At 71.3% G+C, this 226929-nt stretch carries 201 protein-coding genes and 4 pseudogenes (2 of these 205 cut by a window edge); 100 read left to right on the top strand and 105 right to left on the bottom strand.

What is annotated here, in order from left to right; genetic code table 11:
* The 3 genes in view from WBK31_RS26555 to WBK31_RS26545 are tightly spaced (each overlapping or abutting the next) and all read right to left on the bottom strand, a layout consistent with a single transcriptional unit that may run on beyond the window.
* Positions 1 to 272: the 5' portion of a carbohydrate ABC transporter permease gene (locus WBK31_RS26555; protein ID WP_364057331.1), read on the bottom strand. The gene continues 589 nt to the left of window position 1, outside the view; only the first 272 of its 861 coding nucleotides appear in the window; its start codon is at positions 270 to 272; the stop codon falls past the left edge of the window.
* Entirely contained in the window at positions 269 to 1201 is a 933-nt protein-coding gene (locus WBK31_RS26550; protein WP_364057328.1) for a sugar ABC transporter permease, read from the bottom strand. Before WBK31_RS26550 ends, WBK31_RS26555 begins: the two co-directional genes overlap by 4 nt.
* On the bottom strand, positions 1198 to 2508 hold the full coding sequence (locus tag WBK31_RS26545) for a sugar ABC transporter substrate-binding protein (protein WP_364057325.1): 1311 nt from the start codon (positions 2506 to 2508) through the stop codon (positions 1198 to 1200). Before WBK31_RS26545 ends, WBK31_RS26550 begins: the two co-directional genes overlap by 4 nt.
* A gap of 135 nt (positions 2509 to 2643) precedes the next feature.
* On the opposite strand from WBK31_RS26545, the gene WBK31_RS26540 reads away from it, so the two are divergent.
* The 3 genes from WBK31_RS26540 (at position 2644) to WBK31_RS26530 (ending at position 5448) form a co-directional block, all read left to right on the top strand.
* Positions 2644 to 3438 carry an NAD-dependent epimerase/dehydratase family protein gene (locus tag WBK31_RS26540; protein WP_378787026.1) on the top strand — a complete coding sequence of 265 codons (795 nt, stop codon included), beginning with the start codon at positions 2644 to 2646 and terminating at the stop codon, positions 3436 to 3438.
* A gap of 112 nt (positions 3439 to 3550) precedes the next feature.
* Complete coding sequence (locus WBK31_RS26535) at positions 3551 to 4513, top strand: LacI family DNA-binding transcriptional regulator (RefSeq protein ID WP_406673352.1); 963 nt, start codon at positions 3551 to 3553, stop codon at positions 4511 to 4513.
* The gene (locus WBK31_RS26530; protein WP_406673351.1) at positions 4510 to 5448 is read left to right on the top strand and encodes an aldose epimerase family protein; all 939 of its coding nucleotides are present in this window, start codon (positions 4510 to 4512) and stop codon (positions 5446 to 5448) included. The genes WBK31_RS26535 and WBK31_RS26530 overlap by 4 nt, the downstream gene beginning before the upstream one ends.
* On the opposite strand, the gene WBK31_RS26525 is transcribed toward WBK31_RS26530, so the two are convergent.
* Positions 5445 to 7895 carry a SpoIIE family protein phosphatase gene (locus WBK31_RS26525; protein ID WP_364057313.1) on the bottom strand — a complete coding sequence of 817 codons (2451 nt, stop codon included), beginning with the start codon at positions 7893 to 7895 and terminating at the stop codon, positions 5445 to 5447. The genes WBK31_RS26530 and WBK31_RS26525 overlap by 4 nt on opposite strands.
* 201 nt (positions 7896 to 8096) lie before the next feature.
* Between WBK31_RS26525 and WBK31_RS26520 the strand changes: the two genes are divergently transcribed.
* The 6 genes from WBK31_RS26520 to WBK31_RS26495 all read left to right on the top strand — a co-directional run bounded on the left by WBK31_RS26520 (position 8097) and on the right by WBK31_RS26495 (position 14671).
* A complete protein-coding gene (locus tag WBK31_RS26520; RefSeq protein WP_364057310.1) occupies positions 8097 to 10616 on the top strand; it encodes a DNA translocase FtsK 4TM domain-containing protein in 2520 nt (839 codons plus the stop codon).
* Positions 10617 to 10722: 106 nt separating this feature from the next.
* Positions 10723 to 11469 carry a RodZ domain-containing protein gene (locus tag WBK31_RS26515; RefSeq protein WP_364057307.1) on the top strand — a complete coding sequence of 249 codons (747 nt, stop codon included), beginning with the start codon at positions 10723 to 10725 and terminating at the stop codon, positions 11467 to 11469.
* Between the two features lie 81 nt (positions 11470 to 11550).
* On the top strand, positions 11551 to 12960 hold the full coding sequence (gene rimO / locus WBK31_RS26510; protein ID WP_364057304.1) for a 30S ribosomal protein S12 methylthiotransferase RimO: 1410 nt from the start codon (positions 11551 to 11553) through the stop codon (positions 12958 to 12960).
* Positions 12957 to 13532 carry a CDP-diacylglycerol--glycerol-3-phosphate 3-phosphatidyltransferase gene (pgsA, locus tag WBK31_RS26505; protein ID WP_364057301.1) on the top strand — a complete coding sequence of 192 codons (576 nt, stop codon included), beginning with the start codon at positions 12957 to 12959 and terminating at the stop codon, positions 13530 to 13532. The genes rimO and pgsA overlap by 4 nt, the downstream gene beginning before the upstream one ends.
* Positions 13533 to 13536: 4 nt before the next feature.
* Positions 13537 to 14028 (top strand): nicotinamide-nucleotide amidohydrolase family protein, encoded by a 492-nt coding sequence (locus WBK31_RS26500; protein WP_364057298.1) that lies wholly within the window; start codon positions 13537 to 13539, stop codon positions 14026 to 14028.
* A 286-nt stretch (positions 14029 to 14314) separates the two neighbouring features.
* Complete coding sequence (locus WBK31_RS26495; RefSeq protein ID WP_364057295.1) at positions 14315 to 14671, top strand: helix-turn-helix transcriptional regulator; 357 nt, start codon at positions 14315 to 14317, stop codon at positions 14669 to 14671.
* On the opposite strand, the gene WBK31_RS26490 is transcribed toward WBK31_RS26495, so the two are convergent.
* Together WBK31_RS26490 and WBK31_RS26485 are read right to left on the bottom strand one after the other, a co-directional pair.
* A complete protein-coding gene (locus WBK31_RS26490) occupies positions 14668 to 15447 on the bottom strand; it encodes a DNA-formamidopyrimidine glycosylase family protein (RefSeq protein ID WP_364057292.1) in 780 nt (259 codons plus the stop codon). The genes WBK31_RS26495 and WBK31_RS26490 overlap by 4 nt on opposite strands.
* Before the next feature lie 671 nt (positions 15448 to 16118).
* On the bottom strand, positions 16119 to 16568 hold the full coding sequence (locus WBK31_RS26485; protein ID WP_364057289.1) for an Rrf2 family transcriptional regulator: 450 nt from the start codon (positions 16566 to 16568) through the stop codon (positions 16119 to 16121).
* A 183-nt stretch (positions 16569 to 16751) separates the two neighbouring features.
* Between WBK31_RS26485 and WBK31_RS26480 the strand changes: the two genes are divergently transcribed.
* Entirely contained in the window at positions 16752 to 17933 is a 1182-nt protein-coding gene (locus WBK31_RS26480; RefSeq protein ID WP_364057286.1) for an ROK family transcriptional regulator, read from the top strand.
* A gap of 235 nt (positions 17934 to 18168) precedes the next feature.
* Here the strand turns inward: WBK31_RS26480 and WBK31_RS26475 are convergent, their stop codons facing one another.
* The 4 genes from WBK31_RS26475 to WBK31_RS26460 form a co-directional block, all read right to left on the bottom strand.
* A complete protein-coding gene (locus WBK31_RS26475) occupies positions 18169 to 19635 on the bottom strand; it encodes a glycoside hydrolase family 3 protein (RefSeq protein WP_406673350.1) in 1467 nt (488 codons plus the stop codon).
* Positions 19636 to 19707: 72 nt separating this feature from the next.
* Complete coding sequence (locus WBK31_RS26470; protein WP_364057280.1) at positions 19708 to 20559, bottom strand: carbohydrate ABC transporter permease; 852 nt, start codon at positions 20557 to 20559, stop codon at positions 19708 to 19710.
* A complete protein-coding gene (locus WBK31_RS26465; protein WP_378787032.1) occupies positions 20556 to 21566 on the bottom strand; it encodes a carbohydrate ABC transporter permease in 1011 nt (336 codons plus the stop codon). The genes WBK31_RS26470 and WBK31_RS26465 overlap by 4 nt, the downstream gene beginning before the upstream one ends.
* A gap of 2 nt (positions 21567 to 21568) precedes the next feature.
* Positions 21569 to 22882 (bottom strand): extracellular solute-binding protein, encoded by a 1314-nt coding sequence (locus WBK31_RS26460; RefSeq protein WP_364057275.1) that lies wholly within the window; start codon positions 22880 to 22882, stop codon positions 21569 to 21571.
* Positions 22883 to 23019: 137 nt separating this feature from the next.
* On the opposite strand from WBK31_RS26460, the gene WBK31_RS26455 reads away from it, so the two are divergent.
* The 5 genes from WBK31_RS26455 to WBK31_RS26435 all read left to right on the top strand — a co-directional run bounded on the left by WBK31_RS26455 (position 23020) and on the right by WBK31_RS26435 (position 25990).
* Positions 23020 to 24168 (top strand): ROK family protein, encoded by a 1149-nt coding sequence (locus WBK31_RS26455; RefSeq protein ID WP_406673349.1) that lies wholly within the window; start codon positions 23020 to 23022, stop codon positions 24166 to 24168.
* Positions 24169 to 24180: 12 nt separating this feature from the next.
* Positions 24181 to 24831: a M15 family metallopeptidase gene (locus tag WBK31_RS26450; protein ID WP_364057269.1), complete on the top strand. Its 651-nt coding sequence runs from the start codon at positions 24181 to 24183 to the stop codon at positions 24829 to 24831.
* Positions 24832 to 24904: 73 nt separating this feature from the next.
* Positions 24905 to 25609 (top strand): glutamate-cysteine ligase family protein, encoded by a 705-nt coding sequence (locus WBK31_RS26445; protein WP_406673348.1) that lies wholly within the window; start codon positions 24905 to 24907, stop codon positions 25607 to 25609.
* A complete protein-coding gene (locus WBK31_RS26440; protein ID WP_406673347.1) occupies positions 25585 to 25854 on the top strand; it encodes a hypothetical protein in 270 nt (89 codons plus the stop codon). The genes WBK31_RS26445 and WBK31_RS26440 overlap by 25 nt, the downstream gene beginning before the upstream one ends.
* On the top strand, positions 25802 to 25990 hold the full coding sequence (locus WBK31_RS26435) for a hypothetical protein (RefSeq protein WP_406673346.1): 189 nt from the start codon (positions 25802 to 25804) through the stop codon (positions 25988 to 25990). The genes WBK31_RS26440 and WBK31_RS26435 overlap by 53 nt, the downstream gene beginning before the upstream one ends.
* A gap of 4 nt (positions 25991 to 25994) precedes the next feature.
* On the opposite strand, the gene WBK31_RS26430 is transcribed toward WBK31_RS26435, so the two are convergent.
* From WBK31_RS26430 to WBK31_RS26390, 9 genes and pseudogenes are all read right to left on the bottom strand, one after another.
* Positions 25995 to 26741, bottom strand: coding sequence for a sulfite exporter TauE/SafE family protein (locus WBK31_RS26430; RefSeq protein WP_364057263.1), 747 nt, complete (start codon positions 26739 to 26741; stop codon positions 25995 to 25997).
* Positions 26738 to 28492: a gamma-glutamyltransferase family protein gene (locus tag WBK31_RS26425; RefSeq protein ID WP_364057567.1), complete on the bottom strand. Its 1755-nt coding sequence runs from the start codon at positions 28490 to 28492 to the stop codon at positions 26738 to 26740. Before WBK31_RS26425 ends, WBK31_RS26430 begins: the two co-directional genes overlap by 4 nt.
* Positions 28493 to 28545: 53 nt before the next feature.
* Positions 28546 to 29514: an oligopeptide/dipeptide ABC transporter ATP-binding protein gene (locus WBK31_RS26420; RefSeq protein WP_364057260.1), complete on the bottom strand. Its 969-nt coding sequence runs from the start codon at positions 29512 to 29514 to the stop codon at positions 28546 to 28548.
* Positions 29511 to 30476: an ABC transporter ATP-binding protein gene (locus WBK31_RS26415; RefSeq protein WP_364057257.1), complete on the bottom strand. Its 966-nt coding sequence runs from the start codon at positions 30474 to 30476 to the stop codon at positions 29511 to 29513. The genes WBK31_RS26420 and WBK31_RS26415 overlap by 4 nt, the downstream gene beginning before the upstream one ends.
* Positions 30473 to 31318: an ABC transporter permease gene (locus WBK31_RS26410; protein ID WP_364057255.1), complete on the bottom strand. Its 846-nt coding sequence runs from the start codon at positions 31316 to 31318 to the stop codon at positions 30473 to 30475. The genes WBK31_RS26415 and WBK31_RS26410 overlap by 4 nt, the downstream gene beginning before the upstream one ends.
* Positions 31311 to 32270: an ABC transporter permease gene (locus WBK31_RS26405; protein WP_364057253.1), complete on the bottom strand. Its 960-nt coding sequence runs from the start codon at positions 32268 to 32270 to the stop codon at positions 31311 to 31313. Before WBK31_RS26405 ends, WBK31_RS26410 begins: the two co-directional genes overlap by 8 nt.
* On the bottom strand, positions 32270 to 33889 hold the full coding sequence (locus tag WBK31_RS26400; protein ID WP_364057251.1) for an ABC transporter substrate-binding protein: 1620 nt from the start codon (positions 33887 to 33889) through the stop codon (positions 32270 to 32272). The genes WBK31_RS26405 and WBK31_RS26400 overlap by 1 nt, the downstream gene beginning before the upstream one ends.
* A 90-nt stretch (positions 33890 to 33979) precedes the next feature.
* Positions 33980 to 34675 carry a GntR family transcriptional regulator gene (locus WBK31_RS26395; RefSeq protein WP_364057248.1) on the bottom strand — a complete coding sequence of 232 codons (696 nt, stop codon included), beginning with the start codon at positions 34673 to 34675 and terminating at the stop codon, positions 33980 to 33982.
* An 850-nt stretch (positions 34676 to 35525) separates the two neighbouring features.
* Positions 35526 to 40261, bottom strand: a pseudogene (locus tag WBK31_RS26390) (DEAD/DEAH box helicase).
* A gap of 91 nt (positions 40262 to 40352) precedes the next feature.
* On the opposite strand from WBK31_RS26390, the gene WBK31_RS26385 reads away from it, so the two are divergent.
* Positions 40353 to 40841 carry a VOC family protein gene (locus WBK31_RS26385; RefSeq protein WP_364057242.1) on the top strand — a complete coding sequence of 163 codons (489 nt, stop codon included), beginning with the start codon at positions 40353 to 40355 and terminating at the stop codon, positions 40839 to 40841.
* A gap of 168 nt (positions 40842 to 41009) precedes the next feature.
* Here the strand turns inward: WBK31_RS26385 and WBK31_RS26380 are convergent, their stop codons facing one another.
* On the bottom strand, positions 41010 to 41204 hold the full coding sequence (locus WBK31_RS26380; RefSeq protein ID WP_406673345.1) for a hypothetical protein: 195 nt from the start codon (positions 41202 to 41204) through the stop codon (positions 41010 to 41012).
* A 44-nt stretch (positions 41205 to 41248) separates the two neighbouring features.
* Here WBK31_RS26380 and WBK31_RS26375 point away from each other — a divergent pair, with 44 nt between their 5' ends.
* Entirely contained in the window at positions 41249 to 41443 is a 195-nt protein-coding gene (locus tag WBK31_RS26375) for a DUF3046 domain-containing protein (RefSeq protein ID WP_364057236.1), read from the top strand.
* Positions 41444 to 41474: 31 nt separating this feature from the next.
* Here WBK31_RS26375 and WBK31_RS26370 read toward each other — a convergent pair whose 3' ends face one another.
* On the bottom strand, positions 41475 to 41756 hold the full coding sequence (locus WBK31_RS26370) for a hypothetical protein (protein ID WP_364057233.1): 282 nt from the start codon (positions 41754 to 41756) through the stop codon (positions 41475 to 41477).
* Positions 41757 to 42594: 838 nt separating this feature from the next.
* Between WBK31_RS26370 and recA the strand changes: the two genes are divergently transcribed.
* The 3 genes from recA (at position 42595) to rny (ending at position 48774) form a co-directional block, all read left to right on the top strand.
* Positions 42595 to 43683 (top strand): recombinase RecA, encoded by a 1089-nt coding sequence (gene recA, locus WBK31_RS26365; RefSeq protein WP_364057230.1) that lies wholly within the window; start codon positions 42595 to 42597, stop codon positions 43681 to 43683.
* A gap of 1924 nt (positions 43684 to 45607) precedes the next feature.
* Positions 45608 to 46150, top strand: a complete 543-nt coding sequence (gene recX, locus WBK31_RS26360; RefSeq protein ID WP_378787039.1) for a recombination regulator RecX — start codon at positions 45608 to 45610, stop codon at positions 46148 to 46150.
* A 1007-nt stretch (positions 46151 to 47157) separates the two neighbouring features.
* Positions 47158 to 48774, top strand: a complete 1617-nt coding sequence (gene rny, locus WBK31_RS26355) for a ribonuclease Y (protein WP_364057224.1) — start codon at positions 47158 to 47160, stop codon at positions 48772 to 48774.
* Positions 48775 to 48875: 101 nt separating this feature from the next.
* Here rny and WBK31_RS26350 read toward each other — a convergent pair whose 3' ends face one another.
* The 6 genes from WBK31_RS26350 to WBK31_RS26325 form a co-directional block, all read right to left on the bottom strand.
* Positions 48876 to 50693, bottom strand: a complete 1818-nt coding sequence (locus WBK31_RS26350; RefSeq protein WP_364057221.1) for a prolyl oligopeptidase family serine peptidase — start codon at positions 50691 to 50693, stop codon at positions 48876 to 48878.
* Between the two features lie 428 nt (positions 50694 to 51121).
* Positions 51122 to 51967: a glutamate ABC transporter substrate-binding protein gene (locus WBK31_RS26345; RefSeq protein WP_364057218.1), complete on the bottom strand. Its 846-nt coding sequence runs from the start codon at positions 51965 to 51967 to the stop codon at positions 51122 to 51124.
* 127 nt (positions 51968 to 52094) lie between these two features.
* A complete protein-coding gene (locus WBK31_RS26340; RefSeq protein ID WP_378787042.1) occupies positions 52095 to 53012 on the bottom strand; it encodes an amino acid ABC transporter permease in 918 nt (305 codons plus the stop codon).
* The gene (locus WBK31_RS26335; protein ID WP_364057212.1) at positions 53009 to 53677 is read right to left on the bottom strand and encodes an amino acid ABC transporter permease; all 669 of its coding nucleotides are present in this window, start codon (positions 53675 to 53677) and stop codon (positions 53009 to 53011) included. The genes WBK31_RS26340 and WBK31_RS26335 overlap by 4 nt, the downstream gene beginning before the upstream one ends.
* A 57-nt stretch (positions 53678 to 53734) precedes the next feature.
* Positions 53735 to 54589: a glutamate ABC transporter substrate-binding protein gene (locus tag WBK31_RS26330; protein ID WP_364057209.1), complete on the bottom strand. Its 855-nt coding sequence runs from the start codon at positions 54587 to 54589 to the stop codon at positions 53735 to 53737.
* Between the two features lie 34 nt (positions 54590 to 54623).
* A complete protein-coding gene (locus WBK31_RS26325; RefSeq protein WP_364057206.1) occupies positions 54624 to 55379 on the bottom strand; it encodes an amino acid ABC transporter ATP-binding protein in 756 nt (251 codons plus the stop codon).
* 137 nt (positions 55380 to 55516) lie between these two features.
* On the opposite strand from WBK31_RS26325, the gene miaB reads away from it, so the two are divergent.
* Positions 55517 to 57010, top strand: a complete 1494-nt coding sequence (gene miaB, locus WBK31_RS26320) for a tRNA (N6-isopentenyl adenosine(37)-C2)-methylthiotransferase MiaB (protein ID WP_406673344.1) — start codon at positions 55517 to 55519, stop codon at positions 57008 to 57010.
* A gap of 195 nt (positions 57011 to 57205) precedes the next feature.
* Here the strand turns inward: miaB and WBK31_RS26315 are convergent, their stop codons facing one another.
* A complete protein-coding gene (locus WBK31_RS26315; RefSeq protein ID WP_378787047.1) occupies positions 57206 to 57658 on the bottom strand; it encodes a hypothetical protein in 453 nt (150 codons plus the stop codon).
* Between WBK31_RS26315 and WBK31_RS26310 the strand changes: the two genes are divergently transcribed.
* From WBK31_RS26310 to WBK31_RS26295, 4 genes are all read left to right on the top strand, one after another.
* A complete protein-coding gene (locus WBK31_RS26310; RefSeq protein ID WP_406673343.1) occupies positions 57657 to 57953 on the top strand; it encodes a hypothetical protein in 297 nt (98 codons plus the stop codon). The genes WBK31_RS26315 and WBK31_RS26310 overlap by 2 nt on opposite strands.
* Positions 57954 to 58061: 108 nt before the next feature.
* Entirely contained in the window at positions 58062 to 58826 is a 765-nt protein-coding gene (locus WBK31_RS26305; protein WP_406673342.1) for a hypothetical protein, read from the top strand.
* A 125-nt stretch (positions 58827 to 58951) separates the two neighbouring features.
* Positions 58952 to 59692 (top strand): isocitrate lyase/phosphoenolpyruvate mutase family protein, encoded by a 741-nt coding sequence (locus WBK31_RS26300; RefSeq protein WP_406673341.1) that lies wholly within the window; start codon positions 58952 to 58954, stop codon positions 59690 to 59692.
* Between the two features lie 75 nt (positions 59693 to 59767).
* The gene (locus tag WBK31_RS26295; protein ID WP_364057188.1) at positions 59768 to 60424 is read left to right on the top strand and encodes a hypothetical protein; all 657 of its coding nucleotides are present in this window, start codon (positions 59768 to 59770) and stop codon (positions 60422 to 60424) included.
* On the opposite strand, the gene WBK31_RS26290 is transcribed toward WBK31_RS26295, so the two are convergent.
* A complete protein-coding gene (locus WBK31_RS26290) occupies positions 60397 to 61347 on the bottom strand; it encodes a ribonuclease Z (RefSeq protein ID WP_378787052.1) in 951 nt (316 codons plus the stop codon). The genes WBK31_RS26295 and WBK31_RS26290 overlap by 28 nt on opposite strands.
* A 1-nt stretch (position 61348) precedes the next feature.
* Between WBK31_RS26290 and WBK31_RS26285 the strand changes: the two genes are divergently transcribed.
* The 7 genes from WBK31_RS26285 to WBK31_RS26255 are packed head-to-tail and all read left to right on the top strand — an operon-like array spanning position 61349 to position 67494.
* Positions 61349 to 61873, top strand: coding sequence for a methylated-DNA--[protein]-cysteine S-methyltransferase (locus tag WBK31_RS26285; protein WP_364057182.1), 525 nt, complete (start codon positions 61349 to 61351; stop codon positions 61871 to 61873).
* Between the two features lie 13 nt (positions 61874 to 61886).
* Entirely contained in the window at positions 61887 to 62792 is a 906-nt protein-coding gene (miaA, locus tag WBK31_RS26280) for a tRNA (adenosine(37)-N6)-dimethylallyltransferase MiaA (RefSeq protein WP_364057179.1), read from the top strand.
* A 9-nt stretch (positions 62793 to 62801) separates the two neighbouring features.
* A complete protein-coding gene (dapF, locus tag WBK31_RS26275; RefSeq protein ID WP_406673340.1) occupies positions 62802 to 63614 on the top strand; it encodes a diaminopimelate epimerase in 813 nt (270 codons plus the stop codon).
* Positions 63615 to 63662: 48 nt separating this feature from the next.
* Positions 63663 to 64418, top strand: coding sequence for an SCO6745 family protein (locus WBK31_RS26270; protein WP_406673339.1), 756 nt, complete (start codon positions 63663 to 63665; stop codon positions 64416 to 64418).
* A 19-nt stretch (positions 64419 to 64437) separates the two neighbouring features.
* On the top strand, positions 64438 to 66024 hold the full coding sequence (locus tag WBK31_RS26265) for a hypothetical protein (protein WP_378787057.1): 1587 nt from the start codon (positions 64438 to 64440) through the stop codon (positions 66022 to 66024).
* On the top strand, positions 65997 to 66713 hold the full coding sequence (locus WBK31_RS26260) for a hypothetical protein (protein ID WP_378787059.1): 717 nt from the start codon (positions 65997 to 65999) through the stop codon (positions 66711 to 66713). Before WBK31_RS26265 ends, WBK31_RS26260 begins: the two co-directional genes overlap by 28 nt.
* A gap of 22 nt (positions 66714 to 66735) precedes the next feature.
* Positions 66736 to 67494 (top strand): glucose 1-dehydrogenase, encoded by a 759-nt coding sequence (locus tag WBK31_RS26255; protein ID WP_364057167.1) that lies wholly within the window; start codon positions 66736 to 66738, stop codon positions 67492 to 67494.
* Positions 67495 to 67804: 310 nt separating this feature from the next.
* On the opposite strand, the gene WBK31_RS26250 is transcribed toward WBK31_RS26255, so the two are convergent.
* On the bottom strand, positions 67805 to 68800 hold the full coding sequence (locus WBK31_RS26250) for a helix-turn-helix domain-containing protein (RefSeq protein ID WP_364057164.1): 996 nt from the start codon (positions 68798 to 68800) through the stop codon (positions 67805 to 67807).
* A 200-nt stretch (positions 68801 to 69000) separates the two neighbouring features.
* Between WBK31_RS26250 and WBK31_RS26245 the strand changes: the two genes are divergently transcribed.
* The 5 genes from WBK31_RS26245 to WBK31_RS26225 are packed head-to-tail and all read left to right on the top strand — an operon-like array spanning position 69001 to position 76744.
* Positions 69001 to 71382: an FAD-dependent oxidoreductase gene (locus WBK31_RS26245; protein ID WP_378787061.1), complete on the top strand. Its 2382-nt coding sequence runs from the start codon at positions 69001 to 69003 to the stop codon at positions 71380 to 71382.
* Positions 71379 to 72581, top strand: coding sequence for a sarcosine oxidase subunit beta family protein (locus WBK31_RS26240; protein WP_364057158.1), 1203 nt, complete (start codon positions 71379 to 71381; stop codon positions 72579 to 72581). Before WBK31_RS26245 ends, WBK31_RS26240 begins: the two co-directional genes overlap by 4 nt.
* Positions 72581 to 72823 carry a sarcosine oxidase subunit delta gene (locus WBK31_RS26235; protein WP_406673338.1) on the top strand — a complete coding sequence of 81 codons (243 nt, stop codon included), beginning with the start codon at positions 72581 to 72583 and terminating at the stop codon, positions 72821 to 72823. Before WBK31_RS26240 ends, WBK31_RS26235 begins: the two co-directional genes overlap by 1 nt.
* A complete protein-coding gene (locus WBK31_RS26230) occupies positions 72820 to 76005 on the top strand; it encodes a 2Fe-2S iron-sulfur cluster-binding protein (protein ID WP_406673337.1) in 3186 nt (1061 codons plus the stop codon). The genes WBK31_RS26235 and WBK31_RS26230 overlap by 4 nt, the downstream gene beginning before the upstream one ends.
* A 46-nt stretch (positions 76006 to 76051) precedes the next feature.
* Positions 76052 to 76744, top strand: coding sequence for an HNH endonuclease family protein (locus WBK31_RS26225; RefSeq protein WP_364057149.1), 693 nt, complete (start codon positions 76052 to 76054; stop codon positions 76742 to 76744).
* A gap of 62 nt (positions 76745 to 76806) precedes the next feature.
* Here WBK31_RS26225 and WBK31_RS26220 read toward each other — a convergent pair whose 3' ends face one another.
* The 3 genes from WBK31_RS26220 to WBK31_RS26210 all read right to left on the bottom strand — a co-directional run bounded on the left by WBK31_RS26220 (position 76807) and on the right by WBK31_RS26210 (position 79305).
* Positions 76807 to 77202 (bottom strand): PepSY domain-containing protein, encoded by a 396-nt coding sequence (locus WBK31_RS26220; RefSeq protein WP_364057147.1) that lies wholly within the window; start codon positions 77200 to 77202, stop codon positions 76807 to 76809.
* Between the two features lie 190 nt (positions 77203 to 77392).
* Positions 77393 to 78631 (bottom strand): HAMP domain-containing sensor histidine kinase, encoded by a 1239-nt coding sequence (locus tag WBK31_RS26215; protein WP_364057144.1) that lies wholly within the window; start codon positions 78629 to 78631, stop codon positions 77393 to 77395.
* Positions 78628 to 79305 (bottom strand): response regulator transcription factor, encoded by a 678-nt coding sequence (locus tag WBK31_RS26210; RefSeq protein WP_364057141.1) that lies wholly within the window; start codon positions 79303 to 79305, stop codon positions 78628 to 78630. The genes WBK31_RS26215 and WBK31_RS26210 overlap by 4 nt, the downstream gene beginning before the upstream one ends.
* Positions 79306 to 79397: 92 nt before the next feature.
* On the opposite strand from WBK31_RS26210, the gene WBK31_RS26205 reads away from it, so the two are divergent.
* Positions 79398 to 79817 (top strand): hypothetical protein, encoded by a 420-nt coding sequence (locus tag WBK31_RS26205; protein ID WP_364057138.1) that lies wholly within the window; start codon positions 79398 to 79400, stop codon positions 79815 to 79817.
* Here WBK31_RS26205 and WBK31_RS26200 read toward each other — a convergent pair.
* From WBK31_RS26200 to aceB, 8 genes are all read right to left on the bottom strand, one after another.
* Entirely contained in the window at positions 79721 to 80572 is an 852-nt protein-coding gene (locus WBK31_RS26200; RefSeq protein WP_406673336.1) for a hypothetical protein, read from the bottom strand. The two genes, WBK31_RS26205 and WBK31_RS26200, sit on opposite strands and share 97 nt — an antisense overlap.
* Before the next feature lie 273 nt (positions 80573 to 80845).
* A complete protein-coding gene (locus WBK31_RS26195; RefSeq protein ID WP_364057132.1) occupies positions 80846 to 81058 on the bottom strand; it encodes a DUF2277 domain-containing protein in 213 nt (70 codons plus the stop codon).
* Positions 81059 to 81061: 3 nt separating this feature from the next.
* Entirely contained in the window at positions 81062 to 81802 is a 741-nt protein-coding gene (locus WBK31_RS26190; RefSeq protein WP_364057129.1) for an IclR family transcriptional regulator, read from the bottom strand.
* An 18-nt stretch (positions 81803 to 81820) separates the two neighbouring features.
* Positions 81821 to 82567, bottom strand: coding sequence for an IclR family transcriptional regulator (locus WBK31_RS26185; protein WP_406673335.1), 747 nt, complete (start codon positions 82565 to 82567; stop codon positions 81821 to 81823).
* Positions 82564 to 83766, bottom strand: a complete 1203-nt coding sequence (locus WBK31_RS26180; RefSeq protein ID WP_378787074.1) for a (Fe-S)-binding protein — start codon at positions 83764 to 83766, stop codon at positions 82564 to 82566. The genes WBK31_RS26185 and WBK31_RS26180 overlap by 4 nt, the downstream gene beginning before the upstream one ends.
* 1 nt (position 83767) lies before the next feature.
* Complete coding sequence (locus tag WBK31_RS26175; protein WP_378787076.1) at positions 83768 to 84997, bottom strand: FAD-binding oxidoreductase; 1230 nt, start codon at positions 84995 to 84997, stop codon at positions 83768 to 83770.
* The gene (locus WBK31_RS26170; RefSeq protein ID WP_378787078.1) at positions 84994 to 86430 is read right to left on the bottom strand and encodes an FAD-linked oxidase C-terminal domain-containing protein; all 1437 of its coding nucleotides are present in this window, start codon (positions 86428 to 86430) and stop codon (positions 84994 to 84996) included. Before WBK31_RS26170 ends, WBK31_RS26175 begins: the two co-directional genes overlap by 4 nt.
* A gap of 25 nt (positions 86431 to 86455) precedes the next feature.
* Entirely contained in the window at positions 86456 to 88033 is a 1578-nt protein-coding gene (aceB, locus tag WBK31_RS26165) for a malate synthase A (RefSeq protein WP_406673334.1), read from the bottom strand.
* Positions 88034 to 88191: 158 nt separating this feature from the next.
* Here aceB and WBK31_RS26160 point away from each other — a divergent pair, with 158 nt between their 5' ends.
* From WBK31_RS26160 to hutI, 4 genes are all read left to right on the top strand, one after another.
* Positions 88192 to 88980, top strand: a complete 789-nt coding sequence (locus WBK31_RS26160) for a DUF4097 family beta strand repeat-containing protein (protein WP_378787082.1) — start codon at positions 88192 to 88194, stop codon at positions 88978 to 88980.
* Between the two features lie 11 nt (positions 88981 to 88991).
* Complete coding sequence (gene hflX / locus WBK31_RS26155; protein WP_378790200.1) at positions 88992 to 90404, top strand: GTPase HflX; 1413 nt, start codon at positions 88992 to 88994, stop codon at positions 90402 to 90404.
* A 237-nt stretch (positions 90405 to 90641) separates the two neighbouring features.
* A complete protein-coding gene (locus WBK31_RS26150) occupies positions 90642 to 91778 on the top strand; it encodes an IS701 family transposase (RefSeq protein ID WP_364070935.1) in 1137 nt (378 codons plus the stop codon).
* Between the two features lie 1162 nt (positions 91779 to 92940).
* Positions 92941 to 94149 (top strand): imidazolonepropionase, encoded by a 1209-nt coding sequence (gene hutI, locus WBK31_RS26145; protein WP_364057105.1) that lies wholly within the window; start codon positions 92941 to 92943, stop codon positions 94147 to 94149.
* A gap of 301 nt (positions 94150 to 94450) precedes the next feature.
* On the opposite strand, the gene WBK31_RS26140 is transcribed toward hutI, so the two are convergent.
* Positions 94451 to 94735 carry a hypothetical protein gene (locus WBK31_RS26140; RefSeq protein ID WP_406675569.1) on the bottom strand — a complete coding sequence of 95 codons (285 nt, stop codon included), beginning with the start codon at positions 94733 to 94735 and terminating at the stop codon, positions 94451 to 94453.
* On the opposite strand from WBK31_RS26140, the gene WBK31_RS26135 reads away from it, so the two are divergent.
* From WBK31_RS26135 to WBK31_RS26115, 5 genes and pseudogenes are all read left to right on the top strand, one after another.
* Positions 94722 to 95405, top strand: coding sequence for a DegV family protein (locus WBK31_RS26135; protein ID WP_364057564.1), 684 nt, complete (start codon positions 94722 to 94724; stop codon positions 95403 to 95405). The genes WBK31_RS26140 and WBK31_RS26135 overlap by 14 nt on opposite strands.
* Positions 95406 to 97499: 2094 nt before the next feature.
* Complete coding sequence (locus WBK31_RS26130; protein WP_406673333.1) at positions 97500 to 97901, top strand: helix-hairpin-helix domain-containing protein; 402 nt, start codon at positions 97500 to 97502, stop codon at positions 97899 to 97901.
* A 310-nt stretch (positions 97902 to 98211) separates the two neighbouring features.
* Positions 98212 to 100774: pseudogene (locus WBK31_RS26125) on the top strand (ComEC/Rec2 family competence protein).
* Positions 100775 to 100977: 203 nt separating this feature from the next.
* Complete coding sequence (gene holA / locus WBK31_RS26120; protein ID WP_364057099.1) at positions 100978 to 101949, top strand: DNA polymerase III subunit delta; 972 nt, start codon at positions 100978 to 100980, stop codon at positions 101947 to 101949.
* 807 nt (positions 101950 to 102756) lie between these two features.
* Complete coding sequence (locus WBK31_RS26115; RefSeq protein ID WP_406673332.1) at positions 102757 to 103161, top strand: cytidine deaminase family protein; 405 nt, start codon at positions 102757 to 102759, stop codon at positions 103159 to 103161.
* 11 nt (positions 103162 to 103172) lie between these two features.
* Here WBK31_RS26115 and WBK31_RS26110 read toward each other — a convergent pair whose 3' ends face one another.
* Positions 103173 to 103658: a MarR family transcriptional regulator gene (locus tag WBK31_RS26110; protein WP_364057093.1), complete on the bottom strand. Its 486-nt coding sequence runs from the start codon at positions 103656 to 103658 to the stop codon at positions 103173 to 103175.
* Positions 103659 to 103726: 68 nt separating this feature from the next.
* Between WBK31_RS26110 and WBK31_RS26105 the strand changes: the two genes are divergently transcribed.
* Positions 103727 to 105139, top strand: a complete 1413-nt coding sequence (locus WBK31_RS26105; protein WP_406673331.1) for an MFS transporter — start codon at positions 103727 to 103729, stop codon at positions 105137 to 105139.
* 105 nt (positions 105140 to 105244) lie between these two features.
* On the opposite strand, the gene WBK31_RS26100 is transcribed toward WBK31_RS26105, so the two are convergent.
* The 6 genes from WBK31_RS26100 to WBK31_RS26075 all read right to left on the bottom strand — a co-directional run bounded on the left by WBK31_RS26100 (position 105245) and on the right by WBK31_RS26075 (position 114062).
* Positions 105245 to 105937, bottom strand: coding sequence for an ABC transporter ATP-binding protein (locus WBK31_RS26100; protein ID WP_364057087.1), 693 nt, complete (start codon positions 105935 to 105937; stop codon positions 105245 to 105247).
* On the bottom strand, positions 105934 to 106854 hold the full coding sequence (locus tag WBK31_RS26095) for an ABC transporter ATP-binding protein (protein ID WP_364057084.1): 921 nt from the start codon (positions 106852 to 106854) through the stop codon (positions 105934 to 105936). The genes WBK31_RS26100 and WBK31_RS26095 overlap by 4 nt, the downstream gene beginning before the upstream one ends.
* Entirely contained in the window at positions 106851 to 109433 is a 2583-nt protein-coding gene (locus WBK31_RS26090; RefSeq protein WP_406673330.1) for an FtsX-like permease family protein, read from the bottom strand. Before WBK31_RS26090 ends, WBK31_RS26095 begins: the two co-directional genes overlap by 4 nt.
* Positions 109430 to 112486, bottom strand: coding sequence for an ABC transporter permease (locus WBK31_RS26085; protein ID WP_406673329.1), 3057 nt, complete (start codon positions 112484 to 112486; stop codon positions 109430 to 109432). The genes WBK31_RS26090 and WBK31_RS26085 overlap by 4 nt, the downstream gene beginning before the upstream one ends.
* Positions 112487 to 112694: 208 nt before the next feature.
* Entirely contained in the window at positions 112695 to 112967 is a 273-nt protein-coding gene (gene rpsT, locus WBK31_RS26080) for a 30S ribosomal protein S20 (RefSeq protein WP_364057075.1), read from the bottom strand.
* Positions 112968 to 113075: 108 nt separating this feature from the next.
* Positions 113076 to 114062 (bottom strand): hypothetical protein, encoded by a 987-nt coding sequence (locus WBK31_RS26075; protein ID WP_378787094.1) that lies wholly within the window; start codon positions 114060 to 114062, stop codon positions 113076 to 113078.
* A gap of 56 nt (positions 114063 to 114118) precedes the next feature.
* Between WBK31_RS26075 and lepA the strand changes: the two genes are divergently transcribed.
* The gene (lepA, locus tag WBK31_RS26070) at positions 114119 to 115948 is read left to right on the top strand and encodes a translation elongation factor 4 (protein WP_364057069.1); all 1830 of its coding nucleotides are present in this window, start codon (positions 114119 to 114121) and stop codon (positions 115946 to 115948) included.
* 156 nt (positions 115949 to 116104) lie between these two features.
* Positions 116105 to 116596, top strand: a complete 492-nt coding sequence (locus WBK31_RS26065) for a GNAT family N-acetyltransferase (protein WP_406673328.1) — start codon at positions 116105 to 116107, stop codon at positions 116594 to 116596.
* Between the two features lie 33 nt (positions 116597 to 116629).
* Here the strand turns inward: WBK31_RS26065 and WBK31_RS26060 are convergent, their stop codons facing one another.
* Complete coding sequence (locus WBK31_RS26060; protein ID WP_364057063.1) at positions 116630 to 118417, bottom strand: DUF6297 family protein; 1788 nt, start codon at positions 118415 to 118417, stop codon at positions 116630 to 116632.
* Between the two features lie 455 nt (positions 118418 to 118872).
* Positions 118873 to 119496, bottom strand: a complete 624-nt coding sequence (gene ccmA, locus WBK31_RS26055) for a heme ABC exporter ATP-binding protein CcmA (protein ID WP_364057060.1) — start codon at positions 119494 to 119496, stop codon at positions 118873 to 118875.
* Between the two features lie 808 nt (positions 119497 to 120304).
* Here ccmA and WBK31_RS26050 point away from each other — a divergent pair.
* The gene (locus WBK31_RS26050) at positions 120305 to 120643 is read left to right on the top strand and encodes a hypothetical protein (RefSeq protein WP_406673327.1); all 339 of its coding nucleotides are present in this window, start codon (positions 120305 to 120307) and stop codon (positions 120641 to 120643) included.
* On the opposite strand, the gene WBK31_RS26045 is transcribed toward WBK31_RS26050, so the two are convergent.
* Positions 120630 to 121760: a response regulator gene (locus WBK31_RS26045; RefSeq protein WP_378787100.1), complete on the bottom strand. Its 1131-nt coding sequence runs from the start codon at positions 121758 to 121760 to the stop codon at positions 120630 to 120632. The genes WBK31_RS26050 and WBK31_RS26045 overlap by 14 nt on opposite strands.
* A 193-nt stretch (positions 121761 to 121953) precedes the next feature.
* On the opposite strand from WBK31_RS26045, the gene WBK31_RS26040 reads away from it, so the two are divergent.
* On the top strand, positions 121954 to 122103 hold the full coding sequence (locus tag WBK31_RS26040) for a hypothetical protein (RefSeq protein ID WP_406673326.1): 150 nt from the start codon (positions 121954 to 121956) through the stop codon (positions 122101 to 122103).
* Between the two features lie 135 nt (positions 122104 to 122238).
* On the opposite strand, the gene WBK31_RS26035 is transcribed toward WBK31_RS26040, so the two are convergent.
* Together WBK31_RS26035 and WBK31_RS26030 are read right to left on the bottom strand one after the other, a co-directional pair.
* Entirely contained in the window at positions 122239 to 123255 is a 1017-nt protein-coding gene (locus WBK31_RS26035) for a sensor histidine kinase (protein WP_406673325.1), read from the bottom strand.
* 49 nt (positions 123256 to 123304) lie between these two features.
* Complete coding sequence (locus WBK31_RS26030) at positions 123305 to 123793, bottom strand: hypothetical protein (protein ID WP_406673324.1); 489 nt, start codon at positions 123791 to 123793, stop codon at positions 123305 to 123307.
* Between the two features lie 1198 nt (positions 123794 to 124991).
* Between WBK31_RS26030 and WBK31_RS26025 the strand changes: the two genes are divergently transcribed.
* Both WBK31_RS26025 and WBK31_RS26020 read left to right on the top strand, forming a co-directional pair.
* On the top strand, positions 124992 to 125327 hold the full coding sequence (locus WBK31_RS26025) for an RNA polymerase sigma factor (protein ID WP_406675531.1): 336 nt from the start codon (positions 124992 to 124994) through the stop codon (positions 125325 to 125327).
* A 67-nt stretch (positions 125328 to 125394) separates the two neighbouring features.
* Positions 125395 to 125544, top strand: coding sequence for a hypothetical protein (locus WBK31_RS26020; RefSeq protein WP_364057051.1), 150 nt, complete (start codon positions 125395 to 125397; stop codon positions 125542 to 125544).
* 12 nt (positions 125545 to 125556) lie between these two features.
* Here the strand turns inward: WBK31_RS26020 and WBK31_RS26015 are convergent, their stop codons facing one another.
* Positions 125557 to 126807 (bottom strand): glycoside hydrolase family 18 protein, encoded by a 1251-nt coding sequence (locus tag WBK31_RS26015; protein WP_406673323.1) that lies wholly within the window; start codon positions 126805 to 126807, stop codon positions 125557 to 125559.
* A gap of 618 nt (positions 126808 to 127425) precedes the next feature.
* On the opposite strand from WBK31_RS26015, the gene hemW reads away from it, so the two are divergent.
* Positions 127426 to 128724, top strand: a complete 1299-nt coding sequence (gene hemW, locus WBK31_RS26010) for a radical SAM family heme chaperone HemW (RefSeq protein ID WP_406673322.1) — start codon at positions 127426 to 127428, stop codon at positions 128722 to 128724.
* A 179-nt stretch (positions 128725 to 128903) separates the two neighbouring features.
* On the opposite strand, the gene WBK31_RS26005 is transcribed toward hemW, so the two are convergent.
* Genes WBK31_RS26005 through WBK31_RS25995 form a run of 3 tightly spaced genes read right to left on the bottom strand, consistent with a single transcriptional unit; the run spans position 128904 to position 131182 of the window.
* The gene (locus WBK31_RS26005; protein ID WP_364057042.1) at positions 128904 to 129863 is read right to left on the bottom strand and encodes a DUF4870 domain-containing protein; all 960 of its coding nucleotides are present in this window, start codon (positions 129861 to 129863) and stop codon (positions 128904 to 128906) included.
* Positions 129860 to 130669 (bottom strand): DUF3097 domain-containing protein, encoded by an 810-nt coding sequence (locus WBK31_RS26000; protein ID WP_364057039.1) that lies wholly within the window; start codon positions 130667 to 130669, stop codon positions 129860 to 129862. The genes WBK31_RS26005 and WBK31_RS26000 overlap by 4 nt, the downstream gene beginning before the upstream one ends.
* An 18-nt stretch (positions 130670 to 130687) precedes the next feature.
* A complete protein-coding gene (locus WBK31_RS25995) occupies positions 130688 to 131182 on the bottom strand; it encodes a hypothetical protein (RefSeq protein ID WP_406673321.1) in 495 nt (164 codons plus the stop codon).
* 426 nt (positions 131183 to 131608) lie between these two features.
* On the opposite strand from WBK31_RS25995, the gene hrcA reads away from it, so the two are divergent.
* The 3 genes from hrcA to WBK31_RS25980 are packed head-to-tail and all read left to right on the top strand — an operon-like array spanning position 131609 to position 134507.
* A complete protein-coding gene (gene hrcA / locus WBK31_RS25990; protein WP_364057033.1) occupies positions 131609 to 132622 on the top strand; it encodes a heat-inducible transcriptional repressor HrcA in 1014 nt (337 codons plus the stop codon).
* 11 nt (positions 132623 to 132633) lie between these two features.
* Positions 132634 to 133779: a molecular chaperone DnaJ gene (dnaJ, locus tag WBK31_RS25985; protein ID WP_364057030.1), complete on the top strand. Its 1146-nt coding sequence runs from the start codon at positions 132634 to 132636 to the stop codon at positions 133777 to 133779.
* Complete coding sequence (locus WBK31_RS25980; protein WP_364057027.1) at positions 133776 to 134507, top strand: 16S rRNA (uracil(1498)-N(3))-methyltransferase; 732 nt, start codon at positions 133776 to 133778, stop codon at positions 134505 to 134507. Before dnaJ ends, WBK31_RS25980 begins: the two co-directional genes overlap by 4 nt.
* 93 nt (positions 134508 to 134600) lie before the next feature.
* On the opposite strand, the gene WBK31_RS25975 is transcribed toward WBK31_RS25980, so the two are convergent.
* The gene (locus WBK31_RS25975) at positions 134601 to 135263 is read right to left on the bottom strand and encodes a hypothetical protein (protein WP_364057024.1); all 663 of its coding nucleotides are present in this window, start codon (positions 135261 to 135263) and stop codon (positions 134601 to 134603) included.
* Positions 135260 to 135772 (bottom strand): SigE family RNA polymerase sigma factor, encoded by a 513-nt coding sequence (locus WBK31_RS25970; RefSeq protein ID WP_080047132.1) that lies wholly within the window; start codon positions 135770 to 135772, stop codon positions 135260 to 135262. The genes WBK31_RS25975 and WBK31_RS25970 overlap by 4 nt, the downstream gene beginning before the upstream one ends.
* A gap of 280 nt (positions 135773 to 136052) precedes the next feature.
* On the opposite strand from WBK31_RS25970, the gene WBK31_RS25965 reads away from it, so the two are divergent.
* From WBK31_RS25965 to era, 9 genes and pseudogenes are all read left to right on the top strand, one after another.
* Positions 136053 to 136397 (top strand): histidine triad nucleotide-binding protein, encoded by a 345-nt coding sequence (locus tag WBK31_RS25965; protein ID WP_364057021.1) that lies wholly within the window; start codon positions 136053 to 136055, stop codon positions 136395 to 136397.
* Positions 136398 to 136536: 139 nt separating this feature from the next.
* Positions 136537 to 137241, top strand: a pseudogene (locus WBK31_RS25960) (PhoH family protein); the annotation flags it as partial.
* On the top strand, positions 137230 to 138462 hold the full coding sequence (locus tag WBK31_RS25955; protein ID WP_406675530.1) for a PhoH family protein: 1233 nt from the start codon (positions 137230 to 137232) through the stop codon (positions 138460 to 138462). The pseudogene WBK31_RS25960 and the gene WBK31_RS25955, both read left to right, overlap by 12 nt.
* A complete protein-coding gene (gene ybeY, locus WBK31_RS25950) occupies positions 138459 to 138935 on the top strand; it encodes an rRNA maturation RNase YbeY (RefSeq protein ID WP_364057018.1) in 477 nt (158 codons plus the stop codon). The genes WBK31_RS25955 and ybeY overlap by 4 nt, the downstream gene beginning before the upstream one ends.
* Positions 138932 to 140323 (top strand): hemolysin family protein, encoded by a 1392-nt coding sequence (locus WBK31_RS25945; RefSeq protein WP_406673320.1) that lies wholly within the window; start codon positions 138932 to 138934, stop codon positions 140321 to 140323. The genes ybeY and WBK31_RS25945 overlap by 4 nt, the downstream gene beginning before the upstream one ends.
* A 332-nt stretch (positions 140324 to 140655) precedes the next feature.
* Entirely contained in the window at positions 140656 to 141303 is a 648-nt protein-coding gene (locus tag WBK31_RS25940; protein WP_364057012.1) for a hypothetical protein, read from the top strand.
* 10 nt (positions 141304 to 141313) lie between these two features.
* On the top strand, positions 141314 to 141631 hold the full coding sequence (locus WBK31_RS25935) for a cytidine deaminase (protein WP_364057009.1): 318 nt from the start codon (positions 141314 to 141316) through the stop codon (positions 141629 to 141631).
* A gap of 7 nt (positions 141632 to 141638) precedes the next feature.
* Positions 141639 to 142136: an NUDIX domain-containing protein gene (locus WBK31_RS25930; RefSeq protein WP_406673319.1), complete on the top strand. Its 498-nt coding sequence runs from the start codon at positions 141639 to 141641 to the stop codon at positions 142134 to 142136.
* A complete protein-coding gene (gene era, locus WBK31_RS25925; protein ID WP_364057003.1) occupies positions 142133 to 143041 on the top strand; it encodes a GTPase Era in 909 nt (302 codons plus the stop codon). Before WBK31_RS25930 ends, era begins: the two co-directional genes overlap by 4 nt.
* A 37-nt stretch (positions 143042 to 143078) precedes the next feature.
* Here the strand turns inward: era and WBK31_RS25920 are convergent, their stop codons facing one another.
* Genes WBK31_RS25920 through WBK31_RS25890 form a run of 7 tightly spaced genes read right to left on the bottom strand, consistent with a single transcriptional unit; the run spans position 143079 to position 148427 of the window.
* Positions 143079 to 143546 carry a hypothetical protein gene (locus tag WBK31_RS25920; protein WP_406673318.1) on the bottom strand — a complete coding sequence of 156 codons (468 nt, stop codon included), beginning with the start codon at positions 143544 to 143546 and terminating at the stop codon, positions 143079 to 143081.
* A 4-nt stretch (positions 143547 to 143550) separates the two neighbouring features.
* Entirely contained in the window at positions 143551 to 144627 is a 1077-nt protein-coding gene (locus WBK31_RS25915; RefSeq protein WP_406673317.1) for an urease accessory protein UreD, read from the bottom strand.
* The gene (ureG, locus tag WBK31_RS25910; protein ID WP_406673316.1) at positions 144624 to 145298 is read right to left on the bottom strand and encodes an urease accessory protein UreG; all 675 of its coding nucleotides are present in this window, start codon (positions 145296 to 145298) and stop codon (positions 144624 to 144626) included. The genes WBK31_RS25915 and ureG overlap by 4 nt, the downstream gene beginning before the upstream one ends.
* A gap of 13 nt (positions 145299 to 145311) precedes the next feature.
* The gene (locus WBK31_RS25905; protein WP_364056991.1) at positions 145312 to 146115 is read right to left on the bottom strand and encodes an urease accessory UreF family protein; all 804 of its coding nucleotides are present in this window, start codon (positions 146113 to 146115) and stop codon (positions 145312 to 145314) included.
* Positions 146115 to 147824, bottom strand: a complete 1710-nt coding sequence (locus WBK31_RS25900; protein WP_364056988.1) for an urease subunit alpha — start codon at positions 147822 to 147824, stop codon at positions 146115 to 146117. Before WBK31_RS25900 ends, WBK31_RS25905 begins: the two co-directional genes overlap by 1 nt.
* The gene (locus WBK31_RS25895) at positions 147817 to 148128 is read right to left on the bottom strand and encodes an urease subunit beta (RefSeq protein WP_364056985.1); all 312 of its coding nucleotides are present in this window, start codon (positions 148126 to 148128) and stop codon (positions 147817 to 147819) included. The genes WBK31_RS25900 and WBK31_RS25895 overlap by 8 nt, the downstream gene beginning before the upstream one ends.
* Positions 148125 to 148427 (bottom strand): urease subunit gamma, encoded by a 303-nt coding sequence (locus WBK31_RS25890; RefSeq protein ID WP_364056982.1) that lies wholly within the window; start codon positions 148425 to 148427, stop codon positions 148125 to 148127. Before WBK31_RS25890 ends, WBK31_RS25895 begins: the two co-directional genes overlap by 4 nt.
* Positions 148428 to 148765: 338 nt before the next feature.
* Between WBK31_RS25890 and urtA the strand changes: the two genes are divergently transcribed.
* The 5 genes from urtA to urtE are packed head-to-tail and all read left to right on the top strand — an operon-like array spanning position 148766 to position 153112.
* On the top strand, positions 148766 to 149845 hold the full coding sequence (gene urtA, locus WBK31_RS25885; RefSeq protein WP_406673315.1) for an urea ABC transporter substrate-binding protein: 1080 nt from the start codon (positions 148766 to 148768) through the stop codon (positions 149843 to 149845).
* The gene (urtB, locus tag WBK31_RS25880; RefSeq protein WP_364056978.1) at positions 149845 to 150693 is read left to right on the top strand and encodes an urea ABC transporter permease subunit UrtB; all 849 of its coding nucleotides are present in this window, start codon (positions 149845 to 149847) and stop codon (positions 150691 to 150693) included. The genes urtA and urtB overlap by 1 nt, the downstream gene beginning before the upstream one ends.
* Positions 150690 to 151712, top strand: coding sequence for an urea ABC transporter permease subunit UrtC (gene urtC, locus WBK31_RS25875; protein WP_364056975.1), 1023 nt, complete (start codon positions 150690 to 150692; stop codon positions 151710 to 151712). The genes urtB and urtC overlap by 4 nt, the downstream gene beginning before the upstream one ends.
* Positions 151696 to 152445: an urea ABC transporter ATP-binding protein UrtD gene (gene urtD, locus WBK31_RS25870; RefSeq protein WP_406673314.1), complete on the top strand. Its 750-nt coding sequence runs from the start codon at positions 151696 to 151698 to the stop codon at positions 152443 to 152445. Before urtC ends, urtD begins: the two co-directional genes overlap by 17 nt.
* Positions 152423 to 153112: an urea ABC transporter ATP-binding subunit UrtE gene (gene urtE / locus WBK31_RS25865; RefSeq protein ID WP_364056969.1), complete on the top strand. Its 690-nt coding sequence runs from the start codon at positions 152423 to 152425 to the stop codon at positions 153110 to 153112. The genes urtD and urtE overlap by 23 nt, the downstream gene beginning before the upstream one ends.
* Positions 153113 to 153174: 62 nt before the next feature.
* On the opposite strand, the gene WBK31_RS25860 is transcribed toward urtE, so the two are convergent.
* On the bottom strand, positions 153175 to 155778 hold the full coding sequence (locus WBK31_RS25860; RefSeq protein WP_364056966.1) for a BTAD domain-containing putative transcriptional regulator: 2604 nt from the start codon (positions 155776 to 155778) through the stop codon (positions 153175 to 153177).
* Positions 155779 to 155798: 20 nt separating this feature from the next.
* The gene (locus WBK31_RS25855; RefSeq protein ID WP_406673313.1) at positions 155799 to 156545 is read right to left on the bottom strand and encodes a Mut7-C RNAse domain-containing protein; all 747 of its coding nucleotides are present in this window, start codon (positions 156543 to 156545) and stop codon (positions 155799 to 155801) included.
* On the opposite strand from WBK31_RS25855, the gene WBK31_RS25850 reads away from it, so the two are divergent.
* Entirely contained in the window at positions 156544 to 157461 is a 918-nt protein-coding gene (locus WBK31_RS25850; RefSeq protein ID WP_364056960.1) for a TAXI family TRAP transporter solute-binding subunit, read from the top strand. The two genes, WBK31_RS25855 and WBK31_RS25850, sit on opposite strands and share 2 nt — an antisense overlap.
* 15 nt (positions 157462 to 157476) lie before the next feature.
* On the opposite strand, the gene WBK31_RS25845 is transcribed toward WBK31_RS25850, so the two are convergent.
* The 6 genes from WBK31_RS25845 to WBK31_RS25820 all read right to left on the bottom strand — a co-directional run bounded on the left by WBK31_RS25845 (position 157477) and on the right by WBK31_RS25820 (position 164614).
* Positions 157477 to 158802, bottom strand: a complete 1326-nt coding sequence (locus WBK31_RS25845; protein WP_364056957.1) for a HAMP domain-containing sensor histidine kinase — start codon at positions 158800 to 158802, stop codon at positions 157477 to 157479.
* Positions 158799 to 159464 carry a response regulator transcription factor gene (locus WBK31_RS25840; protein ID WP_378787124.1) on the bottom strand — a complete coding sequence of 222 codons (666 nt, stop codon included), beginning with the start codon at positions 159462 to 159464 and terminating at the stop codon, positions 158799 to 158801. The genes WBK31_RS25845 and WBK31_RS25840 overlap by 4 nt, the downstream gene beginning before the upstream one ends.
* Before the next feature lie 9 nt (positions 159465 to 159473).
* Entirely contained in the window at positions 159474 to 160784 is a 1311-nt protein-coding gene (locus WBK31_RS25835; protein WP_378787125.1) for an MFS transporter, read from the bottom strand.
* Between the two features lie 159 nt (positions 160785 to 160943).
* Entirely contained in the window at positions 160944 to 163277 is a 2334-nt protein-coding gene (locus WBK31_RS25830; protein WP_378787126.1) for a glycoside hydrolase family 6 protein, read from the bottom strand.
* A gap of 64 nt (positions 163278 to 163341) precedes the next feature.
* Complete coding sequence (locus WBK31_RS25825) at positions 163342 to 164325, bottom strand: GNAT family N-acetyltransferase (RefSeq protein WP_406673312.1); 984 nt, start codon at positions 164323 to 164325, stop codon at positions 163342 to 163344.
* Positions 164326 to 164368: 43 nt separating this feature from the next.
* Complete coding sequence (locus WBK31_RS25820) at positions 164369 to 164614, bottom strand: DUF2630 family protein (protein WP_364056945.1); 246 nt, start codon at positions 164612 to 164614, stop codon at positions 164369 to 164371.
* 38 nt (positions 164615 to 164652) lie between these two features.
* Here WBK31_RS25820 and ddaH point away from each other — a divergent pair, with 38 nt between their 5' ends.
* The 5 genes from ddaH (at position 164653) to WBK31_RS25795 (ending at position 172205) form a co-directional block, all read left to right on the top strand.
* Positions 164653 to 165399 carry a dimethylargininase gene (gene ddaH / locus WBK31_RS25815; protein ID WP_364056942.1) on the top strand — a complete coding sequence of 249 codons (747 nt, stop codon included), beginning with the start codon at positions 164653 to 164655 and terminating at the stop codon, positions 165397 to 165399.
* A gap of 183 nt (positions 165400 to 165582) precedes the next feature.
* Positions 165583 to 167289, top strand: a complete 1707-nt coding sequence (gene leuA / locus WBK31_RS25810; protein WP_378787130.1) for a 2-isopropylmalate synthase — start codon at positions 165583 to 165585, stop codon at positions 167287 to 167289.
* A 560-nt stretch (positions 167290 to 167849) separates the two neighbouring features.
* Positions 167850 to 169226 (top strand): MDR family MFS transporter, encoded by a 1377-nt coding sequence (locus tag WBK31_RS25805; RefSeq protein WP_406673311.1) that lies wholly within the window; start codon positions 167850 to 167852, stop codon positions 169224 to 169226.
* The gene (locus tag WBK31_RS25800; protein ID WP_364056936.1) at positions 169223 to 171595 is read left to right on the top strand and encodes a PEP/pyruvate-binding domain-containing protein; all 2373 of its coding nucleotides are present in this window, start codon (positions 169223 to 169225) and stop codon (positions 171593 to 171595) included. The genes WBK31_RS25805 and WBK31_RS25800 overlap by 4 nt, the downstream gene beginning before the upstream one ends.
* A 10-nt stretch (positions 171596 to 171605) precedes the next feature.
* Positions 171606 to 172205 carry a TetR/AcrR family transcriptional regulator gene (locus WBK31_RS25795; RefSeq protein WP_378787132.1) on the top strand — a complete coding sequence of 200 codons (600 nt, stop codon included), beginning with the start codon at positions 171606 to 171608 and terminating at the stop codon, positions 172203 to 172205.
* On the opposite strand, the gene WBK31_RS25790 is transcribed toward WBK31_RS25795, so the two are convergent.
* A complete protein-coding gene (locus WBK31_RS25790) occupies positions 172183 to 172896 on the bottom strand; it encodes a TetR/AcrR family transcriptional regulator (protein WP_364056930.1) in 714 nt (237 codons plus the stop codon). The two genes, WBK31_RS25795 and WBK31_RS25790, sit on opposite strands and share 23 nt — an antisense overlap.
* A 115-nt stretch (positions 172897 to 173011) precedes the next feature.
* On the opposite strand from WBK31_RS25790, the gene WBK31_RS25785 reads away from it, so the two are divergent.
* From WBK31_RS25785 to WBK31_RS25775, 3 genes are read left to right on the top strand one after another with little or no spacing between them, the layout of a single operon-like run.
* A complete protein-coding gene (locus WBK31_RS25785; protein WP_364056927.1) occupies positions 173012 to 173365 on the top strand; it encodes a YrdB family protein in 354 nt (117 codons plus the stop codon).
* A 2-nt stretch (positions 173366 to 173367) separates the two neighbouring features.
* A complete protein-coding gene (locus WBK31_RS25780; RefSeq protein WP_364056924.1) occupies positions 173368 to 174279 on the top strand; it encodes an NAD-dependent epimerase/dehydratase family protein in 912 nt (303 codons plus the stop codon).
* Positions 174276 to 175163, top strand: a complete 888-nt coding sequence (locus WBK31_RS25775; RefSeq protein WP_364056921.1) for a Gfo/Idh/MocA family oxidoreductase — start codon at positions 174276 to 174278, stop codon at positions 175161 to 175163. Before WBK31_RS25780 ends, WBK31_RS25775 begins: the two co-directional genes overlap by 4 nt.
* Before the next feature lie 67 nt (positions 175164 to 175230).
* Here WBK31_RS25775 and WBK31_RS25770 read toward each other — a convergent pair whose 3' ends face one another.
* Genes WBK31_RS25770 through WBK31_RS25755 form a run of 4 tightly spaced genes read right to left on the bottom strand, consistent with a single transcriptional unit; the run spans position 175231 to position 179627 of the window.
* The gene (locus WBK31_RS25770; RefSeq protein ID WP_364056918.1) at positions 175231 to 176070 is read right to left on the bottom strand and encodes a trypsin-like peptidase domain-containing protein; all 840 of its coding nucleotides are present in this window, start codon (positions 176068 to 176070) and stop codon (positions 175231 to 175233) included.
* 57 nt (positions 176071 to 176127) lie between these two features.
* Complete coding sequence (locus WBK31_RS25765; RefSeq protein WP_406673310.1) at positions 176128 to 177132, bottom strand: acetamidase/formamidase family protein; 1005 nt, start codon at positions 177130 to 177132, stop codon at positions 176128 to 176130.
* Entirely contained in the window at positions 177129 to 178496 is a 1368-nt protein-coding gene (locus WBK31_RS25760; protein WP_364056912.1) for an APC family permease, read from the bottom strand. Before WBK31_RS25760 ends, WBK31_RS25765 begins: the two co-directional genes overlap by 4 nt.
* A gap of 54 nt (positions 178497 to 178550) precedes the next feature.
* On the bottom strand, positions 178551 to 179627 hold the full coding sequence (locus WBK31_RS25755; protein WP_364056909.1) for a substrate-binding domain-containing protein: 1077 nt from the start codon (positions 179625 to 179627) through the stop codon (positions 178551 to 178553).
* Between the two features lie 48 nt (positions 179628 to 179675).
* Here WBK31_RS25755 and WBK31_RS25750 point away from each other — a divergent pair, with 48 nt between their 5' ends.
* A complete protein-coding gene (locus tag WBK31_RS25750) occupies positions 179676 to 180122 on the top strand; it encodes a MarR family transcriptional regulator (RefSeq protein ID WP_364056906.1) in 447 nt (148 codons plus the stop codon).
* A gap of 13 nt (positions 180123 to 180135) precedes the next feature.
* Here WBK31_RS25750 and WBK31_RS25745 read toward each other — a convergent pair whose 3' ends face one another.
* Positions 180136 to 180339, bottom strand: coding sequence for a hypothetical protein (locus tag WBK31_RS25745; RefSeq protein ID WP_364056903.1), 204 nt, complete (start codon positions 180337 to 180339; stop codon positions 180136 to 180138).
* Between the two features lie 202 nt (positions 180340 to 180541).
* Positions 180542 to 181819, bottom strand: coding sequence for a Glu/Leu/Phe/Val family dehydrogenase (locus tag WBK31_RS25740; protein ID WP_406673309.1), 1278 nt, complete (start codon positions 181817 to 181819; stop codon positions 180542 to 180544).
* Positions 181820 to 182058: 239 nt separating this feature from the next.
* Here WBK31_RS25740 and WBK31_RS25735 point away from each other — a divergent pair, with 239 nt between their 5' ends.
* Both WBK31_RS25735 and WBK31_RS25730 read left to right on the top strand, forming a co-directional pair.
* Entirely contained in the window at positions 182059 to 183585 is a 1527-nt protein-coding gene (locus WBK31_RS25735) for an alkaline phosphatase D family protein (RefSeq protein WP_378787136.1), read from the top strand.
* Positions 183586 to 183620: 35 nt separating this feature from the next.
* Positions 183621 to 184337: a class I SAM-dependent methyltransferase gene (locus WBK31_RS25730; protein WP_406673308.1), complete on the top strand. Its 717-nt coding sequence runs from the start codon at positions 183621 to 183623 to the stop codon at positions 184335 to 184337.
* Between the two features lie 71 nt (positions 184338 to 184408).
* On the opposite strand, the gene rocD is transcribed toward WBK31_RS25730, so the two are convergent.
* Both rocD and WBK31_RS25720 read right to left on the bottom strand, forming a co-directional pair.
* The gene (rocD, locus tag WBK31_RS25725; protein ID WP_406673307.1) at positions 184409 to 186424 is read right to left on the bottom strand and encodes an ornithine--oxo-acid transaminase; all 2016 of its coding nucleotides are present in this window, start codon (positions 186422 to 186424) and stop codon (positions 184409 to 184411) included.
* A 126-nt stretch (positions 186425 to 186550) separates the two neighbouring features.
* On the bottom strand, positions 186551 to 187036 hold the full coding sequence (locus WBK31_RS25720) for an Lrp/AsnC family transcriptional regulator (protein WP_364056885.1): 486 nt from the start codon (positions 187034 to 187036) through the stop codon (positions 186551 to 186553).
* Between the two features lie 93 nt (positions 187037 to 187129).
* On the opposite strand from WBK31_RS25720, the gene WBK31_RS25715 reads away from it, so the two are divergent.
* Positions 187130 to 189484, top strand: a complete 2355-nt coding sequence (locus tag WBK31_RS25715; RefSeq protein WP_364056882.1) for a GH1 family beta-glucosidase — start codon at positions 187130 to 187132, stop codon at positions 189482 to 189484.
* Here WBK31_RS25715 and WBK31_RS25710 read toward each other — a convergent pair.
* From WBK31_RS25710 to WBK31_RS25685, 6 genes are all read right to left on the bottom strand, one after another.
* Positions 189481 to 190422 carry an isopenicillin N synthase family dioxygenase gene (locus WBK31_RS25710; RefSeq protein ID WP_406673306.1) on the bottom strand — a complete coding sequence of 314 codons (942 nt, stop codon included), beginning with the start codon at positions 190420 to 190422 and terminating at the stop codon, positions 189481 to 189483. The genes WBK31_RS25715 and WBK31_RS25710 overlap by 4 nt on opposite strands.
* Before the next feature lie 185 nt (positions 190423 to 190607).
* Positions 190608 to 191990, bottom strand: coding sequence for a glycoside hydrolase family 16 protein (locus WBK31_RS25705; protein WP_406673305.1), 1383 nt, complete (start codon positions 191988 to 191990; stop codon positions 190608 to 190610).
* Between the two features lie 238 nt (positions 191991 to 192228).
* Positions 192229 to 192798, bottom strand: a complete 570-nt coding sequence (locus WBK31_RS25700; RefSeq protein ID WP_378787141.1) for a DUF5941 domain-containing protein — start codon at positions 192796 to 192798, stop codon at positions 192229 to 192231.
* The gene (locus tag WBK31_RS25695) at positions 192780 to 192947 is read right to left on the bottom strand and encodes a hypothetical protein (RefSeq protein WP_378787142.1); all 168 of its coding nucleotides are present in this window, start codon (positions 192945 to 192947) and stop codon (positions 192780 to 192782) included. Before WBK31_RS25695 ends, WBK31_RS25700 begins: the two co-directional genes overlap by 19 nt.
* A complete protein-coding gene (locus tag WBK31_RS25690) occupies positions 192944 to 193096 on the bottom strand; it encodes a hypothetical protein (RefSeq protein ID WP_406673304.1) in 153 nt (50 codons plus the stop codon). Before WBK31_RS25690 ends, WBK31_RS25695 begins: the two co-directional genes overlap by 4 nt.
* A gap of 1 nt (position 193097) precedes the next feature.
* On the bottom strand, positions 193098 to 194504 hold the full coding sequence (locus WBK31_RS25685; protein ID WP_406673303.1) for a CDP-alcohol phosphatidyltransferase family protein: 1407 nt from the start codon (positions 194502 to 194504) through the stop codon (positions 193098 to 193100).
* 151 nt (positions 194505 to 194655) lie between these two features.
* On the opposite strand from WBK31_RS25685, the pseudogene recO reads away from it, so the two are divergent.
* Together recO and WBK31_RS25675 are read left to right on the top strand one after the other, a co-directional pair.
* A pseudogene (recO, locus tag WBK31_RS25680) lies at positions 194656 to 195391 on the top strand (DNA repair protein RecO).
* Positions 195388 to 196161: an isoprenyl transferase gene (locus tag WBK31_RS25675; RefSeq protein ID WP_378787145.1), complete on the top strand. Its 774-nt coding sequence runs from the start codon at positions 195388 to 195390 to the stop codon at positions 196159 to 196161. The pseudogene recO and the gene WBK31_RS25675 overlap by 4 nt, the downstream one beginning before the upstream one ends.
* 41 nt (positions 196162 to 196202) lie before the next feature.
* Here the strand turns inward: WBK31_RS25675 and WBK31_RS25670 are convergent, their stop codons facing one another.
* The 3 genes from WBK31_RS25670 to WBK31_RS25660 all read right to left on the bottom strand — a co-directional run bounded on the left by WBK31_RS25670 (position 196203) and on the right by WBK31_RS25660 (position 198439).
* Positions 196203 to 196736, bottom strand: a complete 534-nt coding sequence (locus WBK31_RS25670) for a hypothetical protein (protein WP_364056861.1) — start codon at positions 196734 to 196736, stop codon at positions 196203 to 196205.
* The gene (locus tag WBK31_RS25665; RefSeq protein ID WP_406673302.1) at positions 196733 to 197854 is read right to left on the bottom strand and encodes a helix-turn-helix domain-containing protein; all 1122 of its coding nucleotides are present in this window, start codon (positions 197852 to 197854) and stop codon (positions 196733 to 196735) included. The genes WBK31_RS25670 and WBK31_RS25665 overlap by 4 nt, the downstream gene beginning before the upstream one ends.
* A gap of 66 nt (positions 197855 to 197920) precedes the next feature.
* Entirely contained in the window at positions 197921 to 198439 is a 519-nt protein-coding gene (locus WBK31_RS25660; protein WP_364056855.1) for a CGNR zinc finger domain-containing protein, read from the bottom strand.
* 122 nt (positions 198440 to 198561) lie between these two features.
* On the opposite strand from WBK31_RS25660, the gene WBK31_RS25655 reads away from it, so the two are divergent.
* Positions 198562 to 199482, top strand: coding sequence for a DMT family transporter (locus WBK31_RS25655; RefSeq protein ID WP_406673301.1), 921 nt, complete (start codon positions 198562 to 198564; stop codon positions 199480 to 199482).
* Here WBK31_RS25655 and WBK31_RS25650 read toward each other — a convergent pair.
* The 9 genes from WBK31_RS25650 to WBK31_RS25610 form a co-directional block, all read right to left on the bottom strand.
* Positions 199469 to 199858: a transcriptional repressor gene (locus tag WBK31_RS25650; RefSeq protein WP_364056849.1), complete on the bottom strand. Its 390-nt coding sequence runs from the start codon at positions 199856 to 199858 to the stop codon at positions 199469 to 199471. The genes WBK31_RS25655 and WBK31_RS25650 overlap by 14 nt on opposite strands.
* The gene (locus WBK31_RS25645) at positions 199855 to 200727 is read right to left on the bottom strand and encodes a metal ABC transporter permease (RefSeq protein ID WP_406675529.1); all 873 of its coding nucleotides are present in this window, start codon (positions 200725 to 200727) and stop codon (positions 199855 to 199857) included. The genes WBK31_RS25650 and WBK31_RS25645 overlap by 4 nt, the downstream gene beginning before the upstream one ends.
* On the bottom strand, positions 200727 to 201506 hold the full coding sequence (locus WBK31_RS25640) for a metal ABC transporter ATP-binding protein (protein WP_378787147.1): 780 nt from the start codon (positions 201504 to 201506) through the stop codon (positions 200727 to 200729). The genes WBK31_RS25645 and WBK31_RS25640 overlap by 1 nt, the downstream gene beginning before the upstream one ends.
* A complete protein-coding gene (locus WBK31_RS25635) occupies positions 201503 to 202432 on the bottom strand; it encodes a metal ABC transporter substrate-binding protein (protein ID WP_364056843.1) in 930 nt (309 codons plus the stop codon). Before WBK31_RS25635 ends, WBK31_RS25640 begins: the two co-directional genes overlap by 4 nt.
* Before the next feature lie 646 nt (positions 202433 to 203078).
* Positions 203079 to 203951 (bottom strand): formate dehydrogenase accessory sulfurtransferase FdhD, encoded by an 873-nt coding sequence (gene fdhD, locus WBK31_RS25630; protein ID WP_364056840.1) that lies wholly within the window; start codon positions 203949 to 203951, stop codon positions 203079 to 203081.
* Positions 203944 to 204786 carry a 2Fe-2S iron-sulfur cluster-binding protein gene (locus WBK31_RS25625; RefSeq protein WP_364056837.1) on the bottom strand — a complete coding sequence of 281 codons (843 nt, stop codon included), beginning with the start codon at positions 204784 to 204786 and terminating at the stop codon, positions 203944 to 203946. Before WBK31_RS25625 ends, fdhD begins: the two co-directional genes overlap by 8 nt.
* Positions 204783 to 206642 (bottom strand): NAD(P)H-dependent oxidoreductase subunit E, encoded by a 1860-nt coding sequence (locus tag WBK31_RS25620; protein ID WP_364056834.1) that lies wholly within the window; start codon positions 206640 to 206642, stop codon positions 204783 to 204785. Before WBK31_RS25620 ends, WBK31_RS25625 begins: the two co-directional genes overlap by 4 nt.
* A 4-nt stretch (positions 206643 to 206646) precedes the next feature.
* Positions 206647 to 208548, bottom strand: coding sequence for a molybdopterin oxidoreductase family protein (locus tag WBK31_RS25615; RefSeq protein WP_406673300.1), 1902 nt, complete (start codon positions 208546 to 208548; stop codon positions 206647 to 206649).
* Positions 208549 to 208586: 38 nt separating this feature from the next.
* The gene (locus WBK31_RS25610) at positions 208587 to 209564 is read right to left on the bottom strand and encodes a 2-dehydropantoate 2-reductase (RefSeq protein WP_406673299.1); all 978 of its coding nucleotides are present in this window, start codon (positions 209562 to 209564) and stop codon (positions 208587 to 208589) included.
* A gap of 211 nt (positions 209565 to 209775) precedes the next feature.
* On the opposite strand from WBK31_RS25610, the gene WBK31_RS25605 reads away from it, so the two are divergent.
* The 7 genes from WBK31_RS25605 to WBK31_RS25575 all read left to right on the top strand — a co-directional run bounded on the left by WBK31_RS25605 (position 209776) and on the right by WBK31_RS25575 (position 219150).
* Positions 209776 to 210981: a molybdopterin molybdotransferase MoeA gene (locus WBK31_RS25605; protein WP_406673298.1), complete on the top strand. Its 1206-nt coding sequence runs from the start codon at positions 209776 to 209778 to the stop codon at positions 210979 to 210981.
* Positions 210982 to 211080: 99 nt separating this feature from the next.
* On the top strand, positions 211081 to 212751 hold the full coding sequence (locus tag WBK31_RS25600; protein WP_406673297.1) for a thiamine pyrophosphate-binding protein: 1671 nt from the start codon (positions 211081 to 211083) through the stop codon (positions 212749 to 212751).
* Between the two features lie 13 nt (positions 212752 to 212764).
* Positions 212765 to 213988, top strand: coding sequence for a formyl-CoA transferase (gene frc, locus WBK31_RS25595; protein WP_378787153.1), 1224 nt, complete (start codon positions 212765 to 212767; stop codon positions 213986 to 213988).
* Positions 213988 to 216102, top strand: coding sequence for an acetate--CoA ligase family protein (locus WBK31_RS25590; protein WP_406673296.1), 2115 nt, complete (start codon positions 213988 to 213990; stop codon positions 216100 to 216102). The genes frc and WBK31_RS25590 overlap by 1 nt, the downstream gene beginning before the upstream one ends.
* Before the next feature lie 164 nt (positions 216103 to 216266).
* Positions 216267 to 217673, top strand: a complete 1407-nt coding sequence (locus WBK31_RS25585) for an Nramp family divalent metal transporter (protein ID WP_364056813.1) — start codon at positions 216267 to 216269, stop codon at positions 217671 to 217673.
* Positions 217673 to 218161 carry a hypothetical protein gene (locus tag WBK31_RS25580; RefSeq protein WP_378787155.1) on the top strand — a complete coding sequence of 163 codons (489 nt, stop codon included), beginning with the start codon at positions 217673 to 217675 and terminating at the stop codon, positions 218159 to 218161. Before WBK31_RS25585 ends, WBK31_RS25580 begins: the two co-directional genes overlap by 1 nt.
* Positions 218158 to 219150: a TerC family protein gene (locus WBK31_RS25575; RefSeq protein ID WP_364056809.1), complete on the top strand. Its 993-nt coding sequence runs from the start codon at positions 218158 to 218160 to the stop codon at positions 219148 to 219150. Before WBK31_RS25580 ends, WBK31_RS25575 begins: the two co-directional genes overlap by 4 nt.
* Before the next feature lie 123 nt (positions 219151 to 219273).
* On the opposite strand, the gene WBK31_RS25570 is transcribed toward WBK31_RS25575, so the two are convergent.
* From WBK31_RS25570 to WBK31_RS25560, 3 genes are all read right to left on the bottom strand, one after another.
* A complete protein-coding gene (locus WBK31_RS25570; protein ID WP_364056807.1) occupies positions 219274 to 219450 on the bottom strand; it encodes a hypothetical protein in 177 nt (58 codons plus the stop codon).
* 143 nt (positions 219451 to 219593) lie between these two features.
* Positions 219594 to 220331: a GntR family transcriptional regulator gene (locus WBK31_RS25565; RefSeq protein ID WP_364056804.1), complete on the bottom strand. Its 738-nt coding sequence runs from the start codon at positions 220329 to 220331 to the stop codon at positions 219594 to 219596.
* 243 nt (positions 220332 to 220574) lie between these two features.
* Positions 220575 to 221828, bottom strand: coding sequence for an MFS transporter (locus WBK31_RS25560; RefSeq protein ID WP_364056801.1), 1254 nt, complete (start codon positions 221826 to 221828; stop codon positions 220575 to 220577).
* A gap of 89 nt (positions 221829 to 221917) precedes the next feature.
* Here WBK31_RS25560 and sucC point away from each other — a divergent pair, with 89 nt between their 5' ends.
* The 5 genes in view from sucC to gcl are tightly spaced (each overlapping or abutting the next) and all read left to right on the top strand, a layout consistent with a single transcriptional unit that may run on beyond the window.
* The gene (sucC, locus tag WBK31_RS25555) at positions 221918 to 223051 is read left to right on the top strand and encodes an ADP-forming succinate--CoA ligase subunit beta (RefSeq protein WP_378787157.1); all 1134 of its coding nucleotides are present in this window, start codon (positions 221918 to 221920) and stop codon (positions 223049 to 223051) included.
* A complete protein-coding gene (sucD, locus tag WBK31_RS25550; RefSeq protein ID WP_364056795.1) occupies positions 223051 to 223938 on the top strand; it encodes a succinate--CoA ligase subunit alpha in 888 nt (295 codons plus the stop codon). The genes sucC and sucD overlap by 1 nt, the downstream gene beginning before the upstream one ends.
* On the top strand, positions 223935 to 224720 hold the full coding sequence (locus tag WBK31_RS25545) for a TIM barrel protein (RefSeq protein ID WP_364056792.1): 786 nt from the start codon (positions 223935 to 223937) through the stop codon (positions 224718 to 224720). Before sucD ends, WBK31_RS25545 begins: the two co-directional genes overlap by 4 nt.
* Positions 224717 to 225577, top strand: a complete 861-nt coding sequence (locus WBK31_RS25540) for an NAD(P)-dependent oxidoreductase (protein WP_406673295.1) — start codon at positions 224717 to 224719, stop codon at positions 225575 to 225577. The genes WBK31_RS25545 and WBK31_RS25540 overlap by 4 nt, the downstream gene beginning before the upstream one ends.
* Positions 225574 to 226929, top strand: partial view of a glyoxylate carboligase gene (gcl, locus tag WBK31_RS25535; protein WP_406673294.1) — the 5' portion only. The gene runs 366 nt beyond the window's last position; the window shows 1356 of its 1722 coding nt (coding positions 1-1356); its start codon is at positions 225574 to 225576; its stop codon lies beyond the right edge, outside the window. The genes WBK31_RS25540 and gcl overlap by 4 nt, the downstream gene beginning before the upstream one ends.

The following is a 226929-nucleotide window of genomic DNA, read 5'->3' as shown; positions in this document are numbered from 1 at the left end:
TGCAGCAGCAGCCCGAAGCCGACGACGATGAAGGAGTTCAGCAGGTAGAGGTAGACGTTCTTGTCCTTGGCCTGGATGAAGTTCTCCAGCGTGAACTCGTCCGGCCACAGGGAGAAGGAGGTGGGGTCGAGGGTCTTGCTGAACGCGCTCATCAGCAGCCCGACCAGCGGCCCGGTGAACACGATCACCATGGCGCCGTAGATGATGACCTTGGCCAGGCGGGCTAGCGGCCCCCGCCGGGCCTCCAGCCCCAGCGCGCTGTCGAACGTCATGATGCGGCCTGCCTTCTGCGCAGCATCTGCACGATCAGGGTGAGCACCAGCGTGGCGACGAACAGCACGATCCCGCCCGCCGAGGCGACGCCCAGCTCGTTCTTCTGGAAGCCGAGCTTGTAGATCAACGTCATCAGCACCTCCGACGAGCCGTTCGGGCCGCCGTTGGTGAGCACGTACACCTCGACGAAGACCCGCAGCCCGCGGATGGCGGCGAGGGTGAACAGGATCCAGAACACCGGCCGCAGCGCCGGCAGCGTGATGTGGCGCAGCCGCCGCCAGGTGGAGGCGCCGTCCACGGCGGCCGCCTCGTACAGTGCGCGGTCCACGCCGACCAGCCCGGCCAGGAAGATCATCATGTCGTACGGGGTCCCGCGCCAGATGCTCATCAGCATGATCGACCACAGCGAGGAGTTCTCGCTGGCCAGCCAGGGCTGGGGGTCGATGCCGGCCCAGCCGATGATGGTGTTGAGCATGCCGCTGTCGGCGGGGTGGAACATGATGCGCCAGACCTCGGCCACGGCCGCCATCGTGGTGACGACCGGCAGGAAGGCCGCGGTCCTGACGAACCACAGGTAGCGGGCGGGCCCCTCGATGAGCAGCGCCAGGCACAGGCCGAGCACGATGGAGCCGATCGTGGTGCCGAGCGCCAGCACCACGCTGTGCCAGATGGCCGAGGCGAACTCGTCGTCGGTGACGATGGTCTCGTAGTTCTTCAGGCCGACCCACTCGTCGCCGAGGAAGGTCTGCACCTTGAACAGGCTCTTCCACAGCCCCACGAACATGGGGATGAACTTGAAGTACAGGAAGAGCAGCAGCGCGGGCGCCAGGAACAGCCAGGCGATCAGCGGCCCTCGCCAGCGCACCGCTCGGGTGGGGCCGGCAGGGGACGCCGTCCGGCCGCGCGCCGGGGTGAGCGTGGAGGTCATGAGGCGTTCTGGCTCTGCAGTTCCTGGGTGAGCTTGGTGTTGAGCTCATCCATGGCCGTCTTGACGTCGGCCGAGCAGTCGGCCCACACGGCGTTCATGGCGTCCGCCGAGGTCTGGCGGATCGGCGCCCAGTTGGGCACCGGCGGGGCGTAGACCGCGTGCTCGTACGACTCCTGGAACACCTTCCAGCGCGGATCCTGACGCTCGGCGGACATGTCCACGGTGGTGTTCACCGGCAGGCGGACGATGGCGCCGTTGGCGTCCTTGTTCATGCCGATGCGCTGGCCTTCGGGGGAGATGGCGAACTCGGCGAACTTCTTCTGGCCCTCCGGGTTCTCGGAGCCGGCCATCATGTAGACGTTCTCGCCCTCGCCGAGCGTGCCGGGGCCGCCCGACGGGCCCTTCGGCACGGGCAGCACCTCGATCTTGTCGGAGCCGATGCTGTTGACGAACCGCGCCAGCACGTACGGGCCGACCAGGTAGATCCCGCCCTGCCCCTTCTCGAAGACCTCGTGGGTGACGGTCGTGTCGTTGCTGACGGCGCCGGGGTTGACGGTCTTGGTCTTGCAGAACTGGTCCTGCAGGTATTGCACGGCCTCGACGGTCTTGGGGTCGTTGACGGTGGCGGCGTACTTGCCGTTGCCCGTGGCGGTCACGAAGTCGCCGCCGTTGGCGTAGATGAGGGAGGAGGCGTACCAGGAGGCGTAGCCGCGCTTGGTGCCCGCGGGGGCGACGAAGCCGGAGGTGTCCTTCTCGCCGTTGCCGTCGGGGTCCCGCTCGGTGAAGGCGACGGCGAGTTTCGTCAGGTCGTCCCAGGTCGTGGGCGGTTCCAAGCCGACCTTCTCACGCCAGTCCTTACGTACGATCAAGGCGAACGACTGGGCGGAGAACGGCGCGGCGTAATACTTGCCGTCGCTGCCCATGGCGGCCTTCCACGCGGTTTCTGCGAGCTGGTCGGCGCCCGCGAGGCCGGCTTTGTCGACCGGCTGGATCCAGCCCTGTGACACCATGTTTCCGAGTTGCGCGGTGTCGTTGATCACGATGTCGGGAAGGCGGCGCTGCGCGGCCTGCTGATTCAGTTTGGTCTCGAAGTCATCGAAAAGCGCGACGACTTTCGTCGGCACCCCGCTGGCCTTGGTAAAAGCGTCGGCCAGCTTCTTGGCGGTCTTGGCGGAGTCGGAATCGGGCGGCTGCCTGATCCAGATCTCCAAAGTGTTGCCCGAACCTGACGAATCCCCGGAACCGCAGCCTGTCAGTCCTGCGGCGAGGGTCGCGGCCAGCGCGACCCCCAGCAAACGACGTGACATCAGACCGCCTCCTGTTCACATACGTGGACGCGAGTCGTGCACTTGAATGTTTGTCTGTGAACGTAACCGTGGCATGGCTCACGGTCAACATTCAAGGATGTGAATTTGCATCAGAATCGTGTACACCATGGAGTCATGCGCATTCTCATGACGGGAGCCGCGGGAAAGGTCGGGAAGCTGCTCCGGCCCCGGCTCGCCCGCGAAGGTCGTACGCTGCGGCTTTCCGATATTCATCCGGTGGAGCCGGGTCCCGGCGAAGAATGGGTGACGGCCGATCTCGCCGATCCCGGCGCCGTGGCCGAGGCCATGAAGGGCGTGGACGCGGTGCTGCACCTCGGCGGTCAGAGCAGGGAGCACCCCTGGGCCGACATCGTGCGTGCCAACATCGATGGTACGCAGGTGCTGCTGGAAGCGGCACGCGCGGAGGGCGTCCAGCACCTCGTCCTCATGGGCAGCCACCACGCCGCGGGCTTCCACACCCGCCCGAAGGACGGCGCGGACCTGCCCGACTACGCCTTCCCGCGCCCCGACACCTTCTACGGCGTGAGCAAGGTCGTCATGGAGGCGCTCGGCAGCCTCTATCACGACCGCTTCGGCATGCACATCACCGTCATCCGCCTCGGCACCTGCAACGAGGGCCCCGTCGACACCCGCGGCCTGGCGACCTGGATCTCTCCCGACGACCTGACCCGGCTCGTCAAGGCCGGCCTGACCGCCGAGGGCTACCACGTCGTCTGGGGCGTCTCCGACAGCCCGCGCCGCTGGTGGTCGCTTGAGGAGGCCAAGGCCATCGGGTACGTCTCGCGCGACTCCTCCGAGCAGTTCGCCCCCGCGCTCATCGCCGAGCAGGGCGAGCCCGACCTCAGCGACCCGGTGCACGACCGCGCCGGCGGTATCTTCACCCTCAACGAGCTCGGCGGGAAGTGGTGAACCCGGCGTGACAACGCGCCGCCCGTTGTAGCAACCGGTTGCACAAACCTTGACGCCGTTATCCGGCAAGGCCAGGGTTTACAGTGGCAACCGTTTGCAAGGGAGGACGGCGATGGCGGCGACGATCAAGGACGTGGCCCGTGCCTGCGGCGTACACGTGTCCACCGTGTCGCGCACCTTCTCCGCGCCGCACCTGGTCAACCCCGCCACCAGGAGCCGCGTGCTGGCGGCGGCCGACGACCTCGGCTACCGGCCCAACCGGGCGGCCAGGGCGCTCACCACCGGCCGCACGTTCAACATGGGCCTCATCGTGGCCGACATCGCCAACCCGTTCTTCCCGCCGCTCATCAAGGCCGCGCAGGCGCAGGCCAGAGGGCGCGACTACCACGTGTTCGTGGCCGACACCGACGAGGACCCGCGCGTGGAGGAGGAGCTGATCAGGACGTTCACCAAGCAGGTGGACGGCGTCCTGCTGTGCAGCCCCCGCCTGTCGAACAAGACGATCGAGCGCCTGGCCGAGGACGTGCCGTTCGTGGTGATCAACCGGCGCATCAAGGGCATGCCCGCCGTGCTCATGAACGTCGCCCAGGGCGCCAAGCTCGCGCTTGAGCACCTGGCCGGGCTCGGCCACCGCAGGATCGCGCTCGTCTCCGGCCCGATCGGCTCCTGGACCAGCAACGAGATGCAGGGCGTGGCCGCCGAGACCCCCGGGCTGGACCTGATCTTCTTCGGCCCCAACCAGCCGACCGAGGCGGGCGGGCTGTCCGTGGCACCCGAGGTGGCGGCCTGCGGCGCCACCGCCGTGCTGGCCTACAACGACCTCGTGGCGCTCGGCCTCATCGAGGGCCTGGCCGCGATGGAGATCGGGGTGCCGGACCAGATAAGCGTGATCGGATTCGACGACATCCTGCCCGGGCGGCTCAACCGCCCCAAGCTGACCACGGTCGCGATGCCGGCCGTGCAGGCGGGCAGAATGGCGGTCGATCTGCTCCTGCAGTCGGGGGGCGAGGGCGCGACGGTGACCCTCGACACCGCCCTCATTGTCCGCGAGTCCACGGGAAGGGCACAGAAATGATCTTCGGAACGCTGCCGTCTGGCCGGCAGGTCGAGCAGGTGGAGCTGTCGTCGGGGCGGCTGCGCGCCGAGGTGCTCACGTACGGCGCCATCGTGCGCACGCTGGAGGTCTCGGGCCGCAACGTCGTGCTCGGGCTCGACACGCTCGACGACTACCGCACCCGCAGCCGCTACTTCGGCGCCGTCGTCGGCCGTTACGGCAACCGCATCGCCGGCGGCCGCTTCACCCTCGACGGCACCGAATACCGGCTGCCCGTCAACAACGGCCCGAACAGCCTGCACGGAGGCACCGAGGGCTTCGACAGCAAGGTGTGGACGATCGCCGACCGCGGCGACGCGTCGGTGACGCTGACGCTCGTCAGCCCCGACGGCGACCAGGGTTACCCGGGCACGCTGACCGCGTCGGTGACGTACACGCTGGAGGACGACGCGCTGCGCATCGACTACACCGCCGAGACCGACGCGCCGACCGTGGTCAACCTGACCAACCACTCGTACTTCAACCTCAAGGGCGTGGGCGAGGGCGACATCCTCGACCACGTCATCCGCATGGAGGCCGACCACTACCTGCCGGTGGACGCCGACAAGATCCCCACGGGCGAGCTGGCGCCGGTCAAGGGCACGCCGTTCGACTTCACCGAGCCGCACACCGTGGGCGAGCGCTATGACGGCGCCTACGACCACTGCTTCGTGCTCAACGGCGGCATCACGGTCGCCGGCGGCGGCCTGACCATGGAGGTCACCACCACCGAGCCGGGCGTGCAGTTCTACGCGGGAAGCATGCTCGACGGGGTCGAGACGCCGTACGGGCCGTTCGCCGGGCTGTGCCTGGAGACCCAGCACTTCCCCGACTCGCCGAACCAGCCGCAGTTCCCCTCCACGGTGTTGCGGCCGGGCGAGCGCCGCACCTCCACCACCACTTACCGCTTCATCTAGCCCGCGTCGCGGGGCAGGGCGGCGGCGGCCCTGATCACCAGCAGGGCCACGTCGTCCTGCGACGGCTCGGGTGCGAACGTCTCGACGGCGTGCCGCACCCGCTCGGCCACGCCGTGCGCGCTCAGCCCCGTGCAGCCCGACAGCAGCGCGGCCAGGCCGTCGTCATCGTCGAGCAGCCGGTCGCCGTTGCGCCGCTCGGTCACCCCGTCGGTGACGCACAGCAGCACCTCCTCGGGCGCCAGCTCGAACGTCTCCACGTGGAAGCGGGCGCCCGCCTCGATGCCGAGCAGAAGCTGCGGGGTCGCCATCGCGCTGACCTCGCCGTCCGGCCGCAGCCGCAGCGGCGGCGGGTGACCGGCCGAGGCGATCGTGCACAGCGCGCCGCCCTGCGGCAGCGGCGTCAGCTCGCCGTACAGCAGGCTGAGGAACCTGCCCTCGTCGCCCTCCTCGAGCAGCGCGTTGTTGAGCCGGTCGAGGATGTCGGCCACCGTGTAGTGCTCCTTGGCGAGCAGGCGTACGGCGTGCCTGGCCAGCCCGGTCACCGCGGCCGCCTCGGGGCCGCTGCCGCACACGTCGCCCAGCGCGAAGCACCAGTGGTCGCCGACCGTGAACAGGTCGTAGAAGTCGCCGCCGACGTCGGCGCCCTCCTCGGCGGGCTCGTAGACCACCGCCGACTCCAGGCCGGGCACGGGTGCCACCCGCATCGGCAGCAGGCTGCGCTGCAGCACGCGCGAAGTGGTGGCCTGGCGGGCGTAGAGCATCGCGGTGTGCAGGTTGAGCGAGACCAGCCGGCACAGGTCCGACAGCAGGTCGGCCAGCTCCAGCGGCAGCGTCGGCTCGCTGCGGCCGATCACCAGCGTGCCGTACGACCTGCCCTGCGTGAGCAGCGGGAACGCCAGCACGTTCTCCTCGCCGATCGGCCAGGAGTCCTCATCCAGCGCCGTGCGGGGGATGGCGGGCAGCGACGCGCGCAGCTCGGCGTTGTTGCGCTCGTCGCTGTGCCAGACGTGCGCCAGCCTGGTCATCCCGGTCAGGTCGGTGAGATAGACGGCCGCCCACGTGGCGATCTTGGGCACCACGAGCTGCGCGGTCAGCGCCGCGATCAGCTCCTCGTCTTGCACGCCCGCCAGCAGCTCGCCCGCCTCGGCCAGGAACGACAGCCGCCCCCGATGCGCCCTGTCCTGCTCGGCCAGCCGGGCCCGCTGCACCGGGGCGGACACCTGGGCCGCGACGTGCTCAAGGCTCAGCGTCAGATCCCGGTCGAACCGGCCGGGCCCGGCCGCGGTCGCCACCAGGTAGCCGATCACCTCGTCGCCCGCCAGCAGCGGCGCGCACGCCATCGACCTGGCCTTGAGCCGGTCGGCCAGCTCGACGTCGCCGGCCAGCAGATCGTCCGACAGCACCGGCGTCCTGCGCTCGGGCCCGAACATCCCTGAGGGCAGCGCCCCGACCAGGCCCGCCGTCCCGCCCGCGCCCGCCGCCACCCCGAACCTGTCGCCGCCCTCGGCGGGCAGCAGCACGTACGCCGCGTCGCCGCCGCTCGACACGTGGACGATCCGCGCGACCGTCTCCAGCAGCTCGGCGAACGGCATGTCCCGGTCGAGCAGCTCCTTGATCCGCCGGCCCGCCTCACCGCGCATCGGCGCCGCGGGCGGCATCAGCACGGTGCGGTGCTCGGCGGGCACCACCATCCAGATCGACCTGCGCTCACCGGTGTGGCCGTGGGTGCGCAGCTGGGAGACGTAGACGGGGACGAGCCCGCCGTCGCGGTGGCGCATGCGCGCCTCGCCGCGCCACCGGCACAGCGCCAGCGTGTCGATCAGCGACAGCGCGTACGGCCCGTGGCCCTGCCAGGCCACTACATCCTTCAGCGACCGGCCCACCACGTCGTCGGCCCGCCAGCCGAGCAGCCGCTCCGCCTCGGAGTTCCAGGACTCCACCACGCCGTCGAGATCGGCCACCAGCACGCCCACGCGCAGCGTCTCCAGCGGCACCGCGGACGGCGCGCCCGGCGCCTGGGCGGCAGGCTCGTGCGGCTCGTAGCCGTCGCCGATCTCCATGCGCACCCAGACCCGCTTGGCGCGCTGGGTGTAGGTGACGCCCCACGCGTCGGCCAGCATGCCGGCCAGCGCCAGGCCGCGCCCGGAGGCCGCCTCGCCGGACGGCAGGCCCGCGGCGGGCGGGATCGCGCGGGCGGGATGGTGGTCGTCGACCTCGATCTCGAGCCTGGCCGGCGTCGCCCCCACGTCGAGCCGGCAGGTCAGCTCGACGCCGGTGCCCGCGTGCACCACGGCGTTGGTGACGAGCTCGCTGGTCAGCAGGATGGCGTCCTCGGTGAGATGGCTCAGGCGCCACTCGCCGAGCACCTGGCGGACGAACTTGCGCGCGTGCGCCGGTGCCTGCGGAGTGCCGTCGAAGGCCGTGCTCGACACTCTGGTCGTGTCCACTCTGCCGTCCTAGAACATCACTCGATGTGTCAGTTCGGTCACTCTCAGAGTGGCAGACTGATGCCGTTGATACCTCCGGTTGTGAAAAGGCCGCCATGATCGCCTTCGGGCAGGTGGGCGGTCACCTTTCGGGCGTCCGCGTGTCAGGACACCGGCGAGCCTACGCGCGTACCGGGGTGTCTCCGTCGTACCTTTGGCATCATGGCCACCCGTACGCCGAAAAGCGCATCGAAGGGGCCGGCGAAGCGGTCGACCTCGTCTCGCTCGACCCCCGCCAAGCGCGGGGCGACGCCGGCGGGACGGCCCAGGGCGAAGGGATCCGCGTCCGGCCGTAAACCCCCGGTGACCCACCCCGATCCGATCACGTGGGTGTTCACCATGCTCGGCAAGCTGGTCGTGGGCCTGTGGATGCTGTTCGCCAACGGCATCGGCAGCGCGGCGCGGGCGGTCGGCAAGAACGCCCGCGAGCTCGACCCGGCGCATCGGCGTGACGGCGTGGGGCTGACCGTGCTCGCGGGCGCGATCGTGCTCGCGGCCATGACCTGGCGCACCTCCGACGGCGCGGTGGCCGGGGCGGTCAACGCGGCCGTGCGCGGCATCTTCGGCTCGCTGGCCTGGGTGCTGCCGCTGCTGCTCGGCCTGCTGGCCTGGCGCTACCTGCGCCATCCCGACCAGAACGCCGACACCGGCCGCATGGTGATCGGCTGGGCCGCGCTGCTGGTCGGCGTGCTCGGCGTCATCCACGTCTCCAACGGCACCCCCTACCCGGCCGGCGAGGGCCAGGGCATGGACAAGGTGTCGGCGGCCGGCGGCATGATCGGGTTCCTGGTGTCTGCGCCGCCCATGAGCATCCTCCCCGCGTGGGTGACGATCCCGCTGCTGCTGCTCCTGTCCGGGTTCGGGGTGCTGGTGATCACCGCGACGCCCGTCCACCGCATCCCCGAACGGCTGGCCGAGCTCAAGCACCTGCTGTTCGAGCGGCAGGCGGAGCCGGCGACGCCGAAGCCGCAGCCCAAGAAGCGGGTCAGGACGAAGAAGCCGGACGACGGCGACGGCGGCGAGAGCGGCGACGGCATCAAGCCGTACGACACGCCGGTGCTGGCCGAGAAGGACAAGCGCACCGACCACTCGCCGGAGATCGTGCCCGGGTTGACCGGCGAGGAGGACAAGCCCGCTCCCGAGGCCGAGAGGCGTCCTGAGCCGCCGCTGCCCACGCCCGCGCCCCGCAAGGTGGAGCAGCTCGTGCTGTCGCCCCAGGCGGGCCCCTACGTCCTTCCCGACCTGTCCTACCTCAAGCCGGGCACCCCGCCGAAGCCGCAGACCAAGGCCAACACGCAGGTGGTCAACGCGCTGACCAGCGTGCTGGAGCAGTTCGGCATCGACGCGCAGGTCATCGGGTTCACCCGGGGCCCGACGGTGACGCGCTACGAGATCGAGCTGGGGCCCGCGGTCAAGGTGGAGAAGGTCACGGCGCTCACAAAGAACATCGCGTACGCCGTCAAGTCCGCCGACGTCCGGATTTTGTCGCCTATCCCCGGCAAGTCGGCCATCGGGGTCGAGATCCCGAACGCCGACAAGGACCTCGTGGCGCTCGGCGACGTGCTGCGCTCCCAGGTGGCGCAGGCCGACCACCACCCGATGATCGTCGGCCTGGGCAAAGACGTCGAGGGCCGCACCATCGTGGCGAACCTCGCCAAGATGCCCCACCTGCTCATCGCGGGTGCCACCGGCGCCGGTAAGTCCGTCTGCGTCAACGGCCTGATCACCAGCATCCTCATGCGCGCCACCCCCGACGAGGTGCGCATGGTGCTGGTCGACCCCAAGCGGGTCGAGCTCAGCGTGTACGAGGGCATCCCCCACCTCATCACCCCCATCATCACCAACCCGAAGAAGGCCGCCGAGGCCCTCGAATGGGTGGTGGGGGAGATGGACCGGCGCTACGACGACCTGGCGGCGTCGGGCTTCAGGCACGTGGACGAGTTCAATAAGGCCGTGCGTGCGGGCAAGCTGCAGCCGCCGCCCGGCAGCGAGCGCGTCTACCAGCCGTACCCGTACCTGCTGGTCATCGTGGACGAGCTGGCCGACCTGATGATGGTCGCGCCGCGCGACGTCGAGGACTCGATCGTGCGCATCACGCAGCTCGCCCGCGCGGCCGGCATCCACCTCGTGATCGCCACCCAGCGGCCGTCGGTCGACGTGGTCACCGGCCTGATCAAGGCCAACGTGCCGTCGCGGCTGGCGTTCGCGGTGTCCTCGCTGACCGACTCCCGGGTCATCCTCGACCAGCCGGGCGCCGACAAGCTGGTCGGCCAGGGTGACGCGCTCTTCCTGCCGATGGGCGCGAGCAAGCCGATCCGCATCCAGAACGCGTTCGTCTCCGAGAAGGAGATCTCCGAGGTCGTCAAGCACTGCAAGGAGCAGATGCAGGTCGAATACCGCGAGGACGTCACGGCGGCCCCCGTCAAGAAGGAGATCGACGAGGACATCGGCGACGACCTCGACCTGCTCATCCAGGCCGCCGAGCTGATCGTGACCACGCAGTTCGGCTCGACCTCGATGCTCCAGCGCAAGCTGCGGGTCGGCTTCGCCAAGGCCGGGCGCCTGATGGACCTGCTGGAGAGCCGCGGCGTGGTCGGCCCGAGCGAGGGCTCGAAGGCCCGCGAGGTGCTCCTGAAGCCCGACGACCTCCCCGGTTTGCTGGCAAGCCTGCGTGGCGAATGACCCCAATGCGTGCTTGCACGGCGATAACTGATTGAATATCTCCTACCACGAAGAGTAGTCGGTGTGGTGGGGGGCGTTCGCTGTGCAGGAGCAGAGCATCGGGGCCATGCTGGCGGCAGCCAGGCAGTCGGCAGGGCTGACGGTCGCGCAGGTCAGTGCGGCGACCAGGATTCGCGAGGCGATCATCCATGGCATGGAGCGGGACGAGTACGGCGACTGCGGAGGTGCCTTCTACGCCAGAGGGCACGTCAGGGCGTACGCCAAGGCCGTGGGGCTCGACCCCGAGGCCATCGTCCATCTCTATGACCAGCAGCACGGCGGGGCTCCGCAGCCCATGCCGGCGTCGTCGGTCTTCCAGGCCGACCGCAAGATCAACCTGCCGGAGCGGCGGGGGCCCAACTGGACGATGGCGCTCGGGTTCGCGCTGGCGATCGTGGTGGTCTTCGGCATGATGCGGGTGCTGGGAGGGGGCGGCGACCAGGTCCGTACGGGCGACATGCGCGCCGCGTCGGCCCGGCCGAGCGTCCCGCCCAACACCCCGCTCACCGAGACGCCGAGGCCGTCGCCGTCGAACGCGGCGGCCAAGAACGCCAAGAACATGGTCACGGTGCGTATCAAGGCCAAGCGGTCGTCGTACGTCAACGTGCACGACGCCGAGGGGCGCAAGCTCTTCGCCGGCACGCTCAAGGCGGGCAAGACCTCGACCTGGCGGGCGCCGAACAAGGTCAACGTGCTGCTGGCCGACGCAGGAGCGGTGACGCTGCACGTCAACGGCAAGAAGGTGAAGGGTCTCGGTGGCCGGGGAGAGGTCGTGCGGCGCTCGTTCGGGCCGCAGAAACCCCAGTCGAGATAGCCGTCACAGGGCCCTCTGGGGCGGCCGGCGGGGAGCCAGTGCATCGGGTGGTGGCCAACTCCCGATACCGTAGTGTTCACCATGTCATCCCGCCGAACCGCATCGCTGATCACTCTGGGCTGCGCACGCAACGAGGTCGACTCCGAGGAGCTGGCCGCGCGACTCGAGGCTGCCGGCTGGCAGCTCGACGACGACGACCCCGAGGTCGTCGTCGTCAACACGTGTGGCTTCATCGAGTCGGCCAAGAAAGACTCGATCGACACGCTCCTCGCCGCCGCCGACTCCGGCGCCAAGGTGGTCGCCGCGGGCTGCATGGCCGAGCGTTACGGCAACGAGCTGGCCGAGGCGCTGCCCGAGGCGAGCGCGGTCATCTCGTTCGACGACTATGCCGAGATCGGCGATCGGCTCGACGACGTGGTGGCGGGCCGGCCGCTCAAGCCGCATACGCCGCGTGACCGCCGCACGCTGCTGCCCATCACGCCGGTCGAGCGGGCCGCGGCCCCCAGGACCGCCATCCCCGGCCACGGCGAGCTGCCCGAGGGCCTGGCGCCGGCCAGCGGGCCGCGCGTGCTGCGCAAGCGGCTCGACGAGAGCCCGGTGGCCTCGCTCAAGCTGGCCTCCGGCTGCGACCGGCGCTGCACGTTCTGCGCCATCCCGGCCTTCCGCGGCTCCTACGTCTCGCGCCGGCCGGACGAGCTGCTGGCCGAGGCCGACTGGCTGGCCCACAGGGGCGTGCGCGAGCTCGTCCTGGTCAGCGAGAACTCCACGTCCTACGGCAAGGACCTGGGCGACCTCAGGTCGCTGGAGAAGCTGCTGCCGAAGCTCGCCGCCGTCGAAGGCATCGAGCGGGTGCGGGTCAGCTACCTCCAGCCGGCCGAGCTGCGTCCCGGCCTGATCGACGTGATCACCGGCACCGACGGCGTGGCCCCCTACTTCGACCTGTCCTTCCAGCACGCCAGCGGCACCGTCCTGCGCAGGATGCGCCGCTTCGGCGACCCCGAGCGCTTCCTCGGCCTGCTGGAGAGCATCCGCGAGCGCGCTCCCGAGGCGGGCGTGCGCTCCAACTTCATCGTGGGCTTCCCCGGCGAGACGGAGGAGGAGTTCGCCGACCTGGTGCGCTTCCTCGAGGAGGCCAGGCTCGACGTGATCGGCGTGTTCGGCTACTCCGACGAAGACGGCACCGAGGCGGCGAACCTGCCGGGCAAGCTCGACCAGGAGGTCATCGACGAGCGCGTGCGCGTGCTCACCGAGCTGGCCGAAGAGCTGACCGCCCAGCGCGCGGAGGAGCGCATCGGCACCGAGCTCGACGTGCTGATCGAGGAAGACCTGGGCGACGGCGGCTACGAAGGCAGGGCCGCGCACCAGGGGCCCGAGGTCGACGGCTCGGTCACCGTTCAGGGCATCGGCCTGGTCAGAGGGCAGATCGTCCGCGCGGTCGCGGTCGACGCCGAGGGCGTCGACCTGATCGCGCGCATCAAGGCCGGTCCATGAAAAGGGACGAGCGCCGGGTCGTCAGCCCGTGGAACATCGCCAACGTCCTCACGGTCCTCCGGTTGGCGCTCGTCCCCTTCTTTGTCGTCTGTCTCTTCATGCCTGGCACGGGCTGGCGGGTGGCCGCGCTGGCCGTCTTCGCGGTGGCCTCGATCACCGACCACCTCGACGGCGAGCTGGCCAGGCGCTACGGCCTCATCACCGACTTCGGCAAGATCGCCGACCCGATCGCCGACAAGGCGCTCACCGGAGCGGCGCTGATCTGCCTGTCGATCCTGCAGGAGCTGCCCTGGTGGGTCACGCTCGTCATCCTCGGCAGGGAGCTGGGCATCACCGCGCTCAGGTTCGTGCTGCTGCGGCATGCGGTCATCCCGGCCAGCTACGGCGGCAAGGTCAAGACCGTGCTGCAGATCGCGGCCATCGTGCTGTATCTGCTGCCGTTCGTGCCTGATCCCGTACGGTGGGCGGTGATGGGCGCGGCCGTGGTGGTCACCGTGGGCACGGGCATCGACTATGTCGTCCGGGCCGTCCGGCTGCGTAAAGTGGCCAAGCGGGCGCGTGAGGGGCAGTGAAACGATGGCGGATGCGGCCGAGATGCTCGACCTGCTGGTCGGCGCCGGCGCGACGATGGCGGTCGCCGAGTCGCTGACCGGTGGGCTCATCGGGGCGACGATCACCTCGGTGCCGGGGGCGTCGAAGGCGTTCCGCGGCGGGGTGCTCTCCTACGCCACCGACCTCAAGCACGAGCTGCTGGGCGTGCCCGCGGAGCTGCTGCGGCGTGAGGGCGCGGTGCACCCCGAGGTCGCCGGCGCCATGGCGGCCGGGGTGGCACGGCTGTGCGGGGCGACGTACGGGCTGGCCGTGACCGGGGTGGCCGGGCCGGAGCCGCAGGACGGCAAGCCCGTGGGCACCGTCTACGTCGCGGTCGCGGGGCCCGGCGGCCGGAAATGGACGCGGGAACTGAGACTGGAGGGGTCGCGCGAACGTATCAGGGTAGAGACGGTGGACGAGGCAGTCGATCTCCTGTCAGGTGTGGTGAAGGCGAACATAGGGGAACATTCCGGGTGATTACCGTGTTACGTCCCGAGCGAACATGCGATGTGCGGTCTGACGCGGTGTCGGTGGATACGGGTACGGTGGAGCTGTGAGTGAGGTCCGTGAGCCAACTGCAAGCACCGAGCGCCCGGCAGGCGGGCCTGATGAGTCGCGCAACGAGCCACGAGCGGCGGTTCAGGGCCGGCGACGCCCCATGATGACGGCGAGGAGTATGTACGAAGCTAAGAAGACCGATGTGCGGCACGATCCGATCGCGCGGGGCGTGGTGAAGTCATCCGCGCCGGGGAGGGAGCGACAGATGATTCTGCTGCGTCAGCTGCTCGGCGACGTGCTGAGGCGGTTGCGGGTCCGGCAGGGACGCACGCTACGCGAGGTGTCCACGCTGGCCCGGGTTTCGCTCGGCTACCTCTCCGAGGTGGAGCGCGGCCAGAAGGAAGCCTCGTCCGAGCTGCTCGCGTCCATTTGCGGCGCGCTCGGCGTGCCCCTTTCGCAGGTGCTGCGTGAGGTCTCCGACCAGTTCGCGCTGGCGGAGCTGCAGGCTGCCCCTGTGCTGGCCGACGTGCCCGAGCACGAGCGCCTGGCCCTTTCCGAGTCGGTTCCGGGGTCGATATCCGACTCCGTGTTCCCCGAGGTCAAGGACATGGTGGCTGCCTAGCGAGGCTGGCAGCTCGCACACCACAGGATCAGCCGTTCCTGTGGCTGCGCCCCCATCTCCCCACGGCTGATGCGGGTGCCGCATCGGCGACATGGCCTGCCGGCTCTGCCGTAGACCCAGGTCGCGTTCGCTGGGCGGCGATCCCCTGTGGTCACCGTGCCCGCATGCCCCTTGTTCGCTTCCAGCAGCCGCTGGGCGAGTGACACGACCCCTTCGAGATCCTCGATCTCCCCGACCTTCTTCCACGGCCAGATCCCGCGCAGGAAAAGGGTCTCGGCGCGATAGATCGTGCCGATCCCGGCCAGGTTGCGCTGATCGAGCAGCGCCTCCCCGATGGTCCTGCCGGGCTCCGCTCGCAACCTCCGCACGGCCTCGTCCATGTCCCAGTCAGGGCCGAGCAGATCCGGCCCCAGATGGCCTACGAGCCGCCCCTCGTCGGCCGTCCTGACGAGATCGACCATCCCCAGCTTCAGGCCGACCGCCTGCCACCGCTCGTTGGCCAGGATCAGCCGCACCTGGTCGCCGGGCCTGGTGGGGCGGCCGGCCGGCATGACCCGCCAGCTGCCGTCCATGCGCAGATGCGTGTGCACCGTCAGGTCGCCCTCGACCCGGGTGAGCAGGTGCTTGCCGCGCGACAGCGTGGTGATGACCGCGCGTCCCGACAGGTCGGCGGTGGCGTACCGGGGGACGCGGAAGTCCGAACGGACCAGCACACGGCCGTCGAGCGCGCCCCTCAGGCGCGCGGCCGTGCGGTAGACGGCGTCTCCTTCGGGCACGCCCCCAGTCTAGGAATCGCCCGCGCCTGCGTGCGCCGCCGGGTACTCTCCGTGACGATTCCGGCGGATCATCGCTTTCCGTGATCGTGCTCGTCGTAATGACGCTCTCGACTTCGCCTTGACGAAGGGTTTGAGCAGGGCATGCCGGAGATCACGGATTCACCTGCGGGGGATCCGACATGAGGTCACGGGCCGCCGCTTGGCCGGGCGGCCGGCGCCATACGTGTTCCTGGGGCGCTCGGAGAGCGGGGAGGCACCGGCTTGACGGCCGGGACCATCGCCGCGCTCGTCGCGGTGCACCAGGCCGGGCCGGCGTGCGTAGGAGCCGCCAGGACGCCGCTTCTCGTGGGCGGCGACCATGAGGAGCCGCGCCGCTCGGGGCGGTCTTCGCCACCACGTTCCCGGGACGGTCGCGGGACATCTGCTTCTGGGACGAGCGGACCGGCGCCAGGAAGGGCGAGGCCCGGCGGCCGGACGGCGCCGCCTTCCACGGCCGGCTGGACGAGCGCCACCTGATTGCCACCGTACCCGAGGGCGGCCGGGCCCGCATCGTCGTGACGGACGCCACGGGAAAGCCCGTCAGAACGCTTCTGAGCGCCTCCAGGGACGAGCTGGACGGGGTCGCCCTATGGCTTCTTCAGGAAGTGACGCCGGGCGCGGGAGAGCGGCGCTCAGTCCCACGCGGCGGGGTCGGCGGCGAGCTGGCGGACGCGCTCGGGCAGGGCACCCGTGGCCACGTGTTCGAGCGTGACCTCCTCGAGGATGGCACGCTCGGTCGCCCGCAGCGCGATCCACACCTGCTGCAGGGACTCGGCGGGCCCGCGGTAGCCGACGTGCTCGGGACGCTCGCCGCGCACGTTGGCCAGCGGGCCGTCCACGGCGCGGATGACGTCGGCCAGCGAGATCTCGCCCGCCGGACGCGCCAGCACGTAGCCGCCCTCGGGGCCGCGCTGGCCGCGGACGAGCCCGGCGCGGCGCATCTGCAGCAGGATGTTCTCAAGGTATTTGGGCGGCATGTCCTGCTCCTTGGCGAGCTCGCCCACAGTGGTCGGGCCTGCACCGGCGGCGGCCAGTTCGGCGGCGGCACGGAGGGCGTAGTCGACACGAGCGGAAAGGCGCATGTTCTCGATTATCCCTCCTGGTCAAGACTGGTTAGGCGCAAGGACGTCAGATCGGGCGGGAATCCGTGATCCGCGGCCATACCAGGCCACGCGTCACCTGCGGCGGCGGGCGGGGTGTCGAGCGCTAAACTTCCAACAACCTTTCCGATAACAGCCCTTCGAGTTGCGACGGCGGGATTCAGCGTGGAGCGACGCCCTGGTGTGCCCAGACTGCTCAGGGAGATCAACGACCGGGCCGCTCTGGAGCTGCTGCTGGAGACCGGGCCCATGACACGCGGCCAGATCGGCGATCTGACCGGGCTGTCCAAGGTGACGGCCTCGCAGACGCTGGCGCGGCTGGAGGAACGCGGGCTGGTCGAGGTGGTCGGCACGCAGGCGGGCGGCAGGGGGCCCAACGCGGCGCTCTACTCCGTGATCCCCTCCAGCGCGTACGTCGCCGGCCTCGAAGTGGGCCCCGAGCTGATCTCCGCGGCGGTCGCCGACATCCACGGCCGCACCGTCTCCGAGGTCACCGTCGAGCCGGGCGCCGACGACGACCCGGTCTCCGTGGTGCACGACGCCATCGTCAAGGCGTGCCGAGGGGCCAAGCTCAGCCTGTCGAAGCTGCGCGGCGTGGTGATCGGCACGCCGGGCGTGGTCGATCCGCGCAGCGGCGACGTGCGCTTCTCGTTCGACCTGCCCGGCTGGCACGAGGGCATCCACGAGGCGCTGGCGGGCGCCCTGCGGCGCAAGGTGACGATCGAGAACGACGTCAACCTCGCCGCCATCGCCGAGCGCCACGACGGCGCGGCCAAAGGGCTCGACGACTTCGTGCTGCTGTGGGCGAGCCGGGGGCTGGGCCTTGCCATCATGCTCGGCGGGCGGCTGCATCGCGGGCGTTCGGGCAGCGCGGGCGAGATCGGCTACCTGCCGGTGCCCGGCGTGCCGCTGCCCGAGGACATCCGCACCGAGCCTGGGCGGCTGCCCTCGCTGGCGGGCGGCCTGCAGTCGCTGGTCAGCGCGGAGGCGGTGACCGAGCTGGCGCGCGGCTACGGGTTCGCGGCGGGCAGCGCCACCGAGTGCGTCAAGGTCGCGGTGGAGGCGGGTGCCGAGGGTGAGCCGCTGCTCGACGAGATCGCCCACCGGCTGGCCCTGGGCGTCGCCGCGGTGTGCGTGATCCTCGACCCCGGGCTCGTGGTGCTGGCCGGCGAGGTCGGGCACGCCGGAGGCGAGGCGCTGACGTCCCGCGTGGAGGAGGCGGTGGCCCGCATCTGCCCGGTGCGGCCCCAGGTGGTGACCACCACGGTCACCGACGACAACCCGGTGCGGCGCGGCGCGGTCCTGGCCGCGCTCGAAGAGGCCCGCGAAGAGCTCCTGGCCGACTGAAGCCACTGAGCCGCCGAGCCGCTGAGCCGCCGAGCCGCCGAGCCGCTGAGCCGCCGAGCCGCCGAGCCGCTGAGCCGCTGAGCCGCCGAGCCACGCCGCCTCCGCGCAGCCCGCCTCACGGTCGTCAGGCGCGCTCTGACGCCTTTCTGCGGGCCTGCTGAGGCCTGGAGGGCTCCGCCTTCCTGGAACCCCTGCTCGAGGCCGTCCCGCCATCCGCCGGGACGGCCTCAAGCGGTCAGGCGGTGAGCAGCTCGACGGCGGCCTGGGCGTTGGCGCGCGCGGCCCCGTACGTGGCGATGTAGGCGGCGCTGTCCGGCCGCCACACCGGCAGCCCCATCTCGATGACGATCGAGTCGGGCCGGGCGGTCACCAGCGCGCAGACCAGCTCGCGGCTGTCCTCGTGGCGGTGCGCGTCCTTGACCACGATGATGAGCGACCGGTCGGCGGCCTTGGCGAGCAGGGCGGGCGCGTCCGCGGCGGCGGGCTTGACGCGGATGACCTCCGCGTCCGGCAGCCACGGCCCCACGCCCCACGGCACGTCGCCGACGGCGATCGTGGGCGGCGTGTCCACCTCGATCACCAGGGGCTCGACGAGCGGCTCGGCCCGGCCGGTCAGCCGCACGGCGCGGCGGGCCGCGTGCAGGCCGACGACGTCCTGCTCGGCCCTGTTCTGCTCGGCCCTGTTCTCGGCTCGGGCCCCCTCTTCCGAGCCGAACCAGGAGCGCAGGGCGGCGACCCGGGCGGCGGCCTCCTCAAGCCGCTCCGCCGGCAGCCGCCCATCGCCCACGGCGGCGACGATCTCGGCGATGATGGCCTGCACGTCGTCGTACGTGGGCAGCGGCCCCAGGCACAGCAGGTCGGACCCGGCCGCGATGCTGAGCACCGCGCCACCGGCCAGGCCCACGCTGCGGGTGATGGCGTGCATGTCGAGCGCGTCGGTGACGACCACGCCGTCGTAGCCGAGCTCGCCCCGCAGGAGCTCGGTCAGGGCCGCCGGGGACAGCGTGGCGGGCGTGTCGCCGGTCAGCGCCGGCACCGCGACGTGCGCGGTCATCACCGACTTGGCCCCCGCCTCGATGGCCGCGCGGAACGGCGCCAGCTCGCGCTCGCGCAGCACGTCCATGCCGACGTCCACGACGGGAACGGCCAGGTGCGAGTCGACCCGGGTGGCGCCGTGGCCGGGGAAGTGCTTGACGCAGGCGGCCACGCCTACGGACTGCAGGCCCTCGACGGCGGCGACCGTGTGCCGGGAGACCAGCCCCGGCTCGGGGCCGAACGAACGGGTGCCGATGACCGGGTTGTCGGCCTCGCTGTTGACGTCGGCGCTCGGCGCCATGTCGAGGTTGATGCCGCAGGCGGCCAGCTCGGAGCCGATGGCGCGGTAGACGCGCCGGGTCAGCTCCACGTCGTCCACGACTCCCAGGGCGGCGTTGCCGGGGTAGGGGCTGCCGACGTGGTACGCAAGGCGCGTCACGTCGCCGCCCTCCTCGTCCAGCGAGATGACGGGCTCGCCGGCGGACCGCAGGGCGGTGGTGAGGCCGAGCACCTGGCCGGGATCGGCCACGTTGAACCCGAAGAGCGTCACGCCGCCCAGGCCCTGCTCAAGCTCGCGCAGCACCCACGGGGGCGCCGTGGTGCCCTGGAAGGCGACGAGCAGCGTGCCGGCCGCGAGGCGGCGCAGCCCCCGATCACTCTGACTCATGGCTCCTCATCAGTTGGCGGTTGGGTAGATGGGCACGGCGAAGGGCCGTGCCGGACCCCGTACGGTGTCGTGTCAGCCCTTGACGGCCCCGGCGACCAGCCCGGAGACCATGCGGCGCTGCACGAACAGGAAGAAGATGACGACCGGCAGCGTCATGAGGGTCGAGCCGGCCATGATGGCGCCCCAGTCGACGCCCTTCTGCCCGAAGTAGTACTGCAGGGCGACCGGCATCGTGTATCCCTCGGACCCCGACATCAGGTAGAGGGCGAAGACCAGGTCGTTCCACGCGGTGATGAACGAGAAGATGCTGGTGGCCACCAGGCCGGGCGCGACCAGCGGGAAGACCACCCGCCAGAACGCCGTCATGCGTCCGGCGCCGTCGATCCAGGCCGCCTCCTCCAGCGACTTGGGCACGGCGGCGACGAACGTGCGCAGCATCCACACGCCGAACGGCAGCGTCAGCGCGACCTGGGTGACGATGAGGCCGAGGAGCTGATCGCCGAGCCCGACCCGCTTGACCATCATGTACAGCGGGATGAGCAGGCCCTCGGCGGGCAGCATCTGCACGACCAGCAGCGTCACCAGGAACAGGCCGCGGCCCTTGAAGCGGAAGCGGGCGATCGCGGTGGCCGACAGCAGCGCGAAGACCGAGCCGATGAGCACGGTGCCGAGCGCCACGATCGCGCTGTTGCGCATGTAGAGCCAGATGGAGTTGTTCGCGACGCCCTCGGTCAGCACCCGCTCGAAGTGCTCGAAGGTGAAGTGCGTCGGGAACGGGATGAACTCCGTCGTGAAGATCTGGTCGTTCTCCTTGAAGCCGGTGGAGACCATCCAGTAGACGGGGAAGACCGCGTACAGGAAGACCAGGACGCCTGCCGTGTTCAGCAGGACCTTGCCGAGCCTCTTGCGGGCGAGGGGGGTCACATCTCCTCCTGCTTCACGATCTGCCTGACGTACACGACGGTGACGATGAGCAGGATGATCGTCAGCACCACCGAGATGGCCGCGCCGGTGCCCAGCTTCTGCGGAGGACGGAACGCCTCGGCGACCGCGTACATGGACAGGTTGAAGCCGTCACGGTTGGTCGGCCCGTTCATCAGCACGTAGAGCTGGCTGAAGACCTTGAAGTCCCAGATGATCGACAGGACCGTCAGGACCGCGAAGACCGGCCTGAGCATCGGCAGCGTGATCTTCCTGAACGTGTGCCACGGGCCCGAGCCGTCCACCTTGGCGGCCTCGTACAGCTCGTGGGGGATGCCCTTGAGTCCGGCCAGCACCGAGACGGCGATGAACGGGAAGCCGGCCCACACCACGCAGACCACGAGCGCGATGTAGAGGGGGACGGTGTCGTTGAGCCAGGGGGTGCCGGTCCAGCTCGGCTGGCCGTCCGGTGGCGCGGCGAGCCAGTCGGGCAGCAGGTTCAGCGCCCAGTTGACGATGCCGGACTCGGCGTCGAACAGCGAGCGCCAGACGACGCCCTGTGCGACGGGCGGCACCGCCCAGGCGAACATGCAGCCGATGACCACGAACAGCGACATCTTCTTGCCGAGCCGGTGCAGCAGCACGCCGACCGCCGTGCCGACGACGAGCGTCATGCTGACCGCGACGGCCGCGAAGACGACGGTGTTGCGCAGGGCCGACCAGAAGATGTCGTTGCTCAGGATCTTCTCGAAGTTCTCCAGCCCCACCCACTCGGCGGGCCTGCTGCCCCTGATCTGCGCCAGGCCGACCTTCTGGAAGGCCATGATGCCGAGCTGGACCATCGGGTAGAGCAGCAGCCCCGCGATGACCAGCAGGCCGGGGACGAGCAGGAGGTACGGGATGCTCCAGACGGGCAGTCCTGCGGCGCGCGGAGCCCGGTCGCTCTTCTTCCGGCGGCCCGGGGCGGGGGAGGACTCCGTGCCCCGGGCGACCGTCGTCGTGTCGGCCATCGTTACTGGTTCAGGATCTCTTCGAGTTCCTTGTTGGCGTCGGCCAGGGCCGTGGCGGCGTCCTTCTTGCCCTCGATGACGTCGCGCGCCGCGTTCTGCAGCACGGCCTTGGTGGCGTCGGCCTCCGACCAGTTGGGGTCGGCCGGGAACGCCCTGGCGTTGGCGAAGGCCTGGGCGAAGGCGCCCTGCGCGGGGTCCTCCTTCATCTGGGCCAGGGTGTCGGGGTAGACCGGGAGCAGGCCGCCCTCCTTGGCGTAGCGGTCGGCCCAGGTCTTGCTGGTGGCCAGCTTGACGTATTCCTTGGCCAGCTCGGCCTGCTGGGTGCCGCCCCACACCGCGAGGTCGTTGCCGCCGAAGAACGACGGGGCCGGGCCGCCCTTCTTGGACGGCAGCGGGAAGAAGCCGAGCTTGTCGCCCTTCAGCTTGCCCTTGGAGTCCTCCTCGATACCGGGCAGGTCCCAGGCGGCGGTGAGGTACATCGCGACCTTGTCGTTGGCGAAGCGCTTGCGGATGTCCACCGTGTTCAGCGTCAGGTTGGCCTTGCTGGACAGGCCGTCGGTGACGAGGCCGGTGTAGGTGGCGAAGCCCGCGGCGAAGCCGGGCTCGGTGAGCTTGCCGACCCACTTGTCGCCCTCCTTGACGGCGTACTCGCCGCCCTCGGACCAGGCGAACGCGGCCAGCAGGTGGTTGGCGTCGGAGCCGCCGTTGAAGGCGAAGCCGTCCACGCCCTCGCCCTTCTCCTTCTGGATCTTCTTGGCGGCGGCGACGAGCTCGTCCCAGGTCTTCGGGATCTCGATCTTGAGCTCGTCGAACCAGTCCTTGCGGTAGAGCACCGCGCGGGCGCCGGCGCCCCACGGGATGGCGTAGATCTCGCCGTCCACCGTCTCGTAGCCGTAGAGGTTCTGCGGGATCTGGGCCCTGTCGCCCTCGCGGGCGATGTCGGTGACCGGCTCAAGGGCGTCCTGGCTCTGCCACATGGGGACCTGGTCGTTGCCGATCTCGGTCACGTCCGGGCCGGTGCCGGTGGCGGCGGCGGCGAACTTGTCGGCCACCTGCGGCCAGGGGATCCACTCGAGCTTGACGTCCGCGCCGGTCTTAGCCTTGAACTCGGCGTTCAGCTCCTCCATGTACTTCGCCGCCGCGGGGTTGCTGTCGCCGAGGCGCCACACGCTCAACGTCTTGCCCGCGAAGGCGGGGCCCGAGGCGGCGGCGCTGGGTGAGGACGTGGTGGGCTCCTCACTTCCGCCACAGGCGGCCAGGCCCAAAGCCAGCGCGGCCGAGGTGGCCGCCGCGGCTGTGATCTTCGCGATCCTCACAGGGTTCTCCCTTCCCGGGTGCTGGCCAACGGTCCGCACCAGGCTGATCGTCATATGCCGAACGATGGTGCTAAACTAACAAGAAACTTTCTTAAAAGAAACGCTTGTTAGCCGATCGTGACGGAGAGAGGGCGCCGATGGGCCGAGACCCGGGAACACCCCGGTTGCTGCGCCGGCTGAACGACCGCGCGGCACTCGAACTGCTCCTCGGAGAAGGCCCGCTCACCCGTGCCGAGCTCGGCGAGCGGACCGGCCTGTCCAAGGTAACCGCAGGTCAGCTCCTGGCCCGACTGGAAGAGCGGGGGCTGGTCGAGGTGGCGGGTGAGCGGGCGGGCGGCAGGGGACCGCACGCCGCGCTGTACGCCGTCGTCCCGTCCAGCGCGTACGTCGCCGGTCTCGAAGTGCTGCCCGACAGCCTCAGGGTCGGTGTGGCGGACATCACAGGACGCACGGTGATCGAGATCACCCTCGACCCCGCCGACGGGGGCGACCCGGTCAAGGCCGTGCACGCCGCCGTGCGCCGGGCCTGCGACGCGGCCGAGATCGACCTGTCGCGGCTGCGTTCCTTCGTCATCGGCAGCAGGGGCGTGGTCGATCCGGCCACCGGGGACGTGCGCTGGTCGTACGACCTGCCCTCCTGGCACGTCGGCGTGCTGGCCAGCCTGCGCAAGACGCTCGGCGCGTCCGTCACCATCGAAAACGACGTCAACCTCGTCGCGCTCGCCGAGCACCGTTACGGCGCCGCCGTCGGCCACGACGACTTCGTGGTCATCTGGGCCGGCGTCGGCCAGGGCATGGGCGTCATGCTCGGCGGCCGCCTGCACCGGGGCAGCACCGGCGGGGCCGGCGAGATCGGCTGGCTGCCGGTCCCCGGAGAGCCGCTGCCGACCGACGTGTCCGAGCCGCAGTCCGGCTCCTACCAGCGGCTGGTGGGCCACGCCGCGCTACGCGGCCTGGCCGAGGAGCACGGCGTGACCGGCAAAACCGTGCCCGACCTGCTGCGCAACGGAAACGACCCCTTCCTCGACGCGGTCGCGTCCAGGATCGCCGTCGGCGCGGCGGCCGTCAGCGTGGTGCTCGACCCCGGGCTCATCGTGCTCAGCGGCGACGTCGGCAGGGCGGGCGGCGAAAGGCTGGCCGGGAAGGTGCAGGAGGCGGTGGCGCGGCTGTGCCCCACCCCGCCGGCCGTCGTCACCACGCGGGTGGCCGGGAACCCGGTGCTGCGCGGGGCTCTCGTGGCGGCGTTGGAGCAGGCCCGGGAGCAGGTGTTCTCCGACACTGTGTGAGAATCACTGCACATGTGGCAGTCCCCGAACGATGTCGTGCTCATCTCCGACTCCCGCGTGACCTCGATTCCGGTCAAGGAGAGCGGCGAACCCCTGGTCGACGTACGCGGCAGGCTCCGCGTCGACGACCGCCTGGCCGACGACCAGGGCGCCTACGCCCACCTGCGGGCCGGGGTGCTGCAGCGGCTCGAACACGCCGAGAGCCTGCTGCCCGCCGGCTACCACCTGCTCATCGTCGAGGGCTACCGGCCCGTCGCCACCCAGCGCAAGATCTTCGACGACTACCGCGCCACGCTCACCGGCCTGACGCCCGAGGAGTCGTACGTCGCCGCCAGCCGCTACGTCTCCCCGGTCGAGGTCGCCCCGCACACCGCGGGCGCCGCCGTCGACCTCACGCTGTGCTCGCCCGACGGCACCGAGTACGACATGGGCACCCAGGTCAACGACAACCCCGAGCAGAGCGAGGGCGCCTGCTACACCGCCGCGCCCAACATCTCCGACGACGCCCGCGCCCACCGCAAGCTGCTCGGCGCCGCCCTCGAGGCCGCCGGCCTGGTCAACTACCCCACCGAGTGGTGGCACTGGTCGTACGGCGACCGTTACTGGGCGATGACCACCAAGGCCGCCCACGCGCTTTACGGCCCCGTCGAGTTCACGCCCTGACAACCCTGGTTTTCCGGTGGGTGAGGTGGGGGCACACTCCTACGGAGATGTGGACTCCCAGCGAGGTGTGGGCATGATTCCGCTTATCGGGATCGAAGAGGAGTACCTCGTCGTCGATCCCCGCACCCGCCACGTCGCTCCCCGGGCGGCCGAGGTCTTAGCCGCCGCAACGGACGTGCTCGACGTGGTGCAAGAGATCACCCGATTCCAGGTGGAGGCGCGCACGCCGCCGTCCGCCGACCTGAACGAGCTCGGCTGGCGGCTGCGCTCCGCGCGCAAGGAAGTGGCGGGCGCGGCCCGCTCATGCGGCCTCGCGGTCGTCGCCAGCGGCATCCCGGTCCTGGGCAACGTGATGCCACCGCCGCTCACCGACGACGACCGCTACCTTCAGGGCCGCGTCCTTTACCGGGGACTGCAGGACGAGCTCAGCATCTGCGCCCTGCACGTACACGTCGACGTGCCCGATCCCGAGCACGCCGTCTACGTCGGCAACCACCTGCGGCCATGGCTGCCGACGCTCATCGCACTGGCCGCCAACTCGCCGTTCTTCGTGGGCCGCGACACCGGCTACGCATCCTGGCGAGTGATCAGCTGGGGGCGCTGGCCGGTCTCGGGAGCGCCCCGTACTTCCCCTCCTACGGGGCGTACGAAGGCGCACTCGAGGCCCTGGCGAGATCGGGGGCGCTGCTCGACGCCAAGACGGTCTACTGGGACTCCCGGCCGTCGCCCCGGCTGCCGACCGTGGAGATCAGGGTGGCCGACGTACCGCTCGACGTGACCGACAGCCTCACCCTGATCGGGCTCATCCGGGCGCTCGTGGTCACCGCGCTCGGCGCGGTCAGACGGGGCGACCGGGGGCTGCCGGTGCCGGGCGAGGTGCTGCGCGCCGCGTACTGGCGGGCGGCACGCTACGGGCTGCAGGGCGAGATCCTCGACGTGCGCGACGGCACGCTCGTGCCAGGCCGCGGTGATGGCCGGGCGGCTCATCGAGCACGTACGCGCGGCGCTGGCCGAGGCCGGTGACCTGAAGTTCGTCCAGGAGGGCCTCGACCGGCTGCTGCGGACGGGGTCGGGGGCGATGCGGCAGCGCAGGGCGTACGAGCGGGGCAACGATCTGCAGGAAGTGGTGGACGACCTGATCGAGGCCACCGTCGCCTGACCCGTCAGCGCACCGCCAGGGCGATGGCCACGCCCAATCCGAACACGACGACCACGCCGCGCAGCACCGCCGGCGGCATGAGTCTGGCCACGCGGGTGCCGAGGAAGCCGCCCGCGAGGCTGGCCGGCGCGATCACCGCGACCGCCAGCCAGCGTACGGGGCCGAACAGCGAGAACGCGATCACCGAGACCGAGCTGATCACCAGCGACAGCATGGCGCGCACCGCGTTGACCCGGTGCAGGTTGTCGTGCAGGAACATGCCGAGCACGGTCAGCAGCACCACGCCCATGCCGCCGTTGAAGTAGGCGCCGTACAGGCCGCCGACGAACACTCCCGCGTAGACCAGGCGGCTGGTCCTGCCGCCCTCCTCACCGCCGAGATGCTTGCGCAGCCACGGCTGGGCGAGCAGCCCGAGGCTGGCGAAGCCCACCAGCCAGGGCACCAGCGACTCGAACAGCCGGCCCGGCGTGAGCAGCAGCAGCGCGCTGCCGCCGCACGCCCCCAGCACCGCCGTGACCGACAGGACGGCGGCGCGCCGGCGCTGGCCGCGCAGCTCGGCGCGGTAGCCGAGCACGCCGCCCAGATACCCGGGCCAGAGCGCGACCGAGTTGGTCACGGTCGCGGTCAGGCCCGGATAGCCCAGCGCGAGCAGCGCCGGGAAGGACACGAGCGTGCCGCCGCCGGCCAGCGCGTTGACCACGCCGGCCAGCAGGCCCGCCCCTGCCAGGAAGAGCAGGTCGTGAAGCGTCATCGGCCGACGGCGTAGCCCTGTGCGCCACGCGGGTTGGCGGCGGCCTTGAGCAGGTCGCCGTCACGGGCCACGGCACTGAGCCGGCCGAGCGACCACGGGCCCTGCGTCTCGACCTCGTGGCCGCGCCGCCGCAGCTCCGCGATGACGGCCGCATCCAGCCGGTCCTCGACGTGCATCACGCCGGGGCGGGAGCCGCGCGGGAAGAACGAGCTGGGGAAGTGCTCGCTGTGGAACATGGGGGCGTCGATGGCCTCCTGGAGGTTCAGTTTGCCGTGCACGACCGCCAGGAAGAAGTTGAGGCTCCACTGGTCCTGCTGGTCGCCGCCGGGGGTGCCGAACGCCAGCCACGGCTTGCCGTCCCTGAGCGCGAAGGACGGCGACAGCGTCGTACGGGGCCGCGCGCCGGGCCGCAGCGCGGTCGCCACGCCCTCCTGCAGCCAGAACATCTGCGCCCGCGTGCCGAGGCAGAAGCCGAGCTGCGGGATCGTGGGGGAGCTCTGCAGCCAGCCGCCGCTGGGCGTGGCCGAGACCATGTTGCCCCACCGGTCCACCACGTCCACGTGACAGGTGTCGCCCTTGACCGTGCCGTCACGCGCGACCGTCGGCTCGCCCACGCCCTGCGGCCTGCGGGAGCCGGACACGCCGGGCGCGCTGCTGAACGTGCCGGGGTCGGGGAAGACCGGCAGCTTCGGCGTGCGCCCGCCGGGGGAGCCGGGCCGCAGCTCCGTGCTGGCCTGCGCGCCGATCAGCGCCCGCCGCTCGGCGTTGTAGGCGGGGCTCAGCAGGTCGGCCATCGGCACGTCGGTGTCGCCGTACCACGCCTCGCGGTCGGCGAAGGCGAGCTTGGCGGCCTCGATCACGGTGTGCACGTAGTCGGCGCCGAGGAAGTCCATCCCGTCGAGTCCGGCGCCCTCCAGCAGGGCGAGCTGCTGCAGGAACACCGGGCCCTGGCCCCACGGGCCCGTCTTGGCGACGGTGTAGCCGTGGTAGTCGAAGGTCAGCGGCTCCTCCACCGACGCCCGCCAGCCCGCGAGGTCGTCGCCGGTCAGCAGGCCGCCGTGCACCTCGCCCGAGCTGTCGCGCCAGGCCGTCTTGGCGCTGAACTCGGCGATCGCCTCTGCGACGAAGCCCTCGTACCAGGCCTTCCTGGCCGCCTCCAGGCGGCCTTCGCGGGTGCTCGCCGCCGCCTCGGCCTCCGCGATCAGCTTGCGGTACGTGGCCGCGAGCACCGGGTTGGCCAGCTTCGTGCCCGGCGCGGGAACCTTCCCGCCGGGCAGCCAGGTGGCCGCCGAGGTGTGCCAGTCCTCCCTGAACAGGCTCTCGACCGACGAGATCGTGGCCGAGATCCGCTCCAGCACCGGGACGCCGTTCTCGGCGTAGTGGATCGCCGGGGCCAGCACGTCCGCCAGCTCCCACGTGCCCCAGCGCTCCAGCATCAGCATCCAGCCGCCGAACGCGCCGGGCACCGTGGCGGCGAGCAGCCCGGTGCCGGGCACGACGTCCAGGCCCAGCTCGGCGAAGCGCTCGATGGTGGCCGCGGCGGGCGCCACACCCTGCCCGCACACGACCGACACCTTCTGCTCCTCCTCGCTCCACAGCAGGATCGGCACCTCGCCGCCGGGGCCGTTCAGATGCGGCTCGGCGACCTGCAGCACGAACCCGGCGGCCACCGCCGCGTCGAAGGCGTTGCCGCCGCGCTCCAGCACGCTCATGCCGGTGGCGGAGGCCAGCCAGTGCGTGCTGGCGACCATGCCGAAGTCGCCCGACAGCTCGGGCCTGGTGGTGAACAAGTACTTTCTCCTTCTTATCGGGGGGCGGCGGCGTCGGGGACGCGATCCGCCGTTACCAGGTGGCAGGCGGCGGGGTGACCGCTGCCACGTGGGTCGTTCAAGAGGGGTTCGGTGGTGCGGCACTCGTCGTACGCCAGCGGGCAGCGCGTGTGGAAGCGGCAGCCGGCCGGCGGATCGACCGGGCTCGGCACGTCGCCGCCCAGCACGATCCTGCGCCGCTGCCGCTGCTTGACCGGGTCGGCCACCGGCGCCGCCGACAGCAGGGCCTGCGTGTACGGATGCCGCGGCTGTTCGAAGATCTCCTTCGTCGGGCCCGACTCGACGATCTTGCCGAGGTACATGACGGCGATCCGGTCGGCCAGGAACTCCACCACCGACAGGTCATGGGTGATGAACAGGCACGAGAACTTCATGTCCCGCTGCAGGTCGGTGATGAGGTTGAGCACCGACGCCTGCACCGACACATCCAGCGCCGAGACCGGCTCGTCGGCCACGACCAGCTTCGGCTCCAGCACGAGCGCCCTGGCCAGGCCCACCCGCTGCCGCTGACCGCCGGACAGCTCGTGCGGGTAGCGCCTGCGCATCTCCTGCCGCAGGCCGACCTTCTCCAGCATGGCGGCCACCCGCGCCGCCACCTCGCGCCGGTCGCCCACCTTGTGCCGCAGCAGCGGCTCGGCGACGATCTGCTCGATCGTGAAGCGCGGGTTGAGCGAGGAGAACGGGTCCTGGAAGACCATGTGGACGTCCCTGCGCAGCGGCCGCATGGCGCGCCGCGACAGGTGGGTGATGTCCTTGCCGGCCAGCTCGATCGTCCCCGAGGTGGGCTCGGTGAGCCGCAGCACGCACTTGCCGACCGTGGACTTGCCGCTGCCCGACTCGCCGACCAGGCCGAGCACCTCGCCCTCGCCGATCTCCAGCGACAGGCCGTCCACGGCGCGTACGGGGCCGTAGTGCTTGACCAGGTTGTCGATGCGCAGGATCACCGGTCACCTCCCGGGTAATAGCAGGCCGCCAGGTGGCCCTCTCCCTGGCGGGTCAGCGGCGGCCTGGACAGCCGGCAGTCCTCCTGGACGCGCGGGCAGCGGTCGTGGAAGGCGCACTGGTCGGGGTCCGACAGCGGCGAGGGCACCATGCCGGGGATCTCCGCCAGCCTGCCGTTGACCGCCGCCGACGGCAGGGCCTTCATCAGGCCCAGCGTGTACGGGTGCCGCGGATTGGCGAACAGCTCGGTCACCGGGGCCTGCTCGACGGCGCGGCCCGCGTACATGACGATCGCCCTGTCGGCGATGTCGGCCACCACGCCCAGGTCGTGCGTGATGAGGATGATCGCGGTGCCGAGCCGGTCGCGCAGGTCGCGGAAGACGTCGAGCACGCCCGCCTGGATCGTCACGTCGAGCGCCGTGGTGGGCTCGTCGGCGATCAGCACGCGCGGCGAGCAGGCCACCGCGATCGCGATCATCACGCGCTGCCGCATGCCGCCGGAGAGCTGGTGCGGGTACTCCTTCATGCGCCGCTGGGGCGCCGGGATGCCGACCAGTTCCAGCAGCTCGACCGCGCGCGCGGCGGCGGCCTGCCGCGACAGCTTCTCGTGCCGCCGCAGCACCTCGGTGATCTGGTAGCCGACGGTGAACGACGGGTTGAGCGAGGTCATCGGCTCCTGGAAGACGACCGAGACCGTCTTGCCGCGCACCCGGCGCATCTCCGGCTCGGGCAGCGTGGTCAGCTCGCGGCCGTCCAGCTTGATCGAGCCCTTCAGCCGGGTCGTGTCCGGCGGCAGCAGCCGGGGGATCGACATCGCGGTGACCGACTTGCCGCAGCCGGACTCGCCGCACAGCGCCAGGATCTCGCCCTCGTCCAGGGTGAGCGAGATGTCCCTGACCGCCTGGACGAGCCCGTCCTCGGTGGCGAAGTGCACGCTCAGGTCGCTGATCTCCAGCAGGCTCATCGGGCGCTCCTCGGGTCCAGTACGTCACGCAGCCCGTCGCCCAGCAGGTTGAAGCCGAGCGTGGCCAGGGCGATCATCAGGCCGGGCCAGATGGCCAGCCAGGGCGCGTCGCTCAGATACTGCTGCGCGGTCGTCAGCATCACGCCCCACGACGGGGTGGGCGGCTGCACGCCCAGGCCGAGGAACGACAGCGTCGCCTCGCCGATGATCGCGGCCGGGATCGCCACCGTGGCCTGCACGATGAGCGGGCTGAGGCAGTTCGGCAGCACGTAACGGAAGATGATGTGACCGTCTCCGGCGCCGTCGGCGACGGCCGCGGCCACGTAGTCCATCTCCCTGACCGCCAGCACCTCGCCCCGGGTGATCCGGATGACGGCGGGGAGCTGGGAGAAGCCGAGCGCCAGCACCACGCCCTTGAGCGACGGGCCGATGATGGCGGCCAGGCCCACCGCGAACACCAGGAACGGGAAGGCCAGCGTCACGTCCACCAGCCGCATCACGATCGGGTCCAGCCAGCGCCGGTAGAAGCCGGCCACCAGCCCGATCGGGATGCCGACCACCATCGCGAGCAGCGTGGACAGCACGCCCGCCTGCAGCGAGACCTGCGCGCCGTGCGCGATCCTGGCGAACGCGTCGCGGCCCAGGTCGTCGGTGCCCATGAGGTGCTCAGGCGACGGCGGGGCCAGCGTGGCCATGTAGTCCTGCGCGGCCGGGTCGCCGGTCACCAGCGGCCCGATCAGCGCCAGCAGCACGAACGCGACCACCAGCACGAGACCGGCCATCGGCATCGGCCTGCGGCGGAAGCGCCGCCACAGCCGCCTGCGGCGCATCACCTCAGTCATGTCCGCCTCCCGACAGCCGGATCCGCGGGTTGAGGAAGGCGTAGGCGATGTCCACCAGGAGGTTGACCAGCACGTAGCCGACGACCGTGACCAGAACGACCGCCTGGATGACGGGGTAGTTCCTGGTCAGCACCGCGTCCACGGTCAGCTTGCCGAAACCCGGGATGACGAAGATCTGCTCGGTCACCACGGCGCCGCTGATGAGCGCGCCGAGCTGCAGGCCGAGCACGGTCACCACGGTCGTCAGGCTGTTGCGCAGCGCGTGCGCGCCGACGACCTTGGCCTCCGGCAGGCCCTTGGACCGCGCGGTCCTGACGTAGTCGGCCGACAGCGCGCCCAGCATGGCCGAGCGGGTCTGCCGCATCAGGATCGCCGCGAAGCCCGTGCCGAGCACGAGGGCGGGCAGGATCATGCGCTGCAGGTTCTGCACGGGGTCCTCGGTGAAGGGCACGTACCCGGAGGCGGGCAGCACCCGCCAGGTCACCGCGAACAGCAGGATGCCGAGCAGACCGAGCCAGAAGTGCGGCACCGACAACCCGGCCAGGCCGAAGGCCGTGGCCAGGTAGTCGGCGAGCTTGCCGCGCCGTACGGCCGCCACGATGCCCGCACCCACGCCGATCACGATCGCGACCAGCATGGCCAGCACCGACAGCTCCAGCGTGACCGGCAGCCGCTCCAGAAGGATGTCGGCCACCGGCAGCTGGTCCTGCGTCGAACGCCCGAAGTTGCCGCTCAGCGTCTGGCCCAGGTAGTCGAGGTACTGCGCGGGCAGCGGCTTGTCCAGGCCGAACTCGTGCCGGATCGCCTCGATCGCCTCGGGCGACGCCTCCTGGCCCGCCATGACGGTGGCCGGGTCACCGGGCAGCGCCCGTACCCCCAGGAAGATCAGCACGCTCGACACGAACAGCACGATCACGGCAGAACCGCATCGACGGAGGATGAACCACAGCATCAGGCGGCGAACCCGGCGGTGCGGAAGCGCGGCAGGCCGTCCTTGAAGTACTCCACGCCCGCGACGCTCTTGTGCATGCCCAGGTAGTACAGGTTGTGGTACAGGTACACCACGCCCCGCAGCTCGGCGGCCTTCTTCATGGCGGCGCCGTAGAGCTCGGCCCGCTTGGCCGGGTCGGTCTCGGCGGCCGCCTGCTTGATCGGCTCGTCGATGCCCGGGTCGGACATGCCGGCGTAGTTGTTGCTGCCCTGCGTGGTGATCAGGTTCGTCAGGTTGCCGTCCGGGTCCACCCGGCCCGACCAGCCGCTCAGCAGCACGTCGAACTTGCCGGCCTTGCCCTGCTCCAGCACGCTGACGAACTCGGCCGTCTGCACCTTGACGTCGAAGCCGGCCTCCTTGGTCATCGACTGGATGACCTGCGCGAGGCGCTGGTTCACGGCGTCGTTCGGGGTGGCCATGGTGACCGGGATCGGCGTCGGCACGCCGGACGCCTGCACGAGCTGCTTGGCCTTGGCGATGTCACGCTTGGGGCAGGCGGGCAGGTCCTTCGGCCGGTACGGGCTGTCGATCGGCACCGGGTAGCAGTCCACCTCGTGCAGCCCGTTGTAGACGGTCTTGTTGATCGCGTCCCGGTCGAGGGCCAGCTCGAACGCCTCGCGCAGCTGCGGGTGCTTGCCCAGCGGCGTGTCCACCGGGCCCGGCTTCGCGGTCGAGCCCTTGACGTTGCCGATGTTGATCTGGAAGCCGTAGTAGCCCAGGCCGCCGCCGGAGACGACGGTCAGGTTGGGGTCGTCCTGCACGCCCTTGACCGTGTTGGTGGCGAGCTGGTCGGCCACCTGCACGTCGCCGGACTTGAGGTTCGCGGCGCGCACGTTGGGGTCGACGATGATTTTGTATACGAGCTTGTCCAGCTTGACCTTGTCGGCGTCGTAGTAGTCGGCCGACTTCTCCAGCACGATCTGGCTGCCCGAGGTCCTGCTGACGAACTTGAACGGGCCCACGCACACCGGGTTCGCGCCGAAGTTGTCGCCCTCGGAGTCGAGCGCCTTCGGCGACATGATCATGCCGGCGCGGTCGGCGAGCTGCGCGGTCAGCGGCGTGAACGCCTGCGTCAGCGTGAGCTTGATCGTGGCCGGATCGACCACCGTCACCTTCGACACCGCGGCCAGGTCGGCCTGCCGCGCGGACTTCTCCCACGTGCGGTGGCGGTCAAGCGACTTCTTGACGGCGTCGGCGTCGAACGGCGTGCCGTCGTTGAATTTCACGCCTTCACGCAGCTTGATCGTCACTTCCTTGCCGTCGTCCGACAGCTCGGGCGGTGCCGCGGCGAGCTGCGGGACGATCGCGGACGAGGCGTCGATGTCGTAGAGCTTCTCGCACATGCTGGTGAAGACCTCGCGGCCCACCAGCGTGGTCGAGATGCTCGGGTCCAGCGCGTCGGGGTCGGCGTTCAGCGCGATGTTGAGTGTGCCGCCGTCCTTGACCGGCCGGTCGTCGGCCGAGGCGCTGGCTATGGAACTAGGTGCCGCGGGGGTGCTGCTCGTCCCGCTTCCACCACAGGCCGTCAGGGCAAGGGGGAGTGTGACGAGCGCCGCGACGACCTTGGGTGACGGTCGCATGGGGCCTCCGGTTGAACGTTTAGGAGACTGTATACAAGGTCTGACGTTTCAATGGTGTTTCGGGACCCTATGTCGTTATCTGAGCGTTTCCTAATCGTTTGGGGGCTTTGGCTGGCGATCGTGGCCCGGCTTGCGGCCCGCCGCCGCCAGGAACGACCGCCGCGCCGCCGCCACGTGGGCGACCGCGCGCGCCTGCGCCTCGTCCTCGTCGCCCGCCTCGATGGCCTCGCACAGGCTCAGGTGCTCCTGCCATGAGTGCGGGCCGCGCACGGCGGCCGTCTGGCTGAAGACCCACTGCGCACGCTGCAGCATCGGCGTCATCATCAGCGCCAGGTACGAGTTGCCCGCCGCCTCGCCGACCGCCAGGTGGAAGGCGGTGTTCAGGTCGGCCACCTGCTCCAGGCGGCCGCTCTCCACCGCCTCTTTGGCCTGGTCGAGCACCTGGCGCAGCCGGGCGACCGCCTCGGGGGTGCGCTTGCGCGCGGCCAGCCGCGCGGCCAGGCCCTCGATCGCCATGCGTACGTCGAAGAGCTCCTCGCCCTCCTCGGCCGACAGGCGCGCGACCGTGGCGCCGAGCCGGGGGACGACCTCGATGAACCCCTCGGCGGCCAGGACTCTGATGGACTCGCGTACGGGGTTGCGCGAGACGCCGAGCGCGGCGGCCAGCCGGTCCTCGACCAGTCGCTCACCCTGAGCCAGCTCGCCGGAGAGAATGCGGCGGCGAAGCTCTCCGGTGACCTTGTCGCGCAAGGTCCGGTGGGCCGCGCCCAGCGTCAGATCAGTCATAGGGGAACTTATCGTATACAACGGACAGATTCGCTTGACCCGGTCTTGATGGCGCGCTGCCGCCAGGGCGCCGTGCGGCGCCGCCGCGCCGCGGCTGTGGCAGCCCGGCCGGCTGAGTGCCGGACGGTGCGCCCGCCGGTCGGGTGCCGGACGACGCGCCTGCCGTGCCGGATGGCGCGCCTGCCGGTCGGGTGCCGGACGATGCGCCCGCAGGTCGGTGCCGGACGACGCGCCTGCCGGTCGGTGCCGGATGGCGCGCCTGCGATCGGCGAGCTCGCCGCTCGCCGCTCAGCGCTCTGCGCGCCTGCCGCTCGGCGCTTCAAGCCCGAAGTCACGCAAAGCCCATCATCTACCACTTTCGCCCCACCAAACCACACTCAGGTTCCGCCTGAGGAAAGTCCGCCGTCCGCCGTCTGGTGTCTGGCGGCTGCGTGGCTCGGTGCGTGCGGCGATGGCACGCGGTCGTGGGCGACAGCGGTGGTGACAGCGACGGCGACCAGGCACGGCCGGCAGTCCTCGCCGTGCGCTGCGACCGCCACCGGTCCGGCGTAGCCCTCCTACCTCGCTGTATACGACGCCTTGCGTGCAGCGCCGCTACGCCTTCCGCCTCGGCAGCCGCCGCCTGCTGGGCGCCCTACGCGCTGTGGCCCCGCGCCTGGTCGCGTGCTGCGGCTGCGGCACCTCCTCGCCTTGGGCGGCTGTTGCCGCCTGCTGGGCCCTGCTACGCGCTGTGGCCCCGCGCCTCGTCGCGTGCTGCGGCTGCGACAGCTCCTCGTCTCAGGCGTCCCCGGACGACCAGCGGCCTCCACACCCTTCGGGCGGGAGTGGTGCGCGGCTTCGCCGGCAGAGGTCAGGCGCGGAGACGGAGGCCGCGCGGGGTGGGGTGGAAGCCGGCCTCTTCCAGGGCGGCCGCCAGCGGGGAGTCGACGATGCTCGTCCCGTCGGCGCGTTCGACGGTCAGCTTGCCCAGCGCCCCGTCGCGTACGGCCAGAGCCAGCGCGTCCACAGCAGGCCGCAGCCGCTCGCCGTCGGTGAACGACAGCAGCGTCTTGCCGCCGCGCTCGACGTACAGCACCAAGTGACCGTCCACGAGCACGACCAGCGACCCGGCCTTCCTGCCCGGCTTGTGCGAGACCTCCCCGGGATGCGGTGGCCAGGGGAGCGCGGCGCCGTACGGGCTGGCCGGGTCGGCGGCGGCCAGCACCACGGCCCGCCGCCCCCGCCCGTCACCGTCGGCCGCCCGCCCCTCAGGCGAGCCCGCACTCGGTGACATGGCGCGCATCCGGTCCACCGCCCCGGGCAGCGCGAACTGGGCGCCCCCGAGCCCTTCGACGAAGTAGCCGCGCCGGCACCGCCCGCTCTCCTCGTACGCCCGCAACACCTGATAAACGGGCGTGAACCCGCCGGGCAGCCGCTCGGACGTCACCGCCCCGCGCGTCACCACGCCGTGCCGCTCCAGCAGCACCTCGGCCTGCGCGTGCGCCCGCTGGGTGGCGTCGGCGGCCGGCGGCGGCAGCAGCCACCACCGCCCCGCCACGGTCGGCGGCCCGCTCCTGCTCGGCAGCACGGCCCTGCGCCGCCGCGTGGTGGCGGGCCGGTGCGCGGGCCGCCCGGTGCCGAGCGTGGCCCGCAGCGGCGCGAGCGTGTCGCCCGAGACGCGCCCGGCCCACACGAGGTCCCACAGCGCCGATGCGAGCGTGCCGTCGTCGAGCGAGCCGAGCCGGTCGGAGATGTCGCGGAAGAACAGCGCCCCGCCACCGCCCAGCAGCTCCAGGATCCGCTCGTGGAGCGGGGTCATCGTGATCTCGGCGGGCTCGGGCATCAGCAGCGGCGCGGTGTCGGCGAAGTAGAGCGACACCCAGCCGTCGCCGCCGGGCAGCGACCCCTGGCCGACCCACATGACGTCGCCCGACGAGGTCAGCTCGTCGAGCAGAGCCGGGTGATAGCCGGGCACCCGCGACGGCAGCACCAGCGTCTCCAGCGCGGATGCGGGGACGGCGGCGCCCTGGAGTTGTTCGATGGAGCGTACGAGCGCGTCCATGGCACGGGCGGAGCCGATGGCGCCGGGCGCGGTCTCGGCGGCGGCGGTGATGCCGTGCCAGGCGGGCAGGAACCGGGCGAGCGTCTCCGGCGCGACCGGCTCGACCTCCTTGCGCAGCCGGGCCAGCGACCTGCGGCGCAGCAGCCGCAGCACGCCCGCGTCGCACCACTCCTCGCCCCGCCCGCCGGGCCGGAACTCCCCGCTCACGACCCGCCCCGACGCCGCGAGCCGCCGCAGCGCGTCGGTCACCACGGCGACGCCGAGACCGAACCTGGCCGCGGCCGTGGAGGCGTGGAAGGGGCCGCGCGTGCGGGCGTGCCTGGCCAGCAGGTCGGCCAGCGGGTCGGTCACCGGCTCGAGGAACGCGTACGGCACCCCGACCGGCGGCGGGACGCCGAGCGCGTCGCGCATGCGGGCGGTGTCCTCGATGGCCGCCCACTGCTCCTCGCCGGCGACCCGCACCCGGATCGCCCGCCTGGCGCGTTCGAGCTCATCAAGCCATGCCGGGTCGCCGCCGCGCACGCTCACGTCGGGCGCGAGCAGCGGACCGTGCGAGCGCAGCAGATCGGCGAGGTCCTCGATGTCGCGCAGCGGCCGGTCGAGCCTGGCCAGCTCGCGTTCGGTGTCGGAGATGACGTCGGGGTCGAGCAGCTCGCGCAGGTCGGCCTGGCCGAGCAGCTCCGCGAGCAGCGTGGTGTCGAGCGCCAGTGCCTGAGCGCGGCGTTCGGCGAGCGGCGCGTCGCCCTCGTACATGAACGCGCCGATGTAGTGGAACAGCAGCGAGGTGGCGAACGGCGAGGCCTGCGAGGTCTCCACCTCCACCACCCGCACCCGGCGGGCGGCGATGTCGCGCATGAGCTGCACCAGCCCCGGCACGTCGAAGACGTCCTGGAGGCATTCGCGCATGGTCTCCAGCACGATCGGGAACGAGGCGTACTGCGATGCCACGCCCAGCAGATGCGCGGCCCGCTGCCGCTGCTGCCACAGCGGGCTGCGCCGGCCCGGCGTGCGGCGCGGCAGCAGCAGCGCCCGGCCCGCGCACTCCCTGAACCGGGAGGCGAACAGCGCCGAGCCGCCCAGCTCCTCGGTGACGATCTGCTCGATCTCCTCGGCGTCGAACGCCGCCACGTCGGTGGGCGGCTCGGCCAGCGTGTCGGGGATGCGCAGTACGATGCCATCGTCGGAGTGGACGGCCTGCACGTCGATGCCGTAGCGCTCGCGCAGCCGCCGGTTGATCGCCAGCGCCCACGGGGCGTGCACCCGCGCGCCGTAGGGGGAGTGGATCACCACCCGCCAGTCGCCCAGCTCGTCGTGGAAGCGCTCGACCACCAAGGTGCGGTCGTCGGGGACGTAGCCGGTGGCCTCGCGCTGCTCACGGAGGTAGGCGAGCAGGTTGCCCGCGGCGTATTCGTCGAGGCCGGCCGCGCGCAGGCGTTCGGTCGAGTCGTCCTTCGCCTGCTCGCGCAGGAACTCCCCGATCGCCCGGCCCAGCTCGGCAGGACGCCCCGGTGCGTCGCCGTGCCAGAACGGCAGCTTGCCCGGCTGCCCCGGCGCGGGCGAGACCAGCACCCGGTCGGCGGTGATGTCCTCGATGCGCCACGAGGTCGCGCCCAGCACGAACACGTCACCGACCCGCGACTCGTAGACCATCTCCTCGTCCAGCTCGCCCACCCGGGAGCCGCGCTCGCCCACCAGGAACACGCCGAACAGGCCACGGTCGGGGATCGTGCCGCCGTTGGTGACCGCGAGCCGCTGCGCGCCGGGACGGCCCTGGAGCGTGCCGGTGACGCGGTCCCACACGATGCGCGGGCGCAGCTCGGCGAACTCCTCGCTCGGATAGCGCCCCGCCAGCATGTCGAGCGTGGCCTCAAGGGCGCTCCTCGGCAGCGTCGCGTAGGGGGCGGCCCGCTTGACCACGCGCTCCAGCTCGTCGACCGTCCACTCGTCGAGCGCGGTCATCGCCACGATCTGCTGCGCCAGCACGTCGAGCGGATTACGCGGATAGCGCAGCTCCTCGATGAGGCCGTTCTTCATACGCTCGGCGACCACCGCCGTCTGCACCAGATCGCCGCGGTATTTGGGGAAGATGACGCCCTTGGACACCGCGCCCACCTGGTGTCCGGCCCGTCCGATGCGCTGCAGGCCGCTGGCCACGCTCGGCGGCGCCTCCACGCACGCCACCAGGTCCACCGAGCCCATGTCGATGCCCAGCTCCAGGCTGGACGTGGCGACCACGGCGGGCAGCCGGCCCGACTTCAGCGCCTCCTCGATCTGCGCCCGCTCCTCCTTGGAGACCGAGCCGTGGTGCGCGCGTACGATCTCCGACGCCGCGCCCTTGCTCGCCCCGGCCTGCGCCATCAGGTCGGCGGGCATGCGCTTGGGCGGCTGCGAAGGCTCCGGGGTCTTCCCCTGACCCGCTGAGGTCTTCCTAGAACCCGCCGGGGTTGTGTCCGGGCCCGCCGGGGTTGTGTCCGGCCCTGCCGGGGTCTCCTCTGAGCCGGCCGAGTCTCCTCTGGGCCGGCCCGGGTCTCCCAGATCGACAAATCGACGGTATCCGGGCCGTTTTCGCGTTCGTACGCCAGCTCGTTGAGCCGCGTGCACAGCCGCTCGGCCAGCCGCCGCGAGTTGGCGAACACGATGGTGGAGCTGTGGGACTCGATCAGGTCGAACAACCGGTCCTCGACGTGGGGCCAGATCGACCGGTTGCCCGGCTCGGGCGCGAACTCCTCGCCCTCCACCTGGCTCCTCGGGCGCGTCTCCATCTCCGTCATGTCCTCGACAGGGACGACGACCTCGACCTCGATGCGCTTGTCCGCGGGCGGCTGCACCACCGTGGCCGGGCGCGTGCCGCCCAGGAACGTCGCCACCTCGCTCACCGGGCGTACCGTCGCCGACAGCCCCACCCGCTGCGCCGGCTTGTCGAGCAGCGCGTCGAGCCGCTCCAGCGTCAGCGCCAGATGCGCGCCGCGCTTGGTGCCCGCGACCGCGTGCACCTCGTCGACGATCACGGTCTCCACGCCGCGCAACGCCTCCCGCGCCTGGCTCGTGAGCAGCAGGAACAGCGACTCCGGCGTGGTGATGAGGATGTCGGACGGCCGTGATGCGAACCGCCTGCGGTCTTCCGCCGGGGTGTCGCCCGAGCGGATCGCCACCGAGATCTCCGGCACCGGAAGGCCGAGCCGCCGCGCCGTCTGCTTCAGCCCGGCCAGCGGGGCGCGCAGGTTGCGCTCGACGTCGACGGCCAGCGCCTTGAGCGGCGAGACGTAGACGACCCGCGTACCGGCAGGCCGCTTCTCCTTCGGTTGCTTCTTCGGGGAGCGCGTCGCGTCGAGATCTCGCGTCGCTTCGAGGTCGCGTGCGGCGAGCCGGTCGAGCGACCACAGGAACGCCGCCAGCGTCTTCCCCGACCCCGTGGGCGCCACGACGAGCGTGTTGTCGCCACGCGAGATCGACTCCCACGCCCCCTCCTGCGCGGCCGTGGGGGCTTGGAAGGCTCCGGTGAACCATTCCCTGGTCACCTGGCTGAACTGGGCTAGCGAGCTCACCTGCCCATACTGCCTCGCGCCACCGACAGAAAACGCATGTCGCTTCGCGGCGTGACGGTTGGGTGCGGGCCCTGGCGGACATACAGCGACCGTGACCATCGACTACGCGGCCATCGAAGCCCGCCGTGCGGAAATACGCGAGCGTTACCTGTTAGCGCACCGGCCATCGAGCAGCGCACGCGGCCTGCACCACGTGGCGCTGCTCTCGTCCGACGTCGAACGGACCATCAAGTTCTACCAGGAGCTTCTGGAGTTCCCGCTCACCGAGATCTTCGAGAACCGCGACTACAAGGGCTCCAACCACTTCTTCTTCGACATCGGCAACGGCAACCTGCTGGCCTTCTTCGACTTTCCGGGGCTCGACCTGGGGCCGTACCGGGAAGTGCTCGGCGGGCTGCACCACATCGCGATCTCCGTCGATCCCGCCACGTGGGAACGGCTGCGCGGGAAGCTCGAGATGGCCGGCGTGCCGCACCAGATCGAAAGCGGCGCCTCCATTTACTTCAGGGACCCCGACGGCGCCCGGCTGGAGCTGCTCGCCGACCCTCTCGGTGAGATGTACGGCGCGCGGGTGATGTGACTCGCGCGGGTGACACGCCAGCCTCGTACGGGTGACGCGGCCAGCCTCGTACGGGTGATGCGGCTAGCGCGGGTGACGCGGCCAGTCTCGCGCGGGTGACGCGGCCAGCGTCGCACGGGTGATGCCGCTAACGCGGGTGACGCGGCCAGTGCCGCGCAGGTGATGTGGCTAGCGCCGCGACGGCCTGCGCGCCCTCGGCTTGCCCGCACGCGGCGCCTGCCTGATGCCGGCGTGCCGCTCGGCGCGCGCGGCCTTCTCCTTCTGTACGACCTGCCGCAGCATCGCTAACAGGCGGCGGCGTTTCGCCCTGTTGGCCTTCGTCTTGGCGGTCTTCGGGGGTGAAGCCTTGGGGGTCTTTGGCATGAGGATGTCGTACCCACCCCAGAGGCGCTTCCATACTTGAGTGCATGCGCCTGACCGAGTTCTGGAGACGGATGAACGCCCACTTCGGCGAGACGTACGCCGAGTCGTGGGCCCGCGACTACGTCCTGGCCCCGCTGGGCGGTCGCACCGTCATGCAGGCGCTGGCCGAGGGCGAGAGCGCCAAGACGGTGTGGCGCGCGGTCTGCCAGGTGGAGGACGTCTCGCCGAAGCTCCGCTGACCGGTCACTCCGTGCCGGGCCGGGGTGCGTCTCACTCCGTGCCGGGCTGCGGCGCGTCGAGCGTACGGCGCAGCGCGACGCACGTGCCGTACAGATCATCGGCCGCCCCCTGACCGCCCGGCGACCAGAGGAACTGCCAGCCCCGGTTCGACGGGGTGGCGAAGACGAGCGTCCTGCGGCCCGTATGCGGATGCCACACCCAGAGCACCGGATCGTCGCCTCCGACCATCCGGCTGACCAGACCGTGGGCGGGCAACAGGTCGGCGAGGGCCTGAAGATGAGCGCGCCGTTCCCCGGTGTAGCCGCTCGCCACGTGCGCCTCCAACCGTCGCCGTTGCAGTGAGTCTCCCCAGCTCAGCCGCCGATCAACATGCGGGACGGCATCATCGGCGGGTGATCCGTACGCGGGAGTCGCGGCGTGGGCGGCCCGTGATCGCAACGTCACCGCACGCTGAGACCGCCACCCGTTTTCCGCTACGCCCGCTCGTTCAGGACGCTCATTGCTCCCGCTACGTTCACCCCTTCGGGGCGTCCATTTCTTCCGGTACGTCCCCTTCGGTCGCGCCCGCCTCAGCGGCTGGGCCCGCCACCGCGGCTGGGCCTGTCCTGTCTGGACGCCCGCCCTATCGCAAGGGCCCTCGATCCCGCAGAGGCCGGATGTCCCAAGGGCGCCATCCGCGTCATCGGAGGCGCGCCCGACCCCACGGAGAGCCGCCTGACTCCCACGAAAAGCCAGTACGTGCACAGAACGGATAGGCCGCGCCTCCGCATGCCGAGCGAGGGACGAAGGGGACGAGGGAGGACGGGGAGAGGCCGGGCGGGAAGCCAGGGGAGAAGCAGGGAGAGAAACCAGAGCAGAGTCTGGAGAGAACCCGGAGCAGGGACCGGGAGGAAGACCAGGGCCAGGGGCCGGGAAACAGGCCAGGGCCAGGGGTCGGGAGGGAAACAGACCAGGGGCCAGGGGTCGGGAGTGAAACCACCAGGGGAGAGGTCACCTGCGTGTTCCTGCGTGTTCCTGCTGTGATCGAACAGCCGTTCGGCTACGATGGACGAAGCCGGGCCACGTCTTCCCCGACTGCGTCGAAAATGTCGGTGGCAGGCCGTAGCTTTCACTCGACTGATCGGACCACGACCCTCCAGGGGGAGTTCCCATGGCTATCAACGACCGCGAGAAGGCCCTCGAGACCGCCCTCGCTCAGATCGAGCGGCAGTTCGGCAAGGGCTCTGTCATGAGGCTGGGCGACGACGCCCGAGCTCCCATCGAGGTGATCCCCACTGGGTCCATCTCCCTGGACGTCGCCCTCGGCATCGGCGGTCTGCCGCGCGGGCGCATCGTGGAGATCTACGGCCCCGAGTCGTCGGGTAAGACCACGATCGCCCTGCACGCGGTGGCCAACGCCCAGCGCGCCGGGGGCATCGCCGCGTTCATCGACGCCGAGCACGCGCTCGACCCCGAATACGCCAAGAAGCTCGGGGTCGACACCGACGCCCTGCTGGTGTCCCAGCCCGACACGGGTGAGCAGGCGCTCGAGATCGCCGACATGCTGATCAGGTCCGGCGCGGTCGACATCATCGTCGTCGACTCCGTGGCCGCCCTGGTGCCCAAGGCCGAGATCGAGGGCGAGATGGGCGACAGCCACGTCGGTCTCCAGGCCCGCCTGATGTCGCAGGCGCTGCGCAAGATCGCCGGCGCGCTCAGCAGCACCGGCACCACCGCCATCTTCATCAACCAGCTCCGCGAGAAGATCGGCGTCATGTTCGGCAGCCCCGAGACCACGACCGGTGGTAAGGCGCTGAAGTTCTACGCCTCGGTCCGCATGGACATCCGGCGCATCGAGACCCTCAAGGACGGCACGGAGGCGGTCGGCAACCGCACCCGGGTCAAGATTGTCAAGAACAAGATGGCCCCGCCCTTCCGGGTCGCCGACTTCGACATCCTCTACGGCGTGGGCATCTCCCGCGAGGGCGGCCTCATCGACATGGGTGTGGAGCACGGCTTCGTCCGCAAGTCCGGCGCCTGGTACACGTACGAGGGCGAGCAGCTCGGCCAGGGCAAGGAGAACGCTCGCAACTTCCTGCGCAACCACCCCGACATGGCCAACGAGATCGAGAAGAAGATCAAGGACAAGCTGGGTGTGGGCCCGCGCCTCGACGCTCCCGCCGAGACCGCTGCTCCGGCTCCGGCCGCCGCCTCCTCGGGCCGCGGCTCCAAGTCCACTCCCAAGCCGGGTGACGTCTGAGCGTCGGCCGCATGAGCAACACCGACCGGCCACAGGTGCCCCGTACACCGGATCGGGGCGCCTGGCCCGACCCCTCCTCCCGCCGCCGTGACCTGGCCCGCTCAGCCACGGACGGCTGGCCGTCGGTAGCCGAATGGCGCGAACAGCGCGCCCGCCAACGCGCCCACGAAACCCCATCAGCAGAGAAGGAACCAGCACCACCGGCGAACCCGGCAGAGAACCCTCCCGAAAGCCCAGCGGCGAGGGTCCTCACGGGAGACGCTCCGAACCCGGCCACAGGGAGCCGCAAGAAGGACACCTCCGCAACGGCCGACTCCGCGCAGCCCGAGTTCGTGCAAGCCGAGTCCGTGCAGGCCGAGTTTGCGCAGGCCCTCTCCGTGCAGGCCGTCCCACAGCCGTCGGCTGACGGCACCAGGCGTCGTGCGGAGGCCGAACCGCCTGCGGATGTGCCTGAGAGCAGTGCAGACGAGGACTGGCGGGGCGCCCGAGGTGACGACCGGCGGGGCGCCCGAGGTGACGGTCAGCCGGGCCTTTATGGCGAGGACTGGCGGGGCACTCGAGGTGACGACCGGCGGGGCCTTTATGGCGAGGACTGGCGAGCTTCCCTAGGCGGGGACTGGCGGGACTCCCGAGACGCGGATCGGCGAGGCTCTCACACCGCCGGCATTCCGCCAGAGCCGCCCTCCAAGGCCCCACACCCGTTCTTCCAGCACAGCGAAGGACCGAACTTCACAACGGCTCAGGACGGCGACGAGGTCCGTCCAGAGCGTTCACAGCAGCGCCGCCCGGCGGATGAATGGCACTCGGAGGTGCTCGCCGGTCCGAGCTGGTTCGCTCCCGTCCCTGACGAGGGCGACTCGCGACGGCGAGGCCGAGCACGCCGCGGCGGTGGTTCCGGCAGTGCGTCCGGCGACCGTTCCAGCCGATTCGGTACGCCGTCCGCAGAGCCCCCGGCAGGCGGCCGATCCCGCAAGGGCCGCAGCCGCCCGCCCACCGACCCCGGGCGGATCGACGCCGAGCCCGCCCCCTTCGGCGGCGAGTCCGGCCGGCCCGACGAAGGACGTGACTCTTCGGACGGGGCGCACCACTCGGTCGGTGGAGCAGCCGGTTCCGGGGACGAGGAGCGCGATTCGCTCGCGGGGACAATCGGTCCCTTGCATGGGGAGCACGAGCCAGGCGGTGGCGGGCGTGCTCAGCTCGGCGGCGAGCCTGACTGGCCCGGCGAAGGGCGTGGCTCTTCACGCGGGAAGCGTGACTCGTCAGGTGGCGGGCGTCGTTCCTCAGGTGAGGAGCGGGGCTCGTTCGGTGACGGGCGTGCTTCTTCGAGTGGGGAGCGTGGCTCGTTCAGCGCGGAGAGCGGGCTGTTCGGTGAGGGCTCAGAGTCCTCCAGGCAGGACACCGGGTCGTTTGGTGGGGGCGCAGGGGCTTCCAGGCAGGGCACCGGGCTGTTTGGTGGGGGCGCAGAGGTCTCCGGAGAGGGCACCGGGCCGTTCGGTGGGGACGCAGGGCCTTTCGGGCGAGACACAGGGTCGTTCGGTGATGGCGCAGGGGCCTCCGTGCAGGAAACCGGGGTGTTCGGTGGCGGCGCAGGGGCCTTCGAGGAGGATGCCGGGCCGTTCGGCGAGGGAGACGGGTCGTTCCGCGAGGGGGCCGTGCGGCGCGGACGGAAGGGCGGTCGCTACGGGAGGAAGTCCCGCGGAAGCGGCACCCAGGACCGAGGCTGGTCGCCTGATGGGTCCGATGATGACAGTGGGGCCGGCCCAGGTTTCCGGCGCCAAGGTCGGCGTAGGGGGTGGTCGCCTGAGGGGGCCGACGACGACGGTCAGGTTGGCTCAGGGCAGCGTCGGGGATGGTCGCCTAAGGGGTCCGACGCTGACGGTGGGGCCGGCGAGGGGAGCGGCGCCGAGGGCGGCGTCGGGGATGGTTGCCTGACGGGCCGGACGACGACAGCCCGGCAGGCACCGGGCCGCACGCGGATCCGGAGGCAGTGGCGCGGGCCATCTGCCTGCGGCTGCTCACCATCGCCCCCAAGACCCGTGCCCAGCTCGCGGACGCCCTGCGCAAACGGGACGTGCCGGAGGAGGCCGCGGAGGCGGTGCTCAGCCGCTTCTCCGAGTTGGGGCTGATCAACGACGAGGCGTTCGCGGCGGCGTGGGTCGACTCGCGTCACCACGGCCGTGGGCTGGCCAAGCGCGCGCTGGCGGCCGAGCTGCGACAGCGGGGCGTGGACAGCGAGACGGTCAGCGAGGCCGTAGAGCGTCTCGACCCCGAGCAGGAGGTGGAGACCGCCCGGCGGCTCGTCGAACGCAAGCTCGCCTCCACCCGCTCGCTCGACCCGCAGAAGCGCACCCGCCGCCTGGCCGGCATGCTGGCCCGCAAGGGCTACCCCTCAGGCCTCGCCTACCGCGTCATCCGCGAAGCCCTCGAACAGGAGGGCATCGAGATGGACGAAGAGTTCCCGTCGTAAGCAGGCCGGCCGCGACGCTTAGGGGCCACCGGAGCACGTAGTCGTGCATCGGAGTGCGTGGTCGCGTCGTGTCTTGCTGTCGGTTCGGGCGCGTCGGCGGTTGTGCTGCCTCTTGCTGTCGGTTCGGGCGGTTTGGCGGTGGTGTTGCGTCTTGTCGTCGGTTCGGGCGGTTTGGCGGTGGTGTTGCGTCTTGTCGTCGGTTTGAGCGGTTCGGTGGTTGCGTAGCGTCTTGCCGTTGATTCGGGTGGATCAGCGGTGGTGTTGCGTCTTGCTGTCGGGTTGAGCGGTTTGGCGGTGGTGTCGCGTCTTATCGTCGATTCGGGCGGCTCTGTGGTCGTATCGTGCCTCGTCGCCGACTCACGTGGCTCCGTCTTGGCCAGGCGGGGTTACGAAGTCTCACCGTGGATTCCGGGCTTCCGGTCTTATGCGGTCGGGGTTGAGGGGCCTGATTCTCAGGCGGTGTGAGGTGCTGGGACCGTTGAGTTCCGGCTTTGCAGGTGCGGTTACGGGCCTCGCGTGTGCGGTCTTCACAGATTGACGGTGTTTTGGGCGTTGGGTGGTTGAAAGGCGCGGGTGGGGGTGGGGTGCACGGTTCGGGTTTTCGTGGTGTGCCGGGTTCTAGGTTCGCGTGCGTGGCCTTCGGCGTGGCTCGCGGGGCTTGGTGTGGTGGCTCTGTGAGGCGTCGGGGGTGGGGTGTGCGGGCGGGGCTCGTAAGACACGCTTGATGCCGCGTTTGCTTGCTCGTGACCTGTTCGACGCATAACCTCGACGGCAGTGAGGAGTTACTCCGCGCAGCGCGGATTGCCATACCGGTGAACGACGGACGAACGAGCAGGGTTGATCGAGGCAGGCGAGGTGTCGGCCGCGGGGGTCGGCGCCCGGTCGGCCGTGTCTTGGCCTCGATCGTGGCGATGGTGCCGACCTGGCGATCCGCGGCGCGCCTGTGACCCCTCCTGTTTTGTGGCCGCGTTATGAGTTCCTGACGACGCGAGGAGGGCGGGGCGCACATGGGGCCGCTGGTCGTGGTGCTGATGGTGGCGGTGCTCGTGCTCGCGTTCGGCATGGTGGGGGCGCTCCTCGTCGTCGTACGGCGCACATCGGCCGTTGTGCCGCGCGCCGCTGAGCCTGACCCCGCGCAGATGGAGGCCGTGCAGCAGGAGCTGGAGCAGGCACGCGAGCAGGCAAGGGAGATTCGCAGCAAGGCGGAGAGCGACGCCGAGGAGATCCTGCGCAGGTCGGAGGCGGCGGCCGAGAGCGCCGCGCAGATGCGGCGGGAGGTCGAGGAGGAGAGCCGGATACTCAAGTCCGAGCTCAAGGAGCTGCGCGCCGACCTCGAACGCCGCGAGGCCCGCCTGGCCGAGCGGGAGCAGCGGCTGGACGAGGAGGCCAGGCGGCAGGCCGAGCGGGACAGGAAGCTGGCCGAGACGGAGATCGAGCTGGCCGACCGCCGCGAGGAGCTGCTGCAGGTCGAGGAGGAACGCCGCCGCATCCTCGAGCGGGTGGCCGGGCTGACGAGCGAGCAGGCCAAGGCCGAGCTGGTCAAAGAGATCGAGAACCAGGCCAAGCGTGAGGCGGCGCTCATCGTCAGGGAGATCGAGGGGCAGGCGCGCAAAGAGGGCGAGAAGCGCGCCACGAAGATCATCACGCTGGCCGTTCAGCGGCTGGCGGCGGAGCAGACGGCCGAGTCGGTCGTCAGCGTGCTGCACCTTCCCGGCGACGAGATGAAGGGCCGCATCATCGGGCGCGAGGGCCGTAACATCCGCGCGTTCGAGTCCACGACCGGGGTCAATCTGATCATCGACGACACCCCGGAAGCGGTGCTGCTGTCGTGTTTCGACCCGGTACGCCGGGAGACCGCCCGGCTGACGCTGGAGAAGCTGGTGCTCGACGGGCGCATCCACCCGCAGCGCATCGAGGAGGCCCACGACCGCAGCCGCCAGGAGGTGCAGGACCTGTGCGCGCGGGCCGGCGAGGACGCCCTGGTCGAGCTGGGCATCACCGACATGCACCCGGAGCTGACGCTGCTGCTCGGGCAGTTGCGCTACCGCACCTCCTACGGTCAGAACGTGCTCAAGCACCTCATCGAGTCGGCCCACATCGCCGGCATCATGGCGGCCGAGCTGAAGCTGGACCAGGCGCTGGTGAAGCGCTGCGCGCTGCTGCACGACATCGGCAAGGCGCTCACCCACGAGGTCGAGGGCAGCCATGCGCTGATCGGAGCCGAGATCGCCCGCCGCTACGGCGAGGACGAGGAGGTGGTGCACGCCATCGAGGCGCACCACAACGAGGTCGAGGTCCGTACGGTCGAGGCGGTGCTCACGCAGGCCGCCGACGCGATCAGCGGCAGCCGCCCCGGCGCCAGGCGGGAGTCGCTGGAGGCGTACGTCAAGCGGCTTGAGCGCCTGGAGGAGATCGCGCAGTCGTACGAGGGCGTGGAGAAGGTGTTCGCCATGCAGGCCGGGCGGGAGATCCGGGTGATGGTCAAGCCCGACGCCATCGACGACATCCAGGCCCAGGTGATCGCCAGGGACGTGGCCAAGCAGGTGGAGGAGGAGCTCACGTACCCGGGGCAGATCCGCATCACCGTGGTGAGGGAGTCGCGGGCGACCGAGTTCGCCCGCTAGACCTCATTCCTGGGCCTGCGCCGGATTCGCGCGCCCTCGCCTGAGCCCCAGGCCGCCCCGGCCCGGCCCTGCCCTGTCCTGCCCTGCCGAGCCAGGGCGCGTCAGGCGAAGAGTTGCTGGTAGAACGCGAGTTCGGCAGCCAGGGCGGCGACGCGGGTCTCCATACGGCGGAAGCCGTGCGACTCGCCTTCGAACGCGAGGTACGTGCACGGCACGCCACGTTCGGACAGCGCGTCGGCGAACGCCGTGGACTGCTGGGGCGGCACCACGGGGTCGTCGAGGCCCTGGAGGAGCAGCATGGGGCAGGTGACGCCGTCGACGAGGGCGAGGGGTTCGCGGCTCGCGTACACCTCGGGGTCCTCCGGCCCCACCAGCCACTCGACGTAGCGTGACTCGAAGTCGTGGGTGTGGGCGATGAGCGGGCCGAGCGCGCTCACCCCGAAGTACGACACTCCACCCGCGAACACGTCGGACCTGCAGCAGGCCGCCATCACGGTCCAGCCGCCCGCGCTGCCGCCGCGCACGGCGATTCTGGCGGGGTCGGCGAGGCCCTCGGCGGCCAGCCATTCGGCGGCGGCGACGGTGTCGGCGACGTCGACCAGCCCCCACTGGCCCTTGAGCCGGTCGCGGTAGGCCCTGCCGTAGCCGGTGGAGCCGCCGTAGTTGACGTCGAGCACGCCGATGCCGCGCGAGGTCAGGAACGCCTTCTCCAGGTCGAGCCCGGTGTCGGCGTGGGCGGTCGGACCGCCGTGCACGAAGATCACGTAAGGGGGCGGGCGGTCGTCGGCGGCCTCGGGGTGCGGCGGGTAGAGATAGGCGTGGACGTCGCCTCCCACCCGTACGGCCTGGGGCAGCGGCAGGTAGGAGGGGTCGGGCAGGGCGGCGGTCTCGCCGGTGAGACGCCGGTGGCCGCCCGTGGCGGTGTCGACGGTGACGACCGAGCGGGGCGTCGTGGCGGCGTGCCCGATGCCGGTCACCGTGGTGCCGTCGGCGGCCAGCGCCGCGTCCCAGCCGGTGCAGGGCGTCTCCAGGTCGGTGAGCGTGCCCCGCTCCGGGTCGAGCAGGCCGAGCCGCAGGTCGCCGCGCCCGTGCAGGACGGCGAGGCGGCCGTCGTCGAGCGCCGCGTACGGCATGCCGCCCAGCCGCCACGGCGGCAGCGTGAACTCCTCCTCGGCCGGCCACAGCGCCCGTGCGTCCTCGCCGCGCAGGCCGATCTCGTAGAGGTTCCACCAGCCGGAGGCATCGGAGACGAGGTAGAGCCGCGAGTCGTCCTTCCAGCTCGGCGACAGCACGGACTCGTCGGGGCCGCCGCGAACCGTCCAGGTCTCGCCGTCCGCCAGGCGGGTGACGCGCAGCTCGGTGCCGTTCCACGGCATGCGCGGGTGGTCCCAGCAGACATAGGCGAGGTGCCGCCCGTCGGGGGACAGCGCGGGGGAGGCGTAGAAGTCGCAGCCGGTGGCCCGATCGCGGATCTCGCCGCCGTCGAGCGGGATGGAGACGACGGCCCGGGTGATCTTGCCGTCCTCGCCGTGGCTCTCGCGTACGCACCACACCTGGCCGTCGCGCACCACCAGGTCGGCGTAGCGGGATCCCTCCTCCGTGAGGGGTTTCGGTTCGCCGTTTTCGCCCAGAACGTAGAGGCGCTGATCCTTGAGGTTGGCGAACACCACCTCGCCCGCAGGGGTGACCGCGTAGGGGCGGCCGCCGTACTCGTGGACCCGGGTGCGCGCGCACCACGGGGCGGGCAGCAGGTCACGGCGGGTGCCGTCGGGGTCGCGGCGCACGATCGCGGTGCGCCCACCCTCGTCAGGGCGGTCCTCGGTCCACCACACCCGGCCGTCGCGGGCCGTGGGCCAGCCGGGACGTACGCCGGCGGCGGCCACGTCTCTGGTCGAAATGGGGGAGGGCCAGAAAGGCATACCCGCATCCTGCCGGAAGATCGCCGGGAGTGCGGGCCGGTCCTCACAGTTCAGCGCACGTTCCACGAGATCACCCACCCCGTGAAGCCGAGATCACCTACCCCCTGGATGCCGTCCCGCCCTCCCCGGAAGGGACCGCCGGTGGGGTGGGGTTGTGGGCGGCGAGGTCCCGGCGGGGGCGTGGGCAGGGAGCGAGGTTCCGGGGTGGAGTTTTCGGTGGGTGCGTAAGTGGGGGGAGCGCGGGTGGGGGCCGTGCGTGGCGAGGTCCCGGCGGGGGCGTGGGCAAGGAGTGAGGTTTCGGGGTGGAGGTGCCGTCGTAGGGAGCGCGGGTGGGGCGGTGGTGTGCCTCGGCGGGTGCGCGGGTCGGGGCGTGCGAAGGCCCCGGGTGCGACCGGCGTCGAGGTGGAGGTCTCGGCGGGTGCGCGGGGTCAGGGGCAGGAGGCGGAGCGGGGGAGGGCGGACGGGAGCGCGAGGTTGGTACGGCCGAACCACTTGCGCAGCAGCCGGGTCGTCGTGCCGTCCCGCCACATGGCGGCGATGGCGCGGTTGACGGCCTGGCAGGTCTTGATGTCGCCCTCCTTCAGGCCCACCGCCCACGGCTCGTCGCTGATCGGCTGGTTGAGCAGCCGGAACCGGCCGGGGGAGCGCGCCGCGTAGCCGGCCAGGATGAGGTTCTCCGTGCTGACGGCGTCCAGCAGGTTGTCCTGGAGCTTGCGCACGCACATGGAGTAGTTGGCCGCGGGCACGAGCTCGGCGGGCAGGTCCAGTTTGCCGTCGGGCGGCGGGTCCACGATCCGCCGGTACGAGTTGGAGCCCTCGGCCAGGCAGATCCGCCTGCCGCGCAGGTCGCGGACGCTCTGGATCCGGGGATCGGCGGCGCGGACCATGGTGTCCTGATTGACGATCACGTACGGCCCGGCGAACGTCACTTTGGGCTTGCGCGACTCGATGATCGAGTACGATGCCACGATCATGTCCACGCTGCCGTTCTGCAGCAGCGCCTCGCGGGTCGACGACGGCGACTCCCGCCAGGTGATGTCGACCTTGGCGCCGCCGGCGAGATGACGGACGAGGTAGCGGGCGACGTCCACGTCGAAACCCTGCGGTTCGCCGTCGCCGGTGCGCAGGGCGACGCCGGGCTGGTCCCACTTGGTGCCGACGACGACCTTCCGGGTGTGCTTGATCTTGTCGAGGACGGTGAGGTCCGGGCCTCCGCTGCTACAGGCGGTCAGGCCGACCGTCACGGCCGCCGCCGCGAGCACCACCACGCGCATGGAATACGGTAACCCGCCCAAAAGCGAACAGACGGCGCATAGCAGTTTCTTGACCATCTTTGGAACGCCGGAAAAGCCGGAGCCCCCGGCGAGGCGCTCGCCGGGGGCTCAAGGTAGGGCCTCTGTCTCACTCCACGGGACGGTCGGGGGCCATGCCACCGCCCTCGGTGCCCTGGCCCGCGGCCACGCCCACCTCGGCGGCGCCGGGCGCGGCGACGGGGGCCGCCGCCGTCTTGCGGCTGCGCCGGCTGCGCCGCTCCAGCCAGGTGGCCAGGTAGCTCAGCGACAGGTTCAGGGCGACATAGATGATGCCGATGACGATCGCCGCCGGGATCAGCGTGCCGAAGAGCGCGGCCGGCAGGATCTTGAAGCCGGTGTTGAGCAGGTCGACGTAGGCGATGATGTAACCGAGCGCGGTGTCCTTCAGCAGCACCACGAGCTGGCTGACGATCGCCGGCATCATCGCCGTGACGGCCTGCGGCAGCAGCACCAGCCGCATCACCTGGTTCTTGCGCATGCCGATCGCGTACGCCGCCTCCGACTGCCCCTTGGGCACCGCGTGCACGCCCGCCCTGACCACCTCGGCGAGCACCGAGCCGTTGTAGAGCATGAGGCCGAGCACGACGGAGATGAACGCGTAGTCGCCGCCGCCGAACAGCTGGGGCGCCAGGTAGAAGATGAAGAAGATCAGCAGCAGCAGCGGGATCGCCCGGAAGACCTCGACCACGACGCCGGCCGGGATGCGGATCCAGGCGTGGTCGGAGAGCCTGGCCAGGCCGAAGATCGCGCCGAACGCCAGCGCCAGCACTGCCGCCACGGCCGCCGCGCGCAGCGTGCCGATCAGGCCCGGGATGATGTAGACCTGCCAGGTGTTCCACTCCAGGAACGGCGCCCAGATCTTGCCGTCGAACTGGTCCTTGGCGTCGAAGCCTCGGTAGACGCCGTACAGGACGGCGAGCACCGCGACGACGCTGATAACGGTGAGGCCGTGGTTGCGCAGCCGGCCGCGCGGCCCGGGAGCGTCGAAAAGTACGGAGGTGCTCATCGGGCCACCGCCAGTCGCCGGGCCAGCCACCCGGTGAAGAAGCCGATCGGCATCGTCAGCGCCATGAACGCCACGACGATGCCGAGGAAGATCGGGATGGACGCGCCGGTCTGGTCAAAGGTGATCTTCATGACCGCCGCGGAGTCGAGGAGGTAGCCACCGGCCGTCGCGACCGTGGTGTTCTTGATCATGGCGATGATCACGCTGCCGAGCGGCGCGATGACCGAGCGGAACGCCTGGGGCAGGATGATCAGCCGCAGCGACTGCATGAACGTCAGCCCGATCGCCCTGGCCGCCTCGGCCTGCCCCAGCGGCACCGTGTTCACGCCAGCGCGCAGCGCCTCGCAGACGAAGGCCGCGGTGTAGACCGACAGGCCCATCGACACGATCCAGAACGAGTTGGTCGTCGGCGTCTCGGAGAACACCAGGCCGAGCTTGTCGCTCAGGCCCAACGCCGAGAAGGCCAGGACCAGCGTCAGCGGGGTGTTGCGCACCACGTTGACATAGATCGTCCCGGCCGCTCGCAGTACGGGGATGGGTGAGACCCGCATCGCCACCAGGATCGTGCCGAGGATCATGGAGGCGACCCCGGCCACGAGGGAGAGCTTGATGTTCTCCAGGAATCCGAGCGCGAGGTCGGGGCCGTACTTGATGAGTTCGTCCATTGTGCTCCACCGCATAGATAGCGGCGGCCGGAGCACCGGCCGCCGCTCTTGGTGAGATCAGGCGCAGCCCTCGGCCGGCGGCGCCTCCGTCGAGAGGTTGAGGCCCTGGATACCGCCGAACCACTTGTCCAGCAGCTGCTTCATGGTGCCGTCGTCCCACAGCTTCTTGATCGCCGTGTTCACGGCCTCACAGGTCTTGGTGTCGCCCTTCTTCAGGCCGACGCCGTACTTCTCATCCGTGAAGCCCTGACCGAGCACCTTGAAGTTGCCGCCGGCCTGCTTGGCGAAGCCCGCCAGGATCAGGTCGTCGGTGGTGACCGCGTCGAGGTTGGAGCCCTGCAGCTTCTGCACGCACTCGGAGTAGTTGGCGGCGTCGACGGTGGTGGCGTCGATGTCGAGCTCGCCGTCCGGTGGCGGGTCGGTGATGCGCTTGTAGGAGTTGGAGCCCGCCGCCTTGCAGATCTTCTTGCCCTTGAGGTCCTGCGGGCTGTTGATCGAGGTGTCGTCCTTGCGGACCATGACGTCCTGGTGCGCGATGACGTACGGGCCGCCGAAGGTCACCTTGCCCTTGCGCTCCTCGGTGATGGAGTACGTGGCGAAGATGATGTCGACCGTGCCGTTCTGGAGGAACGGCTCACGGTTGGAGGAGGCCGACTCCTTCCACTCGATCTTCACGTCCTTGCCGCCGGCCACCTCCTTCAGCACGGCCTTGGCGACGTCGACGTCGAAGCCCTCAGGCTCGGCGCCCGTCTTCAGGCCCAGGCTCGGCTGGTCCCACTTGGTGCCGACCACGATGGTGGCGCCACCGGCGATCTTGTCGGCCACGGTGGCGTAGTCGCCACCGCCGCCGCTGTCGCCGCCGCAGGCCGCGAGGCCGGCGACCATGGCCGCCGCCGCGAGCACTGCTCCCATTCGACGCATGTGCATGTGTTCCCTGCCTTGATAGTCAGTGCGTGAGAATCTTCGAAAGGAAGTCACGCGCCCGGTCAGTCTGCGGGTTGGTGAAGAACTCGTCGGGAGTGTTCTGCTCCACGATCTGCCCGTCGGCCATGAACACGACCCGGTTCGCGGCCCTGCGGGCGAATCCCATCTCGTGCGTGACGACCACCATGGTCATCCCGTCACGCGCCAGCCCGATCATGACATCGAGCACCTCCTGGACCATCTCCGGGTCCAGCGCGGAGGTCGGCTCGTCGAACAGGATCATCTTCGGGTCCATGGCCAGCGCCCTGGCGATGGCGACCCGCTGCTGCTGGCCACCGGAAAGCTGGGCCGGATATTTGTCCGCCTGAGCGGCGATGCCCACGCGTTCGAGAAGCTCCATCGCGCGCTTGTCCGCGGCGTCCTTGGCGACTCCGCGCACCTTGATCGGCCCGAGAGTGACGTTCTCTCTGATGGTCTTGTGCGCGAACAAGTTGAACGACTGAAAGACCATGCCGACTTCGGAACGCAGCTTGGCGAGCGCCTTGCCCTCCTGCGGCAGCTCCTGGCCGTCAAAAATGATCTTTCCGTCGCTGATCGTCTCCAACCGGTTCATCGTGCGGCACAACGTCGACTTGCCGCCGCCCGAAGGGCCGATGACGACCAGAACCTCGCCACGAGAGACGGTCAAGTTGATGTTCTTCAGGACGTGCAACGACCCGAAGTGCTTGTTGACGTTCTCCAACTGGACCAGTGGAGTGGCGTCGCCGTTCTCCGTCATGGAGTAAAACGTAGAGGGCATTAGAACGCTGTGCACTAACCGAGCGGTACCGATCCGATCACATCAAGCCGTCAAGCTGGCCTTTTAGAACCGTACGGGCCTTGTCAAGCCCGACTGCGACTACTCTTGAACCTGCCATGACTGTGACCCAGGAGGGCGCCCGCACCTACGAAGTGCGCACATACGGGTGCCAGATGAACGTCCACGACTCCGAGCGGCTGTCCGGCCTGCTGGAGGAGGCCGGCGACGTGCCCGTCCCCGACGGTGAGACGGCCGATGTGGTCGTGTTCAACACATGCGCCGTGCGGGAGAACGCCGACAACCGCCTCTACGGCAACCTCGGCCACCTCCGCCCGGCCAAGGCCGGTAACCCCCGCATGCAGATCGCGGTCGGCGGCTGCCTGGCGCAGAAGGACCAAGGCGAGATCATCCGCCGGGCGCCGTGGGTCGACGTCGTGTTCGGCACCCACAACATCGGCTCGCTGCCGGTGCTGCTGGAGCGGGCCCGCATCGAGGGCGAGTCGCAGGTCGAGCTGAAGGAGTCGCTCGAGGTCTTCCCCTCGACGCTGCCCACCAAGCGCGAGTCCCCCTACGCCGCCTGGGTGTCGATCTCCGTCGGCTGCAACAACACCTGCACGTTCTGCATCGTGCCGTCGCTGCGCGGCAAGGAGAAGGACCGCCGGCCCGGCGACGTGCTCGCCGAGGTGCAGGCGCTGGTCGACCAGGGCGTGCTCGAGGTCACGCTGCTCGGCCAGAACGTCAACACCTACGGCGTGGAGTTCGGTGACCGGCTCGCCTTCGGCAAGCTGCTGCGCGCCTGCGGCGACATCGAGGGCCTCGAACGGGTGCGCTTCACCTCGCCCCACCCGGCGGCCTTCACCGACGACGTCATCGCCGCCATGGCCGAGACGCCCAACGTCATGCACCAGCTCCATATGCCGCTGCAGTCGGGCTCCGACCGCATCCTGCGGGCCATGCGGCGCTCCTACCGCGCCGAGCGCTACCTCGGCATCATCGAGCGGGTACGCGCCGCCATGCCCGACGCGGCCATCTCGACCGACATCATCGTCGGCTTCCCCGGCGAGACCGAGGAGGACTTCCAGGCCACCCTCGACGTCGTACGCCAGAGCCGCTTCGCCAACGCCTTCACCTTCCAGTACTCCATCCGGCCCGGCACCCCCGCCGCCACCATGCCCGACCAGGTGCCCAAGGAGGTCGTGCAGGAGCGCTACGAGCGGCTGGTCGCCCTGCAGGAGGAGATCTCCTGGGAGGAGAACAAGAAGCAGGTCGGGCGCACGCTCGAAGTGCTGGTCGCCGAGGGTGAGGGGCGCAAGGACGAGGCCACCCGCCGGCTGTCGGGGCGCGCGCCGGACAACCGGCTCGTGCACTTCGCCGTGGGCGACGAGACGCCGCGGCCCGGCGACATGGTGACGGTCAAGGTGACGTACGCGGCGCCGCACCACCTGGTCGCCGACAGGCCCGTGCTCGGGGTCCGGCGCACCCGCGCGGGTGACGCCTGGGAGGCCCGCCAGGGCGGCGGCCCCAGCACCTCCGGGGTGATGCTCGGCATGCCGACCATCGGTCGCCCGGCGCCGCTGCCCGCCGCGACGGGCGGCTGCTCGGCCCACTGACGTGCGCTCACCGGGGCCCGTCGGCCGCACGCTCGGCCGCGGCTGATCGGCCCGCGTGAGGGCGGTGGCACGATGGCCGCGTGGGAGCGGCCCTCGGCCATCAGCGATCGGCCCGCGCGAGGGCGGCCGCACGGGCCGCACGTTTCTCCGTAGAGGGCGGCACCGGTTCGACGGTGCCGCCCTTTCGCGTGCCCTTCAGCGGGTGAGGCGGTTCAGCACGTCGTAGCAGGGGCCGCGGCGGAAGTCGTGGAACGTTGCACACGGGTCGGGCATGCCGGGGCGCGGCGCGGGCCGGGTCACCTGGGCGGGCGGGCCGGACGACGGCCTGACCGGGGCGATGGCCCGGGGTTCGACGGGCGGCCGGGCGGGCTCGTGAGCGGGGCGCGCGGGCGGCCGTGGCGGCGCCTGCGGGGCAGGTGAGCCCTGCGGGCGCTCCACGTCCTTGTGGGGCGGCGCGAGCGGCCGTGCCGTTCCCGGGAGGGGGAGGCTCTTGTCGTACGGCGGAGGGACGGGGGAGGCCAGCGGGCCGGCCGAGGGGACGCCGGGAGTCGCCGTACCCGCAGGGGCGTCCCAAGCCGGGAGGAGGTCGGCGGCGGGGTCCCACGGCGGGACGGCCTCGATCCAGGGCGGCGACAGCGGACCGAACATGATCGACGCCGGATGGTGCGATGAATGGATCGCTCCATTAGCGGGTGTCGGAGTTGATGTGGCGGTTTGTGTTCTGATCGACGCCGAGAGTGGCGAATCAGATGATTTTGATCTTGTGGAAAGCGGGGTTTCCCGATCCAATCCATGCCGAGTTTGCGATGATGGCTCCGGCGAGTCGGTGAATGCCAGGAAAATTCCCAGCATGGCGGTGACGAGTACCCCGAAGGCTCCGGCCATGGGCGCGAGCTGGGCGCGGCTACCTGGGAAAATGGATCTTTGGGGGGACAAGTCGTGATTCCTTTGTGATTGTTGTGCGAGCATTCGGCTGTTGCGGCTAGTGTGGTCCATCACCCGCGGAAGCCGGTGAGCTTTCCCCGATACGACCGCAGGGAGCTGTAACGTCATGCAAGATCCGAACCAGGCGGATCGTCAGGAGATCCTGTCCGGGCCCGGAGACGCCCGGCGCGATGAGTTGAATAGGCCGCGCAGAAACCGATCGACGAAGAACCACAAGAAGGCGACGATCCTCGCCGCCTCTGCGCTCGTCGCGTTGATCGCCGCCGGTGGCGCCGGTTATCTGCTGGCCAACGCCAACGGTGAGGTCGCCCCGCAGAACGGCGCCCGGCCGCAGACGTCCCAGAGCGCCGCCGACGACCTCCAGGGCGACGACGAGGCGACCATGGGTGACGTCAACGCCGACGAGGCGGCCGGTGACGGCGCCAAGGACCGGGCCGCCGACGCCCCGGCCGACGACGGCGTGGGCGACGTGGCCGACCCCGGCGTCGGCGGCGACCCGTCCGGCGACAGGAGCGGATCCGAGAACGTCGCCACCTCCCGCGGCGAGTCGGGCAACAAGGCGAGCGACGGCAAGAAGCCCGCTTCGTCCCCCACCAAGGCACCGCAGTCCGCCGGCGACGGCGGGCAGTCCGACTCCCGGCCGACGGCCCCGCCGGCCTCGTCCCCGGGCAGTGCTCGAAGAGCGGCTGCTGACGCACCGAGCCCACCCCAGCCCGCCGGCGGGAGCAGCGGCCCCGCTCGGCCCGGCGGGTGCGGTGGCCGGTGGTGGTGTGCGGCCAGAAGGCGGCTGGGAGCGGCTGTGCTCGCTCCCTACGCCCGGTCGGCGGGCTGCCTAGCCCCATTTGCCCGGATCGGTCCACAAGGCGGCTGAGAGGCGCTGAGCGGCTTCGCGCCGACGGCAGCGCGAAGCCGCCGGTTCGCTGAGCCAAGTGGCTCGACGGTTCTGGGGCGTACTGGACCTTCGGCGCGGGGCGTCCGGGTGCCTAGGGTCGGCGCATGACGACTGACAAGGCATCCGAGTTGCGCGCCCTGCACGTACCCGGACGCCCGCTGGTGCTGCCCAACGCCTGGGACGCCGCCTCCGCGCGGGCCGTGCGCGAGGCGGGGTTCCCGGCGGTGGCCACCAGCAGCGCGGCCGTGGCCCGCACGCTCGGGTACGAGGACGGCGAGCGTACGCCGGTGGCGGAGATGCTGGCGGCGATCGCCCGGGTGGCCGCGGCCGTGGACGTGCCCGTGACGGCCGACGTCGAACGCGGCTACGGGCTCAAGCCCGCCGAGCTGGCCGAACGGCTGCTCGCCGCCGGAGCCGTCGGCTGCAACCTGGAGGACTCGCGGCCGGACACCGGCGAGCCGGTCGATCCCGGCGAGCAGGCGGAGTTCCTCGCCGAGGTGCGCGCCGCGGCGGGCCCAGGGCTGGTGATCAACGCCAGGGTGGACGTCTACCTCTCCGAGCGGCCCTCCCTGGAGGAGGCCGTACGGCGGGGGCGGCGCTACCTGGAGGCGGGGGCCGACTGCGTGTACCCGATCGGCGCGGCCGGCGAGGACGAGATCCGGGCGCTGGTGAGCGAGCTGGGCGGGCCGGTCAACGTCCTGTGCGAGCCCGGAACCCCGCCGCCCGCGCGGCTGGCGGAGCTGGGCGTGGCCAGGGTCAGCTTCGGCAGCGGGCTGCACCGGGCGGCCCAGGCGTACACGAAGGGGCTGCTCGCCGCCGTGGCCGAAGGCCGCAGCCCGCTCTGAGCGGGAGGCGCCGCGGCCCTTCGGTGAGCCGGTCCGGGTGGAGGCGGGCGGAACGGGGCTGAGTACGCTGGCGGCGTGCTTGTCGCCGCGGCCGTCTGCCCGCCAACCCCGCTGGTCGTGCTCGCGCTGCCCGGCCTTCGCTCCGCCTGCCATGACGCGATCGCGAGCCTGGCGGAGGCCCGTCCGGAGACGCTGATCGTGGTGGGCGGCGCCGAGACCACGGCCGCGTACGACGGTGACGCCGCGGGCACCCTGCGCCCCTGGGGCATCGACATGGAGACGCCGGGCGGCGGCGAGCCGGTGCTGCCGCTGTCGCTGACCGTCGGCCGGCTGCTGCTCGGCGACCGGACGCCGGACGCCCTGCGCTCCGTGGCGTTCGACACCTCCCCTGAGGAGTGCGCCGCGCTGGGCGAGGAGCTGGCGGACGGCCCCGGCAGGGTGGCGCTGCTGGTCATGGCGGACGGCTCGGCGTGCCTGGGCCCGCGCGCGCCCGGCCGGTACGACGAGGCGGCCGAGCCGCTCAACGACCTGATCGCGGGCGCCATCGCCGCGGGCGACCCGGCGCCGCTGGCCGCCATCGGCCCTGACGAGGCCGACCGGCTGTGGGTGAGCGGCAGGTCCGCCCTTCAGGTGCTGGCGGGAGCGGCGGGCGGGAAGACGTACAAAGGCCGCCTGCTCACGGCCACCGCCCCCTACGGGGTCGGCTATTTCGCCGGCTGCTGGGTGTCTTGAGAGCGCGGCCGATGGAGCGAAGGGGCGTGGCGGCGCTTGGGGACCGGGATCCTCATCAAATCCCTGGCCAGCACCACCTCGCCGTCGAAGTGCCTGCGCACCTCCTCGGTGAAGGCGGGCTCGTCGTCGAAGCCGTACCGCTCCGAGAAGTGAGTGAGCACCAGCCGCCGCACACCGGACTGGGCCGCCACCTGACCGGCCTGCTCCGCCGTCAGGTGCCCGTACTCCTTGGCCAGGGACGCCTCAGGCGACAGGAACGTCGACTCGATCACCAGCAGGTCGGCCCCGGAGGCCAGCTCGAAGACGGCGTCACAGAGCCGGGTGTCCATCACGAACGCCACGCTCTGGCCCGGCTTGGGCACGCTGCACTCGGCGAGCGTGACGCCGCGCACCGACCCGTTGCGCTGCAGCTCGCCCACCTCGGGGCCGCGGATGCCGTGGGCGGCCAGCTTCTCGGGGAGCATGCGGCGGCCCGGCGGCTCCTGGACGCGGTAGCCGTACGACTCGACGGGATGTGACAGGCGGCGCGCGACGATCGGCGCGACCTCGGCCACCTCGCCGGAGACGGGGTGCTCGGAGATGACGTCGGTGTCGGCGAAGGCGGTGGCGTGGCGGAGCCTGTCCCAGTACGTCCCGCCGGAGGCGGGGAAGACGGCGCGTACGCGATGGCGTACCTTGTCCCGGGCGATCCGCTGTACGATCCCCGGCACGCCGAGGCAGTGGTCGCCGTGGAAGTGCGTCACGCAGATCCAGTGCACGTCGTTGGCGCTCACGCCCGCGTACGTCATCTGGCGCTGCGTGCCCTCGCCCGGGTCGAACAGGAAGCCCTGGCCGTCCCAGCGCAGCAGGTAGCCGTTGTGGTTACGGTGGCGGGTGGGGACCGCGCTCGACGTCCCCAGCACCACGAGCTCACGTGAGGACACGATGACCCCTAGCGAGGAGACGGTCGCCATCGCCGAGCTGCCCACGCCGGTGGGCGTGTTCTCCCTGGCCATGACCGAGACCGGTCTGGTGGCGTCGGGCTGGGGGACCCGAGCCCGGCTGGCGGGCCGGCTCGATCTGGCGGAAGTCCATGATGCGGATCGTACGGCCTCCGCCGTCGCGGAGCTGAAGGCTTATTTCGCGGGCGAGCTGAAGACGTTCGCGACGCCGATCGACTGGCGGCTGATGGCGGGCGCGCGGCTGCGGGTGCTCCAAGCGCTGCACAAGGTCCCGTACGGCACCGCCGTCACCTACGGCGAGCTGGCCAGGCTCGCGGGCTCCAGCGTGCCCGCCAGGGGCATCGGCTCGATCATGGGCTCCAACCCGATCCCGATCTTCATCCCCTGCCACCGGGTGGTGGCCGCGGGCAACGGGCTGGGCGGTTTCAGCGGCGGCGAAGGTGTCGAGACCAAGCGGTGGCTGCTGACCCACGAGGGCTACCTGCAGCCGACCCTGCTGGATCTCTAGCAGACTTGTCGGTGTGCGCCAGCAGCCAGTGATCGCCGTCGTGGGCCCCACGGCGGCAGGAAAGTCCGATCTCGCCGTCGACATCGCCCTCAGGCTGGGCGGTGAGTGCGTCAACGCCGACTCCATGCAGCTCTATCGCGGCATGGACATCGGCACGGCCAAGCTCACCCCGCAAGAGCGCCGCGGCGTGCCCCACCACCTGCTGGACATCTGGGACGTCACGGTCACCGCCAGCGTCGCCGAGTACCAGAAGCTGGCCAGGGCCGTCTTCGACGCCGTCGAGGTGCCCGTGCTGGTCGGCGGCAGCGGCCTGTACGTGCGGGCGGCCATCGACGACTTGGAGTTCCCCGGCACCGAGCCGGAGATCAGGGCCAGGCTGGAGGCCGAGCTGGCCGAGCGTGGCTCCGCGCCGCTGTACGAGCGGCTGCGCGAGCTCGACCCGGCCGCGGCCGCCGCGATCCTGCCCAGCAACGGCCGCCGCATCGTGCGGGCCCTGGAGGTGATCGAGCTGTCCGGCCGCCCGTTCTCGGCCACCATGCCGTCGTACGACGCGGTCTACCCGAGCGTTCAGATCGGCATCGAGGTGCCGCGGCCGGTGCTCGACGAGCGGATCGAGCGCAGGGTCGAGCGCATGTGGGAGGCCGGGCTGGTCGACGAGGTGCGCACGCTGCTCGGGCAGGGCCTGGCCGAGGGGCGCACGGCGAGCAGGGCCCTGGGGTACGCCCAGGTCATCCGCTTCCTGGAGGGGGAGTGGAGCGAGGAGCAGGCGAAGGCCGAGACGATCAGGCTGACCAGGCGCTTCGCCCGCCGGCAGGAGTCGTGGTTCCGCCGGGATCCGCGGGTGCACTGGCTGCCGTACGACGCTCCCGATCTTCTGGAGCGCTCCCTCGCGCTCATAGGCGGACACCCGTACGAATAAACTCCTAAGATGCGCTTTCTCAAGGGGCACGGCACCGAGAACGATTTCGTCATCCTGCCTGATCCCGGCGGTGAGGTCGATCTGTCGGCTTCGCTGGTCGCGAAGATCTGCGACAGGAGAGCCGGCATCGGAGCCGACGGCGTGCTCCGCGTGGCGCCCACGAAGCAGAGCCCGGAGGTGGCCGATCAGGCGGCCCAGGCCGAGTGGTTCATGGACTATCGCAACGCCGACGGCAGCACGGCCGAGATGTGCGGCAACGGCGTGCGGGTGTTCGCCCGCTACCTGCTGGAGGCCGGGCTCGCGCACGGCACGGAGTTCGCCGTGGCGACGAGGGGCGGCGTACGCAGGGTGCGCGTCGAGCCGAACGGCGACATCACGGTCGACATGGGCAAGCCCGTCGTCCACGGCGAGAGCGTGGCGACGGTGTGCGGCCAGGAGTACACCGGGCTCCACGTCGACATGGGCAACCCGCACCTGGCCTGCGCGATCGGCGACCCGGTCGCCCAGCTCGACCTCGACCGCCAGCCCGGCTTCGACACCGGCGTCTTCCCCGCGGGGGTCAACATCGAGCTGTTCAACCCCGTGGGCACGAGCCGGGCGGTCATGCGCGTCTACGAGCGCGGCTCCGGCGAGACGCGGGCCTGCGGCACGGGCGCGGTGGCCACGGCGGTCGCGGCGGCGGCCCTGAGCGGCGAGACCACGGGCATGTGGACGATCGAGGTGCTGGGCGGCACGCTGACGGTGATCCTGGACGAGGAGACCAGCTACCTGTCCGGCCCTGCGGTGATCATCGCCCAGGGCGAACTCACTATTGCAGAATGATGTTCTGGTAGGGGATGCTGAGTCCACATTCCGGACTGAGAGGTGGACATGGCGCACCCACGTACCACGGCGGCCCAGGTCAAGGGGTCGATCGGGCAGCTCGGCGGCGGATGGATGATCTCGCGCGAGGTCAAGGCCGTCTGCGACGAGTACGGCCTCGGCGGTCGCGAGTTCTACTTCCGCGGCCGCTGCGGCGTGCTCGGCGAGTGCGCGGCCGACGTCGTCACGTCGGTCGCGGTCTTCTTCCCGCCCGAGCACGTCGAGGAGAGCTGGAACGGCGGGCGCAAGCTCGCCACGGACCGCGCCGTCGAGCTGTACGCCGCCGCCTGCCACCAGTGGGCGCGGCGCAAGCTGGGCGATTACGACGGCTGCGCGAGGATCGCGGAGCTGCTGGAGCCCGTCGTCGAGCAGGCGTCCCCCGTCGGCGCGCCGCTGTTCGCCGGCTGGCGGGCGGTGCCGCTGCCCGACGACCCGCCCGCCAGGGCCGTCCAGCTCATGCATCTGGTACGCGAGCTGCGCGGCGGCCTGCACGCCAACGCGGTGCTCGCGGCAGGGCTGCACCCCCTGGAGGCGACGCTGGCCGCCGACCACGACGCCACCCCCTTCGGGCGGCGGAGCGGGGAGGACCTGGCGCGGTTCTTCCAGTGGCCGGAACCATATGAAAAGCCCGGTCCCGAGGTCGTCGCCAAGCGCGCGGCCGTGGAAGAGGCCACCGACGATCTCATGGCGGAGGTGTTCTCGGTCATGAGCGACGGCGAATCGGACGAGCTGATCGAGCTTCTGCGTTTTGGGCACGCTCGTTGACCTGGCAGACTGACTGCCCATGGACGTGGACATCTGGGCCTGGGTCGGCGAAACCCAGCAGCAGCTTTCCGAGGCGGGCAACGTTGGCCTCGCCATGGCGCTGGGAGACCTTCCCGCACAGGCTTACGAGGGCCGATACCCGCAGCTCGACGTCATGGCGCCGGCCATCGCCGGGCAGGCGGAGACCCTCCAGCTGCCCTGGCTCGAGTTCTACGCCCGCTACTGGCATCTGATGGGCCGCATCGGCGACCGCGCCCAGGGCGCGGTCGCGATCGACGACGCCAGGCAGCTCGTGGCGTTCGCTCAGCGCGAAGACGTACGCGACTGCCCGGCCACCCCCGCGGCGGCCGAGGCGATGGCCATCGCGCTGGCCAACGCCGACGGCCCCGGCTACGCCGCCGAGCGGCTGGAGACGCTCGCGCCCGTCATCGAGGGCGTCGGCCCGGACAACCCGGCCTTCTCCGGTCTCGTGACGCAGTACGTCGCGGCCCTCATCGACGCCGGCAAGCCGGGCGAGGCCGTCAGCTACGCGGAGTCCGCCGTCGAGCGGCTGCGCGCGGCCGGCCGTGAGGCGAGCTTCGAGCTGGGCGCCGAGAGCGCCCGTGCGCTGCTGGCCGCGGGCCGCGCCGAAGACGCGCTCACCGCGCTGCAGGCCGCATCCGGCTTCAAGCCCGACGACCCGGTGGCCAAGGAGCACCGCGACGGCGTGCGCAGGGCGCTGATCCTCGCCACGCTCGGCCGTACCGCCGAGTCCGTCGACGCGCTGCCCGACCTCGACGTCGTGGGCGACCACCCGCGCGTGTGGGTCGAGTGGACCCAGGCGGTCAGCAAGCTCGCGCCGTCCGGTGTGATCACCAACACCTGGCAGCTCGGCCGCGTCGTGCGCCAGTGGATCGACTACTTCGGCATGATGGGCGGCTACCGCGCCCGCGTCGAGCTGGCGCTGGTCGGCGGCGACCTCGCCATCGGCAGGAAGGGCGTGTGGCAGGCCAGGCTGCTCGCCGACCTGGCCGAGTCCGGCACCGCCGAGCTGCGCGAGACCGCCGGCCTGGCCGAGCGCATCGCCGCGCTGCGCGCCGCCGCCGACGCCACCGAGCCGCCGCCCGCTGAGGTGCCCCTGGAGGAGCGGGTCGGGCGCTTCGACGCCGAAGACGGCTTCAACGCCGACCCCGAGAAGTGGGTCGAATGGCTGGCCCCGCTGTCCGGCAGCGACATCGAGGCGACCCGCCGCCACACCACCACGCTCGGCTTCCTCGGCTACCCCGCCGCCGGCGCCGACATCTACTGGAAGATGCTGGTCGACACCGGCGAGATCGCCACGGCCCACAGCGACGACGTCGCCTACCTCACCACGCTGCTCATCGAGGCCCGCCAGGACGAGCGGCTCGAGCAGATGGCCGCCATGCTGCCGCACGCCGACCAGCAGTTCGCGCTCGCCCGCCTGCACAGCGCCCGCGAGCGCTGGCCCGAGGCGGTCGACGCGGCCGAGCACGCCATCGCGGCGGGGCCGGCGTCGAGGCCCGCCGCCTGCTGGCCGGCGCCGCCCAGCAGATCGACCAGAACGCCAGGGCCGCCCAGGTGCTCGCCGAGGCCCTCGACGAGCTGACCGAGGAGGACACCTGGCGCATGATCGTCATGGCCACCTCGGCCGAGGACTGGGAGATCGTGCGCAAGGGCGCCGCCAAGATCGGCATGCCGCTCAAGTCCACCGAGGGGCCGATCGAGGAGGAGATGGGCCTCATCCGGCTCGTCCTGCCCGCGCCCGACGGCGGCCAGCGCCAGGTGCTGTCCATCCGCACCGGCCCCGCCACCGCCCGGCTCGCCCTGCCGCAGCCGCGCGGCATGGACTACAACGCCGGCGACCTCGTCGTCTTCGACCCGCAGCTGCTCGAGCCGGTGCCCGAAGACCCCGAGGAGCAGCAGAACTTCGTGCCGCCCTTCGCCGCGGTGCGCATGCTGCGGCCCGGCGGCTACACCAGCTACTTCTTCGACGGTGCCGCGCCGAGCGAGGAGGACTGGGCGGAGTTCACCGAGGTCATGGCCGAGCGCGGCTGGCCGATGTGGGTCTACAGCGACGAGAACTACACCGTCACCCACCCGAGCACCGGCGAGCCGCTGCCCGGCGTGTTCGGCTGGGTCGCGGTGCCGCCCAACGTCACGCCCGCCGAGGTCGACGCGCTGCTCGACGATGCCACCGAGCGCTGGGTCCACCCGCTGGCCTGGCTCGACCTGGCGCGCGAGATCGGCGTCGAGGTCGAGCGGCACGAGCGCATCGTGAAGGAATACGGGCTCTAGACCGATCGGAGGGCGGCCGGTGGTGCTGGAGCGGTTCCGGCTCGACGGCAAGGTGGCGATCGTCACGGGCGCGTCCTCGGGCCTCGGCGTCGCCTTCGCCCGCGGCCTGGCCGAGGCCGGGGCCGACGTGGTGATCGCCGCCCGCCGCGCCGAACGCCTGGAGCAGACGCGGCGGCTGGTCGAGGAGACCGGCCGCCGGTGCCTGGCCGTCCAGACCGACGTGTCCAAGCCCGAGGAGTGCGACGCGCTGGTCGCCGCCGCCGTCGAGGGCATGGGTGCGGTCGACGTGCTCATCAACAACGCCGGGGTCGGCACCGCCGTGCCCGCTCTGCGGGAGACGCCCGAGGAGTTCCGGCGGGTCATCGACATCAACCTGCACGGCACGTACTGGATGGCACAGGCGTGCGCGCGGGTGATGCGGCCCGGCTCGTCGATCGTCAACATCGGCAGCGTGCTCGGCGAGACCACGGCCGGGCTGCCGCAGGCCGCCTACAGCGCCTCCAAGGCCGGCGTCGTGGGTCTCACCCGCGACCTGGCCCAGCAGTGGACGGGGCGGCGCGGCATCCGGGTCAACTGCCTGGAGCCCGGCTTCTTCGCCTCGGAGATGACCGAGCAGTACAAGCCGGGCTACCTCGAACGCATGACGGAGGCCCGCGTCATCATGGGCCGCGCCGGCGACCCGGCCGAGCTCGTGGCCGCCGCCGTCTTCCTCGCCGGCGACGCCTCGTCGTACATCACAGGCGTCACCCTGCCCGTGGACGGCGGCCTCCTCCTCACCTAGCGGCCCGCGGCTCGAAGACGAAGCCGACGCCCGGAGCGCCAGCGGGTGGCCAAGACCACCTTCCGGCGATGCAGGGCCTCACGATCGCGTTCCGCCCGGTTGCGCATCGCGATGGGAGGGAGAATCCAGCGCTCTGGAAGGCGGTCCCTCAGCGGGATAGCAGGATGTCTATCCGGTGTGCCGGCCGGACCTGCGGCGGTCAGGGTGCGGGCCGCAGCCGATGGTCGTAAGGGGCCGCATGCATCGCCTCGCGACCGTGAGAGGGCGCGGGCTGCGGCCCCTGGCCGCCGGAGGGTGCGGCAGGTGGTCGTCAGGGGTCGCGGGCGAGAAGTTTGTTCTGGGCGGCGAGGTAGCCGGCGTGGAAGCGGGTGCGGGCGCCGAGGCGTTCGGCGAGCACCTGGACGCGGCGCTGCACCGTACGGGGGCTGAGGCCGAGCTGGCGGGCGATGGCGTCGTCCTTCATGCCGGCGGCCAGCAGGGCGAGGACCTCGGTGTCGGACGGCGAGGGCCAGGACTCGGTCTCCAGGCCGTCCTCCGACAGCCGTAGCGGTACGGCCGCCCGCCACAGCGTCTCGAAGAGCCCGACGAGGGCGTCGAGCAGCGCCGACGGGTGCACGACCAGGGCGCTCTCCACCGCCTGGTCCTCGTCGGAGACCAGCGGGAGTATCGCGGTCTGGGCGTCGGCGATGGCGAGCTTGACGGGCACAGGGCCGAGCCGGGCGAGTTCGCCGTCGGCGACGGCGCGGCGGGTGTGGGCGAGCATGCCGGGCTGCTCGAAGGCGAGCGGGCTGTAGATGCCGCGCGTGACGGGCGCGCCACGGCGGGCGGCGCGGCGGCGGTTCTCCTGATCGTCGCTGATGTCCACCGCGTACGGCGGATGCACCAGCACCAGCAGCTCCTGGGTGGCGTTGCGTTCGAGCTGGAGGTAGCGGCGGGCGACGGCGTCGCGCCCGGTCACCACCTCGAGTACCTCCTCAGGGTGCGGCCCGCCGCGGTCGGCGACCTCGGTGGCGAGGAGCGCGGCGGCGGCCCTGCTGTGGGTGAGCTCCTCCTGGCGGCGGGCGACGAGGATGTCGATGGCGATGCTCGGCGGCGTGGCGACCAGGCGCAGCGGACGGCCGGCCACGCGGGAGACGAGGCCGAGGTCCTCCAGTCTGGGCAGCATGCGGCGGATGGCGCCGGCGGACGAGCCGGTCTCCGCCCCCAGTTCGCTCAGCGTGGCCGGGCCGTGCCGCAGCAGTGCGCGGTAGGCCGTCTCCTCGGCCGCCGTGACACCGAGCCCTTCCAGTAAGCGCCGCTGCGCCATGGTCTCGTGACGCCCCCTCCCCGTGCGATGATCCGAGGTCAGCGTACTGGTACGCCCGCTGTGGATGATCACATTTCGCGGCGTTCGTCCCCGGCGGATCGCGCGCCGAAGGTGACTCTTGTACCGGCGGTCCCGGGAATCTATGGTCGTTGCGTAGTGCGGTGCGTGTTGCGTATTAAGGAACAACTCCGGAGGCGACCATGAGCCGACCGCGTACGGTGATCGTGGGAGCGGGCATCGTGGGCTGCGCCCTCGCCGACGAGCTCACCGAGCGGGGATGGACGGACGTCACGGTCGTCGACCAGGGCCCGCTGTTCGCCGCCGGAGGCTCCAGCTCCCACGCGCCCGGCCTCGTCTTCCAGACCAACCCGTCGAAGACGATGACGGAGTTCGCCGCCTACACGGTCAGGAAGTACACCGCGCTCGGCGCCGGCTGCTTCGCCCAGGTCGGCGGCCTGGAGGTGGCGACCACCCCGGAACGCTGGGCCGACCTGCACCGCAAGCTCGGCTGGGCCGAGTCGTGGGGCGTCGAGGCGCACCTGATCGACCCGGCGGAGTGCGCGCGGTTATGGCCGTTGCTCGACAAGACCAAGGTGCTCGGCGGCTTTCACGTGCCGTCCGACGGGCTCGCGGCGGCGGTCGCCTGCGGCGAGCGTCAGGCGGCGCGCGCCACCGAGCGCGGCGCGACGTTCCTCGGCGAGCACACCGTGGCCGGCATCGACCAGCGCGGCGGCCGGGTGACCGGCGTCGCCGTCGTGGCCGGGGGCGAGCACCGGACCATCCCCGCCGACGTGGTGGTGTGCGCGGCCGGCTTCTGGGGGCCGTCGATCGGCGCCATGGCCGGGCTGACCGTGCCGCTGCTGCCGCTCGCCCACCAGTACGCCAAGTCGGGCCCCCTCGGCGACCTGCGCCCCGGCCCGATACTTCGCCACCAGGACCGCGACCTGTACTTCCGGCAGCACGGCGACCGGGTCGGCATCGGCTCCTACTCCCACCGCCCGATGCCGGTCGCCCAGCACGAGATCGGCCCCAAGTCCACCACGATGCCGTCGGTGCAGGCGTTCACCGAGGAGGATTTCGACCCGGCCTGGCGCGACGCGGTCGAGCTGCTGCCCGCCCTGGCCGGATCCAAGTACGAGGACGGCATCAACGGGATCTTCTCCTTCACTCCCGACGGATTCCCGCTGATCGGCGAGGCCCCGCACCTCGACGGGTTCTGGCTGGCCGAGGCCGTCTGGGTGACCCACTCGGCCGGGGTGGCGCGCGCGGTGGCCGAGCTGCTCGTCAACGGGCGCTCCGAGATCGATCTGCACGAGTGCGAGCTGGGCAGGTTCGAGCAGGCGCAGCTCTCGCCGGCGTTCATCGAGGAGCGCGGCAAGCAGAACTTCATCGAGGTGTACGACGTCGTCCATCCGCTGCAGCCGATGGAGTCGCCGCGCCCGCTGCGGACGAGCCCGTTCCACGTACGGCAGCGGGAGCTGGGCGCGTTCTTCCTCGAAGCGGCCGGATGGGAGCGCCCGCACTGGTTCGAGGCCAACGAAGGGCTGCCCCGCGCGGCCACCGGCGCCGAGCTGCGCGATGCGTGGGCGAGCCGCTACTGGTCGCCGATCGCCGCCGGCGAGTCCCGCGCCACCAGGGAGAGCGTGGCCCTGTACGACATGACGCCGCTCAAGCGGATCGAGGTCAGCGGGCCGCGCTCGGCGGCGTTCCTGCAGCGCATGACCACCAACAACGTGGACAGAAAGCCGGGCTCCGTCACGTACACGCTGCTGCTCGACCACCGGGGCGGCATCCGCTCCGACCTCACCGTGGCCCGGCTCGACGAGGACACCTTCCAGGTCGGCGCGAACGGCAACCTCGACCTCGAATGGCTGGCCAGGCACGCGCCGTCCGGCGTGCGGGTGCGCGACATCACGCCCGGCACCTGCTGCGTCGGCGTGTGGGGACCACGGGCCAGGGAGCTGGTGCAGCCGCTGACCGACATGGACCTGTCGAACGAGGGCCTGCGCTACTTCGGCTGCCGGCGCGGCTACGTCGGCCACGTGCCGGTGCTCGCGCTGCGCGTGTCGTACGTGGGCGAGCTGGGCTGGGAGCTCTACACCAGCGCCGACATGGGGCTGAAGCTGTGGGACACGCTGTGGGCCCCGGGCCTGGCGGTCGCCGGCGGCCGGGCGGCCTTCAACAGCCTGCGGCTGGAGAAGGGCTACCGGCTGTGGGGCGTGGACATGACGACCGAGCACACCCCGTACGAGGCGGGGCTGGGCTTCGCGGTCAAGACGGACAAGGACTTCATCGGCCGCGACGCGCTGACCACGGACGTCACCCGCACACTGGTGCCGCTGCTCAGCGCCGAGGTCGTCATGGGCAAGGAACCGGTCAGGCACGACGGCCGCACGGTCGGCTACGTCACCAGCGCCGCCTACGGCCACACGATCGAGCGCCCCATCGCCTACGCCTGGCTGCCCGCGGAGCTGGCCGAGCCCGGGACGCAGGTGGAGATCTCCTACTTCGGCCGCCGCATCCCCGCGGAGGTCGCCGCCGAGCCCCTGTACGACCCCGGGATGGAGAAGATCCGACGGTGACCCACCCCGACTTCCTCTGGCGCAACCCCGACCCGAAACCCTCCTACGACGTCGTCATCGTCGGCGGCGGCGGGCACGGCCTGGCCACCGCGTACTACCTGGCGAAGAACCACGGCATCACGAACGTCGCCGTCCTGGAGCGCGGCTGGCTGGCCGGCGGCAACATGGCGCGCAACACCACGATCATCCGCTCCAACTACCTGTGGGACGAGAGCGCCGCCATCTACGAGCACTCGCTCAAGCTCTGGGAGGGGCTGAGCGAGGAGCTGGACTACGACCTGCAGTTCAGCCAGCGCGGGGTGCTCAACCTGGCGCACAACCAGAGCGACGTGCGCGAGGGAAAGCGCAGGGTCAACGCCAACCGGCTCAACGGCGTGGACGCCGAATGGCTCGACGCCGACGAGGTCAAGAAGTTCTGCCCGATCATCAACGTCTCGCGGCAGGCCCGCTACCCGGTCATGGGTGCGACCCTGCAGCGGCGCGGCGGCATCGCCAAGCACGACCACGTCGCCTGGGCGCTGGCCAGGAAGGCGGACGCGTACGGGGTGGATCTGATCCAGGGCTGCGAGGTCACCGGCTTCGAGATCACCGGCGGCCGTGTGGCCGCCGTCGGGACCTCGCGCGGCAGGATCGCCGCCGGCAAGGTCGCGCTGGCCGCCGCCGGGCACACCTCGGTGCTCGCCGCGCGGGCCGGGCTGCGGCTGCCGCTCCAGTCGCACCCGCTGCAGGCGCTGGTGTCGGAGCTGCTGGAGCCGGTGCTCGACTGCGTGGTGATGTCGAACGCGGTCCACGTGTACGTCAGCCAGGCCCACAAGGGCGAGCTGGTCATGGGGGCGGGCATCGACGCGTACAACTCCTACGGACAGCGCGGCAGCGTCCACGTGATCGAGGCACAGATGGCGGCGGCCCTGGAGCTGTTCCCGATCTTCAGCCGGGTCCGCGTGCTGCGCACCTGGGCCGGCATCGTGGACGTCTCGCCCGACGCCTCACCGATCATCGGCCGCACGCCGATCGGCGGCCTCTACATCAACGCCGGCTGGGGCACCGGCGGCTTCAAGGCCACCCCGGGCTCCGGCTGGGTCTACGCCGACACGATCGCCCACGACCGCCCGCATCCGCTGGCGGAGCCGTTCGCGCTGGAGAGGTTCACCACGGGGGCGCTCATCGACGAGCACGGCGCGGCGGCGGTGGCCCACTGATGCTGCTCATCGACTGCCCGCACTGCGGTCCACGCGACGAGACCGAGTTCCGCTACGGCGGCCAGGCCGGCATCGCCTGCCCCACGGGCGAGATCACCGACGCCGAGTGGGCCGCGTACGTCTTCTTCCGTGACAACCCCAAGGGCTGGTTCCGCGAGCGCTGGTTCCACGCGCACGGCTGCCGGACCTGGTTCGACGTCGAGCGGCACACCGTCACCCACGAGATCAGGAAGCCCTCATGAGGTTCACCTTCGACGGCCGCCCGCTGCGGGGCGAGCCGGGCGACACGCTGGCCGCCGCCCTGCTGCGCAACGGCGTGCGGGTGGTGGGCCGCAGCGTCGCGCTGGGCCGGCCGCGCGGCGTCTTCACCGCCGGGCCCGAGGAGCCGAACGCGCTCGTCCGCGTCGGCCCCGACCCCATGCTGCCCGCCACCACGGTCGAGCTGTACGACGGACTTCAGGCGTGGAGCCTGCGCGGCAAGGGCCGGGTGGACCCGCACACCGCGGCCGAGCTTGTGGACGACCGCCGCTGCGACAAGGGCTACCTGCACTGCGACGTGCTCGTGGTGGGCGGCGGACCGGCGGGCCTCGCCGCGGCGGTGGCGGCGGGCCGTGCCGGGGCGCGGGTGATCCTGGTGGACGATCAGCCCCGCCTGGGCGGCGACCTGCTCAACTCCCGCCTGCGCATCGACGGCGCGCCCGCGCTCGACTGGGTGGACGGGCTCGATCTGCCGGGCCGGGTGCTCACCAGGACGACCGCCATCGGCTACTACGACCACAACTACGTGGTGGCCGTGGAACGGCGGGCGCGCGGTGAGCGGCTGTGGCACCTCAGGGCCCGCCAGGTGGTGCTGGCCACGGGCGCGCACGAGCGCTCCGTCGCCTTCCCCGGCAACGACCGGCCCGGCGTGATGCTCGCCTCGGCGGCCCGCGCCTACGCCAACCGGTACGGCGTCGCGCCCTGGCGGCGGGCGGTCGTGTTCGCCTGCGCGGACTCCGCGTACGAGGCGGCCGGAGACCTGGCGGCGGCCGGGGTGGAGGTGGCCGAGATCGTGGACCCGCGCGTGGACGGGCGGGTGGTCACCGGCACGACCGGCGACGCCGACGGCGTGCTGACCGGCGTCTCGATCGGCTCCCGGCACGTCGAGGCGGACCTGCTCGCCGTGGCCGGCGGCTGGAACCCGGCCGTGCACCTGTTCAGCCAGTCGCAGGGGCGGGTCAGGTTCGACGAGGAGCTGCAGGCGTTCGTGCCGGGCACGTCCGCCCAGGCCGAGCGGTCGGCGGGGGCGTGCAAAGGCGTGTACGGCACGGCCGCGGCCATCGCCGACGGCTACGCGGCGGGCGCGGAGGCGGCGTCCCTGGCGCTCGGCACCACCCGCGACTCCGGTGAGGCAGGGCCGGAGACGCGCATGCGCGATCGGGGCGGGCCGGGCGAGCTGCGGGTGCCCGAGTGCGACGAGCGGCCGATCACAGCGCCGCCCGCCGCGCTGTGGCTGGTCGAAGGCGAGGGGGCGGGCGGTGACGAGCCGGCCTTCGCCGACCTGCACCGCGACGTGACCGTGGCCGATCTGGCCAGGGCCACCGGCACCGGCATGCGCTCGGTCGAGCACGTCAAGCGCTACACCACCGCGGGCACCGGCGCCGACCAGGGCAAGACGTCGGGCGCGGTCGTGGTGGGCGTCATGTCGGCGCTGCTCGGCACCGAGCCTGGTCAGGTGGGCACGACCACGTTCCGGCCGCCGTACACGCCGGTGTCGTTCGCCACGCTGGCCGGGCGCGACAGGGGCGAGCTGTCCGACCCGGTCAGGACCACCGCCATGCACGACTCCCACGTCGCGCGCGGCGCGGTCTTCGAGGACGTCGGCCAGTGGAAGCGCCCCTGGTACTTCCCGCAGGACGGCGAGTCGATGGAGGACGCCGTACGGCGCGAGTGCCGGGCGGCCCGCACCGCCGTGGCCGCCATGGACGCCTCCACGCTCGGCAAGATCGACATCAGGGGCGCGGACGCCGGGGTCTTCCTCGACCGGATCTACACCAACATGTACTCCACGCTGCCCGTCGGGGCCTGCCGGTACGGCGTGATGTGCCGGGCGGACGGCATGGTGTTCGACGACGGCACCACCACCAGGCTCGCCGGCGACCACTACCTGATGACCACGACCACGGGCAACGCCGCCGCCGTGTTCGACTGGCTGGAGGAGTGGCACCAGACCGAGTGGCCCGGCCTGGACGTGTCGTTCACCTCGGTCACCGACCACTGGGCGACGGTCGCCGTGGTGGGACCGCAGGCCAGGCGGGTGATCGCGGCCGTCGCGCCCGGCGCGCTCGACCTGGCGTTCATGCGGTACGCGGCCGTGGACGTGATGGGCGTGCCCGGCCGGGTGTTCAGGATCAGCTTCTCCGGCGAGCTGGCGTACGAGGTGAACGTGCCCTGGGCCTACGGGCGGGCGCTGTGGGACGCGGTGCTGGAGCTGGGCGCGGTGCCGTACGGGACCGAGACCATGCACGTGCTGCGCGCCGAGAAGGGCTTCGCGATCGTCGGTCAGGAGACCGACGGCACGGTCACCCCGCAGGACCTCGGCATGTCGTGGCTGGTCTCCACGCGCAAGCCGGACTTCGTGGGCAAGCGCTCGCACGCCAGGCCCGACACCGCGCGTCCCGATCGCAAGCGCCTGGTCGGGCTGCTGCCCGACGACCCCGCCGCGCGGGTGGAGGAGGGCGCGCAGCTCGTGGCGGCCGGGCAGGCACTCACCGGTGTCGTGCCGATGCTCGGCCACGTCACCTCCAGCTACCACAGCGAGGTGCTGGGCCGTACGTTCTGCCTGGCCCTGGCCAAGGAGGCGGCCCCCGGCGACCGGCTGACGGCGGTGTCCGGGGGAGCGGCGCTGCCCGTGACGGTCGTGGAGCCGGTCTTCTACGACCCTGATAACGCCCGCCGCGACGGCGAGCCGCTGCCGCCCGGCGAGATCGCGCCGCTGACCGGCTGCCGCGCGGAGAGCCCGGCCGCCTCCTTCGCCGCGCGGTTCGCGGCGGCGAGCGGTGAGCGGGTGCGGCTGCGCGAGGTGCCGTTCGAACCGATGTGGGAGGTCAGGGGCGCGGATCCGGGGACGGGGCTGCGGCTCGGGCCGTCCTGGTGGCTCGTCGTGGGGGACGCTGCCAGAGACGCGACGCCTGGCCCCCGCTGGGTGGACGTCTCGGGCCAGCGGACGATCCTGGAGCTGTCGGGCCCCGGGACCGAAGACGTGCTCATCACCGGATGCCCGCTCGACCTGCACCCGTCGGCCTTCCCCGGGCACGCTCAGACCCTGCTCGGCAAGGCGCCGGTCGTCCTGGAGCGGCGAGCGCCCGATATGTACTGGATCTACGTAAGATCGTCCTTCACCCGGTACATGGCGGAGTGGCTGCTCGACGCCCTTCAGGGGTGATAACCGCCATACCTGGGAATTACCTAGACTTTACGAAGATTTTTGCTTGAAGTCTGGGGAGAAGAGCGTGCGCGTACGGGCGTTCATGGCCGGTCTGGCCACGGTGGGACTGCTGGCCGGCTGCGGCGGACTCGAAGCGCAGACCAGCGGCTCGATCGGCGATGCGAAGCCGGACTCGGCCGCGATCGCCGAAGCCAAGGAGAAGCTGGAGAAGCTGACCGTCAAGGGCCGCGCGCCCAAAACCGGGTTCGACCGCGACAAGTTCGGCCCGGCCTGGGCCGACGTCGATCGCAACGGCTGCGACACCCGTAACGACATCCTCAAGCGGGACATGGAGGACGAGACGTTCAAGCCGGGCACCCACGACTGCATCGTGCTGACCGGCACCCTGCACGACCCCTACAGCGGCAAGACCATCAAGTTCAAGCGCGGCCAGAGCACTAGCAGCGCCGTGCAGATCGACCACCTCGTACCGCTGTCGGACGCCTGGCAGAAGGGCGCCCAGCAGTGGTCGGCGACCAAGCGCAAGGAGTTCGCCAACGACCCGCTCAACCTGCTCGCCGTTGACGGCCCGCTGAACGGCCAGAAGAGCGACTCCGACGCGGCCACCTGGCTGCCGCCGCGCAAGGAGTACCGGTGCACCTACATCGCCCGGCAGATCGATGTGAAGGCCAAGTACGGCGTGTGGGTGACCGCCGCGGAGAAGGACGCCATGAAGAACGTCCTGAGCTCCTGCTGACCGCATGAGCGCGCCGGCCCACCGTGGGGGTGAGCCGGCGCAGCCGGAGAGGTCGGTGAGGATCAGTCGTCCTCGGCGTGGTCGCGGCCACGGCCCCCGTGGTCGTCGTCGCGGTCATGGTCCCTGTCGATCTCCGACTTGGTGATCTTGCCGGAGGCGGCGTTCACCTTCACCTCGTACCGCTGGGAGCCCTTGATCAGTTTCACCTCCCAGACGTCGGGGGCGGCGCCGTTCCTGTCGAGCTCCACCTCCCGGATCCAGGCGCCCGGCACCTGCCGGTGCGCGATCGCGATGGCCTGTTCGGCCGTGACCTTCGGAGCGGCGGGTGCGGTGGCCGTCAGAGCGATGGGAGCGGCGGCCTCCGCCGCGGCGGAGGCGGTCGCGTACGCCGCGCCACCGCACGCGATCAGGGAGACGACACCGGCACCGGCCACGAGCAGCTTCTTTGTGATTCGCATGCCTCTACGAAACCGCCGGCCCCGGTAATCGCGCGCTAAACGGCGGTTAAGGCGGGGAGAAGGCCGAAATGGGCGCGCTCTGGAGCCTTACGGCGTGCCCAAGGGGGAGGCGCAGAAGGAGGCTCAAGGCGCGTCAATGGGGAGGCACAGGAGGCTCAAGGCGCGCCCAGTTGGAGGCGCAGGAGGAGGCTCAAGGCGCGCCCAGGTGGAGGTCGACGCGGGCGCCGCCGAGTTCGGAGCTGGAGACCGAGAGGCCGCCGCCCGACGACTCGGCGGTGCGGCGGGCGATGTCCAGGCCGAGCCCGGTCGAGCCGCCTCCGCTGGTGCCGCGCTCCAGCAGCGCGGGCTCGAACCCGGGTCCCGCGTCCTCGACGGACAGCAGGGCCCCGGGTGGGCGGCTCTGGAGGCGTACGGACATGGCGGCGCCCTCGGGGGTGTGCGCGAAGACGTTGCCGAGCAGCGCGTCCAGGCACGCGGCCAGCTCGCCCGCGCCCGCGGCGACCTGCAGGGGGCCGTCGGGCAGCGTGACCGTCAGCTCGCGCCCCTGGTCCTCGGCGAGCACCGACCAGAACCGCACCCGCTCGCTCACGACGGCGGCCGCGTCGCACGACTCCCGGTCGGCGGTGCGCCGCCGCGCCTCGGTGATGACCGCGCTGACCGCCCGTTCCAGCGCGTCCACCCTGGCCTGCAGGCGGGCCTTCTCCTCAGGGTCGCGCAGCGACTCGGCGTCCAGCCGCAGGCCGGTCAGCGGCGTGCGGAGCCGGTGCGACAGGTCGGCGGCGGACTCCCGTTCGGCGGCGAGCAGCTCGTCGATGCGGCCGGCGAGATGGTTGAGCGCGAGCGCCACCGACCGCACCTCGGGCGGCCCGCCCGGCTCGGCCCGCGCGGTCAGATCGCCGCCCGCGAGCCGGTGCGAGACCCTGGCCAGCCCGTCCACCGGCCGGGTGACGGCCAGCGCCAGCCGGTCGGCGAGCACGATGCCGAGCACCATCAGCCCGAGCCCGATGAGCAGCAGCGCCAGCCACGCCTCGCGCACGCCGCGCACCAGCTCGTCGTCCGGCACGAACACCCTGATCACCGCCGTGCCGCCGGGCGACTGCGCGGAGACCAGCACCTCCCTGCCGCCGGGTGCGGTGGCGGTGACGCTGCGCCCGGTCGCGGCCAGGCGTACGGCGTCGGAGCGCGGCGCCGGGGTGCCGACGATGCCGCCGTCCGGCAGGAACACCGTCACGGGGCGGGACACCTGCTCGACCGTCAGCGGCAGATCGGGCGTGCCGACCGCGACGGCGACCGACTCGGCTGCGGCGGTGGCCCGGCTCATCGCGCCGTTCTCGGCCACGGCCCTGATCAGCAGCGCCATCGGCACCAGCAGCGCGATGAGCACGAGCGAGGTGGTGGCCGCCACGAGCAGCGCGAGCCAGCGCCTCATGACGGATCGACCAGCTTGACGCCCACGCCGCGCACGGTGTGCAGGTAGCGCGGCGCGGCGGCGGTCTCTCCGAGCTTCCTGCGCAGCCACGACAGGTGCACGTCCACGGTCTTGTCGGCGCCCCCGTACGGCAGCTGCCACACCTCGGTCAGCAGCTCCCGCTTGGTCACCACCTCGCCTGGCCGGGCCGCGAGGTAGTGCAGCACGTCGAACTCGCGCGGCGTGAGGTCCAGCGGCTGGCCGTCGAGCGTGGCGGTACGGGCGCGCGGGTCCACGCGCAGACCGCCCACCGCCAGCGGTTCCGGCGCGGAGCCGCCCGCCCGCCGCAGCACCGCGCGTACCCGGGCGTCGAGCTGCGCCGCGCTGTACGGCTTGACCACGTAGTCGTCGGCGCCCGCGTCCAGCACCGGCACCATCTCGGCGTCGCCGTCGCGCGCGGTGGCCACGATGACCGGCACCTGGCTGACCGCCCGCAGCATGCGCAGCAGCTCGACGCCGTCGAGGTCGGGCAGCCCGAGGTCGAGCACGATCAGGTCGGGCCGGTCCTGGACGGCCAGGCGCAGCCCGTCCATGGCGGTGGGGGAGGAGGAGACGGCATGGCCGAGGTCTCGCAGCCCCCTGCTGAGCGCCGTACGGATCGCCACATCGTCCTCGATGAGCAGGATGTCAGCCATAGGAAGAACGTAGACGGTTTCTTCCGCTGCCTAGAGCAGCCTTAGCGTCGCCTTAACCTGGCCTTAGCCGGACAGGGGGGAACCTGAGCGGGATGAAGAGACTCGTCGCGGCCTGGGCCGCCACCGCCGTCGCCGCCACCGGCGCCGCCGTGGCGGTGCTCGGCCTGCTCGGCAACGGACTGACCGGCACCGACCGCCACGTGCTCGCCCCCGAGGAGGTGCGCGCCGAGCTGGCCACGGCCACCTCCCGCGCCACCGCCGCGCCCGTCCCCGCGGCGTCGCCGACGGGGCAGAGCAGGCTGATCCGCAGCGCGGGCGGCACGGTGATCGCCTCCTGCGAGGGCGGCCGGGTCACGCTGCGCTCGTGGAGCCCCGCCCAGGGCTACAAGGTGGACTCGGTCGATCCCGGGCCGGATCACGAGGCGAAGGTGGAGTTCGAGCCGGACGAGGGCGAGGAGGTCGAGCTCAAGATCGTCTGCTCGGACGGTGAGCCCGTCGTCCGCGAGAGCTGACCCTGCGGGCCGGTGACCGGGTCAGGCCCCTCGCGCCAGCGGTAGCCCATCGTGCGCAGCAGCCGGTACTCCATCACGGCCAGCGTCAGGGACGAGACGACGCCGCTGATGTTCAGGGTCAGCCACAGCCAGGAGGGCACGCCGTTCCTTTCCAGGCTGATGAGCTCCTGTCCGCTGACCAGCAGCATGACGAGCGTGGAGCCGACCGGCGCGAGCAACGGGTGCATGTCGGAGATCCACAGCCCGGTGCGCGTCGCCCAGTAGAGCGTGCTGCCGTAGAAGCAGGCGGCCCAGAGGAAGATGAAGATCTCCCTCGGCCCGATGGCCGAGCCGGGGATGGCGCCGTCGCCGTCGTTCAGCCACAGGTAGAGCTGGGAGAGCAGAAACGGCATGAGGAGGACGAGCAGGCCGGGCACCCCGCGGACCAGGTACCGCCGGACGCGCGGCCACAGCGTGCGGCGCCGGTCGCGGCGGGTCAGCAGGAAGACGGCGAGGAAGGCCAGCGGTGGCAGAGCCAGCGCGTACTGCAGGGTGTCGTAGGTCTTCGCGGTGGCGCTCGCGAGGACCTCGAGGACATTCCGATAGTGATGCGTGGCGATGACGACCGTGATCAGGCCGAGCATCGTCCGCCAGAACGCGAGCCGGTCCAGCCGCCGCTCCTCTGGGGTCGGGCCGACCGGGGGCTTGAACGCGCGCTTGGCGGCGAGCCACGGCACCAGCAGACTGACGACGGCACGTGCGCGAGGTGGCGGCACCGCTGCCTCCTATGTGAGAGCCCGGTCCTGGTGCGGGTTCTCATGCTAGGGAGCACGGCTTGCGGGCGGCTTGCCCGATCTTTGACGCCGGCTGTCGGCCCGCCTCGGCGCGGCCGTTCACGCACGGTCACAGCATCGGCCGGTGCTGCGGCCGGTGCTGCGGCCGGTGAAACGGCCGGTCAAACGCGGCCCCGCCGCCGGGGCGGGCGTCGCGCCCGTCGGTGGCGGACCACCGGCGCGCCCGCGCGGGAGCCGTCTCGCTCGTGAGGGCTGTCAACGGCTCCCGCGGACCTGCAGCGCGCCCAGCAGCTCCTCCGACGCGCGCGTGATCGCCTCGACCGCGCGGTCGAACGCCTCCGCGTTGTGCGCGGCGGGCGTGCGGAAGCCGGAGATCTTCCTGACGTACTGCAGCGCCGCGGCCCGCACGTCCTCCTCGGTCACGCTCTCGGTGTAAGGCGGGCGGAGGGTCTTGATGCTTCTACACATGACTCAACCGTAATAGCCGATGCGCTGGCTGATCTCTTTCGCGCCCGCCACCAGGATCGCCCCGACCTCGGGCAGCCGCTCGGGCGTCAGCCGGTACGACGGCCCGGAGGCGCTGACGGCGGCGACCACCGTGCCGTCGGAGCCCCTGATCGGCGCGGCGACCGCGTTGAGCCCCACCTCCAGCTCCTCGACGGCGGCGGCCCAGCCGCGCTCCCTGATCTCCTCAAGGCCCAGCTCGTCGGGCTCGGTGATGGTGTTGGGCGTGTAGCGTTCCAGCTCGGACGGCAGCCGCAGCGCCCCGAAGGCCAGCAGCACCTTTCCGCTGGAGGTGGCGTGTGCAGGGGTGCGCTGGCCGACCCAGTTGTGGCCGCTGATGGCGGCGGGGCCGCGCACCTGCGTGATGTTGATGGCGTCGCCGTTGCGGGGCACCGCCACGTTGACGGTCTCGCCGATCTCGACGGCCAGGCGCAGGCAGACCGGGCGGCTCTCGCCCGACAGGTCGAGCTGGGCGGTGGCCGCGCCGGCCAGCCGTACGACGCCGAAGCCGAGCCGGTAGCGTCCTCGATCGCCGCTCTGTTCGACGAGCCCGCCCTGTTCCAGGGCCGACAGCAGGCGGAAGGCGGTGGACTTGTGGACGTCCAGCTCGGTCGCCAGGTCCGTGACCCGGCTGGCGCCGTCGCGGGCGAGGATCTCCAAGATCGCGATGGCACGATCGACCGACTGGACCGACGTGCTGTTGCTCATGCCGCAACAGAATATCGTTCAGTCGGCGATCGGTCCCAGCTCGTCACCGAACTGCGACGCGATCTTCCGCATGCCCTCGGCCAGCTCATCGCGGTCGAGCGCGTCGATGCGCTCGGCGGGACCCGAGACCGACATGGCCGCGACCACCCGGCCGCCATCGCGCACCGGCACCGCGAGGCAGTGCACGCCCAGCTCCTCCTCGCCCAGGTCGAGCGCGTACCCCTGGCGCCTGACGGTCTCCAGCTCCGCCCTCATCGCGTCCAGCTCGGTGATCGTGTTGGGGGTGCGGCGCGGCATGCCGGTGCGCTCGAACACCGCCACCGCCTCCGCCTCGGGCCGCCCGGCGAGCAGCACCTTGCCCACCGCCGTGCTGTGCGGCAGCACCCGCCTGCCGACCTCGGCGAACATCCGCAGCCTGCGCGGCGACGGCACCTGCGCCACGTAGACGACGAAGTCGCCCTCCAGCACGGCCAGGTTCGCGGTCTCGTCGGACAGCTCGACCATCTTCGCGAGGTACGGCTGTGCCCACACCCCGACCATGCTCTCCGCGATGCCGCCCAGCCTGACCAGCCCGCCGCCCAGCGCGTAGCGCCGGTCGGACTCCTGCCGGACGTAGCCGCGCGCCAGCAGCGTGCGCAGCAGCCGGTGGATGGTCCCGTACGGCAGGCCCGTGCGCGCCGCGATCTCCGACAGCCCCGCCTCGCCGCCGTGCTCGGCCAGCGCCTCCAGCACGTCGAGCGCCCGCTCGACCGACTGGACGCTCACAGCGTGACCCCGCGCAGGGACGCGTCCAGCACCTCGGCGGTGTGGGCGACCCTGATGTCCGCGCCCGCCCGCCGCATGGCCGCGGCGATCTGCATCGTGCACCCGGGGTTGGCCGACACCAGCAGCTCGGCCCCCGTCGTGCGCACCGAGGCCGCCTTCCTGTCGCCGAGGTCGCGCGCGGCCTGCGGCCGCAGCAGGTTGTACGTGCCCGCCGACCCGCAGCAGATCGCCGACTCGGGGATCTCGCGCAGCTCCAGCCCGGGGATGCCGGACAGCAGCTCGCGCGGCTGCGCCCGCACGCCCTGCGCGTGCGCCAGGTGGCAGGCGTCGTGGTAGGCCACGGTGAGCGGCAGCGGGTGCCGCTTGGCCACCGGCCCCAGCTCGGCCAGGTATTCGGACAGGTCCATGACGCGGAAGCCCGGCTCGCGGCCGAGCAGTTCGGCGTACTCCTTCATGGTGGAGCCGCAGCCGGCCGCGTTCACCACGACCGTGTCCACGCCGGCTCGCTCGAACACCTCCGCCGTCCTGCGCGCCAGCCGCCCCGCCTGACGGTCGAGCCCGGAGTGCACGCTGAGCGCCCCGCAGCAGCCCTGCTCGGGCGGAATCACCACGTCGCAGCCCTCCAGCGCGAGCACCCGCGCGGTGGCCGCGTTGACCTGCGGGAAGAACTCCCGCTGCACGCACCCGGTGAGCATGCCCACCACGGCGCGGCGCTCGCCCCTGGCCTTGACCAGGCGCGGCAGCCGCTGCCGGTGCTCCACGCGGGGCGCCAGCGCCGCCATCGCGCCCAGGCTCGGGTGGGCCCGCTCCAGGAACGCCGCCATCCGCCTGGCCAGCCTCATCGCCGGGCGCAGCAGCCGCAGCCTGCGCGGGTAGGGGAAGAGGCTGAACACGATGCCGCGGATGGCGCGCTCCTGCGGCTCGCGTACGTGCTCCCGCTCCACCTCGACTCTGGTCTGCTCGATCAGCCGGTCGTAGCGCACGCCGGACGGGCACGCCGTCACGCAGGCCATGCAGCCCAGGCAGGCGTCGAAGTGCCCGGCCATCTCGGGGGTGATCGGGGTGCCCTCGACATGCTGCTGCATCAGGTGGATGCGGCCGCGCGGCGAGTCCATCTCCTCGCCCCACAACACGTACGTGGGACAGGTCGGCAGGCAGAAACCGCAGTGCACGCAGTCGTTGATCAGCTCGGGGTCCACCTCACACGCCTCCCACGAACCGGCCGGGAGACATCCTGCGACCGGGATCGAACCGTTCCTTGACCCGCCGCATCAGCGGCAGCGAGCCCACGTGTCCCCACCTGTCGACGTTCTCGTACGGCCTCCCCGGCGGCAGGGCGAGCACGTGCGCCCGCCCGCCCGCCGCCTCGACCCCGGCGCGCAGCGCGGAGACGACGGCCGCCGGCTCGTCCTCCGCCATCGGCCGCACCGGCTCCAGCAGCAGCCGCCCGCAGGCGGGGGAGCCGCGCAGCACCATCCGCGCGGCGTCCGCCGCTTCGAGCACCGCCGCCGTCGCCGCAGGAGGAAAGCGCAGCTCGATGAGCACGTCATCGCCGAGGAGCCGCCCCCACCAGACCGGCGGCTCCTCGGCGACCTCGCCGGTGCCGATCAGCTCGCGCAGCGCCGCAGCCCTGTCGGCCGCCGCCGTGCCCTCGGCGAGCGCGGCGATGGTGATCGGCCCGCCTGGCTCAGGACGGTTGATCTCGATCGCGCTCGGCTCGGCCTGCGAGGCGGACAGCGCCGCCACCGCCCCGGCCGCGCGCTTGGCGGCGCCGTCCGACCGCAGGCGGGCGATCACCCAGCGGCGATCGGCGGGCAACGGATGCAGCCGGAACGTGGCCTCGGCGATCACGCCGAGCGTGCCGTACGAGCCGGTGAACAGCTTGCCGAGGTCGTAGCCCGCGACGTTCTTGACGACCTTGCCGCCCGAGTGGGCGATCGTGCCGTCGGCCAGCACGACCGTGATGCCGATGAGCAGGTCGCGGGCGGTGCCGTAGCGGAACGCGCGCGGCCCCGGCGGCCCTCCGGTGGCCAGCGTGCCGCCGACCGTGGAGTCATCGGCGTACGGCAGGTCGAGCGCCAGCTCCTGGCCCTCGGCCGCGAGCGTCCCGGCCAGCGCGCCCATCGTCACCCCGGCCTGCGCGCGCACCACGAGGTCACCGGCGGCGTGCTCGATCACCTCGTTCATGCAGCACATGTCGAGCAGCACGTCGCAGCGCTCCGGCGGCGGCGCCCAGTGCAGCTTCGTGCCGCCGCCCGCGGGCACCACCGCGAGGTCCTGCTCCGCGCAGGCCCGCAGCGCGGCGGAGACCTCCTCGACGGTCTCGGGCAGCACGACCCAGCGGGGCCGCACGCCGCCCACCACGTCGTCGGGTCCCGCCTGCCGGGTCGTCACCCCGCCGATCGCCGCGCTCGCCGTACCGCCGTTCAAAACTGCTCCGCCTTCCCCGACTCGACCAGCGGGTGCACGCCCTTGCGCACCCCCGGCACCTCGCCGCACAGGCGCGGGGTGGGGAACACCTTGCCCGGGTTCGCCAGCCCCGCGGGATCGAACGCGCAGCGCACGAGCTGCATGGTGTCGAGGTCGTCGGCGCTGAACATCTTCGGCATGTAGCGCGACTTGTCGACGCCGACGCCGTGCTCGCCCGTGATCGAGCCGCCGTTCTCGATGCACAGATCGAGGATGGCCCCCGACACCGCCTCCGCCCGCTCGCCCGCGCCCGGATCGCCGTCGTCGAACAGCACCAGCGGGTGCAGGTTGCCGTCGCCGGCGTGGAAGACGTTGGCCACCCTGATGTCGTGCTCGGCCGACAGCCGGTCGATGGCCGCGAGCACGGCGGGCAGCGACGTGCGGGGCACCACGCCGTCCTGCACGATGTAGGCCGGGCTGATCCGCCCCACGGCGGCGAAGGCCGACTTGCGGCCCTTCCAGATCGCCGCGCGCTCGGCCGGGTCGTCGGCCACCCGCAGCTCGAACGCCTCCGAGCACAGCTCGCGCAGCCGCGCGAACTGCCGCTCGACCTCGGCGGCCGGGCCGTCCAGCTCGACGATCAGCACCGCGCCCGCGCCCTCGGGATAGCAGCAGGACACCGCCGCCTCGGCCGCCTCGATGGCGAGGGCGTCCATCATCTCGATCGCGGCCGGCACGATGCCCGCCCCGATGATCGCCGACACCGCCCTGCCGCCCTGCTCGATGCTGTCGAACGCGGCCAGCACCGTGGTCACCGCCTCGGGCGCGCGGCTCAGCCGTACGGTGATCTTGGTGGCGATGCCCAGCGTGCCCTCCGACCCGATGAACGCGCCCAGCAGGTCGTAGCCCGGGTCCATGCGGTCGAGCGTGACCAGCTCGCCCTCCGGGGTGACGATCTCGCACGCCTCGACGTGGTTGACGGTGAAGCCGTACTTGAGGCAGTGGGCGCCGCCGGAGTTCTCCGCCACGTTGCCGCCGATCGAGCAGACCTGCTGGCTGGACGGGTCGGGGGCGTAGTAGTAGCCCTGGGCGCGCACGGCCTCGGTGATGGCCAGGTTCGTCACCCCCGGCTCCACCACGGCCCTGCGGTTGGGCAGGTCGATCTCCAGGATCGCGCGCATCTTCGAGGTGACGATCAGCACGCCGTCCTCGCGGGGCAGCGCGCCGCCCGACAGGCCGGTGCCCGAGCCCCGCGCGACGAACGGCACGCCGTGCTCGTTGCACAGGCGGACCACGGCGGCGACCTGCTCGGCCGTCTCGGGCAGCACGACCACGCCGGGCGTCGCGCGGTGATAGGTCAGGCCGTCGCACTCGTACGTGCGCAGGCGTACGGGATCGGTGATCACCGCGTCGTGCGGCAGCAGTGAGCGCAGGGCCGTAATCAGCGTCTTCATCACCGATCCCCCTTTGTACGCTTCTTTATGGCATTTGAGCATAGGCCGGAAGGGTCAGGAACTCCGCGAAGTCGTCGTCCAGCGCGACCTGCTTGAACAGCGCCGTCGCCTGCGCGTACAGACCCTCGTCGTAGCCCGGTTCCTCGGCGATCTTGGCCAGCTCCTCGCCGATGATCCGCTCCACGAGCTCCTTCGTCACCTGCTCTCCGGTGTCGGACAGCGTGATGTCGTTGTGGATCCACTGCCAGATCTGCGAACGCGAGATCTCGGCCGTGGCGGCGTCCTCCATGAGGTTGTGGATGGCCGCCGCGCCCTGCCCGCCCATCCAGGCCGCCAGGTAGCGCAGGCCCACGTCCACGTTGTTGCGCAGCCCCGCCTCGGTGATGTCGCCCGGCGTGTCCGACACCGCAAGCAGGTCCGCCGCCGTGACGTTGACGTCCTCGCGCAGCCGGTCGATCTGGTTGGGCCGCGAGCCGAGCACCCCGTCGAACACCTCGCGGCAGATCGGCACCAGGTCGGGGTGCGCGACCCACGAACCGTCGAAGCCGTCGTTGGACTCGCGGGTCTTGTCGGCCCGCACCTTCTCCAGCGCCACCGCGTTGACCTCCGGGTCGCGGCGCGAGGGGATGAACGCCGCCATCCCGCCGATCGCGTGCGCGCCCCGCTTGTGGCAGGTGCGCACCAGCAGCTCGGTGTAGGCCCGCATGAACGGCGCCGTCATCGTCACCGCGTTCCGCTCGGGCAGCAGGAATTCGCGGCCCCGCGTGCGGAACTTCTTGATCACGCTGAACAGGTAGTCCCACCGGCCGGCGTTCAGCCCCGCCGAGTGGTCGCGCAGCTCGTAGAGGATCTCCTCCATCTCGAACGCCGCCGGGTAGGTCTCGATGAGCACCGTCGCCCTGATCGTGCCCTGCGGGATGCCGAGGAGGTCCTGGGCCCTGACGAAGACGTCGTTCCAGAGCCTGGCCTCCAGGTGCGACTCGATCTTCGGCAGGTAGAAGTAGGGGCCCTTGCCCTTGTCGATCTGCCGCTGCGCGCAGTGGAAGAAGTAGAGGCCGAAGTCGAACAGCGACCCCGACACCGGCTCGCCGTCCACCAGCGCGTGCTTCTCGTCGAGGTGCCAGCCGCGCGGGCGCACGACGATCGTGGCCAGCTCGTCGTCGGGCTTGAGCGTGTACGACTTGCCGCCGGTCTCGAAGTCGATCGTGCGGTCGAGCGCGTCGCGCAGGTTGAGCTGGCCCGCCACGCAGTTCTCCCACAGCGGGGAGTTGGCGTCCTCGAAGTCGGCGAGCCACACCTTCGCGCCCGAGTTGAGGGCGTTGATGGTCATCTTCCTGTCCACCGGCCCGGTGATCTCGACGCGGCGGTCCTCAAGGCCCGGCGCGGGCGGCGCGACCTTCCACTCGCCCTCCCTGATCTCCTTGGTCTCCGGGAGGAAGTCGAGCGTGCCGCCCGCCGACAGCTCCGCCTGCTTGGCCTGGCGGGCGTCGAGCAGCTCCAGGCGGCGCGGGCCGAACTCGCGCTGAAGCGTCTCCATGAACGCGAGCGCCTCCGGCGTGAGTATCTCGTCGAACCGGTCGAGCTTCGGGCCGGTGATCTCCATGAGCCTCACCCTTTTCCATATAGTGGAAAATGAATTCTGGATTGTGGAAGTCAAGCTACTCTGGCGGTCTTCGCGGGTCAAAGGTCGGGGTTACCCGGGAGTGATTCCGGGGTGATCCCCGATGCCGGAGCACCTGCCCTCAGGGAAGGATCTGCCCCATGAGAAGGATTGCGATCGCGGGCGGGCTGCTGGCCTCCACCGTGCTGCTCACCGGGTGCGGGGTCGCGAGCCTCGCCGGGCCCAACCACGAGGACACGGTGTCGTACGAGGTGACCGACAAGGTCACCGCGCTGAGGCTGGTCAGCAAGGCGGGGGACGCGGTCATCACGGAGACGGGAGGCGATGCGGTACGCGTCGTCGAGACCCTGCACTGGCGCGGCGGCGACAAGCCGCAGCCGGAGCACAGGGTGGACGGTCAGGAGCTGTTCGTCACCTACAAGTGCCCGTCGGAGTGGGGGGCCTGCGGGGTCGACTACAAGATCGAGGTGCCCAAGGGCCTGCGCATGAACCTGGAGTCCGGCTCGGGCAACCTCACGCTCAGAGACCTCACCGGCGAGATCACGCTGAGCGCCGGGTCCGGCGACGTGGACGCGGCCGGGCTCGCCGGCAAGAAGCTCTCCGGCGAGTTGGGCTCAGGCAACGTCGAGCTCAAATACACCGCCGCCCCCGAGGACATCCGGCTCAAGACCGGCTCGGGCGACATCGAGGTGCGCGTGCCCGACCAGCCGTACGCGATCGACAGCCAGGTCGGCTCCGGCGACGTCACCGTCGGCGTCAAGCAGGACACGGCCGCGCCGAACAAGATCTCTGTCACGGCCGGCTCGGGGACATCACCGTCTCGCCGTCTTGACAGTCTGTGGGACTCGCCTGATAACCAGGTGCTCGAGCCGAGGGTGTCGTGCCACCATCGTGGGAAGACACCGAGGTGTCCAGACGTTCCCTCATAGAGATGACTTTTATGCACGAATACCCCGCGCTCGACCCGATCGAGACCGGCGACATGGACCTTGAGGACCGCCAGGCACTGCGCCGAGTAGCGGGCCTGTCCACAGAACTTCAGGACGTCACCGAGGTCGAATACCGGCAGCTGCGGCTCGAGCGGGTCGTCCTCGTCGGCGTCTGGACCAGCGGCACCGCCGAAGACGCCGAAAACTCCCTGCGCGAGCTCAAGCTCCTGGCCGAGACGGCCGGGTCGCAGGTGCTCGACGGGCTCATCCAGCGGCGCCAGAAGCCCGACCCCGCCACCTACATCGGCGCCGGCAAGGCGCTGGAGCTGCGCGACGTGGTCGAGGCCACCGGCGCCGACACCGTCATCTGCGACGGCGAGCTGACCCCCGGTCAGCTCCGCCAGCTCGAGGACGTCGTCAAGGTGAAGGTCATCGACCGCACCGCGCTCATCCTCGACATCTTCGCCCAGCACGCCAAGAGCCGCGAAGGCAAGGCGCAGGTCGAGCTGGCCCAGCTCTCCTACCTGCTGCCGCGCTTGCGCGGCTGGGGTGGCAACCTGTCGCGCCAGGTCGGCGGTCGCGCCGCGGGCGGCGTCGGCATCGGCGGCCGCGGCCCCGGTGAGACGAAGATCGAGCTCGACCGGCGCCGCATCCGCGAGCGCATGTCCAAGCTGCGCCGCCAGATCAGCGGCATGTCCACCTCGCGCGAGACCATGCGCTACCGGCGCCAGCGCCGCGAGATCCCGGCCGTGGCCATCGCCGGCTACACCAACGCCGGCAAGTCCTCGCTGCTCAACCGCGTCACCGGCGCGGGCGTGCTGGTCGAGGACGCGCTGTTCGCCACCCTCGACCCGACCGTGCGCAGGGCCCGTACGCCCGAAGGCCGGCTGTTCACGATCGCCGACACCGTCGGCTTCGTGCGCCACCTGCCCCACCAGCTCGTCGAGGCGTTCCGCTCCACGCTGGAGGAGGTCGGCGACGCCGACCTGATCCTGCACGTGGTCGACGGCTCGCACCCCGACCCCGAAGGCCAGATCGCGGCCGTCCGCGAGGTGCTCCGCGACATCGACGGCGCCTCCGACATCCCCGAGATCGTGGTGATCAACAAGGCCGACGCCGCCGACCAGGACGTGCTCGACCGCATCACCCGGCGCGAGCGCGACAGCATCGTCGTCTCGGCCCGCACCGGCCAGGGCATATCCGAGCTGATGCGGCTCATCGAGGAACGCCTGCCGCGCCTCGATCACGAGGTGCACCTGCTGGTGCCGTACGACAGGGGCGATCTGATCTCGCGTGCGCACAAGGAGGGTGAGGTGCTGTCCGTCGAGCACGTGGAGGACGGCACCATCCTGCACGCCCGGGTTCTGCCCAGCCTGTCGCAGGAGCTGCTGCGGGTCGGTAAGCCGGTGGAGCGGGTCTCCTGATCTTTTGTTCCGTACGTTGTGAGCGCCTCTCGGGAATGAGGGGCGCTCGCGCGCGCCGTACGGCGACCGGATTAATACTCCAGCCGCACTTCGAGATCTCGATCTGGTCGAGGCTGAGACGTGAGACGGCCACCGCAGTGATCATGTGGGTGTGTGGAATCCAGATGATCGGCGGTGGCCGTGGCAGCCACGGTAGCCGAAATCGACCCGCGTGTATGGGCCGATGCGTTCGATGACCTGTTCGCGCAGGTAGTGGCACCGTTCTTCGGCCGGCGTGAGCCGCGGATCAGAGCGCGTGGTTACCTGCTGGGCCTGCTGAGTTCGCTGGAACGCAAGAACGGCTGGTCCCTGGCCGAGTTCGCCGGAGACGCGACACCCGACGGGATGCAACGACTGCTCAACCACGCCCGCTGGGACGTCGATGCGGTCCGGGATGCACTGCGGGCCCAGGTCGCCGAGCGGCTCGGGTGCCTGGACGGGGTGCTGGTGGTCGACGACACCGGGTTCGAGAAGAAGGGCCGCCGCTCGGCCGGGGTGCAGCGCCAGTACACCGGCACGGCCGGAAAGATCACCAACTGTCAGGTCGGAGTGTTCGCCTCCTACCTGCACCCCGGCCGGCAACGGGTGCTGATCGACCGGGAACTGTATCTGCCCGCTTCCTGGTTCACCGCACCCGAGCGGCGCACCGACGCCGGCATCCCGGAGCAGGTGGAGTTCGCGACCAAACCGGAGCTGGCCTGGAGGATGATCGAGCGGGCCGCCGACGATCCGCTGCTCACCTTCGCCTGGCTCACCGCGGATGAGGGCTACGGCGACAACCCCGTGTTGCGTGAGCGGTGCCGCAGCCGGGGTTTGAGCTACGTGTTCGCTGTCTCCTGTGACCACCCGATCGTGCTGGCCGGCCGGAAGATGCGTGCCGATGAGGTCTTCGCCGCGCTGGAGGAGCAGGCGTGGCAGCGTTACTCCTGCGGCCAGGGTGCCAAGGGCCACCGCTACTACGACTGGGCGTGGATCCCGCTCGGCCCGGCCGAGTGGCTGCTGGCCCGCCGCTCCATCACTGATTCCGGCGAGCTGGCGTTCTACACCTGCTGGGCCACCGGCCCGGTCGCGCTGCCGGAGCTGGTGCGAGTGGCGGGATCGCGGTGGAGCGTGGAGGAATGCTTCCAGGCCACCAAGAACGAGGTCGGCCTGGACCATTACCAGGTCCGCAAGCACCTGGCCTGGTATCGGCACGTCACGTTGGCCATGGTCGCTCACGCTCACCTGGCTTTCCTCGCCGCCGGCCCACCCGGCGCAACGGGCGCTCAGCAGGGCGAGGCTTTCTCGGGCCTGGCCACACAGGGGGCCCTGCCGACAGGGACGATCACAGCTTGAGGGTGCGAACGGTGACGATTCCGGCGAGCTGATCCCGCTTACCGTCAACGAGATCCGGCGTCTGCATGCTCATCTTGCCCAGCCCCGGCACCCTGCCAGTCATCGAATCCGCTGGTCACAGTGGCGACGTCGGCATCAAGCCCGCGCCCGCCGCTGCCATTACCAGCGACAGCGACGAATCATCGATCACTAAATGCGGCTGGAGTATTAAGACGCTCAGACGGAGAGTTGCCGGGCGCCGCCTCGGGATCGCGGCCGGCGGCCACCGCCCGGCGGCCACCGCCGCAGAGAGCCCTTCGGTAACGCCTCAACGGCACGCACACACCGTTCAGAGGCTGCCGACGCCCGTCTCCTGAGGTCTGGGCCGCACGGGGCACTCCAGCGCCCGCCTGCGGTCACGTCCAGCGCCCGCCTGTGGCCGTCTCCAGCGTCCGCCTGTGGCCGTCTCCAGCGTCCGCCTGCGGTCGTCTCCGGCACCCGCCTGTGGTCGTTCCAGTCCCCGCTGTGGCCGTCTCCGGCGCCCGCCCAGAGCCGTCGTAGGGTCTTCCTGCGATGCCGTCCAAACCATGCGACCGGCACATCGACGTGCCACTTCATTCGCATGTCACGGATGGGCGGCGGGTGATGGTGGCGCTGCGTGCACACGTCGTATAACGGTCCCGTGATAGACCGCCCAGAGTTATGCATACGCTGCGATAACTCGCGCCGCCGTACCCATCGCTATGGTTGTGCGACACTCTCCACAAAGCGTGCAGACATCCCCAAAAGCGGCAGTGGTCCGGGCCCCCTTGGGGTTGCTAGGATTGGCCAGACCTAACGTTGGTCTGGTTTTTGGGTTCAGGTTCTAGGTTTCGGATGATGACTGGGCGTGTTCAAGTCGTCAGCGGGGGCCGTGGGGACGAGGCAGGGCTGCGGGATGGTTGGGATGAATGGTCTTTCTTCCGAATAACCCTGTACAGCAGCCCGACATGTGAAATAACGTAACTGAACTGAAATCGCTGGATCATGTGTCCGGCGATACGGTCACCGCACTACTCGATGCGGATGAGAGCAGGAGACCCCCCATGTCGTCCGGACCCGGAGCGGACTCAGTGGGCGCGGCGCAGGTAGCCGTGCGCTGTGTCCTGCACCCGTGCAGGGGGTCGTGCGGGGTGGTGATGCGGTGACCGTTCGGCTTCTGACCAACATCGGCCGCCTTTGGACCGGCAACGAGGTTCTCAGCAACGCGGCCATCCTGGTGCACAACGATCGCATCGCGTGGGTGGGGCGCGCTCCAGATCTGCCGCAGAGCGTGCCGGGCGTCGTCGACGACATCGTCGACGTCGACCACGTGGAAAACCTGGGCGGCGCCCTCGTCACGCCCGGGCTCATCGACGCGCACACCCACCCGGTCTACGCCGGCAACCGCTACGCCGAGCTGGCGATCCGTACGGGCGGCTCCACGTCCGCCTCGATCACCGCGGCGGGCGGCGGCGTCGGCTCCACCGTCACCGTGACCCGCGGCACCGACCCCTGGACCCTGTGCAACGGCGTACGCGAGCGCCTGCGCGACTGGCTGCTGAGCGGCACCACCACGGTCGAGGCCAAGACCGGCTACCACCTCACCCGCGACGGCGAGCTCGCCGACGTGCGGCTCCTGCGCGAGCTGGAGAAGGAGCCGATGATGCCGCGGGTGCACGTCACGTTCCTCGCGGCGCACGTCGTGCCGCCCGAGTACTTCGGCAGGCAGCGCGAATATGTCGAGGCCGTGGGCGCGTGGTGCGCCGACGCGGCCGCGGCCGGCGCCGACAGCGTCGACGTCTACTGCGACGAGGGCCACTTCACGACGGAGGAGTCCCGCTGGGTGCTCGCCTCCGGCCGTAACGTCGGGCTGCTGCCCCGCATCCACGCCGGCATCTACAGCCGCCGGGGCGCCGTGCAGCTCGCGGCCGAGCTGGGGTGCGCCTCCGCCGACGGCCTGCACCACCTGTCCGACGAGGACATCGCCATCATGTCCCGGTACGGCGTCCCCGCGGTCGTCTGCCCGGCCACGGCGCTGCAGCGCGGCCACCTGCCGCCGGTCCGCCAGATGATCAAGCACGGCGTGCAGATCGCCCTGGGCAGCGACCACAACCCCGGCTTCTGCGGCATCACCTCGATGTCCCTGGTGATCGCGATGGCGGTGTCGGCGTTCGGGATGAGCGTCAACGACGCCCTGCGCGCGGCCACCCTCGGCGGCGCCACGGTCCTGGGCGCGCCCGACCGCGGCGTGCTGGCTCCCGGGCGGCTGGCGGACATCGTTCAGTGGGACGCCGACCACGAGGGCGCGTTCGCCTGGTCCTTCGGCCTCAAGCCGCGTCGAGTGTGGCGGGGTGGAACGCCCGTTCAGTAGTTAATCTCGGTGGTATGCCACCCTTGGTTGCTGTTGTCACCGATTCGACTGCTTACCTGGGTTCTGTGCCTGGGGTGTCCGTGGTTCCCGTACAGGTGATCGCCAAGGGCGCACGTACGAGGGAGGACGGCGCCAGCCCGCCGTCGTCGCAAGAGCGGCGAGACCCCGCTGAGCCCCTGGAGCCACGACCTCCCGCGTCCTCCTTGAGCGCTTCGTCCCTCTTTGAAAGCCCAGCCGCGCCGGCTGACACCCCGAGCACACCTTCCGAAGGCCCGGCCGTGTCGCCTGGCAGGCCGAGCGTTCACTGCGAAAGTCCGGCCGCCCCGCTTCCTGACACCCCAGGCACTCCGGGCGCCCCCTCCGGATCCTCAGCCGCCTCCTCGACCGCGACGGCCGCCCCCTCGGGAAGCTCAGCCGCCTCCTCGACCGCGACGGCCGCCCCCTCGGGAAGCTCAGCCGCCTCCTCGACCACGACGGCCGCCCCCTCGGGAAGCTCAGCCGCCCCCTCGACCGCGACGGCCGCCCCTTCCGATACCCCGGACGTTTTCGATGAGGGCTCCTTCACCGGCGATCTGGCCTCGGCCACCACCTCTCGCCCGTCGCCTGCCAGCTTCGCCTCTTGCTACTCGGCCCTGGCCGCCGCCGGAGCCACGGCGATCGTCTCAATCCACCTTTCCGGCGAGATGTCCGGCACGATCGAGTCCGCCCGCGCCGCCGCCAGGGAGGCACCCGTACCGGTGGCCGTCATCGACAGCCGTTCGATCGCCATGGGCCTGGGTTACCCGGTGCTGGCCGCCGCCCGAGCCGCCGCCGGCGGCGCCCCCATGGAGGAGGTGGTCTCGGCCGCAAACCGGTGCATCTCCGCAACACGATCGTTCTTCTACGTGGACACCCTCGACTACCTCCGCCGCAGCGGCCGTATCGGCACCGCGGCCTCCCTCGTGGGTTCCGCGCTCATGATCAAGCCGCTGCTGCACATCACCAGCGGCCGCATCTCGCTCCTGGAGAAGGTCCGTACGGCATCCCGCGCCATCGCCCGCCTGGAGGACCTGGCCGTGGAGGCAGCGGGCGACAGGCCGGTGAACGTGGCGGTGCAGCACCTGGGAGCGCGTGAGCGAGCCGAGGGCCTCGCGGAACGGCTGTCGAAGCGGGTGCCGGGGCTGGGGGAGCTGCGGGTGGTCGAGGTGGGCGCGGTGATCGGCGTACACGTCGGTCCGGGAATGCTCGGCCTGACCGTGACGCCGAGCGACATCTAACTCCGGCTCGTCGGCCGCTCCGAAGCCCCTGCAACAACACCGTGAGCAGACGTACCGGCGACACCCCGCAGCAGACCCGACGACGACACCCTGACGCAGGCATGAGCGCATCGGCGGGCCGAGCCAACGCCAGTCGTCCTTCCGATCACCTCATCCACAGCCTGGCACCGAGACCGGTACCTATCCCCAGAACGCCGCTCGGCCCTTTCCCGCCCGCCGCCTGGCCGTACCTTCGCTGCCGTGCGAACCCCCGATCGAGCGGCAGAGCGCGTCATAGCCGAGTTCCGGATACGGGCGATCACCGCGCCTGCCCGCCGTTCCCGTCGCCGTCTCGCCAGGCCCACCCGGTCGAAGAGCATCGGGCCGGTCTCCAAGCACCGCCCGCCCTATCAAGAGTTCCGACGAGACGCCGGCGACATCCCGAAGCGGCAGCCGAGCGCCGTGCCCGCCGATGCCGGGCCCCGGACGACCGAGCGTCCCATTGCCACGAGTCCGCCGCTGAACTCCACCCGCACCGAGCCGGTGCCACCGAGGACCTCGGCTTCCACGGGCGCAGGCCGATCGCCGGCTGCCGCCCGCGCTGACGCGGGCCCGCTGTCAGGCGTCGTTCCCGCTGACGCGGGCCCGCTGTCAGGCGTCGTTCCCGCTGACGTGAGCCTGCCGCCAGGCGTCGTTCCCGCTGACGCGGGCCCGCCGTCTGGCGTCGTCACCGCTGCGGCGGGTTCACCGACGACGACCGTCTTCGCTGACGTACGCCCGTCGCAAACACCGCACCGCATCGAGGAGGAAGCACCCGCCGTTGCTGGGCCCGCAGACGCGAGCTCATGGTCCGGCGTCGCCCTGGCTGTGGCGGGCTCACCGGCATCCGTCGTCTCCCATCCGTTCGACGAGGAACAACGCAGGAAGGAAGACATCGCCGTGTTCTCCGCTGCCTTCTGGGCGGCGGACCTGGCGAACACCGGCGCATCATCGCACCACACACGACCGGCGCGCTCCGGCTCGCCACGCGACCTGTCATCACTGCTCCACCCTGCTCCGCTAGGAGACTCCGCTCCGCCCCGGGACGCCGTTGACGTGCAGTACCCGAACTCACCACTGAACCGTGCGAAGGCGTCAGACGTCGCCCCGCCGGCCGACCTTGAGACATCGCCGCACCGCGCCCTGCCTGTCGGCCACCTGGCGATGTCCTCGTACTCCGGCCTGCCCTCGTACTCCAGCCTGTCCCCGTACTCCAGCCTGTCCCCGTACTCCGGCTTGTCCCCGTACTCCGGCCCGTTCCCGGCCCCCAGCCCGTCTGCGCCCCCGAACCCCAGCCCTTCCCCGAACCACGGCCCGTCCGCGTCGCCGGCCCCTGGCACCTCCCCACACCCCGGTCCGTCTCTGTACCCCGGTTCGTCTGCGGACCCTACGGAGTCACCGCAGCGCGCCCTGTCAGCAGACCCCTCGATGATGCCCCTGCGCCATGGCGCGGCGGCCGACGTTCCGGTGCCGTCGCACCGCGATTCACTCACGATGCCGGCGGCCCCACCACATGATGACTCTTCACCTACGCGCAGGCCGTCGCCGCGCATGTCCCCGTCAGTCGACCGTGGAGAATCTCCGCGCGTTCACACACCTGACGATCTCGACGTGTGGCCGCATGACGGTCCTTCCACGGAACTTGAGGCGTCGTCGCATGCCGACCAGGCCACTGACCTTGGAGTGCCCTTGAGCTCTGGCCCGGCAGGACAGTTCCCGAGACCAGCGCACCTCGACGCGGCGGGGGACGGCTGGACGCCACTTGACCTTGGCACACCATCACAGCGACCCTCAGCATCCCCCGACCGGGCGCAGAAGTCCGCCCCGACCGCTGACCCCTCATCGGCCTCTCTCCAGGCTCTCCGGAAGTTCCTGGCCGCCCAGAGCCCCACCCTCGACCCGGGCAAGCCCGGCCTGCGGGCACTCCTCGCCATCGGGGTGCTCGCCACAGCGGTGGCGGCCTTCCTCGTCTGGCGCGCGCAGCCGACGCCCCAGCCCTTGCCACCGCCCGCACCGATCACACCTCCGCCTGCGGTCACCCCCTCGGCAGCGGCTGCCGCCAAAGTCACCGTGCACGTGGCCGGCAAGGTCAGGAAGCCGGGTGTCTACCTGCTTGCCGCAGGCTCCCGAGTGACGGATGCCGTCACGGCGGCCGGAGGCGTGTCCAAGGGCGCTTCCACAGGCCAGCTCAACCTCGCCAGACGCCTGATCGACGGCGAGCAGATCGTGGTGGGCGCCCCAGCTGGCCAGGCGGCACCCGGCTCCCCGATGATCGACCCCGCGACCGCCGTCCTCGACCTGAACTCGGCCACCGCCGACCAGTTGGAACAGCTTCCGGGCGTGGGCGAGGTCCTTGCCGCGCGCATCGTGGAGTTCCGTACGAGCCGGGGCGGCTTCACCAGCGTCGACCAGCTCCGCGAGGTCTCAGGCATCGGCCCGAGGAAGTTCGAGGAGATCAAGCCGAAGGTCCGCGTCTGACATGCCTGTCCCCGACCCCACCCGCGCCCACAGCTCTGATGACGCTCGCACTCTCGGCCCGGACCCTGAGCGTGCACTCGGCGCCGATGCTGCGCAGGTCTTCGGTTCTGGTTCTGTGCATGCTCTTGGTTCCGGTGCGGCCCGAGGCTTCAGCCCCGACCCTGTCCGTTTCCATATTTCCGACCCTGCGCGAATCGTTGGTTCTGACTCCGCCCGCGCTCACGGCCCTACTCGCGTCCGTTCCCTCAGCTCCGGCCCTGGCTCCGTACGAAGGCTTGATGTCGCTCTTGCTCGGCGCAGCCGCCGTCCGGTGCCTCGGCCACCGTCGGAGCCCGCCGTTGCCAAGCCCGAGCCTGCTTGGCCCTTGGCGCTTCCGGCGTTGGCCGCCTGGGCCACTGCACTGATCCTGCTCGGATGCACCGCTTTCGTCGGCTTCATCGCCGCCGCTGGTGCCGCGGTCGCCGCTTTGGTGACGCTCTGGCGTACCCGGAAGTCCACGGAAAAGCCGGCCGCCGGCTCGGCCTTGGATGGCGCAATGTCATCATCGCCACCCTCATCGGTACGGCGGCGACGGCCGCCTCTGTGGCCCTGCGCGTTCACGCGATCACCACCGGACCGGCCACCGAGCTCGCCGCCAAGAACGCCTTCATCACCGCCCAGATCGCCCTGACCGACGACCCTCGGCGCAGACCCAACGAAAGTGGCCGTTTCGCTCAGGAAAGCTACGTCGTCCCGGCGACACTGAAGGTCATCCAGACGCCCACGTCGCGGCAAGCGGTGGATGTCCCCATCACGGTCTTCACGACGGGCTCGGCCTGGCGCTCCTACCTGCCCACACAGGAGGTGGAGGTCACTGGACGCCTGGCCACGCCGACGCCGGGCACATCGGTGGCCGCGATCCTGCTCGTCCGCGAGCCGCCCCGTCCCCTGGCGCCCCCGTCCAGCCTTCAGACGGCGGCGGGAGCGATACGGTCGGGCCTGCGAGCGGCGGCCGACGTTCTGCCGCCCGACCAGCGGGGTCTCCTCCCGGGCCTGGTCGTGGGCGATGTCTCCCGCATGGACCCGCAGGTGACGGCCGACTTCAGGGAAGCCGGTCTCAGCCATCTGAACGCCGTATCCGGTGCCAATCTGGCGATCGTGGCAGGCGCGGCACTCGCGCTGTCCCGACTCGTCGGCCTGTCGCTTCCGGTACGGCTGGCTTCGCCGCCGTCGCGATGCTGGCGTTCACCGTGGTCGCCCGCCCGTCGCCGAGCGTCCTGCGCGCCCTTCTCATGGGGCTGGCCGCCGCGGTCGCCATGGGCACGGGCCGCTCGAAGGACGGCGTCGCGGCCCTGTCGGCCACGGTCCTGCTCCTGATGTTGTTCGTGCCTGAACTCGCCCGCTCGTACGGCTTCGCCCTCTCCGTCACGGCCACCGCCGGCATACTCCTCCTCGCCCCACGCTGGCGAGACAAGCTGACGGGCACAAAGACGTCGCAGGGGGAGTTCGAACATCCCGGCGTATTTCGCGCTTCCACCCCCATCCCTGGCCTAGCCGCTGGGCAGAGTGTCTCCCTCTCGCCTGCTGTTGGTGGTGGGGTGGGTGGTTGTGCGTCCGGTTCTGCTGTTGGTGGTGGGGTTTTCGCTGAACGTCGGCGGAGGTTGCGGTTGCCGCGGTGGTTGGCGGAGGCCGTGGCCGTGCCTGCGGCGGCGCAGCTCGCCGTGACACCCGTGCTGGTGCTGATGGCCGGGCAGTTGACGCCCGTCGCGGTGATCGCCAACCTGCTTGTCGCGCCGGCGGTGGCGCCCGCGACCCTGCTCGGGTTCGGTGCCGCTCTGATTGCGCCGGTGTGGCTCGACGGGGCGCGGATGCTCACCATCCCCGCCGGGTACGCGGTCGGCTGGATCATCACGGTCTCCCGGTGGGCGGTGGGCGTGCCGTTCGCGACGGTGCCGTGGCCGGCGGGGATCGTGGGGCTCGGCCTGTTGCTGCTCGCTGTGGCGGTGGCGGTACCGGTCATGAGACGCCGTGCCTGGCGCGCGGTGGCGCTGACGGTGGCCGGTGCCGCTTTGGTGGCGGTTCTGGTGATCCGCCCCATCGCTGGGCCTTGGCCGCCCAAGGGGTGGTTGATGGTCATGTGCGACGTCGGGCAGGGCGATGGCCTGGTGGTCGCGGCCGGTCCCGGCAGGGGCGTGGTCGTGGACACAGGGCCGGACCCGGTGGTCATGGATCGGTGCCTGCGAAGACTCGGCGTCGTGGACGTACCGCTGCTCGTGCTCACGCATCCCCATGCCGACCACGTGGACGGTCTGCCGGGCGTGCTCAGGAACCGTCGCGTCGGGGCCGTCGTGGTCAGCCCGCAGCGTACGAGTGCGCGGGCCGAGGGGCGCATCGCCGGCATGCTGCGGCAACGCGGCATCCCTGAGTGGACGGTTCGGCCGGGCACCCGCTGGCGGTTCGGCCCGTCGGAGCTGACCGTCCTCGCACCCGACCCCGCCGCCGGCGAGTCGGCTGGGCAAGGCGAGGGCAGCGCGATCAACAACTCGAGCGTCGTGGTGCACGTACGGTGGCGGTCCGGGTCGATCCTGCTGGGCGGAGACTTGGAGACCGAGGCGCAAGATGAGCTGGTGCGGCGGATGCCCGTACGGGCCGACATCCTCAAGACGCCGCATCATGGGTCGAACCGGCAGTCGCCCGAGTTCGTGGCGTCGCTGGGGGCGCGGGCGGCGTTGATCAGCGTGGGGGCGGACAACGACTACGGACATCCCGCGGCGTCCACGCTGAACCTGCTGCGGCGGCTCGGCCTCACGGTTCACCGTACGGACAAGTCGGGGGATATTGCTGTGGTCGAGCAGGAGGGTGGCGGCCTGGCGGTGGTCCCGCGCGGCCCCTAGTCCGCGGTTGCCCGCACAGTGTCTCGTGGTGATTCGGGGCTCTCGTCGGCGTTCGAGGGGCTGTTGCAGCTCTTCGGAGCCTGGCCTTATGTCGCTTCGACGGCCCTGGTCGTCGAGAGCGAGACAGGTGGGCTGGTACGGAGGCGGCTCGGGGTTGGTCGTCGAGTACCTAGTTGTCGGTGGGGCGTGGCATGCTGCCTGACATGGCGGGAACCGATCCAGCACCTGTGACCTTGGTCGTCGGCGACGAGGAGTTGCTGGCCGAGCGGGCGGTGAGCGGGGTCGTCGCGGCGGCCCGGAGCGCCGACCCTGAGATCGAGGTGCACGACCTCGTCGGGAGCAAGGTCACGACGGGTGAGCTGTCGCAGCTGACGTCGCCGTCGTTGTTCGGGGATCGGTCCGTCGTGGTGATCCGCGGAGCGCAGGATCTCGGCAAGGACGTCATCGCCGAGATCGTGGCGTATGCGAAGCAGCCGTCCGAGGACACCGTGATGGTGCTGGCCCACCCGGGTGGGGTGAAGGGCAAGGCGCTGGTCGATGGGGTGAAGAAGGCCGGCGCCAAGGTGGTGACGGTGAGCAAGCTCACCAAGTCCGGTGAGCGGTTGGAGTTCATCAAGGGGGAGTTCAAGCGGGCCGGGCGCAGCATCTCGGGCGATGCGGCTCAGGCGTTGCTGGACGCCGTGGGGAACGATCTCCGGGAGCTGGCCGCGGCCTGTTCCCAGATGATGTTCGACACCGAGGACAAGACGATCAATGCGGCGGCAGTGGCTCGCTACCACAAGGGGCGGGCGGAGGTCACCGGGTTCAACGTCGCCGACTCGGCGGTGGAGGGGCGACTGGCGGAGGCGCTGGAGCAGTTGAGGTGGGCGCTCGGCACCGGCGTCGCCCCCGTGCTGCTGGTCAGCGCGCTGGCCGGCGGGTTGCGTTCGCTGGCCAAGGTCGCCAGTGCGCCTCGCAATCTCCGGGGCGGGCAACTGGCCAGCCATGTCGGCATGCCGCCGTGGAAGGTCGATCGGGTCAAGCGGCAGCTGAACGGCTGGGGGCCGGAAGGGCTGGCCCGGGCGATCCAGGCCGTGGCCCATGCTGACGAGCAGGTCAAGGGTGGGGGAGCGGACCCGGCCTACGCGCTGGAGCACACGGTGCAGGTCATCGTGGCGTGCCGCAACGGCCGCTGAGTGGTGGCGCTGTAGCGGGGTGCTGTGTGGGGGCGGTGCCTGACTGCGGCCCCTGCCCTCGTGACCTCGTGGCTCCGTGCTTTGGCGACCTGGTGGGAGTGCGGATACGCGGAGTGGTGCGTGGCTGGTGTCGGCGGTTCGGGGTTGCGCGGAGTGGTGCGTGGCTGGTGTCGGCGGTTCGGGGTTGCGCGGGGTGGTGCGTGGCTGGTGTCGGCGGTTCGGGGTTGCGCGGGGTGGTGCGTGGCTGGTGTCGGCGGTTCGGGGTTGCGCGGGGTGGTGCGTGGCTGGTGTCGGCGGTTCGGGGTTGCGCGGGGTGGTGCGTGGCCTCTCGTTGTCGGCAGCACCCGCCCCGGCCGTCGCGGTGCCGCCGTGGCCCGCTGGGTCCTCGACACCACCGCCGACCACCCCTGCCCGTCGGCGGAGAAGTCGTCGTGTCCGCTGGCGGGGTCGGGACGTCGCGCCGGGTGGTGGGTGTGCAGGTGTGCGGGGGGCTCGTGTCGGGTGGCGTCCTGGGGGTGAAGGTGCGGGCGGGCCGCCCCTGGTGGTGACCGGTGCGTGGGTGCGTGGGCGTGCCGCGCTGGGTGGTGTCCTGGTTGCGGGTGTGCCGTTTCGGGTGGTGGCGTGGGTGTGTGGGTGTGCCGTTTCGGGTGGTGGCCGGTGGGTGGGTGTGCGGGCGCGCCGTCTCGGGCGGTGGCCAGGGCGTGGGGTACGGGGTGTCTTACGGGGCGGAAGGCGGTGCGGGGTAAGGGGTCTGGCACAGTGGGCCGTGAGTCACGATGATGGGCGCTGGGTTCGGGGAGTGGGGCTGTGCCGGGTGAGCGGGTCGATGAGGAGCTGGTACGGGCGGCGGCGCGCGTGGCGGCCACGCGTTGCCGCGGCGACAACCACACCATGGCGGCCGCGGCCAGGGCGCGGGACGGCCGGATCGTCACCGGGGTGAACGCCTACCACTTCACCGGCGGCCCGTGTGCGGAGATGGTCGTCGTCGGTACGGCCGCCGGTCAGGGGATCTACGAGCTGGATGTCATGGTCGCGGTGGGAGATCGTGACCGTGGGGTGGTGCCGCCGTGCGGGCGGTGCCGGCAGTTCCTTCTCGACTACTTCCCGGCGCTCAAGGTCATCGTCGGTACGCAGGACGGCCTTCGGATGGTGCCGGTCGCCGATCTGCTGCCGGTGAGTTACGTCTGGGCGGATCACCAGCTCGACGCCTGAGAAGGTGCTCGTCAGCGAGGGTTCTCGGCGTTGATGAGGAGTTGTTTGAGCAGGCCGTCGAGGAGGACCTGATCCTCGGGGGACAGGGCGTTGATCATGGAGGCTTCGACCTCGGCGCGGATGGTCATGGCCTCCATCCACAGGTCGTGGCCCTTGGGGGTGATCTCGACGTCCACCCGGCGGCGGTCCTCGGTGCTGCGTACGCGGCGTACGAGGGCTGAACGTTCCAGCGTGTCGAGGCGGCCGGTCATGCCCGCCGGCGACAGCAGGAGGTCGGCGGCCAGCTCGGACGGCGTCGCGGTGCCGCCGCGGGCGACGAGGCGGTGCAGGGTCTCGAACTCGAAGTCCTGCATGCCGACCTCCGACAGGGCCGCCTCCTTGGTGTGGGCGATGTGCTTCACCAGGAACTGCAGGCGGGTCACGATCGCCTCCACCCGTTCGTCGAAGGGCGCCTTTCCGCGCCAGCGGGCCAGGTGACGATCGACGGAGTCCTCCATGCCTGGGAGCATAGGGGAGCAGGTAATTAGTTGACGAAAGATTCGCTGTCGAAATATCCTCAGGCGGCGTGATTACGCGTTTGCTCATCGGGCGTTGCCTGTCCGCGCTGGCCACGGCGCTCATCCCGACCACCCTGACGCTGGCGGTGCTGCGGGCCGGAGGTGGAGAGGGCGAGCTGGGTGTGGTGCTGGCCGCCGAGCTCGTTCCACTGCTGGTGCTGCTGCCGGTCGGCGGGGTGCTCGCCGACCGGATCAGGCCCGCACGCGTGGTGCTGCTCGCCGACCTGACCCGGTGCCTGTCGCAGGCGATCATCGCCGTGGAACTGCTGCTCGGCGTCTACCGGGTGCTCGATCTGGCCGTGTTGTCGGCGATGGCGGGGGTGGCGATCGCGTTCGGCAGCCCGGCGGTGCCCCGGCTGGTGGTGGCGGTGGTGCCCGGGCCGGACCGGTTGCGGGTGAACGCGCGGATCGGGGTGGTGACGAGCCTGTCCGCGGTGGCCGCGCCGGCGATCGCGGGGACGGTCACGGTGGTCGCCGGGCCCGGGTGGGCGGCGGGGATCACGGCCGCGGTGTTCGCGTGCTCGGCATGGACCCTCGGCGGCATCCGGGAGACGTCGCCGGTTCCGGAGGAGGCGGTGCGGGTCAGCGAGGAGGCGGTGCGGGTCAGCGAGGAGGCGCTACAGGTCAGCGAGGAGACGGTCCGGGGCAGCGAGGAGACGGTCCGGGTCAGCGCAGAGGCAGCCGGTGAGCAGGAGTCCCTTGCCGGGCAAGGGGCGACGGCCGGGCCTGGACGCGGTGCGCCGGCACAGAACGCAGGCGGATCGAGGCAGCGGCCATGGCGGGAGCTGATCGGCAGAGGCTCGGGGTTCGGGCGGGATCTGGTCGAGGGGTGGCGGGAGGTCCGCGAACGCCCGTGGTTCCTGGCCTGCGTGGCGGGGCACGGCGTGTGGCACTTCATGGCGGGCCTGTTCCTGACGCTCGGCCCCGTCGTCGCCGTACGGGAGGCGGGCGGCGAGGCGGGCTGGGCGGTGATCGTGCAGTGCGGCACCGTGGGCATGGTGCTGGGCGTGTTCCTGGCACCGAGGCTGCCGATCCGGCGGCCGGTGGTCGCGGTGCAGCTCGGCGCGGCCTGTTACGCGTTCCCGATGGCGGCGCTGGCCGCCGGGGCGTCGCTGCCGGTGATGGCGGCGGCCTACGCGGTGGCGATGTTCGGGCTTGGGCTGCTCAGCCCGCTGTGGGAGACGGTGGTCGCCGACGAGGTACCGGAGCACGCGCTCGGGCGGGTGCGGTCGTTCGACCAGCTCATCTCGTTCGCGTCGCGGCCGTTCGGGCTGGCGGTGGCCGCGCCGCTGGCCGGGCTCGCCGGGATCGCGGCGCCGGCGGTGGTGGGCGGGGTGCTGGTCGCGGTCGTCAACCTCGCCGCCATCGTCTGGGCGCCGAAACCGAGGCGGGCCGTCGCCCCCAGTGCTCACGGCAGGTGACGGAAACCCCATCGGAGGTGGGGGCGAGCGCGCGGCTCTCCACGGGTGCCGGACGATCCTCCACAGGTGCCGAACGGCTCTCCACCGGTGCCGCAACTGCCGGGGTCAGGTACGGGCGGCCTCGCGCACCACACCGTCGCTGATCTCCAGCACCCGGTCCGCCACCGTCATCAGGCTGGGGTCATGGGTGGCCACCAGCGCCGTCACGCCTTCACTGCGTACGAGCGCCCGCAACAGCTCCATGATCTGCCGCCCGGTCTGCGAGTCGAGCTGCCCCGTGGGCTCGTCGGCCACCAGCAGCCGGGGCCGGTTGGCCAGGGCGCGGGCGATGGCGACCCGCTGCCGCTGACCGCCGGACAGCTCGTACGGCCGCTGGTTGACGTGCTGCTCAAGCCCGACGAGCGCGAGCAGCACGCGTACCCGCTCCTCCCGCTCAGCGGCAGGGACCCGCAGCAGCCGCATCGGCACGCCCACGTTCTCGGCCGCAGACAGGACGGGGATCAACCCGAACGACTGGAACACGAACCCGACGACGTCGCGCCGCACCTGCAGCAGCTCGTCCTCGGACATGGCGGTGATCTCGCGCCCGTCCACGACCACCCGCCCGGCGTCCGGCTTGTCCAGGCCGCCGATCTGGTTGAGCAGCGTGGTCTTACCGGACCCGGACCGCCCGCGCAGCGCCACCAGCTCACCGGGGTACACGGCGAACGACACCTCCCGCAGCGCCACGACCTCCTTGGGCCCGGTGCGGTAGACCTTGCGCAGCCCTTCGACCTCGACCAGGGGCGACTGACTCATTCGGACGGCTCCTCTCGGGCGGGCCACACGCCGATGTGGTCGGATTCGAGTTCGAGACGCACCCGGCGTTCCATGTCGAGGGCGTTCATGAAGTCGCGGGGGAGCTGGAGGCGTCCGACGCGGTCGAGCACGGCGTACTCCTCGGCGATGATCTGTCCCTCGGCGCCCTCGCGGCGCACGGTCTCGCTGCTGGTACGCCCGTCGCGGATGCCGACGGTGCGGTCCACCTGCTCGGCCACCATGGGGTCGTGGGTGACGATGACGACGGTCACCCCCAGCTCCCTGTTGGCGGTGCGCAGCGCCTCGAAGACCTGCTCGGACGTCTCGCTGTCGAGCTCGCCCGTGGGCTCGTCGGCGAGGATGAGCTGCGGGGAGTTGGCCAGGGCCACGCCGATGGCGACGCGCTGCTGCTGCCCGCCGGACATCTCGGGCGGTTTGCGCCCGGCGCAGTCGGCGACGCCGAGGAGTTCGAGCAGCTCGTCGGCGCGCTCGCGGCGGCGGCGCTTGCCGGCCAGCTTCATCGGCAGCTCGATGTTCTCCCGCGAGGTCAGGTACGGCAGCAGGTTCCGCGCGGTCTGCTGCCAGATGAAGCCGACGACGGAGCGCCGGTAGTGGAGGCGGTCGCGGGCGGTCATCGACAGCAGGTCCATGCCGGCCACCCTGGCCACGCCCGCGGTCGGCACGTCGAGCCCGGACAGCACGTTGAGCAGCGTGGACTTGCCGGAACCCGAGGCGCCGACGATGGCCACCAGCTCGCCCTTGTCGATGACGAGGTCGAGGCCCTGCAGCGCGACGACCTCGACGCCTTCGGTCTTGTAGATGCGGACGAGGTTGTCGCACACGATGTGCGCGTCCCCGCCGAAGACGGCCTTCTCCCGCTTGGCCTTCGCTTCCAGCTCTGACAGTGTCGGGTTCATGTGAGGTCCCCCACTCGAAGGACGGCGCCGAGGCTGCGGCGGCGGCTGATGGCGGTGTGCGCGTACGCGCCGAGCACGGCGACCACGGCGAGCCCCGCGGCCAGCGCGCCGGGCAGGACGGGGTCGGGCGAGTAGTCGCCGACGGGCAGGTCACCGGCGTACGACGACAGATCGACGCCGGGCCCGAGCGCGGTGGGCAGGGCCAGGCCGAGACAGAGGCCGGCCAGCGCGGTCATGAGGATCATGGGCAGCACCTCCAGCACGGTGAGCCACTGGGCCTGCCGGTCCGACAGCCCGAGCGTGCGCAGGAAGGAGACCGCCCTGGCGCGGTCGGCCGCGCCGACGATGAGCAGCAGGACGACGGCGAGCAGCGCGTAGCCGGCCAGTGCGATCGTCACGATCACCAGTGTGGCCCGTACGGTGCCGGTCAGCGGATCGTCCTGGATGCCGGCCAGCGCGCTTTCCTGGGAGATCACGGTGGCCGACGGCGCAAGCGCGGCCAGCTCGGCCACGTCGGCGTCGCCCTGGATGAGCAGCGTGTTGACGGCCGGGCGCAGCAGCACCTCCAGCGGCACGACCAGGAACTTGCCGGTGGTGAAGAAGCCGGGCACCGACTCGGCGACGGCGGCGGTGGGCACTTTGAACCGGGACTGCCAGCCGAGGTCGAGCGTCCCGCGCCCGCGCAGCTCCGGCGAGACGATCGCGCCTGCGGACACCGCGGGCAGGCTCACCGGCGCGCCGGACAGGATCGACCGCCACTCGGCGACGTTCACGGCGAGCGCCTCGGCCCGCTCCGCGCCGTACCCGACCTGGACCTGGCCCCGCTGCGCGAGCACGACCCGTTCGACGCCCGGCGCCTTGCGGATCTCGTCGATGACGGCGGCCGGGATCTCGCTCTCGGACGTCACCTTGATCGGCGCGCCGGCCCGCTGCCAGGACGCCAGCCGCTGGGTGCCGGCGATGCCGTCGGAGACGACGGCGGCGAAGACCGACACGGCCAGCGCGGGCAGCAGGATCAGCACCGGCATGACGCTCGCGGCACGCGCCCGCGCCGCCCGGGTGAGCCCCAGGAACGGCACCGCGGCCCGCCCGCGCGCCGCCAGCCGGACGATCAGCCGCAGCGGGTACGGATACAGCCGCAGCGTGACCAGCGCCGCCGCCACGGTCAGCGCGACCGGCACGATCAGCAGGAACGGGTCCTGCCCCGCCGACGCGCTCAGCCCGCGCGCCCGCAGCAGGTACGCCCCCGCCACAGCCAGCACGACGATCAGCACCTCGAGCGTGATCCGCTTGGCGGACGGCCGGGCGGTGGCGACGTCCGCGCGCCGCTCGTGCAGCGGAGCGCGGTGGGCCAGCGCGATCCGCACGGCGGCGAACCCGGCGGCGGCCAGCACCACGATCACCGGCCCTGCGTGCACGATGGGCCGCGCGGTGCCCGGCACCAGGTACGACAGCGCGTACCCGGCCACCGCTCCCGGCACCACGCCCATGGCGGTCAGCGCGGCCGCCGTGCCCGCCACCTGCGCCAGAGACCCGCCGCGCGCCCTGGTCAGCGCGAGCGTGTGGTCGAGCCGGTCGGAGAGCAGCTGCACGGCCAGCACGATCACGCCGAGCGCGACCGCGAGCAGCCCGCCCAGCACCAGGTACATGACGGTCTGTGCGGTGGACAGCTGCGCCTGGAACTCGGCGAGCAGGTGCGGCAGCCCGGTCTCCAGCGAGTACGGGGCGACGGTGCCGGTGGACTGGATGTCCACCACCCGGCCGAACTCGGCGATGGCGGCCTGCAGGCCGGGCACGTCCAGGGCGCTCGCACCGCGCGGATCGAGCGGCAGCGTCCACCGGTAGGCGAGGTTGCGTCCTTCGCCGCTGAGCTTGGCGAGCCCGGCGTCGGACAGCAGCGCGGTGGCGTGCCTTTCGAAGTCGAGACTGCCCGGCGGCTGCAGCTTGAGCACGTGCAGGATGTCGTTGTGGTGCGACCAGTAGCGGTCGTCCGCCTGCTTGGCGCGGAACACTCCGACGATCTTGACGGCGGCGTAGTCGTGCTCGCCGATCACCGTGGTGGAGCCGATGCGCAGGTTCATCTCGCGCACGGCCTCCTCGACGACCCCGGCCTCGAACACGGGGATCGTCTCGCCCTCGTACCGCATCGTCGAGGGCGCGCCTGGCGCCTTGCCCTGCACCCACTCGACGCGCTGGTCGGCGTCGGACAGCCAGCCCAGGTTGAGGTAGGAGGAGCCGCCGGTTCCGGCGATGGGGGTGGCGGCGGTCTTGGCGTTCATGTGGCCGGGCCCGGTCACCAGCGGGCGGAGCGTGGCGGGCAGGATCTTCTGCCAGACGCGCATGCGCGAGTCGAACTGGGCGCGTTCGCGCAGGTCCACCGCCGGTGACCAGGTGCCCACCGTGACGGTCAGGTCGGTCTGCACGCCGGGCGCGCCGGCCAGGGCGCGGCGCAGCGCCTCGTCGTACGCGGACTCGGTGGCCCGCGGCAGCCCGGAGATGAGCAGGCAGGCGCTCAGCGTCAGCGCGAAGAGCACCGCCAGAGGGCCCAGGTGCACCCGGGAGAGCAGCCCGATTCTCACTGTTCCTCCCGGAGGCTGTGCTGCCGGCGTACGGTGCGGGCCAGCCCGGCGACGATCGCGAACAGCACCGCCGTGACCAGGGCCAGCATCGCGGTGGTGGCCCCCCACGGGATGTCGAGCACCACGCCGGGCGTCACGGCCGCGGCCTGCCCGGTGAGCACGATGTGCGGCACGACCAGCACGCCCACGACCACCGCGAGCCCCGTGCCGGCCAGCAGCGACAGCCCCACGACGAACGCCTGCTCCATGGCCAGCATCCCGAGCACCTGCCGGGGGCTCACGCCGAGCGCCCGCAGCACCGCGAACTCGGACATCCGCTCGCGCGCCGCCACGGCCGCGTTCACCAGGAAGCCGAGCGCGGCGAACACCAGCGCGGCCGCAAAGCCCAGCATGAGCGCCCCCTGCAGACCGCTGGCCAGCGGGTCGTCCTGGAGGCTCGCGGCCAGCGCGCGCTGGTCGAGCACGGTGACGTCCCACTCGGGGTGGCTCTTGAGCTCCGCGGTGGCGGCGGTGCCGTCAGCGGTGGCCAGCCACCACTCGGTCGCGGGCCGCGGCGGCTGCGCCATGGCCAGCTCGTACGTCTGCATCGTCTCCCAGTCGGCGAGCACGGCCTGCTGCCCGGCCGTGGTGGTGGGCATGGTCTCGACGACGCCGACGACCTTGACCGGCAGCACCCGGCGGTCGATGCTGACCCGTCCCTCCTGCCCGGCGGCGAGCTTCAGCGAGGCGGCGAGGTCGGCGGTCAGCACCACCGGCAGCGGCCCCGGCTGCGGCCGCTGGACGAACGCGGCGGCGGTGGCCTGCTCGGCCTCCATCGTCAGCCGTGGCGCGCTCACCTGCCGGCCGTCGGCGCTCAGCCCGGTGACCGTGAGCGTCGCCTTGCCGGACGGCGCTCCGGCGATCACGCCGAGCAGCGAGACCGGGTAGGTGATCCTGCCGTTCTGCCCGGCCAGTGGCCGCAGGTCCACTTCGAGGCGGTTCGTACCGGCCTTGAGCACGCCGAGCGGCACGTCACGCCAGACCCCGAGCGCGTCGGTCAGCACCAGCCGGGCCGACAGCTCGGCGCTCGCCTCGGCGGTCACGGTCACCTTGGCGGGCTGTCCCGGCAGCTCGAGCCGGTCCGCGCGGCCGCCGATCAGCGTCCGCGACAGCTCGCTCACCGGCTGCGCCGACAGGTCGGGACGCAGGTGGAACAGCTCGCCCAGCTTGCCGGCGTCGAGCGCGACCAGCATCGCGTTCTCGCCGCCCACGTCGATCTGCCCGCGAAAACCCGGGGACGCGGCGCTGACGCCGGGCAGCGTGGTGAACGCGGTGCCGCGCCCGAGCGCGCCCAGCTCGGGACCGTCCGGCGGGCCGGACAGCCGCAGGTCGGCACCGGCCTGGTGGCGGGCCTGGTCGAGCTGCGAGGTACGCCAGGTCGCCGCGGTCGCGAGCGACACGATGCCGATGGAGATGGCCATGGTGAGCAGCAGCGCGGGCCCCGCGTACTTGAGCGGGCGCCTGCTCACCTGCCACGCGCCGAGCGCGGGGGCGAGCGAGGGCCGCCTTGAGGTGATCTTCTCGGCCAGCTTGGACACGCGCGGCACCAGCCGCAGCCCGAGCATGCCGCCGGTGAGCAGGGCCAGCGCGGGACCGGAGATGATCAGCGGGTCGATGCCCAGGCCGCCGGCCGCCGTCGCGGTCACGGGGGCGCCGTAACGCTGGAGCTGCCAGATCGCGAGCCCGGCCACGACCAGCAGCGCGAGATCGGCGCCCGCCCGCTCGATCAGGCCGCGACCGCCGCCGCGCCCGCGCGCCGCCTGCTCCTCGACGTACGTCCTGCGCGCCCCGGCCAGCGCCGGGGCCATGAGCAGCACGGCCGCGGCCAGCGCCACTCCGGACGACACCAGGAACGTCCCCAGGTCGGCCTCGGGAGCCAGCCGCACGCCCGCCGCCTCGATCCACGGCAGCCGGTTGATCAGCGCGAGCAGCGGCGGGCCGAGGAACGGCGCCACGATCGCGCACGGCAGCGCCACCAGCAGCGCCTCGCCGCCCGCCAGCACCGCGAGCCGCACGGTCCCCGCGCCGCGCGAGCGCAGCAGCGCCACCTCCATCCGGCGGTGGTCGGCCAGCAGCCGCGCGGTCAGCATCAGCGCGTACGCGGCGAGCAGCAGCAGCTGCAGCACGGGGATCAGCATGGTGGAGCGGGCCACCAGCGAGGCGGTGTCGAGCTGGGTGAGCAGCTCGGGCAGGTGGCTCGCGGCGACGCAGCTGCCGCAGCCCTTCTCCTTCAGCCGGTCCTCAAGGCCGGAGATCGCGGCGGCCATCGGGCGCAGCTGCTCGGGGGTGAGCGCGCGCAGGTCGGGTACGGCGGTCCAGGTGGCGTTGACGTTGGTGGCGAAGCGGTCGATGAACGTCTCGCGCGCCACCATCAGCGGCCCGTACGTGCTGAACTCGCCGCGTTCGACGCCCCTGCTGAGCAGCGGCTCGCCCGTCCAGCGGGCCCCGAAGGGGTCGTCGAGCTGGAACACGCCGACCACGCGCACCCGTACCGCGCGTTCGTCGAGCCGGCCGCGCGTGGTGAACTCCTGCCCGACCTTGAACCCGGTCTCCGATGCCGCCGACAGCGAGATCGCGGCCTGCACGGTGTCGTTGTCGCCGCCGGCCTGGGGCCAGGCGCCGCTGACGAGCTTGGCGTGCCGGTCGAGCCCGTCGTAGCTGCCGAAGCGCAGCAGCTCGGGTCGCTGCCTGTCCTCCTGGCCCGGCATCGTGTAGGAGTCGGAGCGCAGGCTGGTGGCCACGTCGGGCGCGCGGCCGTAGGCGGCGGTCAGCTCGGTGCGTACGGCCTGGTCGAACTTCGGGAACGTCTCCGCCGTGATGGGGGCGCTGACGGTGGCCGCGATCTGCTCGTGCGAGGCGGTCTCCATCGTCCTGCGGACGCCCGCCTCCGCGATGGAGGAGGCGTACATGGTCAGCGCCACGAGCGTGGTGGTGGCGAGCAGGATCGAGCCGAACGCGGCCAGGAGAAGCAGCGGCTCGCTGAACGCCCTCTTGACGACCAACGGCGCCCGCATGCGTCCCCCTTTGCACTGTTTAGTGCACCCTCGGGGATATCGCAGGTGAGCGGCAAGGTGATCTCTGCAACGGTGATGCACCCGATACGGCCGTGTGATATCGAAACCGTGACAAAACGACGGCGTAAATGACAAAAACGCCGCACTCCCGGCGAATGGAGTACGGCGTTCAGAGGCCGGTGCCGTCGCCGATGCGACGGCACCGTTACTACTTGGCGGAAGCCAGGGCCGCGGCCTGCTTGGCGATCGCGGACTTGCGGTTGGCCGCCTGGTTCTTGTGGATGACACCCTTGCTGACGGCCTTGTCGAGCTGGCGCGCGGCGGCCCGCTGCAGGGCCACGGCCTTCTCGACGTCACCCTGCTCGGCCGCCTCGCGGAACTTGCGGATGGCCGTCTTCAGAGACGATTTGACCGCCTTGTTGCGCAGGCGAGCCTTCTCGTTCTGCTTGTTGCGCTTGATCTGGGACTTGATGTTCGCCACGAAGAAGCCTCGGTGAAAGTCTGAGTGATGGATGGGGCGCGCGGGCTCGAGAGAGGGCGCGCCACACGCAGTTAGCCAGGTTACCAATACTCAAGGCGGCTGCTCAAATCAACGCCATCGTGTCATGTACTCGCGCCAATCCTCTTCCGTCGCGGCGAAGTCGACGTAGAGCGCCAGGCCGAACCGCTCGCGCCTGCCGTGGTCGGTGAGCGCGAGCCGGGCGCCCTCCGCGGCCATCGCCACGCTCTCGGCGGCGTCCAGCCAGGGCGCGCCGTGGTCATGGTAGGCGGGCGCGCCGATGTAGAGCGCCTTGTCCTCCGGCACCAGGTCGAGCGCCAGCCGGGCCTGGCGGGCGACGTGGCCGCCGTACAGGGACTGGGCGGGCAGGTACGAGTCGTACGTCATGACCGCCACCTGGTCCACCCGCGCCACGACCTGCTCGAAGAAGCCCTGAGACCAGTACTTGTCGTGGCCGATCGCGGCCCTGGCGGCCAGGCGCAGGCCGGGATAGGGCTCGATCTGCGGCGTCGAGGCCGACAGCAGGCCGGTGTGCCGCCTGGTCTGCTCCAGCAGGTCGAGGAAGTCGGTGTCGCCGTCGCCGATGGGCTCGAAGTTGTAGTGGATGCCGTCGAAGCCCTGCTTCATGATGGCGGCGACGCCGGACAGGACGTTCGCGCGGGCGCGGGGGTCGTCGAGGTCGAGGAAGCCGTCCACCCGCTGGCCGAGCCAGGCGGAGATGCGGATGCCGGGAGCGTGCTCACGCAGCCACTTCACGAAATTTCCGGCGTTGGGGTATTTGGCGGGGTCTAAGCGGCCGTCCGTCTCGAACGGGCCGGAGTGGACGTACACGTCCTTGATGCCCGTCGTCTTGAGCCGCGCCGCGAGCTGCTCGACGTCGCGCTCGGTACGGCGGCCGTCCACCCAGGCATGCCCCAGCCACAGGGCGTCGTTGCCGGTGCTCTTCGCCCAGGCCGCCGGTGCACCGGTAAACTGAAGCCGGAGCGCTGCGGCTAAGACGCCCGCCAGCGCGACCACGACGGCCAAGGCAAGCGCGAGCAGGCGCAGGCCGCGGCGGATGACGGTTCGGGTAATCACCCGGGCATGTCACCATGAAAGACTGCTTGACCTCAACCCTGTCGAAACGGACTTCGGTGCGCACTCAGCCTGGCCAGACCGACCCCGCGTTGATTCGCAACTTCTGCATCATCGCGCATATCGACCACGGCAAGTCGACCCTTGCCGACCGGATGCTGCAGATCACCGGCGTGGTCGACGACCGCACGATGCGGGCCCAATACCTCGACAGGATGGACATCGAGCGCGAACGCGGCATCACGATCAAGTCGCAGGCCGTGCGGCTGCCGTGGAACGGCCACGTGCTCAACATGATCGACACGCCCGGCCACGTCGACTTCACCTACGAGGTCTCGCGGTCGCTGCAGGCGTGCGAGGGCGCGATCCTGCTGGTCGACGCCGCCCAGGGCATCGAGGCGCAGACGCTGGCCAACCTCTACCTGGCCATGAACGCCGACCTGCACATCATCCCGGTCCTCAACAAGATCGACCTGCCCGCGGCGCAGCCGGAGAAGTTCGCCGAAGAACTGGCCGGCCTCATCGGGTGCGACCCCTCCGACGTGCTCAAGGTGTCGGGCAAGACCGGCGAGGGCGTGCGCGAGCTGCTCGACCACGTGGTGGAGGCGGTGCCCGCACCCGTCGGCGACGCCGACGCGGCGGCCAGGGCGCTCATCTTCGACTCCGTCTACGACACCTACCGGGGTGTGGTGACGTACGTCAGGGTCGTCGACGGCCATCTGAGCAAGCGCGAGCGCATCCTCATGATGTCCACCAACGCCACCCACGAGACGCTGGAGATCGGCGTCATCTCGCCCGAGCCCCAGCCCGCCGAGCTCGGGCTCGGCGTGGGCGAGGTGGGCTACCTCATCACCGGCGTGAAGGACGTCCGCCAGTCGCGGGTCGGCGACACCGTGACCTCGGCCGCGCGGCCCGCCGACGAGATGCTGGCCGGCTACGAGCACCCCAAGCCGATGGTGTTCTCCGGCCTCTATCCGATCGACGGCGACGAATACCCGGAGCTGCGCGAGGCGCTCGACAAGCTTCAGCTCAACGACGCCGCGCTGATCTACGAGCCGGAGACGTCGGCGGCGCTCGGCTTCGGCTTCCGCGTCGGCTTCCTCGGGCTGCTGCACATGGAGATCGTGCGCGAACGGCTGGAGCGCGAGTTCGGCCTGTCGCTGATCTCCACCGCGCCCAACGTCATCTACCGCGTGGTGATGGAGGACGGCAAGGAGTTCACGGTCACCAACCCCTCCGAGTTCCCCTCGGGCGGGAAGATCGCGCAGGTCTTCGAGCCGGTCACCAAGTCCACGATCCTCGCGCCGGCCGAGTTCATCGGCGCGATCATGGAGATCTGCCAGGGGCGGCGCGGCCAGCTCCTCGGCATGGACTACCTGTCCGAAGACCGCGTCGAGATCCGCTACACGCTGCCGCTCGGCGAGATCATCTTCGACTTCTTCGATCAGCTCAAGTCGCGCACCCGCGGCTACGCCTCGCTCGACTACGAGCCGGCGGGCGAGCAGGAGGCCGACCTGGTCAAGGTCGACATCCTGCTGCAGGGCGAGGCGGTCGACGCCTTCAGCGCCATCGTCCACAAGGACAAGGCGTACGCGTACGGCGTCGACATGGCCAAGAAGCTCCGCGAGCTGATTCCCCGGCAGCAGTTCGAGGTGCCCATCCAGGCGGCCATCGGGGCACGGGTCATCGCGCGCGAGAACATCAGGGCCATCCGCAAGGACGTTCTCGCCAAGTGCTACGGCGGTGACATCTCGCGTAAGCGGAAGCTGCTGGAGAAGCAGAAGGAAGGCAAGAAGCGGATGAAGATGGTCGGCCGGGTCGAGGTGCCTCAGGAGGCCTTCGTCGCCGCGCTGTCCACCGACTCCAGCGCCGACAAGCCCAAGAAGTAGGGGACTCGCCGGGGCTCGGCCGCCTTTTGTCGGGGCTGTGACGCTCTTTGCTGGGCTCCTGAGCCCTTTGCCGGGGTCTGGGGCGCCTCGCTAGGCCTCGGCGCCCTTTGTCGGGGTTCGTGCCGCCCGCCGAGCCCGGCGAAATACCCTGAATGCATGGAAGTGGTGCAGACGGCGCGTATGGTCCTTTCCCGGGTGACGGCTGACGACCTGGACGCCGTACACGAGATCCACTCCGACCCGCGCACCAGCGTCTACCACCCCAGCGGCCCCATCACCGACATCGAGTCCAGCCGTGCCATGCTCGGCCTGTGGCTCGACGACTGGGACGAGCGCGGCCTCGGCTACTGGGCCGCCCGGCCCCACGACTCGCAGCACGTACTCGGCTTCGGCGGGCTGCGCCACGCCGTGGTGGACGACCGGCACGTGCTCAACCTCTACTACCGCTTCCGCCCGTCCGCGTGGGGGCACGGCTACGCACTCGAACTCGTCCGCGCCGCCCTCGACGTGGGCAAGGAACTGGGGACGGTGGTCGCGGTCATCCGCGACATCAACGAACCGTCCCGCAGGGTCGCCGAGCGGGCCGGGATGCGCAGGGAGCGCACGATCCCGTACGGCGGCGTGCCCAGCGACCTGTACGTGGCCTGACCGATTTCCGCACCGCTTGATGTGTGACGGCGCTCATCGGGACCGGGTGCGCCGGACGTAGGCCGCCAGCACCACCGCGCCCCAGACGGCCTGGACGGCGAGGCAGGTGGCCAGAGGAACGCCTGGGGAGGTCAGCGCGACCAGGGCGGGCAGGCTGCCGGCCAGGGCCAGATCCGGCCCCGTCGCCGCCCACTTCAGCGGCCCGGTGGGGATAGCGCCGCCCGGCGTCTCGATGACCGGCATCGTGTGATCGACCGGCTCACGCCTGGCCATCCGCAGCGCCCCGGCGGCCAGGGCGGGCCCGACCAGCGGCCCGAACAACCACGCCGTACCGACCGGCAAGGCCTGACCCGCTGCGGCGCCCACGCCTTCGCCTAGGAGCGCGCCCGAGGATCCGCTCAGAGCGACGCCGACCGCATCTCCGGCGAAGACGGCCGCGTCACCCGAGAAGACGGCCGAGTCGCCCGCGAAGACGGCTGTGTCACCTGCGAAGACGGTCGAGTCACCTGTGGCGACGGCTGTGTCACCCGCGAAGACGGCTGCGGCATCGGCCGCCGCCGGGACGCTCGCCGCCTGCAGGCTCATCAGCAGCAGGGCCAACGCCGTCCAGACGCCGCTCAGCAGGGCGGGCAGCACTGCGCGGGCGGCCAGCGTCGCGCGGAACGGCGTTCCGATGAGCCTGGCCAGAGCCGGGTTGTCGGCGTCCCGCCGGGCACCCGAAGTGGCGGTCGCGGCCACGGCGAGACCGCCCATCAGCACCGCGATCGCGAGCACCGCCACAGGAGCGCCCGCCTGACCCAGGATCGCGGGCGGCACCGCCGTACCCGCGATCAGCGCGAGCCGTCCCGGCCTGCGTGCCAGCCGCCGCCAGTCCTGCCAGGCGAGCGCGAGCGGCGCCGGCAGCACGGGCCAGCGGCGGGAGGTGAGCTTCCTGGCCCGCCAGTGGTTGTCCTCGGCGATCCAGGTGAGCGTGCTCGGGTCGAGCGACGTGGTGGCGTTCGCGACGTGCCCGGCGCGGGTGGAGGCGGCCAGGAGCGTACGGGCGGGGATGCGGTCGAGCGAACGCCACGCGTGCCGGGCCAGTAGCCCCGCCCCCACGACCGCCCCGGCCGCGGCGGCGGCCAGCGCCGCAAGGGGTGCGTGCGCGACCGTGGTGAGCACCGTACGCAACTGACCTGTCACCGCCACCACTGCCAGCACCAGCAGCGCGGCCATCACCCCGGTCAGCCACAGCTGCCACGCCTGCACCTGCCCGAGCCGCCACGACCGAGCCGTCTGCCCAAGCCGTCCCGGCTGTACCGCCGCCTGCCCGAACCGCTCCGGCTGGTCGGCCTGGCCGAGCACCGCCAGCGCCGTACCGCCCACGGTCGCCGCCACGCCCAGCACCAGCGCGGCGAGCACCCGCCACACGAGCTGATCGGGCGCGCCCAGCACCGCTGCCAGCCCCACCCCGAACAGCAGACCCGCCGCCAGCACCACCAAGCCCAGCGTCCTGACCGGACGGGCGAGCAGATGCCGCCGGCTCAGCGGGGAGAGCAGCAGCCAGGACGCGTCAGGGGCCGACATCGCCACCGGCCCCGCCGCGCGCGCACCCGCCAGGAACCCGCACAGGGCGAGCGTGAGCAGCGCCACCCCCGCTCCCATGCGGTCGGGATCGACCGGCTCGGCCAGCCCCGCGAGCACCCCCGCCAGCGGCTGCCCCAGGACCACGATGGCCATGAGCAGGCAGAACCCGGAGACGTAACGGTCGAGCAGGCTGGCGGGCGCGGGGCCGCGGGAGCGCAGATACGCCCGGACGGCCCGTACACCGATCTCGGTCATCGGATGGTCCTCGGTGGGGTGGCGGCGGGGTGGACGTCAGGTGGAACGGCTGCGGGAACGGGCACGCTCCGGCCCCGTTGTTGTGGCGTGGGACGGCCTTCGCCATGTCGTGAACCGACGCCGTGGAGCCGGCCTTCGCCGTGTCGTGAACCGACGCCGTGGAGCCGGCCTTCGCCGTGTCGTGAACTGACGCCGTGGGGACGGCCTGCCGAGCTGCCCGCGCCAGGACGGTACCCGAGGGCTGCCGTGCACGTCGGAAGGCTCATCGAGATGCCCGTGCGTTGGCGGACGGCCGAGACGCCGATGCGGGAAGGCAGGAGATCGCAGGTGATGCGGGGTGGCGGAGACATGTGGCTGTGATGGGGCCGGTCATGCGTGGACGTCCGATGCAGGAACGCGGTCGTGTCCGGTCATGCCGCGGACGCTCGACGGGAGAACGCGGCGCTTGCGGCCGGTCATGCGGGGATGCCCGATGGGAGGATGCGACGGCCGTGGTCGGCCAGATCCTGGTCGTGGGTGGCCAGGACCACGGTGCCGCCTTCGGCGGCGTACTCGTCGAGCAGGTCGGCCAGAGCGGCGCGGAACTGAGCGTCGAGGCCGCGTTCCGGCTCGTCGAGAAGCAGCAACGAGCTCGGTCTGAGCAGCGCGGCGGCCAGGGCGAGGCGCTGACGCTGGCCGGTCGAAAGGTTCAGCGGGGCGGCGTCCGCCCGCTCCACCAGCGCGAACGTCTCCAGCGCCGCGTCCACGGTCATGCGGGCGGCAGTGTGCACGGCGCCCATCAGCTCCAGGTGCTCGCGCGCGGTGAGCCCCGGATACCAGGCGGGCTCATCGCTCAACAGCGCCACGCGGCCCCAGAAGCGTGCATCGTCGGCCGGGGCCTCCCCGAACACGCGTACCTCACCGGCGGTGGCAGGCTGCAACCCGGCCAGGCAGCGCAGCAGAGTGGACTTGCCGGAACCGTTCGGCCCCACCACCGCCACGATCTCACCCGGCGCGACGGTGAAGGACAGGTCACGCAGTACGGGGTTGCCCCCGAGCTCGACCGTGAGGGAATCGACGCTGATGAGGGGGTCTGACACGGTTCGAGGCTAACCGGTCGGCGATGTGATCGCGTGTCGGCCCGTGTCGCCTGGAGAGAGGCGGACACGAGAGCTGTGCGACCGGCGGTGGGGCCTGCTGATCGTCCGGCCTGTTGCCGAGCGGAGCGAGGCGGTGTGGTCGTCTGACGGCGCGAGATGGCTTGGTGGCCAGATCGATGTGATTGGCTGCCCGGCCGCGCCGAGTCCTGCTGGTTGCTGGGCCCGTTGCTGAGCGGAGCGAGGCGGCGTGGTCGCTGGACGATGTGAGGCGCTTGACCGCCCGGCCACGCCTGGTGCTCGGTTGTCCCGCACGCGAGGGGCCTCGCCCGGCCGTGCGCAGCCGGATGCCTGGGCGGGCGCCGGTCTGGCCGCGTGGCTGAAGACCAGGCGCGCGCCGTGGCCGGTGCCCGGGCCGAGCTCCCAGCGTACGGTCCCGCCGTCGTGGGCGCCGTAAGTCGGCTCGCCTGCTCGGCCGCGCCGGTTGCCTGGTACCTGGTTGCCTGGCACAAGGGACTTCAATGAGCGTCCGGCCTGGTCACCTGGGCGCTGGGCTGGGTGGGGGCGGCCCCTGCCCGTCCGCGCTGGCTGTCTGGGGGCTGGTGGCGCGGGCGTGAGTCGGCTCGCCTGCCCAGCCGTACCGATTGCTTCGCCGTACCGATTGCTTGGTTGCCGGACGGCGTGAGGTGGTGCGGCTGCCCGCCCGATCACCCGGCCGCGCCGGTTGTTTGGGTGCCCGCTGCAGGGCCGATTTTGTCGGTGGCGTCGTCTACCTTTCATTCTCCGAACACCTGTGCGACTGGAGGGTGACGTGATTGCTTCTGAGCGTTTCGAGCGTGCAGCCGTTCTAGGGGTTGCCGTGGCTGAGGAGACTCGACGGCTGCTGAGGCGCCACGTGGGTGAGGCCGAAGAGGCGGCCGACGGCACTGTGCTGGTCGATGTCCCCTATCCGGATGCGGCGGTGGTGGCGATGTTGCTCGACGTGGCGGCCGAGTGTTTCGGCGAGCGTGGCGGCTCGGTCGAGGAGACCCGGCAGGCGGCCCTTGAGACCCTCTTACAGCTCGCCGGGTTTGACGAGGAGTCCCAGCTCAACGGCGGGTCCGGCGAGAAGCTCGGCGAGCGGCAGCAAGGGGGCCTCAGCCAGGGGTGACGAGGCCGTGGCGGTAGGCGTACGTGACTGCCTGGGCGCGATCCCTCAGCCTCGCCTTGGCGAACAGGTTGTTGATGTGCGTCTTCACGGTGGCTTCCGTGATGAAGAGCCGGGCGGCGATCTCGGCGTTCGACAGCCCCTCGGCGATGAGCATCAGCACCTCGCCCTCGCGTGGCGTCAGGCCGTCGGGTAGGGAGACGTCGCTCCGCCGGGCCCGTCGTCCGGCGGAACGCTGCCGGTGCTGGGCCGGAGGCGCGTCGGAGAGCCGTCCGTCCGCGCTGGCGAGCCGTGCATCCGAGTTAGAGACCGGTACATCTGGGCCGGGAGGGCGTACCCCTGCAATCTGCGCGTCTGAAAGGCCCGTCCCCGAAGAGGGCGCGGGTGACGGGTGGACCCCGAAGCCCGTCGGACCCGTGCCCGCTGAGCCTGCGCCTATCGAGCCCGCATCTGCCGGGCCCGCTTCCGCCGGGCGCGCATGTGAGGCGTGCGGGTCGGCAGGGCGCGCCCCCGAACCGTGCACGTCCCAGCGGCGCATGTCCGGGCGACGCACGTTCGACACGGGCTCGTCGGGGCCCACGCCTGGACCCGACGTGTCGGAAGAGGCGACGCCAGGAGGAAGCACATCAGGACCAGAGCCGTCGGAAAGCGACGCGCCGGCAGGAAGGGTGTCAGGAGTCGGTGGTGCGGCGGGGGAGGAACCGGCAGGAGGAGACGCGATGGAAGAAGGCGTAGTGGACAGCGATGAGGTGGGCTGGGACATGGTGTCCAGAAGACGGCGCTGCACGGTGGGGTCGAGCTGGGCGTCGCCGCGCATGACGGTGGCGATGGCCTTGGCGATGTCCTCGGCCTCGGCGTCTTTGGTGAGGAAGCCACGCGCGCCTGCCCGGAGTGCGGCGAAGACCGACTCGTCATCCGAGTACGTGGTCAGCACCACGACCTGCGTGCCGGGATGGGCGGCACGGATCCGGCGAGTTGCCTCCACGCCGTCCATGCGAGGCATGCGCAGATCCATGAGGACCACGTCCGGCCGTTCCGACTCGACCAGCCGTAGAGCCGCCTCGCCGTCGCCCGCCGCGCCGACCACCTCGATGCCGGGCAGCAGGCCGAGCAGCAGCACCAGCCCCTCCCGCACCACGGCCTGGTCATCGGCGACGACCACCCTGGTCATCCGGCCACCTCCCAAACCATCGCAGCCGAGCAAACGCCCCGTCCTTCGCTCGCTGGAGTGGGGGCAGCGTCACGTGCCAAGGCAGGGGCGGGAGGGATGGTCGGTGCGATCATGCCGGAACCCTGAGGTGGACCGTGAATCCTTGGTCGTCGGCGCCTGCCGTGAGGGTGCCGCCGAGGAGTTCGGCGCGTTCACGCATGCCGATGAGGCCGTGACCGCCGCCCAGCGACCGATGCTCGGCCGCCGCTTCCGCCGCTTCCGCCGGTTCGCTGAGCGTGCGGCGCCTCGCTGAGGAGCCGTCCGGTGATTGGCCCTCGGCTGGGGCCACGATCGGTGAGTAGCGCTGGGGGAGGGGCTGCTCGGTGAAGGGTGCTCGGATGCGGCGTTCGGAGAGGGGTGCTGGGTGGTGGTGTCCGGTGAGGGGCGCTCAGGGGAGGCGTCTAGCAGAGGGTGTTGCCGAGCGGCCTGGTGCTCGGGTGCGGTGTCTAGCGAGGAGTGCCGGCTGAGTGGCGTGGTCTGGCGATGGGCGCTCGGGTGGGGTGACGGTTGGGGGTGGGTTGGTGATGCGGAGGTCGCACCAGGTGGGGGAGAAGGTGAGGTCGATGGTGGCGGGGGCGCCGGGGGCGTGGCGGCGGATGTTCGTGAGGGCTTCCTGCGCGGTGCGGGTCAGGGCCAGCTCGGCCTCCGGGGTGAGGCGGCGTTCGGGGCCGGAGATGCGCAGCGTGCAGGGCAGGTGGGTGGTGCTCTCGAACTCCTCCTTGAGCCGCCGCAGGGCGGTGGGCAGCTCCGGCGGGTCCTCACGCAGGGCGGCCACCGCGCGCCTGGCCTCCTCCAGGCCCGACTTGGCGAGGTCGCGGGCGCGTACGACGCGGTCGAGCGCCTCCTCGGTACGTTCGGCACGCAGCAGCAGCTTGGCGCCCTCCAGGTGGACGAGCTGGGCGGACAGGGAGTGGGCGAGGATGTCGTGGAGTTCCCTGGCGATCCTGGCCCGCTCGGCGAGCACGGCTTCCCTGGCCTCGGCCTGCCTGATGGCCTTGCGCTGCCCGGCGGCGTACGTGATCAGGAAGACCAGGCTGGTGCTGAACGCGAGGGTCAGGTTCTTCGAGACGTCACCGGTGATCGCGCCCGTCACGAGCAGGGCGACGATCGCCGTCAGGGCGATCACCAGCGACTTCTGGAGAGGCAGGCGGCTGGTGGCGGCCACGACGCAGGCGAGCACGACGAGGGCGGCGGCGCCGTTCGGGATCATGTCGTGCAGGACGGCGGCGATGACCGTGGCGACGGCGAGGGCGACCGTCGGGAGGGGCGTGTCCGCCGAGCTCCGGCCGGCGACTCTGAAGGGGAGCAGGGCCAGGGCGAGGGCGAGCACCAGGGCGCAGCCCAAGATGATGCCCGGCGGGCCTGCGGTGAGCGCGGTCCGGGCCTGGGCCGCGCCGACCAGCACGATCGCGACCAGCCGCAGGATGCGGGGGAGGGTCTGGGCGAAACGTGCATCACCGTTCGACGCTATAGGACCCGGTACCGGAACCGAAAAGCGCACGTCCCCGAGACGACACCACCAGCGACTGCGTGGCCAGGGTCAGGCCGACGAAGACCATGATGCCGCCGGCTGCGACGGTCAGGCCCATGGCGCTGCCGGCGAACTGCTCGGCCACACGTACCGCGATCGAGGCCAGCCAGGCCAGCAGGGTCCAGCCGGTGCCCTTCGACCAGGCGACTCCCTTGGCGTCGGCCCAGATGCGTACGGTCATCGCGCGCAGGACCCCGAGCCCTACGGCGGTCACCACTTCGATGGCGAGCATGAAGACGCTGGGGCCGAGGTGGTCGGAGTCGAGGACGCCGCCCGAGACGAGGCCGAACACGATCAGGGCAAGCGAGATGTAGAGGACGGCCGAGCGGTCGGCTGGGCGGGTCTTGAACTGGCGGTAGATGGCGTAGGCGAGGACGAGGACGATCAGCAGGGGTGTGACAGCGGAATTCATGTCACGTGACGGTAGGGACGGGGTCGGCGACGCGGATCGACCTGCGGGTTGAGGTTCGTGCATCTCCACCCGGGGGTGGAGATGTTCCCGACGTTCCTGGTCTTCCTGACGATCCTGATGTGTCGGTTCAGTGTCGGGCTTCCTGCTCGGTGTCGCCGGTGTCGGGCTCCCTGCTCGGTGTCGCCGGTGTCGGCTTTCTGTCCGGCTCGCCGGTGTCGGCTTTGTCCGGTGTCCGGCCCGAGGTCGGGCTTCCTGTCCGGTGTCGGGCTTCCGCTCCGGTGTCGGGCTTCCGCTCCGAGGTCGGACTTCCGGCTCGGGGCGGGCTCTCTTGTGGGCAGGTTTGGCGGTTGGCGGTCGGTGGTGGCGGTTGGCGGCTGGTGAGTGGCTGGTGAGTGGCTGGTCGGCGGACGGTGGGGTGGGTGGTGGTGGCTGGTGTCGGGGTGGAGGTGGCTGCGAGAGGCTGGACCTGGTGGGCTGCGCTCGCCCGACGTCGCCTCCCGGGACTGCACCGCACCTGTCAGGAGCGCGTCTCGGGAGTCGCGCCCGCTGGCGTGGCGTCCCGTGGGCCGCGCCCACCACGGCGTCCGTACCCCCGGCCGTGCACGCTGGGGCCGTCCACGATGGTGCGGACTGGTGCTGGTGCCGGTGCCGGTGGGGCTGAGGGCGCGGTGCTCCCAGCCCGGGCGTGGCGCTCCTGGGTGCGGGGTGCTCCGTGGGTGCGGGGTGCTTCGCTTCGCTTGACGTGTCTCCCCGACCAGCCGGGGTCCGGCCGGGTGGAGGTGTCTGGAGTGGGGCTGTCGGGCTCGGTGGGGAGCCACCTCTCGGTCTGGAGCAGGGACGGTTGGGTCGGGTGGGGGACGCCTCTCGGCCGGAGTGGGACGTTGGGGCGGGCGGGGTGCCCCCTCTTGGTCCGGAATAGCGGTCCTTCGGGGTAGGGCGCGTCGTCTTAGCCGGGGTGGTGGTTGTTCGGGGGTGGGGTGCGGCGTTTTTGCCGGGGTCGTGGTCGATCGAGGGTGGGGCGCGGCGTCTTTTCAGAGAGCGGCCGTTCGAAGGCGGAGGGAGGGGTGTGGCCTCTTAGGCCGGGCAGGGGCAGTTGGCGAGCAGGGGTGCTGGGGATTGGCTTTTGGGAGGGTGTGACCATTGCGGGGTCGATGGCGTCTGTATGTGACATGACCATCGAAACCGTTCGGAGGGCGACATCATCGAGGAGCTCTACCGCGAGCACTGGCCGCTCGTGTGCGGGTTCCTACTGCGCAGGACCCGCGACCCGCATCTCGCCGAAGACCTGGCGCAGGAGACGTTCGTCAAGGCGACCAGGGCGCTGCTCGGCTGGCGCGGCGGGAACGCGGCCGCGTGGTTGCTCACAATCGCCCGTAATGTCCTGCTCGACCACGTACGGAGGAACCGCCGCGAGCTGGAGCTTCCCAGCCCCGACGAGCTGGGCGTGCCCCCGCTGCACGTCGCGGCGATGGACGTGCGCGACGCGCTGGAGCGGCTGCCCGAACAGCAGCGCCGGCTGCTCACGGTTCCGTAGCCGGGTCGGCCTGCTGCGCGACCACGACGACGCCAACCTGCGCTCGTTCGACCTGAGCCTCAAGCGGTTGCGCGAGGCGGCGCGAGCCGGGCTCGCCCACGCTTACGTGGACGGCCTCAGCTCAGTCCGCAATCTGCGCGAACTGCTCAAGGACCCGCGGGTGCGGACGATCCGGCTCGCCGATGTGGCGTTCGACCTGGACAGCCCGCACCCGTGACGGCCGGGGCGGTCAGCGGAGCACGGTGTAGAGGGCCGAGGTGAGCGAGGCGCGGGCGTCGTCCTGGTCGATCGACCACAGCATCGCCCCGCCGAGCCCCTTCAGCCGGATGTAGGCCGCCTTCTGCAGCATCACGGCCGGGTCGTCGTACGACCAGAACTCGTTGCCGTCGTACAGCCACAGCGCGCCGGTGCCCAGGTCGCGGTGGCGCTTGCCGGGCTTGTTCACCAGGTCCTTATAGTCCTCGACACCGTCGGCCCACCTGCCGGGGGCGGCGCCGGTGGCGGGCTGGTAGAGGCCCTTGCCGCGGGCGGGGACCCCGGTCCAGCCCTGCCCGTACGCGGGGACGCCCACCACGAGCTTGCGGGCGGGCGCGCCGCGGGTGAGGTAGTCACGTACGGTCTGGTCCACGCTGAACTTGACCGGGCTCGGGTCGCGGCGGTCGGTGAACAGGTTGGCGTGGTGCGCGGTCTGCTGCTCCCAGGTGCCGTGCAGGTCGTAGCCCTGGAGGGTGGCGAAGTCGAGGTGCTTGAAGACCTCGCGTACCTCGAAGCCCGCGTCGATCTTGGCGGCGGCGGCCGGGAGGAACGCGGTGAGCTGCGCCTTACGGTCGAACGCGGTGAGCTGGCGGCGCAGCTCGGCCACGAACAGCGTGAAGTTGCGCTTGTCCTCGGGCCTGACCACGTTGCCTTCGGCGCCGGCCGAGCCCGGCCATTCCCAGTCGAGGTCGATGCCGTCGAAGATGCCGGCGGCCGCGCCGGGCTCGAGGCCGGGCAGGTTGCCGCGCAGCCACATGTCGATGCAGGAACGGGCGAGTGCGGAGCGCCGCTCGGGGGTGAGGACGGCGTCGGAGAAGGACGCAGAGCCGGTCCAGCCGCCCAGCGAGATCATCACCTTGAGGTGGGGGTGCTTGGCCTTGAGCTTGCGGAGCTGGTTGAGGTTGCCGTTGAGCGCCTGTCCGGGCTCGTCGGCGACGCCGTCGACGCTCTGCTCGGCCGGTACGGGGCGCTGCCAGTCGGCCCACGGGTCGGAGGAGTAGCAGGTGGCGTCGGCGCTCACGAAACCGAACGCGTAGTTGAGGTGGGTGAGCTTGGCGGCGGCCCCGGTGGTGTGCACGTCTTTGACGTGGTAGTCGCGCCCGTAGACGCCCCATTGGATGAAGTACGCGACCCGGTTGAACCCGGCGGCGCGGGCCTCTGCCGGTACGGAGATCAGCGTGAGGCCGAGTAAGAGTGACACTGCGATGAGGATCTTCTTCTTCACGGGGCCGCTCCCGGACGCCTACAAATAGGAAACTTTCCTATAAGTTGAACGCGATCGTAGAGCGGCCCCTCGCCGACGTCAACGACCCTCGTCGCCGCCTCGGCGAGGGCTGGCTTGCTTGTGTGTCTCGCTGGTGGGAAAGGCGTCGATACCTGTGGCGGATCCGGGCAATCGACTCTTGCGCGTGAGGCGCGGGGACGAGCGGGTGGTGGGTGTGGCGCGTGCTGCCACGGCGGCGGCAACTCCTGCGCGGCGTGGGTGCGAGCACGGCGGGCGCGGCTCCCGCGTGGCGAGGGGCGTAAGGATCGGGCCTGGTGCGGTGCGCGGCTCTGACGCGGTGGGGCTCCTCCTGCGGGGCGCGGGGACGGTGGTGCGGCTTGTGTGCGGGCGGGAGTGGCTCCTGCCCAGCGTGAGCACCGGTAGGGCGGCTCTTGCGGGGGCGGGACGGTGGCGCGGCTCGTGTCCTGGCGGGGCGGCTCTCAACGGCGCTAGCACCGGCGGGTGCGTGTGGGGCGGCCCTCGCGCGGCGTGACCACCCGGCGGGCGCGGCTGCTGCGGGCTGGCACCGGGCGGGCTTGGGTGGGGCGGAGCACTGTGAGGGGCGGGCACACTGGAGGGGTGCCATCCATCCTGCCTGACGGTGATCCCGCGCCCGCCTCCGGCGAATTGCCCGACAGTGCCCTGCAAGGCCTCGGCGAGCGGCCGTTCGGCTTCTACGTGCACGTGCCGTTCTGCCTGACCCGCTGCGGCTACTGCGACTTCAACACCTACACCGCCGCCGAGCTGGGCCCCGGGGCCTCGCAGCGCGACTACGCCGACACGGTGATCGAGGAGATCCGGCTGGCGCGGCGCGTCCTGGGCGAGACGGACCTGCCGGTGGAGACGGTGTTCTTCGGCGGCGGCACCCCCACGCTGCTGCCCCCTGAGGACCTGGCGCGCATTCTCGCCGCGATCGGCTCGGAGTTCGGGCTGCGGCCGGACGCCGAGGTCACCACCGAGGCCAACCCCGAGTCGGTGGATCCGTCGTCGCTGGAGAAGCTGCGCCACGGCGGGTTCAACCGCGTCAGCTTCGGCATGCAGAGCGTACGAGAGCACGTCCTGCAGGTGCTCGACCGCCGCCACACGCCCGGCAGAGCGGCCGCGGCAGTACGGGAGGCCAGGGAAGCAGGGTTCGAGCACGTCAACCTCGACCTGATCTACAGCACACCGGGCGAGTCCGACGACGACTGGCGGGCGTCGCTGAGCGCGGCGATCGAGGCGGGTCCCGACCACGTGTCGGCGTACTCGCTGATCGTCGAGGAGGGCACCCGCCTGGCGGCGCGCATCCGGCGCGGCGAGCTGCCGATGCCCGACGACGACGTGGCCGCCGACCGCTACCTGATCGCCGACGAGCTGCTGTCGCAGGCCGGGTTCGAGTGGTACGAGGTGTCCAACTGGGCGGCGTCGCAGGACGCCCGCTGCCGCCACAACCTGCTCTACTGGACCGGCGGCGACTGGTGGGCCGCCGGCCCAGGAGCGCACAGCCACGTCGGCGGCACCCGCTGGTGGAACGTCAAGCACCCCGCCGCCTACGCCCAGCGGCTGGCCGCCGGCACCTCGCCCGCCCACGCCCGCGAGGTGCTCGGGCCCGACGACCGCGCCGCCGAACGCCTCATGCTGGAGCTACGGCTGTCGTCCGGCTACCCGCTGGCCGAGGTCGCGCCCGCCGCGCGGCCCGCGGTGGCGAGCGCGCTCGCCAGGGGGCTGCTGGAGCCCGAGCCGTTCAAGGCGGGCCGCATGGTGCTGACCCTCCAGGGCAGGCTGCTGGCCGATGCCTTGGTCAGGGATCTCCTGGTCTGCAGCCGGCTGGTCCTAACCGACTGGTCTCGCCGGTCTGATTCGAGTGGCCTGACGCCGCCGACTGACCGACCGATCTGACGCAGTCCGGCTGGTCCAGGCCGACGGCTCGGTCAGGGGGCCTGCCCTGAGCCGGCTGGTCCAGGCCGACGCCCTGATCAGGATCGATCTCCTGGTCTGAATCGACGCCCTGGCCGGGGGATCTCCTGGCGTAGACCGATGCCCCGGTCAGGGATCTGCTGGTTCAGGTGACGGCTGGTTCAGGTGACGAAGGGGATGGCGATCGGGTAGCGGTAGTGCTTGCCCTTGTTGGCCGCCACCGCCGCCTGGATGTGGAAGATCAGCGACACCACGTAGATCGCCGGCAGCGTCAGGAAGCCGATGAAGAAGAACATCAGGAACGTCGATGCGATGTAGCCGATGAACATCGTGAGCTCGAAGTTCAGCGCACCGGCAGCGTGGTCCCTGACGTAGGGGGACTGGTCCTTGCGCACCAGGTAGATGATGAGCGGGCCGATCCAGGAGACCAGCAGGCCCAGCAGGTGGCTGAGCATCGCCATGCTGTTGTCGTCGGAGCCAGGGCGGGGGCCGAAGCGACCGGGGATGTACGGCTGGCCGGGCGGCTGGGCGTATCCGTACCCGGGCGGGGGCGGCGGGTATCCGGGACGGCCGTAACCGCCGGGGTGGCCGCCTGGCTGGCCGTAGCCGCCGGGCGCGCCGTAGGGGCCCTGCCGGCCGTAATCGGGCTGGCCGTAACCGGGCTGCCCGTAGTCGGTGGGCGGCTGCTGCTGGTACTGGGGCGCCGAGCCGGGCAATTGCCCGTAGGGGATCTGCCCGCCGTAGGAGGGGGGTTGCTGCCCGTACCCGGGGGTTGAACCGGGCTGTGCGCCGTAGCCGGGTGCGGAGCCGGGTTGCGCGCCGTAACCAGGGGCCGAGCCGGGCGTCGAACCGGGCTGCGTGCCGTAGCCGGGTGGGGAGTCGGATGGCGGGCCGTAGCCGGGTGCGGAATCAGATGGTGCGCCGTAGCCGGGTGCGGAGTCGGGCTGCTGTCCGTACGGCGGCGGGCCCGGCTGCGGGCCAGAGCCCGGCGCGGGCGGCGGCATGTCGGCGGGGGAGAACTTGCGGGTGGCGTCGGCGTCCGCCGCGCTCACCTTGCGGGTCGCGTCGTCGTCGGGGGAAGGTCGGGGCGGGTCCTGGCCGGCATGGGGGTCTTGGCTCATGGTGCCTCCGTAACGAAGTCGATCAGCTCCTCGACCCGGCCGAGCAGCGCCGGCTCCAGGTCCGTGTACGTCGAGACGGCGCCGAGGATGCGCCGCCACGCCTCCGCGGGCTCCATGCGCCAGCCCAGCGCGGCGATGACACCCTCCTTCCACGGCACGCCGCGCGGCACCTCCGGCCAGGCCGGGATGCGCAGCACGGACGGTTTGACCGCCTGCCAGATGTCGACGAACGGGTGGCCGACCACGAGCACATCGGGGGAGGTGATCTCGGCGGCGATCCGGCTCTCCTTGGAGCCGGGCACCAGGTGGTCGACGAGCACGCCGAGCCGCCGCCCCGGCTCGGGGCGGAACTCTTCGACGATGGCGGGCAGGTGGTCGATGCCTTCGAGGTATTCGACGACCACGCCTTCGACCCGCAGGTCGTGGCCCCAGATCTTCTCGACGAGCGCGGCGTCGTGGACGCCCTCGACGTAGATGCGGCTCTGCCGGGCCACTCGCGCCCGCAGGCCCTCGACGGCGATGGAGCCCGACGCGCTGCGCCTGGGGCCCGCGGGGGCGGGCGCGGCAGGGCGTATCAGCGTGACGGGCTTGCCCTCGAGCAGGAACGCGGCGGGCGCGAGCGGGAAGAGCCGGCGGTTGCCGAACCGGTCTTCAAGGGTGACGGCCTCCTTGTCGCACGCCACCACGGCGCCGCAGAAGCCGCTGTCGGCGTCCTCCACGACGAGGTCCCGCTCGGCGGGCACCTTGGGGATCTTCCCCTTGCCCGGCCGCCGCCAGTTTCCCGCCAGAACATCGCCCTCGTACACAGGGGGGACCGTAGCAAATCACCCGCTGACCGCAAGGCGCTTGCGGGCGCCGCTGCGGCGGACGAGGACGACGATCGTGCCTGCGACGGCGGCGAGCAGCCCGGCGCCCGAGACGGCGATGATGGTGATCATGCCGTCGGCGAGACCGGTCACGACGGAGTAGGAGTCGCGGCCGACGCCGTAGCGCACGGTGGCCTTCTCCTCGTTGACGCAGGTCAGCTCGTAGTCGCCCTTGGCCGGGGCGTTGATCACGAGGAACTGCTCCCAGACCGCGTCTCCCGCCTCGATCATCCGCCGGTCGGGGGTCTTGGCCAGCTTGGCGTCCCCGCTGATGGAGCAGTCATAGGTGACCTGGGTGTCGCTCGCGAGGTAGACGCCGGGCTTGTCGGCCGGGTCCACCGTCACCGTGATCTTTTCGCCGGACGCGAACGTCTGTTTGGGCACCAGGTCAGAGGCGGCGCCCATACCGTTCGCGAACAGCACGATCCCGGCCGCCGCGCAGGCCAGGAACACTCCCCAGGCGGCCGCGATCCACCACAGGCTGGGCTTTATGGCTTTGGAGTCGATTCGTGGTGGAAATTGGGTCTGTTGGCCGTATTGTCCGTACTGAGATGGCGGGCCGAACTGACCCGGGCCACCGTACGGCGGTGGGCCCTGTGGAGGTACGGGCTGCCGGCCGTATTGGGGTGGTTCCTGCGGAGGCTGCCACGGCGGCTGTCCGTACGGTGCCGGTCCGTGGCCGGGCGGCGGGCCGTACGTCGGGGGCCGGGAATCGTCGGTCATGAGGGCAAGTGTGAGGCCTGCTGCTCTCAGGAAGCCAGAAGCAGTTGGGACGCGGTGTTATCGCACCTTGTGACCGAGAGCCGTACACTTGGCACTCGGGAACACAGAGTGCTAGACACCACGTTCCTGTAAGGGACAGAGGCAGGAGGTGAGCACGTGCTCGACGATCGGAAGCTGGCGGTGCTCCGGGCCATTGTCGAAGACTACGTGTCCACCAACGAACCGGTGGGCTCCAAGGCGCTGGCCGAGCGTCACAATCTGAAGGTCTCCCCGGCGACGGTCAGGAACGACATGGCCGCGCTGGAGGAGGAAGGCTACATCACCCAGCCACACACCAGCGCGGGCCGCGTGCCGACGGACAAGGGCTACCGCCTGTTCGTCGACCGGCTCTCGCAGGTCAAGCCGCTGTCGGCGGCCGAGCGGCGGGCCATCGAGACGTTCCTCGCGGGCGCCGTCGACCTCGACGACGTGGTCACCCGTACGGTCCGGCTGCTGGCGCAGCTCACCCGGCAGGTCGCGGTCGTCCAATACCCGACGCTCACCCGCTCGACGGTCCGGCACGTCGAGCTCGTTCCCCTGACCGAGCGGCGGGTCATGCTCGTGCTCATCACCAACACCGGCCGCGTCGAGCAGCGGGTGGTGGAGCTGCCGGAAGTGGTGGAGGACCACCGCATCGCCAACCTGCGCGCCGTGCTCAACGCCTGCCTCGACGGCTGCGGCTTGAGCGCCGTGCCCGAGCTGGTCGCCGACCTGCCGGAAAGGCTTCCCGTCGAAGACCGGCCCGCCGCGGCGACGATCCTCTCCGTGCTGCTCGAGACGCTGGTCGAACGGCACGACGAGAAGGTCGTGTTCGCCGGAGCGGCCAACCTCGCCGGCGCCGACTTCGCCACCGGTCTGCGCGACGTGCTGGAGGCGCTTGAGGAGCAGGTCGTCCTCATGCGGCTGCTCGGCGAGACATCCTCAGACACCCCGTCCGCGCTCACCGTGCGCATCGGATCGGAAAACCCCTACCTGCGGGGCACATCCGTCGTCGCGACCGGATACGGTTCTGGCGACAACCAACTCGCCCGGCTCGGCGTTCTGGGCCCGACCAGGATGGACTACCCCGTGACGATGGGCGCCGTACGCGCGGTGGCACGCTACGTCAGCCAGATCCTGGCTGCATCATAAGAGGTCGATAAGTGGCAAACAGCGACTACTACGCCACCCTCGGGGTGCGCCGTGACGCAAGTCAGGACGAGATCAAAAAGGCGTACCGCCGGCTCGCTCGCGAGCTGCACCCTGACGTGAACCCCGATCCTGACACCCAGGAGCGGTTCAAAGAGATCACGCAGGCCTACGAGGTGCTGTCCGACCCGAACAAGCGCCAGATGTACGACCTGGGTGGCGACCCCTTCGGCGGCGGCGGTGCGGGAGCGGGCGCCGGTGCCGGCGGGTTCGGAGCGGGCTTCCCGTTCAGCGACATCATGGACGCCTTCTTCGGCACCGCCACCGGTGCCAGGGGGCCGCGCTCGCGTGCCCGCAGGGGCCGCAACGCCACGATCAGGGTCGAGCTCGACCTGCGCGAGACGGCCTTCGGCACGACCCGCGAGCTCGCCGTGGACACGGCCGTGCTCTGCGACGTCTGCCACGGGGCCGGCACCGCACCCGGCACCCACCCCGACACCTGTGACATGTGCAGCGGGCGCGGCGAGATCTCCCAGGTCACGCGGTCCTTCCTGGGCCAGGTCATGACCTCGCGTCCCTGCCCGCAGTGCGGCGGCTTCGGCACCATCATCCGCCACCCCTGCCAGGAGTGCTCCGGCGACGGCCGGGTGCGCACCCGCCGTACGATCAAGGTCCGCATCCCCGCGGGCGTCGAGGACGGCACCCACATCCAGCTCGCCGGCGAGGGCGAGGTCGGCCCCGGCGGCGGCCCGCCCGGAGACCTGTTCCTGGAGATCGCCGAGCGGCCCCACGAGATCTTCGAACGGCGCGGTGACGACCTCCACTGCACCGTGCAGATCCCGATGACGGCCGCGGCGCTCGGCACCGTGCTGACGGTGGACACCCTCGACGGCACCGAAGAGGTCGACGTCCGGCCAGGCACGCAGTCCGGCCAGGTCATCACCATGTACGGCAGGGGCGTCCAGCGGCTCAACGAGTCCGGCAGGGGCGACCTGCTCATCCACGTCAACGTCGAGACGCCGACCCGCCTCGACTCCGCTCAGGAGGAGTTGCTGCGCGAGCTGGCCAGGCTGCGAGGTGAGGAGCGCCCGCCTGGCAAGTTCGCACCGGGTCAGCAGGGTTTTTTCTCCCGCCTGCGTGACGCCTTCAACGGCCGGTGACGGCGCCGGTCTTCCTCTGCGAGCGCGAGCGCCTCGACGGGGCCGAGCTGACGCTGGAGGGCCCCGAGGGGCGGCACGCGGCCGCCGTGCGCCGGCTGCGGCCCGGTGAGCGCGTCGACCTCACCGACGGCGCGGGCGCGGTGGCCGAGTGCGTCGTACGCGAGACGCTGAAGGACAGGCTCCGGCTCGACGTGCTGCGCCGCTACGACGTCGAACGGCCGGCGCTCCGGCTGACGGTCGTCCAGGGCCTGCCCAAGGGCGACAGAGGCGAGCTGGCCGTGGAGATGATGACCGAGGCCGGCGTCGACGTGATCGTGCCGTGGGCGGCCGCGCGCAGCATCACCCAGTGGAAGGGCGATAAGGTCGCCAAGGCACTGGGCCGCTGGCGCTCCACCGCGCGCGAGGCCGGCAAGCAGGCCCGCCGCTTCCACCTGCCCGAGGTGGCCGACCTCGCCTCCACCGCCCAGGTCGAGCGGTTGCTGTCGGAGGCCGCGCTGGGCCTGGTGCTGCACGAGGAGGCCACCGAGCCGCTGTCGGGCGTGGCGCTGCCCGCCGAGGGCGACATCGTCATGGTGGTCGGCCCCGAGGGCGGGGTCTCGGAGGAGGAGCTGGCCAGGTTCACGGCGGCCAAGGCGGCGCCCGTGCTGCTCGGCCCGACGGTCCTGCGCACGTCCACGGCGGGGGTGGCGGCGGCGTCCGTCCTGTTCAGCCGTACGGGGCGCTGGTGAGCCTCTGACGCTCTTCAGGGCGTCTTTCAGTGCCTGTTTTTCGGGGCCTGTTTTTCAGCGCCTGTTTTTCAGGGCCTGTTTTTCAGGGCCTGTTCAGGGCGTGGGCTGCGTGTCCTGCAGCGGCGTGGACGCCTCGACGGGCGGCGTCTCGGTCATCACGTCCTCGGGAGGGCACTCCTCGGGCGGGCACGGCGACGGCGGCGCGGACGTCTCGATCATCGTGGGGCTCGGCGTCGGCGTGGGCGACGGCGAGAGCGTGGGGCAGTCGGCCGGCGGCTCGGCTTCATCGGCGAGCGCCGACGGACAGGGGGTGGGGGTGGGCGTGGGAGTAGGTGACGGCCTGCTGGTCGAGTCGGCCTTGCGGGTCACCTTGGGGGTCGCGGGCTCCGACGTGGCGGGCGGCAGCACCACCGGATGGGACTGGCGGGGCAGGACACTGGTGACCGGCGGGTCGATGGAGCGGGTGGTCGAGGAGTTGGACGGCACCTTGGTCGTCTCATCGTCCACGACCTGCACGGGAGCCCGGTCGATGATCTGGGAGCGCAGGCCGGGGACGGCCAGCACGATCGTGCCGGCCACCAGGACCGCGCCGGCCGCGGCCGCCCCCGCTCGCCACCAGAACAGCCTTCGTACGTTGCGCCGCTCGATGCGAGCACGGATGATCTCCAGTCCGTCCGGCGAGGGCACGACCGCGTCCGCCTCCGCGCGGAGCGCACGGCGCAGCAGGTCGCCGTACTCGTCGGGGGGCTGGGTCATGACATCTTCTCCAGGACCGATCGCAAGGCGGCCATGCCACGTGCCGTGTGGCTCTTGACCGCCCCCTTGCTGATGCCCATGGCGTGAGCGATCTCAGCTTCGGACAGATCACCGTAGTAGCGTAGAACCAGTGCTTCTCTCTGTCGGGTGGGCAGGGCACGTAACGCCTCGATCACAGCAGAACGTTCCAGCTCCCCGATGGCGCCGTTTTCGGCACTCGGCGCGTCAGGCAGACCTTTCGGAGCATACTTCTCGACGACCGCGCGGTGGCGCAGCACTGACCGGGACCGGTTGACGACAGACTGGCGCAGGTAGGCAAGTGCTTTGTCGGGGTCGCGCAGCCTGCGCCAGGCACCATGGATGGCGACGAACGCATCCTGCACGACTTCCTCAGCTGTTGCTATGTCGCGCACCAGCAACACAGCGAGACGCACCAACGACCGAAAATGAGCGCTGTACAGCGCCGTCACGGCCATGTCGGCATCCCACCCGACCGGCACCGCCCCCATCGACCTGTCGGCCAGAAGGGTTTCGGTGGTCACATCAGTGGGACGCGCGGCCTTCCCAGAGGGTTTACGCTCTTCCGGTTCTGGAGGTTTCCCCGGTTCCTTAGGGTGCATTACCCAGTCTGTGTCCTCGCCAGGTGGCGCTCGCCCGACCCTGAATCGTCTTTTCTGCTGTAGTTTCGCACACTCACCCTAACCTTGTTGATCTTCCTGTGCACGACACAGGTGATTACCGATTCGCAACGGACTCGGCCGGGGGCGGCGCCCTCGGTAGGCTGATCGGGTGAGCGATTGCCTCTTCTGCAAAATCGTCGCCAAGGAGATTCCCGCCGAGATCGTTTACGAAACCGGCAGGACCCTGGCGTTCCAGGACATCAACCCGCAGGCGCCGACCCACGTGCTCGTCATCCCGAAGGAGCACCACGCCAACGCCGCGGCGCTCGCCCAGGCCGACGACGGGCTCGCTGACGAGGTGCTCAAGACCGCGCACGAGGTGGCCGTGATGCGCGGCGTCGCCGAGCGCGGCTACCGCGTGGTCTTCAACACCGGACCCGGCGCGGGCCAGACGGTCTTCCACGTCCACGCTCACGTGCTGGGCGGGCGCGACCTGACCTGGCCGCCGGGCTGACGGCCCGCAGCGGCCGGGGCCGCCTGCACGGGGCCCGGACGCTGCGAATATCGGGGCGAGCAATCGGCCTGGCCCCGGATACGATGGGCGGAGAAGAACTCCGAAAGAGACCGGGAGGCATCAGGCCGCTGGCCTGCCCATGTCCGAACTACATGAATCCCGACGTACAGCACCTCCCTCGCGGACTCAAGCGAAGGTGCTGATACCGGACGAATACCCGATGGTCAGCCTCCTGGGCTCCGGCGATGAGCTGTTGCGCGTCATCGAAGGCGCCTTCCGGGCCGACATCCACGTACGCGGTAACGAGATCACCGTCACCGGCAGCCCTGACGAGAGCGGCACCGTCGTACGCCTCTTCGAGGAGCTCGTCGAGGTCCTGCGCAGCGGCGGGGAGCTGAGCCCCGACGCGGTCGAGCGCAGCATCGCCATGCTGCGCATGACCTCCGACAGGCCGGCAGAGGTGCTCTCGCTCGACATCCTGTCGTCGCGGGGCCGCACCATCCGTCCCAAGACCGTCAACCAGAAGCGCTACGTCGACGCCATCGACAAGCACACCATCGTCTTCGGCATCGGCCCCGCCGGCACCGGCAAGACGTACCTGGCGATGGCCAAGGCGGTGCGCGCGCTGCAGGAGAAGCGGGTCAACCGCATCATCCTGACCCGTCCCGCGGTCGAGGCGGGCGAGCGGCTGGGCTTCCTGCCCGGCACCCTGTACGAGAAGATCGACCCATACCTGCGGCCGCTCTACGACGCGCTGCACGACATGGTCGACCCCGACTCCATCCCCAAGCTGATGGCCGCGGGCACCATCGAGGTCGCGCCGCTCGCCTACATGCGCGGGCGGGCCCAGCCGGTCGGCAGCAAGGTGCTGACGCCCGACGGCTGGCGCCCCATCGGCGAGCTGGAGGTCGGCGATCTCGTCGTCGGGTCCGATGGCGAGCCGACGCCCGTGCTGGGGGTCTACCCGCAGGGTGAGAAGAAGATCTACCGCCTGTCCAGCCAGGACGGCGCCTCGGTCCTGGCCAGCGAAGACCACCTGTGGACCGTCCGCGACGGCCGCGGCGGGCCTTGGCGGGTGCTGGAGACCAAGGAGCTGGCAGGCGACCTCGGTCCCGCCGGTGAGCGCAGGTGGGAGCTGCCGCTGCTGACCGCGCCGGTCTGCTTCCCCGAGCGCGCCGTCGCGATGGACCCGTACGCGCTGGGCCTGCTGCTCGGCGAGGGCCGCGGCACCGCGTCCAAGAGCCTGGGCGTGCCGGTCGCGGCCGGGCGGTCCGGCGGCACCACGACGCTCGCGCACCCGCCGGCCGAGCTCGGCCTGGCCGAACTCGGGCCGGAGACGACGTTCGTGCCGGAGGTCTACCTCCGCAACACGGCGGAGATCAGGCTCGCGGTGCTCCAGGGCCTGCTCGACGCCGGCGGCACGGTCACCGCCGAGGGCCTGCGCTTCACCACCGCCTCCGAGCGGCTCGGCGACGACGTCGTCACCCTGGTGCGCTCGCTCGGCGGCGTGGCGCGGCGGACGGCGGGCGTCCTCGACGTCCACCTGCCCGAGGGCGTCGAGCCCTTCAGGCGGGCCGGCAAGGCGGCGGCCTACCACGCTCACGGCGGCGTCCGCCCCGAGCGCCGCATCGAGCGCATCGAGCCCAGCGGCACGGCCGAGTGCGTCTGCATCCAGGTGGCGGCCGAGGACTCCCTCTACGTCACCGAGGGCTTCCTGCTGACCCACAACACGCTCAACGACGCCTTCATCATCCTCGACGAGGCCCAGAACTCCTCGGCCGAGCAGATGAAGATGTTCCTGACCCGGCTCGGGTTCAACTCGAAGATCGTGGTCACCGGTGACGTCACGCAGGTCGACCTCCCGTCGGGCACGGTGAGCGGACTGCGGGTGGTGCAGGAGATCCTCGAAGGCATCCCCGACATCCACTTCGCCCGGCTGACCAGCACCGACGTCGTGCGCCACAAGCTCGTCAGCGAGATCGTCGACGCCTACGGGCGCTACGACGCCTCGCAGGCGGCCCAGGAGCCCAAGGCGATTCAGCAGCGAGGGAAGCGGCGACCGTGAGCATCGAGATCAACAACGAGTCGGGCGTCGGCATCGACGAGGAGAGCATCGTCGCCCTGGCCACCCACGTGCTCGGCGAGATGGGCATCAACCCGCTGGCCGAGCTGTCCATCGTGGTCGTCGACGAAGACGCCATGGCGGAGCTCCACGAGAAGTGGATGGGCGAGCCGGGCCCGACCGACGTGCTGGCCTTCCCGATGGACGAGCTGCGTCCCGGCGGCGGCGCGCGCGGCGAGTCCGAAGGGCCCGCCGACCCCGCGCTGCTCGGCGACGTCGTGCTCTGCCCGCAGGTGGCCGCCAGGCAGGCGGAGGAGGCCGGGCACAGCACGGCCGACGAGCTCGAGCTGCTGTGCACCCACGGCATCCTGCACCTGCTCGGTTACGATCATGCCGAGCCGGAGGAGCACAGGGAGATGTTCGGCCTTCAGTCCCGGCTCCTCGAGTCGTGGCAGGAGGTGCGCAAGCCGCGGTGAACGCCTGGTTGCTGTCGGCCATCGCGCTCGTCGTCGTCGGTGGCCTGATCGCCAGTGCGGAAACGGCGCTGACACGCATCTCCCGGGTGCGTGCCGACGAATACGTCCGTGAGTCGCGGCGCGGCGCCGCGCGCTTGCGGGACATCGTGAACGACCCGCCTCGCTACCTCAACCTGCTCCTGCTGCTGCGGCTGTGCTGCGAGATGGGCGCGACCGTGATCGCGACGCTGCTCTTCATCGACCTGCTGGACGACCAGGGCTGGGCCTACTTCTGGGCCGCCGCCGTGATGATCGTCATCAGCTACGTCGTGGTCGGCGTGATGCCGCGCACGCTGGGCCGCCAGCACGCCGAGCCGGTGGCGCTGGCCAGCGCGCCCATCGTCTACGGCCTGACCCGCATACTCGGCCCGCTGCCCAAGCTGCTCATCCTGCTGGGCAACGCGCTGACGCCCGGCAAGGGCTTCCGCGACGGCCCGTTCACCTCAGAGGCCGAGCTGCGCGACCTGGTCGATCTGGCCGAGGAGCGCCAGGTGATCGAGCCGGACGAGCGCGAGATGATCCACTCGGTGTTCGAGCTCGGCGACACGCTCGTGCGCGAGGTCATGGTGCCCCGCACGGACATGGTCTACATCGAGCGGGCCAAGACGATCAGCCAGGCGCTGTCGCTGGCGCTGCGCAGCGGCTTCTCCCGCATCCCGGTGGTCGGCGAGAACGAAGACGACGTCATCGGCATCGCCTACCTCAAGGACATCGCCCGCAAGATCCACGAGTCGGGCGAGGGCGGGGGCAAGGAGACGGTCGAGTCGATCATGCGGCCGGCCGCGTACGTGCCCGAGAGCAAGCCCATCGACCAGCTCATGCGGGAGATGCAGGCGCGCCAGATCCACATCGCGATCGTCATCGACGAGTACGGCGGCACGGCCGGCCTGGTCACGATCGAGGACGTCCTGGAGGAGATCGTCGGCGAGATCACCGACGAGTACGACCAGGAGGCGCCCAGGGTCGAGCCCATGGAGGACGGCGGCATGCGGGTGACCGCCCGCATGCCGGTCGACGAGCTGGGCGAGCTGTTCGACACCGAGATCGACGTCGATGACGTCGAGACCGTGGGCGGGCTGCTCGCGCACGCGCTCGGCCGGGTGCCGATCGCGGGCTCCCACGCCGAGGTGGCGGGGCTGTCGCTGACCGCGGAGAGCCTGGCGGGCCGGCGCAACCGGATCAGCACCGTGGTGGTGCGGCGGGTGACGCCACCGGAGGACGAGGCGCTGCCGGTGGCGGCCGAGCGCGAGCGTGAACGCGATCGGGAACGGGATCGCGAGCGCGAACGCGAGCGGGAACGGGATCGCGAGCGCGAACGCGAGCGGGAGCGCCCCGCCGGCCGGGAGTGACGCCACTTCCGGCGAAGGCCGCGAATGCGGGCGAAACGGCAAGCGTTCTACAAGTCTTCTGCAAGCCGGGTACGGCACTCTCGAACCAACGACATCCAGTGCGGTGGGTGTCTACGAGGGGAGACCGTCCGAAGGCCGGGTGGGGTTCGCGGCCCGAGGACGGATCCTGGGGGAACGACGGCGTCCCGGCCTGGTACCGGGTCGCGACGCTGGTCGGCGTAAAGGGTGTTCTCGTCCTGATCAGGGCGGGGGCACCCTTTTTGCGTATTGGTGGTCACTCCGGTGGATTGCCGCATTACTCGTGCGGGGAGGCTGCGGTTCAAGGGGGGATCATGAAACGAAGACCAGGGATCGGCGCCTGCGCGCTGCTCACCTGCCTCCTGGCGGGGTGCGGCGGCGTGGGAGCCGAGAGCTTTCTCGACGCGCAGGCCATGGCGCAGTTGCGCGAAGTGGTCAGCAAGGAACAGCCGCGCCTGCCGGACGGCTTCACGATCAGACCGGAGCAGGCCTGGCAGATGCCGTTCGGGCAGGCGGACGAGAACTGCCGGGCCGTGCTGGAACCGCCCGGAGGCAAGGCGCCGGGACAGGCGCTCACCGCGCAGGCCGCGGTCAGCTACCACGGCGACGGCCTGGGCGAGCAGGCCGGGGTCGGCCTCGCCAGGTACGCGGCCGGCGAGGCGGAGGACCACCTGGACGAGCTGGCCGAGGCGTTGCGCAAGTGCCACGCCGTGCGCAGCTCGAGCGGCACCGACCTGCGGCCGCACGAACTGCCGATCGACGAGGCGGTGCGGGAGGCGGCCGACGACGCCGTCGGGGCGCGCTTCAGCGGGCGGCTGAACGGCTACCCGTACGAGATGGACCTCGTGCTCGCCCGCGTCGGCGACACGCTGGTCTCGGTGGTGCACACGGGGATGAACGACGTGGACGCCGGCCGTACCCGGAAGGTCGTCGAGGCGGCGCTCTCCATGGTCAGCGCCTAACCTAGAGCGCGTGACACTCGATCCCGAAGACAGCAAGATCATCACGTTGGCCCGTTCGGCCCGGGCGCGCAACGGTTCCGCCGAGGGCGCGGCCGTGCGCGACGAGACGGGCCGCACCTACGCGGCGACGAACGTGGCCCTGTCGGCGCTGACGCTCTCGGCCGTGCAGGTCGCGGTGGCCATGGCGGTCTCCAGCGGCGCGCGTTCCCTGGAGGCGGTCGCGCTGGTCAGCGAGGGCGACCCGAGCCCCGCCGACGAGGCGGTGGCGGCCGAGCTGGGTGCGGGCAAGCTGCTCGTGGCCGGTCCCGACGGCACCCTGCGAGGCTGACATGCCGATGTCGCCCTTTCTGGCGAGGCTGCGGGAGAAGGTCGGCTCAGACCTGATCATGCTGCCCTCGGTCTCCGCGTTCGTGTTCGACGACGACGGCCGCCTGCTGCTGGCCAACCACGGCGACGTCCGGCGGTGGGCGGCCCCGGGCGGCGGCGTCGATCCCGACGAGCGGCCCGAGGACGCCGTCGTGCGGGAGCTGCGCGAGGAGCTGGGCGTCGAGATCGAGGTGCGGGGCCTGATCGGCGTGTACGGCGGCCCCGAGTTCCGCACGGTCTATCCCAACGGCCACGAGGTCGGCTACGTCATCGCCGCCTACGGCTGCCGGCTCGCCCCGGATCCCCCGAGCCGCGCCCCGACGGCGTGGAGATCCACGACTACCGCTGGGTCGCCGAAGAGGAGCTCCCCGGCCTCGAAACCACCCCGTGGACGCCGGGCGTCGCGCCCCAGGCGTACGCCTGGTGGCGTGAACACGCCCGCTGATAGGCCACAATGCACTATGTGACTTCGCCAGACAACCATCGCGCCGGATTCGCCTGCTTCGTGGGGAGGCCGAACGTCGGCAAGTCCACGCTGATGAACGCCCTGGTCGGCCAGAAAGTGGCGATCACCTCGTCCAAGCCGCAGACGACCAGGCGCGTCATCAGGGGCATCGTCCACCGGCCCGACGCGCAGCTCATCATCGTCGACACCCCCGGCCTGCACCGTCCCCGCACGCTGCTGGGCGAGCGGCTCGACAGCCTCGTGCTGTCCACGCTCACCGAGGTCGACGTCATCGGGTTCTGCGTGCCGGCCAACGAGCCCATCGGCAAGGGTGACCGGTTCATCGCCGAGAAGCTCTCGGCCGTGAAGAAGACCCCGGTCGTCGCGGTGGTCACCAAGTGCGACCTGGCGAGCAAGGAGAAGATCGCCGAGCAGCTGCTCGCGGTGTCGCAGGTGGCCGACTTCGCCGACATCGTGCCCGTGTCGGCCGAGGCCGGCGAGCAGCTCGACGTGCTCGGCGACGTGCTGATCAAGCACCTGCCGGAGTCGCCGCCGCTCTACGAGGGCGGGCAGCTCACCGACGAGCCCGAGCAGGTGCTGGTCGGCGAGCTGATCAGGGAGGCGGCGCTGGAGGGCGTACGCGACGAGCTGCCCCACTCCATCGCCGTCGTCGTCGACGAGATGCTGCCCAGGCAGGGGCGCGACGACCTGCTCGACATCTACGCCCACATGTTCGTCGAGCGGCCGTCACAGAAGGCCATCGTCATCGGGCACAAGGGCGAGCGGCTGCGCGAGGTCGGCACCAAGGCCCGCAAGCAGATCGAGGCGCTGCTCGGCACCCGCGTCTACCTCGACCTGCGCATCAGCGTGGCCAAGGACTGGCAGCGCGACCCCAAGCAACTGCGGCGGCTCGGCTTCTACGACTGATCCCCCGCGCCTGCCGGGCTGGAGGGCCGCGGGGCGGTCAGCGGCGTACCAGGGCCACGACCGACAGGAGCACGGTCGCGACCGCGCAGGCCAGCGCGGCGAACCAGCCCGGCCTGATCACCGGCTCGATCGACAGCAGGTCGCCGAGGTGGATGGAGACGCGGTTGCGCAGGCCGTCGCTGCCCGCCACGTACGACACCAGCACGAACACCGCCACCACGCCCGGCGCGATCGCCAGGGCGGCGAGGCGGGGATGGGCGATCAGGCCGGCCACGCCGCAGCCCAGCGCGGCCAGGCCCGCCAGCAGGGTGTAGACGCCGAGCGGGTCGTCGATGCCGCGCACGTCGCTGGCCACGCCGGCGCCGATCAGGCTGCTCGTCGCCTGGATGCCCGCCCACGGCAGGATCGCGCAGATCGTGAGCAGCACGCCGGCCGCCAGCACCGCGATCGCGGGGCCACGGCCCAGGCGGGTACGGGTGGACGCGGGCTTGAGGTCGTCGGCCACACGATCAGCCTATGCCGGGGGAGGCCGCCTCACCACCGTACGCAACGGAGTCGTCACCAGTGGGCGGTGCCGGCATCGCCTGGCGCTCGCCCCACTCCAGGCGGGCGCGGAGCTGGACGGCGTCGTCGGCCAGGGCCGAGACCAGCGTGCCCGGCGCGGCCAGCGGCAGCACCGCGACCCCTTCGGCCACGGCGGGCGCGGGCGCCCGCTCGGTCAGGAACGTCGTGCCGACGCAGCGGGCACTCCCGTACACCGCCGGTGAACCGTCCAGGCCGGGGTCGCCGACCGTGAACTCCTGCCTGAGCAGCGGCACGCCGTCGCAGGTGGCGTCGAAGCGTGCATGGCAGCGGCCTGACGGCTCGCCGTGGCGGCCGAAGACGATCTCCTCCCGCCACAGCACCGTCGCGCCCGGCTCCAGCGTGAGGCGGACGCGCAGGCGGTGATCGCTGCGGGCGGCCAGCACGGTCGGCTCGGGGACGTACCTCAGCGTCGCCTCCGCGCCGACGTGCGCGGTGATCAGCATCATCGACGGGCCGTCGCCGGGCAGCACGAGCGTGGCCGCCACCGAACCCAGCTCCAGCGTCGTGCCGGGGGCCACCCGCAGGTCGAGCCGGAGCCGGTCGCCGCCCAGCGGGCCGGCCGCGGTGGAGATCAGGTGCACGGTGTGCGGGCCCGTCTGCCGCAGCGTCAACGGTGGTGCGGACGCCAGCCGTTCGATGACCGTACGCCCACCCGCCCCCGCCGCCGTCTCCACGGCCGCTTCCGCCCGCATCCCCCGCCCTGCCGGACCGGGGGAGTGCGCGGTGCGCCCGCCCGCGTCGGCCGTGGTCTCCGTGGCCGGTCCGGCGATGGTGGTGCGCCCGCCCGCGTCGGCCTTGGTCTCCGTGACTGATCCGGCAAGTGTGGTGCGCCCGCCCGTGCCTGTCGCGGTCTCCGTGGCCGGTCCGGCGACGGGTGCGGGCTCGGCTGAGGCGGGTGCCTCGGTGGGCGGGGTGGCCTCGTGCAGGACCGCGTGCGCTGCCGTGCCGAGCGGGGCGGGGGAGCGGGTGGCCTGCCCGACGGTGGTGGGAGGAGGGTTCACGAGACCGGGGTGGCGTGGGAGTGGGACCATGTGCGGACCTCGTCCCTGACCCAGGCGGCCACCGCGTCGGCGGTCGGGTCCTGGCGGATCGAGGTGAACAGCACGGGCCGCTCCCCGCGTACGGCCGCCGCGTCGCGGGCCATGACGCCCAGGTCGGCGCCCACCATGGGCGCGAGGTCCGTCTTGTTGATGACCAGCAGGTCGGCGGTGGTGACGCCGGGGCCGCCCTTGCGCGGCACCTTGTCGCCGCCCGATACGTCGAGCACGAAGATCTGCCGGTCGGCGAGCCCCCGGCTGAAGGTGGCGGTGAGGTTGTCGCCGCCGCTCTCCACGATGACGAGGTCGAGCGGCCCGAAGCGGTATTCGAGGGTCTCGACGGCGTCGAGGTTGGCGGCGATGTCGTCGCGGATCGCCGTGTGCGGGCAGCATCCGGTCTCGACGGCCAGGATGCGCTCGTCGTCCAGCACGCCCGCGCGGCGCAGGAAGTCGGCGTCCTCGGTGGTGTAGATGTCGTTGGTCACCACGCCCAGCGACAGGGACGGGCCGAGCGCCCGGCACAGGGCGGCGACCAGGGCCGTCTTGCCGCTGCCCACCGGGCCGCCCACGCCGAGGCGCAGCGCGCGGCCGCGGCCGTCGGGCGTGTGGTGGTGGTCGTCGTGGTTGGCTCCCATGTGGGGTCCTTTCCTAGGAGACGAAGAGCCTGACCTCGGCCTGGGCATGCTGTTCGGCGATGAGGTCGAGGGCGGGTGCGGAGGGTGCGGGCAACGACTCCCACCCGCCGGCGAGGTCATCGAGCCAGGGGTCAGAGCCGGGGGCAGGGTCGGGGCCGGTGTCAGGGGCAGTGTCAGGAGCAGTGTCGGAGGCGGCGTCGGAGGCGGCGTCGGGGGCGGCGTCGAAGCCGGGGGCGGAGTCAGGAAAGCGGCAGGCGCGGGAGGCGACGGCGGCCAGGTCGGGAGTGAGGCCGGCGAGCAGGGCGTGCACGGCCACGGGATCGAGGCCGAGCAGGCGTACGGCGGCGGTGGCCGGCCCGGTGACCGCGTGGTAGGCGGCCGCCAGCGCCGCCTCCTCGGCGCTCGCCCCCGCGGCGAAGGCGGCCGCGCCGAGCGCGATCGGGTGGTGCGCGCTGGGCACGGCGCGGGCCAGCTCGTCCAGCGCCGGAGCGGGCCAGACCCGGCGCGCGACCCGCAGCAGCAGCCTGCCCTGGGTGCGGGAGGCGTCGCGCTGCGCGGGCGATGCGGTCCTGGCGTCCACCTCGGCGTCCAGCTCCGCCCACATGCGCGTGCCGGGTGCGGCGGCGTGGGTGCGGGCGGCGGCCGCCAGCGCGGCGGTGACCGCGCCGGCGGTGTGCAGGCGGCCGCGCAGGAACGCCGCCAGCGACGGCGCGTCGTGCACGGCACCCGAGACGACGGCGCGCTCGACGCCGCCCGAGTGCGCGTGGCCGCCGGCCGGGAGCCGGGAGTCGGTCAGGAGCAGCAGGGACGGGTTCATCAGAACAGGAAGTAGCGCTGAGCCATGGGCAGGGACGTGGCGGGGGCGGGCTCGATCAGCTCGCCGTCGATGCGGACGTCGAAGGTGTCGGGGGCGACGTCGATCCGGGGGAGCGCGTCGTTGAGCGGCATCGCCTCCTTGCCGCGCCGCCGCACGTCGGCGACCGGCGCGAGCCTGCGCCGGACGGCGAGCCGGTCGGCCAGGCCCGATTCGACGGCGAGCGGGGCGACGAAGTGCAGGGACGTGGCGGCGGCGGTGACGGGTGAGGCCCCGAACATGGGGCGGGGCAGCACCGGCTGGGGCGTGGGGATGGAGGCGTTGGCGTCGCCCATCTGCGCCCAGGCGACGACCCCGCCCTTGATCACCAGGTCGGGCTTGACCCCGAAGAACGCGGGGTCCCACAGGACGAGGTCGGCGAGCTTGCCCTGCTCGACCGAGCCGATCTCGCCGTCGAGCCCGTGGGCGACGGCGGGGCAGATCGTGTATTTGGCGATGTAGCGGCGGGCGCGCAGGTTGTCGGCGGGTCCGCCGCCGAGCTGACCGCGCCGGGCCTTCATGACGTGGGCGGTCTGCCACGTACGGATGATCGTCTCGCCGATGCGCCCCATGGCCTGCGAGTCGGAGCCGATCATGGAGATGGCCCCGAGGTCGTGCAGCACGTCCTCGGCCGCCATCGTGCTCGGCCTGATGCGCGACTCGGCGAAGGCGAGGTCCTCGGGGATGGCCGGGTTGAGATGGTGGCAGACCATCAGCATGTCGAGGTGCTCGTCGAGCGTGTTGACGGTGTGCGGTCTGGTCGGGTTGGTGGATGACGGCAGCACGTTGGCGTAGGAGGCGACGCGGATGATGTCGGGCGCGTGCCCGCCGCCCGCCCCTTCGGTGTGGTACGCGTGGATCGTCCGGTCGCCGATGGCCTTGAGCGTCGACTCGACGAAGCCGGCCTCGTTCAGCGTGTCGGTGTGGATGGTGACCTGCACGCCGGAGGCGTCGGCGACGCTCAGGCAGGCGTCGATGGCGGCCGGCGTGGTGCCCCAGTCCTCGTGCAGCTTGAAGCCGGAGGCTCCGGCCTCAAGCTGCTCGACCAGGCCCTCGCTGCTGACCGTGTTGCCCTTGCCGAGCAGGGCGAAGTTGAGCGGGTAGGCGTCGAGGGACTCCAGCATGCGGCCGAGGTACCAGGCGCCGGTGACGGTGGTGGCCTTGGTGCCCTCGACGGGTCCGGTGCCGCCCCCGACGATCGTCGTGACACCGGACCCGATGGCCTCGTCGAGAAGCTGGGGGCAGATGAGGTGGACGTGGGAGTCGACGGCCCCGGCGGTGAGGATCTTGCCGTTGCCGGCCAGCACTTCGGTCGACGGGCCGATGACGATGCCGACGCCGTCCATCGTGTCGGGGTTGCCGGCCTTGCCGATGGCGGCGATGCGGCCGTCGCGTATGCCGACGTCGGCCTTGATCACGCCCCAGTGGTCGAGGATGACCGCGCCGGTGATGACCAGGTCGGCTGCGCCCTCCGCGCGGGTGGTCCTGGCCTGGCCCATGGACTCGCGGATCACCTTGCCGCCGCCGAAGACGGCCTCGTCGCCGGCGCCCGCCGCGCCCATGGACAGGTCGTCGGTGACCTCGATGAACAGGTCGGTGTCGGCCAGCCGGACGCGGTCGCCGGTGGTGGGGCCGTAGAGTGCGGCGTAGCGCTCGCGGGAGATCTCAGTCATCGAGCGGCCCCGCCCATTCCGGCCGCAGCCCGGGGACGACGCGCCGCCCGGCCAGCGGCACCAGGGTGACGTCGCGCTCGACGCCGGGCTCGAACCTGACGGCGGTGCCCGCGGGCACGTCGAGCCGCATGCCCCTGGCCGCCCGCCGGTCGAAGTCCAGCCCCGGGTTGGCGGCGGCGAAGTGGTAGTGGGAGCCCACCTGGATGGGCCGGTCGGCGGTGTTGACCACGCGGACCGTCACCCGTTCCCGACCCGGATTGAGCGGAACGGCGCCCTCGGGGTGGACGTACTCGCCGGGGATCACGGGATCGGCCTGTGGACGGTGACGAGCTTGGTGCCGTCGGGGAACGTGGCCTCGATCTGCACGCTCTCCAGCATCTCCGGCACGCCCTCCATGACGTCGGCCCGGCTGAGCACCGACCGTCCGGCCTCCATCAGCTCGGCGACGCTGCGCCCGTCCCGGGCGCCTTCCATGAGGAAAGAGGCGATGATGGCGGTAGCCTCGGGGTGGTTGAGCCGCAGGCCCCTGGCCCGCCGCTCGCGCGCCACCCCGGCGGCGACGTGGATGAGCAGCCGCTCCTGCTCGTGTGAGGTTAGCCGCATGGCCGGACCATAGGAACCGGCCGTTTCCGCCCTGTTGCCGGTCGATGTCGTGTCGGTTTCGCGCCCTGGCGATCGCCGACATGACGGGTTATGTGCGTTTGTGAACGTTCGGCAATCGCCAATTAACAATCGAGAACTCAAGGCGAAATGTCGCGGAGTCACCTTTCTCGCAGTACCGGTCGGCAGGAAGGAACGGCTGTGCGCATCCCCCGCCCGATTGCCCGTCTGCTCGTCTCCGCGCTCCTCGTATTACCCATCGCGGCCTGTGGATCGGACTCCAGCCGGCGGCCTCGTCCGACGAGATCAGGGTCGGTATCCTGCACTCGCTGAGCGGCACCATGGCGATCAGTGAGGTCACCGTACGCGATGCCGAGCTGCTCGCCATCGAGGAGATCAACAAGGCGGGCGGCGTGCTCGGCAAGAAGCTCGTCCCCATCGTGGAGGACGGCGCCTCCGACTGGCCCACCTTCGCCGAGAAGGCGACGAAGCTCATCAGGCAGGACAAGGTGGCGACCGTGTTCGGCGGGTGGACCTCGGCGAGCAGGAAGGCGATGCTGCCGGTCTTCGAGCGGTACAAGGCGCTGCTGTGGTATCCGGTGCAGTACGAGGGCCTGGAGAGCTCGCCGTACATCTTCTACACCGGCGCCACCACCAACCAGCAGATCATCCCCGGCCTCGACTACCTGAAGGAGCAGGGCAAGAAGAAGCTGTTCCTGGTGGGCAGCGACTACGTCTTCCCGCGCACCGCCAACAAGATCATCAAGGCGTACGCGGCCGCGAACGGCATGGAGATCCTCGGCGAGGAGTACACCCCGCTCGGCCACACCGAATACTCCACCCTCGTCAACAAGGTCGTGCAGGCCGAGCCCGACGCGGTGTTCAACACCCTCAACGGCGACAGCAACGTGGCCTTCTTCAAGCAGCTCAAGAGCGCGGGCGTCACCGCCGACACCATGCCGGTGCTGTCGGTGAGCGTCGCCGAGGAGGAGGTCACCGGCATCGGCGTGGACAACATCGCCGGCCATCCCGTCGCCTGGAACTACTACCAGACCACCGACACCCCCGAGAACGAGGCGTTCGTCAAGGCGTACAAGGCCAAGTACGGGCAGAACAAGGTCACCTCCGACCCGATGGAGGCCGGATACAACGCCGTCTACCTGTGGGCCGAGGCCGTCAAGAAGGCCGGTACGACCGAGGTGGAGGCGGTCAGGAAGGCCGCGCCCGGCATCTCGCTCGATCGCCCGGAAGGCAAGGTCACCATCGACGGCGAGAACCAGCACATGTACAAGACCGCCCGCATCGGCATCATCCAGCCGGACGGCCTGATCAAGCAGGTGTGGGACTCGGGCGAGCCGATCAAGCCGGATCCGTACCTCAAGGGCTACCCGTGGGCGGGCGGCCTGTCGGCGGGCCAGTGATGTCGGCGTTCGTCAACCAGCTCCCGATCGGGCTGTCGATCGGGGCGGTGCTGCTGCTCATCGCGCTCGGCCTGACGTTCACGTTCGGGCAGATGGGCGTGATCAACATGGCGCACGGCGAGTTCATCATGGCCGGTGCCTACACCGCGTTCCTCATCGGGGACCTGCTGCTCGCGCTGCCGGTCGCGTTCCTCGTGGCCGGGGTGATGGGGCTGATCCTGGAGCGGGCCGCGATCCGCCACTTCTACGGCAGGCCGCTGGACACGCTGCTGCTCACCTGGGGCGTCAGCCTGGTGCTGCAGCAGCTCGCCCGCGACCTGTTCGGCGCGCCCAACGTGCAGGTGCCCGCGCCGTCCTGGCTGTCGGGCGGCGTCGGCATCCTGCCCTACAACCGGCTGTTCATCATGGCGCTGGCGGTGGCCGGCGTGGTCGCGGTCTGGGTCTACCTGACGCGCACCGGGCTGGGCAGGCGGACGCAGGCCGTGGTGCAGAACCGGCAGCTCGCCGCCACCAGCGGCATCGACACCGGCCGGGTGGACATGCTGACGTTCTTCATCGGCTCGGGCCTGGCCGGGATCGCCGGGGTCGCGCTCACGCTGATCGGGCCGGTCGGGCCGGCGCTCGGCACGTACTACATCGTCGACGCCTTCCTCGTCGTCGTGGCCGGCGGGCTCGGTCAGCTCAGGGGCGCCGTGCTCGCCGCCGCCGGGCTGGGGCTGCTCAACTCCTACGCCGAGTTCTGGTCGGACGCCTCGCTGGCCAAGGTCATCGTGTTCGCCGTCGTCATCGCGTTCCTCCAGATCAGGCCGCAAGGGCTGTTCGTGCTCAGGTCGAGGGTGCTGACGTGATCAAGCGCAACCTTCCGTTCGCCGCCATCGCGGTCATCGCGCTCGTCGCCGCGCCGCTGCTGCTGGAGCCGTTCCGGCTCGGGCTGCTCGCCAAATACCTGTGCTACGCGATCGTCGCGCTCGGCATCGGGCTGGCCTGGGGACAGGGCGGCATGCTCACCCTCGGGCAGGGCGTCTTCTTCGGGCTCGGCGGCTACTCCATGGCGATGTACCTCAAGCTCACCGAGGCGGGGCCGGGCGGGCTGCCCGACTTCATGGTGTGGAGCGGGGTGGAGGAGCTGCCCGCGCTGTGGGCGCCGTTCGCCGACCCGGTCTTCGCGCTCAGCATGGCGATACTCGCGCCGGTCGCGCTCGCGGTGCTGCTCGGCACGCTGGTCTTCCGTCAGCGCGTACGCGGCGCGTACTTCGCGATCCTCACCCAGGCGCTGGCCGCCGCCATGGTCATCCTGCTGGTCGGGCAGCAGGGCCTGACCGGCGGCACCAACGGCATGACGAACTTCTTCGAGCTGTTCGGCCAGGACCTCGCCGACGACTCCACCCAGCGCGGACTCTACCTGGTCGTCGCGGGCGTGCTCGGCGTGCTCTACCTGGCCACCAGGCAGCTCGTCAACAGCCGGTACGGCCGGCTGCTCGTCGCCGTACGCGACGGCGAGGACAGGGTCCGCTTCCTCGGCTACGACCCGGCCCTGGTCAAGACCGTCACCTTCGCCATCTCGGCGGGCATGGCGGGGCTGGCGGGCGCGCTGTTCGTCCCCGTCGTCGGCATCATCTCGCCCGCCCTGCTCGGCGTCGTGCCCTCGCTGGAGCTGGTCGTCGCGGTGGCCGTCGGCGGCCGGCACGCGCTCGCCGGGGCCGTGCTCGGCGCGGTCGTCATGGGCTACGCCAAGACCGCCTTCAGCGAGCAGTTCGCCGACGGCTGGCTCTACCTGCAAGGAGCGCTGTTCATCCTGGTCATGACGCTGGCCCCGAGAGGCATCGTGGGCCTGGCAGGGAGGCTGCGACGTGCTCGAACTACGTGACGTCCAGGTCGTGTTCGACGGTTTCCGCGCGCTCGACGGCGTGAACCTCACCGTGCCCGAGGGCGAGCTGCGCTTCCTCATCGGGCCGAACGGGGCGGGCAAGACCACGCTCATCGACGTGATCACGGGGCTGACCAAGCCCGCGGCCGGCACCGTACGCTTCGACGGCCACGACCTCGTCGGCAAGAAGGAGCACCAGATCGTCCGCATGGGCGTCGGCCGCACCTTCCAGACGTCGGTGGTGTTCGAGGCGCTCACCGTGCTGGAGAACCTCGACCTCGCCGCCACCTTCCGCAAGCCGCTGTGGTCGCTGGCGAGAAAGCGCTCGGGCGTCTCGGAGGCCGTCGAGGAGGCGCTGGCCAGGACGGGTCTCGAAGAGCTCGCCGGACGTTCAGCGGGCGTTCTCTCGCACGGCCAGCGCCAGTGGCTGGAGATCGGCATGCTGCTGGCGCAGCGGCCCCGGCTGCTGCTCCTGGACGAGCCGGTCGCCGGCATGTCCAAGGACGAACGCGAACGCACCGGCGAGCTGCTCACGCAGATCGCCGACGACCACACGGTGATCGTGGTCGAGCACGACATGGAGTTCCTGCGGCGGCACGCCTCGACGGTGACCGTCCTGCACGAGGGCAAGGTCCTGGTGGAGGGATCGGTCGAGCAGGTCAGCGGCGACCCCCGCGTGCAGGAGGTCTACCTGGGAAGGAGGACCAGCGATGCTGTCGGTAACCGGCCTTGAGTCGGGCTACGGGCGGGCACGCGTGCTGTTCGGGGTCTCGGTCGAGGTCGGTCCCGGCGAGCTCGTGTGCGTCATGGGACGCAACGGCGTGGGCAAGACCACGCTGCTCAACACCGTCATGGGGGTGCTGCCCGCGACCGCGGGCACGGTGACGTTCGACGGCCGCGACGTCACCAGGCTCAAGCCGCACGAGCGCGTACGCCTCGGCATGGGCTACGTCCCCCAGGGCCACCAGTGCTTCCCGCAACTGTCGGTGCTGGGGAACCTGCTGGTCACCGTCGAAGCCGCGAAGCAGCCGCGCTCGGCCGTGGACGAGGCGCTCGACCTCTTCCCCGCCCTGCGGCCGCTGCTCAAGCGCAGCGCCGGGCACCTGTCCGGCGGCCAGCAGCAGCAGCTCGCCATGGCCCGCGCGCTGGTGACCAGGCCGCGCATGCTCATCCTCGACGAGCCGACCGAGGGCATCCAGCCGTCGATCATCCTGGAGATCGAGGCGGCCATCGAGCGGCTGCACGCCTCAGGGCTGGCCGTGCTGCTGGTCGAGCAGTACCTGGACATCGCGCTGCGGCTGGCCGACCGGTTCGTGATCCTCGACGGAGGGCACGTCGTGCGCACCGGGACGGCCGAGGAGCTGCACAGGGAGGACGTGCAGCGGCTGCTCGCCGTCTGAGCCGCAGTCAGCCGGAAGGGGGACGCGGCGGCTGCTCGCGATGTGAGCCCTGCCGACTGCGTTCAGCGGCGTGCGGTCCCGGCCAGCAGGGCGCGGGCGTTGGCGGCGCCCCGCTGGTCGCCGGTCTCCTCGAACACCTCCAGCGCCGCACCGGCCAGCTCGGCGGCCAGCTCGGCCGCGCCCTCCGCCCGGTTCACCCGGGCCAGCGCCAGCAGGGCGTGGGCGTCGAGCAGCCGGTCGCCGAGGCGTACGGCGATGCCCCTGGCCTGCTCGGCGGCGGCCCGCGCGGCGGGTTTGGCGGCCTGCGCGAGGCGCACCGTGGACAGGTCGATCAGCGTGTCGGCCTGCCGGTGCCGGTCGCCCAGCCTGGCCAGCCCCTCGACGGCGGCGAGCAGATGCCCGGCGGCCTCGTCGAGGCGGCCCGCGCGGCGCAGCACCTCGCCGAGCACCCGGTCGGCGTCGGCCTCGTCCCGCAGGCCCGCGGCGGCCGCCCGGCACTGCCGCAGCGCCTGCTCGGCCGCCTCCAGCCGGCCCAGCTCCAGGTGGACGCGGCCCAGCCGGAGCCGCACCCGGTTCGCGTCGCGGGCCAGGCCGTGCCGCAGGCACGACTCGAGGGCCGGGCGCAGCGCCTCCTCCGCGCGGTCCCACCGCCGCTCGGCCAGGTGCAGATCGCCCAGGTCGAGCAGGACGAGCGCCGCCCCATGGTCATCGCCCGCCCGCCGCGCCGAGGCCAGCGCGGGCCCGGTCACCGCCCGCCAGTCGTCCAGGAACCGGTGCCGCTCCAGGAACGGCGCCAGCAGGTGGGCGAGCCGCCAGCACTCGTCGTCGAGGCCCGCCGCGTGCAGGTCGGCGACCAGGCTGACCAGGAAGCCGCGCTCGGCCGCCAGCCACTCCACCGACTCCCTGATGTCGCGCGTCGCCACCACCGTGCCGGGGTCGTCCGACACCAGCGAGAACCGCGACGCCTGCACCCGCGCGAGCACCACCGACGCCACCTTCGCCGGCACGCCGGGCACCGGATGCTCGCGGGCGAACAGCCGGGTCAGATCGTGCATCCGATAGCGGACCTGGCCCGCGACGTCCACCCCGCACGTCTCCAGCAGCCCCGCGTCCACCAGCGCCTCCGCCTGCCCGCCGAGCAGGTCGGTCACCCAGTCGGCGACGTCGGGCGCGGACAGCGCGCCGAGCCCGCGCAGCGTCAGCCTGGCCGGCTCGGGCAGGCCGTCGAAGCCGATCGCGAGCACGCTGCGCACGGCCTGGTCGCCCGCGTGCAGCCGGTCGAGCCGCTCCTGCTCGTCCTCCAGCAGCCGCACCAGGTAGCCGACCGTCCACTCGGGGCGGGCGGCCAGCCGCGAGGCGGCGATGCGCAGCGCCAGCGGCAGCCCGCCGCACAGCCGCGCCAGCCGCAGCCACGCCTCCCCGCCGTCATGCTCGCCGCCCCGGTCCGCGTCCCGGCCCGAGCCGGTGACCAGCAGCTCGAGCGCCTCCTTCTCGGCCAGCACGCCGACCGACAGCCGCCGCGCCTCGGTCAGGCCGCCGAGCGGGGAACGGCTGGTCACGACCGTCGGGCAGGCCGACAGCAGCGGCCGCACCTGCGCCTCGCCCGCCGCGTTGTCGAGCAGCACCAGCAGCGACCGGTTCGCCGCGTACGTGCGAAACAGCCGCACCCGCTGCTCCAGCGTGGCCGGGATGGCCTGCGCGGGGCAGCCCAGCCAGCGCAGGAAGTCTTCGAGCACGGCGGCCGGGGCCGTGGTCTCGCGCAGGTCGGCGTACAGGATGCCGTCGGGGAAGTCCGCGCGCCGCCGCCAGGCCGCGTGCACGGCCAGCGCCGACTTGCCCGCGCCCGCCTGCCCGTGCACCACCACCTGGCCGCCGATCACCCGGTCGAGCAGGTCGGCGCGCCCGACGAAGCCGCTCACGTCGGGCGGCAGCAGCACCGGCGGGCCGGCCGACACGTGCAAGGACGCGTCGTCGTGCAGCATCCGGTGGTAGAGGAGCTGCAGCTCGGGGTCGGGCTCGATGGCGTGGCCGCCGTCGAGCTGGTCGCGCAGCACCGCGTACGCCGCCAGCGCCTCCACCCGGCGCCCGCTGCGGTAGAGGGCCAGCATGTACTGGCCGCGGAAGCGCTGCCACGTCGGATGCCGCTTGACGAGCTGCTTCAGCTCGGCCAGCAGCTCGCGGTGACGCCCGGCGTCGAGGTCGGCCTGCACCCGGCGCTCCAGCGCGAGCAGCCGCAGCTCCTCCAGCTCCTCGCGCAGCCGCCGCGTCTCGGCCCACCGCGTGCCCTCGGGATCGACGTCCTCCAGCACCTCGCCGCGCCACAGCGCCAGCGCCTCCTCGTTGGCGCCCCGATCGACCAGCAGCCGGAACCTGTCCACGTCGAGCAGGCCGTCGCCCAGCGCGAGGGCGTACGAGCCGGACACGGTGGTGATCACGTCCTTGCCGAGCAGCCGGCGCAGCTCGCCGACGTAGCCCCGGACCAGGGAGTCGGAGCGGTCACCGCCCTCGCTCGCCCATAACAGCCTGCGCAGCCGCTCGACCGTCAGCGGACGGCCCGCGTGCAGCAGGAACAAGGCGAGCAGGTCGCGGTGCTTGGGCACCGTCGGGGTGCGGTCGCGGCCCTCGGCGTCGAGCACCGCGAGCGGCCCCATGATGCGGAACTGCATGCGCCCCTTCATGGCCGGCGTCACGCGACCCAGGCGGTGGCCATGCGGATGATCTCCTCCAGATGCCCGCTGTGCGCGCCGTGCCAGTAGACCTGGCCGCACGACTCGCAGCGGCCGTAGGCGTCGTAGGAGCGCCGGGTGCCCGCCTCCAGCTCCGGCTCCACCTCGTCCTTGGACACCGGCGCCAGCACGCCGTTGCAGGCGGTGCAGCGCGTCCACGGGCGCAGCGGCGGCGCGAAGCGCTGGAGCAGGTCACGGAGCTGGTCGGACGGGGCCGAGCCGCGGACGTACGCGCCCAGCCACAGCGCGCGGCGGCGCAGCAGGCCGCGGTCCTGGGTGAGCAGCACCCGCCGCTCCTCGTTGGCCTGCACCACCAGCTCGGGGTCGTCCATGTCGTTGTGGTACGCGGCGTCGATGCCGAGCAGCCGCAGCCGCCGCGCCAGCGTGCCCAGGTGCACATCGAGCAGGAACCGCGGCTCCTCGGGCAGCGGCTGCGGGCGCGGCACCGGGTGCACCTCCACGACGTCGCCGGGCGCGAGCAGGTGGGACGGCGGCACCTGCCGGCCGTCCGCGAGCATCGGCCCCACCTCGGTGAGCGGCACTCCCAGCGACTCGACGTGGTGTCCGAGCGTGGCGGTGCCGTCGGGGGTGACCTCCTGCCACTCCTGTCGGCGATTGGCGGGCAGGAACATCTGCAGCTCTGGGGTGATGCGCAGGCGTGCGGTCGTCACCCGTCCATTCTCCGCCACCGGATAGCGTGAAATCATGCCCGTTTCCCGGCGTTCTTTCCTCGGTCTCGCCCTGCTTTCCGCAGGAGTGGCCGCGGGCTGTTCCGGCGGCGGCCCGGGGCTTCCCGAGTTGCGGCTGGCCACGGGGCTCGCGGGCGGCCCCTACGGGGCGCTCGGCGACCGGCTCGCCGAGGAGCTACGGCGCGAAGGGCAGCCCGTGCGGGTGCTGCGCACGGCCGCCAGCGTGGAGAACCTCACGATGATGACCGACGGGCGGGCCGATGTGGGGTTCGCGCTGGCCGACAGCGCCGACGACGCCGTCCGCGTACGCCGCAGGCCCGTCTCCGCGCTGGCCAGGATGTACATGAACTACGTGCACCTCGTCGTCGCCAAGGACTCCGCGATCACCTCGCTCGGCGGGCTGGCCGGGCGGCCGGTGTCCATCGGGCTCTACGGGTCGGGCACGGCCGTCACCGCCGCCCGCGTGCTGTCCGTCGCCGGGCTGAAGCGCTCGCCCGAGGTCTCCCGGCTCGGCCTCGAACCGTCCATCGAGGCGCTGCGCGAGGGGCGCATCGAGGCGTTCTTCTGGTCGGGCGGGGTGCCCACGCCCGCCCTTGAGGCGCTGCCCGACATCCGGCTCGTGCCGCTCGAACCGCTGGTGCCGGAGCTGCGGCGGCGCTACGGGCCGGTGTACGAGCACGCGTCCGTCCCGGCCGGCGCGTACGGGGGCGTCAGGGCGGTGCCGACCGTGGGCACGCCCAGCTACCTGATGTGCCGGAACTCGCTGCCGGACGACACGGCGTACATGATCACTGAGACGCTGTTCGCGGCCCGCGACCGGCTCCAGGCGCCGTCCGCGCCCGGCGGGCGGCTGGACAAGCGCTACGCCATCGGCACCGGCGTCGTGAGCCTGCACCCGGGCGCGGCCCGCTACTACCGCTCCGTCTACGGCTAGAGCTTCTTTGCGGGGCTACGGCTCGGGGAGGCGGACTTCGACCACCAGGCCGTGCGGGTCGGCGGGCAGCAGGCGCAGCGTGGCACCGCACGCCCTGGCCAGCTCGGCCGCGATGGCCAGCCCCAGGCCGCTGCCCGGCACGTTCTCGTGCGAGCTGGAGCGCCAGAAGCGTCCCGGCGCCTCCTCCCGCTCCTCGTCGCTGAGCCCGGGGCCGTCGTCGGCGACCCGCAGCACCCTGTCGGACAGGGAGACGGTGACCGTGCCGCCCGCGGGCACGAACTTCTGGGCGTTGTCGAGCGCGATGTCGGCGATCCTGGCCGCCGCCTCCGGCACCACCGTCCCCTCGGGGATCTCGGTCCGCAGAGTCAGGTCCTTGGCCGCGTACACCTCGCGCCACGTCCCCATCCGCGGCGCCAGCTCGACCTCCTTGCCACCGGCCCCCGCGCCCGCCTCCACCTTGGCCAGCGCGAGCAGGTCCTCCACCAGCAGCGCCAGCCGGTCGAGCTCCGCCATCGCCTCCTCGTACTCGGCCGTGCCCTCGCGGCGCAGATGCGGCTCCAGGTTCTCCAGCCGCAGCCCGAGCACCGTGAGCGGGGTGCGCAGCTCGTGGGAGGCGTCGGCCACGAACGCCCGCTGCCGCTCCATCGCGGCGGAGACCGCGTCGGCCATCGCGTTGAACCGCTCCTCAAGCCGCCGCAGCTCGGAGGGGCCGCCGCCGGGATGGGCCCGCGCGTCCAGCCTCCCCTGGGCGATCGCCTGCGTGGTGCGGTCGAGCTCGGTGACCGGCCGCAGGATCCAGCGGGCCAGCCGTCTGGCCGCGAGCACCGCGTACGCCAGCGAGACCAGCGTGCCGAGCGCCAGCGCGCCCCACACCAGCGTCACGTCCCTGCGCGCCTGCTCCGCCGGCGCCTGAAGCAGCACCACGCCCGACAGCTGCGCGTCGCGGCCCGCCGGCTCGGCCAGCAGCACCGTGTCGGGGCTGAACGGGTTGATCGTCGGCAGCTCCTCCGTCGTGCGTCCCGACAGCGCGAGGCGCAGCGCGTCGCCGTCGTCGGCGGTGAAGTCGCCCGCGGTCAGCAGGATCGCACCGTCCCTGTCGCGGATGCGCACGGCCGCGCCGTAAAGGGAGGCGTAGCGGTCCACCTCCGAGATCAGGCCCGTGTAGTCGTCCTCACGGGCCGCCTGATCGGCCAGCTCCGCGAAGCGGGTGGCGTCGGCGCGGCGGTCCAGCAGCAGCCGGTTCGTACGGTGTGAGGCATAGGCCAGGCCGAGCGGCACCGCCAGCGCCGCCACCAGGAACACGATCAGCGTCGTGAACGTGCCGACCAGCCTGGCGTTCACGCCGTCGAGCCCAGCCGGTATCCCGTCCCGCGCAGCGTCTCCACCAGGCCGGGCCGGCCCGTCTTCGCGCGCAGGTTCGCCACGTGCACATCCAGCGAGCGCGACGCCGACAGCAGCGGGTCGCCCCAGATCTCGTCCAGGATCTCCTCCCGGCCGCGCACCACGCCCGGCTCGCGCGCCAGCATCGCCAGCAGGTCGAACTCGCGCCGCGTCAGCGTCACCGGCTCACCCGCCACCGTGACCTGCCTGGCCTCCAGGTCGATGCGCACGTCGCCGACCTGGACCACCTGGTCGCGCGGCGGGCGCGGGCGCGTGCCCCGCCGCACCACCGCCTCCATGCGGGCCATCAGCTCCGTCGTACGGAACGGCTTGACCAGGTAGTCGTCGGCCCCCGAGCGCAGGCCGCGCAGCACCTCGCGCTCCTCCGTACGGGCCGTCACCACGATCAGCGGCACCGCCGAGACCCGCCGCAGCCTGCGCAAAACGTCGAGCCCGTCCATGTCGGGCAGCCCCAGGTCGAGCAGCACGAAGTCGACGCCCCCCGCCAGGCGGAGGGCGTCGACGGCCAGCGCCGCCCGGATGACCTGATGGCCGTGCCGGGCGAGCGCCGTGGTGAGCGCGGAGGCGAGCCGATCGTCGTCCTCCACCAGGAGAACCCGCATGTCGCCAGGTTAGACGCGGGCGGGCACCGTTTCCGCCGCCGCCTCGGCCCTGGACAGCGCCACGTCCTTGGTCTCGCGCATGAACAGGTAGACCACGAGGGACACCGCCGCGCAGCCGGAGACGTACCAGTAGAAGCCGGACTCGATGCCGCTGTTCTTGAACCACAGCGCCACGTACTCGGCGGTGCCGCCGAACAGGGCGTTCGCGATGGCGTACGGCAGCGCCACGCCCAGCGCGCGCACGTGCGTCGGGAACAGCTCGGCCTTCACCACCGCGTTGATCGAGGTGTAGCCGGTGACGATGATCAGGCCGATCAGCGACAGCACGAGCGCGCCGCCGAACCCGCTCACCTGGCCGAGCGCCGTCATCAGCGGCACCGTCCCGATCATCGAGCCCAGGCCGAACGTGATCAGCAGCGGCCTGCGCCCGATCCGGTCCGACAGCGATCCGGCGACCGGCTGCAGGCACGCGAAGACGAGCAGCGCGCAGAAGCTCACCAGCGTCGCCGTCTCCTTCGGCAGGCCCGCCGTGTTCGACAGGTACTTGGTGAGGTACGTCGTGTACGTGTAGTACGCGACCGTGCCGCCCATCGTCAGCGCGATGACCAGCAGCGCCTCCTTCTTGTGCGTCAGGAGCTGGGCGATCGTGCCCCGGCGGGCGGGCGCCGCCTCGCGCTGCTCCTCGTCGTACGCCTCCGTCTCCAGCAGGTTACGCCGCAGGTAGAACACCACCGCGGCGGCCACCGCGCCCACCACGAACGGGATGCGCCAGCCGTAGGAGTCGAGCGCCTCCTTCGACATCGTGTTCTGCAGGATGATCTGCAGGCCGAGGCCGACGAGCTGGCCCGCGGTCATCGACACGTACTGGAAGCTCGACGCCATGCCGCGCCGGCCCTGCGGGGTGGCCTCGGTCAGGTACGTGGCGCTGGCGGCGTACTCGCCGCCCACCGACAGGCCCTGTAGCAGCCGCGCCACCACCAGCACCAGCGCGCCGAAGTAGCCGACCGCGTCGTACGTGGGCGCGACGGCGATCAGCAGCGCGCTCGCCGACATCAGCGTGACGGTGAGCGTGAGCGCCGCCTTGCGGCCCTTCCTGTCGGCGTAACGGCCCAGCAGCCAGCCGCCGAGCGGGCGCATGAAGAACCCGACGGCGAAGATGGCGGCCGTGTTGAGCAGCTTGGCGGTGTTGTCGCCCTCGGGGAAGAAGGAGGCGGCGAAGTAGACGGCGAAGCTGCTGTAGACGAACCAGTCGTACCACTCGACGAGATTGCCGACGGATCCGCCGACCACGGCCTTCCACGGCACGCGTGCCTTGCTCACGTAGATACCTCCTGGAGGGCTCTGGGGGGAGTAGGTGCTGGCCAGAGCCTCGCGTCAGAAGGTTGTTCGGACAAGACGCGGGGCGTCAGATCTAACGTGCGCTTAACGTGAGTTCTTACCTGGGCTTAACCCGGCCGCAACGCCGCCGTGGTGCCCGCGTCAGCGCAGCGGCGGGTTCGCGTTCTTCGCCATCTCCAGCCCCAGCACGTCCCACCACTGGCCGGCGGGCGGCGACACCACGCCGCGCTCGGGGTCCTTCTCGCCGTCCGTGCCGCGCCTGCACCGGCCGCCCGACACGCCCGGCCTGGCGATCCACAGGTAGGCGTCCACCAGCTCCTCGCCCGTCTCCGTGGTCGGGCGCGGGCCCACGCCCCTGCCCGGCGGGTTGCACCACGTCTGCGGGTCCTTGTAGTGCTTGTCCGGCACCCAGGCGCCCTGGCCGTTCCTGCTGGTGTCCACCACGAAGTGCGGCATGTCGGCCGGGTCCACGTCGACGTCCTTCGGGCAGCCGCCGCCGCCCTTCTTGACGCGCGCGGCGATGCAGGCCGACAGCTCCTTGCCGTACTCGACGCTCTTGTCCGTGGCGTGGAAGCCGGTGACGTTGAGGAAGAACCCGTCGGCCTTGTCGATGCCCGCCTCGATCAGCCGCTCGGCCATCACCTCCGCGCCCGGCCAGTAGACCTGGCTGCCGTCCAGGTAGACGGCCGTGCTCGGATTGGACTTGAGCGTGGTCACGGCGTCGCGCAGCGCGCGGTAACGCTCATCGGGGGAGCCGCCGGGGTCGCAGCCCTTGATGCCGGGGACGCGGGCCAGGCTGTCCGGCTCCAGGATCACCACGGCCTTGGCCGGGCCGATTGTCCGGGCGATGCCCTCGATCCACTGCTGGTAGCGCTCCATCTCGCCCGGGCCCGGCTTGCTGCAGTCGCCGCCCGGCAGGTTGCTCACCAGGAACACCGGGACCGCGCCCGCCTGCGCGGCCGCCGCGATGGACTCCTCCACCTTCGGCCTGACCTCCGGCTGGGCGAGCCGGATGGCGTGGGGGACCGCGGCCAGCAGCTCCATCAGCTTGGCGTCCTCAGGGCGGTCCTTGCGCCATGCCTCGGCCTGGTCGCGCGCGCCCGGCTCCTTCGGCGAGTAGAAGCCGACGGAGCCGGCGGCGCGTAACGGGTTGCCCGGTTCGGCGTTCGTGTTCGCCGGCGTGGTCGTGGCGCTGCTCGTGGCGCCGTTCGTGGCCGTGCCCGTGGCGCTGCTCGCGGCCGTGTTCTTCGTGGACGTCGCCGCGCCCGGCGTCGTGCCCGTGGCGGCCGTTCCGGTGGGTGTCTGGCTCGTGTCGCCGCTCAGTCCTCGCACCACGAGCGTCGTGGCGAGCGCGGCCACCGCCACGGCCACGGCGGAGCCCGCCGCCACCCACCTCCGCCGTCCCGTGGGTTCCGTGACCTCCCCGCTGCCTGTGGGGGCTCCCTCGTGGAGGGGAGGACGCGGCCGGCCGCCCATGCCGCCCGCCCCGCTCGGACCGGTCATCGGCGAAGCACCGCCCGCACTCTGAGGACCGGACGCTCCGCCGACGCCGGGCGGGATGGACGCGCCGCTCGGGCCGGTGGCGGGAGCGGTGTCAGGCGGGATGGAGCCGGTGCCGGGCGGGTTCGGCGGGCCGCTTGCGCCGGGGAGGCCGGGGATGCTGATCGCGCCGCCGGACGCGTCCGCGCTCAGGCGGTCCAAGAGGTCCTGGGCGGTGGGCCGGTGCGTCGGGTTCTTGGACATGGCGGCGGCCACCAGCTCGCGCAGCGGGCCGGAGAGCCCGGACAGCTCCGGCTGCTCGTTCACGACCCGCACGAGCACGTTCGGCACCGGGCCCGTGCCGAACGGCGGGACGCCGCTCGCGGCGAAGGCGACCGTGGACCCCCAGGAGAAGATGTCCGACGCGGGCCCGACGGTGACGCCCGACACCTGCTCGGGCGACATGTACGACGGCGTCCCCACGATGGCGCTGCTCACCTCGGCGTCCATGAGCTGCGCGATGCCGAAGTCGATCACCTTGGGGCCGACCTGCGACAGCAGCACGTTCGACGGCTTGAGATCGCGGTGCACGACCCCGGCCCCGTGGATGGCGCGCAGGGCCATCGCCATCGCGGCGGCGAGCCCGTCGAGCGCGGATCCCTTGAGCGGCCCCGACTCCTTCACGGCCGCGCCCAGGCTGGGGCCTTCGACGTATTCTGTGACGAGGTACGCCACCTCGCCGGTGACGTCGGCGTCGAGCACGGGCGCGGTGCAGAACCTGGCCACCCGCTGCGCGGCCGCCACCTCGCGGGCGAACCTGCGCCGGAAGTCGGGCTGCGCGTCCATCCTGGCGTGGATGACCTTGACCGCGACCCGGACGCCGTCGGGGCCCTGGCCGAGGTAGACGACCCCCATACCGCCCTCGCCGAGCCTGCCCACCAGGGTGTACGGCCCCACCTGCCGCGGATCTCCGCTTCGCAGCGACTCCAAGGTCATAATGCGTCAGACTAGCCCCGGCACGACGGCCGGGGCCATGCCCTTCGCGATCTTCGTGGTCGTCTCAGAGCGCCAGCCGCCACTCGTTCCACTGGTCGAACAGCGTGAACCCCATCGCCTCGTTGATGGCCAGCATGTGGGCGTTGGAGGTGGCGTTCCAGGTGATGACGCGGTCGATGTGCGGCTCCTGCTCGTGCAGCCAGAGCAGGTTGGCGATCTTCATCAGCAGCCCGAGGCGATGGCCGCGGTGCTCGCGCACCACGGTGGTGTCGGCCTGGTGGCCCCAGCCGCTGTCGCGGGCCTCGTCGAGCAGGATGCGAGTGTAGCCGGCGGGCGCGCCGTCGGAGGTGCGGCGGGCGACCGTGGTGTAGCAGGTGCGGCCGGTCAGCGCGAGAGCCTCCTCCCGCTCGCGCACGCGTTCGACGGTGTGGACCTCTTCTTCGATGTCCGGGTCGTGCGGCGCGTCGTTCATGCCGTTCATCACCAGCGCCAGATCCGGCAGCAGCTCCTGCCTGGCCGGGCCGATCCACTGCTCAAGGTGATAGCCGGGCGCCTCAGGGCGCATGCCGCGCAGCGCATCCCAGTCGGCGGTGCGCAGGTCGAGCGTGCTGCGGGCCTCCGTGAGCGTCACCGCCATCCCCTTCGAGGCGGCGAAGCGGGCGCCCACGCCGCCCGCGGGCGTCTCCGTCAGCAGCAGCGTCCTGCCCTCTGCGCGCAGCCGGTCCACCGCATGCTCGAAGAGCGCGGTGCCGATGCCGCGGCGCTGCAGCTCAGGGCGTACGGCGAACGCGAAGATCCACCCGGCGTGCTGGTTGTCCTCCTCGTACAGCTCCAGCGCGTAGCCCCCGGCCACCTTGCCGTCCTCTCGCACCACCACCGGCTCGGTGCGCGCTCCCGCACCGCCGCTCCTGATGAGGTGGGAGAAACGGGCGAAGGACGGCAGGGGGCCGCGGTCGTCGCCGCTCGCCGCGGTGGCCGCCGTGAACGCCTCGTGCAGGCCCTCGATGGAGTCGCCAGGCCGGCCGAGGTCGATCGGCTCTATATGCATGGCACCCATCAGAACGCACGGCGCGGCCCCGTGGCGAGCGAATTTACTGCCGGTAGTTCTCGACCTCGCTGGCCGGCCTGGCGGTCGCGCCGTCGGGGTCCTCGCCCACGCCGCGCCTGGCCCGGCGCTGCCTGAGCAGGTCCCAGCACTGGTCGAGAGCCGTCTCAAGCTCCTTGATGCGCGCCTGCTCCTCGTCGGTGGTCACCTGGCCCGACCTGAGCTTGTCGCGCAGCGCGTGCTCCTCGTCGACCAGGTCGCTGATCCTGCTGAGAATCTCGTCGTCCCGCATGCCCAAGACTCTAACCAGTGCGTGATACAACACGCCCTATGTCAGGCATTGCGCTGGTAAGGAAGCCCGGCCCCCGGATCGCCGAGGGCATCGTCACCCACCTCGAACGTGCGCCGGTCGATCCCGAGCGGGCCGCCGTCCAGCACGACGCCTACGTCGCCGCGCTGGCCGCCGCCGGATGGCGGCCGGTGTACGCGCCGCGCGCCGACGACCTGCCCGACGCGCCGTTCGTGGAGGACGCGCTGGTGGTGGCGGACCGGCTCGCGGTGCTGACCCGTCCCGGGGCCGAGCAGCGGCGGCCCGAGGTGGAGTCGGTGGCCGAGGTGGTGCGCGATCTCGGTCTGCGTTCCGTACGCATCGAGCCGCCCGCCACGCTCGACGGCGGCGACGTGCTCCAGGTCGGCTCCACCGTGTACGTCGGCAGGTCGGGGCGTACCGACGACGAGGGCATCGCGCAGCTCGCGGCCCTGCTGCCGGAGCGGAACGTCGTCCCCGTCGATCTCCGGGGCGTGCTGCACCTGAAGTCGGCCGTGACCGCGCTGCCCGACGGCACGCTCATCGGCGACCCGCATCACGTGGACCTGCCGGGGCTGCTGGTGCCGGAGGAGGAGGCGGGCGCGCATGTGGTGCCGCTGGGCGGGAACCGGGTGCTGCTGGCCGCCTCCGCGCCGAAGACCGGGACGCTGCTCGAGCGGCGGGGATATATCGTGACAAAGGTGGATATTTCGGAATTTGAGCGGTTGGAAGGCTGCGTGACCTGCCTCAGCGTGCTCATCGCCGACTGACGTTCTCACGATGTGAGAACCTGCGCGGCTCACGGTGAGACGTCTGGTAGCGTGCATGGCATGCTGCGTGGGCTGCTTCTTAGCTGCCGCGGCGGGGGCCTGTAAGGCCGGCTCCCTCGCCGCGGAGCCAGTCGTGCGCGTCGGCCGCTTCCCTTTCCGAGACCGACGAGGAGCCCCGACATCATGACCGCTCAGCAGCCCAGCCGTATGCCCATCCATCGGTACCAGCCGTTCGAGCCCATCCGGCTGCCCGACCGTACCTGGCCCGACAAGGTCATCACCAAGGCGCCCCGATGGTGCGCGGTCGACCTGCGCGACGGCAACCAGGCGCTCATCGACCCGATGGACTCCCACCGCAAGCTCCAGATGTTCGAGCTGCTGGTACGCATGGGCTACAAGGAGATCGAGGTCGGCTTCCCGGCCGCGTCGCAGACCGACTTCGACTTCATCCGCAAGATCATCGAAGAGGACCGCATCCCCGACGACGTGGTCATCCAGGTGCTGACGCAGGCCAGGCCCGAGCTGATCGAGCGCACCTTCGAGTCGCTCGAGGGCGCCAAGCGGGCCATCGTCCACCTGTACAACTCGACCTCCACCCTCCAGCGCCGCGTCGTCTTCGGCCTCGACAAAGAGGGCATCACCGCCATCGCCGTCGAGGGCGCCAAGCTGGTGAAGAAGCTCGCCGACGCCAGCGACGTCGACATCCGCTTCCAGTACTCGCCCGAGTCGTTCACCGGCACCGAGCTCGAATACGCCGTCGAGGTGTGCGACGCCGTCAACGAGGTGTGGCAGCCCACTCCCGACCGCAAGGTCATCATCAACCTGCCCGCCACCGTCGAGATGGCCACCCCCAACGTCTACGCCGACCAGATCGAGTGGATGCACCGGCACCTCAAGTACCGCGACTCGATCGTGCTGTCGCTGCACCCGCACAACGACCGCGGCACCGCCGTCGCCGCCGCCGAGCTGGGCTACATGGCGGGCGCCGACCGCATCGAGGGCTGCCTGTTCGGCAACGGCGAGCGCACCGGCAACGTCTGCCTGGTCACCCTCGGCATGAACCTGTTCTCCCAGGGCATCGACCCCGAGATCGACTTCAGCGACATCGACGAGATCCGCCGCGTCACCGAATACTGCAACCAGCTGCCCGTGCACCCGCGCCACCCGTGGGGCGGCGAGCTCGTCTACACCGCCTTCTCCGGCTCCCACCAGGACGCCATCAAGAAGGGCTTCGAACACCTCGAACGCGACGCCGCCGCGGCGGGCGTGCCCGTCGACGAGTTCCGCTGGGCGGTGCCGTACCTGCCGATCGACCCCAAGGACATCGGCCGCACGTACGAGGCGGTCATCCGGGTCAACAGCCAGTCCGGCAAGGGCGGGGTCGCGTACATCATGAAGACCGACCACCAGCTCGACCTGCCGCGACGGCTGCAGATCGAGTTCTCCAAGGTCGTGCAGGCGCGCACCGACAGCGAGGGCGGCGAGATCAGCCCGGCCGAGATGTTCGAGATCTTCCGGGACGAATACCTGCCCAACCCGGCCAACCGCTGGGGCAGGCTTTCGCTCATGGCCCACCGCCACGAATCTGCGGTGGAGGACAAGGACCGCATCAGCGCCGACGTGCGCCTCGACGGCGAGATCCGCGAGATCGACGGCACCGGCAACGGCCCCATCTCCGCCTTCATCGACGCCCTCGCCGGCGTCGGCATTCAGGTCCGCGTCCTCGACTACGTCGAGCACGCGATGACCGCAGGCAGCGACGCCAAGGCGGCCTCCTACCTGGAGTGCGAGGTGAACGGTCAGGTTCTGTGGGGCGTCGGCATCGACCACAACGTCACCACCGCCTCACTCAAGGCCATCATCTCCGCCGTCAACCGCGCCTACCGCTGACCACGGGTTTCGCCTAGCGCCCGAGCCCTCCGTTTGTGAGGGCTCGGGCGCGCCGCGTTTTCCGACCGCACGAGGACGGGGCGGGGGAGCGGCTGCGGTGATCGTTGCGAGAACGCGAACACTCGGCTCCGCCGGAGGTGTGGCTCGTGGAGCCGACCACTCGGTTCTGCCGGGGTGTGGCTCGTGGCGTCGACCATCGGCCTTCGCTCGCCTGCCGGGCGCGCGGCGGTGACGGTCCGCGCCGTCTGTAGCTGCTCGTTGGGGTGACTGGTCGCTCGTGGCGCGCCGCGTGCCGCGTATCCGCGCGCCGCCTATCTCGTGCTGGGCAAGCGGGGTCTCCTCGTCGCCCGCCGTTGCGGTGCGCGCGTTGGCAGCGTCGCCTGCGCTGGTGCGTCGAGTGGCGGTCGCCTCCGCACCCACTCCTCGTTCGTGTCCCGGGCCGGCTGGTCGCCCGGGTGTCCGCTCTTTCGTAATCTCGCGTGGATAGTTAGTGAACGTTGCGTTTCCTAAGAATGACACCTATGCTCCTTAGAGAACGATACGTTCTCTAAGGAGCGGCCATGGGGCTTGTGCTGCCGGGGCTGATGCTGTGCATGCTGCTCGGCGCGCTCGATCAGACGATCATGGCTCCGGCCCTGCCCGCCGTGGCGGCGGGGCTGGGCGGGCTCGATCAGATGTCGGCGGTCATCAGCGCCTACCTGGTCGCCGCCACCGTGGTCATGCCGGTGTACGGCAAGCTCGGCGACCGCTACGGCCGCAAGCCCACCATGCAGGCCGCCATCGTCATTTTCGTCACCGGCGCCGTGCTCTGCGCGTTCGCCACGTCGATGCCGCTGTTCATCGCCGCCCGAGCCGTCCAGGGGATCGGCGGGGGCGGGCTGATGATCGGCGCGCAGGCGATCATCGGAGAGGTGGTGAGCCCGCGCGAGCGGGGCCGCTACCTGGGGTTGATCGGGGCCGCGTACGTCGTGGCGGCCGTGGGCGGGCCGCTGATCGGCGGGCTCGTGATCGACAGGATGAGCTGGCGGTGGATCTTCGCGATCTACCCGCCCCTGGGGCTGCTGGCGCTGATCGTGCTGACCGCCACGCTGAAGCTGCCGAAGCCCGCCGATCGGGCGCCGCTGGACGTGGCGGGGGCCATCACGCTGGGCGTGGCCGTCCTGGGCGTCGTGCTGCTGGGGGAGAGCGGCAACCTCGCCTACGTCGGGCTGGCGGCGGCGGGGGCGGTCGGGTGGGTGATCAGCACCCGGTACACCGACGACCCGATCCTGCCGCTGCGGCTGTTCAGAGACCGGGCGTTCGCGGTGCCGGTGGCGATCAGCTTCATCATCGGGTTCGCGCTGTTCGGCGCGGTTTCTTACCTGCCCGCGTACGCGCAGATCGCGCTGCACACGAGCGCCACGCGCGCCGGGCTGATGGTGACCGCGCTCATGGGCGGCGTGCTGCTCACCACCATCGTCTCCGGCAGGCTCATCTCCAAGACCGGCGTCTACAAGCCGTACCCGATCGCGGGCACGATCGTCGCGGCGGCAGGGATGGGGCTCATCGGGCTGGCCGGCGCCTCGCCGGCCGGGCTGGTCGTGGCGATGGTGCTGACCGGGATGGGCGTGGGGCTGGTCATGCAGGTGATGGTGCTGGCCGCCCAGAACGCCGTGCGCTACGCCGACCTGGGCGCCGCCACGGCGTCGGTGACGTTCCTGCGCCAGATCGGCGCCTCCGCCGGGGTCGCGCTGGTCGGCGCGCTGATCACGATGCGCTCGGGCATCTCGGGAAGCACTCCCGCAGCCCTGCCCCCAGGGGTGCGCGAGGCGTTCGCGCAGGCCGTGCCGCCCGTGTTCGCCGCGATGGCGCCGCTGCTCGTCGTCGCGTTCGTCCTTGCCCTGATCATGCCGGCCCGCCCGCTCCGCACCACCGCCTACGTCGAGGAGAGACAGTGAAACTGGTCGCACCACTGAACGCCTTCGGGCGCGCCGACCTGGCGATGGCCGGGGGCAAGGGCGCAAACCTGGGCGAGCTCGTCAAGAACGGCTTCCCGGTGCCGGACGGGTTCGTGATCACCACGCACGCGTACGAGCTGGTCGCCCAAGGAAGCGACACCCGCGAGCACTTCGAGCGCGTCGAGCTGCCTGAGGAGCTGCGCGAGGCGATCACCGGCGCGTACGCGGAGCTCGGCGGCGGCCCGGTGGCCGTGCGGTCGAGCGCGACCGCCGAGGACCTGCCGGGCGCGGCGTTCGCCGGTCAGCAGGACACCTACCTCAACGTGGTCGGCGAGGAGGCCCTGTTCGACGCGGTACGCCGCTGCTGGGGCTCGCTCTGGACCGACCGCGCCGTCTCTTACCGGGCCCGGCTGCGCCTGGACGACTCCGAGGTGCGGATCGCGGTGGTCGTGCAGCGCATGGTGGAGCCCGACGTGGCGGGGGTGATGTTCACCGCGAACCCGGTCAACGGCGACCGCGGACAGCTCGTCGTCGACGCGGGCAGCGGGCTGGGCGAGGCGGTGGTGTCCGGGCTGGTCACCCCCGACCACTACGTGCTGCGGCCGTCGGGGGAGGTGGTGGAGTTCACGCCGGGCCGGGGTGAGGTGGTCGTCCGCAGTGCCGCCGGTGGAGGTGTGGTGCACGAGCACCACGAGTCCGTGGGCGGCGCCGCCGGGGGAGGCGTCGGGCGCGAGCACCCCGACTCGCAGTCCTCGGGCGGGCTGCTGTCCGGTGAGACGCTGCGCGAGCTGGCCGGGCTCGGGCGGCGGGTGGCCGGGGCCTTCGGGCGTCCGCAGGACATCGAGTGGGCGTACGCGGCGGGCCGCCTCCACCTGCTGCAGGCCCGCCCCATGACCGCGCTCCCGCCGCCCCCGGTGGGCCCGCTCAACACGTTCCAGCGCCGCGTGGCCATGATCCTCACGGAGTACCTGCCGGAGCGGCCGTACCCGATCGACATGTCCACCTGGGTATCCGACGGCCCGGCGGGACTGATGGCGAAGGTGTTCTCCGAGTACGGCGTGGAGAACATGATCGACGGCGCCCTGCACGAGGAGGACGGCGTCGTCTACCGCCTCGCGCCCGCCAAGCCGCGCCTGACCGTGAGGGCGCTGGCGACGCCGTTCAAGCTGCTGGCCAGGGCCCTGCGGTACGACCCCGCCCGCTGGACCGAGGACCCCCGCTTCCAGGCGTACCTGAAGGACGTCGAGGAGCTGCGCTCCCGCGACCTCGCGGCGATGCCGTGGGAGGAGCTGCGTCGGGTGCCCAGGCAGGCGCTGGCCGTGGCGCGGCCGGTCGCCGACCTGCGCGCCGCCTACCTTCCGGGCGTCGGGCTGGCGCTGCTGCGGCTGATGGTGGCGCTCGCGCTGCGCGGTCGCAGGGGCATGATGGGCGAGCTGCTGCTGGGGGCGCGTACCCGCACATCCGACGCCAACCGGGCGCTGGAGCGCCTGGCCGAGACGGCGCGCAGGACGGGCGCGCTGGAGGCGGATGAGCCGCCGAAGGAGTTCGCAGAAGAGCTGGAGGCGTTCCTCGCCGAGTACGGGCACCGCGAGACCGCGAGCCCCCTCCTCATCACCGCGCCCACCTGGGCCGACGCCCCCGAGGTGGTGCTCGATCTGGTCAGGGTGCTGGCGGCGGCGCCACCGGAGCGCAAGGAGCAGGAACGGCCGCCGCTGCGGTCGCCCGGGCTCGCCCGCAGGGTGGCGGCGGCCCAGGCGGGCATCACCTTCCGCGAGGACAGCCACTTCTCCTTCATGCTGCCCGCGCCGATCCTGCGCAGGTCGCTGCTGGAGATGGGCCGCAGGCTGGCCGCCGCGCGCCTGCTCGACGCGCCCGAGGACGTCTTCCACCTGCGCCTTGAGGAGCTGGAGCGGTTGCGGGGCACCGACGACCCGGCCGCCGCCCGGCTGCGCGAGGTGGTCAGGAAGCGGGCGGCCAAGCGGGAGGAGCTGTCCGGCGTGCGGCTCATCGACCCGGCCGCCGTGCACCCCGTCGCCGACGCCGGCACGGCGTTGCTGACCGGTGTCCCGGCCGGAGGCGGCACCGCCACGGGACCGGTCAAGGTGATCGCGAACCCCGCCGAGTTCGGCCGGCTGGAGCCTGGCGACGTGCTGGTCTGCCCGTACACGAACCCGTCGTGGACCCCGCTGTTCCAGCGTGCCGCGGCGGTCGTCGTGGACACCGGCGGCGCGGCCTCGCACGCCGCCATCGTCGCCAGGGAGTACGGCATCCCGGCCGTCATGGGCACGGGAAACGGCACGTCGGTGCTCGAAGACGGCAAGATCGTCACCGTCAACGGCGACACCGGCGCCATCACGGCGGCTCCCTAGAATGCCTGCCATGGTGACCGACCACCGCAAGCAGCCGAGACGCCGGGGCGAGGCGCTGTGCGCCGCGATCTTGCAGGCCACGCTCGACGAGCTGGCCGAGGTCGGTTACGCGGGGCTGACCATGGAGGGCGTCGCCGAGCGGGCGCGGGCCAGCAAGGCCTCGCTCTACCGGCGCTGGCCCAGCCGCATCGAGCTGGTGATGGAGGCGGTCTACCGTTCGCTGCCCGCGCCGGGCTCCGTGCCCGACACCGGCAACCTGCGCGACGACCTGGTGGCCCTGCTCAGCATCACCGCCGAGGCCCTGCACGGCCCGGCGGGCGAGGCGATGCGCGGGCTGCTCGGCGAGGCGCTGCGCGGCGAGTCGCCGCTGGGCGCGATGCGGCGCAACACGCAGGGGCGGGCCAGGCGGCTGATGGAGGAGGTCGTGCAGCGGGCCGTCGAGCGCGGCGAGGTGGACCCGGCCGACGTCACCCCGCGCCGCCTGGACGCGGGCCAGGCCCTGCTGCGCCACCACTTCCTCTTCGATGGCCTGCCGTTCCCCGACGACCTGGTGGTGCAGATCGTGGACGAGGTGCTCGTCCCGCTGCTCAAGCCGTCGAAGCGGAGCTGACCGCGGCGAGCCCCAGGGTGCTCGCCGCCAGGCGCATCGCGTGGTCGAAGGCCGCCTCGCGGTTGTCGATGGTGTTGTTGAACTGGCCGAACACCTCGAAGCTGACCCAGCCGTACAACGTGCTCCACGACGTGACCGAGCGCCAGACCATCTCGTCGGGCACCTCGGGCATCACCTCGCGGACTGCGGCGGCGTCCGCGGACAGCTCCGGCGGCGGCTCGGAGGAGGGCGGCCGCAGCGCGCCGTCCCGCCAGGCGTCGGAGACGATGCGCCCCAGCACGGTGACGTCGCGCACGCGGGCCTCGACCGTGGCGCGCGGTGCCTGGTAACCGGGTACGGGGGAGCCGTAGATGAGCGCGTACTCGTGCGGATGGGCCAGGGCCCAGCCGCGTACGGCGTGGCAGGCGGCCAGCCAGCGGCCGAGGTGGTCGTCGCGGGCGACGGCCGCCTCGCCCTGCTCGACGGCCTCGCCGAGCGCGTTGTAGCCGTCGATGATCAGCGCGGTCAGCAGGTCGTCACGGCTCGGGAAGTAGCGGTAGATGGCCGATGAGACCATGCCCATCTCGCGCGCGACGGCCCGCAGTGACAGGCCTCCGGCGCCCTCGGTGGCGAGCTGGCGCCGCGCGATGTCGGTGATCTCCCTGATGAGCTCGGCCCTGACGCGTTCTCTTGCGGTGCGGCTGGCTGTCATGCGAGCAGGCTACCAGAGCAGTGATCTCGAAACGAGAGCACTGCTCTTGACGAACGGCGCTCTCATGAGAGAGCATTGCTCTCGCTAGCGAACGCCGCTCCGGAAGGTGACCCCGATGCACGTCCTCGCCAAGAACGCCAACGCGCTCCTGATGTTCCTGCTGGAGCTCGGCGTCCTGGCCTCCGTCGCCTACTGGGGCTTCACCCTCGGCTCGAACTGGGGCGTCAAGCTGCTGGCCGGGATCGCCGGCCCGGCGCTGTTCATCGCCGCGTGGGCGCTGTTCGGCGCGGGCGGCGGCGCGAACGCCGCGTTCCCGCTGACCGGCCTGGCCCGTGCCGCGCTGGAGATCATCTGGTTCGGCGGCGGTGCCCTGGCGCTCTACGCCGCGGGGCTGCGCACCCAGGCGTTCGTGTTCCTCGCGCTTTTCATCGTCAACGCGGTTCTCCGCCTGCTGTGGAACGAGGTCTGATCATGGGCAAGCATGTCGTCGTGGGCTCCGGCCAGGTCGGCGGCCACCTGGCCGCCAAGCTGCTGGCACGCGGCCACGAGGTCGTCGTGGTGTCGCGCTCGGGGCGCGGCCCCGAAGGGGCGGTCAAGGTGGCCGCCGACGTGAGCGACGCGTCCCGGCTGACCGAGATCACCAAGGGGGCCGACGTCCTCTACAACTGCGTCAACCCGCGCTACGACCGCTGGCTGATCGACTGGCCGCCGATGGCCGCCGCGTTCCTGGCCGCCGCCGAGGCCACCGGAGCGGTGTACGTGATGCTCGGCAACCTCTACCCGTACGGCCCGGTCACCGGACCGATGACCGAGGACCTGCCGCTCGCCTCTGCCAACGAGAAGTTCCGGGTGCGGACCACGATGTGGCAGGACGCGCTGGCCGCGCACGAGGCCGGCCGCATCAGGGCCACCGAGGTCCGCGCGTCCGACTACTTCGGCCCCGGCGCCACCGACCAGTCCTACCTGGGCGACCGGTTCCTCGGCCCGCTGCGGGCGGGCAGGACGATCCCGCTGCTGTGGCCGGCCGACGTGCCGCACACCTGGAGCTACCTGCCGGACGTCGCCGAGGCGCTGATCATCGCCGGCGGCGACGAGCGCGCCTGGGGCCGCCCCTGGCACGTGCCGAGCCCCGAGCCGATGACCTTCAGGGAGATCGGCGAGCGCATGGCCGCGCTGCTGGGCCGCCCGGCGCCGCGCATGCGGCAGATCCCGTGGCCGGTGACCAGGGCTCTCGGGGCGTTCTCGTACATGCTGGGCGAGCTGCGGCACGTCCGCTACCAGTTCACCGAGCCGTTCGTCATGGACTCCTCGGCCTTCCAGCGGACGTTCGGCGTCGCGCCTACCCCGGTCGACCAGGCGCTCAAGGCTACGCTCGAGGCGTGAAGATTGCGATGATCGGCCTGGGCGACATCGCGGAGAAGGCCTATCTTCCCGTGCTCGCCGCTCAGCCAGCCCTCGACCTGCACCTGTGCACCCGCAACCAGGCCCGGCTCGACCGGCTCGGCGACGCCTACCGCATCGGCGCCCGCTTCACCAGCGTGGACGAGGTGATCAAAGCGGGGGTGGAGGCGGCGTTCGTGCACGCGGCCACCGAGGCGCATCCGGAGATCGTGGAGCCGCTGCTCGCCGCCGGGATCCACGTCTACGTGGACAAGCCCATCGCCTACACTCTGGCCGACTCGGAGCGCCTCGTCGAGCTGGCCAGGGACACCGGCAGGTCGCTGATGGTGGGCTTCAACCGCCGCTACGCCCCCGGCTACGCCGAGCTGATCGCGCACCCCCGCCGGCTGATCCTCATGGAGAAGAACCGGCGCAACCTGCCCGACACGCCGCGCAGGGCGGTCTTCGACGACTTCATCCACGTGGCCGACACGCTGAGGTTCCTGGTGCCCGGCCCGGTCACCGACACCACGATCAGGACCCGCGTCCACGGCGGGCTCATCGAGCACATCGTCCTCGAGCTGTCGGGCGACGGCTTCACCGCCATCGGCATCATGAACAGGATGAGCGGCGCCGGTGAGGAGAGCTGCGAGGTCATGGGCGACGGCACCAAGCGGCGGGTGGTCAATCTCGGCGACGTCATCGACTACGAGGGCGGCGAGCGGCTCGTGCGGCGGCCCGACTGGGTGCCGGTGGCCAGGCAGCGCGGGATCGAGCAGATCTGCCTGGAGTTCCTGGACGCCGTGCGCGAGGGGCGGCGCATCGACGCGGGCGACGCGCTGGCCACCCACGCGCTCTGCGAGGAGATCGTGCTCCAGGCCGGCTGACCGGGCGGCGCGATCGGCCCGCGAAGACGGGCCGCCACATCAGGCTGCGGGGTCAGGCCATCGGGGGTCAGGCCATCGGGCGTCGGGTCGCCGCCCGGCGGCGCATCACCCGGTCGGCCTTGGCGTACATGCGCCCGAACACCTTCTCGCTCAGCCGGGTCAGCACCGTGTAGCCCTCGGCGTCGCGCAGCGGGCTCGACGAGGACACCACGCCCGCGACCGCGCCGCCGTACAGGGCGGGGCCGCCGCTGCCGCCCGCGCTGGCGTGGCAGTTGTGCGTCACCATCAGCCCGGGGCCCTTGCTGACGGCCTCGACGGTGTCGCCTACGCACCGGTACAGCGTCGTGCCCGGATAGCCCTTGCCCGCCGGGTAGCCGAGGAGTTCGAGCCCGCGCAGCTCGGTGCCGCGCGCGGTGGGCATCGTCTTCAGCCCGCGCCCGGTGACCGACTCGAGCGGGTGCTTGCCGTGCGCGACGCCCACCAGCCCCACGTCGTACGGCAGCAGATCCGGCGAGTACGGCCGGTCGCGCCACCGGGCCGGCACCCACGCGCGCACGACCGGCCACACGCCCAGCTTCGGCCGCCCCCGGTCGAAGCCCGGCAGGAACGCGAGGTGCTCAAGCGGCCGCCCGTTGCGGTAGATGCAGTGCGCCGCCGTCAGCACGAGGCTGCGGCTGCGCGAGCCGATCACCGTGCCTCCGCACAGGACGTCGGTCTTGGCGACGGGGTCGCGGCCGAGCAGCACTCCCGTCAGCCGCCGCGCCCCCGTGTAGGGGCGCGGGACCGGCGCGTAGCCCAGGCGGTCGCCGTCGGGGGTGAGGATGCGGGAAGCGGGAACGTCGCGTAGGAACACCTCGGTGACGGCGGCTGGATCGAGCAGGACCAGGGACAGCACCAACCTGAGCACCCTCACACCTTATGGGGAAGATGATCAGTGCCCTGACCTGCGACATCAATGTTTACCCTAACTTGTGTACGCGGAGGCGAGCGCGCGCAGCCGGGCGTGCGCGTCCTCGTAGACGGCGATCTTGCCGAGATGCGCCTTGGGCAGCTTGGCGACCATCGTGTAGTTGGTGTCGCACACGTTGCCGACCGGCGCCTGCCCGGCCTGGCTGACGAGCTGGTACGCATCCAGCGTGTCGAGCCCGGTCAGCTCGGAGGTCCAGGTGACGAGGTCGTGCTGGCTGATGCGGTAGGCGTCCTCCAGCGGCCGGGCCGAGCCGGTGGACATCAGGTGCCCGTCGTCCTCCAGGCGGGGCCACGGCGTGGCGACGCCCTTGATCAGCTCGACCGCGACCACGGTGTTCATGGCCGACTCGATGGCGGTCCCGCACACCTCGCCGTGCCCCTGCAGGCCGTGGCCGTCGCCGATGGCGAACAGCCCGCCCTCGACGTTGACGCCGAGGTAGACGGTGACGCCCGCGCGCAGCTCGGGGGTGTCCATGTTGCCGCCGTGCGCGTCGGGGGTGATCGACATGCGGGTCTCGTTCGCGGCCGGGGCGACGCCGACCGTGCCGTGCATGGGGTCGAGCGGCAGGTCCACGGTGAAGTCGCTGTTGCGGGCGTGGTAGACGGCCACGTTCCGCTCCAGGTCGATGTCGTAGCGCCAGACCCGCTCCTCCAGCGGCGGATGCAGCATGGCCGTGGTGTGGGTGGCGGTCAGCGCGCCGAAGTGCGGGAACGTGGTGGAGACCGCCCAGTCCCTGGCCGGGGTGATGGAGATGAAGTGCAGCGCCAGGGTGTCGCCCGGCTCGGCGCCCTCGACGTGGAAGGGGCCGGTCACCGGGTTGAGGTAGGGGAACTCGCACACCTGGGACGGCAGGTCGTCCACGGTCTGCACCCGGCCGCCGAAGCAGTCCTCGGTGTAGAGCTCCAGGATCGTGCCCGGCCGTACCTTGGCGACGGGCGGCCGTCCGCCGAAGGTGTAGCTCAGCTCCTCGGGCTTGGGACGGAAGGAGACGACGTTCACTTGACCTCCGTGGGAAGTTCGGGCCGGCGCCCCATCGCGTAGGAGACGCCGATGACGAGCAGGCCGATCGCGAGCCAGACGCCGCCGACCCACTGCGCCGCGACGTTCTGGTTGATGACGACGGCCACCAGGACCGTGAAGCCGATCGCGGGCGCGACGAGGTGCGCCCAGATGTTCCGGCTGCGCTGTTTGATCATGTAGTGGACGACCACGGCGACGTGGAGCAGCAGGAACGCGCTCATCGCACCGAAGTTGACCAGGGAGGCGAGCTCCCCGATGCCATTGTCGCGCGTGCTCATGAAGACGCCGAGCGTGATCGACACGGCGGCCACCGCGAACGTCGCGTTGACCGGCACCTTGTGCTTGGGATGCACCTTCGCGAGGAACGACGGGAGCTGCCGGTCGCGGGCCATCGCGAACAGCAGCCGTGAGGTGGCGGTCTGCGCGACCAGCGAGTCGGCGAAGCCCCAGGCGATGGCGGTGGCGACGGCGGTGAGCACGCCCAGCCACTGCCCGCCGGCGAAGGCGGCCGTGTCGTAGAAGGCGTTGCCGGTGAGGTCGCCTTCGGCGATGAGCTGGGCCCGGTTCGGGGTGAGCAGCGCGGCGACCCACGTCTGCACCACGAACAGCACCGCCGCCACCGCGAGCGCGGCCACCATGGAGCGGCCGAGCCTGCGGGCGTCCTCGCGGTTCTCCTCGGCCAGCGTCGAGATGGCGTCGAAGCCGAGGAACGACAGCACCGCCACCGACGCCGCCGCGAACACCACGCTCCACGTGAAGGACGAGGGGTCGAAGAGCGGGGTGAGCGCGCCCGCCTGGCCCTTGCCCTGGGCCAGCGCGACGCCGCCGACCACCAGGAAGATCGCCAGCACGGCCAGCTCGCCGATCAGCATGATCCGGGTGATCCTGGCCGTCATCTGGATGCCCAGGTAGTTGACGACGGTGTTGAACGCCACGAACGCCACGATCCACACCCAGACGGGCACGGCCGGGACGAACGAGTTCATCGCCGTGCCGGCCACCAGGTAGAGCAGCGAGGGCACCAGCACGTAGTCCAGCAGGATCGCCCAGCCGGCGAAGAAGCCCACGGGGGCCGCGATGCCGCGTCCCGCGTAGGTGTAGACCGAGCCGGCCATCGGAAAGGCCCTGGCCATCTGCGCGTACGACAGCGCGGTGAACGCCATGGCCACGACGCCGATGATGTACGCGAGCGCCACCATGCCGTGCGAGATGGAGAAGACCTCGCCGAAGATGCCGAAGGGGGCGATCGGCACCATGAAGATCAGGCCGTAGATCATCAGATCGGCGAAGCTCAGGGACCGCTGGAGTTCCTGGCGGTAGCCGAACTGCTCGATTGTGCTCATGGACGGCTCCTGACTGCTGTAGGGGGCGATCGGCCACCTTAGAGCCAAAGCTTTCTAGTGAAAAGATTTCTCTAGAAAAAAATCAAGGCCGTCGGCTCTGCCCAGGTGAACGGGGTGACGTACCTGGCCGTCGAGGAGTGTCAGCGTGCCGCGCGCACTGGTGATGGTGGTGCCGTCGGCCACCGCGTCCAGCGCGGGCACCGCGAGCGAGCCCGCCCGCGCGCACAGCGCCGCCAGCATCGCCACCGCCTCGTAGCAGCCGTGGCCGTGCGCGTTGAGCAGCGGCGCGTCCGGGCCGAACCGGGCGGTGTAGCGCTCGGCGAAGCCCTGCCCCGCCTCGGTCGGCAGGCTGCGGAAGTAGCCCATCGACGAGTACAGGCCGCCGGTGACGTCGCCGCCGATGCCCAGCAGGCCGTGCTCCTCCAGTGCCCCGCACAGCCGCACCGCGCTCAGCCCCGCCGTCGCGTACGCCCGGTTGAACGCCACCAGGTCGCTGCCGATCAGCGTCAGCAGGATCGCGTCCGGCCTGGCGTCGGCCACCCGTTCGAGCCGGTCCACCGCCTGGCCGTACGGGACCAGGCTCTCGCCCACCACCGTGGCGCCCGCCGCGTGCAGCCGCTCGCGCGCGGCGGCGTGCACCAGGCGCGGCCAGATGTAGTCGTTGCCCAGCAGGTACCAGCGGCGCGCCCGATCGGCGGTCAGCCGCTCGATGCCGGGCGCGAGCTGCCTGTCGGGGGTCTCGCCCAGGAAGTAGACGCCGGGGGCGCGGCCGCCGCCCTCGTACGGAGGCGCGTACACGAACGGCACCCGCCCCGCGATGGCCGCCACCACCGCCACCCGCACGTCGCTGGCGTGCGCCCCGGCCACCGCCGCCACCGTGCCCGATCGCACCAGCCCGGCCACCTCGCCGGCCACCTGTGGCGCGGGCCGCCCGCCGTCGATGAGCACCAGCTCGACCGGCCGTCCGAGCATGCCGCCGCGGTCGTTGATCTCCTCGGCGGCCAGCACCGCGCAGTTGATCGCGCAGGGCCCCATCAGGCCGAGCACTCCGGAGACCGGTACGACCAACGCGATCCTGATCGCGTCGGAGGGGAGGAGCCGCGCTTCGAGAGGATCGACCGTCGCCGCCACGCCGACGAGTATCCTCCCTTCAAACCGCACGATGAAAGGACCAGTTCGATGACCACCCACGGGCTCGGGTCCTCACTCGCCTACTTGCTGAGCCGTGCGGAGCGCGTCGTCAATCGTGGGCTGGCCGCGGCGCTGGCCGTCGAGGGCGTCACCGTCGAGCAGTGGCGCATCATGCGGGCGCTGGCCGACGGGCGGGGCGAGTCGATGGGCGAGCTGGCCGAGGCGGTGCTGATGCCGCATCCCACGCTCACCAAGGCGGTCGACAGGCTCATCGACCGCGCGCTCGTCTATCGCGGGCCGGCCAAGGGCGACCGGCGGCGGGTGGCGGTCTTCGTCTCGGGGCGCGGGGCCGAGCTGCTGGCCCGTATCGACGGCGCGGTGGCCGAGCAGCAGGCACTGGTCGCGGCGGCGTTCGGTGCGGAGCGCACCGCGCGGCTCATGCGCGACCTGGAGAGCCTGGCCGACACGCTCGGCCACGCCGAGCTGAGCGCTTGAGAACGCTCCAGCGCTAGCCCCGGTCGCGCTCCTTGGTGGCGGCGGTCACCACGATCGCGATCAGTCCGGCCGCCGCGACGCCCAGGTAGCCGGGCAGCGGCAGGTCGATCAGGTGGTGCAGGAAACCCCAGTCGCTGTCGAACCACATCCGCCCGGCGAAGCCGCCGAGCCCCTGGATGATGGCGATCACACCGACGATGTTGACGAGTTCTCTCATGCATCGAAGGTTCGCAACAGCAGGCCCGCCCCGGCATCGAACCTTGGGCGGGCCTGCTGCTACTAAAGTCGCGGCCGCGCGGATGGGCGCGGGCTCGCTGGTGGTCGCGGCCTCACGGACGGTCGCGGCCTCGCTGGTGGTCGCGGGCTCGCGGGAAGCCGCGGGCTCGCGGATGGTCGCGGCCTCATGAGAGGCCGCCGGGTCACGGGTAGAGCCCGCGCATCCGGTGCGCCTCGGCGACCCGGCCCACGCCGATGACGTGCGCCGCCTGGCGGAGCGTCAGGTCGCGCGCGGCGGCCAGCGCCTTCACCTCGTCGAAGGCGCTCAACATCAGCTCGCGCAGCTTGAGCTCGATGTCTCCGGAGCTCCATGAGCACGCCTGGAGGTTCTGCACCCACTCCAGGTACGAGACGATCACCCCGCCCGCGTTGGCCAGGATGTCAGGGACGACCGTGGTGCCGTTCGCGGCCAGGATCTCGTCGGCCTCCGGCGTGGTCGGGCCGTTGGCGCCCTCCACGATGAGGCGGGCGCGGATCCTGGGCGCGTTGGCCTCGGTGATGACGCCTTCGAGCGCGGCCGGGACCAGCACGTCCACGTCCAGCTCGAACAGGTCCTCGTGGGCCATCGCGTCGGCCTGGGCGAACCCGTGCACGCCGCCGCTCTCGGCGGCGTGGGCGCGCAGCGCGGCGATGTCGAGGCCGCGCGCGTCGTGCACGGCGCCGGTGATGTCGGAGACCGCCACCACCTTGCATCCCGCGTCGGACAGGTACTGCGCGGCGAGCGCGCCCACCTTGCCGAAGCCCTGCACGGCCACCGTCACGCCTTCGGGCGAGCGGCCGAGCGCGGCCAGTGTCGCGATCTGCACGCCGCGCGAGGTCGCGCCGCCGCGGCCGAGCGAGCCGCCCAGCGTCATCGGCTTGCCGGTGACCACCCCTGGCACCGAGTAGCCGGCGTTGACGCTGTAGGTGTCCATGATCCAGGCCATGGTCTGCTCGTCGGTGCCGACGTCGGGCGCGGGGATGTCCTTCTCCGGGCCGATCAGCGGCAGGATCTCGTTGACGTAGCGGCGGGTGAGGCGTTCGAGCTCGCGGGTGGTGAACTGGCTCGGGTCCACGGCCACGCCGCCTTTGGCGCCGCCGTACGGGATGCCGACCAGAGCGCACTTCCACGTCATCCACATGGCGAGCGCGGTGACCTCGTGGATGTCGGTGGCGGGATGAAAACGGATGCCCCCCTTGGCGGGCCCGCGCGAGATGTTGTGCTGGACCCGGAAGCCCTGGACGACGTCCAGGCTGCCGTCCTCGCGCCGCACGGGGACCGAGACGGTCAGCGAGCGGCGGGGCGTGGCCAGCATCGTGCGGAGCCCGTCGTCCAGGCCGAGGTGCGCGGCGGCCCGGTCGAGCTGGTGGAGGGCGGAGTCAAGGGCTTGACGGCCCGGGGTGATCAGGGCCGGCGTCGTTGACGGCACCATGATGCTCATGGAAGAAATTCCTCCTGTTATGTACGCCCTTTTTCCGGAAAAGGCGCCATTGCCAATCCCATTTGGGCGTTGTTGTCACGATCATCCTAGGGCGGGGGGTTTAGCCTTGCCTAGTTGTTGGTAGAAGTTCTCGCCGGCGATCGTGTGCTGCGGGTCGTGCCACTCTGGCAGGCTTACAGGCGAGAGTGTGCCGAAACGTCGAATCGGGGGGTCACATGCCCGCACTCGTGGTGGGGCCGATGCTGCGTTATGTCGACTCCGACAGCGCCTCGATCTGGGTGGAGACCGCCGAACCCTGCACGGTCGCCGTTGAAGCGGACGGCAGGACTTACCGGTCGCCTACCTTCACCGTGCACGGTCACCACTACGCGATCGTGGATCTCGTTGAGTTGTCCCAGGATATCGCGTCGTACACGGTCAGCTGCGACGGGGAGCAGGTATGGCCGATGGCGGGTCGCCCGCCCAGCCGCATCCGGCTGCTGCCCCGCGACGGCGTGCGGCGCCTGGCGTTCGGATCCTGCCGCACCAGCGTCCCCCACGACGACTTCCACGTGCGCACCCACGGTGACGACGTGCTGCGCGCCTACGGCGAGCACCTCGCCCGCACCGACCCCGACGAATGGCCCGACCTGCTGCTGCTCCTCGGCGACCAGGTCTACGCCGACAGCCCCTCGCCCGACATGCTGGCCTTCATCCGCTCCCGCAGGGACACCGAGCCGCAGGGGGAGGTCGCCGACTTCGAGGAGTACGCCGAGCTCTACCGCCAGGCGTGGACCGAGACCGAGATCCGCTGGCTGCTGTCCACCGTGCCGACGGCGATGATCTTCGACGACCACGACCTGCGCGACGACTGGAACACCTCACAGCCCTGGCGCGAGCAGATGGCCAAGACACCCTGGTGGCACCGCCGCGTGGTGTCGGGCCTCAGCGCCTACTGGATCTACCAGCACCTCGGCAACCTCTCGCCGGCCGAGCGCGCCGAGGACCCGGTGCTGGCCAAGCTGATGGCCGGCGACGGCGGCGCGGCGCTCGACGCGTTCGCCGAGAAGGCCGACGCCGAGCCGAGCGGCAACCGCTGGAGCTACGCCCGCGACCTCGGCACCGCCCGGCTCGTCATGGTCGACACCCGGTGCGCCAGGCAGCTCACCCCCGGAGACCGGCGCATGGTCGACCCGACGGAGTGGGAGTGGGTCGAGGAGCAGATACGCAGGCCCGGCGCCGAGCGGCTCATCATCGGCTCGTCGATCCCGTTCCTGCTGCCCGAAGGCGTCCACGGCGTGCAGAACTGGAACGAGGCGCTGTGCGACGGCAAGTGGGGCCCGCTGGTGCGCCGCTGGTCCGAGGCGTTCCGCCAGGCCGTCGACCTGGAGCACTGGGCGGCCTTCCGGCGCTCGTTCGAGGACATGGCCAGGCTGCTCGTGGAGATCGGCAAGCCGGTCTACATCCTGTCGGGCGACGTCCACTACTCCTATCTCGCCCAGGCCGACAAGGGGCAGATCTTCCAGCTCGTCTGCTCGCCCATCCGCAACCCGCTCAGCCGGCTGCTGCGCTGGGCCAACGTCTTCACCCAGTTCTCCATCGCGACCCTGGTCGGCAACCTGATGGCGCGCCTGGCCGGCGTGCCGCGCCCGCCGTTCCGCTGGCGCATCACCAAGGGCCCCTGGTTCCAGAACGCCCTGGCCACCCTCGAGCTGCCGCGCACGGTCACCTGGTACGGCTCGACCGGCGAGGTCGTCGCGCCGATCGACTCCGTCGAGCTCCGCTGAGGGACCCGAGGCGCCCCTGAACTACGCTGACCGGCATGCTTGACGACCCTTGTGCCGCTGCCGTCCCCTTCTACGACCTTTTCCATGAGGACGGTCACGTGCCCGCGATCCGCGAGCTGCTGCCCCCGCTGCTCGCCGGAGTGCGGCGCGGCGTCATCGAGATCGGTGCGGGCACCGGCCTGATCACCGAGGTCATCGCCCGGGCCACGCCCGCCGAGATCCACGCCGTCGAGCCGTCGCCCGGCATGCGCTCGGTGCTGGTCAACCGGCTGGCCCGCGACCCCGAACTGCAGCGCAGGGTGACCGTGCTGCCGTGCGGAGGGCTGGACGTGAAGGTGGACGAGCCCGCCGGCGCCGTCGTGATGATCTCGGTGCTGCAGAGCTTCACCGCCGACGAGCGGCCGCGCCTGTGGCGGGTGCTGGCCGGGCAGCTCGAAGGCGACGGGCGGCTGCTCTTCAACTGGCGCGACAGGCGGCCGCCGGCGCCGGAGACCGAGCCAGGGGTGATGGGCACGTACCAGGTGGGGCGGCACACGTACGAGGTGGCCGGGCAGGTGCTCGACGTGACCGGCGAGAGCGTCACCTCGCGCTTCCTCTACCGCGTCAGGCACGGCGAGACGCTGCTCAGCGAGGACGAGGTGGTGAGCACCGCGCACTGGCCGCCGAGTACGGCGGTGGCGGCCGAGCTGAAGGAGGCCGGGTTCGTCCAGGACGACGCCCCCGACGGCATGCAGGTGTGGCGCGCCGCCTGAGACGGCAAGCCGGCGGGGCGCGCCGCCTGGAAACGGCGAAAGGGCCGGAGGCGTGACCTCCGGCCCTTGACTCATCTGCTCTGGAGCTCGTAGACCGCGTCGACGAGCTGGTCGACCGCCCAGTGCAGGTCGTCCTCCGTGACCACGATCGGCGGGGCGAGCCGGATCGTGGAACCGTGGGTGTCCTTGGCCAGCACGCCGCGCTTGAGCAGCGCCTTCGACACCTCGCGCCCGGTGCCGACGTCGGGGTGGATGTCCACGCCCGCCCACAGGCCGCGCCCGCGCACCTCGACGATGGAGCCGTGGCCCACCAGCTCGCGCAGCCGGCCGTGCAGCACCTCGCCCAGCTTGGCGGCCCTGGCCTGGAACTCGCCGGTGTTCAGGATCTCGATCACGGCGTTGGCGACCGCGCAGGCCAGCGGGTTGCCGCCGAACGTGGAGCCGTGCTGGCCCGGGTGGATGACGCCGAGCACGTCGCGGTCGGCGGCGATGGCCGACACCGGCACCACGCCGCCGCCGAGCGCCTTGCCCAGCACGTAGATGTCGGGCACGACGCCCTCGTGGTCGCAGGCGAACGTGTGGCCGGTGCGCCCGAGACCCGACTGAATCTCGTCGGCGATCAGCAGCACGCCCTCGGCCGAGCAGATCTCGCGCAGCTCGGTCAGGTAGCCGTCCGGCGGCACCAGCACCCCGGCCTCGCCCTGGATCGGCTCGACCAGCACGGCCACCGTCTCGGGGTCGATGGCCTGCCGCACGGCGTCGGCGGAGCCGTACGGGACGATCTTGAAGCCCGGCGTGTACGGGCCGAAGCCGTCGTGCGCCTCCGGATCGGTGGAGAAGCTGATGATCGTGGTGGTGCGGCCGTGGAAGTTGTTCTCCATCACGATGATGTTGGCCTTGCCGGGCTCGACGCCCTTGACGTCGTAGCCCCACTTCCTGGCCACCTTGATCGCCGTCTCGACGGCCTCGGCGCCGGTGTTCATGGGCAGGATCATGTCCTTGCCCGTGAGGTCGCCGAGCCCGGCGCAGAACTGCGCGAACTGGTCGTGGTAGAAGGCGCGGCTGGTCAGCGTGAGCCGGTCGAGCTGCTCACGCGCGGCCTCGATGATCTTCGGGTGGCGGTGGCCGAAGTTCAGCGAGGAATAGCCGGACAGGCAGTCGAGATAGCGCTTGCCCTCGACGTCGGTGACCCACGCGCCCTCGGCCTCGCGGATGACGACGGGCAGCGGATGGTAGTTATGCGCGCTGCGGCGCTCGCTCACTTCGATGAGCTCGGCGCTGGTGATCATGTCAGTTCTCCCCCTGATCTCCAGTGTGCAGCACTTGGGACCCCCACCCGCCTTGCGCAGCTCCGACAGGTCGACGGGGATCACCTCGTACCCACGCCGCTTGAGCTCAAGCTGGAGATTGGTCGCCTCGGCGTTGATGACCACGTTCGTGCCGTCGCTCACCGCGTTCAGGCCGAGCACCGCGGCGTCCTCGGCGGTCGCGACCACCGCGTCGGGGAACATGCGGCGCAGCACCGCGAGGCTGCCGGGGGAGAACGCCTCGGGGTAGTACGCGACGTTGTGGCCGTCGAGCGGGAACAGCGCCGTGTCGAGGTGGTAGTAGCGCGGGTCCACCAGCGTCAGCGAGACGACCGGGCGGCCCAGGTACTCCTGCGCCTCCTGGTGGGCCACCACGTCCGTGCGGAAGCCGGTGCCCGCCAGGATGACCTCGTCGAGGGTGAGGAAGTCGCCCTCGCCCTCGTTGACGTGCGACGGCTCCATCGTCGGGTAGCCGCGCTCGGCGAACCAGCGCAGGTAGGCGGGCCCCTCGGCGGCGCGCTGCGGGTAGGCGAAACGGGCGCCGTAGACGCGGCCGCCCACGACGAGCGCGCCGTTCGCGGCGAAGACCATGTCGGGCAGGCCTTCGATCGGGTCGATCAGGCTCACCTGATGCCCGAGCTCCTCGTACGCCGACTTCAGGCCCTCCCACTGCCGGATCGCGCGCTCGCGGTCCGCGCCCGCCTCGGGATGCATCCACGGGTTGATGGCGTACTCGACCGTGAAATAGTCCGGACGGCACATGAGGAAGTGTTTGGGCATGCAGCACTCCATCGGCACTCTCAGCAGGGAAAACTCCACGAGCGGGAGCTGAGGACAGCCTAGGAATGCGTATTCGGGCAGGCCAAGGGCTTGACATTGCGCATCTGCGCAAGCCTGTTGCGTGTTTCAGCCGGTGATGGGGGATTCGTTGCGCGCCTCGTGGACCAGCGCGCCGGGCGGTGTGTCGATCAGCCGCGACAGCACGATGACGCTCTTGGTCCGCACCACGAACGACTCCGCCGCGATGCGCTCGATCACCCGTTCCACGTGCCGCACGTCCCTCGCCCTGATGTGCAGCAGCGCGTCGGCCTCGCCGGTGATCGTGGCCGCCGCCACCACCTCGGGGAACTTCGCCACCGCGAGCGCGATGTCCGACGGCTTGGTCTTGCCCTGGCAGAACAGCTCGACGTACGCCTCCGTCGTCCAGCCGAGCGCCTGCGGCGCCACCCGCGCGCTGAACCCGGTGATCGCCCCGACCTGCCGCAACCGGTCGACCCGGCGCTTGACCGCCGAGGCGCTCAGCCCGACCCGGTTGCCGATCTCGGCGTAGGTCTGGCGGGCGTCGTCCACGAGCGCCGCGATGATGTCACGATCGAGCCGGTCCAGTTCCACGCGCCCTGTATACCGCCTGGCCAGGCTGGCGCGCGACGAGGGGCGCGCGGGACACTGGGCCGGTTGATCGTTGACCGGAAGGTACCCGTACACATGAGCACCGCAAGCTTCCCCGAGGGCTTCGAGTGGGGAGTGTCGACTTCGGCCTTTCAGATCGAGGGGGCCACGAACATCGACGGCCGCGGACCGTCCATATGGGACACCTTCTCCGTCGACCGCGTGGAGACGTGCGACCACTACCACCGCTACCAGGAGGACGTCCGGTTGATGCGGGACCTGGGGCTGCGCGCCTACCGGTTCTCGGTCAGCTGGCCGCGCATCTTCCCCGGCGGCGGTGGCAAGCCCAACCCGGCGGGGCTCGACTTCTACGACCGGCTGGTGGACGAGCTGGTGGCCGCCGGCATCAGGCCGTACGCGACCCTCTACCACTGGGACCTGCCGCAGGCGCTCGAGGATCAGGGCGGCTGGCCGTCGCGCGACACGGCGCTGCGCTTCGCCGACTACGCCGCCGCCGTGCACGCGCGGCTCGGCGACCGGGTGCGCACCTGGTTCACGCTGAACGAGCCGTGGGTGGCGGCCTTTCTCGGCTACGGCGCGGGCATCCACGCGCCCGGCCGTACCTCCGCGGCCGAGGCGTTCAAGAGCGCCCACCACATGCTGCTCGGCCACGGCCTGGCCGTGCGGGCGCTGCGCGAGGCCGGCGCGGCCGAGACGGGCGTGGTGCTCAACCTCTCGCCCGTCGTGACGCCCGCCCAGGTGAGCGACCCCGGCCGCCGGGCTTCGGAGGAGGACGCGGTGGCCGTGGCCAGGATCGACACGCTGGTCAACCGGCAGTTCCTCGAGCCGATCCTGCGCGGGGCGTATCCGGAGGAGCTGCTGCCGGTCATCGAGCGGCACGGCGGCCTCGGCCACATCGAGGACGGCGACCTGGAGACGATCGGGCAGCCCATCGACCTGCTCGGCGTCAACTACTACACGCCGCTCGTGGTGCAGGCCCAGCCCAGCGAGCCCGCCGACCCCGCCTACCCGGGCAGCGAGGGCGTGCTGTTCTGCACGGTGCCCACCGCCGTCACCGCCATGGGCTGGCCCATCGTGCCCGGCTGCCTGTCGCGGCTCCTGCGCCGCCTCACCCGCGAGTACCCCGGTCAAGAGCTGATGATCACCGAGAACGGCGCGGACTTCGTCGACGTGGTCACCGGCGACGGCATCCACGACGTCGATCGCATCAGCTTCATCGAGGAGCACCTGCGCGCGCTGCGCGCCGCGATCGACGAGGGCGCCAACGTGCGCGGTTACCTCGCGTGGACGCTGCTCGACAACCTCGAATGGGTGGACGGCTACCAGCGCAAGTTCGGCCTCGTGCACGTCGACTTCGCCACCCAGCGGCGGCGGCTCAAGGACAGCGCCCTGTGGTACCGCGACGTCGTACGCCGCAACGGCCTGGCGCAGACCCGGCCCAAGCGGCCCACGCTGGAGACCGTGGCCGCCCGCGCCGGCGTCTCCCGCGCCACCGTCTCCCGCGTCGTCAACGGCGAGTCGTCGGTGAGCCCCGAGGTCAGGGCCGCCGTCATGCAGGCCGTCAACGAGCTCGGCTACGTGCCCAACCTGGCCGCCCGCAGCCTCGTCACCCGCAGGACCAACGCGATCGCGCTCGTGCTGTCGGTGCCCAGGCAGGGCGGCGGCGACGCGCTGACCGCCGCCGTCGTCCAGTACGTCACCAGCTTCCTCGAAGGCGCGGGCAAGCAGATCACGCTCATGCTCGCCGACACCGCCGAGAGCCACCGGCGCATCGTCGCCCACGTGGAGGCGCGGCTGGCCGACGGCGTGGTGCTGCTGCCGCCCGACCGGGCCGACACGCTGGCCGAGCGGCTGTCGCGGACCGGGGTGCCGGTCGTGCTGCTGGGCAAGCCGGAGATCGCCTCGCTGGTGCCGTACGTGGACGCCGACAACGCGGGCGGCGCGGCGGCGGCGACCGAGCACCTGCTGGAGCGCGGCCGGCGGCGCATCGGCATGGTGTGCGGGCCGATGGACCTGGTGTTCGTACAGGACCGGCTGGCCGGGCACCGGGCGGCGCTGCAGCGCGCCGGGCTGCAGCCGCACCTGGCGCCCGCCGAAGACCTCACCAGGGCCGCGGGCGCCGACGCCGTGCGGCGGCTGCTCGCCGACGACCCCGCGCTCGACGCCGTCTTCGCCGCCACCGACCAGCTCGCCATCGGCGCCATGCGGGCGCTGCGCGAGGCCGGGCGGCGGGTGCCCGACGACGTGGCGGTGGTCGGCTTCGACGACATCGACGCCGCCTCGGCCACCACGCCCGCGCTCACCACCGTGCGGGTGCCGGTCGCCGACCAGGCTCTGGCGCTGGCCCGGCTGCTGCTGTCGCGGCTGGAGGGCCGCCACACCACCTCGGTCGTGCTGCCCGCCCGGCTCGTGGAGCGCGAGTCGGCCTAGATCTGCTGCTCGAACAGCCGGGGGAAGACCTTCGACACCTTCGACAGCAGGTACTCGCCGTACGTGCCGGTGAAGTCCACCTGCCCGTCCCAGCGGCGGCCCGGCGCGTACGGCAGCGGCGGCACCTCGCTGTCCCACCCGGGGTCGAAGAAGAACGGGAAGCTGAGCCGCTCGTTGCCGCTGAGGTTGCGCACGCGGTGCGGCGTGGAGCGGTAGCGGCCGCCGGTGAGCTTGTCGAGCATGTCGCCGATGTTGCACACGAACGTGCCCTCCACCGGCGGCGCCTCCACCCAGCCGCCTCGCGTGTGCACCTGCAGGCCGCCGTTGGCGTCCTGGAGGAGGAGCGTGAGCAGGCCGTAGTCGGTGTGCTCGCCGACGCCCCACGTGTCGGGGTCGTCCGGCGGACCCGGCGGGTAGTGGAAGATCCGGAACAGGATGGTCGGGTCGGCCGTGTAGCCCGTACGGAAGTAGTCCTCGTCCAGCCCCAGGCTGAGCGCGATGCCCGCCATGACCGACTGCCCGACCTGCGTCATCCTGTCCAGGTATTCGAGCACCGCCTCGCGCAGTTCGGGCACCTGAGCGGGGAACAGGTTGGGTCCGTGCAGCGGGAGCGGGCCCGGCGGCTCCTCCGCGCCGAAGTAGATGCCCTCCTTCAGGTCGGGCAGGCCCGAGGTCAGCTCGCCGCCGACCGGGAAGAAGCCGCGCCAGGCCCGGCCGCCGCGCTCCATCGCGATCTCGTTCTTGACGTCCTCGGGGAGCTCGAAGAAGCGCCTGGCGGCGGCGTCGAGGCGGTCGATCAGCTCGGCGGGCACGCCGTGGCCGCGGATGTAGAAGAACCCGCTGTCGCGGCAGGCCGCGCCGATCTCCTCGGCCACGGCCTCCTTGCCCGGCCCGCCGGTGACGAGCGGCGACACATCGATGATCGGCAATTCGCTCACGGGGGCCATTGTTCCCCGATTCCGCCGGGGTCGCCCCCTTCAGACGGGCTTGGGCGGCGCTGTGAGGGGCTGTGGGGCTCCGAGAGGGCGGGCCGGGCGGAGAAGATCATCGCCTGGCGTCGCGCCCTCCTGAGCGCGGCACAGGGCCCGGCCGGAGGCGTACGGCCGGGCCCTTCCCGATCAGGTCAGGACGTCGAGAACGTGAACCAGTTGACGTTGACGAAGTCCGCCGGCTGCCCGGAGGAGAACGTCAGGTACACCGTGTGCGTGCCGGTCACGCCCGAGATGTTGGCGGGCACCGTACGCCAGCTCTGCCAGCCGCCCGTGTTGGAGATCGCGAAGTCGCCGATCGGCGGAGCCGTCGGGCTGTCCAGCCGGACCTGCACGAGCCCGCTCACCCCGGCCGCCGCGCCCGAGGCCACCCGGGCCTTGAACTGGGTGGCGGGCGTCGAGCCGAAGTTCACGCCGTCGTAGCGCAGCCAGTCGCCGTTGGCGATGGCGCCGACGTTCTGGCCGCCGCCCGTGTCGGTGGTGGTCTCCACGATCGTGCCCGACTGGGCCGTGTAATGCTCGGCCTGGATGGTCGAGCGGGCGTCCACATCGCCGGGCGGGTCGGTCGGGTCAGTGCCGCCGCCGTCGCCGCTCTGCCAGACCGCCACGTAGTCGACCACCATCGGATGACCGGGCTCGGTGGCCGCGGTCGGGGTCTGGCCGCCGAGCGCGTTCGGGAAGGCACCGCCCATGGCCACGTTCAGCAGCAGGAAGTCGCCGGCGTGGCCGGTCATGTTGTTCCAGGTGGTGGCGTCGAAGCGGGACTGGCTCAGGCTGTGGAAGAGCTGGCCGTCCACGTACCAGCGGAGCTGGTTGGGCGAGACGCTGCGGTCCCACTCGAAGCGGTAGGTGTGGAAGGCCGACTGGCAGGTCGAGCCGGGGCAGGCGCGGCTGGCGCTCAGGCCGTTGGTCTCGTCGCACGGACCGCCGGGGTTGACGCCGCAGTGGAGCACGCCCCAGACGGTGTTGAGTCCGTTGACGTTCTCCATGATGTCGAACTCGCCGATGGCCGGCCAGTTCCAGTAGTTCCCCCGGTACGGCGAGCCGAGCGCCCAGAACGCGGGCCAGTAGCCGAGGGCGGCCTGGCCGGTGACGTTCGGCATCTGCAGGCGGCTCTCGATGCGCAGGATGCGGCCGTCGGCGGGCTTGAAGTCGGCCCGCCTGGTCTCGATGCGGGCCGAGGTCCACTCGCCTGAGGAGCTGCGCAGCGGCGTGATGCGCAGGTTGCCGGAGCCGTCGAGACTGAGGTTGGCGGTGCTGTCGGTGTAGCGCTGGATCTCGCCGGTGCCCCAGTTGGCGGGGCCGCCGGGGTAGGAGTGGCCGGTGTCGATGATCCAGTTGTCCGACGAGGGGAGGGTGCCGGCGGGGCCGTTGAAGTCGTCCGACCAGACCAGCGTCCAGCCCGACGGCGTGGAGGGAACGGAGGCCGAGGCGCTGCCGGCCGTCTGGACGAGCAGGCCGCCGAGCGCCGCGAGCGCCACGGCCACCGCGGCCAGGCGGCGTCTGTGCCTGTTCACACGGGTCATCATCGCTCCAGGGGGGTGCGGAGGGACGTGAGAGAGCGCTCTCTCATGCAGTGTGGACGCCGGACTTACCTGCTGTCAACATTCCGCACCGAGCCCTTGACAACGCTGTGAAGCCGAAGCTGGAGAGCGCTCTCTGGCTCAGCAAGAATGAAGAAACCGCGGCGCCGCACCCGCCGGGGGTGCGGCGCCGCGGCCCAGGAAAGAGCGCGAGACGGCGGGCGGCGACGGGTCAGCCCCGCTCCGCCTCTCCCGTGGCCCGCTCAAGGGCTTCTTCAGGGGATGCCTCCAGGTCCTGCTCTGCGTCGGCACTGGCCTGGGCGGACGCCTTGTCCAGGCGCACCCAGCTCGTCACGCTCTCCACCGCGAACAGCACGAACAAGTACGCCGTCAGCACCGCGAGCACCGGCGTCACCGCGCCGAACGCGGCGCCGAGACCGATGATCACCAGCCGCAGCTCCCAGCCGAGCCCCGCCCGGAAGACCCAGGCGGGCGGCCAGATGCTCTGGCGGGTGCGGTAGACGGTGTCGTAGGTGTGGTAGCCGATGACGTAGACCAGCACGAACAGCAGCCACTTCGGCGCGTCGGCGGTCAGGCCGATGGCGATGATGGTGAAGAACTCCGCGCCGCGCACCAGCGGCGGGGTCAGCCAGTCGAAGCGGCCCAGGTGGTCGCGCGACGCCGTGGGCAGCACGAGCACCAGCACGATCGCCACGGGCAGCAGCAGGATGGGACCCGGCTCGAGCAGCCCCGCGACCGTGACGGCGACCACGGCCAGCAGGGCTACGAGCGTGGCGGGCACAGGAGGCAGGCCGGCCCGATCCTGCTGGACAGGGCGTAGGCGAGCGGGCCGTCGTCCCGGTAGGCGACGAGGCGGGCGGTCTGGATGCGGCGGCGCTCCTCGTCGGGATCCGGCGTGGGGGTGGCCATGGCCTGCGGGTGGGTGATCATACGAGCGACCTCATGAGGCGTCCGGTGAGGGTGTAGGCGGCGGCGACGCAACCCCAGACCACCAGCGTGATGAAGGTGATCCGGGCGTCGAAGAGGGCGGCGGTGATCGCGATGGCCGCGAAGCGCTCGCCGATGGGGAAGACGATCATCTTACGCGCCCAGTGGATGACTCGGTACTTGCCAGGCCTTGGTCCACATCTTGAGCACGCCCCGGACACCCTGCTTCCGCTCCTCCCTGCGGAGGCTGAGCGCCTGCCGCAGCTCGCGGTCGTCGGGGGCGTCGAGGGGGATCGAGGGAAGCGGGGCCTTCGGCTTGCGGCGGCGGGCGGCGCCGAAGGAGAAGTCGAGCAGGTGGCGTACGGACTGCAGGGCGATCGCCGCGAGGGCCAGCACCCAGATCTCCTCGCCGTGGCCCGAGACCACGTAGCCGATGGCCAGGCCGGCGAACACCACGTACTCTTTGAACCGGTCGAACGTGGCGTCGAGCCACGCACCCAGCACGCCGAACTTGCGGGCGTACCGGGCGAGCTGGCCGTCGACGCAGTCGAAGACGAAGGCGAAGTAGATCAGCACGCCGCCCGCCACCATCCACGGCCGGTCGCCGGTCGCGAAACAGGCGGCGGCCGCCACGCCGAGCGAGATGGAGATCAGCGTGACCTGGTTGGGGGTCAGGCCGCGCCGGGCCGCCCAGCGGGCGATGTAGCGGGAGTAGGTGGAGACGAAGAACGTGGTGAAGAAGCCGTCGGCGCCCTTGACCGCGTTCTTCAGCCTGGAGCGGTCTTCGTCCATGCCGGCCATCTCGGCGGCGGCCTCGTTGGCCTCCTCCTGGGTGGTGATCCGGCGGTAGAACAGGTCGCGGCGGCCGCGGATGCCGACCGACACGCCGTTGCGCACGAGGCCGAAGACGATGAGCTGCACCAGGTCGTCGTCGTCACCGAACCGGTCGGCCATGGCGGCCAGCTCGCGGCAGGTCTGCGCGAGCACCGGCGCGTTGCGGGCGCTGATGTGCAGCGGGCCGAGCACCACGCCGTTGGGCCTGGTCACGGCATGGTTCGCGGTGCCGACCGAGACGATGCGCGACTTGCCGATGCGCACGCGCACCGGGAGCCCCTCGAGGCGGTTGTAGCCGATCTCCGGCTCCGCCTCGTCGATGGGGATGCGGTCTCCAGGGCCTTCTTCCTCGTGCTCGGACTCGGGCACCTCGAGCCCGACGTCCTGGCCGTTGTCCTCCGTCACCCTGATGCGCGGCTCTTTCGCGACGAGCGCCAGCGCACCGCGCTTGGACTTGGTGATCTGGTAGATCAGCTCGTCGTGGACGACCGAGTTCTCCGGGATGATGAAAAGGCTCTCCGTTGCTGACTCGGCGACGTCGGCCACGGCGCGCAGAGCGGCGGCCACATCGCCCGTTGGGACCTTCGCGTAACGCGGGTCCATCGATGTGAGCTGGCCGTGCAGGCGCTCGGAGACGGTCGGATTACCGGGCAGCGCGGCCAGCCTCAGGCCGGTCGGAGAGATGTCGGGGCCGGGCGATGCGCCCAGCAGGACCACGCGGGTCATGACTCCCTTTCGAGGCGGTAGCGGGGGGTTGAACAACGGGTAATGCGGGGACAGGCGTCAAAGTCTAGTGAGAGTGACGCAAAGTCGCGTCACCAGAGCATGACCGTAACGTCTCGTCCGTCGGTATACAGGTCGGCCGTAAGATGTGCGAGTGAGTCTCTACCGTGACGAAGGCGTGGTTCTGCGCACTCAGAAGCTCGGTGAGGCCGACCGCATCGTCACCATCCTGGCCAAGCGCACCGGCAAGATCCGCGCGGTGGCCAAGGGGGTCCGTCGCACGACCTCACGCTTCGGAGCGCGGCTGGAGCCGTTCACGCACGTCGACCTGCAGCTTCACACCGGCCGCACGCTCGACGTCGTCACCCAGGCCGAGACGATCAGACCTTACGGAGAGGCGCTGGCCGCCGACTATCCCCGCTACACCGCCGGCAGCGCGATGCTGGAGACCGCCGACCGGCTGACGCACGGGGAGAAGGAGCCGGCGCTGCGGCAGTTCCTGCTGCTCGTGGGCGGGCTGCGCACCCTCGCCGACCGCGGGCACGAGGCCCGGCTGGTGCTCGACGCCTACTTCCTGCGCTCCCTGGCCGTGGCCGGCTGACGCGCCCGCGCTCGACGCGTGTGCCAAATGCCAGGCGCCGGCGATCAGGGCGTTCGCCATCGTCGCAGGTGGCGTGGTGTGCGGGGCGTGCAAGCCGGCCGGCGCGGCGGTGCCCGCGAGCGAGACGATCGGCCTCATGTCGGCGCTGCTGCGCGGCGACTGGGCCACCGCCGACGCATCGGAGCCGCGCCATCGCAGCGAGTGCAGCGGCCTGGTCGCCGCATATCTGCAATGGCACCTCGAACACGGAATACGCTCTCTCCGACACGTCGAAAGGGAGCCTGCGTGAACGTACGACCACCGTCCCCGCACCCGTCGGGGGCGACGCCGCCGCCCATCCCGCGAGAGCTGGTGCCCCAGCACGTCGCCATCGTCATGGACGGCAACGGCCGCTGGGCCAAGGCCCGCGGCCTGCCCCGCACCGAGGGCCACAAGGCGGGCGAATCCTCGCTCTTCGACGTCATCGAAGGCGCCCTTGAGCTGGGCATCCCTTACCTGAGCGCGTACGCCTTCTCCACCGAGAACTGGAAGCGCTCGCCCGACGAGGTCCGCTTCCTCATGGGCTTCAACCGCGACGTCATCAGGCGGCGGCGCGACGAGCTGCACGCCATGGGCGTACGCGTGCGGTGGGCCGGTCGCCCCGGGCGGCTGTGGAAGAGCGTCATCTCCGAGCTGCAGACCGCCGAGGAGATGACGAAGGACAACTCCCAGCTCACATTGCAATTCTGTGTCAATTACGGCGGGCAGGCCGAGATCGTCGACGCCGCGCTCAAGCTCGCCCAGGACATCGCCGCCGGCCGGGTCAAGCCGCAGCGGGTCAACGAGAAGGTCTTCGCCCGCTACCTCGACGAGCCCGAGATCCCGCCGGTCGACCTCTTCCTGCGCTCGTCGGGCGAGCAGCGCATCTCCAACTTCCTGCTCTGGCAGTCGGCGTACGCCGAGATGGTCTTCCTCGACCGGCTCTGGCCCGACTTCGACCGGCGCGACCTGTGGGAGGCCTGCGAGATCTTCGCCAAGCGCGACCGCCGCTACGGCGGCGCCGTGCCCAACCCGGTCTGAGACCCGCCTGCGGGGGCGGCGTCTTGCCGCCCTCCCGTCGCTCACAGATGCGCCTGGTGCGGCGGCACGCGAAGCTTCCTTCCCCGGGCTCGCATGAGGCAGAGAAGCTCATAGCCGTCGCTCCGGGTGCAGCAGCCGTCGCTGATCCCCTCGCTGATCAGGTCGGCCGTGTCCCGCGCGGTGATCCCGACGCGCCGGGCGTAGTCGAGAGCGTCGCGGTCGTCGGTGATCCAGCAGGAGCCGGCGTACTCCTTCCAGTTGCGGATGACGTGGCACGTCTGGGCTTCCCCGAGATGCTTCAGCGGTTCGCTGCCAGAGCCGCCGAATACGGCGCGCCGGATGCGCTCCACCTGGTCGGCCTCCTGGGGATCGTCGATCTCGATGGGAGCGCCGAGCCAGCCTTCGGCCGGCAGCTTTTCCAGAGCGGGGTAGAAGCGGGCGGAGCGCTCTGCCTCGTAGGCGATCGCCTCCGTCCAGCGGCCGCGGCCGCGGAGGATGCGCTGGAGGAGCGGCAGGCCGTCCACCGAGGCGAAGTTGCACAGCACCGTGTTGTCGGGGAACCAGTACCAGGTCATGGCTGGAGTGGGGAGCCCTCTGCCATGCCGGTGATGGCCTGCCGCAACGTGTCGGTGTCGGAGCCGATCAGGTTGGCGAAGGGACGCAGCGTCGCCTTGCCCTCGGCGTAGGCCTGGAACGTCGTGCGGACGAGTGGCCCCGGCAGCCGTGGCCGCGAGGCGAGCTGGATCCACTCGCCGAGGGCCTCGACAGCGCCGGCCTTCCACGCCGCGTCCCAGGCGGTCAGCGCCCGCAACGAGTCACATTGGCTCTTGTCGATGAGCTGGAGGTTGAACAGCTGCCACGCGAGGGTGCTGGGCGAGACCCACAGCTCGCAGGCCAGCCGGGCGAGCTCGTCCACCGACCTGCTCGTCCGCCGGACCCTGTCGTGCAGCATCTCGGCCGGCAGGAGCAGCTCGGCGGCGAAGGCGTTCGCCCGTCTCTCGGAGGGTTCGCGCCGGTGGTCGGCGGCGTGGATGTCGACGTCGAGATGGAGCCCTTGATCGTCGCCCGCGAGGAGATGGCCGAGCTCGTGGGCGATGGTGAAGCGCTGCCGGGCCGGCACCTCAGACGTGGCCACCACCATGAGCGCGGTGTTGGCGTCGGACCAGGACAGCCCGTCGAAGCCAGGGGCCAGCCGGTGAACGCGGACGTCAACGCCGAAGGCGGCCTCGACCGCGCCGGCGAGATCCTGGCATCGCCACAGCTCGTAGCCTTTGGCCGCGGCAAGCGCCGTGGCCTGGGTGGCGAGATCACGGCCCTGGCGTACAGACGGCCGCGACAAGCCGCCCGTCTCGAACCGCGGGATTTCCTGCCGGTATCCGAGGAAGGCGAGGTCGGCACGGAGCTGCGCCAGGCGCTCAGCCTCCTTGACGGCTGCGTCGGCCGATGTGGGCCGGTCTGTCGCGGCGCGGGCCGAGGTGGCGGGGGTGGGCTCGGACATGCCGAGCAGCCAGTCGACCGACACGCCGCACAGGTCGGCGATCCTCGCGAGGTCGAGCGAGGTGAATCTGCGAACGCCCGACAGCGACTTGGACATCTTCGGAGCGTCCAGTCCCGCCTTCGCCGCGAACTCGGCCTGAGTGAGGCCGCTCTGCTCGATCAGCTGGCGGACGCGTGCTGCGGTTTCCCCGGCCATGCGAGCAGCCTATGCAGCCGTTGCGAAAATCGCAACGGCGACGTCGTGCGCATGGTCGAGCGGGGCTCAGGCGCGGCGGCGGGCGCGGTAGGCGGCCACGTGCATCCGGTTGCCGCAGGTGCGGCTGTCGCAGTAGACGCGTGAGCGATTGCGCGACTCGTCCACGAAGACGCGGTCGCAGTCGGGGGCGGCGCAGGTGCGCAGGCGTTCGGCCTCGCCCTCGACGAGCAGGTGCGCCAGCGCGACGCCGCAGTCGGCGGCCAGGTGCTCGGCCAGGCCGGCGTCGACGGCGTGATAGTGGACGTGCAGGGGGTGGCCGTCGTGCTCGGTCAGGCGCGGCGTGATGCGGGTCTCGGAGAGCAACGCGTTGAGCGTCTGCACGGCCGTGGGCTGGTCGGGGGCGGTGAAGACGCGGTGGAACACCTCGCGCAGCGAGCGGACCTGGCTGAGGTCCTTGTGGGTGATCCGGTCTATGCCGCTGATCTCGCGCGCCTCCACGAGCTTTTGCAGGTCGCTCAAGTCGGCCAGTCCTTCCTCGCCGCCGGTGGCGGGCGAGGTGTTGACCAGCTCGACAACGGTGGCCAATGCATGCAGCATGTCATGGCCAAACGGCATGTTGACTCCTGTCCGCGCCGGGTTCTAGCGTGGTCGCAGCGTATCTCCTATACGGGACTGCGGGGGTTTCGGTGAGCGCACATCGCCGTATCGTGCTGATCGCGATCGCCGGAGCGCTCATCATCTCCACCTCGGCCCCCTTGGTCCGGCTTTCTGAGGTCTCGCCCGCCACCTCGGCGTTATTCCGTTGTGCGTACGCCGTACCTCCCATGCTGCTCCTCGCCTGGCGTGAACGGCGCAGGCTGGGGCCGCTGCCGCGCAGGGCGCTGCCCGCGGCCTGGGCGGCGGGCGTGGCGTTCGCGTTCGACCTGCTGTTCTGGCACCACGCGATCGATTACGTGGGCGCGGGCCTGGCGACCGTGCTGGGGAACCTTCAGGTGTTCCTCGTGGCGTTCGCGGCGTGGGGGTTCTTCGGCGAGCGGCCGTCCACCCGGCTCATGGTCGGCACGCCGGTCGTCTTCGCCGGGGTGGTGCTCATCTCCGGGGTGCTCGACAGCGCCGCCTACGGCAGCGACCCGCTCATGGGCGTGCTCGCGGGGCTTGCGACGTCGGTGTCGTACGCCGTCTTCCTGCTGCTGATGAAGAGCGCCGGGCCCGAGCGGGCGGCCGGGCCGCTGGCGCACGCGACCGTGGTGGCCACGATCGGCATCGCGGTGCTCAGCCCGGTGTTCGGCGGCGCCGATCCGGTGCCCACCTGGCCGGGGCACGGGTGGCTGCTGCTGCTCGCGCTGGGGCCGCAGGTGCTGGGCTGGTCGCTGATCACGTACTCGCTGCCGCGCCAGCCGGCCGCGCTGACCGCGCTGCTGCTGCTCGTCCAGCCCATGACGACGATGGCGATCGGCGCGCTCGCGCTGGGCGAGCGCCCGTCGGCGCTACAGCTCGCCGGATGCGCGGTGATCGTTCTAGGAGTCCTGTACGGCTCCCGCGGCGGCCCGCCCCAGGAGACGCGTGAAGGGACGCAGGAGCACGTGGAGGAGGCCGGGACCGGCGGGGCGCCGGTCAGCCCGTCTTGACCTCCGCCGAGCAGGTCGAGCAGGTGCCGAAGACCTCGACCGTGTGCGTGACCTCGGTGAAGCCGTGCTCGCTGCCCACCATCTCGGCCCACCGCTCGACGGCGGGACCGGCCACCTCGACCGTGTGGCCGCAGCGGCGGCACACCAGATGGTGGTGGTGGGTGTCGGTGGCGCAGGCGCGGTAGACGGACTCGCCGTCGTCGTTGCGCAGCACGTCGACCTTGCCGCCGTCGGCCAGAGCCTGGAGCGCACGGTAGACGGTGGTCAGCCCGATCTTGGCGCCGTGCAGGCGCATCTCGGCATAGACGTCCTGCGCGCTGCGGAACCCCTCGCTCTTGCGCAGGGTGTCATGCACGGCATCGCGTCTCGTCGTCATGCGACCTCCTCGATGCGCAGCTTTGGCCGCTCGCTCACTGTCGACTCCTGGGTACGCCCTCGACGTACGAATTTACCGACCCCGAGCGCCAGGACGAAGCCGGCGAGCGCAAGAAGCACGATCGCGGCCCCCGGCGGCACCTTCGCCGAGTAGGTGGAGGCGAGCAGGCCGCCCACGGAGGCGAGCACCCCGAACAGCATGGCCAGCCCCATCGTGCTGCGGAATCCGCGGGTGAGCTGCTGGCTGGTCGCCACGGGGATCACCATGAGGGCGCTGACGAGCAGCAGCCCGACCACGCGCATGGCGATGACCACGGTGAGCGCGGCGGTGACGGCGATGAGCATGCTGAGGAACCGCACGGGCAGGCCGCTCGCCTTGGCCATCTCCTCGTCCTGGCAGAGCACGAACAGCTCCCTGCCGAAGATCGCCACGACCGCCAGCACGGCGGCGGCGAGCGCGCCTACGACCCAGATGTCCTCCACGGTGACGCTCGCGATGGCGCCGAACAGGTAGGAGTTGAGCTTGGCGTTGCTGCCGCCGGGCGCGATGGCCATGAGCATGACGCCGCCCGCGATGCCGCCGTAGAACATCAGCGCGAGCGCCACGTCGCCGCTGGTGCGGCCGCGCGCCCTGACCAGCTCGATGGCGACGGCCCCGGCGATCGACACGATGACGGCGGTGAGCACGGGCGCGCTGCCGGTCAGGAAGCCCAGCGCGACGCCGGTCAGCGCGATGTGGCCGACGCCGTCGCCGAGCAGCGCCAGCCGGCGCTGCACGATGAACGTGCCCACGGCGGGCGCGCACAGCCCCACCACCAGCGCCGCGATGAGCGCGAGCTGGAAGAGCCGCTCCTGCAGAAGTTCGAAGATCACCTTGGTTCCCCTTGCCACCCGGTCAGCGGGCCGCCCGCGGGTTCGGCGGCGTGCGGGTGCTGGTGCTCGTGTCCGGGGCGCGCGCAGTCGCCCTCGGGGCGCGGCGGCGGGCCGTCGTGGGCGACCCGGCCGTCGCGGATCACCACGCCGCGCGTGATGATCGGCTCGAGCGGGCCCAGCTCGTGGGCCACCAGGACGACCGTCTTGCCGTCGCGTACCAGCCCGGCCAGGGTGTCGGCGAGCAGCTGCTGCGTCTCGGCGTCCACGCCTGCGGTGGGCTCGTCCATCACGTACGTGTCGGGCTCCCCGGCCAGCGCGCGGGCGATGAGCACCCGCTGCTGCTGCCCGCCCGACAGCGACTGGACGGGGTCGCCCGCCCGGTCGGTCAGGCGCACCGACTCCAGGGCGCTCGCCACGGCCTCCTTGTCGGCCGCGCTGGTCCTGCGCAGCCGGCGCTGCCTGGCGATGCGGCCCGAGGCGACCACCTCGCGTACGGTCGCGGGCACGCCCCCGCCCACCTGGAGGCGCTGCGGCACGTAGCCGATGCGCCACCAGTCACGGAACCTGGCCGGCGGGGTGCCGTACATCAGCGTCGTGCCGCCGGTCAGCGGCGTCAGGCCGAGCAGCGCGCGGACCAGCGTCGACTTGCCCGAGCCGTTGGCGCCCAGCAGGGCCACGACCTCCCCGGGACGGACGGTCAGGTCGATCCCGCGAAGGACGGGCTTGCCATCGTAGGAGACCCGGCCGTCGGTCATCGCGAAGGCCGTTTCGCTCATGACGTACACCCCAGTGCTGTTTGTAGGGTTTTGAGGTTATCGCGCATGGCCGAGACGTAGTCGCCCGAGGGCTTGCTCTCCAGCGGGTCGAGCACCGCCGTCTTCGCGCCGACCTCGTCGGCCAGCACTTCGGCCACCTTCGGGCTGACCAGGGACTCGGTGAAGATCGTGGTGACGCCCTCGGCCTTGGCCAGCTTGCCGACCTCCGACAGCCGGGTGGGAGAGGGCTCGGTCTCCGGGTCGAGCGTGATGCCGACCTGCTTGAGGTGGTAGCGGTCGGCGAGGTAGCCGAACGCCTCGTGCGCGGTCACCAGCGTCTTGGTCGTGCACGTGGCGAGGCCCTTGGCGAACTCCTGGTCGAGGGCGTTCAGTGCGGCGGCGGTCTTGGCGGCCCGGTCCTTATAGCCCTGGGCGTGCGCGGGGTCGGCCGTGGCCAGGCGCTCGCCGAGCTTGGTGGCGACCGTGGCCAGGCGGGCCGGGTCGAGCCAGATGTGCGGGTCGTACGCGACCTCGTGCTCGTGCTCCTCCTCCGAGTGGCCGTCCTCCTCGGAGTGCTCACCCGCGGGGATCGTGGAGACGGCGGTGGCGGCGTCGAAGCTCGTCTCGGGGTCCACCGCGTCGTCCACGGCCGGCTGGATGCCCTTGACGTAGACGGTGAGCGCGGCGTTCTTGATCTGGGTGACCTGGGGGATGCCCAGCTCGAGGTCGTGCGGCTCGACGCCGGGCGCGGTCAGCACGCTCACCTGCGCGTCGGACCCTCCCACCTGCTCGCTCAGCCACTGCAGCGGATAGAAGGCGGCGACCACTTCGGTCTTGCCGCTCCCGGAGCCGGTCTCGGCGGTGCCGGAACCGCAGGCAGTGGTGGTGAGCAGCGCGGACGCGGCCAGCAGGCCGACAGCCCACGACCGGGAAAATCCTGACATCATGGGAGTCAGTATTGCCAAAATGAAAATGATTGTCAAAGTCTCCTGAGTCGGGGCGCTCGGTGACCAGCGACGTCAACCACCCCAACCCCGCCCTCATTCCCCTGGTGCCGGGGTTCGGGGGTTGGGGCGGGGTGCGCGAGGGCGAGGCCGCGACGTCGGTTGGCGCGGTCGGCGCACCTGCCCGCTGCCCGGTGTGCGGTCCATGGGCGAGGGGATGGCCAGGGGCGAGGGGAGTGCGGCGATCAGACCCGCGAGGGAGCCGCCGCCGTCCGGAGGAGCGGCGGGAGCGTAGCGACCAGAGCGGGGGAGGACGGTGGCGTCAAGAGCGAGCGAGCCGCCGCACGGAGTGCGGCAAATCAGACCCGCGAGGGAGCCGCCGTCGTCTGGAGGAGCGGCGGGAGCGTAGCGACCAGAGCGGGGGAGGACGGTGGCGTCAAGAGCGAGCGAGCCGCCGCACGGAGTGCGGCAAATCAGACCCGCGAGGGAGCCGCCGTCGTCTGGAGGAGCGGCGGGAGCGTAGCGACCAGAGCGGGGGAGGACGGTGGCGTCAAGAGCGAGCGAGCCGCCGCACGGAGTGCGGCAAATCAAACAGGGCTGCCGCACGACTCCGCTGGGGGCCCGGCGGGTCGTGCGGCATCCCGTTTCATCACCCCGGTGGGAGTGCGCCGGCAGAGCCGTTGCCGGCGCCCGAGGTGACGCTTTCACGGGCGCTCAGCCGGTGTTCACCCGTGTAGACGTTCATCGAGTTCCCGCGCAGGAACCCGATGAGCGTCAGTCCCTCGTCGGCGGCCAGCTCGACGGCGAGCGAGGAGGGCGCCGAGACCGCGGCGAGCACCGGCACCCCGCCCATGACGGCTTTCTGCACCAGCTCGAACGACGCCCGCCCGGACACCATGAGCACGGTGCCGCGCAGCGGCAGCCGTCCTTCGCGCAGCGCCCAGCCGAGCAGTTTGTCGACGGCGTTGTGCCGGCCGACGTCTTCGCGTACGCACAGCGGCTCGCCGTCGGCCGTGAACAGGCCGGCCGCGTGCAGGCCCCCGGTCCTGTCGAAGACCCGCTGGGCGGCGCGGAGCCGGTCCGGCAGGCTCGCGACAGTCGTCTGCGCCAGCTCGACCGGGTCATCGCCCGCGTTCCAGCGTGCCACTGTGCGTACGGCCTCGAGCGACGCCTTTCCGCAGACGCCGCACGAGGAGGTGGTGTAGAAGTTGCGCGGCTCGGGTTCGGGTACGCCGGGGGCGAGCCGCACGTCGAGGACGTTGTAGGTGTTCTGCCCGTCGACGGTGGCCCCGGCGCAGTAGCGGATGGTGGAGATGTCGTCAGGCGAGGCGACGGCTCCCTCGCTGACGAGGAAGCCGGCCGCCAGGTCGAAGTCGTCGCCGGGCGTGCGCATGGTGACGGTGAGCGGGGTGCCGTTCAGCCGGATCTCCAGCGGCTCTTCGGCGGCCAGCGCGTCGACCTTGCGTACCCGGGCGGCGTCCTTCACCCGCAGGATGCGCCGTTTGACGGTGACCCTAGACATAGCCGTACCCGAAGCGGCCCTTGACGCAGAGGTTGCCCTTCGTGACGGGGTTGTCGTGCGGCGACGTCACCTTGACGATCTTGTTGTCCTGGACGTGCAGGGTGAGGTTGCAGCCGACGCCGCAGTAGCTGCAGATGGTGGTGGTCTGGGTCTGGCGGGATTCGTCCCAGGTGCCTTCCGCGCGCATGTCGTACTCGGTCTTGAACGACAGCGCCCCGGTGGGGCAGACCTCGACGCAGTTGCCGCAGTAGACGCAGGCCGAGTCGGTGAGCGGGGCGTCGAACTCGGTGGAGATCTCGGCCTCGAAGCCGCGCCCCGCGACGGAGATGGCGAAGGAGTTCTGCCACTGGTCGCCGCAGGCGTCCACGCACTTGTAGCAGAGGATGCATTTGCTGTAGTCGCGGACGTACAGGTCGTTGTCGATCTTCGCGGGCTGCTCGACGGTGGCGGCGTCGTCGCCGAACCTGGCGGGGTCGGCGCCGTACTGCTCGGTCCATTCGGCGGCGCGCGGCGTGGTGGACAGGTCGACGGAGGAGCCGAGCAGTTCCAGCACGACCTTGCGGCTCTGCCGGGCGCGCTCGGTGTCGGTGCCGACCTTCATGCCGGGCTCGGCCTTCCTGGAGCAGGCGGGCGCGAGCGTGCGCGCGCCCTCCACCTCCACGACGCAGACCCGGCAGGCGTTCTTCGGGGTGAGGGTGTCGCCGTAGCAGAGGGTGGGGACGTCCTTGCCCGCCGCCTGGCAGGCGTCGAGGATCGTGGAGCCCTCCGGCACGCGTACGGTCTCACCGTCGATCTCGACGTCGATGAGCCGGCGGGGCGGCTGGAGCGGGATCATGTGAACACTCCCAGACGGTCGATGGCCGATTCGACGGCGTTCCAGGCGGTCTGCCCGAGGCCGCAGATGGAGGCGTCGCGCATGGTCTGCCCGACCTCGCGCAGCAGCACCAGGTCGGGGTCGTCGTCGCCGCGCGGCCGGTTCGGATCGACGCGGCGGGCGAGGCGCCGCAGGGCCTCCTCCTGCCGTACGGTGCCGACCCGGCAGGGCACGCACTGCCCGCAGGACTCGTGGCGGAAGAACGCAGCGATGCGCAGCAGCAGCGCCTTGAGATCGACGCTGTCGTCGATGACGAGCACCACGCCGGAGCCGAGGGTGGCGCCCGCGTTCCTGGTGCCTTCGAAGGTGAGCGGGATGTCGAGGTCGGTGACGAACGCCCCGGCGGCCCCGCCGAGCAGCACGGCCCTGATGGTGCCGGTGGTGCCGGCCATGTCGAGCAGCTCGCGCAGGGTGGCGCCGAAGGTCAGCTCGTACACGCCGGGCCGCTCGACCGCGCCGGAGACGCAGAAGAGCTTGGGCTCGGCCGCCGCGTACGCCTGCGCGCCGCGCTCCAGGATCGGCAGCACGTTGACCAGCGTCTCGACGTTGTTGACCACGGTGGGCTTGCCGAACAGGCCCTTCTCCACGGGGAAGGGCGGCTTGCTGCGGGGCTCGCCGCGCCGCCCCTCGATGGAGTTGAAGATCGCGGTCTCCTCGCCGCAGATGTACGCGCCCGCGCCCCTGCGCAGCTCGATGTCGAACGACAGCCCCTTGCCGAGGATGTCGTCGCCGAGCAGCCCGCGCGAGCGCGCGGTGGCGATGGCGTGCTGCAGCCGCGCGGTCGCCCTCGGGTACTCGCCCCTGATGTAGAGGTAGCCCCTGGTGCAGCCGGTGGCGTACGCGGCGATCGTCATCGCCTCGATGAGCGCGTACGGGTCGCCCTCCATCACGACCCGGTCCTTGAACGTGCCGGGCTCGCTCTCGTCGGCGTTGCACACCAGGTAGTGGGGGTGGTCGGGCTGGCGGGCGGTGGCCTCCCACTTGCGCCCCGTGGGGAAGGCCGCGCCACCCCTGCCGACCAGGCCGGACTCCAGCACCTCGCGGATCACCCCGGTGGGGCCGAGCTCGAAGGCGCGGCGCAGCGCGGTGTAGCCGCCGGCCGCCCGGTAGTCGTCGAGGCTGGCCGGATCGACCTGCCCGATCCTGCGCAGCAGCACGAGGTCCGGGTCGCCGGCCTGCGGCACGGCCTTCTCGACGGGGGTCTCGCCGGCGACGTGGACGGCGGGCGCGTGGCCGTTGGAGCCGGGCGTGGTGCCGGTGACCGTGGTGCCGGTGATGGTGGTGCCGGTGATGGTGGTGATCGTGCCGGGGGTGGCGGGGGCGTACACCTCGGCCCGGTGCGGCACGCCGGCCTCCAGGGCGAGCGCGGCGGGGGCCCGCTCGCACAGGCCGAGGCAGGGGCTCTCGTGCCAGTCCGTGCCGGGCGGGCCGAAGCGCTCTTGCACCCGGTCGCGTACGGCCTGCGCGCCCCTGGCCTGGCAGGCCAGGTCGGTGCAGACGTGCAGCACCCGCTTGGGCCGCTCCTTGACGGAGAACAGCGAGTAGAAGGTGGCCACCCCGTACGCCTCGGACGGCGGGATGGTCAGGCGCCGGCAGATGTAGTCGAGCGCGCCCTCGCTGATCCACCCGACGCGGTCGTTGACCGCGTGCAGGGCGGGCAGCAGCATGTCGCGGGCGTCCTCGGGCCGGACGGCGACCCGCAGGTCGGTCTCGGTACGGGTGCCGCCGGTCCACGCGGTGGGCGGCGGTCCGAGCAGGTCGTCGACCGCCGCGCGCTCTTCGTCGGTGGGCTTGGCGTCGCGGAATCTCAGGTCCATCTGCTCACCCGGCCTTGACGAGCTTCTCGACCCTGACCGCGGCCGCCTTGAACTCCGCCGTGCCCGCGATCGGGTCGGTGGCCTCGATGGTCAGGGAGTTGGTGTCCACCTCGTCGGGGAAGTGGAACGTCATGAACACCAGCCCCGGCCTCAGCCCGGGGTCGATGTGCACGGGGGCGACCACGGAGGCGCGCCGCGAGGTGATCCGCACCTCCTCGCCCTGGACGACGCCGAGCTTCTCGGCGTCCTCGGGGCACAGCTCGATGGTCTCGCCGCGGCGCAGCGGCGAGGGGAAGCCGGAGGACTGCACGCCGGTGTTGTACGAGTCGAGCCGCCGCCCGGTGGTCAGCCGCAGCGGGTACTCCTCGTCCACCAGGTCGACCGGCGGCGAGTGGCGCAGTACCGCGAACGGCGCGGGGTCGCCCCGCTTGGCCGGGTCGGTCTCCCACAGCCTGCCGTGCAGGTAGGGCGGCTCCAGGGAGTCCTCCGACGGGCACGGCCACTGGATGCCCTGGTGCTCTTCCAGCCGCTGGTACGTCATGCCGCGGTGGATGGGCGACAGGGAGCGCAGCTCGTTCCAGACCTCTTCGGCGCTGTCGTAGTGCCAGTCGTGGCCGAGCCTGCGGGCGATCTCGCAGACGATCCAGATGTCGTCGCGGGCCTCGCCCGGCGGGTCGAGCGCCTTGCGCACCCGCTGGACGCGGCGCTCGCTGTTGGTGAACGTGCCCTCGGCTTCGCACCAGGCGGCGCTGGCGGGCAGCACGACGTCGGCCATCTGGGCGGTCTTGGTGAGGAAGATGTCCTGGACGACCAGGTGATCGAGCATGGACAGGCGCTTGATGCAGGCGAGCGAGTCGGCCTCGGACTGAACCGGGTTCTCGCCGATCATGTAGCAGGTGGTGACCTTGCCCTCGCCCATGGCCTCCAGCATCTGGGTGAGGTGGTAGCCGTAGCGGGGCTGGACGGGGCGGCCCCAGGCGGCCTCGAAGCGCTCGCGTACGGCGGGGTCGAGGATGTCCTGGAAGCCGGGCAGGCGGTTGGGGATGGCGCCCATGTCGCCGCCGCCCTGCACGTTGTTCTGGCCGCGCAGGGGGGACAGGCCGGAGCCGTAGCGGCCGACGTGGCCGGTGAGCAGGGCCAGGTTGATCAGTGCGCGGACGTTGTCGGTCGCGTTGTGGTGCTCGGTGATGCCGAGCGTCCAGCACAGCTGGGCGCGGTCGGCGCGGGCGTAGGCGTGGGCCAGCTCGCGGATGGCGCCGGCGGGCACGCCGGTGACCTGCTCGGCCGCTGACAGCGTCCAGGGCTCGACGGACGCGGCGAACTCCTCGAAGCCGACGGTGGCCCGTTCGATGAACGCCTTGTTGTGCAGACCCGCGTGGATGATCTCGCGGGCGATGGCGTGCGCGAGGGGGATGTCGGTGCCGACGTTGAGCCCGAGCCAGAGGTCGGCCCACTGGGCGGTGCCGGTGCGGCGCGGGTCGACGGCGAACATCCTGGCGCCCTTGCGGATGCCCTTGAGCACGTGCTGGAAGAAGATGGGGTGGGCGTTGCGGGCCGCCGAACCCCACATCACGATCACGTCGGTGTCCTCGACCTCCTGGTAGGAGGAGGTGCCGCCGCCGCTGCCGAACACCGCCGACAGGCCGGCCACGCTCGGGGCGTGGCAGGTGCGGTTGCAGGAGTCCACGTTGTTGGTCCCGACGACCACGCGGGTGAACTTCTGCCCGATGTAGTTCATCTCGTTGGTGGAGCGGGCGCAGGACAGCATCGCGAAGCTGTCGGGGCCGTGACGTTCTATGTTGCGGCGGAAGCCCTCGGCTGCCGCCTCCAGCGCCTCCTCCCACGACGCCTTGCGCAGCACGCCGTTTTCGCGTACCAGTGGATGGGTCAGGCGGTCATATCCCATGATCCCTCCATTCTGTATACAATCTACGGTATTCCGGGCTACTCCGCACGGACAAGGTTCTCGTTCAACAGGTCGCTCACCGCGTGGATCGCCCTCAGGGTCGGCACCTCCGCTCCTGTCAGATCGGCCAGCTCGACCACCGCGGCCAGCAGCACGTCGAGTTCCAGCGGCTTGCCCTTCTCCAGGTCCTGGAGGGTGGACGTCTTGTGCTCGCCCGCCTTCTCCGCCCCGCGCAGGCGGCGCTCGATCGAGATCCCCGGATCGCAGCCCACCCGCCGGGCCACCTCCACGGTCTCCCGCATCATGGCCACGACCAGCTCTCTCGCGCCGTCATGGCGGCAGATCCCGGCCATCGTCGCCCGGGCCAGCGCGCTGATGGGGTTGAAGGCGATGTTCCCCATCAGCTTGATCCATACGTCCTTGCGCAGGTCGCGCTCCACCGGGCACTTCAGCCCGCCCGCGACGGCGGCCCGGCTGAAGGACAGGCACCGCTCCGACAGCCGGCCGTCCGGCTCGCCGATGGAGAAACGGGTGCCTTCGAGATGGCGGATCACGCCCGGTTCGGCGATCTCCGTCGCGGCGTAGACCACGCAGCCGATGGCGCGCTCCAGGGGCAGCGCGGCCGACACCGCGCCGCCCGGGTCGACGCTCTCGATGCGGTAGCCCTCGTACGGGCCCTTGAGCCCGTGGAAGTACCACCACGGGATGCCGTTCTGCGCGGCGATGATGCTGGTCGTCTCGTGCAGGAGCGGGCGGATCATGGGGCCGGCCGAGGCGTAGCCGTTGGCCTTGAGCCCGAGGAAGACGTGGTCCACCGGGCCGACCTCCGCGGGGTCGCCGGTGGCATGGGGATGGGCGGTGAAGTCGCCTCTGGGGGAGAGCACCCGCACACCGGCGCGGCGTATCGCCTCGAGGTGGGCGCCTCGGGCGATGAGGTGCACCTCGACTCCCGCCCTGTGGAGGGCGGCCCCCACGTATGCGCCGATGGCGCCGGCGCCAAGAACAGCGACCTTCATGCTGCGCTCCGTTCTCGCGTCGGATTGTAAGCACGGAGCCCCGTGGCAGCGGCAGTCGCTAAAAGGCGACCCGGCCGTAAGTACGGGGGCCCCGTGCTTGCGGCGGGATCGCTGGACACTCCCCACCGTGCATTCGGTATACAGTATGGAAAAACGAGGGTCAAGGAGTGTGCCTGTGACCGTTTTGTGGCATGGATCAGTGGTGGAAGCGATGACATGGCCCGCGGCACGGGCCCTCGCGGCGAGTGCGGCATGCCCTTCGAAGCCCTCGGCGGTGCCTCTTGGAGAGGCCCTCGGCTGCCGGCTGGCGGTGCCGTTGCGCGCGCTGGTCGCGGTGCCGGGCGCGGACGTCTCGGCGATGGACGGGTACGCGGTCGCGGGCGCCGGACCCTGGCGCGTGGTGGGGCGGGTGCTGGCCGGAGGAGCGCCGTACGCGGGCGAGCTGCGGGCGGGGGAGGCCGTCGAGGTCGCCACCGGCGCGCCGGTGCCGGCCGGCGCGGAGGCGGTGATGCCGTACGAGCACGCGGACCTGTCCCGGAGCGGAGTGATCGGCGGGCCCGTCGTGCCGGGCAAGCACATCAGGCGCAGGGGCGAGGACATCTCCGAAGGCGCCGTCGTGCTGGCCGCCGGGACGGTGGTGACGCCGGTGACGCTCGGGCTGGCCGCCGCGCTCGGCCACGACGTGCTGGAGGTGCGCCCCCGCCCGGGTGTCGCGGTGCTGGTCACGGGCGACGAAGTGGTGGACGCCGGGCTGCCCGCGCCCGGCCGGGTGCGCGACGCGATCGGGCCGTTCCTGCCGGGTCTCGTCGAGTGGGCGGGCGGCCGGGTCACCGGGACGGTCCGCCTGCCCGACGGCCCGGCCCCGCTGCGCGCCGCGCTCGCCGGTGCGCCGGGCGGATGGGCGGAGCCGGGGGCCGGGACGCCGGGCGGGGGCTCCCAAGGCGGCGAGTCCCCAGGCGGGCCGGACGTGGTGGTCGTGTGCGGGGCGTCGTCGAAGGGGCCTGCCGACCACCTGCGCGCGGTGCTGGCGGAGCTGGGCGCGGACGTGCTCGTGGACGGCGTCGCCGTACGCCCCGGGCACCCGCAGCTCCTGGCCAGGCTGGCCGACGGCCGGCTCGTGGTGGGCCTGCCCGGCAACCCGTTCGCGGCCCTGGCCGCCGCCATGACGCTGCTCGTCCCGATCCTGCGCGAGCTGACCTGCTCGCCCGCGCCTGCGCAGACGAGCGCGCTGTCCGGCGAGGTGCGCCCGCACCCGCGCGACACCCGGCTGGTGCCGGTCAGGCGGTCGGGGCGGGGCGCGGTCCCGGTGGGGCATGACCGGCCGGGTTCGCTGTGGGGCGCGGCGCTGGCGGACGCGCTGGCCGTGGTGCCGCCGGGGTGGTCCGGCGAACAGGTCGAGCTGATCGAGTTGCCCTAGGGGCCTAGACACGCCCTTCCGGAGAGAGTAACCATTGCGTTCATACGGTATGCAGTATGCGGAAGACAGCGAGGCTCGTCGCCAGGAAAGGGTTGCACGATGTCGGAAACGATCTCCGGTGGTCATCTCGTAGCCAAGGCGCTCAAGGCCGAGGGCGTGGACGTGATCTACACGCTCTGCGGCGGCCACATCATCGATATCTACGACGGCTGTGTCGATGAGGGCATCGAGGTCATCGACGTACGACACGAGCAGGTGGCCGCACACGCAGCCGACGGCTACGCGCGCATCACCGGCAAGCCCGGCTGCGCGGTCGTGACCGCCGGGCCGGGCACCACCGACGCGGTGACCGGCGTGGCCAACGCCTTCCGCGCGGAGAGCCCGATGCTGCTCATCGGCGGCCAGGGAGCGCTGAGCCAGCACAAGATGGGCTCACTGCAGGACCTCCCGCACGTGGACATGATGAGCCCGATCACCAAGTTCGCGGCGACGGTCCCCGGCACCGAGCGGGTGGCCGACATGGTCTCCATGGCCTTCCGCGAGTGCTACCACGGCGCTCCGGGGCCGTCGTTCCTGGAGATCCCGCGCGACGTGCTCGACGCGAAGGTGCCGCTGGAGAAGGCGCGCATCCCCAAGCCCGGCCACTACCGCGCCTCCACCCGCCAGCAGGGCGACCCCGAGGCCATCGAGCGGCTGGCCGACATGATCGCGCACGCCGAGAAGCCGTGCATCCTGCTCGGCAGCCAGATCTGGACGTGCCGGGCCACCGACGCGGCCATCGACTTCGTCAGGACGCTGAACATCCCGGCGTACATGAACGGCTCGGGCCGCGGCACGCTGCCGCCCGGCGACCCGCACCACTTCCAGCTCAGCCGCCGCTACGCCTTCACCGAGGCCGACCTCATCATCATCGTCGGCACCCCGTTCGACTTCCGCATGGGCTACGGCAAGCGCCTGTCGCCGGCGGCCAAGGTCGTGCAGATCGACCTCGACTACCGCACCGTCGGCAAGAACCGCGACATCGACCTCGGCATCGTCGGCGACGCCGGCCTCATCCTGTCGGCCGTCGCGCAGGCCGCGAGCGGCCGCATCGACAACAGCGCCGCCCGCCGCAAGGAGTGGATGGACGAGCTGCGCACCGTCGAGACCCAGGCGTACGAGAAGCGGCTGCCCCGCCAGCTCTCCGGCGCCAGGCCCATCGACCCCTACCGCCTGGTCCACGAGATCAACGAGTTCCTCACCGAGGACACGATCTACATCGGCGACGGCGGCGACATCGTCACCTTCTCCGGCCAGGTCGTCCAGCCCAAGTCGCCCGGCCACTGGATGGACCCGGGCCCGCTGGGCACGCTCGGCGTCGGCATGGCCTTCGCGATGGCGGCCAAGCAGGCCCGCCGCGACAAGGAGGTGCTGTGCCTCTTCGGCGACGGCGCCTTCAGCCTCACCGGCTGGGACTTCGAGACCATGGTCCGCTTCGACCTGCCGTTCATCGGCGTCATCGGCAACAACTCCTCGATGAACCAGATCAGGTACGGCCAGGCCGCCAAGTACGGCCAGGACCGCGCCCGCGTCGGCAACACGCTGGGCGACGTCCGCTACGGCGAGTTCGCCAAGCTGCTCGGCGGCTACGGCGAGGAGGTCCGCGACCCCGCCGAGATCCGGCCGGCGCTGGAGCGGGCCCGCGAGTCCGGCAAGCCCTCGCTCATCAACGTCTGGGTCGACCCAGAGGTCTACGCCCCCGGAACCATGAACCAGACCATGTACAAGTAGGGAAACGGTGCAGATGACGGCTCTCGAAGGTGTCCGCGTCCTTGACATGACCCATGTCCAGTCGGGCCCGTCGGCCACCCAGATGCTCGCGTGGCTGGGCGCCGACGTGATCAAGCTGGAGGCCCCGACCGGCGACATCACCCGGCAGCAGCTTCGCGACGTACCCGGCGTCGACAGCCTCTACTTCACGATGCTGAACTGCAACAAGCGCAGCATCACGCTCAACATGAAGACCGAGCGTGGCAAGGAGATCTTCACCGAGCTGGTGAAGCGCGCCGACATCCTGGTGGAGAACTTCGGCCCCGGGGCGGTGGACCGCATGGGCTTCCCCTGGGAGCGCCTCCAGGAGCTGAACCCGCGCCTCATCTACGCCTCGATCAAGGGCTTCGGCCCCGGCCGTTACGCCAAGTTCAAGGCGTACGAGGTGATCGCGCAGGCGATGGGCGGCTCGATGAGCACGACCGGTTTCGAGGACGGCCCGCCGCTGGCCACCGGCGCCCAGATCGGCGACTCGGGCACCGGCATCCACGCGGTCGCCGGCATCCTCGCCGCCCTCTACCAGCGCAACCAGACCGGTCGCGGCCAGCGGGTGCAGGTGGCCATGCAGCACGCCGTGCTGAACCTGTGCCGGGTGAAGCTGCGCGACCAGCAGCGCCTGGCGCACGGGCCACTGCGCGAGTACCCGAACAAGACGTTCGGCGACGAGGTGCCGCGCTCGGGCAACGCCAGCGGCGGCGGCCAGCCCGGCTGGGCGGTGCGCTGCGCGCCCGGCGGCCCGAACGACTACATCTACGTCATCGTCCAGCCGGTCGGCTGGAAGCCGATCGCGCACATCATCGGCCGTCCCGAGCTGGCCGACGACCCCGAGTGGGCGACGCCGGAGGCCCGGCTGCCCAAGCTGGACAAGATGTTCCAGCTCATCGAGGAGTGGACGATCCGCCACGACAAGTGGACGGTGCTCGACCGGCTCAACGCCGAGAACATCCCGTGCGGCCCGATCCTGTCCACCAAGGAGCTGGTGGAGGACCAGAGCCTGCGCGAGGAGGGCATCGTCGTCACCGTCGATCACCCCGAGCGCGGCGAGTTCGTCACCGTGGGCAGCCCGCTGCAGCTCTCCGACTCGCCGGTCGAGGTCCGCACCCCGCCGCTGCTCGGCGAGCACAACCAGGAGATCTACGGCGAGCTCGGCGTGAGCCCCGAAGAGCTGGCCGAACTCAAGACGAACGGAGTCATCTAGTGCCTGCCAGGGACGTCATCGACAAGGCGCTGGCCGAAGGGCGTACGGCCCTGACGGCGCCGGAGGGCAGGAAGCTGTGCCAGGCGTACGGCATCGCCACCCCCGGCGAGGGCCTGGCCACCTCGGCCGACGAGGCCGCCCGGCTGGCCGGGGAGATCGGGTTCCCGGTCGTACTGAAGATCGTCTCCCCCGACATCCTGCACAAGACGGACGCCGGCGGCGTGCTGGTCGGCCTGAAGAGCGCCGACGAGGTGCGCGAGGGCTACGAGAAGATCCTCGCGAGCGCCCGCGCCTACAACCCGGACGCGAGGATCGACGGCGTCCAGGTGCAGCAGCTCGTGGGCGGCGGACACGAGGTCATCGTCGGCGCCGTCACCGACCCCACCTTCGGCAAGGTCGTGGCCTTCGGCCTGGGCGGCGTGCTCGTCGAGGTGCTCAAGGACGTGACCTTCCGGCTCGCCCCGGTCTCGGGCGATGATGCGCTGAAGATGCTGGACGACCTCAGAGCGGCCGACGTGCTCAAGGGCGCGCGCGGGGCCGAGCCCGCCGACCGCCGGGCGCTGGCCGAGCTGATCGAGCGGGTCGGCCGGCTGGTCACCGACATCCCCGAGATCGTCGAGGTGGACCTCAACCCGGTCTTCGCCGACGCGAACGGCGCCGTGGCCGCCGACGTGCGCATCCTCATCGGGCAGCCGGCGCCCGAGGCCGAGCGCCTGCCGCGCGAGGAGATCCTGCGGCAGATGAACCGCATCTTCAAGCCGCGCTCGGTCGCCGTCATCGGCGCCTCCGCCGAGACCGGCAAGATCGGCAACTCGGTCATGCGCAACCTCATCAACGGCGGCTACCAGGGGCGGATCTATCCGATCAACCCCAAGGCCGACGAGATCATGGGGCTCACGGCGTACAAGAGCATCGGCGACGTGCCGGGCGACGTGGACGTGGCCGTCTTCGCCATTCCCGCCAAGTTCGTGGCCGCCGCGCTGGAGGAGGCCGGCCAGAAGGGCGTCGCCGGCGCGGTGATGATCCCGTCGGGGTTCGCCGAGACCGGCAACGTGGAGGGCCAGAAGGAGATCGTCGAGATCGCCCGCAGGCACGGCGTGCGCATGCTCGGCCCCAACATCTACGGCTACTACTACACGCCGGAGAACCTCTGCGCGACCTTCTGCACGCCGTACGACGTGCGCGGCAGCGTGGCGCTGACCTCGCAGAGCGGCGGGATCGGCATGGCCATCCTGGGCTTCAGCCGCACCACCAAGATGGGCGTGTCGGCGATCGTCGGCGTCGGCAACAAGGCCGACGTGGACGAGGACGACCTGCTCACCTTCTTCGAGCAGGACGACAACACCCAGGCCGTGGCCATGCACCTGGAGGACCTCAAGGACGGGCGCGGCTTCGTCGAGGCCGCCCGCCGCGTGGTCAAGCAGAAGCCGATCATCGTGCTCAAGGCCGGGCGCACCGCCATGGGCGCGCGGGCCGCGGGCTCGCACACCGGCGCGCTGGCCGGCGACGACAAGGTCTACGACGACATCCTGCGCCAGGCCGGCGTGGTACGCGCGCCCGGGCTGAACGACATGCTGGAGTACGCCCGCGCGCTGCCGATCCTGCCGGCGCCCAAGGGCGAGAACGTCGTCATCATCACCGGCGCGGGCGGCTCCGGCGTGCTGCTGTCCGACGCCATCGTGGACGCCGGGCTGACCCTCATGGACATCCCCGACGACCTGGACGCGGCGTTCCGCGCCTACATCCCGCCGTTCGGAGCGGCGGGCAACCCCATCGACATCACCGGCGGCGAACCGCCCTCGACCTACGAGAACACGGTGCGGCTCGGCCTGTCCGACGAGCGCATCCACGCGCTGGTCCTGGGCTACTGGCACACGATCGTGACGCCGCCGATGGTCTTCGCCGAGCTGATCGCCCGCGTGGTGGCCGAGGAGCGGGCGAAGGGCAACATCAAGCCGGTCGTGGCGTCACTGGCCGGCGACACCGAGGTTGAGGAGGCCAGCGAGTACCTGTTCGAGCGCGGCGTGGTCGCGTACCCGTACACGACGGAGAAGCCCGTGGCGGTCCTCGGTGCGAAGTACCGCTGGGCCAGGGCGGCCGGGCTGCTGGGCTAAGAGCCGAGCCGCAGCAGTACCAGGCGAGGGGGCAATTCGGGGCGCAGAGGAAGGCAACAAACCCCCCAGGAGGTCCGTAGGTGGACACATCGAACAGACCACCGGCGACGGCCACGCCGCCGGTCGAGGATCGACGAGTATGGAAAGCGGGCCGGCTGGCGCCGATGCCCATCAGGAAGCTCCCCGACGCGCCTCCCTCGGTGCACCTCATCGGGCCGACGGTGTTCCTCGTCGCGCTCGGCGTGGGCATGGGCGAGTCGTACATGTGGCCCCGGCTGGTGCTGCTGTTCGGGCCCGAGATCAGGTGGCTGTTCCTGATCGGCGTCACGCTCCAGGCCGTGGTCATGCTGGAGATGGCCCGCTACGCCATGGCCACGGGGGAGAGCATCTTCTCCGGCGCGGCCAGGGTGTTCAAGCCGCTGATGTGGTTCTTCTTCGTGGTGGCCATCGCCGTCTACATCTGGCCCGGCCACCTGTCCGCAGGCGCGGCGGCGTTCGAGGAGATCACCGGAATCCCCTGGGTGGTGACCGCGATCGCCGGGCTGGTCCTCGTCGGCGTGGTCTTCACCCTCGCCAAGGTGATCTACAACCTGCTGGAGAACGTGCTCTCCCTGCTGATCGGGGCGCTCGTGCTCGGCACGGCCGTGGTCGCGGCCATGGTCGGCTCCTGGGGAGACGTGGTGTCCACGATCACCGGCATGTTCTCCTTCGGCTACCTGCCTCCTGAGGCCATGACGGCCACCTGGTTCCCCGTCATCGTCGGCGCCTGCGCCTTCGCCGGCCCCTCGGGCATGCAGCAGATGTGGTACACGCTGCACCTGCGTGACTCAGGGGCCGGCATGGGCGTGCACCAGCCGAAGGTGGTCGGGCTGCGCCACGCCGGCGCCCAGGAGGAGCAGGAGAGCCGCGGGTACATGTTCGACACCTCCGACCCGGCCGAGATGGCCAAGTGGAAGGGCTGGCGGCGCTGGGTCACCTTCGACGCGCTGCTGCTCTTCTGGGGCATCACCATGCTGGTCACCATCTCCTTCACGGTGATCGCCCAGGCGGCGGTACGGATCGACCCGGCCGTGCGCTCGGCGCTCATGGCCGACGACCGTGAGGTGGCGCTGACCGCGATGGCCAACGCCGTCTCCTCGGCGGGCAGCTCGGTGCTCGGGGTCGTGTTCCTCGGGTTCATCGCCCTGATCGGCCTCAACGCGACGCTGGGCCTGTTCGACTCGTTCTCGCGCGGCCAGGCCGACATGACCTACCACTTCATTCCCGGTGCCAAGAAGCTGGGCATGTCCCGCCTGTACGGCATCTTCCTCTGGGGCGTGATCATCTTCGGGATCCTGATCCTGCTGTTCGGCCCCGCCGACGGTCCCAGCGGGATCCTGGACACGCTGGCGTTCCTGTCGACGTTCGCGATGGGCGCGTACTGCGTCACCCTGCTTCTGGTGAACAACCGCATGCTGCCCAAACCGATCAGGCCCAAGTGGTGGGCGAACGCGATCATCGGGCTGGGCGCGGTGTTCTACCTGGGCATGCTCTTCTACAGCCTGTTCGCCTACGGCGTGGTCGTGGGCTGATGACCGGTCGGCACAGTTTCGAGCTCGCCCTGCCAGGGGCGTCGATCGGAGCCGTCGCCGGAGCCATGGCCGGTGGGCTGATCCTGCTCGCGGGACAGCCCATCGGGATGGCCGCGCTGTCGGCCCTGGCGCTCGCCGCACCGCTCGCCTTCTTCGGCGGCATGTACGGCGTGCTCCTGGCCCACCGCGTGTTCCGGCCGGGCACGTTCGGGCCCGTCGGCCTCTACTGGATGGTGGCCTTTCCCCTCTCGCGCCTGCTGCAGGAGAGCGTGGCCGGGGCCGGCATGGCCGACGGTGTGCCGCTGTTCCTGGCGTACCAGGCGATGATCAGCCTCGGTTTCGCGATCGGCTTCCTGTGGATGCACGAGCGGCTCATGCCGCACTGGCTGGTCCGGGTGGCCGGCGGCAACCCCGCCGCCAAGGAGCTGCTCGACCAGTACATCCGTTACGCCCGGATGATGCAGGCGAGGAAGGGAGCGCGTAGGTGAACCTGCCCTTGTGGATCTGGCTGGCCACGATCGGCGGTTTCTGCGTCGTACTCGCCGTCGACTTCTACCTCGTCGCCCGGAACCCGCACGAGCCCTCGTTCACGGAGTGCGTGGCCTGGGTGAGCTTCTACGTCGGCCTGGCGGTGGCCTTCGGGGCAGGGCTGCTTCTGCTGTCGGGCCCGTCGCACGGCGGCGAGTTCTTCGCCGGGTGGATCACCGAGTACTCGCTCAGCGTGGACAACCTCTTCGTCTTCCTGCTGATCATGAGCCGCTTCCGGGTGCCCAGGGAGTACCGCCAGAAGGTGCTGCTCATCGGCATCGTGCTGGCGCTGATCCTGCGGGGCGGCTTCATCGCGGCCGGCGCGGAGGCGGTGTCGAGGTTCGACTGGCTCTTCTACGTCTTCGGCGCCTTCCTCGTCTACACGGCGTGGAAGCTGATGGGCGAGGAGGACGAGGAGGCGGAGTTCTCCGAGAACGTCGCGCTGCGCACGGTGCGCCGGGTGCTGCCGACCACGGACACCTACTACGGGGCCCGCCTGACCGTGCACCTCGGCCGCAGGATGGTGACCCCGATGCTGATCGTCATGGTCGCCATCGGGACCACCGACCTGCTGTTCGCGCTGGACTCCATCCCGGCCATCTTCGGGCTGACGAAGGAGCCGTACCTGGTCTTCACCGCCAACGCCTTCGCCCTCATGGGGCTGCGCCAGCTCTTCTTCCTGATCGGAGGACTGCTGAACCGGCTGGTCTACCTCAGCAAGGGCCTGTCGGTCGTGCTGGCCTTCATCGGGGTGAAGCTGATCCTGGAGGCCCTGCACCACGACGGGGTTTCGTGGGCGCCGGAGATCCCGATCCTGGTGTCACTCGGGGTCATCGTCGGCACTCTCGCCGTGACGACGGTGCTCAGCCTGATCAAGTCGGCACGCGATGCCAAGGCGGAGAAGGCGAAGCAATCGGAGGAGGAGCCGGAGCCGGCCGCGGAACGCTGATCCGCGCCGGACGCGGGGGCGGAGGCCGCTGCTTTCGAGGGTGGCCGCCCCCCTGCCGCCGATCATGCCGGCGACGGTGTCTCGACGGCTTGAGCCCGGGTGGGGGGTGCTCGCTGACGGCACTCAGTGCCGGGGGCTTCTGCGGATGTCGATGTCCTTGCTCCACTCGCGCAGATGGCGGTCGGCGTCGTCGGCGGAGTAGTGCTTCCTGAGCGCGGTGCTCAGGCCGATGCCGATGGCCCGGCCGTCCGCCGCCTGACCGGGCGGATCACCGAGGAGAAAGCGGAAGAACGCTTTCATCGTCATGCACCTCCAATCGGTGTGGCTCCATCCTCTGCCCGAGGTGTTTCGGAGCACGTGGGCTTGTGTGAACGTCACGTCAACCGGGACCGTTCCCGCGGGCCGGGCCCGATCCGGGGCACTGCGCGGTGGAAGGGAAGCGCTCAGCCGGCCTGGCGGGTGCGGCGGCGGCGCACCGGCTTGGGCGCGGGCTCGACCGGCTCGTTCTCGCGCTGCTTCATGTACGAGGTACGCGTGTGCTCGGTGTGCTCGCGCATGATCTTGGCCGCGCGCCGCTCGTCACCGGCCTCGATGGCGTCGATGAGCGCGGAGTGCTCCTCCCACGAGGCCATGCCGCGCTGGCGGGCCACCGGCGTGTGGTACCACCGCACCCGCCTGGCCACCTGGGCGGCCAGCTCGGCGAGCACCTTGTTGCCCGACAGATCGGTGACCAGCGCGTGCAGCTCGGAGTTGGTGGCAACGGCGGCTTCGACGTCGTCGGACTGCACGGCGGCGATGCCGCGCGCGCACAGCTCGCGCAGCCGCTTCACGCCGTCCTCGCCCGCGTGCTTGGCCGCAAGGCGCGCCGACTCGGTCTCCAGCAGAGCGCGTACGGCGAGCAGCTGGTCGGCCTCCTCGACGGTCGGGACGTGCACGAACGCGCCCTGGCCGGGGAAGAGATCGACCCAGCCCTCACCGCTGAGCTGCTGCAACGCCTCGCGGACCGGCTGCCTGGAGACGCCGAGCAACTCGGCCAGCTCGCTCTCGACGAGGTGCTGGCCCGGCTTGAGCTGCCCGGAGACGATGAGCTCTTGGATAGCCTCGATGACGCTCTCGCGGAGCGTCGCCGGACGGGGGATCTTCGGGGCCGCCGTCTGACCGGCCTGATCCGACAGCAACATGGGTCACGTCTCCAGGGCTGGAATTCGGTTTTTGGTCGACTGCCTACAGCATACCGTCCTGGGGTTCCGCTCGCCCGTGAGTCTCATCACAGTGCGTCATCACGGTGGTCGGTAGGGACGGTGTGAAGGGACGGTTCGGGGGTGGTGCTGAGGACGGTGCCGGAGCGGCGTCCGGGAGGGTCCCGGGGGCGGCGTCCGGGAGGGTGCCGGGGGACGGTGTCCGGGAGGGTGCGGAGGGCTTCGTCACAGCGGGATGGTGGCGGGCAGGCCGGGGATGCGCAGGCGGGGCGTCGCCAGCGCGGGCAGTGCCGCCAGCGCGGCGGCGGCCAGCAGCGCGGCTCCGGGGGCGGTGAGCGCGATGTACGCGAGCCCCGCGGCCATCACCCCCGCCACCGCCTTCGCGCTGTAGACCACGGCGTGGATCTCGGTGGCCCGCTCCGCGCCGAACAGCTCGCGGACGAGGCCGGCGAGCAGCGGGTAGAACGCGCCGCCGCCGAGCCCGGCGGCGATCGCGCCGAGCCACAGCAGGAGCGTGCCGCCCGGCCGCTCGTAGGCGGTCTGCGCGGCCACCGCGAGCAGCACCTGACCGGCGGCGAGCGCGCAGAACACGGCGGACAGCACCCGCCGGCGGCCGTACAGCTCGCAGGCGCGCATGGCGACCGCCCGGCCCGCGCCGTTGAGCGCGACGAGCAGCGCCACCGCGCCCCACGCGCCGGTGGCGGCCACCACGATCACGTCGAGCACCGAGACCGCGCCCGCGCAGACCAGCATCACCGCGAGCGCGGGCAGCGTGCGGGTGCGCAGCGCCTGCGCGAGGCCGAACTGCTTGGCCGACTCGGGCGCCGTGCGCAGGCGCGCCGCGTCGAGCGCGTGGCTGCGCGGGTCCACGTCCTGCGGCCACCACAGGGGAGGAGGCAGGCGCAGATGCCGGGCGGCGGTGGCGAGCACGGCCGTCGCGACCGCGGCGGTGACCAGGAACGCGGCGCCGGTGGCCGCGGGGAACGGCCCGGCCCACAGCAGCAGGGGCACGGCGCCGTAACCGAAGGCGCCGGTGATGAGGCCGACGCGGGCGGCGGGGCGTTCGGGGTACCAGGAGGAGACGACCTCGCCGCAGACCCCGTACACCAGGCCGGCGCCGAGGCCGCCGAGCACCGCGTACCCGGCGAGCGCGGCGGGTGACAGGCCGGAGGTGAGCCCGGCGGTGGCCAGGCCGAGCCCGGTGAGCGCGGCTCCGGCCGCCAGGCACGGCCGCACGCCGAGCCGCCTGCGGCGTACGAGGTGCAGCGCGGGCAGCGCACCCGCGGCCTGGCAGGCGATCCAGACGGCGAGCAGCGTCAGGCCGCCCGCCTGGCGAGTGTGCAGGGCGGCGTAGCCGTACTGGAGCGGGCTGATCACCGCCATCGAGGCCAGGGCCAGCCGGAACATGCACACGCGGTCGGCGGGGACGGGTCCAGGGAGGTACGAGCGCCCCCGCCAGTCCTTGATTGCATTCTCCATACAGTATGGAATATCCAGAATGCCGGAGCCTGTCGAGACCCTAGACGGCGAATACTCCATACGGTATACCGTCTACAAAGGAGGCTCGAATGGACCTGTACGAGTACCAGGCGAAGGAGCTCTTCGGGCGTCACGGGATCCCGGTCCCCGCCGGCCGGGTCGCGGCCACTCCGGAACAGGCCCGCGCGATCGCGGCGGAGCTGGGCACGCCCGTTGTCATCAAGGCCCAGGTGAAGACCGGCGGGCGGGGCAAGGCGGGCGGCATCAGACCGGCGGCGGGGCCGGCCGCGGCCCAGGCGGAGGCCGAACGCGTGATCGGCATGGACATCAAGGGGCACACGGCCCGCCGGGTGCTGGTGGAGGCCGCGACCGTGCCGTTCGAGGAGTATTACGCCGCCTTCCTGGTGGACCGGGCGGAAGGCGCGTTCCTCGCCATGGTGTCGGCACAGGGCGGCATGGAGATCGAGGAACTGGCGGCGCGCGACCCCGACGCCATCGTGAAACTGCCGATCGACCCGGCGACAGGGGTGGACGCCGGCACCGCGCGGCTGCTCGCGGCCAAGGCGGGCCTGCCCGAGCAGACCGCCGAGGTGCTGGAGAAGCTGTGGCAGGTGCTGGTCGCGGAGGACGCGCTGCTGGTCGAGGTGAACCCGCTGATCCGCACCACCGACCAGCGCATCGTGGCGCTCGACGGCAAGGTCACGCTCGACGACAACGCCGCCTTCCGGCACGACCGGCAGGAGTACGCCGAGCGGTCCGACGGCCTGGAGGCCCAAGCCAGGGCCAAGGGGCTCAACTACGTCAAGCTGGACGGCACGGTCGGCGTGATCGGCAACGGTGCGGGCCTGGTCATGAGCACGCTCGACGTGGTGGCGGGCGCGGGCGCGAACCCGGCCAACTTCCTCGACATCGGCGGCGGCGCCTCCGCCCAGGTCATGGCCGACGGGCTGGAGATCATCCTGGCCGACCCCGACGTGCGGTCGGTGCTGGTCAACGTCTTCGGCGGCATCACGGCCTGCGACGCCGTGGCCAACGGCATCGTCACCGCGCTGCGGCTCCTCGGCGACCGCGGTAACGGCAGGCCCATCGTCGTACGGCTCGACGGCAACAACGCCGAGGTGGGCCGGCGCATTCTCAGCGAGGCCAGGCACCCGGCGGTACGCCAGGTCTCCACCATGGACGGCGCCGCCGAGATGGCGGCACGACTCGCGGCAGGTGCGTAATGGCGATCTTTCTGACCAAGGACAGCCGGGTGCTCGTGCAGGGCATGACCGGCGCGGAAGGCAGCAGGCACACGGCCCGCATGCTCGCCGCGGGGACCGACGTGGTGGCCGGCGTGACCCCCGGCAAGGGCGGGCGCTCGGTGGACTTCGGCGAGCGCACGGTGCCGGTGTTCGGCTCGGTGGCCGAGGCCGTCGCCGAGACCGGGGCCGATGTGTCGGTGGTGTTCGTGCCGCCGCGCTTCACCGCCTCGGCCGTGGAGGAGGCGATCGAGGCGGGCGTGCCGCTCTGCGTGGTCATCACCGAGGGCGTGCCGGTGCACGACGCCGTACGCCTCCGCGCGCTGGCGCGCGGGCGCACCAGGATCATCGGGCCCAACTGCCCGGGACTCATCAGCCCGGGACAGTCGTCGGCCGGGATCATCCCCGCCGACATCACCTCCGCCGGCCGCATCGGGCTGGTCTCCAAGTCGGGCACGCTCACCTACCAGCTCATGTACGAGCTGCGCGACCTCGGCTTCTCCACCGCCGTCGGCATCGGCGGCGACCCGGTCGTGGGCACCACGCACATCGACTGCCTCCAGGCGTTCCAGGACGACCCGGGCACCGACGCCATCGTGATGATCGGCGAGATCGGCGGCGACGCCGAGGAGCGGGCCGCCGCCTACATCGAGCAGCACGTCACCAAGCCCGTCGTCGCCTACGTCGCGGGCTTCACCGCGCCCGAGGGCAAGACCATGGGGCACGCGGGCGCGATCGTGTCCGGCTCGTCGGGGACGGCGCAGGCCAAGAAGGAGGCGCTGGAGGCGGTCGGCGTACGGGTCGGGAAGACGCCGTCGGAGACGGCGCGGCTGCTGCGCTCGGCCCTGTCCAGGGCGGCGGCGTCGTGATCCGGGTTCCCGAAGGGGTCGCGTTCGACGTCAACCTGTCGATCCTGTTCACCGGCCTGCCGCTGCTGGAACGCCCCGCAGCGGCGGCCAAGGCCGGGTTCGGCGCGGTCGAGCTGTGGTGGCCGTTCGGCGGTCCAGACCCGAGCGGCGCCGAGCTCGCGGCGCTGCGCGCGGCCGTCGAGGACGCCGGGGTGCGCCTGGTGGCGCTCAACTTCGACGCCGGCGACATGGCGGCGGGCGAGCGCGGCCTGCTGGCCAGGCCCGGCGGCTCGGCCCGCTTCCAGGCGAACATCGACGCCGCCGTACGCCTGGCCGGCGAGCTGGGCTGCACGGTGCTCAACGCCCTGTACGGCAACGACCCCGGCACCGACAGGGATCTCGCGGTGGCCAACCTGCGCAGGGCGGCCGACGCGGCGGCGGACATCGGCGCGACCGTCGTCGTCGAGGCGCTGAACGGCCACGAGAACCCGCACTACCCGATCACCTCGTCGGCCGCCGCGTTCGAGCTGATCGGCCAGGTGGACCGGCCCAACGTGGCGTTCCTCGCCGACCTGTACCACCTGCACAGGATGGGCGAGGACGTGCTCGCGCTCATCGACCGGCACGCCGGCGCGTTCGGGCACGTGCAGATCGCCGACGACCCCGGCAGGGGAGCGCCGGGCAGCGGGCGGATGCCGTACGGGGAGATCTTCGAGCGGCTGGCGGCGGCGGGCTACCGCGGCCACGTCGGCCTGGAGTACCGGCACGAGGGGCCGGGCGCGTTCGACTGGAGGCGCACATGAACATCGGGTTCATCGGCTTGGGGATCATGGGCGGCCCGATGGCGGCCAACCTGCTCAAGGCCGGATTCGCCGTGAAGGGCTACGACGTCAGCCCCGCGCGCGTGGAGCATCTCGCCGGACGCGGCGGCAAGGGCGCGACGGGCGTGGTCGACGCGGTGGCCGGCGCCGACGTGGTGATCACCATGCTGCCCGACTCGCCGCAGGTGGAGGAGGTCGCGCCGCTCGTCATCGAGTACGGCAAGCCGAACCTGCTCTACATCGACATGAGCACGATCAAGCCGGAGACCTCGCGCAAGGTGGCCAGGCGGGCGGCGGCCGTCGGCGTACGCGCGCTCGACGCCCCGGTCAGCGGCGGCGAGCGCGGCGCCGTGGACGGCACCCTGTCGATCATGGTGGGCGGCGCGCCCGAGGACGTGGAGGCCGCCAGGCCGGTCCTGGAGCGCCTCGGCACGACCGTCGTGCACGTGGGCCCGGCAGGGGCGGGACAGACCGTCAAAGCGGCCAACCAGCTCGTCGTGGGCGGCATCTACGGCCTGGTGTCGGAGGCGATCGTGCTGCTGGAGGCGTCGGGCGTCGATCCGGCGGCCGGGCTCGACGTGCTGGCCGGCGGCCTGGCGGGCTCGCGGATCCTCGACCTCAAGCGCCACACCATGGTCAAACGGGAGTTCACCCCCGGCTTCCGCATCGACCTGCACCACAAGGACATGGGCATCGCCCTGGACGCGGCCCGCGCCGCCGGGGTCAGCCTGCCGCTCACCGGGCAGGTCGCCCAGCTCGTCGCGGCGGCCAGGGCGCAGGGGCACGGCTCGCTCGACCACTCCGCCCTGCTCAAGGTGATCGAAAGGCTGAACGCATGAAGCGAGTGCCCTGCATGGAGGCCGTGGTCGCGGTGCTGGAGTCGGAGGGCGTCGACACCGTCTTCGGCATCCCGGGCGCGGCCATCCTCCCGCTGTACGCCGCGCTCCAGCACAGCTCGATCCGGCACATCACCGTACGGCACGAGGAAGGCGGCACCCACGCGGCCGACGGCTGGGCCCGGGCGACCGGCAACGTCGGCGTCTGCATCGGCACGTCGGGCCCCGCCGGCACCAACATGATCACCGGCCTCTACACGGCGCTCGCCGACTCGATCCCGCTCATCTGCGTCACCGGCCAGGCCGCCAGCACCAAGCTGCACCAGGAGGCGTTCCAGGCGGTGGACATCGTGGAGGTCGCCAGGCCGGTGACCAAGTGGGCGGTGCAGCTCAGGGAGCCCGCGCAGGCGCCGTGGGTGTTCAGGGAGGCGTTCAGGGTCGCCCGCTCGGGACGTCCCGGTCCTGTGCTCATCGACCTGCCGATCGACGTGCAGCGCGGCACCTGCCGGTACGACCGGGAGCTGGACGCGCCGCTGCCCGTCCCCGTGCCCGAGCCGCTGCCCCGGTCCGTGCGCGCGGCCATGGACCTCGTCGAGGAGGCCAGGCGGCCGATCATCCTGGCCGGCGGCGGCGTGATCATCGCGAACGCGTGCGACGAGCTGCGCGCGCTGGCCGAGCACCTTCAGGTGCCGGTGCAGGTGACGCTCATGGGCAAGGGCGCCTTCCCCGAGGACCACCCGCTGTTCGCCGGGATGGCCGGCATCCAGACGCAGACGCGGTGGGGCAACGCCGCGTTCCTGGAAAGCGACCTGGTGCTGGCCGTGGGCGCCCGCTTCGGCGACCGGCACACCGGCGACCTCGACGTCTACCGGCGCGGCCGCAGGTTCGTGCACGTGGACATCGACCCGCTGCAGATCGGCCGGGTCTTCGAGCCCGACCTCGGCGTCGTCGGGCACGCCAGGCCGGTGCTCGCCGCGCTGCGCGACGAGGCACGCCGCCGCGGCGGCCCGCGCGAGCCGGGCAGGTGGGTGCGCCGGGTCGCCGAGCTGCGCGGCACGCTCACCCGCAGAGACGACTTCGACGAGGTGCCGATCAAGCCGCCCAGGGTGTTCAAGGAGATCAACGAGTACTTCCCGCGCGACACCACGTTCGTCACCGCGATCGGGCTCTACCAGATCTGGTCGGGCCAGTTCCAGAGGACGTACCTGCCGCGCCGCTACCTGGTCTGCGGGCAGGCCGGGCCGCTGGGCTGGGAGGTGCCCGCCGCCATGGGCGTCAAGCTCGCCCATCCCGAGCGGCAGGTCGTCGCGGTGGCCGGCGACTACTCCTTCCAGTTCCTCATGGAGGAGGTTGCG

Origin of the sequence: Nonomuraea sp. N2-4H, assembly GCF_045291505.1 — a bacterium.
GTDB lineage: Bacteria > Actinomycetota > Actinomycetes > Streptosporangiales > Streptosporangiaceae > Nonomuraea > Nonomuraea fastidiosa.
The sequence above is the reverse complement of the archived record's forward strand: the minus strand, read 5'-3'. Positions and strand labels throughout refer to the sequence as shown.

Excerpts from the sequence above, each read along its gene's own strand:
- WBK31_RS26550 (WP_364057328.1), bottom strand. The coding sequence starts at position 1,201 with ATGACCTCCACGCTCACCCCGGCGCGCGGCCGGACGGCGTCCCCTGCC.
- WBK31_RS26545 (WP_364057325.1), bottom strand. The coding sequence starts at position 2,508 with ATGTCACGTCGTTTGCTGGGGGTCGCGCTGGCCGCGACCCTCGCCGCA.
- WBK31_RS26540 (WP_378787026.1), top strand. The coding sequence starts at position 2,644 with ATGCGCATTCTCATGACGGGAGCCGCGGGAAAGGTCGGGAAGCTGCTC.
- WBK31_RS26535 (WP_406673352.1), top strand. The coding sequence starts at position 3,551 with ATGGCGGCGACGATCAAGGACGTGGCCCGTGCCTGCGGCGTACACGTG.
- WBK31_RS26530 (WP_406673351.1), top strand. The coding sequence starts at position 4,510 with ATGATCTTCGGAACGCTGCCGTCTGGCCGGCAGGTCGAGCAGGTGGAG.
- WBK31_RS26520 (WP_364057310.1), top strand. The coding sequence starts at position 8,097 with ATGGCCACCCGTACGCCGAAAAGCGCATCGAAGGGGCCGGCGAAGCGG.
- WBK31_RS26515 (WP_364057307.1), top strand. The coding sequence starts at position 10,723 with ATGCTGGCGGCAGCCAGGCAGTCGGCAGGGCTGACGGTCGCGCAGGTC.
- rimO (WP_364057304.1), top strand. The coding sequence starts at position 11,551 with ATGTCATCCCGCCGAACCGCATCGCTGATCACTCTGGGCTGCGCACGC.
- pgsA (WP_364057301.1), top strand. The coding sequence starts at position 12,957 with ATGAAAAGGGACGAGCGCCGGGTCGTCAGCCCGTGGAACATCGCCAAC.
- WBK31_RS26500 (WP_364057298.1), top strand. The coding sequence starts at position 13,537 with ATGGCGGATGCGGCCGAGATGCTCGACCTGCTGGTCGGCGCCGGCGCG.
- WBK31_RS26495 (WP_364057295.1), top strand. The coding sequence starts at position 14,315 with ATGATTCTGCTGCGTCAGCTGCTCGGCGACGTGCTGAGGCGGTTGCGG.
- WBK31_RS26485 (WP_364057289.1), bottom strand. The coding sequence starts at position 16,568 with ATGCGCCTTTCCGCTCGTGTCGACTACGCCCTCCGTGCCGCCGCCGAA.
- WBK31_RS26475 (WP_406673350.1), bottom strand. The coding sequence starts at position 19,635 with ATGAGTCAGAGTGATCGGGGGCTGCGCCGCCTCGCGGCCGGCACGCTG.
- WBK31_RS26465 (WP_378787032.1), bottom strand. The coding sequence starts at position 21,566 with ATGGCCGACACGACGACGGTCGCCCGGGGCACGGAGTCCTCCCCCGCC.
- WBK31_RS26455 (WP_406673349.1), top strand. The coding sequence starts at position 23,020 with ATGGGCCGAGACCCGGGAACACCCCGGTTGCTGCGCCGGCTGAACGAC.
- WBK31_RS26450 (WP_364057269.1), top strand. The coding sequence starts at position 24,181 with ATGTGGCAGTCCCCGAACGATGTCGTGCTCATCTCCGACTCCCGCGTG.
- WBK31_RS26445 (WP_406673348.1), top strand. The coding sequence starts at position 24,905 with ATGATTCCGCTTATCGGGATCGAAGAGGAGTACCTCGTCGTCGATCCC.
- WBK31_RS26435 (WP_406673346.1), top strand. The coding sequence starts at position 25,802 with ATGGCCGGGCGGCTCATCGAGCACGTACGCGCGGCGCTGGCCGAGGCC.
- WBK31_RS26430 (WP_364057263.1), bottom strand. The coding sequence starts at position 26,741 with ATGACGCTTCACGACCTGCTCTTCCTGGCAGGGGCGGGCCTGCTGGCC.
- WBK31_RS26425 (WP_364057567.1), bottom strand. The coding sequence starts at position 28,492 with ATGGTCGCCAGCACGCACTGGCTGGCCTCCGCCACCGGCATGAGCGTG.
- WBK31_RS26415 (WP_364057257.1), bottom strand. The coding sequence starts at position 30,476 with ATGAGCCTGCTGGAGATCAGCGACCTGAGCGTGCACTTCGCCACCGAG.
- WBK31_RS26410 (WP_364057255.1), bottom strand. The coding sequence starts at position 31,318 with ATGACTGAGGTGATGCGCCGCAGGCGGCTGTGGCGGCGCTTCCGCCGC.
- WBK31_RS26405 (WP_364057253.1), bottom strand. The coding sequence starts at position 32,270 with ATGCTGTGGTTCATCCTCCGTCGATGCGGTTCTGCCGTGATCGTGCTG.
- WBK31_RS26400 (WP_364057251.1), bottom strand. The coding sequence starts at position 33,889 with ATGCGACCGTCACCCAAGGTCGTCGCGGCGCTCGTCACACTCCCCCTT.
- WBK31_RS26395 (WP_364057248.1), bottom strand. The coding sequence starts at position 34,675 with ATGACTGATCTGACGCTGGGCGCGGCCCACCGGACCTTGCGCGACAAG.
- WBK31_RS26380 (WP_406673345.1), bottom strand. The coding sequence starts at position 41,204 with ATGCCAAAGACCCCCAAGGCTTCACCCCCGAAGACCGCCAAGACGAAG.
- WBK31_RS26375 (WP_364057236.1), top strand. The coding sequence starts at position 41,249 with ATGCGCCTGACCGAGTTCTGGAGACGGATGAACGCCCACTTCGGCGAG.
- recA (WP_364057230.1), top strand. The coding sequence starts at position 42,595 with ATGGCTATCAACGACCGCGAGAAGGCCCTCGAGACCGCCCTCGCTCAG.
- rny (WP_364057224.1), top strand. The coding sequence starts at position 47,158 with ATGGGGCCGCTGGTCGTGGTGCTGATGGTGGCGGTGCTCGTGCTCGCG.
- WBK31_RS26350 (WP_364057221.1), bottom strand. The coding sequence starts at position 50,693 with ATGCCTTTCTGGCCCTCCCCCATTTCGACCAGAGACGTGGCCGCCGCC.
- WBK31_RS26345 (WP_364057218.1), bottom strand. The coding sequence starts at position 51,967 with ATGCGCGTGGTGGTGCTCGCGGCGGCGGCCGTGACGGTCGGCCTGACC.
- WBK31_RS26340 (WP_378787042.1), bottom strand. The coding sequence starts at position 53,012 with ATGAGCACCTCCGTACTTTTCGACGCTCCCGGGCCGCGCGGCCGGCTG.
- WBK31_RS26335 (WP_364057212.1), bottom strand. The coding sequence starts at position 53,677 with ATGGACGAACTCATCAAGTACGGCCCCGACCTCGCGCTCGGATTCCTG.
- WBK31_RS26330 (WP_364057209.1), bottom strand. The coding sequence starts at position 54,589 with ATGGGAGCAGTGCTCGCGGCGGCGGCCATGGTCGCCGGCCTCGCGGCC.
- WBK31_RS26325 (WP_364057206.1), bottom strand. The coding sequence starts at position 55,379 with ATGACGGAGAACGGCGACGCCACTCCACTGGTCCAGTTGGAGAACGTC.
- miaB (WP_406673344.1), top strand. The coding sequence starts at position 55,517 with ATGACTGTGACCCAGGAGGGCGCCCGCACCTACGAAGTGCGCACATAC.
- WBK31_RS26310 (WP_406673343.1), top strand. The coding sequence starts at position 57,657 with ATGATCGACGCCGGATGGTGCGATGAATGGATCGCTCCATTAGCGGGT.
- WBK31_RS26315 (WP_378787047.1), bottom strand. The coding sequence starts at position 57,658 with ATGTTCGGTCCGCTGTCGCCGCCCTGGATCGAGGCCGTCCCGCCGTGG.
- WBK31_RS26305 (WP_406673342.1), top strand. The coding sequence starts at position 58,062 with ATGCAAGATCCGAACCAGGCGGATCGTCAGGAGATCCTGTCCGGGCCC.
- WBK31_RS26300 (WP_406673341.1), top strand. The coding sequence starts at position 58,952 with ATGACGACTGACAAGGCATCCGAGTTGCGCGCCCTGCACGTACCCGGA.
- WBK31_RS26285 (WP_364057182.1), top strand. The coding sequence starts at position 61,349 with ATGACCCCTAGCGAGGAGACGGTCGCCATCGCCGAGCTGCCCACGCCG.
- dapF (WP_406673340.1), top strand. The coding sequence starts at position 62,802 with ATGCGCTTTCTCAAGGGGCACGGCACCGAGAACGATTTCGTCATCCTG.
- WBK31_RS26270 (WP_406673339.1), top strand. The coding sequence starts at position 63,663 with ATGGCGCACCCACGTACCACGGCGGCCCAGGTCAAGGGGTCGATCGGG.
- WBK31_RS26265 (WP_378787057.1), top strand. The coding sequence starts at position 64,438 with ATGGACGTGGACATCTGGGCCTGGGTCGGCGAAACCCAGCAGCAGCTT.
- WBK31_RS26250 (WP_364057164.1), bottom strand. The coding sequence starts at position 68,800 with ATGGCGCAGCGGCGCTTACTGGAAGGGCTCGGTGTCACGGCGGCCGAG.
- WBK31_RS26245 (WP_378787061.1), top strand. The coding sequence starts at position 69,001 with ATGAGCCGACCGCGTACGGTGATCGTGGGAGCGGGCATCGTGGGCTGC.
- WBK31_RS26235 (WP_406673338.1), top strand. The coding sequence starts at position 72,581 with ATGCTGCTCATCGACTGCCCGCACTGCGGTCCACGCGACGAGACCGAG.
- WBK31_RS26230 (WP_406673337.1), top strand. The coding sequence starts at position 72,820 with ATGAGGTTCACCTTCGACGGCCGCCCGCTGCGGGGCGAGCCGGGCGAC.
- WBK31_RS26220 (WP_364057147.1), bottom strand. The coding sequence starts at position 77,202 with ATGCGAATCACAAAGAAGCTGCTCGTGGCCGGTGCCGGTGTCGTCTCC.
- WBK31_RS26215 (WP_364057144.1), bottom strand. The coding sequence starts at position 78,631 with ATGAGGCGCTGGCTCGCGCTGCTCGTGGCGGCCACCACCTCGCTCGTG.
- WBK31_RS26210 (WP_364057141.1), bottom strand. The coding sequence starts at position 79,305 with ATGGCTGACATCCTGCTCATCGAGGACGATGTGGCGATCCGTACGGCG.
- WBK31_RS26205 (WP_364057138.1), top strand. The coding sequence starts at position 79,398 with ATGAAGAGACTCGTCGCGGCCTGGGCCGCCACCGCCGTCGCCGCCACC.
- WBK31_RS26195 (WP_364057132.1), bottom strand. The coding sequence starts at position 81,058 with ATGTGTAGAAGCATCAAGACCCTCCGCCCGCCTTACACCGAGAGCGTG.
- WBK31_RS26190 (WP_364057129.1), bottom strand. The coding sequence starts at position 81,802 with ATGAGCAACAGCACGTCGGTCCAGTCGGTCGATCGTGCCATCGCGATC.
- WBK31_RS26170 (WP_378787078.1), bottom strand. The coding sequence starts at position 86,430 with ATGAAGACGCTGATTACGGCCCTGCGCTCACTGCTGCCGCACGACGCG.
- aceB (WP_406673334.1), bottom strand. The coding sequence starts at position 88,033 with ATGGAGATCACCGGCCCGAAGCTCGACCGGTTCGACGAGATACTCACG.
- WBK31_RS26160 (WP_378787082.1), top strand. The coding sequence starts at position 88,192 with ATGAGAAGGATTGCGATCGCGGGCGGGCTGCTGGCCTCCACCGTGCTG.
- hflX (WP_378790200.1), top strand. The coding sequence starts at position 88,992 with ATGCACGAATACCCCGCGCTCGACCCGATCGAGACCGGCGACATGGAC.
- holA (WP_364057099.1), top strand. The coding sequence starts at position 100,978 with ATGGCGGGAACCGATCCAGCACCTGTGACCTTGGTCGTCGGCGACGAG.
- WBK31_RS26110 (WP_364057093.1), bottom strand. The coding sequence starts at position 103,658 with ATGGAGGACTCCGTCGATCGTCACCTGGCCCGCTGGCGCGGAAAGGCG.
- WBK31_RS26100 (WP_364057087.1), bottom strand. The coding sequence starts at position 105,937 with ATGAGTCAGTCGCCCCTGGTCGAGGTCGAAGGGCTGCGCAAGGTCTAC.
- WBK31_RS26095 (WP_364057084.1), bottom strand. The coding sequence starts at position 106,854 with ATGAACCCGACACTGTCAGAGCTGGAAGCGAAGGCCAAGCGGGAGAAG.
- WBK31_RS26085 (WP_406673329.1), bottom strand. The coding sequence starts at position 112,486 with ATGCGGGCGCCGTTGGTCGTCAAGAGGGCGTTCAGCGAGCCGCTGCTT.
- WBK31_RS26065 (WP_406673328.1), top strand. The coding sequence starts at position 116,105 with ATGGAAGTGGTGCAGACGGCGCGTATGGTCCTTTCCCGGGTGACGGCT.
- WBK31_RS26060 (WP_364057063.1), bottom strand. The coding sequence starts at position 118,417 with ATGACCGAGATCGGTGTACGGGCCGTCCGGGCGTATCTGCGCTCCCGC.
- WBK31_RS26030 (WP_406673324.1), bottom strand. The coding sequence starts at position 123,793 with ATGAATTCCGCTGTCACACCCCTGCTGATCGTCCTCGTCCTCGCCTAC.
- WBK31_RS26005 (WP_364057042.1), bottom strand. The coding sequence starts at position 129,863 with ATGAGCCAAGACCCCCATGCCGGCCAGGACCCGCCCCGACCTTCCCCC.
- WBK31_RS25975 (WP_364057024.1), bottom strand. The coding sequence starts at position 135,263 with ATGACCCAGCCCCCCGACGAGTACGGCGACCTGCTGCGCCGTGCGCTC.
- WBK31_RS25970 (WP_080047132.1), bottom strand. The coding sequence starts at position 135,772 with ATGGGGGCGGTGCCGGTCGGGTGGGATGCCGACATGGCCGTGACGGCG.
- WBK31_RS25955 (WP_406675530.1), top strand. The coding sequence starts at position 137,230 with ATGCGCGGGCGGGCCCAGCCGGTCGGCAGCAAGGTGCTGACGCCCGAC.
- WBK31_RS25940 (WP_364057012.1), top strand. The coding sequence starts at position 140,656 with ATGAAACGAAGACCAGGGATCGGCGCCTGCGCGCTGCTCACCTGCCTC.
- WBK31_RS25930 (WP_406673319.1), top strand. The coding sequence starts at position 141,639 with ATGTCGCCCTTTCTGGCGAGGCTGCGGGAGAAGGTCGGCTCAGACCTG.
- ureG (WP_406673316.1), bottom strand. The coding sequence starts at position 145,298 with ATGGGAGCCAACCACGACGACCACCACCACACGCCCGACGGCCGCGGC.
- WBK31_RS25905 (WP_364056991.1), bottom strand. The coding sequence starts at position 146,115 with ATGAACCCGTCCCTGCTGCTCCTGACCGACTCCCGGCTCCCGGCCGGC.
- WBK31_RS25900 (WP_364056988.1), bottom strand. The coding sequence starts at position 147,824 with ATGACTGAGATCTCCCGCGAGCGCTACGCCGCACTCTACGGCCCCACC.
- WBK31_RS25890 (WP_364056982.1), bottom strand. The coding sequence starts at position 148,427 with ATGCGGCTAACCTCACACGAGCAGGAGCGGCTGCTCATCCACGTCGCC.
- urtA (WP_406673315.1), top strand. The coding sequence starts at position 148,766 with ATGGCGATCAGTGAGGTCACCGTACGCGATGCCGAGCTGCTCGCCATC.
- urtB (WP_364056978.1), top strand. The coding sequence starts at position 149,845 with ATGTCGGCGTTCGTCAACCAGCTCCCGATCGGGCTGTCGATCGGGGCG.
- urtE (WP_364056969.1), top strand. The coding sequence starts at position 152,423 with ATGCTGTCGGTAACCGGCCTTGAGTCGGGCTACGGGCGGGCACGCGTG.
- WBK31_RS25860 (WP_364056966.1), bottom strand. The coding sequence starts at position 155,778 with ATGCAGTTCCGCATCATGGGGCCGCTCGCGGTGCTCGACGCCGAGGGC.
- WBK31_RS25850 (WP_364056960.1), top strand. The coding sequence starts at position 156,544 with ATGCCCGTTTCCCGGCGTTCTTTCCTCGGTCTCGCCCTGCTTTCCGCA.
- WBK31_RS25855 (WP_406673313.1), bottom strand. The coding sequence starts at position 156,545 with ATGATTTCACGCTATCCGGTGGCGGAGAATGGACGGGTGACGACCGCA.
- WBK31_RS25840 (WP_378787124.1), bottom strand. The coding sequence starts at position 159,464 with ATGCGGGTTCTCCTGGTGGAGGACGACGATCGGCTCGCCTCCGCGCTC.
- WBK31_RS25830 (WP_378787126.1), bottom strand. The coding sequence starts at position 163,277 with ATGACCTTGGAGTCGCTGCGAAGCGGAGATCCGCGGCAGGTGGGGCCG.
- WBK31_RS25825 (WP_406673312.1), bottom strand. The coding sequence starts at position 164,325 with ATGCATATAGAGCCGATCGACCTCGGCCGGCCTGGCGACTCCATCGAG.
- WBK31_RS25820 (WP_364056945.1), bottom strand. The coding sequence starts at position 164,614 with ATGCGGGACGACGAGATTCTCAGCAGGATCAGCGACCTGGTCGACGAG.
- ddaH (WP_364056942.1), top strand. The coding sequence starts at position 164,653 with ATGTCAGGCATTGCGCTGGTAAGGAAGCCCGGCCCCCGGATCGCCGAG.
- leuA (WP_378787130.1), top strand. The coding sequence starts at position 165,583 with ATGACCGCTCAGCAGCCCAGCCGTATGCCCATCCATCGGTACCAGCCG.
- WBK31_RS25805 (WP_406673311.1), top strand. The coding sequence starts at position 167,850 with ATGGGGCTTGTGCTGCCGGGGCTGATGCTGTGCATGCTGCTCGGCGCG.
- WBK31_RS25795 (WP_378787132.1), top strand. The coding sequence starts at position 171,606 with ATGGTGACCGACCACCGCAAGCAGCCGAGACGCCGGGGCGAGGCGCTG.
- WBK31_RS25790 (WP_364056930.1), bottom strand. The coding sequence starts at position 172,896 with ATGACAGCCAGCCGCACCGCAAGAGAACGCGTCAGGGCCGAGCTCATC.
- WBK31_RS25785 (WP_364056927.1), top strand. The coding sequence starts at position 173,012 with ATGCACGTCCTCGCCAAGAACGCCAACGCGCTCCTGATGTTCCTGCTG.
- WBK31_RS25780 (WP_364056924.1), top strand. The coding sequence starts at position 173,368 with ATGGGCAAGCATGTCGTCGTGGGCTCCGGCCAGGTCGGCGGCCACCTG.
- WBK31_RS25760 (WP_364056912.1), bottom strand. The coding sequence starts at position 178,496 with ATGAGCACAATCGAGCAGTTCGGCTACCGCCAGGAACTCCAGCGGTCC.
- WBK31_RS25750 (WP_364056906.1), top strand. The coding sequence starts at position 179,676 with ATGACCACCCACGGGCTCGGGTCCTCACTCGCCTACTTGCTGAGCCGT.
- WBK31_RS25745 (WP_364056903.1), bottom strand. The coding sequence starts at position 180,339 with ATGAGAGAACTCGTCAACATCGTCGGTGTGATCGCCATCATCCAGGGG.
- WBK31_RS25740 (WP_406673309.1), bottom strand. The coding sequence starts at position 181,819 with ATGAGCATCATGGTGCCGTCAACGACGCCGGCCCTGATCACCCCGGGC.
- WBK31_RS25735 (WP_378787136.1), top strand. The coding sequence starts at position 182,059 with ATGCTGCGTTATGTCGACTCCGACAGCGCCTCGATCTGGGTGGAGACC.
- WBK31_RS25730 (WP_406673308.1), top strand. The coding sequence starts at position 183,621 with ATGCTTGACGACCCTTGTGCCGCTGCCGTCCCCTTCTACGACCTTTTC.
- rocD (WP_406673307.1), bottom strand. The coding sequence starts at position 186,424 with ATGCCCAAACACTTCCTCATGTGCCGTCCGGACTATTTCACGGTCGAG.
- WBK31_RS25715 (WP_364056882.1), top strand. The coding sequence starts at position 187,130 with ATGAGCACCGCAAGCTTCCCCGAGGGCTTCGAGTGGGGAGTGTCGACT.
- WBK31_RS25695 (WP_378787142.1), bottom strand. The coding sequence starts at position 192,947 with ATGATCACCCACCCGCAGGCCATGGCCACCCCCACGCCGGATCCCGAC.
- WBK31_RS25690 (WP_406673304.1), bottom strand. The coding sequence starts at position 193,096 with ATGATCGTCTTCCCCATCGGCGAGCGCTTCGCGGCCATCGCGATCACC.
- WBK31_RS25685 (WP_406673303.1), bottom strand. The coding sequence starts at position 194,504 with ATGACCCGCGTGGTCCTGCTGGGCGCATCGCCCGGCCCCGACATCTCT.
- WBK31_RS25670 (WP_364056861.1), bottom strand. The coding sequence starts at position 196,736 with ATGACCTGGTACTGGTTCCCCGACAACACGGTGCTGTGCAACTTCGCC.
- WBK31_RS25665 (WP_406673302.1), bottom strand. The coding sequence starts at position 197,854 with ATGGCCGGGGAAACCGCAGCACGCGTCCGCCAGCTGATCGAGCAGAGC.
- WBK31_RS25650 (WP_364056849.1), bottom strand. The coding sequence starts at position 199,858 with ATGACGACGAGACGCGATGCCGTGCATGACACCCTGCGCAAGAGCGAG.
- WBK31_RS25640 (WP_378787147.1), bottom strand. The coding sequence starts at position 201,506 with ATGAGCGAAACGGCCTTCGCGATGACCGACGGCCGGGTCTCCTACGAT.
- WBK31_RS25635 (WP_364056843.1), bottom strand. The coding sequence starts at position 202,432 with ATGATGTCAGGATTTTCCCGGTCGTGGGCTGTCGGCCTGCTGGCCGCG.
- fdhD (WP_364056840.1), bottom strand. The coding sequence starts at position 203,951 with ATGTCTAGGGTCACCGTCAAACGGCGCATCCTGCGGGTGAAGGACGCC.
- WBK31_RS25625 (WP_364056837.1), bottom strand. The coding sequence starts at position 204,786 with ATGATCCCGCTCCAGCCGCCCCGCCGGCTCATCGACGTCGAGATCGAC.
- WBK31_RS25620 (WP_364056834.1), bottom strand. The coding sequence starts at position 206,642 with ATGGACCTGAGATTCCGCGACGCCAAGCCCACCGACGAAGAGCGCGCG.
- WBK31_RS25615 (WP_406673300.1), bottom strand. The coding sequence starts at position 208,548 with ATGGGATATGACCGCCTGACCCATCCACTGGTACGCGAAAACGGCGTG.
- WBK31_RS25610 (WP_406673299.1), bottom strand. The coding sequence starts at position 209,564 with ATGAAGGTCGCTGTTCTTGGCGCCGGCGCCATCGGCGCATACGTGGGG.
- WBK31_RS25605 (WP_406673298.1), top strand. The coding sequence starts at position 209,776 with ATGACATGGCCCGCGGCACGGGCCCTCGCGGCGAGTGCGGCATGCCCT.
- WBK31_RS25600 (WP_406673297.1), top strand. The coding sequence starts at position 211,081 with ATGTCGGAAACGATCTCCGGTGGTCATCTCGTAGCCAAGGCGCTCAAG.
- frc (WP_378787153.1), top strand. The coding sequence starts at position 212,765 with ATGACGGCTCTCGAAGGTGTCCGCGTCCTTGACATGACCCATGTCCAG.
- WBK31_RS25585 (WP_364056813.1), top strand. The coding sequence starts at position 216,267 with ATGCCCATCAGGAAGCTCCCCGACGCGCCTCCCTCGGTGCACCTCATC.
- WBK31_RS25580 (WP_378787155.1), top strand. The coding sequence starts at position 217,673 with ATGACCGGTCGGCACAGTTTCGAGCTCGCCCTGCCAGGGGCGTCGATC.
- WBK31_RS25570 (WP_364056807.1), bottom strand. The coding sequence starts at position 219,450 with ATGAAAGCGTTCTTCCGCTTTCTCCTCGGTGATCCGCCCGGTCAGGCG.
- WBK31_RS25565 (WP_364056804.1), bottom strand. The coding sequence starts at position 220,331 with ATGTTGCTGTCGGATCAGGCCGGTCAGACGGCGGCCCCGAAGATCCCC.
- WBK31_RS25560 (WP_364056801.1), bottom strand. The coding sequence starts at position 221,828 with ATGGAGAATGCAATCAAGGACTGGCGGGGGCGCTCGTACCTCCCTGGA.
- sucC (WP_378787157.1), top strand. The coding sequence starts at position 221,918 with ATGGACCTGTACGAGTACCAGGCGAAGGAGCTCTTCGGGCGTCACGGG.
- sucD (WP_364056795.1), top strand. The coding sequence starts at position 223,051 with ATGGCGATCTTTCTGACCAAGGACAGCCGGGTGCTCGTGCAGGGCATG.
- WBK31_RS25540 (WP_406673295.1), top strand. The coding sequence starts at position 224,717 with ATGAACATCGGGTTCATCGGCTTGGGGATCATGGGCGGCCCGATGGCG.